229 protein-coding genes and 11 tRNA genes (1 of these 240 cut by a window edge) are annotated in these 230,686 nt (G+C 40.5%); 226 read left to right on the plus strand and 14 right to left on the minus strand.

All coding sequences use genetic code 11. The features are described from left to right. Positions 1-149 precede the first annotated feature (149 nt). From C4533_05270 to C4533_05520, 51 genes are all read left to right on the plus strand, one after another. Complete coding sequence (locus C4533_05270) at positions 150-854, plus strand: PilZ domain-containing protein (GenBank protein RJP27895.1); 705 nt, start codon at positions 150-152, stop codon at positions 852-854. 152 nt (positions 855-1,006) lie between these two features. After that, the gene (locus C4533_05275) at positions 1,007-2,308 is read left to right on the plus strand and encodes an extracellular solute-binding protein (protein ID RJP27896.1); all 1,302 of its coding nucleotides are present in this window, start codon (positions 1,007-1,009) and stop codon (positions 2,306-2,308) included. A 17-nt stretch (positions 2,309-2,325) separates the two neighbouring features. After that, complete coding sequence (locus tag C4533_05280; protein ID RJP27897.1) at positions 2,326-3,216, plus strand: sugar ABC transporter permease; 891 nt, start codon at positions 2,326-2,328, stop codon at positions 3,214-3,216. Positions 3,217-3,218: 2 nt separating this feature from the next. After that, positions 3,219-4,082: a carbohydrate ABC transporter permease gene (locus tag C4533_05285; protein ID RJP27898.1), complete on the plus strand. Its 864-nt coding sequence runs from the start codon at positions 3,219-3,221 to the stop codon at positions 4,080-4,082. Next, on the plus strand, positions 4,079-6,424 hold the full coding sequence (locus C4533_05290) for a hypothetical protein (GenBank protein RJP27899.1): 2,346 nt from the start codon (positions 4,079-4,081) through the stop codon (positions 6,422-6,424). Before C4533_05285 ends, C4533_05290 begins: the two co-directional genes overlap by 4 nt. 269 nt (positions 6,425-6,693) lie before the next feature. Continuing rightward, positions 6,694-7,842: a hypothetical protein gene (locus C4533_05295; protein ID RJP27900.1), complete on the plus strand. Its 1,149-nt coding sequence runs from the start codon at positions 6,694-6,696 to the stop codon at positions 7,840-7,842. Beyond that, entirely contained in the window at positions 7,823-9,121 is a 1,299-nt protein-coding gene (locus C4533_05300; protein RJP27901.1) for a hypothetical protein, read from the plus strand. The genes C4533_05295 and C4533_05300 overlap by 20 nt, the downstream gene beginning before the upstream one ends. Beyond that, a complete protein-coding gene (locus C4533_05305) occupies positions 9,118-10,770 on the plus strand; it encodes a hypothetical protein (protein RJP27902.1) in 1,653 nt (550 codons plus the stop codon). Before C4533_05300 ends, C4533_05305 begins: the two co-directional genes overlap by 4 nt. A gap of 242 nt (positions 10,771-11,012) precedes the next feature. Next, entirely contained in the window at positions 11,013-12,248 is a 1,236-nt protein-coding gene (locus C4533_05310) for an ROK family transcriptional regulator (GenBank protein ID RJP27903.1), read from the plus strand. Between the two features lie 42 nt (positions 12,249-12,290). Continuing rightward, on the plus strand, positions 12,291-13,466 hold the full coding sequence (locus C4533_05315; GenBank protein RJP27904.1) for a hypothetical protein: 1,176 nt from the start codon (positions 12,291-12,293) through the stop codon (positions 13,464-13,466). Continuing rightward, complete coding sequence (locus C4533_05320) at positions 13,399-14,538, plus strand: LacI family transcriptional regulator (protein ID RJP27905.1); 1,140 nt, start codon at positions 13,399-13,401, stop codon at positions 14,536-14,538. Before C4533_05315 ends, C4533_05320 begins: the two co-directional genes overlap by 68 nt. Positions 14,539-14,676: 138 nt before the next feature. Further along, positions 14,677-16,965: a vitamin B12-dependent ribonucleotide reductase gene (locus C4533_05325; protein ID RJP28252.1), complete on the plus strand. Its 2,289-nt coding sequence runs from the start codon at positions 14,677-14,679 to the stop codon at positions 16,963-16,965. Between the two features lie 108 nt (positions 16,966-17,073). Then, positions 17,074-18,933, plus strand: a complete 1,860-nt coding sequence (gene mnmG / locus C4533_05330) for a tRNA uridine-5-carboxymethylaminomethyl(34) synthesis enzyme MnmG (protein RJP27906.1) — start codon at positions 17,074-17,076, stop codon at positions 18,931-18,933. Then, positions 18,926-19,606: an epoxyqueuosine reductase gene (locus C4533_05335; protein ID RJP27907.1), complete on the plus strand. Its 681-nt coding sequence runs from the start codon at positions 18,926-18,928 to the stop codon at positions 19,604-19,606. The genes mnmG and C4533_05335 overlap by 8 nt, the downstream gene beginning before the upstream one ends. Beyond that, positions 19,599-21,206: a Na/Pi cotransporter family protein gene (locus C4533_05340; GenBank protein RJP27908.1), complete on the plus strand. Its 1,608-nt coding sequence runs from the start codon at positions 19,599-19,601 to the stop codon at positions 21,204-21,206. Before C4533_05335 ends, C4533_05340 begins: the two co-directional genes overlap by 8 nt. A gap of 6 nt (positions 21,207-21,212) precedes the next feature. Beyond that, entirely contained in the window at positions 21,213-21,902 is a 690-nt protein-coding gene (locus tag C4533_05345; GenBank protein ID RJP27909.1) for a DNA-binding response regulator, read from the plus strand. A gap of 7 nt (positions 21,903-21,909) precedes the next feature. Beyond that, complete coding sequence (locus C4533_05350; protein ID RJP27910.1) at positions 21,910-23,121, plus strand: PAS domain-containing protein; 1,212 nt, start codon at positions 21,910-21,912, stop codon at positions 23,119-23,121. Positions 23,122-23,169: 48 nt separating this feature from the next. Then, positions 23,170-23,889 (plus strand): DUF2490 domain-containing protein, encoded by a 720-nt coding sequence (locus C4533_05355; GenBank protein ID RJP27911.1) that lies wholly within the window; start codon positions 23,170-23,172, stop codon positions 23,887-23,889. 51 nt (positions 23,890-23,940) lie between these two features. Next, a complete protein-coding gene (locus tag C4533_05360) occupies positions 23,941-24,777 on the plus strand; it encodes a phosphate ABC transporter substrate-binding protein (GenBank protein RJP28253.1) in 837 nt (278 codons plus the stop codon). A gap of 7 nt (positions 24,778-24,784) precedes the next feature. Beyond that, on the plus strand, positions 24,785-25,648 hold the full coding sequence (pstC, locus tag C4533_05365; protein RJP28254.1) for a phosphate ABC transporter permease subunit PstC: 864 nt from the start codon (positions 24,785-24,787) through the stop codon (positions 25,646-25,648). Beyond that, positions 25,645-26,496 carry a phosphate ABC transporter permease PstA gene (gene pstA / locus C4533_05370; protein ID RJP27912.1) on the plus strand — a complete coding sequence of 284 codons (852 nt, stop codon included), beginning with the start codon at positions 25,645-25,647 and terminating at the stop codon, positions 26,494-26,496. The genes pstC and pstA overlap by 4 nt, the downstream gene beginning before the upstream one ends. A 30-nt stretch (positions 26,497-26,526) precedes the next feature. Continuing rightward, the gene (locus C4533_05375) at positions 26,527-27,273 is read left to right on the plus strand and encodes a phosphate ABC transporter ATP-binding protein (GenBank protein ID RJP27913.1); all 747 of its coding nucleotides are present in this window, start codon (positions 26,527-26,529) and stop codon (positions 27,271-27,273) included. Between the two features lie 11 nt (positions 27,274-27,284). Further along, a complete protein-coding gene (pstB, locus tag C4533_05380) occupies positions 27,285-28,040 on the plus strand; it encodes a phosphate ABC transporter ATP-binding protein (GenBank protein ID RJP27914.1) in 756 nt (251 codons plus the stop codon). Continuing rightward, positions 28,033-28,452, plus strand: coding sequence for an arsenate reductase ArsC (locus C4533_05385; GenBank protein ID RJP27915.1), 420 nt, complete (start codon positions 28,033-28,035; stop codon positions 28,450-28,452). The genes pstB and C4533_05385 overlap by 8 nt, the downstream gene beginning before the upstream one ends. A 4-nt stretch (positions 28,453-28,456) precedes the next feature. After that, positions 28,457-29,125, plus strand: a complete 669-nt coding sequence (gene phoU, locus C4533_05390; protein ID RJP27916.1) for a phosphate transport system regulatory protein PhoU — start codon at positions 28,457-28,459, stop codon at positions 29,123-29,125. A gap of 272 nt (positions 29,126-29,397) precedes the next feature. Then, entirely contained in the window at positions 29,398-30,117 is a 720-nt protein-coding gene (locus C4533_05395) for an NAD+ synthase (GenBank protein ID RJP27917.1), read from the plus strand. A 12-nt stretch (positions 30,118-30,129) separates the two neighbouring features. Further along, positions 30,130-30,618 (plus strand): Lrp/AsnC family transcriptional regulator, encoded by a 489-nt coding sequence (locus C4533_05400; protein RJP28255.1) that lies wholly within the window; start codon positions 30,130-30,132, stop codon positions 30,616-30,618. A gap of 56 nt (positions 30,619-30,674) precedes the next feature. Beyond that, entirely contained in the window at positions 30,675-31,841 is a 1,167-nt protein-coding gene (locus C4533_05405) for an aminotransferase class I/II-fold pyridoxal phosphate-dependent enzyme (protein RJP27918.1), read from the plus strand. A 54-nt stretch (positions 31,842-31,895) separates the two neighbouring features. Beyond that, the gene (locus C4533_05410; GenBank protein RJP27919.1) at positions 31,896-33,227 is read left to right on the plus strand and encodes a glutamine synthetase; all 1,332 of its coding nucleotides are present in this window, start codon (positions 31,896-31,898) and stop codon (positions 33,225-33,227) included. A gap of 114 nt (positions 33,228-33,341) precedes the next feature. Then, positions 33,342-34,070, plus strand: coding sequence for an ANTAR domain-containing protein (locus C4533_05415; protein ID RJP27920.1), 729 nt, complete (start codon positions 33,342-33,344; stop codon positions 34,068-34,070). Positions 34,071-34,372: 302 nt separating this feature from the next. After that, positions 34,373-36,043, plus strand: coding sequence for an NAD+ synthase (locus C4533_05420; protein ID RJP28256.1), 1,671 nt, complete (start codon positions 34,373-34,375; stop codon positions 36,041-36,043). Position 36,044: 1 nt separating this feature from the next. After that, positions 36,045-36,572 (plus strand): sigma-70 family RNA polymerase sigma factor, encoded by a 528-nt coding sequence (locus tag C4533_05425; GenBank protein RJP27921.1) that lies wholly within the window; start codon positions 36,045-36,047, stop codon positions 36,570-36,572. 225 nt (positions 36,573-36,797) lie between these two features. Next, positions 36,798-37,616, plus strand: a complete 819-nt coding sequence (locus tag C4533_05430) for a hypothetical protein (protein RJP27922.1) — start codon at positions 36,798-36,800, stop codon at positions 37,614-37,616. Positions 37,617-37,631: 15 nt separating this feature from the next. Beyond that, a complete protein-coding gene (locus C4533_05435; GenBank protein RJP27923.1) occupies positions 37,632-38,957 on the plus strand; it encodes an ammonium transporter in 1,326 nt (441 codons plus the stop codon). A gap of 25 nt (positions 38,958-38,982) precedes the next feature. Continuing rightward, positions 38,983-39,321, plus strand: a complete 339-nt coding sequence (locus C4533_05440) for a P-II family nitrogen regulator (GenBank protein RJP27924.1) — start codon at positions 38,983-38,985, stop codon at positions 39,319-39,321. Between the two features lie 189 nt (positions 39,322-39,510). Further along, positions 39,511-41,013 (plus strand): type I glutamate--ammonia ligase, encoded by a 1,503-nt coding sequence (gene glnA, locus C4533_05445; protein ID RJP27925.1) that lies wholly within the window; start codon positions 39,511-39,513, stop codon positions 41,011-41,013. 77 nt (positions 41,014-41,090) lie between these two features. Next, positions 41,091-41,477 carry a hypothetical protein gene (locus tag C4533_05450; protein ID RJP27926.1) on the plus strand — a complete coding sequence of 129 codons (387 nt, stop codon included), beginning with the start codon at positions 41,091-41,093 and terminating at the stop codon, positions 41,475-41,477. Next, positions 41,477-46,018: a glutamate synthase large subunit gene (locus C4533_05455; protein ID RJP27927.1), complete on the plus strand. Its 4,542-nt coding sequence runs from the start codon at positions 41,477-41,479 to the stop codon at positions 46,016-46,018. Before C4533_05450 ends, C4533_05455 begins: the two co-directional genes overlap by 1 nt. Further along, positions 46,011-47,453, plus strand: a complete 1,443-nt coding sequence (locus tag C4533_05460) for a glutamate synthase subunit beta (GenBank protein RJP27928.1) — start codon at positions 46,011-46,013, stop codon at positions 47,451-47,453. The genes C4533_05455 and C4533_05460 overlap by 8 nt, the downstream gene beginning before the upstream one ends. 122 nt (positions 47,454-47,575) lie before the next feature. Beyond that, a complete protein-coding gene (locus C4533_05465; protein RJP27929.1) occupies positions 47,576-48,109 on the plus strand; it encodes a hypothetical protein in 534 nt (177 codons plus the stop codon). 448 nt (positions 48,110-48,557) lie between these two features. Next, positions 48,558-50,144, plus strand: a complete 1,587-nt coding sequence (locus C4533_05470; protein ID RJP27930.1) for an FMN-binding glutamate synthase family protein — start codon at positions 48,558-48,560, stop codon at positions 50,142-50,144. A gap of 177 nt (positions 50,145-50,321) precedes the next feature. Then, complete coding sequence (locus C4533_05475; GenBank protein ID RJP27931.1) at positions 50,322-52,271, plus strand: hypothetical protein; 1,950 nt, start codon at positions 50,322-50,324, stop codon at positions 52,269-52,271. Beyond that, on the plus strand, positions 52,243-53,577 hold the full coding sequence (locus tag C4533_05480; protein RJP27932.1) for an HD domain-containing protein: 1,335 nt from the start codon (positions 52,243-52,245) through the stop codon (positions 53,575-53,577). Before C4533_05475 ends, C4533_05480 begins: the two co-directional genes overlap by 29 nt. Positions 53,578-53,822: 245 nt before the next feature. Then, positions 53,823-55,427, plus strand: a complete 1,605-nt coding sequence (locus tag C4533_05485; GenBank protein ID RJP28257.1) for a CTP synthase — start codon at positions 53,823-53,825, stop codon at positions 55,425-55,427. Positions 55,428-55,516: 89 nt separating this feature from the next. After that, positions 55,517-57,040, plus strand: coding sequence for a DUF1846 domain-containing protein (locus C4533_05490; GenBank protein RJP27933.1), 1,524 nt, complete (start codon positions 55,517-55,519; stop codon positions 57,038-57,040). A gap of 2 nt (positions 57,041-57,042) precedes the next feature. Beyond that, positions 57,043-58,143 carry a carbamoyl-phosphate synthase small subunit gene (locus C4533_05495; GenBank protein ID RJP27934.1) on the plus strand — a complete coding sequence of 367 codons (1,101 nt, stop codon included), beginning with the start codon at positions 57,043-57,045 and terminating at the stop codon, positions 58,141-58,143. 9 nt (positions 58,144-58,152) lie between these two features. Then, a complete protein-coding gene (locus C4533_05500) occupies positions 58,153-59,814 on the plus strand; it encodes a carbamoyl-phosphate synthase large subunit (GenBank protein ID RJP27935.1) in 1,662 nt (553 codons plus the stop codon). Positions 59,815-59,890: 76 nt separating this feature from the next. Next, the gene (locus tag C4533_05505) at positions 59,891-61,282 is read left to right on the plus strand and encodes an MBL fold metallo-hydrolase (GenBank protein RJP27936.1); all 1,392 of its coding nucleotides are present in this window, start codon (positions 59,891-59,893) and stop codon (positions 61,280-61,282) included. 146 nt (positions 61,283-61,428) lie between these two features. Further along, positions 61,429-61,659, plus strand: a complete 231-nt coding sequence (locus C4533_05510; protein RJP27937.1) for a 50S ribosomal protein L27 — start codon at positions 61,429-61,431, stop codon at positions 61,657-61,659. 9 nt (positions 61,660-61,668) lie between these two features. Then, positions 61,669-62,778, plus strand: coding sequence for a M48 family peptidase (locus tag C4533_05515; GenBank protein RJP27938.1), 1,110 nt, complete (start codon positions 61,669-61,671; stop codon positions 62,776-62,778). Next, on the plus strand, positions 62,771-63,022 hold the full coding sequence (locus C4533_05520; GenBank protein RJP27939.1) for a hypothetical protein: 252 nt from the start codon (positions 62,771-62,773) through the stop codon (positions 63,020-63,022). Before C4533_05515 ends, C4533_05520 begins: the two co-directional genes overlap by 8 nt. Position 63,023: 1 nt before the next feature. Here the strand turns inward: C4533_05520 and C4533_05525 are convergent, their stop codons facing one another. From C4533_05525 to C4533_05535, 3 genes are read right to left on the minus strand one after another with little or no spacing between them, the layout of a single operon-like run. Continuing rightward, complete coding sequence (locus C4533_05525; protein RJP27940.1) at positions 63,024-64,244, minus strand: HD-GYP domain-containing protein; 1,221 nt, start codon at positions 64,242-64,244, stop codon at positions 63,024-63,026. 13 nt (positions 64,245-64,257) lie between these two features. Next, the gene (locus C4533_05530; GenBank protein RJP27941.1) at positions 64,258-65,427 is read right to left on the minus strand and encodes a lipid-A-disaccharide synthase; all 1,170 of its coding nucleotides are present in this window, start codon (positions 65,425-65,427) and stop codon (positions 64,258-64,260) included. Beyond that, the gene (locus C4533_05535; protein ID RJP27942.1) at positions 65,391-66,320 is read right to left on the minus strand and encodes a gfo/Idh/MocA family oxidoreductase; all 930 of its coding nucleotides are present in this window, start codon (positions 66,318-66,320) and stop codon (positions 65,391-65,393) included. The genes C4533_05530 and C4533_05535 overlap by 37 nt, the downstream gene beginning before the upstream one ends. Before the next feature lie 253 nt (positions 66,321-66,573). Between C4533_05535 and C4533_05540 the strand changes: the two genes are divergently transcribed. The 45 genes from C4533_05540 to C4533_05760 all read left to right on the plus strand — a co-directional run bounded on the left by C4533_05540 (position 66,574) and on the right by C4533_05760 (position 104,575). Further along, a complete protein-coding gene (locus C4533_05540; GenBank protein ID RJP27943.1) occupies positions 66,574-68,364 on the plus strand; it encodes an ABC transporter ATP-binding protein in 1,791 nt (596 codons plus the stop codon). A gap of 253 nt (positions 68,365-68,617) precedes the next feature. Then, positions 68,618-69,499, plus strand: a complete 882-nt coding sequence (rpsB, locus tag C4533_05545) for a 30S ribosomal protein S2 (protein ID RJP27944.1) — start codon at positions 68,618-68,620, stop codon at positions 69,497-69,499. Positions 69,500-69,508: 9 nt separating this feature from the next. Further along, entirely contained in the window at positions 69,509-70,033 is a 525-nt protein-coding gene (gene tsf, locus C4533_05550) for an elongation factor Ts (GenBank protein ID RJP27945.1), read from the plus strand. Then, positions 70,030-70,755 carry a UMP kinase gene (locus C4533_05555; protein ID RJP27946.1) on the plus strand — a complete coding sequence of 242 codons (726 nt, stop codon included), beginning with the start codon at positions 70,030-70,032 and terminating at the stop codon, positions 70,753-70,755. The genes tsf and C4533_05555 overlap by 4 nt, the downstream gene beginning before the upstream one ends. 27 nt (positions 70,756-70,782) lie before the next feature. Next, the gene (locus C4533_05560; protein RJP27947.1) at positions 70,783-71,340 is read left to right on the plus strand and encodes a ribosome recycling factor; all 558 of its coding nucleotides are present in this window, start codon (positions 70,783-70,785) and stop codon (positions 71,338-71,340) included. 97 nt (positions 71,341-71,437) lie between these two features. Beyond that, a tRNA-Lys gene (locus tag C4533_05565) sits at positions 71,438-71,513 on the plus strand. Positions 71,514-71,709: 196 nt separating this feature from the next. Further along, a tRNA-Leu gene (locus C4533_05570) sits at positions 71,710-71,791 on the plus strand. A 35-nt stretch (positions 71,792-71,826) separates the two neighbouring features. Continuing rightward, a tRNA-Gly gene (locus C4533_05575) sits at positions 71,827-71,899 on the plus strand. Between the two features lie 45 nt (positions 71,900-71,944). Continuing rightward, positions 71,945-72,415, plus strand: coding sequence for a PTS sugar transporter subunit IIA (locus C4533_05580; GenBank protein RJP27948.1), 471 nt, complete (start codon positions 71,945-71,947; stop codon positions 72,413-72,415). Continuing rightward, positions 72,399-73,664 (plus strand): YvcK family protein, encoded by a 1,266-nt coding sequence (locus C4533_05585; GenBank protein ID RJP27949.1) that lies wholly within the window; start codon positions 72,399-72,401, stop codon positions 73,662-73,664. Before C4533_05580 ends, C4533_05585 begins: the two co-directional genes overlap by 17 nt. A gap of 5 nt (positions 73,665-73,669) precedes the next feature. Continuing rightward, the gene (locus C4533_05590) at positions 73,670-73,933 is read left to right on the plus strand and encodes an HPr family phosphocarrier protein (GenBank protein RJP27950.1); all 264 of its coding nucleotides are present in this window, start codon (positions 73,670-73,672) and stop codon (positions 73,931-73,933) included. Positions 73,934-73,940: 7 nt separating this feature from the next. Beyond that, on the plus strand, positions 73,941-75,680 hold the full coding sequence (gene ptsP / locus C4533_05595; GenBank protein ID RJP27951.1) for a phosphoenolpyruvate--protein phosphotransferase: 1,740 nt from the start codon (positions 73,941-73,943) through the stop codon (positions 75,678-75,680). A gap of 17 nt (positions 75,681-75,697) precedes the next feature. Next, positions 75,698-76,453, plus strand: a complete 756-nt coding sequence (locus tag C4533_05600) for a nucleotidyltransferase family protein (protein ID RJP27952.1) — start codon at positions 75,698-75,700, stop codon at positions 76,451-76,453. After that, entirely contained in the window at positions 76,450-77,619 is a 1,170-nt protein-coding gene (locus tag C4533_05605; GenBank protein ID RJP27953.1) for a methionine adenosyltransferase, read from the plus strand. Before C4533_05600 ends, C4533_05605 begins: the two co-directional genes overlap by 4 nt. Positions 77,620-77,694: 75 nt before the next feature. After that, a complete protein-coding gene (locus C4533_05610) occupies positions 77,695-78,954 on the plus strand; it encodes an adenosylhomocysteinase (protein ID RJP27954.1) in 1,260 nt (419 codons plus the stop codon). Positions 78,955-78,959: 5 nt separating this feature from the next. Next, positions 78,960-79,919: a 6-phosphofructokinase gene (gene pfkA / locus C4533_05615; GenBank protein RJP27955.1), complete on the plus strand. Its 960-nt coding sequence runs from the start codon at positions 78,960-78,962 to the stop codon at positions 79,917-79,919. Positions 79,920-79,940: 21 nt separating this feature from the next. After that, positions 79,941-81,266 carry an aldolase gene (locus C4533_05620; protein RJP27956.1) on the plus strand — a complete coding sequence of 442 codons (1,326 nt, stop codon included), beginning with the start codon at positions 79,941-79,943 and terminating at the stop codon, positions 81,264-81,266. Positions 81,267-81,386: 120 nt separating this feature from the next. Then, complete coding sequence (gene ilvD, locus C4533_05625; protein ID RJP27957.1) at positions 81,387-83,039, plus strand: dihydroxy-acid dehydratase; 1,653 nt, start codon at positions 81,387-81,389, stop codon at positions 83,037-83,039. 67 nt (positions 83,040-83,106) lie between these two features. Beyond that, on the plus strand, positions 83,107-84,771 hold the full coding sequence (gene ilvB, locus C4533_05630) for a biosynthetic-type acetolactate synthase large subunit (protein ID RJP27958.1): 1,665 nt from the start codon (positions 83,107-83,109) through the stop codon (positions 84,769-84,771). A gap of 87 nt (positions 84,772-84,858) precedes the next feature. After that, the gene (ilvN, locus tag C4533_05635; protein RJP27959.1) at positions 84,859-85,332 is read left to right on the plus strand and encodes an acetolactate synthase small subunit; all 474 of its coding nucleotides are present in this window, start codon (positions 84,859-84,861) and stop codon (positions 85,330-85,332) included. 18 nt (positions 85,333-85,350) lie between these two features. Next, positions 85,351-86,343, plus strand: a complete 993-nt coding sequence (gene ilvC / locus C4533_05640; GenBank protein RJP27960.1) for a ketol-acid reductoisomerase — start codon at positions 85,351-85,353, stop codon at positions 86,341-86,343. Then, a complete protein-coding gene (locus tag C4533_05645) occupies positions 86,328-86,903 on the plus strand; it encodes a hypothetical protein (protein ID RJP27961.1) in 576 nt (191 codons plus the stop codon). The genes ilvC and C4533_05645 overlap by 16 nt, the downstream gene beginning before the upstream one ends. Positions 86,904-86,914: 11 nt before the next feature. Beyond that, positions 86,915-88,420: a 2-isopropylmalate synthase gene (locus C4533_05650; GenBank protein ID RJP28258.1), complete on the plus strand. Its 1,506-nt coding sequence runs from the start codon at positions 86,915-86,917 to the stop codon at positions 88,418-88,420. Next, complete coding sequence (locus C4533_05655) at positions 88,417-89,349, plus strand: shikimate dehydrogenase (GenBank protein ID RJP27962.1); 933 nt, start codon at positions 88,417-88,419, stop codon at positions 89,347-89,349. Before C4533_05650 ends, C4533_05655 begins: the two co-directional genes overlap by 4 nt. Then, positions 89,340-90,155, plus strand: a complete 816-nt coding sequence (locus C4533_05660; GenBank protein ID RJP27963.1) for a prepilin peptidase — start codon at positions 89,340-89,342, stop codon at positions 90,153-90,155. Before C4533_05655 ends, C4533_05660 begins: the two co-directional genes overlap by 10 nt. Before the next feature lie 7 nt (positions 90,156-90,162). After that, complete coding sequence (malQ, locus tag C4533_05665; GenBank protein RJP27964.1) at positions 90,163-91,992, plus strand: 4-alpha-glucanotransferase; 1,830 nt, start codon at positions 90,163-90,165, stop codon at positions 91,990-91,992. Between the two features lie 18 nt (positions 91,993-92,010). Continuing rightward, positions 92,011-92,730: a tRNA 2-thiocytidine(32) synthetase TtcA gene (locus C4533_05670; GenBank protein ID RJP27965.1), complete on the plus strand. Its 720-nt coding sequence runs from the start codon at positions 92,011-92,013 to the stop codon at positions 92,728-92,730. Between the two features lie 195 nt (positions 92,731-92,925). After that, positions 92,926-93,849 carry a DNA recombination protein RmuC gene (locus C4533_05675; protein ID RJP27966.1) on the plus strand — a complete coding sequence of 308 codons (924 nt, stop codon included), beginning with the start codon at positions 92,926-92,928 and terminating at the stop codon, positions 93,847-93,849. 30 nt (positions 93,850-93,879) lie between these two features. After that, positions 93,880-94,098 carry a DUF167 domain-containing protein gene (locus C4533_05680; protein RJP27967.1) on the plus strand — a complete coding sequence of 73 codons (219 nt, stop codon included), beginning with the start codon at positions 93,880-93,882 and terminating at the stop codon, positions 94,096-94,098. Then, positions 94,091-94,807: a peptidoglycan editing factor PgeF gene (gene pgeF, locus C4533_05685; GenBank protein ID RJP27968.1), complete on the plus strand. Its 717-nt coding sequence runs from the start codon at positions 94,091-94,093 to the stop codon at positions 94,805-94,807. The genes C4533_05680 and pgeF overlap by 8 nt, the downstream gene beginning before the upstream one ends. Before the next feature lie 64 nt (positions 94,808-94,871). Continuing rightward, a complete protein-coding gene (locus C4533_05690; GenBank protein ID RJP27969.1) occupies positions 94,872-95,348 on the plus strand; it encodes a flavodoxin family protein in 477 nt (158 codons plus the stop codon). Between the two features lies 1 nt (position 95,349). Continuing rightward, positions 95,350-95,661: a divalent-cation tolerance protein CutA gene (locus C4533_05695; protein ID RJP27970.1), complete on the plus strand. Its 312-nt coding sequence runs from the start codon at positions 95,350-95,352 to the stop codon at positions 95,659-95,661. Beyond that, positions 95,645-96,319 carry a hypothetical protein gene (locus tag C4533_05700; GenBank protein ID RJP27971.1) on the plus strand — a complete coding sequence of 225 codons (675 nt, stop codon included), beginning with the start codon at positions 95,645-95,647 and terminating at the stop codon, positions 96,317-96,319. The genes C4533_05695 and C4533_05700 overlap by 17 nt, the downstream gene beginning before the upstream one ends. After that, positions 96,316-96,801 (plus strand): TlpA family protein disulfide reductase, encoded by a 486-nt coding sequence (locus tag C4533_05705; GenBank protein RJP27972.1) that lies wholly within the window; start codon positions 96,316-96,318, stop codon positions 96,799-96,801. The genes C4533_05700 and C4533_05705 overlap by 4 nt, the downstream gene beginning before the upstream one ends. Before the next feature lie 111 nt (positions 96,802-96,912). Next, entirely contained in the window at positions 96,913-97,545 is a 633-nt protein-coding gene (locus C4533_05710; GenBank protein RJP27973.1) for a hypothetical protein, read from the plus strand. A gap of 12 nt (positions 97,546-97,557) precedes the next feature. Further along, a complete protein-coding gene (locus tag C4533_05715; GenBank protein RJP27974.1) occupies positions 97,558-97,851 on the plus strand; it encodes a YbaB/EbfC family DNA-binding protein in 294 nt (97 codons plus the stop codon). A 37-nt stretch (positions 97,852-97,888) separates the two neighbouring features. Then, complete coding sequence (locus C4533_05720) at positions 97,889-98,296, plus strand: hypothetical protein (GenBank protein ID RJP27975.1); 408 nt, start codon at positions 97,889-97,891, stop codon at positions 98,294-98,296. Positions 98,297-98,298: 2 nt separating this feature from the next. After that, positions 98,299-99,324 (plus strand): methionine synthase, encoded by a 1,026-nt coding sequence (locus C4533_05725; protein ID RJP27976.1) that lies wholly within the window; start codon positions 98,299-98,301, stop codon positions 99,322-99,324. Positions 99,325-99,342: 18 nt separating this feature from the next. After that, complete coding sequence (locus tag C4533_05730) at positions 99,343-100,863, plus strand: hypothetical protein (protein RJP27977.1); 1,521 nt, start codon at positions 99,343-99,345, stop codon at positions 100,861-100,863. 65 nt (positions 100,864-100,928) lie between these two features. After that, complete coding sequence (locus C4533_05735; protein RJP27978.1) at positions 100,929-101,468, plus strand: pyruvate ferredoxin oxidoreductase; 540 nt, start codon at positions 100,929-100,931, stop codon at positions 101,466-101,468. A 17-nt stretch (positions 101,469-101,485) separates the two neighbouring features. After that, on the plus strand, positions 101,486-101,758 hold the full coding sequence (locus tag C4533_05740) for a pyruvate synthase (GenBank protein ID RJP27979.1): 273 nt from the start codon (positions 101,486-101,488) through the stop codon (positions 101,756-101,758). Between the two features lie 5 nt (positions 101,759-101,763). Next, entirely contained in the window at positions 101,764-102,999 is a 1,236-nt protein-coding gene (gene porA, locus C4533_05745; protein ID RJP27980.1) for a pyruvate ferredoxin oxidoreductase, read from the plus strand. A gap of 49 nt (positions 103,000-103,048) precedes the next feature. Further along, complete coding sequence (locus C4533_05750; GenBank protein RJP27981.1) at positions 103,049-103,876, plus strand: pyruvate ferredoxin oxidoreductase; 828 nt, start codon at positions 103,049-103,051, stop codon at positions 103,874-103,876. Between the two features lie 13 nt (positions 103,877-103,889). Then, a complete protein-coding gene (locus C4533_05755; GenBank protein ID RJP27982.1) occupies positions 103,890-104,369 on the plus strand; it encodes a hypothetical protein in 480 nt (159 codons plus the stop codon). A 20-nt stretch (positions 104,370-104,389) separates the two neighbouring features. Beyond that, on the plus strand, positions 104,390-104,575 hold the full coding sequence (locus tag C4533_05760; GenBank protein RJP27983.1) for a ferredoxin: 186 nt from the start codon (positions 104,390-104,392) through the stop codon (positions 104,573-104,575). Here the strand turns inward: C4533_05760 and C4533_05765 are convergent. Beyond that, complete coding sequence (locus tag C4533_05765; GenBank protein ID RJP27984.1) at positions 104,572-106,008, minus strand: hypothetical protein; 1,437 nt, start codon at positions 106,006-106,008, stop codon at positions 104,572-104,574. The genes C4533_05760 and C4533_05765 overlap by 4 nt on opposite strands. A 383-nt stretch (positions 106,009-106,391) precedes the next feature. On the opposite strand from C4533_05765, the gene C4533_05770 reads away from it, so the two are divergent. The 25 genes from C4533_05770 (at position 106,392) to C4533_05890 (ending at position 126,621) form a co-directional block, all read left to right on the plus strand. Beyond that, positions 106,392-107,285 (plus strand): ATP phosphoribosyltransferase, encoded by an 894-nt coding sequence (locus C4533_05770; GenBank protein ID RJP27985.1) that lies wholly within the window; start codon positions 106,392-106,394, stop codon positions 107,283-107,285. Positions 107,286-107,543: 258 nt separating this feature from the next. Continuing rightward, positions 107,544-108,515, plus strand: a complete 972-nt coding sequence (locus tag C4533_05775) for a tetratricopeptide repeat protein (GenBank protein RJP27986.1) — start codon at positions 107,544-107,546, stop codon at positions 108,513-108,515. Continuing rightward, complete coding sequence (locus C4533_05780; protein RJP27987.1) at positions 108,515-109,336, plus strand: transketolase; 822 nt, start codon at positions 108,515-108,517, stop codon at positions 109,334-109,336. Before C4533_05775 ends, C4533_05780 begins: the two co-directional genes overlap by 1 nt. Before the next feature lie 8 nt (positions 109,337-109,344). Further along, on the plus strand, positions 109,345-110,274 hold the full coding sequence (locus C4533_05785) for a transketolase family protein (protein ID RJP27988.1): 930 nt from the start codon (positions 109,345-109,347) through the stop codon (positions 110,272-110,274). A 12-nt stretch (positions 110,275-110,286) separates the two neighbouring features. Beyond that, positions 110,287-111,213: a 4-(cytidine 5'-diphospho)-2-C-methyl-D-erythritol kinase gene (gene ispE / locus C4533_05790; protein RJP27989.1), complete on the plus strand. Its 927-nt coding sequence runs from the start codon at positions 110,287-110,289 to the stop codon at positions 111,211-111,213. A gap of 20 nt (positions 111,214-111,233) precedes the next feature. After that, positions 111,234-111,650, plus strand: coding sequence for a hypothetical protein (locus tag C4533_05795; GenBank protein RJP27990.1), 417 nt, complete (start codon positions 111,234-111,236; stop codon positions 111,648-111,650). 128 nt (positions 111,651-111,778) lie between these two features. Then, positions 111,779-111,849: transfer RNA gene (locus tag C4533_05800), tRNA-Gln, on the plus strand. A 209-nt stretch (positions 111,850-112,058) separates the two neighbouring features. Beyond that, positions 112,059-113,318 carry a bifunctional N-acetylglucosamine-1-phosphate uridyltransferase/glucosamine-1-phosphate acetyltransferase gene (locus tag C4533_05805; GenBank protein RJP27991.1) on the plus strand — a complete coding sequence of 420 codons (1,260 nt, stop codon included), beginning with the start codon at positions 112,059-112,061 and terminating at the stop codon, positions 113,316-113,318. A 2-nt stretch (positions 113,319-113,320) separates the two neighbouring features. Beyond that, on the plus strand, positions 113,321-114,259 hold the full coding sequence (locus tag C4533_05810; protein RJP27992.1) for a ribose-phosphate pyrophosphokinase: 939 nt from the start codon (positions 113,321-113,323) through the stop codon (positions 114,257-114,259). A gap of 31 nt (positions 114,260-114,290) precedes the next feature. Further along, the gene (locus tag C4533_05815) at positions 114,291-114,992 is read left to right on the plus strand and encodes a 50S ribosomal protein L25 (GenBank protein ID RJP27993.1); all 702 of its coding nucleotides are present in this window, start codon (positions 114,291-114,293) and stop codon (positions 114,990-114,992) included. A gap of 22 nt (positions 114,993-115,014) precedes the next feature. Continuing rightward, positions 115,015-115,584: an aminoacyl-tRNA hydrolase gene (locus C4533_05820; protein ID RJP27994.1), complete on the plus strand. Its 570-nt coding sequence runs from the start codon at positions 115,015-115,017 to the stop codon at positions 115,582-115,584. Beyond that, positions 115,584-115,880 (plus strand): 30S ribosomal protein S6, encoded by a 297-nt coding sequence (rpsF, locus tag C4533_05825; protein ID RJP27995.1) that lies wholly within the window; start codon positions 115,584-115,586, stop codon positions 115,878-115,880. The genes C4533_05820 and rpsF overlap by 1 nt, the downstream gene beginning before the upstream one ends. Position 115,881: 1 nt before the next feature. After that, positions 115,882-116,316 (plus strand): single-stranded DNA-binding protein, encoded by a 435-nt coding sequence (locus C4533_05830; protein RJP27996.1) that lies wholly within the window; start codon positions 115,882-115,884, stop codon positions 116,314-116,316. After that, positions 116,306-116,581 (plus strand): 30S ribosomal protein S18, encoded by a 276-nt coding sequence (gene rpsR / locus C4533_05835; protein RJP27997.1) that lies wholly within the window; start codon positions 116,306-116,308, stop codon positions 116,579-116,581. Before C4533_05830 ends, rpsR begins: the two co-directional genes overlap by 11 nt. A 21-nt stretch (positions 116,582-116,602) precedes the next feature. Further along, the gene (locus C4533_05840) at positions 116,603-117,046 is read left to right on the plus strand and encodes a 50S ribosomal protein L9 (protein ID RJP27998.1); all 444 of its coding nucleotides are present in this window, start codon (positions 116,603-116,605) and stop codon (positions 117,044-117,046) included. Positions 117,047-117,087: 41 nt separating this feature from the next. Then, positions 117,088-118,425 (plus strand): replicative DNA helicase, encoded by a 1,338-nt coding sequence (gene dnaB, locus C4533_05845; protein RJP27999.1) that lies wholly within the window; start codon positions 117,088-117,090, stop codon positions 118,423-118,425. A 51-nt stretch (positions 118,426-118,476) separates the two neighbouring features. Then, on the plus strand, positions 118,477-120,864 hold the full coding sequence (gene bamA / locus C4533_05850) for an outer membrane protein assembly factor BamA (GenBank protein RJP28000.1): 2,388 nt from the start codon (positions 118,477-118,479) through the stop codon (positions 120,862-120,864). A gap of 24 nt (positions 120,865-120,888) precedes the next feature. Beyond that, positions 120,889-121,425, plus strand: coding sequence for an OmpH family outer membrane protein (locus C4533_05855; protein ID RJP28001.1), 537 nt, complete (start codon positions 120,889-120,891; stop codon positions 121,423-121,425). A gap of 11 nt (positions 121,426-121,436) precedes the next feature. Beyond that, a complete protein-coding gene (gene lpxD / locus C4533_05860; protein ID RJP28002.1) occupies positions 121,437-122,477 on the plus strand; it encodes a UDP-3-O-(3-hydroxymyristoyl)glucosamine N-acyltransferase in 1,041 nt (346 codons plus the stop codon). 3 nt (positions 122,478-122,480) lie between these two features. Next, a complete protein-coding gene (locus C4533_05865; GenBank protein RJP28003.1) occupies positions 122,481-123,803 on the plus strand; it encodes a bifunctional UDP-3-O-[3-hydroxymyristoyl] N-acetylglucosamine deacetylase/3-hydroxyacyl-ACP dehydratase in 1,323 nt (440 codons plus the stop codon). A gap of 2 nt (positions 123,804-123,805) precedes the next feature. After that, positions 123,806-124,603: an acyl-ACP--UDP-N-acetylglucosamine O-acyltransferase gene (locus C4533_05870; protein RJP28004.1), complete on the plus strand. Its 798-nt coding sequence runs from the start codon at positions 123,806-123,808 to the stop codon at positions 124,601-124,603. Between the two features lie 3 nt (positions 124,604-124,606). Continuing rightward, a complete protein-coding gene (locus C4533_05875) occupies positions 124,607-125,410 on the plus strand; it encodes an LpxI family protein (GenBank protein ID RJP28005.1) in 804 nt (267 codons plus the stop codon). A 60-nt stretch (positions 125,411-125,470) separates the two neighbouring features. Further along, positions 125,471-125,746, plus strand: a complete 276-nt coding sequence (locus C4533_05880; GenBank protein ID RJP28006.1) for a hypothetical protein — start codon at positions 125,471-125,473, stop codon at positions 125,744-125,746. A gap of 76 nt (positions 125,747-125,822) precedes the next feature. Further along, positions 125,823-126,542 (plus strand): radical SAM protein, encoded by a 720-nt coding sequence (locus C4533_05885; protein RJP28007.1) that lies wholly within the window; start codon positions 125,823-125,825, stop codon positions 126,540-126,542. A 5-nt stretch (positions 126,543-126,547) separates the two neighbouring features. Continuing rightward, positions 126,548-126,621: transfer RNA gene (locus C4533_05890), tRNA-Arg, on the plus strand. Positions 126,622-126,919: 298 nt separating this feature from the next. On the opposite strand, the gene C4533_05895 is transcribed toward C4533_05890, so the two are convergent. Further along, complete coding sequence (locus C4533_05895; GenBank protein ID RJP28008.1) at positions 126,920-127,225, minus strand: hypothetical protein; 306 nt, start codon at positions 127,223-127,225, stop codon at positions 126,920-126,922. 331 nt (positions 127,226-127,556) lie between these two features. On the opposite strand from C4533_05895, the gene C4533_05900 reads away from it, so the two are divergent. From C4533_05900 to C4533_05920, 5 genes are read left to right on the plus strand one after another with little or no spacing between them, the layout of a single operon-like run. Beyond that, a complete protein-coding gene (locus tag C4533_05900; protein RJP28009.1) occupies positions 127,557-127,922 on the plus strand; it encodes an XRE family transcriptional regulator in 366 nt (121 codons plus the stop codon). Next, positions 127,919-128,425 (plus strand): ImmA/IrrE family metallo-endopeptidase, encoded by a 507-nt coding sequence (locus tag C4533_05905; GenBank protein RJP28010.1) that lies wholly within the window; start codon positions 127,919-127,921, stop codon positions 128,423-128,425. Before C4533_05900 ends, C4533_05905 begins: the two co-directional genes overlap by 4 nt. A 15-nt stretch (positions 128,426-128,440) precedes the next feature. Beyond that, complete coding sequence (locus C4533_05910; GenBank protein RJP28011.1) at positions 128,441-129,154, plus strand: hypothetical protein; 714 nt, start codon at positions 128,441-128,443, stop codon at positions 129,152-129,154. 12 nt (positions 129,155-129,166) lie between these two features. Further along, complete coding sequence (locus C4533_05915; GenBank protein RJP28012.1) at positions 129,167-129,781, plus strand: hypothetical protein; 615 nt, start codon at positions 129,167-129,169, stop codon at positions 129,779-129,781. Positions 129,782-129,792: 11 nt separating this feature from the next. Beyond that, a complete protein-coding gene (locus C4533_05920) occupies positions 129,793-130,311 on the plus strand; it encodes a hypothetical protein (GenBank protein RJP28013.1) in 519 nt (172 codons plus the stop codon). A gap of 11 nt (positions 130,312-130,322) precedes the next feature. On the opposite strand, the gene C4533_05925 is transcribed toward C4533_05920, so the two are convergent. Next, positions 130,323-130,463 (minus strand): XRE family transcriptional regulator, encoded by a 141-nt coding sequence (locus C4533_05925; GenBank protein ID RJP28014.1) that lies wholly within the window; start codon positions 130,461-130,463, stop codon positions 130,323-130,325. 260 nt (positions 130,464-130,723) lie between these two features. Here C4533_05925 and C4533_05930 point away from each other — a divergent pair. The 32 genes from C4533_05930 to C4533_06085 all read left to right on the plus strand — a co-directional run bounded on the left by C4533_05930 (position 130,724) and on the right by C4533_06085 (position 158,740). Continuing rightward, positions 130,724-130,799, plus strand: a tRNA-Lys gene (locus C4533_05930). A 268-nt stretch (positions 130,800-131,067) separates the two neighbouring features. Continuing rightward, complete coding sequence (locus tag C4533_05935; GenBank protein ID RJP28015.1) at positions 131,068-131,475, plus strand: type II toxin-antitoxin system RelE/ParE family toxin; 408 nt, start codon at positions 131,068-131,070, stop codon at positions 131,473-131,475. Positions 131,476-131,512: 37 nt separating this feature from the next. Continuing rightward, on the plus strand, positions 131,513-131,845 hold the full coding sequence (locus C4533_05940) for an XRE family transcriptional regulator (protein RJP28016.1): 333 nt from the start codon (positions 131,513-131,515) through the stop codon (positions 131,843-131,845). Between the two features lie 182 nt (positions 131,846-132,027). Further along, positions 132,028-132,447 carry an archease gene (locus tag C4533_05945; GenBank protein ID RJP28017.1) on the plus strand — a complete coding sequence of 140 codons (420 nt, stop codon included), beginning with the start codon at positions 132,028-132,030 and terminating at the stop codon, positions 132,445-132,447. A 61-nt stretch (positions 132,448-132,508) separates the two neighbouring features. After that, on the plus strand, positions 132,509-133,891 hold the full coding sequence (locus C4533_05950; protein RJP28259.1) for an RtcB family protein: 1,383 nt from the start codon (positions 132,509-132,511) through the stop codon (positions 133,889-133,891). Between the two features lie 109 nt (positions 133,892-134,000). Continuing rightward, on the plus strand, positions 134,001-135,269 hold the full coding sequence (locus tag C4533_05955; GenBank protein RJP28018.1) for a serine--tRNA ligase: 1,269 nt from the start codon (positions 134,001-134,003) through the stop codon (positions 135,267-135,269). After that, a complete protein-coding gene (locus tag C4533_05960; protein RJP28019.1) occupies positions 135,247-135,951 on the plus strand; it encodes a hypothetical protein in 705 nt (234 codons plus the stop codon). Before C4533_05955 ends, C4533_05960 begins: the two co-directional genes overlap by 23 nt. A gap of 10 nt (positions 135,952-135,961) precedes the next feature. After that, positions 135,962-136,049: transfer RNA gene (locus C4533_05965), tRNA-Ser, on the plus strand. Between the two features lie 83 nt (positions 136,050-136,132). Further along, a complete protein-coding gene (locus tag C4533_05970) occupies positions 136,133-136,915 on the plus strand; it encodes an inositol monophosphatase (protein RJP28020.1) in 783 nt (260 codons plus the stop codon). Next, on the plus strand, positions 136,912-137,277 hold the full coding sequence (locus tag C4533_05975) for a hypothetical protein (protein RJP28021.1): 366 nt from the start codon (positions 136,912-136,914) through the stop codon (positions 137,275-137,277). The genes C4533_05970 and C4533_05975 overlap by 4 nt, the downstream gene beginning before the upstream one ends. 12 nt (positions 137,278-137,289) lie before the next feature. Then, complete coding sequence (locus C4533_05980; protein RJP28022.1) at positions 137,290-137,688, plus strand: DUF1018 domain-containing protein; 399 nt, start codon at positions 137,290-137,292, stop codon at positions 137,686-137,688. 118 nt (positions 137,689-137,806) lie between these two features. Next, positions 137,807-138,730 carry a hypothetical protein gene (locus C4533_05985; protein RJP28023.1) on the plus strand — a complete coding sequence of 308 codons (924 nt, stop codon included), beginning with the start codon at positions 137,807-137,809 and terminating at the stop codon, positions 138,728-138,730. A gap of 15 nt (positions 138,731-138,745) precedes the next feature. Continuing rightward, on the plus strand, positions 138,746-140,761 hold the full coding sequence (locus tag C4533_05990; protein ID RJP28024.1) for a hypothetical protein: 2,016 nt from the start codon (positions 138,746-138,748) through the stop codon (positions 140,759-140,761). Between the two features lie 106 nt (positions 140,762-140,867). After that, positions 140,868-140,953: transfer RNA gene (locus tag C4533_05995), tRNA-Ser, on the plus strand. A 165-nt stretch (positions 140,954-141,118) separates the two neighbouring features. After that, a tRNA-Ser gene (locus C4533_06000) sits at positions 141,119-141,203 on the plus strand. Between the two features lie 155 nt (positions 141,204-141,358). After that, positions 141,359-141,778 (plus strand): hypothetical protein, encoded by a 420-nt coding sequence (locus C4533_06005; GenBank protein ID RJP28025.1) that lies wholly within the window; start codon positions 141,359-141,361, stop codon positions 141,776-141,778. A gap of 148 nt (positions 141,779-141,926) precedes the next feature. Next, positions 141,927-142,577 (plus strand): redox-sensing transcriptional repressor Rex, encoded by a 651-nt coding sequence (locus C4533_06010; GenBank protein ID RJP28026.1) that lies wholly within the window; start codon positions 141,927-141,929, stop codon positions 142,575-142,577. Further along, positions 142,510-144,396: a HAMP domain-containing protein gene (locus tag C4533_06015; GenBank protein RJP28027.1), complete on the plus strand. Its 1,887-nt coding sequence runs from the start codon at positions 142,510-142,512 to the stop codon at positions 144,394-144,396. Before C4533_06010 ends, C4533_06015 begins: the two co-directional genes overlap by 68 nt. Further along, on the plus strand, positions 144,390-144,746 hold the full coding sequence (locus tag C4533_06020) for a (2Fe-2S) ferredoxin domain-containing protein (GenBank protein RJP28028.1): 357 nt from the start codon (positions 144,390-144,392) through the stop codon (positions 144,744-144,746). Before C4533_06015 ends, C4533_06020 begins: the two co-directional genes overlap by 7 nt. A 33-nt stretch (positions 144,747-144,779) precedes the next feature. Beyond that, positions 144,780-146,591: an NADH-quinone oxidoreductase subunit NuoF gene (gene nuoF, locus C4533_06025; protein ID RJP28029.1), complete on the plus strand. Its 1,812-nt coding sequence runs from the start codon at positions 144,780-144,782 to the stop codon at positions 146,589-146,591. Between the two features lie 13 nt (positions 146,592-146,604). Further along, positions 146,605-148,383 carry a 4Fe-4S dicluster domain-containing protein gene (locus C4533_06030; GenBank protein ID RJP28030.1) on the plus strand — a complete coding sequence of 593 codons (1,779 nt, stop codon included), beginning with the start codon at positions 146,605-146,607 and terminating at the stop codon, positions 148,381-148,383. Positions 148,384-148,399: 16 nt separating this feature from the next. Next, positions 148,400-148,888 carry an NADH-quinone oxidoreductase subunit NuoE gene (gene nuoE / locus C4533_06035; protein ID RJP28031.1) on the plus strand — a complete coding sequence of 163 codons (489 nt, stop codon included), beginning with the start codon at positions 148,400-148,402 and terminating at the stop codon, positions 148,886-148,888. Between the two features lie 10 nt (positions 148,889-148,898). Then, on the plus strand, positions 148,899-150,290 hold the full coding sequence (gene hydG, locus C4533_06040) for a [FeFe] hydrogenase H-cluster radical SAM maturase HydG (GenBank protein ID RJP28032.1): 1,392 nt from the start codon (positions 148,899-148,901) through the stop codon (positions 150,288-150,290). Then, on the plus strand, positions 150,283-151,341 hold the full coding sequence (gene hydE / locus C4533_06045) for a [FeFe] hydrogenase H-cluster radical SAM maturase HydE (protein RJP28033.1): 1,059 nt from the start codon (positions 150,283-150,285) through the stop codon (positions 151,339-151,341). Before hydG ends, hydE begins: the two co-directional genes overlap by 8 nt. Next, positions 151,334-152,572 (plus strand): [FeFe] hydrogenase H-cluster maturation GTPase HydF, encoded by a 1,239-nt coding sequence (gene hydF / locus C4533_06050; GenBank protein RJP28034.1) that lies wholly within the window; start codon positions 151,334-151,336, stop codon positions 152,570-152,572. The genes hydE and hydF overlap by 8 nt, the downstream gene beginning before the upstream one ends. A gap of 15 nt (positions 152,573-152,587) precedes the next feature. Continuing rightward, positions 152,588-152,974 (plus strand): response regulator, encoded by a 387-nt coding sequence (locus C4533_06055; protein ID RJP28035.1) that lies wholly within the window; start codon positions 152,588-152,590, stop codon positions 152,972-152,974. Positions 152,975-153,289: 315 nt separating this feature from the next. Then, entirely contained in the window at positions 153,290-154,258 is a 969-nt protein-coding gene (locus tag C4533_06060) for a mechanosensitive ion channel family protein (GenBank protein ID RJP28260.1), read from the plus strand. Next, complete coding sequence (locus tag C4533_06065) at positions 154,259-154,561, plus strand: YggT family protein (GenBank protein RJP28036.1); 303 nt, start codon at positions 154,259-154,261, stop codon at positions 154,559-154,561. It begins immediately after the preceding gene. Positions 154,562-154,620: 59 nt separating this feature from the next. Beyond that, a complete protein-coding gene (locus C4533_06070) occupies positions 154,621-156,057 on the plus strand; it encodes a trehalose-6-phosphate synthase (protein ID RJP28261.1) in 1,437 nt (478 codons plus the stop codon). Next, positions 156,054-156,857, plus strand: coding sequence for a trehalose-phosphatase (gene otsB, locus C4533_06075; GenBank protein RJP28037.1), 804 nt, complete (start codon positions 156,054-156,056; stop codon positions 156,855-156,857). Before C4533_06070 ends, otsB begins: the two co-directional genes overlap by 4 nt. Before the next feature lie 49 nt (positions 156,858-156,906). Beyond that, entirely contained in the window at positions 156,907-157,527 is a 621-nt protein-coding gene (locus tag C4533_06080) for a hypothetical protein (protein ID RJP28262.1), read from the plus strand. Between the two features lies 1 nt (position 157,528). Then, the gene (locus tag C4533_06085; protein RJP28038.1) at positions 157,529-158,740 is read left to right on the plus strand and encodes a glycosyltransferase; all 1,212 of its coding nucleotides are present in this window, start codon (positions 157,529-157,531) and stop codon (positions 158,738-158,740) included. 31 nt (positions 158,741-158,771) lie between these two features. On the opposite strand, the gene C4533_06090 is transcribed toward C4533_06085, so the two are convergent. Further along, positions 158,772-159,617, minus strand: coding sequence for an FkbM family methyltransferase (locus C4533_06090; protein RJP28039.1), 846 nt, complete (start codon positions 159,615-159,617; stop codon positions 158,772-158,774). Between the two features lie 262 nt (positions 159,618-159,879). Between C4533_06090 and C4533_06095 the strand changes: the two genes are divergently transcribed. From C4533_06095 to C4533_06120, 6 genes are all read left to right on the plus strand, one after another. Further along, positions 159,880-159,953 (plus strand) — tRNA-Arg (locus C4533_06095). 186 nt (positions 159,954-160,139) lie between these two features. Beyond that, positions 160,140-160,598 (plus strand): nucleoside deaminase, encoded by a 459-nt coding sequence (locus tag C4533_06100; GenBank protein RJP28040.1) that lies wholly within the window; start codon positions 160,140-160,142, stop codon positions 160,596-160,598. 101 nt (positions 160,599-160,699) lie between these two features. After that, positions 160,700-160,788, plus strand: a tRNA-Ser gene (locus C4533_06105). 489 nt (positions 160,789-161,277) lie between these two features. Next, complete coding sequence (gene dnaX / locus C4533_06110) at positions 161,278-162,861, plus strand: DNA polymerase III subunit gamma/tau (protein ID RJP28041.1); 1,584 nt, start codon at positions 161,278-161,280, stop codon at positions 162,859-162,861. A gap of 2 nt (positions 162,862-162,863) precedes the next feature. Continuing rightward, entirely contained in the window at positions 162,864-163,466 is a 603-nt protein-coding gene (gene recR, locus C4533_06115) for a recombination protein RecR (protein ID RJP28042.1), read from the plus strand. Between the two features lie 4 nt (positions 163,467-163,470). Continuing rightward, positions 163,471-165,402, plus strand: a complete 1,932-nt coding sequence (locus C4533_06120) for an ABC transporter ATP-binding protein (GenBank protein RJP28043.1) — start codon at positions 163,471-163,473, stop codon at positions 165,400-165,402. A 122-nt stretch (positions 165,403-165,524) separates the two neighbouring features. Here C4533_06120 and C4533_06125 read toward each other — a convergent pair whose 3' ends face one another. After that, a complete protein-coding gene (locus C4533_06125) occupies positions 165,525-165,854 on the minus strand; it encodes a pyrimidine dimer DNA glycosylase (protein RJP28263.1) in 330 nt (109 codons plus the stop codon). 142 nt (positions 165,855-165,996) lie between these two features. Continuing rightward, on the minus strand, positions 165,997-166,794 hold the full coding sequence (locus C4533_06130; GenBank protein RJP28044.1) for a tetratricopeptide repeat protein: 798 nt from the start codon (positions 166,792-166,794) through the stop codon (positions 165,997-165,999). Positions 166,795-167,764: 970 nt separating this feature from the next. Between C4533_06130 and C4533_06135 the strand changes: the two genes are divergently transcribed. The 12 genes from C4533_06135 (at position 167,765) to C4533_06190 (ending at position 180,397) form a co-directional block, all read left to right on the plus strand. Next, a complete protein-coding gene (locus C4533_06135; protein RJP28045.1) occupies positions 167,765-168,148 on the plus strand; it encodes a hypothetical protein in 384 nt (127 codons plus the stop codon). 341 nt (positions 168,149-168,489) lie between these two features. Further along, positions 168,490-169,260: a glycosyltransferase family 2 protein gene (locus tag C4533_06140; protein ID RJP28046.1), complete on the plus strand. Its 771-nt coding sequence runs from the start codon at positions 168,490-168,492 to the stop codon at positions 169,258-169,260. Further along, positions 169,238-169,711, plus strand: coding sequence for a hypothetical protein (locus tag C4533_06145; GenBank protein ID RJP28047.1), 474 nt, complete (start codon positions 169,238-169,240; stop codon positions 169,709-169,711). Before C4533_06140 ends, C4533_06145 begins: the two co-directional genes overlap by 23 nt. Positions 169,712-169,727: 16 nt before the next feature. Next, positions 169,728-170,210, plus strand: a complete 483-nt coding sequence (locus C4533_06150) for a 4Fe-4S binding protein (protein ID RJP28048.1) — start codon at positions 169,728-169,730, stop codon at positions 170,208-170,210. A 247-nt stretch (positions 170,211-170,457) separates the two neighbouring features. Then, on the plus strand, positions 170,458-171,783 hold the full coding sequence (locus C4533_06155) for a radical SAM protein (protein RJP28049.1): 1,326 nt from the start codon (positions 170,458-170,460) through the stop codon (positions 171,781-171,783). 49 nt (positions 171,784-171,832) lie between these two features. Beyond that, positions 171,833-172,915, plus strand: coding sequence for an arsenical-resistance protein (gene arsB, locus C4533_06160; GenBank protein RJP28050.1), 1,083 nt, complete (start codon positions 171,833-171,835; stop codon positions 172,913-172,915). A 71-nt stretch (positions 172,916-172,986) separates the two neighbouring features. Further along, a complete protein-coding gene (locus C4533_06165) occupies positions 172,987-174,336 on the plus strand; it encodes a radical SAM protein (protein ID RJP28051.1) in 1,350 nt (449 codons plus the stop codon). Between the two features lie 12 nt (positions 174,337-174,348). Then, positions 174,349-175,020 (plus strand): hypothetical protein, encoded by a 672-nt coding sequence (locus C4533_06170; protein ID RJP28052.1) that lies wholly within the window; start codon positions 174,349-174,351, stop codon positions 175,018-175,020. Positions 175,021-175,038: 18 nt separating this feature from the next. After that, positions 175,039-176,361, plus strand: coding sequence for a phospholipid carrier-dependent glycosyltransferase (locus tag C4533_06175; protein RJP28053.1), 1,323 nt, complete (start codon positions 175,039-175,041; stop codon positions 176,359-176,361). Beyond that, positions 176,358-177,770 carry a radical SAM protein gene (locus C4533_06180; protein RJP28054.1) on the plus strand — a complete coding sequence of 471 codons (1,413 nt, stop codon included), beginning with the start codon at positions 176,358-176,360 and terminating at the stop codon, positions 177,768-177,770. Before C4533_06175 ends, C4533_06180 begins: the two co-directional genes overlap by 4 nt. 6 nt (positions 177,771-177,776) lie before the next feature. Next, positions 177,777-178,505: a glycosyltransferase family 2 protein gene (locus C4533_06185; protein ID RJP28055.1), complete on the plus strand. Its 729-nt coding sequence runs from the start codon at positions 177,777-177,779 to the stop codon at positions 178,503-178,505. Continuing rightward, the gene (locus tag C4533_06190; GenBank protein RJP28056.1) at positions 178,502-180,397 is read left to right on the plus strand and encodes a PAS domain S-box protein; all 1,896 of its coding nucleotides are present in this window, start codon (positions 178,502-178,504) and stop codon (positions 180,395-180,397) included. The genes C4533_06185 and C4533_06190 overlap by 4 nt, the downstream gene beginning before the upstream one ends. A gap of 76 nt (positions 180,398-180,473) precedes the next feature. Here C4533_06190 and C4533_06195 read toward each other — a convergent pair whose 3' ends face one another. Further along, on the minus strand, positions 180,474-181,034 hold the full coding sequence (locus C4533_06195; GenBank protein ID RJP28057.1) for a DJ-1 family protein: 561 nt from the start codon (positions 181,032-181,034) through the stop codon (positions 180,474-180,476). Between the two features lie 151 nt (positions 181,035-181,185). Between C4533_06195 and C4533_06200 the strand changes: the two genes are divergently transcribed. Then, positions 181,186-181,620 (plus strand): hypothetical protein, encoded by a 435-nt coding sequence (locus tag C4533_06200; GenBank protein ID RJP28058.1) that lies wholly within the window; start codon positions 181,186-181,188, stop codon positions 181,618-181,620. Positions 181,621-181,687: 67 nt separating this feature from the next. Then, positions 181,688-182,086 (plus strand): hypothetical protein, encoded by a 399-nt coding sequence (locus C4533_06205; GenBank protein RJP28059.1) that lies wholly within the window; start codon positions 181,688-181,690, stop codon positions 182,084-182,086. Between the two features lie 15 nt (positions 182,087-182,101). Here the strand turns inward: C4533_06205 and C4533_06210 are convergent, their stop codons facing one another. Beyond that, positions 182,102-184,060, minus strand: coding sequence for a PAS domain S-box protein (locus C4533_06210; GenBank protein ID RJP28060.1), 1,959 nt, complete (start codon positions 184,058-184,060; stop codon positions 182,102-182,104). A 230-nt stretch (positions 184,061-184,290) separates the two neighbouring features. Here C4533_06210 and C4533_06215 point away from each other — a divergent pair, with 230 nt between their 5' ends. The 15 genes from C4533_06215 (at position 184,291) to C4533_06285 (ending at position 195,134) form a co-directional block, all read left to right on the plus strand. Further along, on the plus strand, positions 184,291-184,677 hold the full coding sequence (locus tag C4533_06215; protein RJP28061.1) for a response regulator: 387 nt from the start codon (positions 184,291-184,293) through the stop codon (positions 184,675-184,677). 25 nt (positions 184,678-184,702) lie between these two features. Beyond that, positions 184,703-185,071: a response regulator gene (locus tag C4533_06220; GenBank protein ID RJP28062.1), complete on the plus strand. Its 369-nt coding sequence runs from the start codon at positions 184,703-184,705 to the stop codon at positions 185,069-185,071. 9 nt (positions 185,072-185,080) lie between these two features. Beyond that, positions 185,081-186,733: a type II/IV secretion system protein gene (locus C4533_06225; GenBank protein ID RJP28063.1), complete on the plus strand. Its 1,653-nt coding sequence runs from the start codon at positions 185,081-185,083 to the stop codon at positions 186,731-186,733. Position 186,734: 1 nt separating this feature from the next. Further along, on the plus strand, positions 186,735-187,952 hold the full coding sequence (locus C4533_06230; protein ID RJP28064.1) for a type II secretion system F family protein: 1,218 nt from the start codon (positions 186,735-186,737) through the stop codon (positions 187,950-187,952). A 183-nt stretch (positions 187,953-188,135) separates the two neighbouring features. Next, positions 188,136-188,531, plus strand: coding sequence for a hypothetical protein (locus C4533_06235; protein ID RJP28065.1), 396 nt, complete (start codon positions 188,136-188,138; stop codon positions 188,529-188,531). A gap of 28 nt (positions 188,532-188,559) precedes the next feature. Beyond that, on the plus strand, positions 188,560-188,940 hold the full coding sequence (locus C4533_06240) for a type II secretion system protein (protein ID RJP28066.1): 381 nt from the start codon (positions 188,560-188,562) through the stop codon (positions 188,938-188,940). Between the two features lie 81 nt (positions 188,941-189,021). After that, the gene (locus tag C4533_06245) at positions 189,022-189,795 is read left to right on the plus strand and encodes a hypothetical protein (GenBank protein ID RJP28067.1); all 774 of its coding nucleotides are present in this window, start codon (positions 189,022-189,024) and stop codon (positions 189,793-189,795) included. After that, complete coding sequence (locus C4533_06250) at positions 189,764-190,171, plus strand: prepilin-type N-terminal cleavage/methylation domain-containing protein (GenBank protein ID RJP28068.1); 408 nt, start codon at positions 189,764-189,766, stop codon at positions 190,169-190,171. The genes C4533_06245 and C4533_06250 overlap by 32 nt, the downstream gene beginning before the upstream one ends. Then, entirely contained in the window at positions 190,161-190,775 is a 615-nt protein-coding gene (locus tag C4533_06255) for a type II secretion system protein (protein RJP28069.1), read from the plus strand. Before C4533_06250 ends, C4533_06255 begins: the two co-directional genes overlap by 11 nt. Before the next feature lie 64 nt (positions 190,776-190,839). Continuing rightward, positions 190,840-191,073 carry a hypothetical protein gene (locus C4533_06260; GenBank protein RJP28070.1) on the plus strand — a complete coding sequence of 78 codons (234 nt, stop codon included), beginning with the start codon at positions 190,840-190,842 and terminating at the stop codon, positions 191,071-191,073. Positions 191,074-191,095: 22 nt separating this feature from the next. Beyond that, positions 191,096-192,763, plus strand: coding sequence for a hypothetical protein (locus C4533_06265; GenBank protein RJP28071.1), 1,668 nt, complete (start codon positions 191,096-191,098; stop codon positions 192,761-192,763). Between the two features lies 1 nt (position 192,764). Beyond that, positions 192,765-193,364 (plus strand): hypothetical protein, encoded by a 600-nt coding sequence (locus tag C4533_06270; GenBank protein ID RJP28072.1) that lies wholly within the window; start codon positions 192,765-192,767, stop codon positions 193,362-193,364. Continuing rightward, a complete protein-coding gene (locus C4533_06275) occupies positions 193,365-193,820 on the plus strand; it encodes a hypothetical protein (protein RJP28073.1) in 456 nt (151 codons plus the stop codon). A gap of 48 nt (positions 193,821-193,868) precedes the next feature. Beyond that, positions 193,869-194,840 carry a radical SAM protein gene (locus C4533_06280; protein ID RJP28074.1) on the plus strand — a complete coding sequence of 324 codons (972 nt, stop codon included), beginning with the start codon at positions 193,869-193,871 and terminating at the stop codon, positions 194,838-194,840. Between the two features lie 21 nt (positions 194,841-194,861). Continuing rightward, positions 194,862-195,134: a TMEM165/GDT1 family protein gene (locus C4533_06285; protein RJP28075.1), complete on the plus strand. Its 273-nt coding sequence runs from the start codon at positions 194,862-194,864 to the stop codon at positions 195,132-195,134. A 2-nt stretch (positions 195,135-195,136) separates the two neighbouring features. Here the strand turns inward: C4533_06285 and C4533_06290 are convergent, their stop codons facing one another. Continuing rightward, positions 195,137-196,219, minus strand: coding sequence for a polyprenyl synthetase family protein (locus tag C4533_06290; GenBank protein RJP28076.1), 1,083 nt, complete (start codon positions 196,217-196,219; stop codon positions 195,137-195,139). Between the two features lie 79 nt (positions 196,220-196,298). Here C4533_06290 and C4533_06295 point away from each other — a divergent pair, with 79 nt between their 5' ends. Genes C4533_06295 through crtI form a run of 4 tightly spaced genes read left to right on the plus strand, consistent with a single transcriptional unit; the run spans position 196,299 to position 200,179 of the window. Continuing rightward, the gene (locus C4533_06295) at positions 196,299-197,201 is read left to right on the plus strand and encodes a prenyltransferase (GenBank protein RJP28077.1); all 903 of its coding nucleotides are present in this window, start codon (positions 196,299-196,301) and stop codon (positions 197,199-197,201) included. Then, positions 197,198-198,340 carry a hypothetical protein gene (locus tag C4533_06300; protein RJP28078.1) on the plus strand — a complete coding sequence of 381 codons (1,143 nt, stop codon included), beginning with the start codon at positions 197,198-197,200 and terminating at the stop codon, positions 198,338-198,340. The genes C4533_06295 and C4533_06300 overlap by 4 nt, the downstream gene beginning before the upstream one ends. 1 nt (position 198,341) lies before the next feature. After that, positions 198,342-198,713 (plus strand): DoxX family protein, encoded by a 372-nt coding sequence (locus tag C4533_06305; protein ID RJP28079.1) that lies wholly within the window; start codon positions 198,342-198,344, stop codon positions 198,711-198,713. Between the two features lie 14 nt (positions 198,714-198,727). After that, the gene (gene crtI, locus C4533_06310; protein RJP28080.1) at positions 198,728-200,179 is read left to right on the plus strand and encodes a phytoene desaturase; all 1,452 of its coding nucleotides are present in this window, start codon (positions 198,728-198,730) and stop codon (positions 200,177-200,179) included. On the opposite strand, the gene ispH is transcribed toward crtI, so the two are convergent. Together ispH and C4533_06320 are read right to left on the minus strand one after the other, a co-directional pair. Continuing rightward, positions 200,176-201,030 (minus strand): 4-hydroxy-3-methylbut-2-enyl diphosphate reductase, encoded by an 855-nt coding sequence (ispH, locus tag C4533_06315; GenBank protein ID RJP28081.1) that lies wholly within the window; start codon positions 201,028-201,030, stop codon positions 200,176-200,178. The genes crtI and ispH overlap by 4 nt on opposite strands. Further along, positions 201,030-201,878: a phytoene/squalene synthase family protein gene (locus C4533_06320; protein RJP28082.1), complete on the minus strand. Its 849-nt coding sequence runs from the start codon at positions 201,876-201,878 to the stop codon at positions 201,030-201,032. The genes ispH and C4533_06320 overlap by 1 nt, the downstream gene beginning before the upstream one ends. Positions 201,879-202,047: 169 nt before the next feature. Here C4533_06320 and C4533_06325 point away from each other — a divergent pair, with 169 nt between their 5' ends. The 29 genes from C4533_06325 to C4533_06465 all read left to right on the plus strand — a co-directional run. Further along, positions 202,048-202,365: a lycopene cyclase domain-containing protein gene (locus tag C4533_06325; protein RJP28083.1), complete on the plus strand. Its 318-nt coding sequence runs from the start codon at positions 202,048-202,050 to the stop codon at positions 202,363-202,365. Next, complete coding sequence (locus C4533_06330; GenBank protein RJP28084.1) at positions 202,287-202,658, plus strand: lycopene cyclase domain-containing protein; 372 nt, start codon at positions 202,287-202,289, stop codon at positions 202,656-202,658. The genes C4533_06325 and C4533_06330 overlap by 79 nt, the downstream gene beginning before the upstream one ends. Then, positions 202,642-203,523: a hypothetical protein gene (locus C4533_06335; GenBank protein ID RJP28085.1), complete on the plus strand. Its 882-nt coding sequence runs from the start codon at positions 202,642-202,644 to the stop codon at positions 203,521-203,523. Before C4533_06330 ends, C4533_06335 begins: the two co-directional genes overlap by 17 nt. 63 nt (positions 203,524-203,586) lie before the next feature. Beyond that, positions 203,587-204,183, plus strand: a complete 597-nt coding sequence (locus tag C4533_06340; protein ID RJP28086.1) for a PilZ domain-containing protein — start codon at positions 203,587-203,589, stop codon at positions 204,181-204,183. 53 nt (positions 204,184-204,236) lie between these two features. Continuing rightward, entirely contained in the window at positions 204,237-205,583 is a 1,347-nt protein-coding gene (locus C4533_06345) for a hypothetical protein (protein ID RJP28087.1), read from the plus strand. 27 nt (positions 205,584-205,610) lie between these two features. Further along, positions 205,611-206,441 carry a hypothetical protein gene (locus C4533_06350; GenBank protein ID RJP28088.1) on the plus strand — a complete coding sequence of 277 codons (831 nt, stop codon included), beginning with the start codon at positions 205,611-205,613 and terminating at the stop codon, positions 206,439-206,441. Between the two features lie 196 nt (positions 206,442-206,637). Then, positions 206,638-208,488 (plus strand): polysaccharide biosynthesis tyrosine autokinase, encoded by a 1,851-nt coding sequence (locus C4533_06355; protein ID RJP28089.1) that lies wholly within the window; start codon positions 206,638-206,640, stop codon positions 208,486-208,488. A gap of 9 nt (positions 208,489-208,497) precedes the next feature. Continuing rightward, complete coding sequence (locus tag C4533_06360) at positions 208,498-209,841, plus strand: O-antigen ligase family protein (GenBank protein ID RJP28090.1); 1,344 nt, start codon at positions 208,498-208,500, stop codon at positions 209,839-209,841. Next, a complete protein-coding gene (locus C4533_06365; protein RJP28091.1) occupies positions 209,825-210,535 on the plus strand; it encodes a hypothetical protein in 711 nt (236 codons plus the stop codon). Before C4533_06360 ends, C4533_06365 begins: the two co-directional genes overlap by 17 nt. Next, positions 210,532-211,635 (plus strand): NAD(P)/FAD-dependent oxidoreductase, encoded by a 1,104-nt coding sequence (locus C4533_06370; GenBank protein RJP28092.1) that lies wholly within the window; start codon positions 210,532-210,534, stop codon positions 211,633-211,635. The genes C4533_06365 and C4533_06370 overlap by 4 nt, the downstream gene beginning before the upstream one ends. Positions 211,636-211,658: 23 nt before the next feature. After that, positions 211,659-212,657: a hypothetical protein gene (locus tag C4533_06375; GenBank protein ID RJP28093.1), complete on the plus strand. Its 999-nt coding sequence runs from the start codon at positions 211,659-211,661 to the stop codon at positions 212,655-212,657. After that, positions 212,641-213,873: a glycosyltransferase gene (locus C4533_06380; GenBank protein ID RJP28094.1), complete on the plus strand. Its 1,233-nt coding sequence runs from the start codon at positions 212,641-212,643 to the stop codon at positions 213,871-213,873. Before C4533_06375 ends, C4533_06380 begins: the two co-directional genes overlap by 17 nt. A 20-nt stretch (positions 213,874-213,893) precedes the next feature. Beyond that, positions 213,894-214,961 carry a lipopolysaccharide heptosyltransferase II gene (gene waaF, locus C4533_06385; protein ID RJP28095.1) on the plus strand — a complete coding sequence of 356 codons (1,068 nt, stop codon included), beginning with the start codon at positions 213,894-213,896 and terminating at the stop codon, positions 214,959-214,961. Continuing rightward, the gene (locus tag C4533_06390; GenBank protein ID RJP28096.1) at positions 214,958-215,734 is read left to right on the plus strand and encodes a glycosyltransferase family 2 protein; all 777 of its coding nucleotides are present in this window, start codon (positions 214,958-214,960) and stop codon (positions 215,732-215,734) included. The genes waaF and C4533_06390 overlap by 4 nt, the downstream gene beginning before the upstream one ends. Beyond that, on the plus strand, positions 215,721-216,821 hold the full coding sequence (locus C4533_06395) for a glycosyltransferase family 1 protein (protein ID RJP28097.1): 1,101 nt from the start codon (positions 215,721-215,723) through the stop codon (positions 216,819-216,821). Before C4533_06390 ends, C4533_06395 begins: the two co-directional genes overlap by 14 nt. Beyond that, positions 216,814-217,998, plus strand: a complete 1,185-nt coding sequence (locus C4533_06400) for a glycosyltransferase family 9 protein (protein RJP28098.1) — start codon at positions 216,814-216,816, stop codon at positions 217,996-217,998. The genes C4533_06395 and C4533_06400 overlap by 8 nt, the downstream gene beginning before the upstream one ends. Before the next feature lie 13 nt (positions 217,999-218,011). After that, positions 218,012-219,934 carry a hypothetical protein gene (locus C4533_06405; GenBank protein ID RJP28099.1) on the plus strand — a complete coding sequence of 641 codons (1,923 nt, stop codon included), beginning with the start codon at positions 218,012-218,014 and terminating at the stop codon, positions 219,932-219,934. Positions 219,935-220,014: 80 nt separating this feature from the next. Next, positions 220,015-221,076 (plus strand): hypothetical protein, encoded by a 1,062-nt coding sequence (locus tag C4533_06410; GenBank protein ID RJP28100.1) that lies wholly within the window; start codon positions 220,015-220,017, stop codon positions 221,074-221,076. 35 nt (positions 221,077-221,111) lie between these two features. Further along, on the plus strand, positions 221,112-222,134 hold the full coding sequence (locus C4533_06415) for a glycosyltransferase (protein RJP28101.1): 1,023 nt from the start codon (positions 221,112-221,114) through the stop codon (positions 222,132-222,134). A gap of 10 nt (positions 222,135-222,144) precedes the next feature. After that, the gene (locus C4533_06420; protein ID RJP28102.1) at positions 222,145-223,050 is read left to right on the plus strand and encodes a glycosyltransferase; all 906 of its coding nucleotides are present in this window, start codon (positions 222,145-222,147) and stop codon (positions 223,048-223,050) included. Further along, positions 223,047-224,087 carry a GNAT family N-acetyltransferase gene (locus C4533_06425; GenBank protein ID RJP28103.1) on the plus strand — a complete coding sequence of 347 codons (1,041 nt, stop codon included), beginning with the start codon at positions 223,047-223,049 and terminating at the stop codon, positions 224,085-224,087. Before C4533_06420 ends, C4533_06425 begins: the two co-directional genes overlap by 4 nt. After that, the gene (locus tag C4533_06430) at positions 224,078-225,154 is read left to right on the plus strand and encodes a radical SAM protein (protein ID RJP28104.1); all 1,077 of its coding nucleotides are present in this window, start codon (positions 224,078-224,080) and stop codon (positions 225,152-225,154) included. The genes C4533_06425 and C4533_06430 overlap by 10 nt, the downstream gene beginning before the upstream one ends. Beyond that, the gene (locus C4533_06435) at positions 225,133-226,209 is read left to right on the plus strand and encodes a lipopolysaccharide heptosyltransferase family protein (protein RJP28105.1); all 1,077 of its coding nucleotides are present in this window, start codon (positions 225,133-225,135) and stop codon (positions 226,207-226,209) included. Before C4533_06430 ends, C4533_06435 begins: the two co-directional genes overlap by 22 nt. Positions 226,210-226,220: 11 nt before the next feature. Then, positions 226,221-226,973 carry an SDR family oxidoreductase gene (locus C4533_06440; GenBank protein RJP28106.1) on the plus strand — a complete coding sequence of 251 codons (753 nt, stop codon included), beginning with the start codon at positions 226,221-226,223 and terminating at the stop codon, positions 226,971-226,973. A gap of 4 nt (positions 226,974-226,977) precedes the next feature. Next, positions 226,978-228,195 (plus strand): beta-ketoacyl-[acyl-carrier-protein] synthase family protein, encoded by a 1,218-nt coding sequence (locus C4533_06445; GenBank protein RJP28107.1) that lies wholly within the window; start codon positions 226,978-226,980, stop codon positions 228,193-228,195. Positions 228,196-228,205: 10 nt separating this feature from the next. Beyond that, positions 228,206-228,448 (plus strand): acyl carrier protein, encoded by a 243-nt coding sequence (locus C4533_06450; GenBank protein ID RJP28108.1) that lies wholly within the window; start codon positions 228,206-228,208, stop codon positions 228,446-228,448. Then, a complete protein-coding gene (locus C4533_06455; GenBank protein RJP28109.1) occupies positions 228,432-229,001 on the plus strand; it encodes a beta-hydroxyacyl-ACP dehydratase in 570 nt (189 codons plus the stop codon). The genes C4533_06450 and C4533_06455 overlap by 17 nt, the downstream gene beginning before the upstream one ends. Further along, a complete protein-coding gene (locus C4533_06460) occupies positions 228,988-230,202 on the plus strand; it encodes a beta-ketoacyl-[acyl-carrier-protein] synthase family protein (protein ID RJP28110.1) in 1,215 nt (404 codons plus the stop codon). Before C4533_06455 ends, C4533_06460 begins: the two co-directional genes overlap by 14 nt. Positions 230,203-230,205: 3 nt before the next feature. Beyond that, positions 230,206-230,686, plus strand: partial view of an NAD(P)/FAD-dependent oxidoreductase gene (locus C4533_06465; GenBank protein RJP28111.1) — the beginning only. 989 nt of this gene lie beyond the right edge of the window; 481 of the gene's 1,470 nt are visible here — the first part of the coding sequence; the start codon lies at positions 230,206-230,208; the stop codon falls past the right edge of the window.

Here is a 230,686-nt window from a genome sequence, read left to right on the forward strand (position 1 = left end):
CTAAAAACAAAGCAGGACTGTCCCTTAGATAAGAGGGGGACACTTCCTTCATAGCTCTTTTGATGGTAAGGGCTTAGAGGGAAACGGTCCTAGAAGATATTTGGATGACGGAAGCAATCTTTGAGGGGCAGGAGAAATGGTCATAGGATATGGAACAAAGAGATAGACAAGAACATAGAACTGTTGTAAGATGGGGTATTAATAGGCCAGCAGGGTTGATGCTTGATGGCGCCTGTGCTTATTCTGGATGTCGCATAAAAGATATTAGCTTTAAAGGACTTAGGATAATTTTAGGCCAAAAGCTTAGTTCAGATAGTTTCATTAAGTTTAAGCTTTTTATCTGCGAAGAATGCCACATAGAAATAGAAGCCTGGGTAGCCTGGCATAGTAAATTTTCTGACTTAAACGTCTACGGGTTATATTTCACCAAAATAAAAGACAGCGACAAAGCAATTATATATAGGTATATTCAAAAGAATTTTCCCCAGGAAATATCCAAAAATATTTGGGGTGACCAAGAGGAAGAAAGGGGTGAGGTAATGGAGGATAAGAGGATTTTTGCGCGCATAAATGCTAAATTTGCCTTGCGTTTCATTGATTCTGACACAGGCAAAGAAGGTTCGGCGCAAACTTTGGATATCAGCGCAAAGGGGATAGGTTTTATTACGAAAGAGGAGGTCCCGCGTCCCAGTTCTTTAGAAATGTGGCTTGATATTCCTGACCAGGGTGAGTCTTTTTATACTCGGGGCCAGGTTGCCTGGTCCAAAAGGTTAAGCCCAGCGCAGAATAGAATAGGTATTGAGCTGGAAAAAGCAGATTTGATGGGTTTATCCCGTGTATTAAGGCTTGATTAAACAGGATATCCTGATAAAAAAGCAGCATAAAAAACCTTGACCCAGCTTTAATTATATGTTAAATTTTATTACCGTTGTTCTTTAAATTCAGGGTCAGTATTTCTTCCCGACATAATAATTTCCAAAAAAATTTTTTAGGAGGCGGAGGATAAATGAAGCGTATATTGTATTTCGCTGTTACAGCGGTTTTCTTGTTTCAATTTATAGGCTGCAGTCAACCCCTAAGCAAAGATAGCGGCAAGGTGATCACTGTCTGGCATTGGATGACGGATAGAGAAGCTGCTTTTGCCGAACTTGCAAAAAGGTATGAAGTTGCCAGCGGTATAAAAATAAATTTTGAACTATATGCCCCTTCCGACGCATACTCACAGAAGGTGCGGGCAGCTGCCCAGGGCGGAACGCTTCCTGACGTATTTGGCATACTGGGTGAGAAAAGGGATTTTGGTTCTTTTATAAAAGCAGGCCACATACTTGACCTTACCCCATACATGCAGGAAAACCAGAATGAATGGAAAAATGTTTTCTTCACGAAGGCGCTTGAAGTAAACGAATTTACCGAAGGCAACAGTTATTCAGTCCCCCCGGGAATTTATGCTGTTCCAATCGATATAATGACCATACAGATGGTCTATAATAAAGAGCTGTTTAAAAAACTCGGCTTAAATCCTAATCGCCCACCTCAGACTTTTCAGGAACTACTTGATATAGGCAATAAAATTAAAGCTAACAATATGCAGGGGTTAGTTTCCGGATGGGGCGAAGTGTGGATGATTGATTGTCTTGCTAATAATTATGCTTTCAATATTATGGGTAAAGATAAAGTCCTGGCAACCATAAAGGGAGAAGTGCCTTATACTGATCCGGATTGGATAAAAGTCCTTACCTTATTTAAAGAGATGCAGGACTCAGGTGTCCTTTCAAGCGGGTTGGTTACTATGATCAATAAGACCGCCGAACAGTTATTTGCAAACGAAAAGGCGGTTTTTGCTTTTAACGGTTCATGGTGTGTAAATGTTTATAACAGCATGAACCCGAATTTAGCCTATGGGGTCTTTTTGCCTCCTAAGGCTTCAGACAAGTACCCTATGAGCATATGGGGAGGCGCCGGTTCTTCTTTTATGGTCAATGCCCGCTCAAAGAATAAAGAAGAAGCGGTTAAATTTTTAAAATGGATTACGGAGCGCCAACAACAGGTTTTTCTAGCCGAAGAGACAAAGAATTTGCCGGCTAATAAGAGCAGTTTAAGCAAGATATCCGAAGTTTTGAAGCAATTCGCTGATGACATGGATGCGACCACACATCCTAATACCTGGGGTGTATCGGAATTCCCAGCAGTAATAGAGGCTTTTGATAAAGGTATCCAGTCTATAATAATCGGGGAAAAAACCCCCGAACAGGCCGCTTCCGACGTCCAGAAAATAAAAGAACGGGAAATGGCCAAAAGAAAAAAATAGTTTGAGTTTTAGGCGAGATGGATAAAGTCCTGAAAATAAAATCCACACTTGAAAATTACTTCTTTGTACTTCCTGCCGTATTAATTTTTTCAATTTTTTATGTCATTCCTTTTGTCTGGGTCTTCAGGCTCGGTTTATATGAGTGGGATGGTATTATGCCTACCATGAGCTTTGTGGGCATGTCAAATTTTAAAGAAATAATCCTTCAGGACAGAATATGGTGGGACTCGATGTTAAATGCCGGCTACATCACTTTAATTGCACTTACGTTGCAGAATGCGGTGGCGTTTTTATTGGCCTGGGCATGCGACAGGGAGATCCGCCTTAAAAACTTTTACCGGGTCATATTCTTTATACCTCCGGTTCTTTCGGAGGTCGTAGTCGGTTTGGTTTGGCAGTGGATCCTTGATGGCAACTACGGCTTGCTCAATAATTGGCTTACTCATTTAGGGCTGGCTAATTTTACCAGGAACTGGCTGGCTGACCCAAATACTGCCCTGACTACTGTGGCTATAGTGCATTCATGGAAAGGGTTTGGTTGGGGATTCCTTATATTTCTGGCGGGTTTGCAGACAATACCAAGAGAATTGTATGAAGCAGCCAGGGTAGACGGCGCCAATGCCTGGCAGTCCTTTACGAGGGTAACCTTACCTTTAATGGTGCCCGTAGCGGTATTAGTCGGCATATTGACGATTTTGGGAACTATGCAGGCATTCGTGCTTATTATAGCAATGACCGGAGGCGGTCCGGCTTATCATACTCAGGTACCGGTTTTAAGGATACTTGCTTCAATGCGTGCTTCTTCAAGATTCGGATATGCCTGCGCACAGGGTATAGTTTTCGGGTTTATCCTTATGGCTATATCATTTATTCAGTATAGATTTTCAAAGAAGTTCAAACACGCTTAATTATGCAAAATAAAAGAATAAAAACAGAGCGGTATTATAAGACAAAAAAGACGGCGATAAACCTTATAATCCATTTATTCCTGATAACAGTTGCGGTTACCTGTGTTTTCCCTCTTTTTTGGATGATTGCCTCAAGCTTAAAGACGCAGGAGACAATATTCAGGGATATGTCGCTGTTCCCTAAAGAGCTTCATTTTGAGAACTATTATTTGGCATGGAAGGAAGGCGGTTTTGGCAGGTATTTCTTAAACAGCATCTTTTATACAGCTTCAGTCGTATTGGGAATAGTAATAATTTCTTCGCTGGCAGCATATGCCTTTGCCCGCTTCAGGTTCCCGGGCAGAAATCTGCTTTTCTTCATGTTTATGGCAGCGATGATGATCCCTATCCAGGGAAGTTTTGTCGCGCTCTACGTATTACTTAATAAATTACATCTCAGGAATACGCCGCTGGGATATATACTTGCGATGGTAAATGTCGGATTGTCTACCAGTATTTTTATGCTTAAGACATTTTTTGATAAGATGCCTAAGGAGTTAGAGGACGCAGCCAGGATAGACGGATGCTCTAAGCTTGGCACATGGTGGCATGTAGCATTGCCTTTATCAAAGCCTGTACTTGCGGTTGTCGTAGTGTTTAACGCGTTAAACGTATGGAATGAATATGTGCTGGCATTGATAATCTTTGATAGCAAGCCTCTCATGCCGCTTCAGGTCGCGCTTATGACTTTTCAGGGAGAATTTATAACCCGCTATCCGTTGCTTATGGCAGGATTAACACTTACCGCTGTACCTATAATTATACTTTATCTTTTGATGCAGAAATATATTGTTAAGGGAGTAACCCAGGGGGCGCTTGTAGGATGACACGTCAAGTCACAAAGTCACAAAGTCACAAAGTCACAAGGCAAAGGGTAAATATTTTTATTCTTTTTGTGTCCCTGTGTTCTTGTGTCCTCGTGTCCTTGTTTACCCCTGCTCATGCTCAAGAAAAGCCGTCTTCCGGAGAGCTTACAGTAAAATCCTGGGAGGCTCATGGGAAAAAAGATATCGAGGAAACTTTTAAATATACCCAGGAATGCATTGATTTATACAAAGAACAGGCAGATAAAGAGCAGGCTTCTTTAAAAAGTATGCCTAAGGGCAGAAAATATATTGAAGAAGTGCAGTCTTTAAATGACGTTGCCACATGTTATTTTATACAGGCAGAATCCTATAGAGACCAGGGCAAGAATGAAGACGCAATTAAGACTTTTAAGATAGTTGTGGATAAATATTCTTACGGCCAGGCCTGGGATCCCAGAGGCTGGTTCTGGAGCATCGCCAAGGCAGCCCAGGAAAGCATTGACAAGCTTGAGGGCAGGACACCCGTACAAAAGCCGGAAGTAAAGACGCAGGTCAGCCAGCTTCCCACTAAGGTAAGTCTTTATGATCCAGGGAAAGAAGCGCTGATAGATTATAATAAATACGGAGAGTTCACTAATATAGGAACGAAGGATTACAAATATGTAGTCCGTGATCAGGAAGCCTTAGTGCAGGCAGCAGGTGAAGGCGTTTATCCTAATACTACTTCGGTTAGGTGGGACCCGGAATTTAAAAAGGCGATCAAGGAAAAGAGGCTGGTAGGCAGCCACTGGGATTTTGTGCATTCTCCGGATTTAGAAGCAGCATTTTTAAAGTGGGCTACAGCACCTGAACCGCAGGGCGTCAAGCTATTCTATACTGGCCTTATCCTTGAGAAGTCAGGGCTAATCCAACAGGCAATAAAATGTTATTATGCGATCGTAGTGCATTTCCCGGGAAGTTACGGATGGACATATTGGCATACTCCATGGTATATAGGCCAGGCCGCGATAGCTAAAATCAATTATTTATTGAAACAGAACCCATCAATAGGATATAAGCTTGAGGGAGCCGATATTAAAATAATAAATGGTTTTGATAATGATGTATCAAACGATATTGTAATAACGACCCCGGGCGCATTTGTCAAGTCCGGATTCTTAAATAGTGTTAAGAAAAAATTAGCCTCGAATAAAGAGCTGTTAAGCATTAAAAAAAGGCGGGGTAAAGGTAAGGTGCACCTTATACAGCACGAAAACAGTGATTGGCAGTTAATTGTAAATGGCAAGCCTTACATTATTAAAGGTATTACTTATGCCCCGACTAAAATAGGTCAGTCTCCTGATAACGGCACGCTTGGCAACTGGATGGAGGAAGATTTTAACGGAAACGGCAGGGCTGATGGCCCATACGATGCTTTTGCAGACATAAATGGAAATAACAAAAAGGATAAAAATGAGCGTGCAGTGGGCGATTTCCAGCTGATGAAAGATATGGGAGTAAATACGATCAGGTTATATCACCATCCTGCCAAAGTAGATAAAGAATTATTAAGAGAGTTGTATGATAAGTACGGGATAATGGTAATAATGGGTGATTTCCTCGGTAAATACGCCATAGGTTCAGGAGCAAAATGGAATCCCGGTACAGATTATAGTAATGAAGAGCATAGAAAAAACATGCTGGCTTCTGTGACCGAGATGGTCGAGGAATACAAAGACGAGCCATATATTTTATTCTGGCTCTTAGGCAATGAGAATGTCTACGGCTATGCCTGCAATGCGGATAAAGACCCTGAAACCTTCTTTAAGTTTGTTGATGAGGTAGCCAGGCATATTAAATCAATTGATCCTGAGCATCCCGTGGCAATAAGCAGCGGCGATGTCCTATACCTGGATATATTCGGCAAGCATGCTCCTTCTGTGGATATATTCGGAGCTAATGCTTATAGGGGAGATTATGGGTTTGGTTTTCTATGGAGGCAGGTCAAGGCTAATGCAGACAGGCCTGCATTTTTAACCGAATATGGATGCCCTGCTCTTGCTGAAGGCAGAAGTAAAGATGAATCTGAAGAACTCCAGGCGCAGTATCATAAAGCAGCTTGGGAAGATATAGAGGATAATATGGCTTTTGGCGAGGGTTCAGGTAATGCCATCGGCGGCGTTGCTTTTGAATGGCTTGATGAATGGTGGAAGCAGTATGAACCGTTTACTCATGATGAGAGAGGCGTTGCCCAGGGGCCGTTTCCTGACGGATATTTTCACGAAGAATGGTTTGGGCTTTGCGGGCAGGGTGACGGCAGCCAAAGCCCTTATTTGAGGCAGCTTAGAAAAGCTTATTTCATGTATAAGAAGCTTTGGAAATAAGTTTTTGTACGTTCGCGGCCACAAAACCGCACCTTTAAAGGTGCGGATGGAGTGTGTACGCTCAGTATTTCGCTCCAAGAAACTTCAGGCTAAAGCCTAAGGAGCTTCATTTTATATATTAAGCCGGTTCTGGGATTGGAAATTGTTATCTGAGAATTTATTGGGGGGGTTAGAAAGGAGGCAGCAAAGGCAGCGAGTTCAGTAATTGATATTTGAAAAATGATTCTAAAGAGTGTATACTCTATTAATGTAAACAGGAGGTGTCATAGATGAAAAAAATATTGATAATCGGCTTGGCCGCAGTTTTTATGATATTGCCTTTGTTGGCCAATGCCCAGGAAGCAAATCAAGGCAAAGAGTTTGTGGTTTACACGGATAAGAACGCCAAGGATAACCATTATATCCCTTCAGGCTGGATGGGTGACTACGGAGATATCAAACTTAACGACCAGTCAGCTGATAACCCTCATTCCGGGCCGACTTGTATCCAATTTTCTTATTCCGGTAAAAAATCACAGGGACAGGGTTGGGCAGGGGTATATTGGCAGAATCCTGCGAATAACTGGGGAAACAAGAAGGGTGGTTTTGACCTTACTGGTATGACCAAGCTTACCTTTTGGGCAAGAGGCGCTAAGGGTGGCGAGGTGATACAGAAATTCATGGTTGGCGGCATAAAAGGTACCTATGCTGACAGTGCAAATATTGAATTCGGGCCAGTTGAATTAACTGATACCTGGAAAGAATACACAATAAACCTATCAGGCAAGGACCTCTCCTATATAAACGGCGGTTTTGGTTGGACAACTACATCTGATCTTAATCCCGAAGGAGCAACTTTCTATCTTGATAATGTGAAATTTGTAGCTGATCCATCTATGAAGCCGGAAGGCCGTAAGCAGGAGGCGATGCCTTTTTATATTTATGCTGATAGGTCTTCAATGGGCAACCATTTTATCCCTTCAGGCTGGATGGGCGATTATGGTGATTTGAAATTAGATGTCGGTTCAAAAGAAGACCCGTATTTAGGCGATACTTGTGTTAAGATTGCCTATAGCGGACAGGCAACACAGGGTGCACGTTGGGCAGGTATTTACTGGCAGAATCCTCCGAATAACTGGGGTAATGTTGATGCCGGTTTTGATCTGTCTAAGGCAAACAAGCTTACCTTCTGGGCAAAAGGCTCAAAAGGCGGCGAGCGTATTGAAGAATTCAAAGTTGGTGGTATAATGGGTGAGTTTTCCGATTCAGACGCAGCAGTTATCGGGCCGGTTATCCTCAACAAAGATTGGACTCAATACACCATCGATTTAAAAGGCAAAGATATGTCTTATATTATCGGTGGTTTTGCATGGGCAACAAACATCGATGTTAATCCCGAAGGAGCAACTTTCTATCTTGATGAAGTCAAGTTTGAATAAACAGCATGGAAGAAGCCCCGAATTAAAAACAAGAAACAATACAAGCCGCAAGATATTTTCACTTGCGGCTTGTTTATTGATAGGGCTCTTGATACTCGGGATGTCTTCTAAGCCCAGGCCAAAAGTTTATATTAAAAAGCTGAAGAACAGCCAATATAAGCTTATGGCCGGCGGCAAACCCTATATTGTCAAAGGTGTTTGTTACAGCCCTGCGCCTATTGGGCAGGACCATTCTTACGACTGGTGGTCTGATCCCAACAAGCCTTGGCTTGTTGACGGCAAGCTTATGAAAGAAATGGGGATTAACACGATAAGGATATATCAGCCTGGTGAGAATGCGGAAAGCGTTAAAAGGGTCATAAGGGATTTATATGATAAGTTTGGTATCAGGACGATACTGGGACATTGGCTCGGTTTTTGGGAATATCCCTGTCCGTTTTACGGAGATAAATTTTTTCAGGATAAAATAAAAGAAGAAGTCTTAAACCTGGTGAATGCCTATAAAGATGAACCGGGAGTATTGCTTTGGATATTAGGCAATGAAAATAATTATTCATGCCTTGGGCAGATCAATGCGTGGTCCACTGAAGAGATAGATAAAGAGAAGGACCCCCAGAAACAAAAGCAGATGCGTGCCCATATTTATTATTCATACGTGAACGAGTTAGCAAAAGAAATACATAAGATAGACCCTGATCATCCAGTCGCTCTTGGGAACGGGGAATTAATCGGTTTAGATGTTGCCTCTCAAGTATGCACGGATATAGATTTGGTTGCTTGTATTATTTACAGAGGCAAAACATTCGGCAACCTGTTTGGCTCGCTTAAGGCTACCTTTGATAAGCCTATACTCCTTTCCGAATTTGGCGCTGATTGTTATGATGCATACCAGAATAAAGAAGACCAGAATATGCAGGCGTTTTTCCTGGAATCCCAGTGGCGGCAAATATACCAGAATTTAGCCGGCAATAAAGAGGGTATGGGAAATTGTATAGGCGGGACAATGTTTGAATGGACAGATGAGTGGTGGAAGCACGACCAGAATAATCCTGATTCCTGGTTTGTCCATGACACAGAGTCTAACTGGTCAAATGGCAGCTACTATTTTGACATAAAAGCAAAGGGCAATAAGAATATGAATGAAGAATGGTTTGGCATAGTCGCTTTATCCAAGGATGAGAAGGAATTCGGTCTGGATAAAAGGATACCGCGCAAAGCTTATTATGTTATAAGAGAATTCTGGAAACATCCTACGCAGAAGAAGGGGAGTGCAAAATGAAAAAGGCCAGGCTTTTAGAAGGTTATAATTTTGGATCCAGCAAGTTTATATTTTCTGCTGCATTAGTTTTAATCTTTTTATTTATAACTTTATATGGTACAGAGGCTTTTGCTTTTGATAAATCTAAAGCTGATAAGCTTGGCAAGCAGATCATATCTTCTAAGAATGATGCTGATCTAAACAAGGCTTTTGCAGAAATCAGGGATTTATATCTTAATGATTATAAATTCAGCGAATTCGTAGAATATTTGAAATCGTTGTCGAAAAAGAAGAAAACATTAGAGCCTTTTATAAACTATTATATCGCCTACACAAGATTTTATCAGCTGAAGTATTTGGAAGAGAACCAGAATTGGGATGAATATTTTGCTAACGGAAATGATTACAGGGATGAATTGACCAGCTATGCTCAGAAAGCCGCCGATTCCACCACTGCCAAAGATGAAGTTGGCGTTGATTCCAGGCTGCTTTTATGGGTTTTTCATAAAGGCCAGCAGGATGCTTTTAGTGAGAAAGCCCTTGAAGACCTCATTGGCGCAATGGATAAGTATTCGCAGGATGGCGGTAATGCCACTGTAATAAAGACAGTTGCAGATTGGCTGGGTTCTTATGGTGAGAAGGCTAAAGCCAGGAAGCTATACGGCATATATCTGAATAAAATAATTTCTGCAAATGTTTCGCTGGCGGATCTCCTTCAGATATCAAGGCAATTCTATGACGAGAATAACGTTGAATTATCAAAATCAGCCTATGACATTTATATCGAGAGGGCTTCAAAGGAACTTCCGGCAGATAAATTCATCCCGGAGTTTATTAATATCGCTAAAATGTTTTCATATAACGATTCAGGGATAAACGATCCTCTCTATGCCGAAAAAGTATTTTCTAAAATCGAAGATACCGGTGTTAAATCAGTCTTCGACCAGGAGCTTATATATCTAAGGGCTTTTAATCTTGAGAAGGCAAAAGAATTAAAAGGCGCAGGGGCAAGGTATGATGAACTTTTAAAGCAATTCCCCGATTCCGAGCATGCCCAAGAGGCCGATTACAAGGTTGGAATAATACAAGCGTATGTTTTAAGGGATATAGCACAAGCAAGGGTCTATTTTGAAAAGCTTGCTAAAGGTATAGATAAACCTTCCAGTTGGGTTATATCGAGTTTATATCAGCTGGGGCTGTTATCGCAATGGGAAGGAGATATCACCGCGGCAAAAGATTATTACAATAAATTGATTGGTTCTGCCGGGCAAGGTTATAATGATACCGCTCAACTGGCAAAATTGAGATTAGCCGAAATTCAAGAATCAAGGCCGATGGAATACAACCTGAAGACATTTATGGACCTTTCTTTAAAACCGGAAAACAGCGCATATGATATGAACAAAATAGCGCTTAAGTCTCGTCCCTACCTTGGTAAGCCTCAAGAAGAAGTGCAGGTTGCTTCGGAGGCCTTTATGCCGGAGAGCGGATGTATGCAGGTTGACCTGCAATACCTATGGTCCGGTCATACTGGAAGCGCTAAGCCGGCGGCCCAGGACCAAGCGTTTAATACGAAATTTACCAGCGACGGAACGAAAGAAATAAATTTAGTAGTTGTATCTCCCCAGGGCGTAGTTGACCGCAATATTGATTTGGTGGATGTGCGATAATCACTATTGCTGCCTCTTGCCAGCGAAATCCTGAATCCCTGCCTTAAAACAAATACTAATTCTTTTAAAAAGTATTTCTCAGGCGTTTATTATCCTTTGTGCAGCAATATGTTTGGATAATTTTAGCCAAAAGACCATAAAACAGAAAAATACTTGACTTGTTCTATCTTTAGTAGTATAAAATACTTAACATCTTTAATCATTTTTTTCTCTATGCCACGGAGAAAGGTTTAAAGACCTTAATGAAGCACCCGGATTTTATAAAAGACGAACTAAATGAAAAAGAAAAACGCAACATTGACATCATTGAGATATTAAGAAGGCGCGGGCCCATAAGCAGGCCTGATATATCCAAAGAAATGGGGATAAATGTTGTCACTATTTCAAACTATATTGACGACTTTATCAAAAACAATCTGGTTTACGAAAAAGAATTAGATGTATCTGAGGGCGGAAGAAGGCCTGTGCTGCTTGATTTAAATCCCCAGGCGGGTTTTGCAATTGGAGTGGGCCTGAACCTGATGAATATGGTGGGCCTCTTAGTAGACTTAAAAGGCAATATTATAACCAAGACGCAGATAGTCAGGCCAAAGCCCTCGGTAAAAGATATCACAGAGTGCCTGCTTGAAATCGTGCGCGAGATACTCAGGCGTTCTAAGAATTACACGGCTAATATTAAGGGCATAGGGGTAGGTATCGCCGGATTGGTCAATAAAAAAGATGGTTCGATACATTGGCCGCAGAAGATTGACCAGCATTATGCCTATGCTTCTGTTGATTTGCCGCTTAAAGGTCTGATAGAGAGAGAATTTAATCTCCCGGTCCTCATTGAAAATGATGCCACAGCCGCATGTTTCGGAGAGCATTGGCTTGACCTGGAGCGGGGATACAAGAATGTCGTTTATATGTTCTCTGGCGTTGGCTGCGGTATAATGATAGGCGGAGAAATATACACCGGAGCAAACGGCTATGCCGGAGAGGTGGCCATCTATAACTATAAAGAGGACAATGCGTTTAATTGTGAGCCGGGAAACAGTTGTTTTATTAAACGTTGGGAAGCAGACTTAGGTATAGTAGATGATGCCAGGAAATTATTGATTAAGGATAAAAACGCGGCTGACGAATTTTTCAAACTCACTTCAAGTAATATTGATAACGTAGATTTAAAAAGTGTGTTTATTGCCGCCAGGGCTAATAACGCGATAGCGATAGATGTGTTGGATAAGGCCGCAAAGAGGCTGGGCGTAAAGATCGCCTACTTAGTGAACCTGTTGAATCCCCAGATCGTAGTTGTTGGCGGCGGGCTTGAAGAAGCAGGAGAAAGATTTTTGAATAGAGTTTCTTTGACGGTAAAAGAATGGGCTTTTAGAGAATCCGTCGAGGACCTCAAGATAGTTTATTCTCAGCTCAGGGAAAATGCCGTGGCATTGGGTTCAGCCAGCTTATTGCTGCAAAGGGTTTTTGCTCAGCTGCGCTAAACTTACGGCACAGGAAATTTCAACCTTTATTAAGGAGGGATGATGGAGGATAAATCAAAATTTATTATCATCGGACTAATAGGCTTATTAGTCGTATCGCTGTTTTTCTCTCTGCAGATTAATGCAGCAAAAGGCAGTGTAGAAAAACAGAGAGATGAGTTACAGAAAGAGAATGCCGCGTTGAATAAGAAAATAGATGTTACAGTGCAGGAAGCGCGGCGCTTAGAAGATAGGGCCTCCACCTTGAGCAGGGACCTGGATAAAATATCAAAGCAAAAGGATGACCTCCAGAAAAGATTTGAAATGCTTAACCGTGAGAGGGATGCCCTGGTTGATAAATTAAAAGAACAGGTGCAGGCGCCTAAAGCCCCGGCTGCAGCTCCTGCGATGATATCGGCAGGCTCAGCAATGGAGGAATCTTATTGGGCAAGCGTCATAAAATCAAACGCAGATATTAAGCTACAGTTAGAAAATAGCCGCAATGAGCTAAGGACGGTCCAGATTAAGAATGAGGAGTTACAGAGATTAAAGACCAGCCTGGAATTAGAGATCAAGAATTTAAACCGCGATAAGGATGAGCTGCAGAAGCAATTGGCTTACAATCAGAAAATAGTGGATAACATATCAGTGGAGTTGGCTACGGAAAAGACAAGCAAGTTCCAGATGCAGGACAGCCTGCAAGCGATTAAAGGGGAGAATGTAACCTTAAGGCGCAGGCTCGAGGCTTTAGACAGCATGAAGATAGACCTTGAGAATAAATTACAGGATGTAACCACACAAAAAGAGAATCTGGAAAGAAAGTTTGGCAACATGGAGTCTACTCTGCAGTCTAAGGTAGATGAGATATGCAGGCTCAAAGAAAAATTAGGCCAGATTACAGATGTTTCCGTAAAAGATATAAGTTCTTCTAAGAGCGCTATAGATTTGTCTCCGATAATAGTAAAGCCTCAGTCCGACAGCAAGTCAATGGTAAGCATAACTTCTGCTGCAAGGCCTGCATCTCTGGAAGCCAGAGTTTTGGTTGTAAACAGGGATGATAATTTTGTCGTTGTAGACGCTGGCCAGGATGCTGGCTTAAGAGCCGGCGATACATTTAAGATTTACAGGCAGGGAAATCAGATAGGCAGTGTCAGGGTAATCCAGCTGAGAAATGATGTGGCTGCCTGTGATATACAAAACGAAAGTACGCCTATTAAGGTCGGAGATATCGCCAAGTAATTTTAAAGTCAAGTTCGTTCTTAAAAAACGTCTTTATAAATTTTACTTCATGGTTCGCAGAAAAAATCCTACCAAAACCAGTCCTGTTTCTATAAATGACGTAGCCCGGCTAGCCGGAGTATCGATTACTACCGTTTCCCGGGTAATAAACAAATTCTCTTCCGTAAAAGAAAAGAATAAGATTAGAGTACTTGATGCCGTAAAACAGCTGAATTTTCAGCCATCGGTTTTTGCCCAGCGCCTTGCTACAGGCAAGAATAATGTTGTGGCTTTGGTCATTCCCAGATACGAGGGGATGTTTTATTCTTTTTATGTGCTTGAACTTATCCGTGGTATAGGAACATTATGCGAGGTGCTAAAGCTTGATCTTTTGCTTAAGCTTACTGATAATAAATCTACAGTTAATTTAAGAGGAGTGGGCGGCATTATTTTTGCGGATATTATCGGCAACCGCACGCTGCTCGAAGAAGCATTAGGGACTAAAACACCGTGCATAGTAATCAATAATAATGTAGAGGATTTAAAAGTCAGTTGTATTTCGATAGATAATGCCGGCGGCGCTTTTAATGCGGTAAATTACCTGGCAGGTTTAGGGCATAAAAAAATCGCCCATATAACAGGTGATTTGATAACCCAGGCTGCATCTCAAAGGCTTGAAGGTTATAAACAGGCTTTAGTAAAAAATAATATAGAAATCAGAGAAGAATATATTATTAAAACTGATTATTCCCGCGGACAGGCCAGGTCAGCTTCCGAAAAGCTTATAAATATGCAGGATCCTCCTACAGCAGTTTTTGTTGCTTCAGATTCTATGGCGCTGGAAGTTATAACCGTAGCAAGAGAATCGGGTAAGGAGATTCCGCAGGATTTATCGATAGTGGGGTTTGATGATAATCCTTCTGGACTGTATGGCCCGGTTGCGCTGACTACAGTGAGGCAGCCGTTGATAAAGATGGCTCAGGACAGTGTTAAAATGTTAAGTGCTTTAATAGAAGGAACCGTTGACAAACCAAGAAAAATCATTCTGCCGACCGAGCTGGTGGTCAGGGAATCTTGTCGCGCTCTTAAATAAAATACACAACAAATTGTATCCTCTATTTTCTAAGATACTATATATTGTATTTGACAAAACAATACGCAATGTTATAATTAGCGCCAGGGTTAACATTACAACTTTTCTACAATCTACGGGGAGGGTGAAGAGATGCCGTTGAAACTTTCGGATAATGCTTTGAAGGTTCTTGAGCGCAGGTATCTAATAAAAGATGAAACTGGCAATGTCATTGAGACTCCGCAGCAACTATTTGAACGTGTTGCTTCAGCAATAGCCAATGCTGAAAAACTTTATAATAAATCCGATAAAGAGATCACAAGCCTTAAAGAGGATTTTTATAATGCCATGGTTGAGCTGGAATTCCTTCCTAATTCTCCCTGCCTTATGAATGCAGGAAAGGATTTAGGCCAGCTGAGCGCCTGTTTTACTCTCCCTATAGCGGATTCCATGGACTCAATATTTGAAACATTAAAGGCCACTGCAATGATACATAAGAGCGGCGGCGGGACAGGATTTTCCTTTTCAAGGCTGAGGCCCAAAAATTCTGTCGTAAAGACTACCGGAGGTGTGGCTTCGGGTCCGGTATCTTTTATGAAGGTTTATGATGCCGCAACGGAAGCAGTAAAACAGGGTGGTACGCGCCGGGGAGCTAATATGGGCATATTACAAATAGATCACCCGGACATCCTGGAATTCATCACCTGCAAAGAGAATAATAAAGAAATAAATAATTTTAATATATCGGTCGCAGTTACCGATGACTTTATGGAGAAATTTAAGAAGGGTCAAGATTATGATTTAATCGACCCTCATGCAAAACAGGTAGTAACCCGACTTAATACAAAAGAAGTCTTTGATCTGATAGTCAAACAGGCTCATAAAAACGGAGAACCTGGTATTATTTTCATTGATAAGATAAATCAGGATAATCCTACTCCTAAGCTTGGGAGGATAGAGAGCACTAACCCTTGCGGCGAACAGCCAATCCTGCCTTATGAAAGCTGTGATCTTGGTTCAATAAACCTCTCCAAAGTTTACAAGAAAATCGGGGCAGGCTCGCGGTATGATATTGATTGGGACAAGTTAAAGAAGATAACACAGTTGGCGGTACATTTCTTGGATAACCTGATAGATGTTAACAAATTCCCTATCCCGGAGATAGAAAAAGCTACAAAACTTACGCGCAAAATCGGGTTGGGCGTTATGGGCTGGTCGAGCCTTCTTATACGCTTAGGGATTCCTTACAACAGCGAAGAAGCTATAGAACTGGCAGAAAAGATAATGTCGTTTATCTTTGAAGAAGCTACGAAGAAATCCCAGGAACTTGCTAAATATAAAGGAGTTTTTCCTGCCTTTAGAGGCAGTATATTTGATAGGAAGAATAATCCTATTAAAATCCGCAATGCCACCCTTACTACTATTGCCCCTACAGGTACGATCAGTATAATAGCAGGGCCGTGCTCTTCCGGTATAGAGCCGCTTTTTGCTATTTCTTATTACCGTAATGTCATGGATAATGATAAGCTCGTAGAGGTTGAGCCATTGTTTGAAGAGATAGCAAAGCAGAGGGGTTTCTATAGCAGGGAGTTAATGGAGAAGATCGCCGAAAAGGGTTCAATCCAGGATTTTAGCGAAATCCCCGAAGAGATAAGAAAATTGTTTGTGACTGCTCATGATATAAGTGCTGAATGGCATGTGAGGATGCAGGCTGCGTTTCAGCGTTATACCTCTAACGCAGTAAGCAAGACTATTAATTTCCCTCATGATGCTACTATTGCCGATGTAGAAAAAGCTTATCTGCTTGCTTATGAGCTTAACTGTAAGGGGATTACTGTTTATCGTGATGGTAGCAGGGAAGAGCAGGTGTTGAATATAAAGCGCAGCACTAAACAGGAGCAGAAATCAATCGTTGAGCCGGGTAAAATCGGTCCCCGCCCGCGCCCAGAAGTTATATTGGGGACAACTACCAAGGTCGCCACAGGTTGCGGCAATCTCTATGTAACAATAAATATAGATGAAGAAGGCAAGCCTTTTGAGCTTTTTACCCAGATGGGCAAGGCTGGCGGTTGTGCCGCTTCTCAGCTTGAGGCATTAGGCAGGCTGGTGTCACTGGGTTTCCGTTCAGGCATAGAGGTTAAATCTATAATCGAACAGTTAAGGAATATACGCTGTCCGTCTCCTTCATGGGAGAAAGGGCAGAGGATATTTTCATGCTCTGATGCTATTGCCAGGGTGATTGAAAAACGGCTGGCTAATAATACGCTTGAAGCTGCAAAGGTAGAGTCTACCCCAGTCGCCATGAAGCATTCTCATAATGATGACGCTGTCCCGGCAGGGGTCAGCCTGCACGGTGACATAGTTGGAGTATGCCCTGATTGCGGTGGAGCGCTTAGGCATGAAGAAGGCTGTGTAAAATGCCAGGCTTGCGGATACTCCAAGTGCTAATAAAAAAAATCTCCTATTGTTTAGTTATATCCCACCAATAATTCTATAAGGACGGTTCTGCCCAGATACATCACCGTCCTTATAGCTATGAACTATCAACTTTGAACTATGAACTATTATGATGTTATAGTTATAGGTGCCGGGCATGCCGGCATAGAAGCAAGCCTTGCAAGTGCCAGGATGAAGTGCGTAACCGCTCTTTTGACAATGGACCCGGATAGGATCGGATTTTTAAGCTGTAATCCCGCAATAGGAGGAGTAGGCAAGGGACAGCTTGTAAAGGAAATAGATGCTTTGGGCGGAAAGATGGCTAAGGCAGCAGATAGCTGTGCCATACAATTCAGAATGCTTAACGCATCTAAGGGGGCAGCTGTGCATTCATCAAGGGCGCAGATAGATAGTAAGATGTATAACCTTTATATGAGTAATGCGGTTAGAAAACAGCCCGGGCTTAGCATTATAAAAGCCCAGGCCATTGAGATTATAATAGAGCATGGAAGCGTAATAGGAGTTAAGACCAGCAATAATGAAGAGATTTTCTCGAAGGCTGTAATTGTCTGCCCTGGCACATTTCTCGATGGGATAATACACATAGGCTTAAAGCATTTTAGCGGAGGCAGGCTCGATGAGCCGGCTTCAATTAATCTTGCCTCGAATTTAAAAGAGATAGGTTTTAACCTTCTTAGGTTTAAGACCGGCACTTGCCCCCGCCTTGATAAAAATACTATAGATTTTAGCTCTCTTATAATACAGCAGGCGGATCATTGCCCTGTTCCTTTTTCATTCTCCACAAAGAGTATCAGGCAAAAACAGGTACCCTGTTTTATTACCTATACCAATACAGGGACACACGCAATTATTAAGAACGGATTATCCCGTTCACCGCTTTATACCGGTAAGATAAAATCTACAGGCGTAAGATATTGTCCTTCGATCGAGGATAAAATAGTCAGGTTTTCCGATAAAGAGAAACACCAGGTATTTCTGGAGCCGGAAGGGTTAAGTTCGGAGTTAATATATCCAAATGGTCTCTCGACCAGCTTGCCGGAGGATGTCCAGCTTGAAATGATCCATTCCATAGACGGGCTTAAGGAAGCAAAGATTGTCCGTTTTGGCTATGGTATAGAGCACACTGTGGCAGAGCCAACCCAGCTATTCCCTACACTTGAAACAAAATTGATAAAAAACCTGTATTTGGCAGGCCAGATAAACGGGACAACCGGCTATGAAGAGGCAGCAGCTCAAGGTCTGATTGCAGGGATAAACGCAGCTTTAAGGGTAAAGGGTAGAGAACAGGTTATACTTGACCGTTCTTCAAGCTATATCGGGGTGTTAATCGATGATTTGACAACTAAAGGTACGCTTGAACCTTACCGGATGTTTACTTCTCGTGTTGAATACCGGCTTATCGTGCGTCAAGATAACGCTGACCACAGGCTAAGCAGGATCGGTTATGAAGCAGGGCTTGTGTCCAAGAAAGATTATGAGCAGGTACAGAAAAAATATAAGCATATAGCCGCCGGTATAGATTTGTTAAAAAAAACAAAGATTAAGCCAGTTCCCCGGGTTATCGCAAGCTTGTCCAGAATAAAAATACCGGCTATAAACAGGGTAATCAGCTTAGAAGAGATATTAAGGAGGCCGCAAGTTCATATTAAGGATTTGGTTAAGGCCGGATTAATCCGCCTAAAGATCCCTGATTTTGCTTTGCCTCAGGTCGAAACAGAGGTAAAATATTCTGGGTTTATTCAGAGGCAGCTTAAGGATGTAGAGAGATTCAAGAATTTAGAGAGAATTAAGATACCCGAGAGCATCGACTATAAAAATATCAGCGGCGTCTCTCATGAAATAAAAGAGAAGCTGGCAAGATTCAGGCCGCTGAATCTGGGACAGGCCTCGCGTATTTCGGGCGTTACTCCAGCGGCAATTTCATTATTAATGGTTTATTTAAAGAAGATCAATGGATAAAGAGATTAATTATCGCTTGCTTAAGAATTTTTGCCTGGATTCCGGAATGGACTTGTTCGGCGTCGCCGATATAAGCAAAATCAAGAATACTTTTGAGTTTGATGCCAACACCCTTAAAAAACTGAATTTAGCTGTTTGTCTTGGATTGGGTTTATCCCGCTCTGTACTCTATGGAATCAGCGATAAGCCTACCCGTCTTTACTCCCATCATTATCGAACTGTAAATGATTTCCTTGATCAAATGGCGTTAAAAGCGGCAATTCTTATACAAAGGAAAGGATTTACCGCACTACCCGTACCTGCTTCCCAGATATTGGACTGGCAGAGCCAGAAGGCCCACCTTTCCCATAAAAAACTTGGCCAGTTGGCAGGCTTAGGCTGGATAGGCAGGAATAATCTCTTAGTAAATAAGCGGCTTGGAAGCCAATTTAGGATTGTTTCAATACTTACTGATATGCCGCTAAAGAAAGATAAGCCTGTAGATGACGGTTGTCAAAACTGTATGCTTTGTATCAGGGCCTGCCCGGTCAAGGCAATAAAGAAAGACCGGAAGGATTTTAATCATATTAAGTGTTTTGAAAAATTAAAGGAATTCGCCAGGCAGCATGTGGTTGAACAGTACATTTGCGGAGTATGTGTTAATGTTTGCAGAGGAGAATTAAAAAATGGTTAAAGAGATAATTTTTGGAGTTGTCGGAGGCTTAGGACTATTTATTTATGGTATTTGGCAGATGAGCGAAGGTTTGCATAAAGCAAGCGGCGAGAGGATGCGCAGAATACTCCATAATTTTACCGGCAGTCCCATAAAGGGAGTATTAGTCGGTGCAGGCATAACAAGCCTTGTGCAGTCATCATCGGCTACAACCGTTATGGTGGTTGGCTTTGTCAATGCAGGGCTTATGACTTTGATGCAGGCGCTAGGAGTAATATTCGGGGCAAATATAGGTACCACAGTAACTGCGCAATTAGTCGCTTTTAAGCTTACAGAGTATGCTTTACCGATAATCGGCTTAGGTATGTTTATGCTTTTTGTGGCAAAAAAGAAGTCGCATAAACATATAGGCGAGTTCCTGCTTGGTTTTGGTATTCTTTTTCTTGGCTTGAATATCCTCACCGGAGTTATAAAACCTTTAAGTAACTCCGATGTTTTTAATCATATTCTTCTTACATTCAGCGCAAGCCCTTTGTTGGGTATCCTTGCGGGTGCGGCAGTGACTGCAATATTACAGAGCAGTTCAGTTACCACAGGTATGGTTTTAGGCTTAGCTATGGCCAACCTTATTGACCTTAAGGCTGCCATTCCTTTAATCCTAGGTTGTAATATAGGCACCTGCGTTACCGCCTTACTTGCCTCAATCGGGGCTAATATTTCAGCAAAGAGGGCTGCTCTGGCGCATATTATGTTTAATGTGATAGGCGTTTTAATATTTTTTCCTTTTTTAGGCTTGTTTACCGGGATAGTAATGCGCACTTCCGGAGAAATACCCAGGCAGATAGCCAATGCGCACACGTTATTTAATGTGATTAACACGTTTATTTTCTTACCCTTTGTGCCGCTGTATGCTAAATTTCTGACAAATGTAATTAAAGGTGAAGAAGAGGAGGAGATAGAATATTTACCGAAATACCTGGAGAAACATTTATTGCATACTCCCCCGATCGCTATTGAGGCAGCCACAAAAGAAATCGTAAGGACTTTACAGCTCACTCAGAAAATGGTCAGTTCATCTATGAAGAATTTCTTTACTCCGGATGAGAAATCGCTTGCCAGGGTAGCAAAAAGAGAAGAAGCGGTAGACGCTTTAAGGGAGGGGATAACTAATTATCTGGTTGAGCTTATGCAGCGTGAGCTTAGCGAAGAAGAATCAAAGAAGATACCTCCGCTTATCCATGTTATTAACGATGTTGAGAGAATAGGTGACCATGCCGAAAACCTTATGCAACTTGCCCGGCAGAAGATGGATTCAAGCCTGTCATTTTCGGGTATGGCCAATGAAGAATTGAGGGGTATGCACGTTGACCTTGACGAGATGATTAATTGCTCTGTAAGGGCGCTTAGTGCGAATAGCACAGACGAGGCAAGGCGGGTTTTAGAACAGGAGTGCAAGATCAATTCTTTAAGAGACGGCCTTAAGTCTAATCATGTCAAAAGGCTTGAGAGAGGGCAGTGTAATGTATTATCAGGAGTTGTATTCCTTGATACAATTAGCAACCTCGAGAAAATAGGAGACCATCTTAATAACGTGGCTCAGGCTGTTATGGAAGGGCTTTAAGAGGGGATGAAGGAAAGAGTTTTAATAGTTGATGACGAGAAAGATATAGTTAAGATGCTTGAGTATAACCTTAAGAAAGAAGGTTATATCACTTATTCTGCTTTTGATGGGGAAGAAGCATTGAATCAGGTAGCAGCTAAGAAGCCGGATATTATTATACTGGATTTGATGTTACCGAAGATTGACGGCCTAGAAGTATGCAAAACTATAAAAAAAGATGATGAGCTTGCCTTTATACCGGTGATCATGCTCACGGCAAAAACGCAGGAGGCGGATAAAGTGGCGGGCTTAGAGATCGGGGCTGATGACTATATTACTAAACCTTTCAGCCCGAGAGAGCTAATTGCCAGGGTTAAGGCAGTGCTCCGCCGGGTAAAAGAGAAAGACAGAGCCCCTCAAATCTTTAATATCGGGAAGTTGATGGTAGATTTGAGTAAAATAACGGTTACGGTGAATAATACGGCGGTAGATTTGACTTCCAAGGAATTTGAATTACTGGCTGCTTTGATTAAAGCCAGGGGAAGGGTGCTCTCCCGTGAATATCTTTTAGATAATATTTGGGGCTATGATAATGCAATCGATATCCAGACCAGGACCGTGGATGTGCACATAATGGCCCTGCGCAGGAAATTGAAATCCGAAGCCAAGAGAATAATTACTGTCAAGAATTATGGCTATAAATTTAAGATAGAATAGGCAAAATATGCTGTTATTCAATGCCAAAAACAGAAGAATCAGGGAATTAACGGATAAATTAAATGCTATAGCTAGCGGAAGCCAAGACTACAAGTTTCGAACTGATTACAAAGATGGCATTGGGTCTTTATCAGAAGCGATTAGCCTTTGTGTCTCTTTATTCAGGGAGAAAGTCTCTGCCCTTGAGAAGGAAGTCGCAAAATCACATGCAATATTAAACAGCATGGCTGAAGGCGTTATTATAACCGATATAGAATCAAGGATCGTCTCTTTTAATCCCAGTATAGAAGAAATATTCCATGTTACCAGGGCAGCATCTCAGGGAAAATTCTTCCTTGAAGTAATAAGTAATACCGACATTTCCGAAGTTATAAGCGAAGTTTTAAGAAACAAAGAATTTATTTCGAGAGAAATTTCATTGTTATGGCCGGTACAAAGGGTATTCCATGTCAACGCCTCGCCTCTTTTGGAGGAGGAACGGATAAGCGGATGCCTGGTTGTAATCCATGATATAACTGAAATCAGAAGGCTCGAAGCTATGCGCCGTGATTTTATCGCTAATATATCGCATGAAATAAAAACTCCGCTTACTTCAATAAAAGGCTATGTTGAAACACTGTTAGAAGGGGCAATGGATGATAAAGAAAACCGTATTGAATTTCTTAATATCATACGTAATCATACCAACCGCCTGAATACTTTAATAGAAGATCTTCTGAACCTCTCGTATCTTGAATCAGGGAGCGCAGCTTTAGATAAAACCGCTGTTAATTTATACAATCTAACGCAAGAAGTATTGTCAGGATTCAAAGGCCAGGCTTTAAGAAGGAATATAAAGATAGTAAATAACCTGCCTTCAGATATATCGGTTGCAGCCGATAAAAACATGATGTATCAAGTCTTTAATAATCTCTTAGACAATGCGTTTAAGTTCAATAAAGATAACACAAGCATAAAAATATACTCTGAAACAATCAGTGGCTTGATAAAAGTTACTATAGAAGATTCAGGTTGTGGTATCCCTGAGAAAGAAGCCGGACGCATATTTGAGCGTTTCTATAGGGTTGATAAGGCGCGCTCCAGGGAATTAGGAGGCACAGGATTAGGCCTTTCTATAGTAAAGCATATAATTGAATTACACCTTGGGACTGTCGGCGTAGATAGTATTGAAGGCATAGGCTCAAAATTTTGGTTTACCATTCCTTGTTTGAGCGAATAGCCCGTTTAACCTTCCTCAAATTTTACACAGTTTTTACATATTCTATAAATGAAATTCATATGTATACGTTATATTTATCCTGTATCCTATCAACATATTAAAAAAGGAGGCAGGATGAAGAGATTTTTAGTTGCAGCTGCTGGTTTATTTCTTATGGCAATAAGTTCAGCTTACAGTTATGACGACGGTGATTTTCAGGTCTGGCATACCGAAACGCAGGAAAAGGAAATAAATAACAGCTTAAAAGTTGGATTAGAAGAAGAGGTGCGTTTTGGCGGTAGCGCAAGTGAATTGTATTATCACCATTATGACCTTGGTTTTGTAAAAAGCATAAATAAGAACCTTGATATAGGTGTCAATTACCGTCAGGTGTATGAAAAGAAAAGCGGCAAATTCAAGGAAGAGAACCGGCCGCATATTAACGCGGTATTGAAAACAAGTTTTTTGGGATGCCAGATAGATGACCGTAACCGTTTTCAATACAGGCACTTTGATTACAAGGCTGACCTTTGGCAATACAGGAATAAGCTTACGGTAAGGCTGCCTTTTAAATTCAGCCGCTTTGAATTTAAACCCTATATTAGTGATGAAGTATTTATTGACCTGGATGATAACGGTTTAAGCAGGAATAGATTTTACTCGGGGCTTGCTTTTAAATTATTCAAGGACCTTAAAGGTGAAATCTACTATTTGCTCCAAAGCAGCAAGGGTGCTACCCACTGGACAGATGCCAATGTTTTGGGAACCAAGGTTAAACTATCTTTTTAATGAAAATATACTAAGAATACGGAGGGTTTTATTATGAAGAAAAATATATTTATGCTGGTTGTTTCTGTATGCATTTGGTTAAATCCGCTTTTTGCCGCTTCTACTGATTCAATGCAAATCAAGGGTTCTGACACCATGGTAAACCTGGTTCAGTCCTGGGCTGAAGAGTATATGAATATAAACCATGATGACTTTATTGCTGTTACCGGGGGAGGTTCAGGTACCGGGATTGCAAGCCTGATAAGCGGTACTTGCGATATCGCCATGAGTTCGCGGGAGATTAAGACTAAAGAGATTGATATGGCTAAGCAAAGAGGCATAGAGCCCCATGAGATGAAAGTTGCCCTTGACGGTTTAGCTGTGGTAGTAAATCCGAAGAACCCGGTTGATAAACTTACCATAAACCAATTAGCTGATATCTTTACCGGCAGGATAAAGAATTGGAAAGAGTTAAACGGGCCCGATCAGAAAATCGTGATCTTATCCAGAGAAGTAAATTCCGGGACGCATGTATATTTTAAAGAACACGTCTTAAGAAATAATGATACGGCGTCGAAAAAGGAATTTGCGCCTTCGGCTTTGCTGCTTTCTTCTTCACAGGCTATTGCTGATGAAATTGCATCAAATCCTGCGGCGATCGGTTATTACGGTATGGGCTATATAAGCAAAGCCCAAAAAGCAATAGCTGTAGCAAAGGATGCGCGCTCTGCCTATATTACACCTACAATAGATAATGTTATTGACGGCAAATACCCAATATCAAGGCCGCTGTTTTTTTATACTAAGGGCTTACCCCAAGGAATTGTAAAAAGTTTTATAGATTTTATACTCTCTTCAAAAGGGCAGGAGATAGTTATAGATACGGATTTTGTGCCTATCAAACGATAATTATTTTATGCGCAAATTCAAGGAATCCATTATTGAGAAACTGATAATTGTATGCGGATTAGCATCCATATTTTTCGTAATACTCATTTTACTTTTTTTGTTAAAGGAAGGATTATCGGTATTCAAGACGGCAGGTTTTGTTGATTTTATTCTTGGCAGGAAATGGTATCCCATTTCTGAGCCTGCGCAGCTGGGCATATTACCATTGATTATCGGCTCTCTGCTTGTTACCTTTGGAGCGGTTGTTATTTCTGTGCCTATAGGTGTTGCTTGTGCTGTGTTTATTGCAGAGGTTGCTCCATCCAGGATAAAAGAGCTGCTTAAAGCGACAGTTGAGCTTTTATCAGCCATACCAAGCGTAGTCCTGGGTTTTGTCGGTATGGTAACTTTGGTGCCGTGGATAAAAAATATATTTCACTTACCTACCGGACTTACTGCTTTTTCAGGATCAATAATGCTTGCTTTTATGGCTATGCCGACAATTGTTTCTATCGCTGAAGATGCCTTATATTCTGTACCTAAAACATATAAGGAAGGCGCTTTAGCATTAGGTGCTACCCATTGGCAGGCTATCTATCGCGTAATGTTGCCCGCTGCTTCTTCCGGAATTCTGGCAGCAGTGATGCTGGGGATAGGCAGGGTTATCGGTGAAACAATGGCAGTAATGATGATAACCGGTAATGCCGCCGTTATCCCGACAAGTTTATTCCAGCCAGTAAGGACACTTACTGCGACTATTGCTGCAGAAATGGGTGAAACTGTTGTAGGCAGCGAACATTATTTCGCACTTTTTGCTATTGGTATTGTGCTGTTTATTATCAGTTTTTTAATAAATGTAACAGCGGACCTGTTTTTACATAAAAAAAGATGAAACATAATCCGAAGAGGTCACAAAATATCGCTTTTTTCTTTATGCTCCTGGCTACGTTTTTGATAGTCCTGCCCGTAGGCCTGATAGTTTTTGCAATTATAAAGAAAGGTATACCGGCTATTAGCTGGGAGTTCCTTACGGAAATGCCTAGGCAGGGAATGCGCGCAGGAGGCATTTTCCCTGCTATAATCGGGACTTTCTACCTTGTCTCCGGGGCCATTCTATTTGCTTTGCCTATAGGCCTGCTTTCTGCGATATATTTGAGCGAATATGCCAAAGACAATTTGCTTACGCGCATAATCAAACTGGCTATAGTTAATCTGGCAGGCGTACCTTCGGTAGTTTACGGGTTGTTCGGACTTGCTTTATTTGTCATCTTCCTCAAATTCGGGGCTTCCATTTTATCAGGTTCGCTTACCTTGGGGATTATGATTTTACCGATAATTATTACTTCTTCCCGTGAGGCTTTAGAGAGTGTTCCATATTCTTTCAGGGAGGCAAGCTGGTCGCTTGGGGCAAGCAAATGGCAGACGATAAGGTATGTAGTTTTACCTAATGCCATCCCCGGTATTCTGACCGGGACAATTTTAGGATTGGGCAGGGCAGCAGGAGAAACCGCTCCCATACTTTTTACAGTAGCCGCTTTCTATCTGCCCAGGCTGCCAAAGTCCATTTTTGACCAGGCCATGGCTCTGCCTTATCATCTTTATGTGATTTCAACGCAGGTTCCCAATGTGGACGAGAAGATAAGATATGGGACTGCTCTGGTTTTGTTGTCATTAGTTTTATTCATGAATCTGATAGCGATAGTTATAAGGTACCATTTTAGGAAAAAGAAAAAATGGTAAACAGGCGCATTTATCACAGAGGTTTTACGAATGGTTAAATTCAGCATAAAAGATCTCAATGTATGGTTTGGCCAGGTTACTGCCTTAAGAGAGGTGAGCCTTGATATACAAGAAAACGAAATACTCAGTATCATAGGTCCGTCCAACAGCGGCAAGACAACTTTCTTAAGGATGCTTAACCGTTTAAACGAGCTTCAACCCGGATTCAGGATGTTCGGAAGAGTATTGCTGGATAACAGGAATATCATGAATATTGACGCTGAATTATTACGCAGGCAGGTGGGAATGGTTTTTGCATTGCCGTTACCTTTACCTATGTCTATATTTGACAATGTTGCTTATGGCATAAAGATGCAGGGAGGCTTTAGCCGGCAAGAGACGATGGAGATTGTGGAGAGTTCTTTAGAAAGCGCATATATCTGGGATGAAGTTAAAGACAGGCTTAATGAGTCGGCTTTTAAGTTGTCAGGAGGTCAGCAGCAACGTCTATGCATAGCGCGTACACTGGCTGTGCGGCCGAAGGTAATCCTGTTTGACGAGCCGTGTTCCGGGCTTGACCCGGTCTCAACGGCAAAAGTAGAAGAAGCAATGTTGGAATTAAAGAAAAAATACTCAATAGTATTGGTTACTAACAACGTTAAACAAGCTGCCAGGGTTGGGGATAAGACTGGATTCTTTCTTTCGGGAGAACTTATAGAATTGGACACGACTGAAAAGATCTTTACCGGGCCTTCTGATAAGCGTACTGAAGAGTATATAATGGGTAAATTTGGTTAGCAGGGTTAAAAATGAAAAAAATAACTACAATTAATTTGAACTTATGGTATGACAAATTCCACGCCTTAAAAGACGTCAATACCGCTTTTGAAGAGAAAATGATAACGGCCATTATAGGGCCTTCGGGTTGCGGGAAGTCTACGTTGTTGAGGGTTTTTAACCGTATGAATGACCTTATAGACGGAGTTTCTGTTAAAGGCCAGGTGAAGATCGATGATACCGATATCCTTAGCGAGAAAGTAGATTTAGTTAACCTGCGCAAAGAAGTAGGTATGGTATTCCAGCGTCCTAATCCATTTCCTCTTTCTATTTACGAGAACATAGTTTTTGGGTCCAGAATCCATGGCCAGCAATTAAGCAGAAGCCAGTTAGATAGCCTCGTTGAGAGCAATTTAAAGTCAGTGTTCCTTTGGGAAGAGGTCAAAAATAGATTGCAGAAATCTGCCTTGGCGCTTTCTTTGGAGCAGAAACAGCGCCTGTGTATCGCAAGATTACTATCAACAAAGCCACAAGTCTTATTGATGGATGAACCTTGTTCTGCGCTGGACCCGCAGGCTACAGGGCGCATAGAAGAATTGATGCGCGAACTGAAAAAATATTATACAATAGTCATTGTAACGCATAATATGCAACAGGCAGCGCGTGTCTCTGATGATACCGGTTTTATGTTATTGGGAGAATTAATTGAGTTTGGCAGGACTAATGATATATTCAGAGCTCCGCGTGACAAAAGAACCGAAGATTATATAGTTGGTAAGTATGGATAATACAGCCAAGAACATATTATTCTTATGCATTGAGAATTCCTGCAGGAGCCAGATTGCCGAGGGGCTTATGAAGCATTTTAGTAAAGGGGCAATTAACGCATTTAGTGCCGGGTCCAGGCCGGGGGCAAAAGTGAATGAATATGCCGTAAAAGTCATGCAAGAAATCGGAATAGATATTTCTTTAGCCGTGCCAAAAGGTTTTAACGAGCTTCCAACGGCAAAATTTGATTATGTTGTAACTCTTGGATGTAAAGATGTTTGCCCGTTTTATCCATCGGATAAATATATTGAGTGGGATATAGAGGATCCTAAAGGAAAAGATATAAATTTTTTCCGGAAAACAAGAGATCAGATAAAAGATAAGGTACTGAAGTTAATAAGCGATATAGAGTCGGGTAACAACAGGAGGTAGTTCGATGGAGCGCTATTTTGATGAAGAGATGAGGCAGTTAAATAAGGATATACTGAAAATGGCGGTGGCCTCCCAGGAGGCGATTTACAAATCAGTAGAAGCATTAAAAAACAGAGATAAAGAGATGGCGGCATTGGTCATAAATTCAGACGAGAAAATTGATAAAATGGAGTTAGCCAATGATGAAAAGTGCATTGATCTGATTGCCAGGCACCAGCCTATGGCAGGAGATTTAAGGTTTATTACAACCGCATTAAAAATTAACTCTGAATTGGAGCGGATTGCAGACCTGTCTGTAGACATTTCAGAGCGGGTTATAGAAATATCAAACAAGCCGTTATTAAAACCGCTTATTGATATCCCGAAACTTTCCCAGGTTGCCCAGGAGATGGTAGGGGGCGCAATAAGAGCATTCGTCGAGAGAGACGTTGCTTTAGCTAAAAAAGTAGTTCTTGCTGATTCAGAAGCTGATAAATTACGCAATGCCATCCAGGAAGAGTTAATAAAGGATTATATGTCTAAGGATGTAAAGAGTGTAGACAGGGCTGTTCCCCTATTATTAGTTGCGCGGCACCTTGAGCGGATTTGCGACCATGCAACCAATATTGCTGAGGATGTTATATATATGGTCGAAGCCAGGGTAGTAAAGCATCATACTGAAGAGCTTAAGTAATTTATAGAAGTATTGCGTATAGAGTAGTGCGTATGGTGTCTTTGCGACCGTAGGGAGTCCTGAGCGGAGCCGAAGGATGTCTTTGTGACTAGCTACTCCCCATATTCTATGAACCATGAACTATGAACTAACCTATTTTACCTACTATCTAATACCCCTTGACCCTCCTAAAAAATATGATATTATAAAATTATTAAATTTCTCAAAGGGATTTATCAAATTTTCCCCCTGTTAAAATACAAAACTGGCCTTCAGAAGCCTATAAATATACGATGAAAAGCAAAATTATAAGGTGGTTAGCAAAGGAAGTAAAATCTTCCGGAGCTAAGGGTATTGTTTTGGGATTAAGCGGAGGCATAGATTCCTGCGTTGTGTCTGCTTTAGCTAAGGCTGCAGTAGGCAAAAATAATGTTTTAGGATTGATGATGCCTTGCCATAGCCATCCTTCTGATTTAAAGGACGCCAAAATTTCTGCTAAAAAATTAAACATACAAACTAAAATTATTGACCTGACAAGCACGTATGATGGCTTACGCAGGGTCCTTCCACCGTCAAAAGGGCTTGCGGCAGTAAATTTACGCCCCCGCCTACGTATGCTGGTTTTATATTATTTTGCCAACAAACTTGATTATCTGGTTTGCGGCACGGGGAATAAATCGGAGTTAATGGTAGGTTATTTTACAAAATACGGTGATGGCGGAGTTGACCTTTTGCCGATAGGGGATTTGACAAAAACCCAGGTTAGGTCTTTAGCCAGAGAATTGGAGATACCCGGCCATATTATAACTAAGCCGCCTAGCGCAGGTTTATGGGTTGGCCAGACGGACGAAGGGGAGATGGGGATTACCTATGCCGAGCTGGATGATATCCTGTCAAGGCTTGAAAGAGGGCTCAAGCAGGTAGCTGCTAAAGACAAAGTGAAAAAAGTTAAAGATATGATAAACAGGTCGCAGCACAAGAGAGAAAAAGCAAAGATTTGCAAAGTCAGCTAAATGGAGGAAATTATGGATGAGATACTGGAAATACTGGAGAATGATGCCCGCATAAGCCCTGAGGATATCGGTAAAATGCTTAAAAAAAATCCTGCCAAGATAAAGCAGGCGATTAAGAAATACGAGAAAGAAGGGGTTATATTGAAATACAAGACAGTGATAAATAAAGAGTTAGTCAGGGAAGCTAATTCTCAAGGCGTGCGCGCACTTATAGAGGTCAATATAACTCCTCAGAAGGATCTTGGTTTTGACAGGATCGCAGAGAGGATTTATTCCTTTCCTGAGGTTTCAAGCTGTTATCTGGTGTCAGGCACTTATGATTTATTACTAATAGTAGAAGGAAGGGATTTACAGACAGTGGCCAGGTTTGTGGCGGAAAAACTTTCTCCTCTAGAGAATGTCAGGGGTACAGCCACCCATTTCCTTCTTAAGAAATATAAAGAAGACGGAGTTATATTAAAACACAGGGATGAGAATAAAAGGATAGCTATTTCTTATTGAAATCTCAAATCCCAAAACCCCATTAAGTACAGGGTTTAGGGTGTAGAATATAGAGCATAGACATGAAGAGAGATTGGATATCTAAAAAAGTAGAAGAGATGCCGCCTTCCGGGATACGGGCTTTTTTCGACCTCGTGCTTGGTATGAAAGATGTTATCTCCCTGGGTGTGGGTGAGCCGGATTTTGTTACCCCCTGGCAGATAAGAGAGGCCGGCATTTATTCTCTTGAGCAGGGGTATACTTCTTATACTTCAAATAAAGGTCTCTACAGGCTCAGGCTTGAAATTGCGCGTTTTTTGAATAATAAACACGGACTTAAATACTCTGCTGATGACCAGATCCTGATTACGGTGGGTGTAAGTGAGGCTATGGATTTGGCACTGCGAGCTTTAATAAATCCCAATGATAAGATATTAATCCCTACTCCGAGCTATGTCTCTTATGCTCCTTTGGTTAAATTTTGCGGAGGGGTGCCTGTGATTATGGATACCTCAAAGACAGATTTTAAAATCACCCCTTCTTTACTTGAAAGAAATATAGATAAAAAAGTAAAGGCGATGATATTTAATTATCCTACTAACCCGACAGGGGTCTCTTATAATAAGAAAGAGCTTGAGCGACTTAGCAAGGTCTTGTGTAAGCACAATATTCTCTGCATATCAGATGAAATATATTGTGACCTCACTTATGATTTTGAACACACACCTTTTGCTACATTGCCCGGGGCAAAAGATAATACCCTGTATTTAGACGGTTTTTCAAAGAGCTATGCTATGACCGGATGGCGCGTGGGTTTTGCCTGCGGCCCAAAAGAAATAATTGCTGCAATGACTAAAATACACCAGTATACTATTATGTGTGTTCCTATTGCCAGCCAGATGGCTGCCTGCGAGGCTTTACAGACAGGCAGAAAGTCTGTTGAGGAGATGAAGCGGGAATATAAGAGGCGCAGGAACCTTATGGTAGAGGGCTTAAACAGGCTTGGGATTACATGTTCCCAGCCGCAGGGCGCTTTTTATATTTTTGCTTCGATAAAAAATACCGGCATGGGTTCGCTTGAGTTTGCCGAGAAGCTGCTCAAGGACCAGAAGGTAGCAGTTGTCCCGGGAGTAGCCTTTGGCAAAGACTATAATGATTACATAAGGATTTCTTATGCTGCAGGTTATGATAAACTCAAGGAAGCGTTAAACAGGATAGAGAAATTCATTAAAAAGCAAAAATAGGTATTGTTCGCTGTGCGCTGTTCACAGTGAACGGGCTTGCAAAACGGAGGAGATATGGCTAAAAAAACAAAAGCAGATATTATGAAGTTGGTCAAAGAGCATAAGGTAAAATTCATACGTTTATGGTTTACCGATGTTTTAGGAATATTAAAAGGTTTCGCTATCTCTCCAAATGAACTGGAGGGTGCGCTGGAAGAAGGCATGGGTTTTGACGGTTCTTCCATAGAAGGGTTTGCGCGTATTGAAGAGTCAGACATGATAGCCAGGCCTGACCCGGATACTTTTGCGATCCTTCCCTGGCGTTCTGGTGATACCCATAGTGTTGCGCGCATGTTTTGTGATATATATGAACCAAGCGGCAGGCCATTTGCGGGTGATCCGCGTTATGTTTTAAAGAGGATTTTAGCTAAAGCGAAAGAAAAGGGGTACACTTTTAATGTCGGACCGGAATTAGAATATTTCTATTTTACCAGTTCCCAGTCACCCCAGCCTTTAGATAAGGGCGGTTATTTTGACCTGGTTCCTTTGGACGTAGCGCAGGATTTAAGAAGGGATACTATATTGACTATGCAGGAATTAGGCATTACGGTCGAATATAGCCATCACGAAGTTGCAGCAAGCCAGCATGAGATTGACTTACGTTATTCTGAGGCATTGAAGATGGCAGATAATGTTATGACTTATCGGCTTGTAGTTAAAGAAGTAGCACGTAAACACGGAGTATATGCGACATTTATGCCCAAGCCGATATTCGGGATTAATGGCTCAGGCATGCATGTACATCAGTCGCTTTTTAAAGGAGAGAGGAACGCATTCTTTGATCCAAAGGATAAATACCATCTATCTGAGATAGGTAAATCTTACACTGCAGGATTACTAAAGCATGCACCGGAGATTACGGCTATAACAAACCAGTGGGTAAATTCTTTTAAGAGGCTTGTACCCGGGTATGAAGCTCCGGTATATATTTGCTGGGCTCAAATGAACAGGTCAGCTTTAATCAGGGTACCGATGTATAAACCGGGAAAAGAAAAAGCTACCCGTATAGAATTCCGCTCCCCGGACCCTTCATGCAATCCTTATTTGGCTTTTGCAGTCATGCTGGCAGCGGGATTAGAAGGTATCGAAAAAAAGTACAAATTGAGCGAACCCGCCAATGACAATATATACCATATGAGCGAAGGAGAGAGGGAAGCCGCAGGTATTAAATCTTTGCCGGACGACCTCCTGGAGGCAACAAAGATTGCTGAGAAAAGCAAATTGGTTAAAGAATGCTTAGGGGAAAAAGTATTCGAGTATTTTATCAGAAACAAAAAAGTAGAATGGGATGAATATAAAGCCCAGGTTACGCAGTATGAAGTAGATAAATATTTGCCAATCCTTTAAGAAAGTTACATGAGGTTAGTGATGTTGAATGACGTTACATGATGTTGCTTTTGCAACCCCCGGTAAACTTAATTAACCTCACGTAATCCCATGTAACATAATAGATAACTTATAATGAAAAATAAGGAAAACTACGAAGTTTACTTAAAGCATATACAGGCCCTTTCAAAAGTAGCAAGCTTAATTACTCAGGGGATGTATCTGGATGAGTTGCTGCGTTTAGTCGTTAATGTAACCGCAGAGATCATGAACTCCAAAATCTGTTCTCTTATGCTGTTAGACCCGGATAAGAATGAGCTGGTAGTCAGAGCAACGCAATCGATATCCGATGAATATAATAAAAAGCCAAACATAAAATTAGGCACTGGCATAGCAGGCGAGGTTGCAAAATATAATAAGCCTATACACATCCTTGATGTCAAGACAGACCCCAGGTATTTAAACAGGGACATAGCCAAGAAAGAAGGCCTATGTTCGTTGGCAAGCGTGCCCTTAGCGGTCAAGGGCAGGGTAATAGGCGTACTTAACTGTTACACCTCAAAAAAACACAAGTTCACTAAGCATGAAATAGACCTGTTGATCACTTTGGCAAGCCAGGCAGCAGTGGCAATTGAGAACGCCGAACTAGACTTAAGAGCCAGGACCGCAGAAGAAGCCCTCACTACAAGAAAACTTATAGAAAGGGCAAAAGATTTACTTTCTCAGGAGGCCAATATCCTTCCTTCAGAGGCCTATCGGCTTATACAAAAGCAAAGCATGGATAAACGTAAAACTATGAGAGAAGTAGCCGAAGCAATAATAATGGCCAGTGAGTTGAAGGATAATAGAAAAAATAGTAGGTAGAATAAATTAGTTCATAGTTCATGGTTCATAGATATGGGGAGTAACTAGCCACAAGGACACAATAGCGCTTTACTCAATACGCAATACTCTATACGCACTACGCATATGAATATTGAACTAATCCCTTGACAAACCATTTTTTTGTGTTATATTTGTAATAAATACAGGGTAGTATTAAGACATTGAAGTCTTCTGCAAAAAAGCGGAAGGCTTTTTTATTTTAAAGACTAGGGCGTCTTTTATCAATTAGTGATAAAAGACGCATTTTTTTTGCAAAATTCCGTAAAACGAGGCAGATGGAAATGAAGAATCAGAGATTACGTATCGCTTTGGCCCAGATTAACAGCACTGTTGGCGACCTGGAGGCAAACTCAAGAAAAATATTGCAATATACGCAAAGGGCTCTAAGTTTTGGAGTGGATATCATTTGTTTTCCTGAACTGGCGCTCTGCGGATACCCTCCGGAAGATTTATTGCTTAAGCCAGGTTTTATTAAAGATAACCTTAAGAGCATAGAGAGATTAAGCAATAATATTGATAAAGATATAGTTGTGATAGCGGGTTTTGTAGATAGGATCGATAATAAAATATTTAATTCCGCTGCGGTTATTTACGGTTCCAAGATAATTGCAAAATACCATAAGATATTACTTCCTAATTACGGGGTCTTTGATGAAAAAAGGTATTTTGAACAGGGCAATAATGCATCTGTTTATTCATTTAAGGATATAAAATTTGGGATAAATATATGCGAGGACCTCTGGATGGAAGACGGGCCCATAAAGAAACAAAGCTCCGGCGGCGCCAAATTAATACTCAGTATAAATTCTTCTCCTTATCATGCCGGTAAGAATAAAGAGAGGCAGGCGCTTATAAGCAGGCAGGCGCAAAAACACAAGGTGTTTATCGCCTATACGAATATGGTAGGAGGCCAGGATGAATTAGTATTTGACGGACAAAGCATGATTGTAGATATGCAAGGCAAGGTAGTATGCAGGACGCATGCTTTTAGGGAAGACCTGCTTTTGTCTGATCTGGATATTCCGGTAGCAAAGAAGAGGTGCGCTGTTCTGATTAATACAAATGATAGCCAAAAAAAACCGCTTCCAAAACCAGAATATAAAAAATTAAACATCGAAGATGAGATTTACGAAGCCCTTGTATTGGGCTTAAGGGATTATGTCTGGAAAAATGGCTTTAAGAGTGTAGTAATTGGCTTAAGCGGAGGAATTGATTCAGCCCTTGTTGCTACAATCGCCGCAGATGCATTAGGAAGCCAAAATGTGTTTTGCGTGTTTATGTCTACAAGGTATTCGTCAAAAGAATCCGAAGAAGATGCATCGCAGCTTGCAAAGAACCTGGGCATAAAAATGATCAATTTATCTATTGAGCAGATTTATAAGATGTACCTTCTTGTATTAGAGCCTTTATTTGCAGGCTCGACAAGAGACGTGACCGAAGAAAACCTGCAAGCCCGTATCAGAGGCAACATCCTTATGGCGCTTTCAAATAAATTCGGTTGGCTTGTTTTAACTACGGGCAATAAGTCCGAAATGAGCACAGGATACGCTACTTTATACGGGGATATGGCAGGGGGCCTTGCCGTGATAAAAGATGTACCAAAGACATATGTTTACAGATTGGCCGAAAAAAGGAACTCGCACGGGTTTGTTATACCGGAGCGCATATTTACTAAAGCACCGAGCGCAGAGCTTAAGCCAAATCAGAAAGACGAGGATTCGCTACCGCCATACGATGTGCTTGACGCTATATTAAAGGCTTATGTAGAGCAGGATTTAAACCTGCCGGGCATGGTTAAGCTTGGCTTTAAAGAAGGCATGGTCCGTAAGGTCTTGAACATGGTTGACAGGAGCGAATATAAACGCAGGCAATCTCCTCCGGGTATAAAGATTACCCCAAAAGCTTTTGGCCGGGACAGGAGAATGCCGATTACCAGTAGATACAGAGGATAAAATGGATTTTTATGTTTTACTAAAGAGGATAGGCCCAACCTTAAAAATGATAACCTATAAATTGAGCTGGCGTTATTCTTTCCTGGATCAAGACGATCTTTATCAGGAGGCAGCTATCCATCTTTGGTCGGATTTCCGTGCCAGAAAGTTAGATGATAAAACAGACAGCTATATTCTTCAGGGGTGTTATTTTCACCTGAAAAATTACTTACGCAGATCGGAAAACAGGAGTTGTGCCATTAATATAGATTCTTTTCTTAACGATGATTCTCAAGGTAGCCAGGTTTACGAAAATACCCTGCTGGCTGATTATCGATTTAAGGAAGAAGTCGAGAAATTAAATAGTAAGCTGCTTGTAGAAACGATATTTAACAATGGGTTAACTAACAGAGAAAAAGAGGTTTTATGGCTATGTTTGGAAGATCTTAAGACAAGAGAGATCGGTAAACGCCTGAATATCTCGCATGTCAGCGTAGTCAAGATTATGAGTAAAATCAGAGAAAAATGCAGAAAACACCTTGAAGGTTGATTGTTTTTGCTCCAGGAAGTTACCAAAACCGGGATTTAATTACTTGTAAAGGTATAAACACATCGAAGTGTTAAGACAAAGGCGTTTCTTTAAGAAACGCCTTTTTTATTATTTAGTAGAATATTTGTTTTATATCCAAAAATAAAGACAGAGGCGTCTTAATGTCCAAAAGCGGATTTTTAAGGCGCTTTTTTATTTGCTGTTAAATGAGAGAGGAGAAAAACCATGATAAGATTTAGAATTCCAAAGTTCTTGATAAGCTCATTTATATCCGGGCTGTGCATCGTAAACTTTGCTTTTGCTACTCCGTCAACGCATATTTGGTCTCCCTCTACAGATATTCAGCCTTACAAAAAAATCCACATAACCGCTGATACGTATACTCCGACTACCGGCAAAGGGACCAATGCAGATAACTATGACCAGCATACTTATGTCCAACAGGTTTATGGCCTGACTTTCAGCTTACTTTCGGATAAACAAGATGACAATGCTTTAGGCAGGATTTGGCAGCCGCTCGGTAAGGTCATGGCTGAGACAGGGTTTGACTATAAAAAAGGTTTCGGCTCTTTCTATGATTCAACTCCCTGGTATTTTCATTTCAAGTTTGGCATCCCGGAGGGAGCATATTTTAAGGATATGCCTGCTTTTGCCATCGGAGGATATGATTTAGGGACGAAGACTAACAGGACAAATTATAATATTTGGTATTTTAAGGGCGCTAAAAGCTTTAACTTAGGCGGTTTAGACTTAGGGAGGTTTTCCGCCGGATATTTCAATGGTAATAAGAAACTACTGCTTGATAAAAACGGAAAGCGCGATAATGACGGGATAATGCTTGCCTGGGAACGCACTATGCATGAGATATCCGATAAGCTTTGGCTTTGCGTTGATTACCAGGGGACACAGTCTTCTTACGGCGCGCTTAATTTCGGTTTTGCCTGGAAATTCAGTAATAATGTTTCCGCAATAATAGGATATGACATATATAACAATCATAACAGCACGGATACGGTGACTTTCCAGCTGGATATTGATTTCTAAAAGGAGGGGCAAAATATGGATACAAAAGTTGTCTTGGATACAATATGGGTTTTGATAACAGCCATGCTGGTATTTTTCATGAATCTAGGTTTTGCAATGGTAGAGTCAGGTTTTGCCAGGGTAAAAAACTGTGTTAATATTTTGTCTAAAAACTTTGTTGTTTTTGCTGTTTCTTCACTCGGGTTCTTTTTAATAGGCTGGGGTTTAATGTTCGGAGACGGAAATCCGGCCGTTGGACTAAAGGGCCTTTTGTTTTTGAACGGGCTGGATAATTCTCCGGCTGTCGGAGAGGCTTATAAGGGTGTCTATTCAGCTATATCCTGGACAGGGGTCCCTCTTTTGGCTAAATTTTTCTTCCAGCTTGTCTTTTGCGGCACAGCAGCAACTATAGTTTCAGGGGCGGTTGCAGAAAGGATAAAATACAAATCATTCATATTGTTCACATTTATCATGGCGACGTTTATATATCCTATTGTAGGGCATTGGATTTGGGGTGGAGGATGGCTCGCTTTAAAGGGCATGTTTGATTTTGCCGGCTCAACAGTAGTCCACTCTGTCGGCGGATGGGCGGCATTAGCAGGGGTTTTGGTTTTAGGGCCGCGTTTCGGTAAATATAATAACGGAAAAATTAACCCTATCCCGGGACATAACTTATCGTTGGCAACATTAGGGGCTTTTGTTTTATGGTTTGGATGGTTCGGTTTTAACCCCGGCTCTACCATGGCTGCAGATCCTGCGGCAATAAGCCATGTTGTCGTTACAACCAATATGTCCGCTGCTGCAGCGATAATGAGTTCGATTGTGCTCTCTTGGGTATTGTTGGGCAAGCCCGATTTAGGTATGACTATCAACGGTTGTCTTGCCGGCTTAGTTGCGATTACTGCTCCTTGTGCATTCGTCAGCATTGTAAGTTCAATTATCATAGGTTTAATCGCCGGTGCCCTGGTAGTATTGGCAGTAATATTTTTCGACAGAGCCAGAATCGATGATCCGGTTGGCGCCTTATCCGTACATTTAGTCAACGGCATCTTTGGGACATTAAGCGTTGGATTATTTGCTCAGGATAAAATCGCAGGCATAAATACCGGTAATGGTTTATTCTATGGCGGCGGAACAAAGCTGCTTATGTCTCAGTTCTCCGGAGTAATAAGCGTTGGTATTTATACTTTTGTTTTATCTCTGATTGCATGGAAGCTTATAAAAGCTAGTATCGGGATAAGGGTAAGTCTATATGAGGAGATCGAAGGGCTTGATATCGGTGAACACGGCAACTCTGCGTATCCGGAGTTCTTAGGGAGAAAACCGACATACTCATTCCTCGGGATATCGGATAAAGAATAATTCATTGCAATTACAGGAGGTATATATGAAAAAGATAGAAGTTATTATAAGGCCGGAGAAGTTAGAAGTTGTGCGCCGAGCTCTACAAAACGAAGGGTGCGCTGGGTTGATGATCAGCGAGATAGAAGGGCACGGTAAACAAAAAGGCATAGTGCAGCAATGGAGAGGCGAAAAATACAGGGTTGAATTGCTGCCGAAGGTTAAAATAGAAGCTGTAGTTAAAGATGGGCAGGTAGATTCGATAATTAAAGTTATTATTGATAATGCAAAAACCGGAGAAATAGGCGATGGCAAGATCTTTATTTATAATATCGAAAATGCCATAAGGATTAGGACCGGTGAGGCGGGCGAGGGCGCATTATAATAAATGGGTTATTTCGGTGTTTAAAAAACTAAAAAACAGGTTACCAGAAGGAGGTTATTTTTACTTGTATATATAAGCATAAAATTTAGGCACAAAGCAGTGCTAAAATAGGCAATAAATTAAAAGGACACAGGCGTTCCTGATTTAAGGGGGCGCCTTTTTTTATTTAATGCGAAAGGGAGGGCTAAAATGCCAAAAAAGAAAGCAGCAACGCCGGTTAAGACAATCAACCCGTTAACTAATGGCTCTTTTGATGAAACAGCAGCCAGAGACGTGATGAAAATGGTGAAAGAAAAAAACATCCAGATGATCGACTTAAAGTTTAATGACTTGCCAGGATTATGGCAACATTTTACAATCCCCGCATCTGAGCTTAAGGAGATGGATGATATTACCCGGTCGATCTGGGTGGATGGCATAGGGTTTGATGGTTCATCTATCAGGGGTTTTCAGAAGATCCAGGAATCGGATATGATATTGATACCCGATCCAAACACTGCTGTTGTGGACCCGGTGTGTGAAGTCCCGACCCTTAGCCTTATATGCGATATATATGACCCGTTGACCAGAAAACCATATTCTAGGGATCCCAGGTTTATAGCTAAGAAAGCTGAAAAATTTGTCGGAGATAGCGGTATAGCAGACACTATATATTTTGGCCCGGAAGCCGAATTTTTCTTGTTTAACGACGTGCGTTTTGACCAGACTGAAAATACAGGATATTATTTTATAGATTCGGATGAGGGAGATTGGAATACCGGAAGAACCGAGAATCCCAATTTGGGCTATAAGATAAGGTTTAAAGAGGGATATTTTCCTGTTCCTCCGCATGATTCGTTACAGGACCTGAGAAGCAGGATGATCCTCAAAATGAAAGAGGCAGGGATTAATGTTGAGGTGCATCATCATGAGGTAGCCACAGCCGGGCAGTGCGAAATAGATATGAAATTCGATAAGCTTGTAAAGATGGCGGACAACCTGCTGCTTTATAAGTATATAATTAAGAATATGGCGAGGAAGAACAATATGATTGCTACCTTTATGCCTAAGCCGCTTTTTGCCGATAACGGCTCAGGCATGCATTGCCATCAGAGCCTTTGGAAAAACGGTGTAAACTTGTTCTACGACAAAAATGGTTACGCGCTGTTAAGCCAGACCGCAAAATATTATATCGGCGGTTTGCTTAAGCATGCCAAGAGTTTAATGGCATTCTGCGCGCCGACAACCAATTCTTACAAGAGGTTGGTTCCTGGTTATGAAGCGCCGGTTAATTTGGTATATTCTGCCCGTAACAGGTCAGCCGCGGTGAGAATACCGATGTATTCAGACAGCCCCAAATCAAAAAGAATAGAATTCAGGCCGCCTGACCCTTCATGCAACGGCTATCTGGCTTTCAGTGCCATGCTCATGGCCGGGTTAGACGGTATAATCAACAAAATAGACCCGGGTAAACCCACTGATAAGGACCTGTTTGAATTAAGCGAAGAGGAGCTTAAGACTATACCTACAGTCCCTGGGTCATTGTATACTGCACTTAACGCCCTGGAACAGGATAACGAATACCTGCTTAGAGGCGGAGTGTTTACTAAGGACGTCCTGGATGTTTGGTTAGAATATAAACGCAAAAAAGAGATAGACGGCGTAAGGATGAGGCCTCATCCTTATGAGTTTTACCTGTATTTCGATATTTAACAAAAACCGATTTTACCCCGCAAAAGCGGGGTAAAATTTTAACCTCCTCTGATTAATTTTTAGGCAAGGATTATAAGATGATTAAAATATATATTGCCGATAACGAGGAAAAAATCAAAAGCATACTTTCCGAATTAATAAACGAGAAAGGAAACTTCAGGTTTGAAATATCCAAAAAAGAGAATATTTTTCAGATTATGGAAAAAGATTTGAATAATATTGAAAGCAACCCCACTCTTGAAAGCAAGGTAGTTGAGCTTGAAAACTCTTTATACAGAGAAAAGAAAGGCGTATTATATAAATCGGTGCTCCAGGTTATCGAGAAGCCGTTGATCGAAGCCGTCTTGGAGAGGACCGAAGGCAACCAGCTAAAGGCAGCCAGGATATTAGGCATTAACCGCAATACGATGCGGTCAAAGATAAAAAAACTGGGAATAATCGTAGAAAAATTGAAAGGGTATTAATGAGTTTTGCGCATTTACCAAAAGAGCAAGGTTTATATGACCCGAGGTTTGAACACGATGCCTGCGGAGTGGGGTTTGTATGTAATGTAAAAGGCGAGAAATCAAATGAGATAATATCCCAAGGGCTTGAAGTTTTAAGGCGTTTGTCTCACCGTGGGGCGACTGGCGCTGACCCTGATACAGGAGATGGCGCTGGTTTATTGATACAGCTGCCAACGGAATTCCTGCTTGAGGAGGCGAAAGCAAGCCGGATAAAAATAAACAATAGGCAATTCTTTGGCATCGGGATGATTTTTTTGCCGACCGAGAAAAACGACTATAATTATTGTAAAAAGGTCCTAGAAAATGAAGCAAAGAGACAGAAGCTGGTTGTTCTAGGATGGAGGAGAGTGCCGGTTGATAATTCTTGCATAGGCAAAACCGCCAGGCAAACACAGCCGGTGATAGAACAGGTTTTTATAGGCGCTCCAGAGGGGATAACTAAAGATGAGGATATCGTATTTGAGAGGAAATTATATATAACTAGAAAACTCACCGAGAATGCGATACGCGGTTCCGGTATCAAGCAAAAGACCTTTTTTTATATAACAAATCTTTCCTGCCGTACATTGTCATATAAGGGATTGTTGACCCCGGGTCAGATGGACAAGTTCTTCGTAGACCTCAAAAGCAAGAAGCTTAAAAGCTCTTTATGCCTTGTCCATTCCAGGTACAGCACTAACACCTTTCCTACATGGGACCTTTCCCAGCCTTTCAGGTTCCTTGCGCATAACGGTGAAATAAATACACTGCGCGGCAATATAAACTGGATGCGCGCCAGGGAAGGCTTGCTTAAAAGCAGTGAATTCAAAAGCCTGCTTAAGAAGATGCTACCTGTTATCGTGCCTGATGTCAGCGATTCCGCTACTATTGATAATGTTTTTGAGCTTTTGGTTTTGTCCGGCAGGTCTATGCCGCATGCCATGCTTATGCTTATTCCATCAGCTTGGGAGCACGATAAGCTTATGGATGCAAAATACAGGGATTTTTATAAATTCCATGCCTGTTTTATGGAGCCATGGGACGGCCCGGCGGCTATTGCTTTTACTGATGGCACCAGAATTGGTGCCGTACTTGACAGGAACGGCCTGCGGCCGGCAAGATATATAGTCACAAAAAATGATTTTGTTGTTATGGCCTCAGAGGTAGGCGTGCTTGATATAAAGCCAAAAGAGGTACTCTCTTCGGGAAGGCTTGAGCCCGGCAAGATGCTGTTTATAGACACAGTAGCCGGAAAAATTATTGAAGACAGACAGATAAAAAAAGAGATATCCGAAAGCAAGCCTTATGGAAAGTGGCTAAAGGATAATATCGTCGAGTTAAATAAGATAAAGCCGTCGTTAAAGAAAGAGGAAATAGACCAGGAGAGTGTTTTAGAGCTGATGAAGGCCTTTTCTTTCTCCAGGGAAGATTTGAATATAATAGTAAAGCCAATGGCTGAGACTGCCCAGGAGCCGGTAGGCTCTATGGGTAATGATACACCGCATGCTGTTCTTTCTAATAATGCTCAGCTGCTCTATGATTATTTCAAGCAATTATTTGCCCAGGTTACAAATCCGGCCATTGATCCAATCCGTGAAGAGCTTGTAATGAGCTTGCAGAGTTTTGTAGGTCCTGAGAAGAATCTACTGGAAGAAAGCCCCAGGCATTGTCATAAATTAAAAGTAGAACAGCCGATATTAAGGGATGAGGAATTAGCCAAGATAAAAAACATAAGAGAAAAAGGGTTTAAGACAAAAGTCATTTCTATCCTATTTGATGTAGATGATAAGAACTCTTTTAGAAGTATCCTGGAGAAGATATGCGCAGAGGCAGCAGCTGCTATAAAAGATGGCTATACTTTTTTAATACTGAGTGACAGAGGCGTTGACAGGCAGCATGCTGCATTGCCTGCCCTGTTAGCTGTAGGGGCAGTCCACCATCATTTAGTAAGAAAAGCTTTACGTACACAGATAGGTATAATCATACAAACCGCAGAGGCAAGAGAAGTGCACCATTTTGCCCTGTTGTTAGGGTATGGAGCCGATTGCATTAATCCTTATTTATGTTATAAGGCGATAGAAGGCATGATATTGGCAAAGGAGATTAACCTTGATACCGAGAAAGCCATATCTAATTACATTAAAGCAGTAGATAAAGGAATATTAAAGGTCCTTTCAAAGATGGGTATTTCGACGCTGCAAAGCTATCGCGGTGCCCAGATTTTCGAAGCATTGGGTATAGGCCGCCAGGTTATTGATAAATGCTTTCCGGGCACAGTATCCAGGATAGGGGGCGCGGATTTTAATACGATAGAAAAAGAAGTTATTACAAGACATGCTCAGGCATACCGTAGCCCGCAAATAAATGCACCATATTTATCTAATCCGGGTAAATATCAATGGAGAAAAGGCGGTGAATTCCATCTTTGGAATCCGGATTCAATCGCTGCCTTACAGGATGCAGTAAGGACAAATAACGTCAACAAATACCGGGAGTTTACGGAGTTGATTAACAATCAATCGGCTAATCCATGTACGTTGCGGAGCCTGCTAAAGTTTAAGGCTTCATCACAAGTGCCGATTGAGAAAGTCGAGCCCGTTAGTGAGATTGTTAGGCGTTTTGTTACCGGAGCAATGAGTTTCGGCTCTATAAGCCGTTCCACCCATGAAACGATAGCAATAGCTATGAACAGGCTCAAAGGGAAATCTAATACCGGAGAAGGCGGAGAAGACCCTGTGAGATTTATTCCTCTGCCTGATGGGGATTCGCGCAGAAGCGCTATAAAACAGGTCGCTTCCGGTAGGTTTGGGGTAACGACGAATTATCTGATTAATGCCGATGAATTACAGATTAAGATTGCCCAGGGTGCAAAGCCTGGAGAGGGAGGGCAGCTGCCAGGGCATAAGGTCAGCGCAATAATTGCGAAGACACGTTATACCACTCCGGGAGTCACTTTAATATCGCCTCCTCCTCATCACGATATATATTCTATAGAAGACCTGGCACAATTAATATTCGACTTGAAGAATGCTAATCCAAATGCCCGCATAAGTGTAAAGCTGGTCTCAGAAATAGGAGTAGGCACAATTGCAGCAGGGGTGGCTAAGGGACATGCTGATATGATTCTCATTTCCGGAGGCGATGGAGGCACAGGAGCGTCTCCTCTAAGTTCTATAAAGCATGCTGGCCTTCCGTGGGAATTAGGCCTTTCTGAAACACATCAGACATTGGTGCTTAATGATTTAAGAAGCCGCCTCAGGCTTCAGACTGATGGCCAGATGCGCACAGGAAGAGATTTGGCTATCGCAGCTATTTTAGGTGCTGAAGAATTTGGTTTTTGTACTTCTGCGCTAATAGTCTTAGGATGTGTTATGCTCAGGCATTGCCATCTGAACAATTGTTCGGTAGGAGTGGCTACTCAGGATGAGATTCTGGAAAAGCGGTTTAACGGAAGGCCTGAATATCTGGTTAATTATTTTACTTTCGTTGCTGAAGAGCTGCGCCAGATTATGAGCGGTTTAGGCGTATATAGGATTGACGAAATGATAGGCAGGACTGAATTGCTTGAGGCAGATAAGGGGATTATCCCCTGGAAAGCAAAAGGCATAGATCTATCGAAAATCCTCTATAAGCCAAAAACAGAGATGGACTCTTCGATAAGATGTACGATGGCGCAGGATCACGGGATAGATAATATATTAGATTTAGAGCTGATAAAGCTCGCTGAAGAAGCACTCACCAGGCAGAAGCCGGTTTCCGCTGAATTGCCGATCCATAATTTTAACAGGACTACCGGAGCTATGTTGAGCGGCCAGGTTTGTAAGCGTTATGGCGATTCCGGATTGCCTGAAGATACAATAAATTTCGCATTTAAAGGTACAGCCGGCCAAAGTTTCGGGGCATTTCTTGCCAGAGGTATTACTTTTAAACTTGAAGGCATGGCTAATGATTATGTAGGCAAAGGTATTTTTGGCGGAAAGATAATCATTTATCCGGATAGAACTGTAACTTATGATGCCGGCAGTAATATTATTATCGGAAATACCACTTTTTACGGAGCAATAAACGGTCAGGCATACATAAGAGGGATTGCCGGAGAAAGATTCTGTATAAGGAATTCCGGGCTCAGTGCTGTTGTTGAGGGTGTAGGCGACCATGGTTGTGAGTATATGACCGGAGGCATTGTTGTCGTATTGGGCAGGACAGGGATGAATTTCGCTGCGGGTATGTCTGGAGGAATCGCATATATTTACGATGATAATGTTGAATTCAAGGATAAATGCAATATGAGTATGGTAGAGCTTGAGACGCCGGGGCAGGATGACCTTGAAACAATATCAAAACTGCTTAATAACCACTACAGATATACGCAGAGCCCGGTTGCCAGGGGAATAATGGATGATTTTAAAAAGAAATCAAAAAATTTCATCAAGGTAATGCCGATTGAATATAAGCGGATAATAACAGAAGAAAAAGTAATAGAGAAGAAACTTAATTTGCTTGAGGTATCCGATGGGTGATATAAAAGGTTTTCTAAAAGTAGGCAGGAAAAGTCTTGAATACAGGCCGGTCTGCGAAAGAGTCAAAGATTACCGCGAGGTATCTTTGCCTAAAAAAGAAAATGTTTCCCGGGAACAAGCCAGCCGTTGTATGGACTGCGGCGTTCCTTTCTGCCAATGGGGTTGCCCGATAGGCAATCTTATCCCGGAGTGGAATGATTTGGTTTTTCACGGGCATTGGGAAAAGGCATTAAATTTATTGAGGGCTACTAATAATCTGCCTGAAGTAACAGGGAGGATTTGCCCTGCGCCATGTGAATATTCATGCGTTTTGGGGATTAACGATGACCCCGTAACTATACGCGATAACGAACTGGCAATTATCGAGTATGGATTTAAAAAAAACCTGGTAAATCCCAATCCGCCCAGAAAAAGAACAGGTAAGAATGTAGCTATTGTTGGTTCGGGACCAAGCGGCCTTGCCTGCGCAGATCAGTTAAACCAGGCCGGGCACAGTGTTTTTGTCTTTGAAAAGGACGATAAAGCCGGCGGGATAATGCGTTACGGCATACCGGACTTCAAATTGGATAAAAGCGTACTGGATCGCAGGATTAAAATACTGCAGGAAGAGGGGGTTACTTTTATTACCGGTATAAATGTAGGCAGCATGAATAACAATAAATATATTAATAAAGATTTTGATGCTGTTTGCCTGGCTTGCGGAAGCAGGGTTCCCAGGGATCTGAATATAGAAGGAAGGGAGTTATCGGGTATATATTTTGCCATGGATTATCTGGTACAGGCAAATAGGGTAAATGCGGGTTACAGAATTGAAGATTCTAAGGTTATTTCTGCTAAAGGTAAGCGCGTAGTCGTCATTGGCGGAGGAGACACCGGGGCTGATTGTGTAGGCGTGGCAAATAGGCAGGGAGCAAATTGCATAATACAAATTGAGGTTATGCCTGAGCCGCCGGCTTGCCGCGATTCAGAGATGCCCTGGCCAAAATATCCTTTGTTATTGCGCACATCTACCAGCCACCAGGAGGGAGGCGAAAGGAAGTGGGCTATTCTTACCAAGAAATTTATTGGGCAGGACAAAAAGGTAAGAAAATTATCCTGTGTTAAAGTTGAATTTACTAAAGACAGCAGGCATTGCAATGTAATGAAAGAAGTCCCCGGCTCAAGTTTTGAGATAGAAGCAGATCTTGTTATTTTAGCTTTAGGGTTTCTGCACCCCGAAAAAAACGGGTTGGTTAAAAGCCTGGGGTTAGCTTTAGATGAGAGGCAGAATATCAAAACCGATAGTCAATATATGACTTCATCTAAAGGTATTTTTTGCGCCGGAGATATGCGCAGGGGTCAATCGTTGATTGTATGGGCTATATCAGAAGGAAGAAGAGCTGCATATTGTATAGATAAGTTTTTAATGGGCCAGAGCGAGTTGCCGATTATTTAGATCTAATTAGAGGTTAGTTCATAGTTCATTGTTCATAGAATATGCCATATCCATAAACCATCAACTATGAACCATGAACTAATATTCCTTGCCATTTCCCCATATTTATGTAAAATTTACTCATGCCTGTTATTAAATTAAAACCCGTCAAAGTAAGCCGCAAATTATTTAAGCTGCTAGAACGCCGCAAACTAATAAAGACATTCTCGCCATCTAATAAGGTGTTAAATGTCAAACCCGGGCATGGTTATGTCGATACGGTATACGCTTGCTCTGAGGAATATGGCCCGCATAAATTGATCTGCGTTGGTTTGAATTCCAGTAAAATCAGGCTGGCTTCGCATCCGGATAAAGAAGATTTTATTCTTATTAATAATATCCGGAAGTCAAAACCTTTATATATTGTGATAGGCTTGTATAAGCATGATATCATTCAGAATAAGGTTAAATCAGGTAAATTAACCGCTAAAGATTTCATTATGTTAAATATCAAGCACAATGATATCCATACCTGTGTTTTTACCATGCTCGAAGGGACTGTGCATTGGGAAGCTACGACTAAGGGAAGGGGCAATTCTCCGTTTTTCTTTGTAACTGAACCCGCCAGACTAAGAATGGATTTCATAGACTTGTGCGAGTATAAGGTGGAGATATAATATTGGTTCATGGTTCATAGAATATGGAGAGTAGCTAGTCACAAAGACACAAGGACGCAAGGACACAAAGCCACAAGAAAAGCATAGTTTAATCGTTGATTCGTTTAATAGTTTATTCGTTAATCTAGGCTTCTTCGGTTCAACGAGTCAACTAGTCAACGGGTAAACGAATAAGAAGAAATAGGTTCTTAAGATCGTTATAAAGACACCTTACGCACTACGCTATACGCAATACGAACTGTGAACTAATATCCCTTGACACTTTAATTTTTTAAGATAATATCATTATAAGTATTTGAAGTGGCCTTAAGAAGCGAAGTTGCTTTATTAGGTCTAAGACAAAGACGTCCGCAAATATAAAGGGAGGTCTTTTTTATTTTTTTGGCCTTAGTTGCATAACATATAGGCAACATCTGCCTATAATATAGTCAGAGAAAGGAGAATAGCTATGAATCTAAGGACTCCTGGCGGAAATGATGCCAGCAGAACGTTTAATCGTTCCAAAAATGTAGTGCCTTGTTCCGGATTATGTTCAAGGTGTCTTGAGTCATGCAGGGGTAATTGCGAGGTCTTCAAGTCTTCTTTTAGAGGCAGGGAAGTTATATATCCAGGGCCTTTTGGGGAGGTAACAGCCGGAGGCGATAAGGATTACCCGGTTGATTATTCACATATTAACATACATGGCTATGCCCAGGGAGCAAAAGGTTTACCCAAGGGTGTTAGCGCAGGCCCTGATACGGCAATATTCCCGGCAGTAGATACTCAGACCGAATACGGCTGGGATAAAAAAGTAAAAATGAAGGCGCCTATTTTTACCGGCGCTTTAGGTTCAACTGAAATCGCCCGTAAAAATTGGGAGCATTTTGCGATTGGCGCTGCTATTTCAGGCGTAACAATTGTATGCGGCGAGAACGTTTGCGGGATTGACCCTAAACTGGAGTTAGACAGCAAAGGAAAGGTCGCAAGCGCCCCTGATATGGACAGGAGAATAGAAGTCTATAAGAGATTTCATGACGGCTATGGCGAAATTCTAGTGCAGATGAACGTTGAGGATACAAGGCTTGGAGTCGCTGAATATGTACACAAAAAACATAAGCTTGATACCATTGAATTAAAATGGGGGCAGGGTGCTAAGTGTATCGGCGGTGAAATAAAAGTTAAAAGCCTTGAAAGAGCGTTAGAATTAAAGAAAAGAGGTTATATAGTCACCCCTGATCCTACGATAAAGGCGAATCAGGAAGCTTTTAAAGCCGGGGCAATCAAAGAGTTTGAAAGGCATTCGCGCCTCGGATTTGTTTCAGAGGAAGCCTTTATGAAGGAAGTCAAGCGTTTAAGGGATATAGGTTTTAAGAGAGTTACATTAAAAACAGGCGCTTATTCCATGGTTGAGCTTGCCCAGGCAATAAAGTTTTCTTCGCAGGCCAAAATCGACCTTTTGACTATCGATGGAGCCCCCGGCGGCACAGGTATGAGCCCATGGAGGATGATGCAGGAGTGGGGTATACCTACATTCTATCTGCAGGCTTTAGCTTATGAATTCTGCGAGAAGCTGGCTAAAAAGAAAAAGAGAGTTCCGGATATAGCTATTGCCGGAGGATTCGCTTTAGAAGACCATGTCTTTAAGGCTATAGCAATGGGCGCTCCTTATGTAAAAGCAGTATGCATGGGAAGGGCGCTTATGATACCCGGATTCGTTGGGAAAAACATAACAGAATGGATTAAAGGTAATACTTTACCGCCCACGGTGTCTGAATTCGGAAAAACCCCCGAGGAAATCTTTGTCTGTTATGAAGAGCTCTCCGAAAAATATGGCAATGATATGAAAGATATCCCGTTAGGAGCAGTTGCCATCTACACTTTCTCGCAACGTATAAAAGTAGGTCTTCAGCAGCTTATGGCAGGCTCGCGGAACTTTAACTTGAGTACGATCTCAAGGAAGGATTTAATGAGTTTGACAAAGGAAGCTGAAGAGGTTAGCGGCATTCCTTATGTTATGGATGCTTATAGGAAAGAAGCAGAGAAAATATTAGCATAATTTTCTTTGCGAAGCAAAATTAAAGCGCCTTGTCTTACTGACAGGGCGCTTTAATTTTATCAAGATTTAATCGGTAAGCCAGCCGATAAAATTACAAATCTCAACTCACAAATCACAAGCCCAAGATGTAATATTTATGGCTTTAAATTTCGATTATATGGTAGTAAAATACTTGAGATGGATAAGCATGCCGCCATAGATAATTTCCTTAGAAATCTCAGGATGGTCCTTAATAATGCTTTTATGTATAATAAGGAACATCCTTATTTTCTTAAATCAGTAGATTTGTTTAAAGGCAGCCTGGATGCCTTGTTTTCTTTAATCTCCCCCCTGAAAATCGGATTTACTCCTTCCTCGCTGTTTATCGGAAGCGAACATTTAGAAAGCCAGCCTTTGTATGAAGAAATAGCCAGAATATTCCATAACCGTAAGATTAAGAGCATCGAGATAAAAGATAATGTTACCACGGAAGAATTGGTTGATTTTCTCTCTACGGTAACCATGCCTGTCAGGGATTTGATCCAGCAAGGTAACATAAGGGCAATCTTTAATAAAGCAAAATTCCCTGATTTTCTAGTCGAAGAACTCGATTATTCCATATTTTTAAGCGAGCAAGGAAGCGAACTTAAGGACCTATGGGGCAGCTTCTTGAGGGAAGCCGTTGTTAATAACGATTCGGACAGGATAGCAGACCTATCCGATAACTTCGGTACTGTCGTAAGAAAACTGAGCAGTAAGGATTTCTTAGATGACCAGCGGCTGCAAGCAGACGTAAAAGATTTCCTTAAGCATCTTAAGGAATCACAAAGGGATAAATTTTATCAGTGCTCAAAAGAGATATTCAAATGGGCTATGAATAATAAACATAATCTGGATAATGAGCAGCTTGATAAGATGAAAGCCATGCTTAAAGAGCTTGAAGACAGTGAGTTTGCCCGTCTTTTTTCGGAAGAGATACTTGAAGACGATAAGTTTGATCTTTTAAGTTTCCAGCTTTTCTCCAGGTTTATAGTAGAAGGCAGGCATAATAATGTAAGCAACCATTTAGCTAACGACAAGGCATTAAAAGACAACCTTAAGGACAGCCTTTCCGTTAAGAACAAGGTAAAAGAGCTGCTCTCTGCCCCTGAGGCGGAGATGGGTACCTCTAAAATTTTTCACAACACGCTCAAAATTTTGCTTACAAACATAACTTATGAAGAAGGCATTTATTTCGACAGGAAACTATTAGAGGTAAATTATCGTTTTGTGCTAGTATCGATTTTTAGCACGGAAGAGGAGATGGGTAAATTAAAGATTGTCGCCAATAGGTTGTCTCAGGTAGTCGAGCATGATAAGCAGGACATGGATCTTGATTGGTTGGTCACGGTGCTTGAGGCAATCAACGCTAAAAAGAAAAACTTTAGCCGAGGTTATAAAGAATTCTCGGATTTAGAAAAAAGATTAGCTAACTTTGTTGAGACGATGTTTTGGCAGGGCAGCATTTCTTTACAGATGCAGAAATTAGTTGATTCTCTGGAAGTAACATCCATGGATTCCCATTTTTACTTAGAAAAGATGTTCGTCTATGGCCAAATAAATCAAAATGCCATTAAGCTCTTCCTCAGGTTCTTTCCTTCAGATATCGCAATCTTTTATAAGAATATACAAGACAATGCTTATAAGACTGAAATGATGGCTGTGTTAACCGAGGCATTAAAAGGGCTAAAACACCATCTCGTTTTGGATATCTTAAAGACCATTTATAGCACCCCCAACCAATTCTTAAAAATTGAGGCTCTCAGGGCCATGGCGGATAATAAAATAATTGACCAGGCATTCCTCTTAAATGTGATATCAGGGCAGGATATTACTTTGAAAAAAGGGGCTGTATATGCGCTGCTTAACGAATCTGAAAGCCTTAAAAAGGCAATAGCTATTCTTTTAGATATCCCCAGCCCATTTGGGATAAGAAATCATATTATTATTGAAAACCTGCAGATTGTTGATGAGCTTATTTTGAGAGAAGCAATCAACAGCGTTATCGGGCTAAGCAACAGGAGATTTTTCTGGAATAAGGCGCTGAGAGAAAAGGCAGCTCAAACCCTAAGGAAATTAAATGTTAGAACAGGTAGAGAAGGCATTTAAAGATTTACTGGCATCTTTGCAATTGGCTAAATTATACGGGATCCAGCATAAGATATTTAGAGATTCTGTGGATAAAGCCTATTTAAGCCTGGCTAAGGCGCTGGAAGGAAGAAGCGAACTGGTTATAGGCATTATTGGCGAAGAGCTGGCTTTTGAAAAAGAGATACTATTTGGATTAAGCAAGGCTATAGGCCCGGCAGTGGGTTATTTAAAGAACTTGGGTATTGAAAGGATATCATTCGGGAGCAATGTTCAGAAGGATGAACTTGAGAAATTCATTGAATTTTTGGCTTCCAAAAAAGATACTGCTATAGACCAGCAGGGGTTAGATTTCGGGTCTTTAGGCATAAGGAACATTGTCATCGGGAAACTCACCGTTCTTGGTAAAGACAAAGTTGATGAGTTAGGCATAAAGGCCGTAGATTATATGAATATATACGGTTCGGCTGCTGATATGGCGCATAAGTCTTTTTCTTCCATGCTTGAAGGAGAGGCGCTTGATGCCTTGGCGGTAAAGTTAGCGCTTAATAATATATTAGAGAACCTGGCAGTTTATCATAATGAATTTTTCAAGATTGTAGCCTTACGCCGGCATGACCCTCAGACGCACATACACCTTATTAATGTTGCGACAATAGCAATGTACTTTGCCTCCAGGCTTGGTTTTAGCAAGGCTGATATACTGGACATCGGGATGTCCGGATTATTCCATGATATCGGCAAACTCTATATCTCCCACGGGATACTTACTAAAACAGATAAGCTTACCAATGAGGAATTTGCAAAAATAAAGAGCCATACTATATTTGGCGCAGAAATTTTATTGGAACATATAGAATCACTGGGGATACTGCCTGCAGTTGTTTCTTTTGAGCACCATCTTAAGTACGATATGACAGGTTATCCCAGAGTTAACTATTCCCGCAGGCCCCATATAGCCTCTTTGATTGTTTCTATATGCGATGTTTATGATGCTTTATTTTCAAGAAGGACATATAAAGAGGATTATTCGCCGGAAAACGTCTATAATATAATGATTAAGGATAAAAATACTGCTTTTGAACCGCGCCTTGTAGAGAGATTTTTTAAAATAATGGGTGTTTGGTATATAGGCTGTGTGGTTTCCCTGAGCGATGGCAGGATTGCCGTAGTCCGGGAGCAGAATGAAGACGATATCAGGAGGCCAAAAGTAGAGGTAGTTTTCCCTAAAGATAGAAAAGAATTTATTGATCTGAAAGAGAACTCATCGCTTGAGATAAAGCGCAGCCTTAATCCCTGGACGGAAGCCAGGGATTATGTGTCTTAGTCCATAGTTCACAGATCACGGTTCACAGAAATATTTATCCATTCCCGTGAACTGTGCACAGTGAACTATGAACCAATACTTATTCCCATTGACTTTTAAACCGGATATGTTATAATTATTTTAATAGTTCAATGCTGAGCTATTAATGACAATGGCGTTTTGGGGCTGGAAGTGTCACCCCGATACGCCTTTTTTTGTTGGTTCCCCAGGGAAAATATGCTTTAATCATTCAGATTAAAATAACTATGGCAAAATTTATTTTTATTACGGGTGGGGTTATTTCAAGCTTGGGCAAGGGAATAGCTTCAGCCTCAATAGGTAAAGTCCTTGAGTCAAGAGGGATAAAGGTTACCCTTATGAAACTGGACCCATATATTAATGTTGACCCTGGCACGATGAACCCTTATCAGCATGGCGAAGTGTATGTTACAGAAGACGGCGCTGAAACAGATTTAGACCTTGGGCATTACGAAAGATTTACGTCAGCAGCAATGACTAAATTCAACAATGCTACTACCGGACAGGTTTATAATGCGGTTATTTCCCGGGAAAGGCGCGGTGATTATCTGGGAAAAACTATTCAGGTAATACCTCATATCACTGATGAGATAAAGAGCCGTATCAAAAAAGTCGCTGAGGTTTCTAATGCTGAAGTAGTGATTGTTGAGATTGGCGGGACTGTAGGTGATATCGAGGGCCTGCCATTTTTGGAAGCAGTAAGGCAGTTCAGGCTGGATGTGGGCCAGGATAATGCACTCTACATTCATTTGACACTTGTCCCTTATATAAAATGCGCAGGTGAAATAAAAACCAAGCCTACCCAGCATAGCGTCGGTACGCTTCGCGAGATAGGAATACAACCGGATATTTTGATCTGCCGCACAGAAAAACCGCTGAGCACTGAAGTAAAAGAAAAAATCTCTCTTTTCTGTAACGTAGCCAAAGAGGGCGTTATTGAGGCCCGGGATGTAGATTCTATATATGAGCTTCCCATCGTATTTAAAAACCAGATTTTGGATGAGATAATTTTGAGCCATTTTAAGCTTATCCGTAAATCCTCAGAGCTTAAAGACTGGGAAAAAAATGTCGTTGAGAGAGCATTAAACCCAAAGCGCAGAGTAACAGTAGCTATTGTAGGCAAATATATCGGCTTACAGGATGCTTATAAGTCAATATATGAAGCCTTAAACCACGCCGGTATTTATAATGATACAGCCGTAGATTTAAAGAAGGTGGATTCTGAAGAGCTATTATGCTGTGCGCCGGAGAAATTACTGGAGGGAGTAAGCGGCATATTGGTCCCCGGAGGCTTTGGCTCGCGGGGTGTAGAAGGTAAGATAAGGGCAATAAGGTATGCCAGAGAAAAACGAATCCCGTTCTTAGGGCTATGCTTGGGTATGCAGTGCGCGGTAATAGAATTTGCGCGTAATGTTGGTGGATTTAAAAAAGCTGATTCAACGGAATTCCACCCTAATACGAAATACCCTGTAATCAGCCTTTTGGAAGAACAGAAAGGCATAAAGGAGATGGGTGGGACGATGCGTTTGGGTGCTTATCCCTGCCATATTAAAAATGGGACAAGGGCTTTACGCATTTATGGGAAAAATATGGTTACTGAAAGGCACAGGCATAGGTATGAGTTCAATAATAAGTACAGAAAACAGCTTGAAAAGAAAGGCCTGACCTTTTCAGGCATATATAAAAAGAAGAATTTAGTCGAAATAATAGAAATTAAAGACCATCCTTTTTTTGTAGCAGTACAATTCCATCCGGAATTTAAATCCAAGCCAGATTCTGCACATCCATTATTCAGGGATTTTATAGAGTCAGCCTTGGCTATGTCAGATTAATACCTGTTGATTAAAACCCGCATCTCCATAAAACTTTACAAAACCCCGGCCCTATAATATAATAGTGCAGTTTTAAAATAGGGGGCAATATGAAAAAAATAGGATTTGATAACGATAAATACCTTAAAGAGCAGACCGAAGCCATATTAAAAAGGGTAAATAAATTCGGGAGTAAGCTTTATCTGGAATTCGGCGGAAAACTCTGTTTTGATTATCACGCTGCAAGGGTCCTTCCCGGCTATGATCCAAACGTAAAACTCATGCTGCTTCAACAGCTTAAAGATAACGCGGATATTGTATTATGTATTTATGCCGGGGATATAGAAAAGGGCCGCGTAAGAGGAGATTTCGGCATAACCTATGATGCCGCAACTTTTAAACTTATAGATGACCTGAGAAAGTGGGGCTTAGATATATTATCGGTTGTTATCACAAGGTATTCCAACCAACCCACAGCTGATATATTTAAAAATAAGCTGGAACGCAGAGGGGTAAAAGTTTACTTGCATTATCCTATTCCGGGGTATCCGGCTGATGTAGATTTAATCGTTAGTGAAAATGGCCTGGGCAGAAATGATTATATCGAATCAAAAAAGCCGATTGTCGTAGTTACCGGACCTGGGCCGGGCAGCGGGAAACTGGCAACCTGCCTATCTCAATTATATCAAGAGCATAGAAAAGGCATCAGCGCAGGTTACGCTAAATTCGAGACTTTCCCCATTTGGAACCTGCCGCTTAAGCACGCCGTAAATGTTGCTTATGAGGCAGCGACCGCGGATATACAGGATTTTAATCTGGTCGATCCTTTCCACCTCAGTATTTATAAGGAAGCCGCCATAAATTATAATCGTGACGTTGAAAGCTTCCCGATATTGAAACTGATATTGAACAAGATATTAGATAAGGCGATAGATACCCCGATGTATAATTCCCCTACTGATATGGGCGTTAATCGCGCAGGGTTCGGGATTATAGACGATCAAGTGGTGCAGGAGGCAGCTAAGCAGGAATTAATACGCAGGTATTTCAGATACAACGCAGAATATGTTTTGGGAATAGAGAAAAAAGAAACGGTAAACAGGGTGTCGCTTCTTCTGGAAGAGTTGGGGGTTAAGCTTACTGATAGAGCCGTTGTTGAGGCTTCGCGGAGGGCATCGGAAGAAGCCGAAGCAAAAGGCAAAGGTAACAACGGGATTTTCTGCGGCGCGGCAATAGAGCTGGATGACGGCAGGATTATAACTGGCAAGAGCTCCAGGCTTATGAATGCTTCAGGAAGCCTTGTTTTAAATGCGGTAAAGGCTTTAGCAAGTATCCCTGATGAGATATTATTGCTTTCACCACACATTATCAAACAGATTTCTATTTTAAAAGAAAGCTGTTTAAAGATAGAGCCGGACCCGTTAGATCTGGAGGAGATATTAATAGCTTTATCAATAAGCGCGACTACTAATCATACAGCCGAAATAGCTATGAAGAAATTAAGCGAATTAAGAAATACGGAGGTACATTTGACGCATATGCCTTCTCCCGGGGATGAGGTAGGGCTTAAAAGGCTTGGCGTGAACATGACTACCGACGGAAATTTTTCTTCGAGGAATTTATTTGTGAGTTGATTATGAGCACAGCTATATTAGCATTAGAGGACGGGAAAGTTTTTAAGGGTATTTCTTTCGGAGCAACGGGAGAAACCTATGGTGAGGTTGTATTTAATACCAGCATGAGCGGCTACCAGGAGATATTGACTGACCCTTCCTATAAAGGTCAGATAGTCGCAATGACCTATCCTTTAATCGGCAATTATGGTGTTAACAAAGAAGATGTAGAATCACGCAGGCCATTTGTGGAAGGGTTTGTTGTCAGAGAGGTAAGTAAGATATCCAGTAATTGGAGAGCAGAAGAATCTCTGGATAGCTATCTTAACAGAAATAAAATATTGGGTATTGAGGGCATTGATACAAGAGAATTGACTTTGCACATAAGGGAGAAAGGCGAGCTCAAAGCCGTTATATCTACTTTAGACCTGGATGAGAGAAACCTTGTAAATAAAGCAAAAGATTCTTTGGGCTTGATAGGAAGGGATTTAGTTAAGGATGTAATAGGCGATGATACTTATGTATGGAATAAAAATGGTAAGTTAAAAATAGCTGTTTTAGATTGCGGGGTCAAGCTGAACATACTCAGGATTTTGGCAAATCACGGCTGCAGTGTTATGGTCGTACCTGCATCTTTGCCCGCAGATAAGATACTGGCTTTGGGGCCCGATGGGATATTGTTATCCAACGGGCCAGGAGACCCTGCGGCATTACCGTATGTTGTTGATACCACGAGGGAACTTATCGGTAAGCTGCCAATTTTCGGTATTTGCCTGGGCCATCAGATCCTCGGGCAGGCATTAGGCGGCAAGACATTTAAGCTTAAATTCGGCCATCACGGCGCAAACCACCCGGTAAAAGACCTAAGGACAAAAAAAGTGGCAATAACCGTGCAGAATCATGGTTTTTGCGTAGATATAGATACTTTGAATAAGAAAGAAATAGAACTGACCCATATCAATCTTAACGATAATACTTTGGAAGGCATGAAGCATAAGAAGCTGCCTTTGTTCTCCGTACAGTTCCATCCTGAAGCTTCCCCGGGACCGCATGATGCCAGTTATTTATTCAATGATTTTGTGGACTCAGTTAAGACAGCCAAAAAGAGACGTTCAAAGAAATAACATTGACCGATGCCTAAAAGAAAAGATATAAAGAAAATACTGATTATAGGCTCCGGGCCTATCGTAATCGGCCAGGCATGTGAATTTGATTATTCGGGCAGCCAGGCATGCAAAGTGTTAAGGCAGGATGGTTTTAAAGTCGTACTGATAAATTCTAATCCTGCAACTATAATGACTGACCCTCAGCTTGCCGATAGCACTTATATCGAGCCGATAACAACAGCTTCTTTGGAAAAGATTATTGCCAAAGAAAAACCTGATGCTCTTCTGCCGACTCTGGGAGGCCAGACCGCTTTAAATGCAGCCGTAGCCTTGCATGAGAAGGGGATACTAAACAAATATAAAGTTGAAGTTATAGGCGCCGATATCAGGGCGATAAGAAAAGGCGAGGACAGGAAGCTTTTTAAGGAGGCCATGAAAAAGATAGGGCTGGACCTGCCGAGAAGCGGACAGGCCTACAGCCTTAAAGAAGCTAATAAAGTTGTAAAGGATATAGGTTTTCCTGTTATCATCAGGCCTAGTTTTACACTCGGTGGCACAGGGGGAAGTGTAGCTTTTAATATTGAAGAATTCCAGGAAATGGCAAAGAGCGGACTCGAATCTAGCTTGATCAGTGAGATCTTGATTGAGGAATCTGTTGTGGGATGGAAAGAATATGAGTTGGAGGTTATGAGGGACTCAAAAGACAATGTGGTAGTAATATGTTCTATTGAGAACCTTGACCCTATGGGTGTACATACGGGCGACAGCATTACCGTTGCCCCGATCCAGACATTAACGGATAAAGAATACCAAAAGATGCGTGATGCTGCTATTGCTTGTATAAGGGAGATAGGAGTATCAACAGGCGGTTCCAATATACAATTCGCAGTGAACCCGCAAAATGGCAGGATGGTTGTGATTGAAATGAATCCCCGTGTATCAAGGAGTTCAGCCTTGGCATCTAAAGCCACAGGTTTTCCAATAGCAAAAATAGCTGCAAAGCTGGCGGTTGGGTATGCCCTGGATGAGATCGCCAATGATATTACAAAAGAAACTCCGGCTTGTTTTGAGCCGACGATAGATTATTGTGTTGTAAAGGTGCCGCGTTTCACATTTGAAAAATTCCCTTCTTCTGATGCCTCCTTAACGGTGTCTATGAAATCCGTCGGCGAAGCGATGTCGATAGGCAGGACTTTTAAAGAAGCATTGCAGAAAGGCCTGCGTTCCTTAGAGATAAAAAAATACGGCTTAGAGACGATTGTTTTTAAAAAGCCTCAAGAGGCGTCCGCAGATAATGGTATTATGGACTTAATAAACAGCAAGCTTATGACCCCCAATGCTGAAAGGATATTTTATATCGGCGATGCTTTGAGAATTGGCATAAGCATTGACAGGATCTTTGAGCTCACAAGAATTGACAGATGGTTTTTGCAGAATATAAAAGAAATCATAGATTTAGAAAAACAAATAATAAGCAGTAAAGATAGCATCACAGAGGAATTAATGCTGGCGGCAAAGCAATTCGGCTTCAGCGATAGGCAGTTAGCGGTTCTTTTAGGCAAGAGGGAAGACGAAATCAAGCAGCTGCGTTCTTCATTGGGTATAGGGCCTTCTTTTAAGCTTGTGGATACATGTGCTGCCGAATTCAAAGCGTTTACCCCTTACTATTATTCTTCTTATGATAAGTAATGAGTTTAGTTGAAACAGGGTGTTTTTTATATAGATTATAGTTGAATCAGCGCTGATAACAGGGAGAAAGTATACGATGGCCGTAAGCATAAGATTCTTAGGCGGGGTAAGGACCGTTACCGGTTCAAGCCATCTTGTTTCTACGAATAAGTCCGAGGTTTTGCTTGATGCCGGACTTTTTCATGGCCATAGAGATGAGTTTTACGAAGTAAATTCTACTATAAATTATAATCCGCGTAAATTAGATGCCCTGATATTGTCGCATGCCCATATAGATCATTGCGGCAATATCCCAAATGTCATAAAAAGGGGGCTGCGTTGCAAGATATACAGTACCGCAGCGACTAAAGACCTGGCTAAGCTTATGCTGGAAGATTCGGGTAAGATACAGGAAGAAGATATTAGATACGTAAACAAGATAAACCGCAGGTTGAACCTTCCTCTTAGGAGGCCGCTTTACAATGAAAAAGAGGCTGCAGCCGCCACAAAAAAATTCAGGTCCATATCTTATGGCCAGAGGTTTTGTATTGCTAAAGATATGTTTGTAACTCTTCTGGATGCCGGGCATATCCTTGGCTCAAGCATTATAATACTGGATATCAAGGATTATACCCGTAATATACGGCTGGGATATGCGGTTGACTTGGGCAGGAAGGGGCTGCCGTTGATTAACGATCCGGTGATACCCGAGAAATTAGATTATCTTATTATTGAGAGTACGTATGGAGGCAGAACGCATGCGCCGATAGAGGATGCAAAACATAAATTGAGGGATGTAGTCAATAACACCGTAGAAAGAAGAGGTAAGATTTTAATTCCGTCATTTACTTTGGAACGTACGCAGGAAATCTTATTTTTCTTAAATGAGTTAATTCAAGAAAAAGCAATACCATCTATCCCTATTTATGTGGATAGCCCCCTAGCCACAGATATTACGGATCTGTTTAAATTTCATCAGTCTTTTTTGAATGAGGATACCCGCCAGATTATAAAAGGAGGAAGGAGCCCTTTTGAATTCGTGAGCCTGCGTTATATACGCGATCAAAGGGAATCCAAGAACCTCAACAACGATAAGCGGCCGATGATTATAATAGCCGGAAGCGGGATGTGCGAATCAGGCAGGATACTGCATCATCTAAAGAATAATATTGAGGATTCACGCAATACTATCCTTGTTGTCGGTTATATGGCTAAAGATACGTTGGGTAAGAGGATAGTTGATCAGTATCCTTTTGTCAGGATATTCGGCGTAGAGTATGAGCTTAACGCCGAAGTGGCAGTAATAAACTCATTCTCTGCCCATGCTGATCAAAACGACCTTTTTGGTTTTATATCTGCCTGTCTTCCTTTAAAGGAGGTTTTTCTTGTACATGGAGACCTCGAGCAATCAGAAAAAATGATGAATAAGCTTAATCAGGCGGGGATAAACGCCTCGATGCCTTTAAAGAACCAGGAGATAAGGATCTAAAAGGCGGGAACCTTTTTGTTGCAAAGCGGTCATAAATTGTGTTAATATCTATTCCTCTGCCTTAAATGGGCAGGAGCATGATTAAATAATATTTATGTAATCGGCCATTGTTTGTTTAAAAGGGAGATCATTAAAAGGAGGATTCAATGATAGGGGGTTTTTCCACACCGAAGAAAGATAAAAAACTTAAAGTTTCATCTGGTATGCCGGTAAAAGCCGGACAGATCCTTTCGCGCGGGGTTAGTACCTATAAACCCGGAGAAAATGTAGGCGGGTCAGATACTATATATGCGCTTGTCCCTGGCACTGTATTCTTTTCAAAGAAGAAAACAACCAGCGGCAAAGTCCGCACCTTCATTAACGTTAAAAAGAAATAATATCCTTAAGTGCCTGAAGCCAGGAAGTATTCTAATATAAAATATGCCTTAGCTATAATAGATACTTTTTATGCTCTTGGGCTCATTTTTATTTTCCTATACAGCGGACTATCTAAAGAATCAGTTTTATTTCTTTCGTCTAAAATAGGACAGGCATTTATCCTGCCGGTCTATATTCTGGCCATTTATTCCGGATATTTTCTGTTTACCTTTCCTCTTAATTTCTACGGTTCATTTGTGGTTGAACATAAGTTTTCTCTTTCCACACAGAGTTTCTTTTCGTGGATTTCAGATCAAATTAAATCGGGGTTATTGATGTATGTATTAAGCCTGGGGCTATTTTTCCTGATGTATATAATCCTGGAAAAGAGCCAGGATTTATGGTGGTTATGGGTATCTCTGATCTGGCTGTTTTTTTCTGTCATATTGGCAAGGCTAATGCCTGTAGTCGTAATCCCCATGTTTTTTAAATATAGAGAACTCGCTGATCAGGGGTTAAAGTCCAGGATAATGGATCTTGCCGTTAAGATGAATATCAGGCTTTTGGATGTCTTTGAGATCGATTTTAGCAGAAAAACACTAAAGGCCAATGCTGCTTTTGTCGGCATGGGCAAGACTAAGAGGGTAATATTGGCCGATACCCTGAAAGACAAATATACACACCAAGAGATAGAGGTAATACTTGCCCATGAATTCGCGCACTACAGGTCAAGGCATCTGCTAAAACTTATAATTTTGAACTCCATAGTTACGTTATTGACATTCTATTTTATATACCTTAGCAGCAGCCAGGTTTTACTGTTCTTTGGGATCGATTCTTTGTCCAGGATTTACTCTCTACCTGTGATAATAGGATATTTTATAATTTTGGGCTTGGTGTTACAGCCAATTTCTAACGCCATCAGCAGGAAATTTGAAAGAGAGGCTGATAAGATAGCTATTGATATCACCGGGTTAAAAAAGCCTTTTATAAGCATGATGGATAAACTGGCTAAACAGAACCTGGCTGATGTTAAACCCAGCTTCCTCATAAAAATGATATTCTTTGATCATCCTCCTGTTTCCGAGCGCATTGAAATGGCAGAGCGCTATCAACAGAAAGGCACCGGGAATGAATAAGAACATATTGATTGTCTCAATAAAGCATAGAAATAGGACTGCAGGATTATTTCAGAAGTCACTCACAAAATGGGGCTGCCTGATAAAGACCAGGATCGGCATACATGATGCGGTATTAGATAAATGTTCCGACAGGGGTTTGATTATACTGGAACTGGTCGGCAAAAAGCAGGATGCCTTAAAGATGTACAGCGAAATCAGGAAGATAAAAGATTTAAAAGTAAAATTAGTATCTATCAGCTGAATTAAAGCTTGAGGTTTTTAAATAACGGTATCGCCTGTTTTACGACTAGCGGATCAAATTGCGTCCCTGAGCGTTTTTCCATTTCTTTACAGGCAGCCAGCGGAGTCAGTGGCCTGCGGTACGGCCTGTTAGATGTCATGGCATCAAAGGCGTCGCATACTGCAAGTATCCTTGCCCCCAGAGGTATTTTCTCTCCTTTTAACCCGAGCGGATAACCTTTGCCGTCAAAGCGCTCGTGATGAGAAGAAGCTATCAATGCTATCTCCTTCAAAGTTGACATCATGTTAAGTATTTGATTGGTAAGGCTTGCATGGGTTTTTACTTTTATAAATTCTTTTGGCGTTAATTTTGAAGGTTTATCTAATATTTGCCTGGATAGGCTTATTTTACCTATATCATGGATCAGCCCTGACCATTTAATTTTTGTAATATAATCATGGTCCAGGTCAAAAGCCAGGGCAATACCCATCGCATACCTGGAAACCCTTAGCGAGTGCCCGGAAGTATAAGGATGTTTCATATCGATTATCTGTGCGATGGCTTCTAAAGCTGTGCCTATGGCGTCGACCCTGCTGGGGATCTTGATGAATCCGGCCTTTTCTTTGGTATCCTGGAATATCAAAGGTATGTTTGAAGAGGATAATAATTTACGATAAAAATTACCTTTTGAAAGCACCTGCCTCGCTTTTGAGAACAAATCGTAAGAATATTCCTTATTGACGTTTGTAGAAAGATGTTTTAAGAGAGGGCCCATTTCCTTAAACCTTCCTGTCTGTATAGCAATATCTATAGAATCAGCAATCCGGATTATCTTAGAGCCAATGGGTATAAATTTATTTGTTTTACCGCGCGGGTATCCATGTCCGTTAACCCATTCGTGATGGTCAAGTATCAATTTGGCAACAGGGGTCATTTGGGGTATATTGGATACGAGCTGCGCCCCCAGTATGGGATGAGAAAACAGGATGTTTTGACTTTCTTTGTCTTTTTTCTTAAGATAATGCAGAATATTGTAAGGGAATCCGGCTCCACCTATATCATGCAGGACAGCCGCATAAAATATGCGTCGTAATTCTCTCTGTGACACCAGTTTTTCTGCTATTTTACATGAGAGTATGGCTACTCTCCAGGTATGATACGACTTTTTCTTTTCATCGATGTCGGTAATATAAGCCAGTACGGTAATGAGTTCGTTGATAGTTTTAGTAGGGTTTATCTTCATAGGTTTATCAAAATCAGTGGCTATTGCCGGAAAAAAATTCTACTATAGCCTGTGCAGCTGTCTGGCTTGCCCCTTTATCTCCCAGTTTAATTCTTAATTTAGCTAATTCATTTTTGATAGATGCAATTTTTTCTTTATCCCTAAGCAGGTCTATCGTGTATTCTGCGATTCTTTTAGGATCAGCCCTGTACTGCAGGAATTCTTCAACGATTTTATTCTGAGCAACGACATTTACTAATCCGACATAAGGTATTTTAATTACTGACCTGATATAAAGCCATGTTAAGAAAGATACTTTATACAGTATTATCATCGGTATGCCTATAATAGCAGTCTCAAGCGTAGCCGTGCCCGATGCAACAAAAGCAAAATCGCTTACACTGAGCCCGTCGTAGAATCCATCACCGACTATTTTTACCTGCAGGCAGGAATCTCCAATTATTTTAGAAAATACTTCTTCTTTCACGGTAGGGGTTTTTAATATGAGGAATTGCACATCATCTTTAGTTGCCCTGGATATCAATTCAGCGGATTTAAGCATTATCGGTAACAGTGTAGTGATCTCTTTTTGCCGGGAACCGGGCAGTAATGCGATAGTCTTAATTTTGCCGTTTAAACCATATCTTTTTAGAATTTCTTCTTTATTATTTGTGCTTATTTTTATACTGTCAAGGAGGGGGTGACCTACGAATCTTGCATTTACTCCGTTTTTCCTGTAAAGTGCTTCTTCAAACTCCAGAATTACAAGCATTAAGTCTATATTTTCACGGATCTGTTTTATTCTATCCTTGCCCCAGGCCCATATCTGCGGGCTTATGTAGTAGATTACAGGAATTTTTCTTTTTTTAAGTTCTTTAGCCAGCCTTAAATTAAATCCGGGATAATCTACGAGTATCGCAAGATCAGGATTACGTCTTTCGGTTTCTTTAAGTATGCCCGAAAATATATCCCTGAATTTTCCAATGTTTTTCAGGACTTCAAAAAGCCCGACTACGGCAAGCTCAACCATATTGAAATACAGGTCTACTCCCTGGCCCTGCAGGTTTTCTCCTCCTAAGCCAAAGAAAGCCGAGTCCGGATAGAGCTTTTTTATCTCTTTGACGAGGTTAGCTGCATGCAGGTCCCCGGAAGCTTCGCCTGCGACTATTAGTATATTCTTTGTTTGCGCCATATTATTTTGCATATCTGTAATGCGATGGCAAGAGATGCTCGCGCTTCTTCGCCTGTGACAAGAGGCGGTTTACTCTGGATAATCGAATCAATGAAAGAGTTTAATTCCCGCTTTAACGGCTGTTCTTTTTCGATGGGAAGAGCTTCTTTGGTTATGCCCTGAGGCGTTTTTCTGTAAACAAAAGCTTCTTCGTGTTTATAATCAAGCGATATATAAGTATTCTTAAGAAATATCCTGATTTTACGCAACCATTCATCTGAAACGCGGCTTGCAGTGAGGTTACAGACGCAGCCGTTTTTAAATTCTATTCTTGCATTGGCTATATCTTCGAATTTCGTAAGGACATTTATTCCCACCGCTTCCAGTTTCTTGACAGGAGAATTAACCAGCCCGAGCACGATGTCTAAGTCGTGGATCATTAAATCCAATACTACGCCCACATCAAGGCTTCGGTTAGGGAAAGGGCTCAGCCTGTGGCATTCTATAAATTTAGGTTCATTTATTAATTTTTTGGTTGCGGCAAATGCGGAGTTGAACCTTTCTACGTGTCCTACCTGCAACAGGAGTTTTTTCTTTTTCGCAAGCCTTATTAATGCGTCAGCTTCCGGCAGGTTGGTAGTAAAAGGTTTTTCAACGAGGACGGGTATGCCATGGTTTAAAAGGTCAAAAGCGACTTTATAGTGCTGGTTTGTAGGTACGGCTACGCTTGCAGCATCAATTTTGCCGAATAAGCTTTTATAATCTTGGGTCGTATATACTCCAAGTGCCGCTGATAACTCTGTTAAGCGGGTTTGGTTTATATCACAAATTGCCGTAAGCTCACACGAAGACAGTTCTTTATATAGTTTTGCGTGTATGCTGCCTAAATGACCGGCTCCGATAACCGCGACCCTTAATTTTCCCATGAAAGAATAATAACAGAGGAAGAGGATAGTTGCAATAAATTTTATTAGTTCATAGATAATAGTTCATAGATATGAGCGATTCATAATAGTTAACCAGGACCAAGTGTTATAACCAGAAGCCCGTATCAATGAACAATGAACCATCAACTATGAACTAATAACTATGATCTATGAACTAATAACTATGAACCAATTTATCTATTGCCCTTCTCCAAAACCTATGCTAAAATCAGCTTTTCGAAAGGAATAAAAGATGAAGGAATACTTTAGGTTATTGAAATTTGTCAGGCCATATAGCGGGACCTTCGGCTTAGCTGCTTTTTGTATGGTAGTTTCGGCTATTTTTGACGGCGTGTCCCTAGCTATGGTTGTGCCTTTGGCGGATAAGGTGCTGACTAACAAAAAGATTATCATACCCAATAAGCTTCCTGATTTTTTATCTTCATTTGTTGATAAATTAAACTCCTTGCATCCGGAAATTCTCCTTAATTATATGGCAGTTGCGATATTGGCGCTATTCTTGTTTAAAGGGGTATTTTCCTTCCTGCAGAGTTATTTAATGTCCGATATAGGGCAGAAGGTAGTTAAGGACATAAGGGATAAACTCTACGCTAAGTTTCAGGTACTTTCACTGGATTATTATACTCATAAAAGGGCAGGAGAGCTTACCTCACGCATAACCAACGACGTAAAGCTGGTAGAAAATGCGGTATCTTATGGTTCTACGGACCTTGTTTATCAAACAGCGCAAGTTGTGTTGTTTACTTTGCTTATTTTCTTTATTCATGCGAAGCTGGCTCTTATTGCTTTTGTGCTTCTGCCCTTAATAAGCCTGCCGATAGTTAAAGTAGGCAGGGTTTTAAGAAAACTATCCAAGAAATCACAGGAAAAGATGGCTGATGTAAATTCTCTACTTTATGAAACAATATCCGGTGTGCGCATAGTAAGAGCTTTTAATATGGAAGATTATGAGCTTAACCGTTTTAAGTCCGTAAACAGGGATTATTATAAAATAACTATGAAGTCGATAAAGCGCACTCTTATTATCAGCCCGGTTACAGAGCTATTGGGAGGTTTAGCAGGTATAGGTGTGTTTTTCTGGGGAGGTAGAGAAGTTATCTCCGGCAGGCTTTCTTTTGGTGTCTTCGGGTTGTTCCTTGGCGCGCTATTATCATTAGTCAGGCCATTTAAGAAGCTTAGCCAGGTAAACTCATTGAACCAGCAGGCTATTGCAGCAGGCGAGAGGATACATGAAGTATTAGATACGCTGCCGACTGTAAAAGAAGTTAAGGAGCCGCTATTCTTAGAAGAATTTAAAAGCAGCATTCTGTTTGAAGATATTTATTTTAATTACGGGGATAACCAGGTTTTAAAAGGGGTTAACTTGGAGGTAACCAAAGGGGAAGTTTTGGCAATTGTAGGCCCCAGCGGCGTAGGCAAAAGTACGTTAGTAGACCTGATACCCAGATTCTACGACCCTTATAAAGGGAGGATTTTAATTGATGGGCGTGACATGAGGGATTTTTCTATTAAATCTCTGCGCCAGAAGATAGGTATAGTGACTCAAGAGGTTATCCTGTTTAATGATACAATAAGGGCAAATATAGCTTATGGTCATCTGGATTCATCTGTAGAGAAAATCGAAAAGGCAGCCAAAGAGGCTTATGCCCATGATTTTATTGTTAAGCTTCCCTCCGGCTATGATACTGTTATTGGCGACAGGGGGACAAAATTGTCCGGAGGCGAGAGGCAGAGGATAGCTATCGCCAGGGCACTGCTTAAGAATCCGCCGATTTTAATACTCGATGAAGCCACATCCCAGCTTGATTCTGAGTCAGAACGCATCGTTCAGGGTGCTTTAGACAGGCTTATTGAAGGCAGGACCGTATTCATTATAGCACACAGGCTTTCTACGGTTAAAAACGCGCACAGGATAATAGTGCTTGATAAAGGCAGGATAATTGAGGAGGGTACGCATAGCCAGCTTATTGAAAAAGGCGGGTTATATAAGAGGTTATATGAGACCCAGGAGCTACAAAAATAGTTGCAAACCGGAAATATTATGGTATAATTTCAAAACTAACCTTTATACATTCGCAACATGAAAACCGCATATTCCAAAGCGTAAATGGACAAAGGTAGCTCAGCATCAACCTTCAATATCTCGAGTTAGAATTCGAATTAATCGCAGGTTGATTCCAAAATAATTGAGGAATATTAACATTCAATTCTGTTAACTTTAGTTAAAAAACAATAAAATTCAGCAGTTGACAGAGCAAAAAGGGAGGAAAATCAAAGTGCCTTCAGAGATAATTAAACAATTGTTGGAAGCAGGAGTTCATTTTGGGCATAAGACGGCCAGGTGGAACCCCAAAATGAAGAAGTATATTTTTGGACAAAGGAGCGGTATTTATATCGTGGACCTGGAGAAGACCGAAGAATGCTTAAATAAAGCCAGGGATTTTCTTATCGAAGCTACTGCAAAGGGCCAAAGCGTCCTTTTTGTCGGTACAAAAAAGCAGGCCCAGGAGGTAGTCCAGCAGGAAGCAAAAAGATGCGGGATGTATTTTGTCACCGAGAGATGGCCCGGAGGGCTGCTTACTAATTTTGCCACTATAAAGAAGAGCATCAAAAGGCTAAAAGACATAGAGAAGATGAAGGAAGACGGGACTTTTGAAAAGCTTACTAAGAAAGAAATAGCTCTCTTGCAGAAAGAGCTGGATAAGCTTAATAAGAATTTTTCTGGTATAGTACAGATGGAAAAGTTACCCGATGTCTTGTTTATAATCGATGCCAAAAAAGAAACGACGGCAGTAAACGAGGCATACAAGTTAGCTATACCAGTTGTAGGCCTTGTAGATACTAACTCCGACCCTACCAAAATCAGTTATCTTATTCCCGGCAATGACGATGCTACAAAAGCCATAGGCTTGGTTACCAGGCTGATAGCTGATAGTGTGATGGAAGGCAGGAAGAAATTCTTGTCGTATCTTTCCGAAGCAAGCATTAATTTGGGGCAGAAAGAGGAAAATGTTGACCTTTTGCCTGAAGAAAAAATTTTAATTGAAGAAATAGCAGAGCTTGCTAAAACTGACGATGAGGAAGAAGGCAAGCAGAAGAAGATGCGATTAAAGCAAGGCTTATCCGAAGAGAAACCAAAAATGAGAAAGAAAGGGTAATTTGGCACCATGAATAAGAACCTAGTAGCCGTAAAGGAATTAAGGACTAAAACATCAGCCAGCATATCCGATTGCAAGAAGGCATTAGAAGATTCAGCCGGTAATATCGATAAAGCTATCGAATTATTGCGTAAGAGAGGACTTGAAATAGCTTCTAAAAAACAGGACAGGGTAACCAGAGAAGGAAGGGTGGAGGCTTACGTCCATCTGGGAAATAAAATAGGGGTATTGCTGGAAGTCAGTTGTGAGACTGATTTTGTTGCGCGTAACGAAGATTTTATTAAGTTTACCAAAGATGTTGCTATGCAGATTGCCGCTTGTAACCCTGCTTATATCAAGAAAGAGGACGTTCCAAAAGATGTGCTTAAGCAGGAAAGCAAGCCGGATGAATTTTTAAAGTCCAGCTGCTTGCTTGAGCAACCGTTTATTAAAGACGCATCTATGACTATAAATGATTATCTAGGCAGCTTGATCGGTAAAATCGGTGAAAACATTATTATCCGCAGGTTTATAAGATACAAAGTTGGAGAATGAGTGCTCATCCGGTTTATAAAAGGATAGTCCTAAAGATAAGCGGTGAATTCCTGCAAGGTAAGAAATTGCACGGGATTGACCATTCTGTATTAGTTTCAATAGCCCACCAGATAAAAGAAATAAAAGATTTAAAAGTAGATATCGCCATAGTCCTGGGCGCAGGAAACATTTTCAGAGGACAGGAAAATACCGGGTCTCTTGGCCTTGCTATGGACAGGTCCGTAGCAGACTATATGGGGATGTTGGCCACGGTCATTAATGGCCTGGCCCTGCAGAATGTACTGGAAAAGATCAATGTTCCTACAAGAGTTATGACTGCGATAGAGATGCAGCGTGTTGCAGAGCCGTATATACGCAGAAGGGCGATCAGGCACCTGGAAAAAGGCAGGGTGGTTATATTTGTAGCAGGCACTGGCAATCCGTATTTCACTACCGATACCGCAGCCGCATTAAGGGCCGTAGAGATAAACGCAGATGCGCTGCTTAAAGCGACAAAAGTGGATGGTATTTATTCTGCAGACCCGATGAGAGTAAAAGGGGCCAGAAAGTTCGCTTCTCTAAAATATATAGATGTATTAAAGAAGGGTTTAAAGGTTATGGATGCTACGGCGATAACACTTTGCATGGATAATAAATTACCCATAGCTGTATTTAACCTGAGCAAAGGCGGAAATATTAAGAAAGTAGTTTTAGGAAGAAACGTAGGTTCGCTGGTTAAGTAGAATTTGCATTTAAAAGGAGGCGCAGGCATGACTACTAAAGAAGTTTTGCACAATACAGAGGAGAAGATGAAAAAGGCTATCGAATCTGTGCTTCGTGAATTTTCAGAAGTCAGGACCGGCAGGGCAAATCCGGGTTTAGTCGAAGGCATGCACATAGATTATTATGGGACACCTACGCTGTTAAAACAAATCGCCTCTATATCAGTTCCGGATCCGCACCTGATTACCATACAACCGTGGGACAAAAATGCTATACCTGAAATAGAAAAAGCAATCTTAAAGTCTAATCTCGGAGTCACCCCTTCTGTGGCTGATAATGTAGTCAGGCTGACTATCCCGCAGCTTTCCAGGGATAGGAGAGAAGAGATGGTTAAGCTCGTACATAAAATGTCCGAAGAGGGAAGAGTATCTTTAAGGACGATAAGGCGCGATGCAAAAGAGTCTTTAGAGAAACTTGAGAAGGACAAGGTAATATCTGAAGATGATAAATTCAGAAGTATAGACGAATTACAGAAGCTGGTCGATAGATATACAGCCAAAGTCGACGAGCTGCTAAAGAGTAAAGAAAAAGAAATTACTGGTTAATAGTTTTTATAGATTTGGGCCACTAGCTCACCCTTCGACTCAGCCGCCAGGGGCGGCTTCGCTCAGGGTTTTGCTAAGGGTTTGTAACACAAGATTTGGGCCACTAGCTCATCCGGTAGAGCACCACCCTTTTAAGGTGGGTGTGCCGCGTTCGAGTCGCGGGTGGCTCACGAATTCGCTGAAAGCGAATGAGTTCCGAGGCTCCTTCTTTGAGATTCAGAGACGAGGCAGTACAAAAAATCGAGTCCCGAGAACCCGTTGTTCTTACAATTTGGTGCGAGGGGAAAATAGATACGGCATATCGTTTATTGCAGATAGATATAATTAATGACCGATAAGCGATAAGCTATAGGCGATATGCGAGATTACGCGGACGTGGCGGAACTGGCATACGCGTATGGCTTAGGACCATATGGGGTAACCCTTGGGGGTTCAACTCCCTCCGTCCGCATATTTTGGATAAAGACTTTTTTTAAACTGAATCACGCGGGAGTAGCTCAGCTGGCAGAGCGCAACCTTGCCAAGGTTGATGTCGCGGGTTCAAATCCCGTCTCCCGCTTAATTTTATCGAAAAGAACATTTTCTAAAAAGGAGAAAACAAAATATGAAGATAATGGATTTTCTGTCAAAGAAAGCAATTCTTACCGATATTAAATCGGCAAAGAAAGAAGATGTTATTAAGGAATTGGTAGAGCTATTAATTGAGTCTGGAGAAGTAGAGAAGCGGTCACGCAACAAGCTGGTTGAGGCCCTTATGGCCAGAGAATCACTGGGCTCAACCGCGATTGGCCAAGGTGTAGCCATACCTCATGCCAAATGCGATTGTGTGAATAAGCTCGTCGCCGCCTTTGGTTTATCTAAGAAAGGTGTTGATTTCGATTCTCTAGACGGAGAGCCGGCCTACATTTTTTTCTTATTAGTCGCCCCTCAAGATTCTGCCGGCCCACACCTGAAAGCGTTGGCAAGGATATCCAGGCTGCTTAAAGATAAGTATTTCCGGGACAGCCTGCGTGTTTCTACAGACGATAAAGCCGTAATAAAAATCATTACCCAGGAAGATGAAAAAAAGATTTAAGGCCAGAATAAATAAATTTGAAGCGCTTTTTAAATGGCTTTATCCTGGCATAGGTATAAAGCGCTGGATCGGCTTGAGCGCATTCGGAGTTGTCCTTATAGCTATAGGTTCCAGCCTTTTGCACGGGCAGGAATACTTTATACTTAAGGCATTAGATGCAATAATACTTGCCTCCGGGATTATAGTCCTTATTTTAGGCATAAAGCAGATGATGCGTTCATTTATAGTTGCTTTTATGCCTGCCTCCAAGACAAAGGATATCGTTGATATACTTTATCATAGCAAGCAGCTTTTAAGGGGCCCAAAGATAGTTGCTGTCGGAGGCGGGACGGGGCTATCAGTTCTTTTGAGCGGTTTAAAAGAATACACAGACCATATTACCGCTATTGTTACCGTTGCTGATGACGGAGGCTCTTCGGGAAGGCTAAGGCAGCAGTTTGATATATTGCCGCCGGGAGATATCAGGAACTGCCTTGTTGCTCTTTCGGATGTGCCGACGCTTATGAGGGATTTGTTTCAGTTCAGGTTTGATTCTAATTCTAACTCAGAGCTTGCAGGGCATAGCTTTGGGAATCTTTTTATAACAGTCATGACGCGCCTGACGGGTGATTTTGAAAAGGCGATAAAAGAGACGAGCAAAGTCCTGGCATTAAAAGGGCAGGTTATCCCTTCTACGTTAAGCAAGGTGGTATTGGTAGCCAAGCATAATGATGGTTCGGTTACCGAAGGGGAAGATAAAATACCAAAGGCCCATAAACCTATAAATAGGGTTTTGCTTAAGCCGGAAGAGCCGCAGGCAACACCCGATGCGATAAAGGCAATAAATGAGGCCCAGATAATAATATTAGGCCCGGGTTCTTTGTATACCAGTATAATCCCTAACCTTCTAATAAAAGAAATTACTGATGCAATAGTAAGCTCGGAAGCGATTAAAGTGTATGTTTGTAACGCCATGACTCAGCCGGGTGAAACTGACAATTTTAAGGTATCAGAACATATTAAAGTCCTGGTTAAACACAGTAATCCGAGGGTATTTGATTATTGTATTGTAAACACAGGCGAGATACCCCAGGAAGTGCTTGAACGTTATAAGAAAGAAAAATCAGTTCCGGTTGAAGTAGATACAGCCAGCATAGAAAATATGGGTTACAGGGTAGTTAAAGAAGATATTATAGTTACAGATAGCGTGATCAGGCACGACAGCGCAAAGCTGGCCAGGGTAATACTCAGTTTTATAGAAGAGGCTTAAAAACTATGCCGTTAATTAAAAAAACCTTATTAGTCAAAAATAAATCCGGCCTGCATGCAAGGCCTGCAGCTTTGTTTGTCCAGATTGCCAATAAATTTGATTCCCGCATAACTGTAAGGCGCGACGAAGAGGAAGTCAACGGCAAGTCTATAATGGGTATCCTTATGCTGGGAGCGGAAAAAGGCAGCGAAATAATCATCGAGATTGATGGCGATGACGCAGAGATGGCCCTGGCTGAATTGGAAAAAATAATTAATTCTGAGGAGTAATTAAAAGATGATAAAGTTAAAAGGCATAGCAGCAGCTTCCGGCATAAGCATAGCCAAAGCTTACAGGCTTGATAAGGAAGAACTTGTTGTGCCAAAAGAAAAAATCAGCCCTGAAGAAGTGCCTATACAGATACAGATGTTCGAAGAGGCACTCATCCAGACCCGCAGAGAGATCATGGAGCTGCAAAAGAAGATAGATATTGAAATGGGCCAGGAGCAGGCTGAGATTTTTGACGCACATTTGTTGGTTCTTGAAGACAGGATGATCATCGAAGAGGTGATTTTCCGCCTCAAAAAAGAGCTGATGAACGTGGCCTATATTTTTTCAGAAGTATTAAAGAAATATATAGATGTATTTTCAAAGATCGAAGATGAATATTTAAAAGAAAGAACAGCTGATGTAAACGATGTCGGCAAGCGTATTCTGCGTAATTTACTTGGCAAGAAAAAAATAACTCTGGGAGATACCGGTGAAAAGGTGGTAGTTGTGGCACATGACCTTTCGCCTTCCGATACTGCGGCGATGCGTAAGCAGAATGTATGCGGTTTTATCACTGATATTGGAGGCAAGACTTCCCATACCGCAATTATGGCTAAGGCGCTGGAGATTCCCGCAGTAGTCGGTGTGGAGGAAGCAACAAGCAGGATTAAAAGCGGTGATTTAGTTATAGTTGACGGCAGCATGGGTATGGTTATTGTTAGCCCTGAGCAGGATACACTTATTGCCTATCAGAAAGAGGAGCAGAAGCTAAAAGGTATTATCGAGAGGTTCTTATCTGTAAAAGAGCTGCCGGCAAAAACCCTGGACGGTAAGCTGGTAGAGATCAATGCTAATATTGAGCTTCCTGACGAGGTCCCTTCAGTCAAATTGCACGGTGCACACGGAATAGGCCTGTACCGCACCGAATTTTTTTATATGAACAGAAAAGACCTGCCTTCAGAAGAAGAGCATTATCAGGCCTATAAATTTGTCGCCGAGGAGATGAATCCTTATCCGGTTATTATAAGGACTTTGGATTTAGGGGGAGATAAATTTTTGTCCCATTTTGATATACCGCAGGAAATGAAATCTTTCCTGGGATGGCGCGCCATAAGATTTTGTTTGGCTAGACCCGACATATTCAAAGCACAGCTGCGGGCAATATTAAGGGCATCTGTACATGGTAAACTGAAATTGATGTATCCGATGATTTCCGGGATTGAAGAGGTGCGCCAGGCCAATAAAATACTGGAAGAATTGAAAGGGGACTTAAATAAACAAGGGATACCTTTTGATAAAGATATAGAAATAGGCGCAATGATCGAGGTGCCCTCAGCAGCTATAACTGCTGACTTGCTGGCTTCTGAAGTTGATTTCTTCAGCATAGGCACAAACGACCTTATACAGTATTCTATCGCCGTAGACCGTACCAACGAAAAAGTGGCATATCTTTATGAGCCTACACATCCTGCGGTGCTAAGGATGATAAAGAATATTATACGGGCAGGGCACGATGCCGGTATTTGGGTCGGTATGTGCGGTGAGATGGCAGGAGAGCCTGCTTTTGCTTTACTTCTTATGGGGCTGGGTTTGGACGAATTCAGTATGCCGGCATCGATGATACCGGAAATAAAATACATAATTCGTTCAATCACCTTACAGCAGGTAGAGGATATGGCAGATGAAGCTCTTAAACTGCCTACGGGTAAACAGGTTGAAGATTTTATCCAAACGAAACTAAGGGAAATCCTGAAACAAACTTCTTAATTTAATATTCAAACGCCATGAAAGCTTTAATATTAGCCGCCGGTTATGCAACCAGGCTTTACCCTTTGACTAAGGATTTTCCGAAACCTTTGCTTAAGGTCGGAGATAAGCCTATTATAGATTATATCGTTGAGAAGTTGGAAGGCATCCCGGGCCTGGACGAAATATTCATAATAACAAACAGCAAGTTTATTTCTATTTTCAGGAAATGGGCAAAAAGCAGGAGCTTTAAGAAGAAAGTAACCCTGGTTGATGATTTGACTAAAAGCAATGAAACTAAGCTTGGCGCGATCGGCGATATGGATTTTGCAATAAATAAAACTAAGATCAAAGATGATCTGCTAGTTGTCGGGGGAGATAATCTTTTTGAGGATGATTTTCATGATTTCTTGCGCTTTGTAAGTTTGCGTAAAGCAAAGCCCGTAATAGGCATTTATGATTTAAAAAACAGAAAAAAGGCTTCTAACTACGGTGTTGTAAAGTTGGGCAGTAGCGGCAGGATATTGAATTTTAATGAAAAGCCAAAAAAACCCGATTCGACGCTAGTGGCAATGTGCGTTTATTATTTCCCTAAGATAAAACTTAAATTAATAAAACGTTATTATTCAGATAAGACAACTAAAAGAGATGCAACCGGATTCTATATCGACTGGTTGAGAAGACATGATGAAGTTTATGGTTTTATATTTAGCGGCAGGTGGTTTGATATAGGCCATTATAAATTCTACAACGAAGCAAACAGGGTTTTTTCTAACAAAAAGGGGGAGAGATGACATTGCGGAAACATTTTTTTACTTCTGAATCAGTGGGTGAGGGACACCCGGATAAACTTTGCGATCAGATATCCGATGGAGTTTTAGATGAAGTCTTAAGACAGGATCCATATGGTAGGGTAGCTTGCGAAACTTACGTTACTATGGGTTTATTGATTGTTGGCGGGGAGATCACGACAACTGCATATGTCGATATACAGAGACTTGCCCGCAAGATCATCGGTGAGATAGGCTATAGCCACCAGAAATACGGCTTTGATTATCATACCTGTGCCATAGTCAATACGATAAACAGCCAGTCTCCAGATATAGCGCAGGGTGTTAATACCGGAGGTGCAGGAGACCAGGGTTTTATGGTAGGCTATGCATGCAAAGAGACGGATGAATTAATGCCTCTGCCGATCATGCTGGCGCATAAGTTGGTTAAGCGTACAGCTGATGTAAGAAGGGACGGCACATTGAAATACCTGGGGCCGGATTGCAAATCCCAGGTGACTGTTGAATACCATGATGGCCATCCGAAAAGAGTAGATTCTGTTGTTCTTGCTTGCCAGCATACCGAAGATATATTGGATGCATCCAAGAACAAGATTACTAAAAAAGCCAGGCAAGAGCTTATAGATACCATAGCAAGGCCTATATTGAAAGAATATATAGATAAGGACACCAAGTATTTTATTAACGAGACCGGAAAGTTTGTCGTAGGCGGGCCGCAGTCAGACACTGGTATGACAGGCAGAAAAATAGTCGTAGATACTTATGGCGGCGCAGCTGCTCCCGGCGGAGGGGCTTTCTCGGGCAAGGACCCGACAAAGGTTGACCGTTCGGCAGCCTATATGGCAAGATATATCGCTAAAAATATCGTTGCCGCAGGTTTAGCTGATAAATGCCTTGTGCATTTGGCTTATGTCATAGGTAAAGCTGATCCGTTAGCTATAATGGTTGATACCTCAGGTACCGGAAAATTACCTGAAGCATCTTTTGTAAAGCTTATCAGGGATAATTTTGAGCTTACCCCTAAAGGCATGATAAAGTCGCTGGAATTATTAAGGCCTATATATAAGAAAACGGCCTGTTACGGACATTTTGGAAGAACAGAGCCTGAGTTTAGCTGGGAATTAACCGATAAAGCACAGGCTTTAAAGAAGCAGGCTGCTAGATTATAAGAGAGTTAAAATACCAAAACAGGGTATTTAAATTCTGATTTTTGGTATTTGTAAATTTTAAGATAAGGAGTTTTTATGAACTATGATATAAAGGATGTTAAGCTGGCTAAAAAAGGCAACCTGAGGATAGAATGGGCTCGCAAGAGCATGCCAGTTTTATCTTCAATAACCGCAAGATTCCTGAAGCAAAAACCGCTGAAAGGGCTGAAGGTTGCTGCCTGTTTACATGTTACTACCGAGACAGGCGTTCTTATGGAAGCTTTAAAGGCAGGGGGTGCAAATATATATTTGTGCGCATCAAATCCCTTATCAACACAGGATGATGTCGCAGCTTCCCTCGTCAAAGACCTCGGCATCTCGGTATTTGCGATTAAGGGAGAGGATACAAAGACTTACTATAAGCACATACAGTCAGTTTTGGCGACTAAACCCGATATCACAATGGATGATGGCGCAGATTTAGTCGGGACTATCCATCATTCCGAGAAGTCTGTTTATAAAAATATAATAGGCGGTACCGAAGAGACCACTACTGGAGTAATAAGATTAAAGGCCTTGGCTGCGGAAGGAAAACTGCGCTATCCGATAATTGCTGTAAATGATGCCCAGACAAAACACTTGTTTGATAATAGATACGGTACTGGTCAATCAACCCTGGATGGTATAATCCGGGCAACAAATAAATTGATAGCAGGCTCCAGTTTTGTAATCTGCGGATATGGGTGGTGCGGCAAGGGCGCTGCAATGCGTGCTAAAGGCATGGGCGCAAGAGTCATTGTTGTGGAAGTAAACCCGTTACGCGCTCTTGAAGCGACTATGGACGGCTTTGACGTAATGCCCATAAAAGATGCTGCTCGAATAGGAGATATTTTTTTGACCGTAACCGGAGATATCAACGTAATACGTAAAGAGCATTTTCTGGTTATGAAAGACGGCTCAATTGTTTGTAATACCGGTCATTTTAATGTAGAGATAGATATCCCCGCGCTTAAAAAGCTTAGCTGTAAACAAAGAGCGATAAGGGATTTTGTCGAAGAATATACATTAAGGAAAAACAAGAACCGGATTTATCTGTTGGGTGAAGGACGTCTTATAAACCTTGCCGCAGCAGAGGGCCATCCGGCATCAGTTATGGATATGTCTTTTGCTAACCAGGCGCTGTCTGCAGAATATATTATGAAGCATCACGAAGGCCTGGGAAATGACGTATACAAAGTGCCTGAAGATATAGATAAGAACATCGCCAAATTGAAGTTGAGTTCAATGGGCATAAAAATAGACCGGTTGACTGAAGAACAGGTAAAATACCTTTCTAGTTGGGAAGCGGGGACGTAAATAGCATGAAAAGAATAGGGGTTATGACTTCTGGCGGGGAAAGTTCCGGGATGAATGCGGCTATCCGCAGTGTAGTGCGTTTTGCCCTGCATAATAAAATTGAAGTCATGGGTATTTTCCGCGGCTTTAAAGGATTAATAAATGAAGAAATCAAGCTTTTGAACCATCGCTCAGTGTCAAATATCATCAATCTTGGAGGGACTATCCTTAAGACTTCGCGTTGCCCTGAATTTTTGAGCGAAGAGGGCCAGAGAAAAGCTGTTGACGTAATAAAAAAGAATAAAATCGAGGGTTTAATTTTAATCGGTGGAAACGGTACCTATAATGGAGCAATAGCCCTTAACCGAAAATGGCAGGTTCCATGTATCGGTGTCCCGGGAACAATTGACAATGATATCAGCGGCACGGATTTTACTATTGGCTCTGATACTGCCGTAAACGTCGCACTTGACGCATTGGATAAGATACGCGATACGGCAACATCAATGGAAAGGATTTTTGTCGTTGAGGTGATGGGCAGGGAGAGCGGCTTCATTGCTCTTCAGACAGCAGTTGCCGGAGGCACTGAAGAAGTATTATTACCGGAAAAAAAGTTTGACCTGCATAAAATGTGTGAGGAGATAGTAGAAGGCAACCTAATTGGCAAAATCAGCTGGATAATAATAGTTGCTGAGGGCGCTGCCAAAGCCGCCGAGATAGCATCCCAGATTAATAGTATTACGGGGCTTGAAACCAGAGAAGTGGTGCTCGGGCATATTCAGAGGGGCGGAAGGCCTACTGCACGAGATAGGATTATTGCTACCAGCCTTGGTGTAGCAGCCGTTGAGCTCCTTTTAAAAGGAGAACAGGGCAAAGCTGTGGGTATTGTTTCGAATGAAGTAAATATTGTGGATCTGGAATATGCAATAAAGAAAAAAGAACTTAAAATCGATAAGCTGTACAATTTGATTAAAATCTTGACTTAAGTTTGGAAAGGAGTTTTTACCATGGGTAGAAGGCCGGTTGATGCTGAAAAATTGATAATTGATTTAGTAATGAATGATGATTTGAAAATCAAGAAAGATATCGCCAAGAAGATACTCGATATAGCATATAAAAAAGGTATTTATCCGTCAAGTATTCACGAATTATATATGGCAAGAGGCAGAGGCGAATTCAAGGGGTTTACTGTCCCGGCAATAAACTTAAGGACGATGACCTATGATTTGGCGCGGGCGATATTCAGGGTAGCAAAAAGGAACAATAGTGGAGCTTTCATTTTTGAAATTGCAAAGTCAGAAATGGGATATACCGCACAGCCGCCTGTTGAATTCTCCTCGGCAGTTTTAGCAGCGGCGATAAAAGAAGAATACGCAGGCCCGGTTTTTATACAGGGGGATCATTTCCAGGTAAATCACAAGAAATTTTCCGAGAACCCCGATAAGGAGCTGGAAGGTTTAAAGGCATTAATCCAAGATGCTATCTCAGCAGGTTTCTATAATATTGATATCGATTCTTCCACTTTAGTAGACTTGTCTAAAACTGATATCAAGAAACAGCAGTACCTGAATTTTGAGGTCTGTGCTAAACTCACCCAATATATCCGTCAGGTACAGCCTCGGGGCGTGGAGATATCGGTAGGCGGAGAAATCGGTGAAGTAGGGACTAAAAATTCTACGCCGGAAGATTTGCATGCATTTATGACGGGTTTTAGAGAGAGGCTTCGTAAAGGAAGGGTCGGCATAAGCAAGATAAGTATACAGACCGGGACTTCACACGGAGGAGTTGTTTTGCCTGATGGCTCTATAGCTTCGGTGAAGCTTGATTTTGATACCTTAAAGAATCTTTCTGAGATTGCAAGGAAAGAATACGGGCTTGCCGGGGCAGTGCAGCATGGTGCATCTACCCTGCCATCGGAGGCATTCCATAAATTTGCAGAAGTTGATGCTGCTGAAGTCCATCTGGCAACGGAATTCCAGAACATGATCTATGATTCCAGGCATTTCCCTGCAGACCTTAAAGCAAGAATGTATGAATGGCTTAAAGTAAACGCTGCTTCGGAAAGGTCCGAGGGCCAGACAGACGAACAGTTTTTCTATAAGGCAAGGAAAAAAGCTTTGGGTGCTTTTAAAAAAGATATTATGGGTTTGCCAAAAGAGATAAGAGATGCTATAACTACTGAAGTAGAAGGCAAGTTTGAATTTTTATTTAAGCAGTTGAATAATCTGAATAATAAAGATTTAGTAGATAAATTTATAACCCTGAAAAGAGTCATAATACGCAAGTCCCAGGAAGGCCCTGATGTTGTGCATGACGGGGAAGGGGCAGATTAGTAAATTTCTGCTTTCGCAGAAATTTACAGTTCATAGTTCATAGTTGATGGTTCATGGCTGATAGAATGATATATCTATGATCTATGAACTATGATCTATGAACTAATATAAGGAGACGATATGCGTTCAGACAAGATAAAAAAAGGAATTGAGAGAATTCCTCACCGAGCGCTTTTACACGCAACCGGATTATCCCGTAGGGATTTTGATAAGCCATTTATCGGAGTGGCCACGTCTTTTACAGATTTAATCCCTGGGCATATCGGTATGCGTGATTTAGAGCGGTATATCGAGCGCGGGGTTTGTTACGGCGGAGGTGTCCCGTTTTTCTTTGGCGTTCCTGGTATATGTGACGGTATTGCTATGGGGCACCTAGGCATGTGCTATCCTTTAGCGCTCCGGGAAATTATTGCCGATACAATCGAAACTGTCTGTAATGCGCACAGCCTAGATGGGTTAATTTGTTTAACTAACTGCGATAAAATCACTCCCGGTATGCTTATGGGTATCGCCCGCCTGAATATCCCGGCGATAATAGTTACCGCAGGCCCGATGATGTCAGGCCGCTATAATAAAAGGAAGCTTGCTTTTGTCCACGATACGTTTGAGGCGGTAGCAAAGGCAAAAAAGGGCCAAATTGGCAGCGAAGAATTAGTTTGCCTTGAAATGGAAGCCTGCCCCGGTGCCGGCTCATGCCAGGGATTATATACTGCAAACACAATGGCATGCCTTACGGAGACTATGGGTATGTCACTGCCCGGATGCGGGACTGCTTTGGCAGTTTCCGCGAAAAAACGCAGGATCGCCCAGGCAAGCGGAGAGCGTATAGTGGAATTAGTCAGGAAAGATATTAAGCCGCGTGATATAATTACAAAGAGGTCAATTGAGAACGCAATTGCTGTAGATATGGCTTTGGGCGGTTCAAGTAATACTGTCCTGCATATAATGGCTATTGCCCATGAGGCAGGATTAGCTTTTAATTTAAAGAGTTTTGACGAGATCAGCAGGAAAGTCCCCCATATAACCAATCTTGAGCCGGCAGGGGAGCATTTTATGGAAGACCTTGAATATGCCGGAGGCATACCTGCAGTATTAAAGAGATTGAAATCTAAATTGCATAATTGCCCGACTCTATCCGGCAAGAGTACATTTGATATCGCGGATGACGCTGTTATTTTTGACGATAGCGTTATCAGGAAATCCGATAATGCTTACCATAAGGAAGGCGGCATCGCAGTTCTGTTCGGTAACCTTGCGCCGAATGGCGCAGTCGTAAAACAGGCGGCAGTGAGTGTAAAGATGATGAAATTCACCGGACGTGCCAGGGTATTTAACCGTGAAGAAGAGGCTATGAAGGCGATCCTTGGCGGCCAGATTAAAGGCGGCAGCGTAGTCGTTATCCGCTATGAAGGCCCGGCAGGCGGACCGGGAATGCGCGAGATGCTTGCTCCTACTGCAGCTATTGTAGGGGGCGGTTTGTCTGATTCAGTCGCTTTAATTACGGATGGAAGATTTTCCGGAGGCACAAAAGGGCCGTGCATTGGTCATGTTTCTCCTGAAGCCAGCGCAGGCGGGCCCATTGCAGTCATTCAAGACGGAGATATAATTACGATTGATATTCCAAACAGAAAGCTGGAAGTAAAATTAAGCGATGCAGAAATAAAAAAGAGATTAAAGAATGTAAAGATAGTCCCTCCAAAGATTACAACCGGGTATTTATCAAGATATTCCCGGCTGGTTACTTCGGCGGATAAGGGTGCAATTTTAAGTTGATAATCAGCAGTATAATACTGTGTACAGCGGACTGCTGATTATAAGTTTTTTAACGGAGTGAAGGTAAATGACCGGAGCAGAGATATTAATTGAGTGTCTAAAGAGAGAAGGCGTGGATGTGATGTTTGGCTATCCGGGTGGCCAGATACTGCCTACATTTGATAAACTTTATGATTCTGACCTGAAGCTTATACTTGTGCGCCACGAGCAGGGCGCAGCGCATGCTGCCGATGGTTATGCCCGTGCAACCGGAAAGCCCGGAGTTTGCCTTGCTACGAGCGGTCCGGGTGCGACAAATCTTATTACGGGTATTGCAACTGCCTACATGGATTCAGTCCCTATGATAGCGATTACCGGACAGGTAAAATCTCATTTAATCGGAAACGATGCTTTTCAGGAAGCGGATGTTACAGGCATTACTCGGCCGATAACTAAGCATAATTACCTGGTTAAGGATGTCAAGGAGCTGGCGCAGATTATACGGGAAGCGTTTTATATCGCGACTTCCGGTAGGCCGGGGCCTGTGTTGATAGATATACCCAGCGATGTGCAGATTGCCGAAACAGAATTTATCTGGCCTGAAAAAGTGGATATGCGCAGTTATAAGCCTACATATTTCGGCCACCCCGGGCAAATCAAAAAAGCAACTAAGCTTGTTGCTTTAGCTAAGCGTCCGCTGTTATATATAGGCGGAGGAATAATCATCAGCCAGGCCAGTAACGTATTGAGGGAATTTGCAGAGAAGACCAGAATACCGGTTACCTGGACGCTGATGGGCATAGGAGGTTTTCCGTCCAGCCATGAACTTTCTCTGGGGATGCTTGGTATGCATGGGACAGCTTACGCAAACCATGCCATAATGGAAGCAGATTTGATAATTGCCGTGGGTGCGCGTTTTGATGATAGAGTGACCGGCAGGCTTGATGCCTTTGCCCCAAAAGCAAAAATAATCCATATTGATATAGACCCTTCTTCTATAAGCAAGAACGTCCATGTTGATATACCTATTGTCGGAGACGCAAAAAATATTTTAGGGGAATTCCTGGAACAGATGAAGAAATTCCCCGATACTTCTGATTGGCTTGAGATGATAAGTTCCTGGAAAAAGAAGCATCCTTTAAGGTATAAAATGGAAGGCAAAATCAAGCCTCAATATGTCATTGAGCAGCTGTGCGAAGCCACAAAAGGAGAAGCAGTTATCGTTACCGAAGTCGGGCAGAACCAGATGTGGGCAGCACAGTGGTACAAATATAATCATCCGCGGACATTTATCTCAAGCGGCGGATTAGGTACGATGGGTTTTGGTTTTCCAGCAGCTATGGGCGCTAAAGTCGGCTGCCCTGATAAAGTGGTTGTCGATATTGCCGGAGACGGCTCTATACAAATGAATATTCAAGAACTGGCTACTTGTATTTGTAATAATATAAATGTTAAAATATTTATATTGAATAATGGTTATCTTGGCATGGTGCGCCAATGGCAGGAGCTTTTTTATAAAAAGCGGTATTCTCATACTTGTATTTCCGGGCCGGATTTTGTCAAACTGGCAGAAAGTTTCGGGGCTGTAGGGATAAGGGTTACCAAGAATGAAGATGTCCGTCCTGCAATCGAGAAGGCGCTTTCTACCGATAATACCGTGCTTATTGATTTTCAGATAGAGCAGGAAGAGAATGTCTTTCCTATGGTTCCAGCCGGAGAGGCATTAAACAGGATGATAGAAGGGCTGGCGTAATTAGAGGACAGTTCACAGTTGACAGTGCATAGCTTCTTGTTAGTTTTGCTTAGCCTGTGAACTGTAAACTGTGCACCGTGAACTAAAATGAAACATACAATCTCACTACTCGTTGAAAACAAATTCGGGGTACTGGCACGCATCGCCGGGCTATTTAGTGCCAGGGGGTATAATATTTCATCTTTGGCAGTTTCTCAAACATTGGATCCATCTGTTTCCTATATGACAATAGTAGTCGATGCTAAGGATGAGAATGTGCTGGAGCAGATAAAAAAGCAGTTGAATAAATTGATTGATGTGATTGTTGTTACTGATTTCACAAAGAAAGACCATGTTGAACGCGAGATGATACTGGTTAAAGTCGAATATTCTGCCAAAAACAAACACAAACTTGAAACAACGCTTAAGAAATACGTTTCAAAGATAATCAAGTATAAATCAAATACCGCTATAATTGAAGCAGCCGGAGAGGAAGAGCAGATAAAAAAGCTTCTTTCTGAGCTTCAGGATTTCGGGATTAAGGAATTAGTCAGGACGGGGAAATTAGCAATTGGGTATTAATTTATAAAGGAGGGAGCAGTGATAAAGATATATTACGACAAAGACGCTGATTTAGGCATTTTAAAGGATAAGACTGTCGCAATAATCGGTTACGGTATACAGGGCAGGGGACAAGCTCTTTGCCTCCGTGATTCAGGATGTAATGTAATAGTTTCGGAATTACCAGGCACGGTTAATTATGAGCAGGCTTTAAACGACGGTTTTAAGCCCGTGCCGGTTGAAGAAGCGGCAAAACAAGCTGATATTATTCAGATCCTTACACAGGATCATGTTCAGGCTAAAGTCTACAATGAAAAAATAAAGCCCAACCTTAAAAAAGGTAAAGCATTATGTTTTTCTCACGGTTTTAATATCCATTTTAAGCAGATAAAACCGCCAAAGACAGTTGACGTATTCATGATCGCTCCTAAAGGCCCGGGCGCATTGGTAAGAAGAATGTTTGAAGAGGGCAAAGGTGTGCCTTCTCTGGTAGCTATATTTCAGGATGCAACAGGAAATGCCCTAAAAATAGCTCTGGCTTACGCAAAAGGACTGGGCGCGACCAGGGCAGGGGTAATCGAAACTACGTTTAAAGAAGAGACGGAGACTGATCTTTTTGGGGAGCAGGCGGTTCTTTGCGGCGGGGTAACAGAATTGATCAGGGCTGGTTTTGATACTTTGGTTGAAGCAGGTTATCAGCCTGAAATCGCCTATTTTGAAGTGCTCCACGAATTAAAACTTATCACTGATTTGATACAGGAGCGTGGTATAAGCGGTATGCGCAGGGGCGTTTCTAATACTGCCTGTTACGGAGACCTGACAAGAGGTAAAAGGATAATCACAGAGAAAACAAGAAAAGAGATGAAAAAGATCCTAAAAGAGATACAGAAAGGCAAGTTTGCCAAAGAGTGGATAAAAGAGAATGAAGAAGGCAGGCCCAATTTCAACAAGCTGATTGCCGAGGGCGATAATCATCAGATTGAAAAGGTTGGTAAGCAGTTAAGAGAGATGATGCCTTGGATGAAGAAGTAAGTCACAGGATAATGGTAAGAAGAAAATTAATAGTGCTGGTTTTGATTATTAATGTGTTGGTTTTTACGCGCGCCTATGGGCAGGATATTAGTTTTGGCGCCGAGGCTACAAAACCGGAAACCGAAAGTAATTTTTTCAAAATAAGCGAGATAAAAAGAGGTAACTTTGGCCCGGGGCAGTATTCGACCGAGGGTTTTGTTGTCAGAGTTTATACTTGCCCAGACTGTCCTGCCGGTGCTGTTTGTAAGCCGTGCATGAAGGATAATATTGTGATCTCTGAGAATAACCAGGAGCTTAAGGATTATTCCGGCTTGACTAACAGCGAGTTGATAATCTTCACTAATCATGTGACTGAATTCGAGATTGGCAGCAGTTATAAATTTTTAATAAATATAACCAATAATAAATCTACATTAGAAAACATCAACGATATTGAGTTGGTAAGTTTTAGCGAGATAGTTGATAGAAAAGTGGGTCACAAAGACACAAGGACACAAAGTCACAAGAACGCTATACTCAATACGCACTACGCTATACGCAATACGTTCAGTGAACAATGAACCAAGCTGATATGGATAAAATATTAATTTTCGATACAACTTTAAGAGATGGGGAGCAGGCCCCAGGCGCATCTTTGAATGAAAAAGAAAAAATCGAGATCGCCAAGGCTTTAGCTGACTTAGGCGTGGATATAATCGAGGCTGGATTCCCGATCTCTTCTAAGGGTGACTTTGAGGCAGTGCGAATGGTATCCAAATCCGTCAAGGGTCCGGTTATATGTGCTTTAGCAAGGGCAATAAATAAGGATATTGATGCTGCATATCAGGCAATAAGGCCGGCTAGAAACCCGAGGATCCATGTATTCCTTGCTACTTCAAAGATCCATATGAAATATAAGCTAAAGAAAGCTGAGGACGAGATACTACGTTTAGCTGTTAATGCTGTTAAATATGCCAGGAATTTTGTCTCCGATGTAGAATTTTCTCCTGAAGATGCTTCGCGCAGCGATAGGGAGTTTCTCTTTAAGGTGGTAGAGTCTGTTATTGCTGCTGGAGCCAAAACCGTAAATATACCAGATACTGTCGGCTATTCAGAGCCGCAGGAATTTGGCAGTCTTATAGCTGCTATCAAGGGGAATGTTCCGAATATAAATAAAGCTGTGATTTCCGTGCATTGCCATAATGACCTGGGTTTGGGCGTTGCCAATTCGCTTGAGGCGGTAAAAAACGGCGCCAGGCAGATAGAGTGTACAGTAAATGGTATTGGCGAGCGCGCCGGGAACGCCTCTATGGAAGAGGTAGTAATGGCATTGAATACCAGAAAAGATGTTTTTGGCGGCCTTGATACAAATATCAAGAAGAGCAAGATCTATAAAACTTCCCGTTTAGTAAGCAAACTGACGGGTTTTGTTATTGCCCCAAATAAAGCAATTGTCGGAGCAAACGCCTTCAGGCACGAATCCGGCATTCATCAGGACGGTGTTTTAAAAGAACGCTCTACTTACGAGATAATAAGGCCGCAGGATGTAGGTTTTAGCGGGGTAGGTTTGGTGTTAGGAAAACATTCCGGCAGACACGCTTTCAGCGAGCGTCTTAATTCTTTGGGCTTTCATTTGTCAGGCCAGCAGCTTGAAAAAGCATTCAACCGTTTTAAGCAGATCGCTGATAAGAAGAAGAATATCTTTGACGATGATCTCATGGCCATAGTTGAGGATGAGATCAGTGTAAGCAGGCCTACTTGGACCCTTGAAGGATTTGAAGTTAATTCAGGGACAAACATAAATCCAAAGGCAGCAGTCAGGCTGAAGAAAAAAGGAAAGATATATTCCGGAATTTCAAACGGCGATGGGCCGGTTGACGCATGTTTTAAGGCTATTGATAAAATATCTAAGATAAAAATAAGGCTTTCCGACTACAGGCTTGAAGCCGTCACCTCGGGTAAAGACGCTTTGGGAGAAGTTACCTTAAAAATGGTCGCCAGAGGAAGGACCGCATCCGGCAGGGGTTCCAGCACTGACATTATCGAGGCTTCTGTAAGGGCCTATATAGATGCCCTTAATAAAATAGAGTCGAGATGATCCCGCCTAAAATATACGGATTAATAGGTTATCCGGTTAAACATAGTCTTTCGCCGGCAATGCATAACGCCGCATTCAGGCATCTGAAGATTAATGCTGAATATAGGCTTTTTGAAGTCAGGCCCGAAGAACTCAATGATTTTCTCCTCGGTAATATGGCTGTTAAAGATACCCAAGGAAATGAAGTCCACTCAGGAGATGTCATTGGTTTCAATGTGACTATTCCCCATAAAATCAGAGCTAAAGAGATACTTGAAAGTAAAGTTAGAAATAAAGATGTTCCATCCCCCTTGGTTCTTGAAGAAGAACATTACGTCAAAGTATCAGGAGCGATAAATACCGTAAAAAGGAATGTATTAGGTATTCAGTATTTTAATACTGATGCTTCCGGATTCATTGAATCCTTGCGTGATGATCTGGAATTTGATGTAAAGGACAAAAATACAGTTGTTATCGGATGTGGCGGAGCCGGAAGGGCGGTAGTAGCTTCTTTATCTTGGAAAAATATAAATGCTAACAAGATATATATTTATGATATCAATAGTAGCGCAGTGGAAGAAACAAAAATTCAATTCTCCAAGATAGAATATATAGGAGATAAAATTGAGTTTATTGACAAAAAGTCGTTAATGGGGGCAATAAAGAATTCACAACTTTTGGTTAATGCTTCATCTTGCGGCATGAAAGACGAAGATGGCTCTATCGTTGAAAGAGGTTTGCTGCATAATAATTTATCTGTTTACGATGTTGTATATAACAGAGAAACGCAACTGATTAAGGATGCGCATGCCTTGGGTCTTAAAGCAGTAAATGGTGCTGGGATGCTTTTATGTCAAGGCGCCAGAGCGTTTGAATTATGGTTTAATCGTCGTGCCCCAAAAGACGTGATGAAGCAGGCTTTAGAAAAGGAGTTGGCAAAATGGAAATAATTACGGTGATAATCCTATTTATTATGGGTTCAATTGTCGGCAGTTTCCTTAATGTGTGCATTCATCGCATGCCGTTAAATGAGTCTGTCGTCTGGCCGCGTTCACATTGCCCTAATTGTAAGAAAAAAATACAGGGTTATGACAATATTCCTTTTATAAGCTATATTCTTTTGGGAGGGAAGTGCCGTTTTTGCAAAAAACCGATCTCTTTAAGGTATGTCATAGTTGAACTGGTAACTGCTTTAATGTTTGTGGTTTTATTTGCAAAATACGGATTATCTTATGAATTCTTCGTATATATAGTGTTCGTAAGCGGGTTGATCGTAGCCACTTTTATAGATATCAAACACAGGATTATACCTGATGAGGTATCTGTCGGCGGCCTGATTGTCGGGCTGGTATTATTTGCCGTAAGGGGTATCGAGATAAAACCGTTGAGCTATAATTACCAGTATGCCTTGGATTCATTCCTGGGCATCTTAATCGGCGGAGGCACTATTTATCTTACAGGCGCGCTTTTTGATTTAGTATATTTTAAACTGCTCAAAAGGCCGCCGATACAGGGTGAGACAGAATCGATGGGCGGGGGCGATATCAAGTTATTAGCCATGATAGGCGCATTTGTAGGATGGAAGGCTGCATTGGTTACTTTTCTCATCGCGCCGTTTCTAGGTCTTACGGTGGGATTGGTGAATCTGGTATCGCGTAAAGACCACACCATACCTTATGGGCCATTTTTGTCGTTGGCAGCGATTATTGCCCTTTTCTGGCAAGATAAAATAATATCTTTTGTAATACCGCGTTAATTCTTATATGCCTGTAGATGAATTTAGGGAATACCTTCTTAACACTCCTTCCGGGAATAAATGGAGGCGTATCGGCATCAGCAAGAAGTCCGGGGTTGTCGTGCCTTTGTTTTCTGTATATTCCCGCAATAGTATCGGTATCGCAGATACCGGTGATATCAAATTATTAATTGATTGGTGTTCGTCTACGGGTAACTCTATCCTGCAATTCCTTCCGTTAAATGAAGTGGGCTCTACTTTTTGCCCATATGATTCCACAAGTTCATTTGCCCTTGAGCCGGCATACATAAATTTAAATGATATACCTGATGTAGGAGAGAAGCAGCTGGGCGAAATTCGCGCCGTATTAAGGAAAATTTTTCCTCAGATCGGCCCGCACATTGATTACAGGATTAAAGAGGAAAAACTCAAAGCCTTAAAAAGCATATTTAACTCGGTAAATAATATAGGTGCGCAAGACAGCCTGGCTGCCTATATCAGAGATAATTCTTATTGGCTTGACGATTTCTGCCTTTATAAGCTGTTGAAAAATTTGCATAATGGCAGGCCCTGGTATGAGTGGGAGCCTGATTTCAGGGATAGGATAGAGATACGTTTGGTTGAACTTAAGGAAAAATATAAGAAAGAAATTTTGTTCGAGGCCTGGCTTCAGTGGCTTATGGCAATGCAACTTAAGAATGCAAAAAACTATGCGGTCAAAAACAATATTTTTATCAAGGGTGATTTGCCGATTTTAGTTTCAAGGGATAGTGCCGACGTATGGGCCCATCCGGAATTCTTTAAGCTTGATTTTGCTTCCGGGGCTCCGCCGGATATGTATTGCGCAAAAGGGCAGCGTTGGGGCATGCCCACATATAACTGGGATAAAATAAGAGAGAATAATTTTGAGTATATAAAAGAGAAGCTCAAATACGCCGAAGGGTTTTATGATATTCTTCGGATCGACCATGTAGTCGGAGTATTCCGCATATGGAGTATTCCCTACGGCGAACCCTTAGAAAATCAGGGCCTGCATGGTTTTTTTGACCCTGCAGATGATAAGCTGTGGGCAGGGCAAGGCAGAGAAATATTAAAGGTCATGCAGGAGAGTACTGATATGCTTTTATGCGCCGAAGATCTCGGCACTATACCTGCCGTTTGCCCGGAGACCATGAAGGAGCTAGGCATACCGGGTAATGATGTTCAGCGGTGGGTTAAGGATTGGCAGAAGAGGCATGATTTTCTTTTGCCTGATGAATTCAGGCAGCTCTCTGTAGCTATGTTATCTACGCACGATACAACAAATTGGCCCGGTTGGTGGCAGGATGAAGCAGGCACCGTAGATGAGGCGTTATTTATAAGAAAATGCCAGAGCCGTTCGATAGCCTATGAGCAAATTAAGGACAGGCTTTTTAATCATGATTTATCCCGTCATGGAAGGCTGCGTTGGCGCAGGGATATAGATTCCGCCGATAAACTTTTAAATGTACTGGGAAAGCCTAAAGAGGAGCTTGCAGATTTTATTGAAATGTACGAAAATAGCTTTATGGAAAAAGAGAAATTATGGGCGATCCTGAAATTCAAAGGCCCGGTCAGGGAAAAGGCGGATAGCGCACTGATTAAAGCTGTCTTTAAATTCATTCTTGATTCAGAAGCCATATTTTGCATAAACATAATCTTTGATTATCTTGCCTTTGCCGGGCTTATGAATAATGACCCAGGCCAATACCGTATTAATTATCCAGGGAGCGTTAACCGGGATAATTGGTCGGTCACCCTTCCCTTAGCTCTCGAAGATTTGTTAAAACATAAATCTTGCGCCGAATTAAAAAGAATGACCCGTAAAAGTGCAAGGTAAACCTGCTTACAAAATCAGATGCCGATATTAAACGGCTCCGCCTATTATATATCCAAAGAGATTGGTAAGGCCATAGGGGATTACGGGCTCATCTCCGATGGGGATAAAATCGCCGTTGCCGTTTCAGGAGGCAAAGACAGTATTACATTGCTTAATTTATTGAATGAGCGCAGGAAATTCGCCCCGGTTAACTATGAAATCATGGCAATTCACGTGGATTTAGGCTATCCCCGTTCCGTCTCGAATAAACTAAAGAAATATTTTAATAAGATAGGCGTCAATTACCATATAGAAAAGAACGATGTACTGAAGAAAACCGGGCGTTCGGATATCTCTTGTTTCTGGTGTTCCTGGAACAGGAGAAAGTCATTGTTTGAATCGGCAGCCAGGCTTGGGTTTTCAAAAGTGGCCCTGGGACATCATATGGATGACATAATTGAAACGATTTTGATGAACATGTTTTTTCAGGGCGAGATATCAGCTATGCTCCCAAAGCAGGAATTATTCGGAGGCAAGATAACGTTAATACGCCCGCTTGCTTATGTGCAGGAATGCATGATCAAAAAATATACAAAAGAATTTTCTGTTGAATATGATAAATGCATTTGCCCGAATTCTGCAATTTCCAACCGCAGGCGTATGCGTAGGATAATAAGCCAGCTTAAAAAGGCTTGCCCGGATATAAAAAAGAACATATTCAGGAGCGTAAGGAGAGTCAAGGCGGATTATTTGCTTTAAACGGGTAGAGCAGAGTGGTATAATTTTATTGGTTCACAGTGCACAGTTCATGGTTCATAGAAATAGATAAAGTAGGTAGCCACAAGGACACACGACACAGGCTCATAAGAACACCATACTCAATACGCACCACGCTATACGCAATACGTTCAGTGAACTGTGAACATTGAACTAGCAAATATTTGGAGAGATAATATGGTTTGGCTGTTAACAGGTTTATTTTTAGTATTGGCATCCATAATAATAGCGATAATGCTTAAGATTTCATCGCAGGTAAACGAAAGCCTCAAGACTATCAATAACTCGCTGTTTGAGGCAAACAAGGTGATCGGGCAGAATTTAGGCAGCACTGCTTCTATATTCGGAAATGTCCAGGAATCCTTAGGCCAGTTAAAAGAGAGCAATGAGAGGATATATGAAATAAGCAAGGATATCTCAAGCCTGCAGGAATTGCTCCGGGCACCAAAGTTCAGGGGGCAAATCGGGGAGGCAATGCTTGAGAACCTGCTTTCTCAAGTCTTGCCCAAGGCTGCGTTTCAAGTGCAGTATAGGTTTAAGTCTCAGGAAGCAGTTGATGCTGTCATCAACCTGGGGGGAAAGCTTGTCCCTATTGATGCCAAGTTCAGCCTTGAGAATTTCCAGAGGTATATTGAGGCAGAAGAAGAGCAGTTGAAAAACAGCCTTAATAAGAAATTTATCCAGGACGTAAAAAACAGAATAGATGAAATAGCATCGAAGTATATCTTACCTCATGAAAATACATATGATTTTGCATTTATGTATATCCCTGCAGAGAACGTTTATTATGAGATAATAATAAAGGAAGATTTATTTTCGTATTGCATTTCTAAGAAAGTTATACCCGTATCTCCGAATACTTTTTATGCCTACCTGCAGATAATTTGTTCCGGTTTAAGGGGTTTTATGATCGAGGATAATGCCAAGGCTATCCTGAAGAATCTAAGCTCAATAAGCGTTGAATTGGATAAATTCAAAGAAGATTTCGAATTATTGGGAAAACATCTTTTTAACGCTAATAGTAAATATTCGGATTCGCAGAATAAGCTGGCGAGGTTCTCCGATAGGATAGCGAATATCCAAACCAAAGACTCTAAATAGCCTTATCAAATATTCCGATAGGTCCCGAGAATGATTTTATCTGTCCGAGTCATGCCAAAATCAAGCCGTAATTTTGTCAAAGATGAAGAGGGTTGCCTTAAGGTATATGTTAGTAAGCCCGCCCAGGACGGCTTAGCCAATGAGCAGTTAATCGAAGTACTGGCTAAGCATCTGGGAGTAAAGAAGTACCAGATTAAAATAATCAAGGGCCACAGAGCCAGAAATAAAATTATTGAAGTAAATGCCTGAAATACATTTACACCCAAAAGTTACCTGCGCCATAAGTAATAGAGATTCTGGAAACATGTCTTTAGTGTATGGAGATACTGGACAGGCTATTAATAACCGCAGGGGATTCCTTAAGGGTATCGGTATAGATTACCTAGATATAGTTTGTGCAAAGCAGGTCCATTCAAATAATGTGGTTTATGTCAAAGAAGGCGATAAGGGCAAGGGGGCAAGCTATTATGATGATTCCATCGATGCTGCAGATGCGCTTATAACAGATTGCAGGAATTTGCCTTTGGCGGTATTCAGCGCGGATTGCTTGAGTATATTTATTTATGATAAGAATTCCCTTTCAATCGCTTTAGTGCATGCAGGCAGAAGCGGTACCCTTGCCGGTATAATATCCAGGACTATAGGCTTAATGCAGAAAATATTTTTTTCTGTTCCGGGTGATTTAATTGTTGCTTTTGGCCCATGTATCCGTTCCTGCTGTTATAAGGTTAAGAGTGAGGTAGCGGGATTGTATTCTTCCGGCGTGATTAAGATCAACGGCCATTTTTATCTGGATATAGCCGCATTGAACAAATCGGAGTTGCTAGGTCTTGGAGTTAAGGAGCAGAATATAAACGATTCCGGGATTTGTACTTCTTGTAATAATAAACACTATTACTCTTATTATAAAGAGGGTAAGTCATCAGGCAGGATCATGTCAGTTATGATGCTTAAGTAAATATTTTTCTCTAAAGCAATACTAGTAAAACTTATTGTTATCGGACTAAAAAGGGAGGGATTACATGCTTAAAGCTCTTGTGACTTATTATTCGCGTAGCGGAAACACCAAGAAAATGGCTGATATTATCGGTACAGGCATAAATAAAGACGGTATCGCCTGTGAGGTCAAAGAAGTAAGTGAGGTTAAGGCTGAGGCGCTTGTTGAATACGGGCTAATTATAATCGGTTCGCCTACATATTACGGAAGCATGGCTGCTGAAGTGAAAAAACTTCTGGATGATTCCGTAAAATTGCATGGTAAACTTGATGGCAAGATAGGTGCGGCATTTTCATCAAGCGCAAATATAGCCGGAGGCAATGAAACCACTATCCTAGATATCTTGAATGCCATGCTCATTCATGGTATGATAATTCAAGGCGATCCCCGCGGAGATCACTATGGCCCGGTGGCAATAGGAGCTCCTGATGAGCGCGTAATCAAGGAATGCCAGAGGTTTGCGGCCAGATTAGCCAGGCTTGCCAGAAGACTGCAGGAATGATATGCATATAGTAATATTAATTACGGTTCCCAAGAAGAATGAGGCTCTACGTATCGCAAAGAAGCTTATAGAAGCAAAATTAGCAGCTTGCGTAAATATTATCCCTAAGGTCAATTCGGTTTTTTGGTGGGGATCTAAAGCTGATAATGCATCGGAGTTATTATTGATAGTAAAGTCAAAGAAATCATATTTTACTAAACTTGTTAATACCGTAAAGCTTTTACATAGTTATAAGGTGCCGGAGATAATTGCGTTGCCGATAGTCTCCGGAAATAAAGCGTATCTGGATTGGATTGATGAATCTCTCGGGTAATCCTATAGACTATCTGGTCGTTTTTTCAGGGGGCATACTGTTGAGTTTTAGCCCGTGCACCTACCCTTTAATCCCGGTGAGCCTGGGTTATATTGGCGTGAATGCTTCCGGTTCTAGGTTGCGCGGATTTTCGCTTAGTTTAATATATGTTACCGGATTAGCTGTTACATATTCCGTTCTCGGATTATTGGCTTCCTTAACCGGGCAGTTCTTTGGTCAGCTTAGCACCCATCCTTTGACTAGGTTAATAGTAGGATTGATAATTACGATTTTTGGGCTGAGCATGCTGGGTAATTTATTCATTAAACTTCCTCAGCTTAAGCTTATGGGGTTAACAAAAAAGGACGGCTATCCGGCTGTATTTTTTCTGGGCTTAAGCTCTGGTTTAATAATCAGTCCCTGCATAACGCCTGTTTTAGGCTCAATACTGGCATATATAGCTACAAAGCATAATCTTTTTTATGGCGTTACTCTGTTATTTACTTTTGCCTTCGGCATGGGCATTATTTTTATCTTATCTGGTACGTTTGCTTCGTTTCTGGCTAGTTTACCGAAATCCGGCAAGTGGATGGAGTATATCAGGACGATATTTGGTCTGGTCATTGCTTCTATAGGCTTATTTATTATTATTAATGCGCTAAGGAGGATAATAATATGAGAAAGCTTGTTTTAATTTTAGCTTTTTTTGTTTTTGTAAACTTTTCAGTTGTTTTCGGAGTGGGGGAAAAGCCTGTAAGCAAAGCCGTTGATTTTGAGCTTATTGATACACATGATGATTTGGTCAAACTAAGCAGTTATAAGGATAAGCAGCCGGTGCTTTTGTTTTTCTGGACTACATGGTGCCCGTTTTGCCAGAAAGAACTCAGGGTGTTAAACAGCATGTATTCTCAGCTCTTAGAGGGCGGAGTAGAAGTTTTATCAATTAATGTGGGAGAGTCTCCCGATAAGGTAAGCAATTTTATTAAGAATTATTACCTGGCATTTAGAGTTTTACTGGATAAGGATTCTGCTGTTGCGCGCCAGTTCGGTATTTTAGGCGTGCCTACTTATTTGCTGGTTAATAAGGAAGGCAACATTGTGTTCAGCGATAACTTTTTCCCAAACAATTATAAAGACCTCATTTCCCGGCAAGAAAAATAATTCAGTGCTGCGTAATTTAATAAGGGTAGTTGCTGTTTTCTTAGACGGGGGTGATTTTTAACTTGGGGCTGTATTTACGCCTTTTGTCTAAAACAGGTATTATTAGAAAAGATGGCTAGCCGGAATAAGATAAAAGGCCTTATAGAAAAGTGGAAGAAAAGGAACATCAACGGTTATTTCTTTGAAAACAGGCAAGATGCGCTTAAGGAGATAGTCAATAATATACCTGTATCAGCCGGAATAGGGATTTCAGGCTCCGTGACCTTGGACCAGCTTGGCTTGGTTGGCATATTGGAAAAAAGGGGAAATAAAGTATATAACCAATATAAGCCTGGTATCGACAGACAAGAGAGCCTAAGGTTGCGTAAAGAAGGCTCTCGGGCTGAATTCTATCTTGCAAGCGCAAATGCAATTTCTGAAAATGGCGAACTTGTTTTCTTAAGCGCATGGGGTAACCGCACAAGCGGTATTGCCTATGCGGATAACGTAATTATTGTTTGCGGAATAAACAAAATATGTAAAGATGCAGCCGAGGCAATAAAAAGGAGCAGGGATTATGCAGCCCCGCTTAATTGCAAGCGGCTTAATTGGCAAAGCTATTGTTTTAACGGTAAGGCGTGCAACCAGGAGCTTTGCCTTTTTCCTGAATATAAAAGGATGTGCTGCCAGCTCCTTCTAGTCGAAGCAGAAATCAAGCCGGATAGGCTGAAGATATTTATAATAAATGAAAATCTTGGATTCTAGGGAGGCACAAAGATGTTTGACAAAGTTAAGCAGTTGATGGATATGCAGAATAAAATGCAGCAGGTAAAGCGGCAGCTTGAGAATACGGTATTTGAGGTTGAAAGCTCCGACGGCAGTATCAGGATCGAGATGGATGGTTCACAAAAGGTAAGACAAGTGAAGCTGCAGAAAGAAATGAGCGATGTTGATAAGACATCTTTTGAGTCAGCTCTGAAAGATGTTTATAATAAAGCGATAAAGCGGTCGCATGAGTTAGCAGCCGATGAGATGAAAAAGGTTTCTGGTTTTAATATTCCTGGTTTGTAACAGAAAAGGCATAAATTTAAGTTGCAAGCAAATAAATATGAAGAAGAAGAATTTTTATAAATTAGTTGAAGAGATTTGTTCTGCGGATCCCCGCTATAAACCTGAAAGTTATGAATTCGTAATCCATGCCCTGCATTTTACTCAGAAGAAACTTAAAGAGAGCGGCCATGTCAGCGGCAGAGAGCTTCTTGGAGGCATAAAAGATTACGCTATCGAACAGTTCGGGCCGCTGGCGAAAAATGTTTTAAATCATTGGGGCATCCTTAAGACTGATGATTTTGGAAATATTGTTTATAATATGATTAAGAAAAAGATGCTCTCCAGGAGAGACGAAGATTCTTTGGAAGATTTTAAGAAGGTTTACGATTTTGATGTAGTATTTGCTGATATATTGAGATCCAGCGTGATTAAACAGATAAAAGAGCTGGAGGCTGAGGGGATTTAAGTATGGATAATTTTAGAGGATTAGCTACAGGTATCGGGAGTTTGCCGCATGTAAAGGCAGAAGAAGCACTTAATTTAATCTTTAAATACGTGCCCCAAATTCCATTTTGGCCACAACTGCCTAAAAGGTCAATAAGAGAAGGAATGGTTGCTCAATTCAGCGAGAAGCTGCCATGCTTAAAAATATCCAGCCAGGGCCTGGCAGTGGATTTAAGCAATAGAGAATCTGAATTAGAGAAGTTTTATGAGCATTTGATAGCTGAGGATTTAGATTATTTCCGTATAACCCAGGATTATTCTCATGGATTATACGCTTTTCTAACTAAGCTCCAAGATGTGGATTTACGGCAAGTAAGGGCTGTCAAATGCCAAGTAACCGGACCTTTTACTTTTGCTGCAGGTTTAAAGGATGAGACCGGTAAGGCTGTTTTGCACGACCCTGTTTTATTCCAGGCCATGCTGAAAGGGCTGTTAATGAAAGCGCTATGGCAGATAAACTCCTTAAAGAAATTCAATAAGGAAATAATCATATTTATCGATGAGCCTTATTTAGGATGCTTTGGCTCCGCTTATACACCGATAAACAGGGAAGAGGTGGTAAGGGTCCTTTCTGAATTTAGCAGAGCACTAAAAGCCGAGAATGTTTTTGTGGGCGTGCATTGCTGCGGCAATACAGATTGGTCTATTCTGACCGAGATCGGATCTATCGACTTGATCAGTTTCGATGCTTATGATTTTATTGATAAGTTTGTGATTTATGCCAAAGATTTAAACGTATTCTTAAGGCGCGGGGGTATGATTTGTTGGGGCATAGTACCTACTCAAGAACAAGCTGGCCTAGAAACTCCGGAATCTTTAAGTGAAAGATTAAAATCTGCTATTGATGTTTTAGTTGATAAAGGCATAGACAGAGGTTTAATCCTTAACGGCTTATTGATCAGCCCCAGTTGCGGCTTAGGCACGCTTAATACAGATGACGCAGAGCCTATCCTTAAACTGCTTTTGCAAACAGCTGCCAAAGTTTCATAGCCTTTTTACAATCTATCCATGAAAATAGGAAAAAACGCAGTTATTGACTTAATAATCCCCTCATCTTTAACCCTTCTGGGTTTTTTATTGAGAATATATAAATTCACGGAATATTTTCATTTTAAAAAGGACCAGGCTGTTTCGTTATTAGAGGCCATGAAAATAACAAACGGCGAATTTATCCTGCTTGGCCCTACTGTCAGCGTCGGGGACTTTCATTTTGGCCCATTTTATTATTATTTTTTGGCTGTTTCTTTTTTATTCAGGGGCCTTTTGCCTGAAGCAGCTGCCATGATGACAATGTTTTTTAATCTTGCTACCATGGTCTTGATTTATTACCTGGTCAAAAATGCATGCGACAGGAAATCTGCTTTTGCTGCCGCTCTTTTATTTACTTTTTCTGCCGGGGCGATTAACCTTTCAAGAACCATTTGGAGCCCTTCTTTAATGCCATTCTTTGCAGGTTTGTTTGTGTTTTCTTTATACAAGCTAATCAAAGATAACCAGGATAATTACTTACTTCTTGTGTCTTTTTCGGTCAGCGTCATGGTTCAGTTGCATCATAACGCATTTGCCGCTTTTTTTGTTCTGGCTATCTGCTGGTTATACTTTAAGCCGGTAAATATCAGGAAGTCACGGTTTTTATATTCGGCATTAATATTCATCTTATTGATGAGCGCGACGATTATTTATGAATTGCAACATGGATTTATAGAGAGCAGGCTTGTATTCAGATATTTAACCGCGGTTTCTATGTTTTCTGTACTAAATCTTGTATATAAGCTTAAATCGGTGCTGGCGTCTTTTTTTGATTTCTTCAGGCTTGCATTTCCTGGATATCTCTTAGCAAAAGTAATGTTTATTTGTATTTTTGTATTCATTGGAGTTAAATCAATGCTTACTTTAAAAGATAGAAACAGGAACGTGTTAGAAAAAGTGCTTTTTATCTGCTTGTCCGTATTTTTTGTATTATCATTGCTCTTTTTACCTAAACGCGCATTATTGCAGGGGCATTATTTCAGCTTCTTATACCCGTTGCCTTTTTTAGCTTTTGGAAGTTTGTTTTATAATACATATTCAAGAAAGCGCATAAAACTGGTAGTAACAGGTTTTTTTGTGTTTATCGTCTTTTTGAACATCAGGTCAGTGATTTTGGGCTATGATTTTATGGAGAAAACAGCTAAGAATGAGGAAGTTTTTCTAAATGAGCAAAGAGAGGTATTTAATTACTTGAGCCGGCAGGCTGATCCGTCTTCAGTCATTATTTGGCCTGATAGTTATCTGTATTCATATAAATTTTTATTTAAGGAAAGCAAGACAAGCATAGAACCGCCCGCTAGGCCTAAGAAACTCGTAGTGATAAGCGATAATTTTTATAACTTAGGCAGGCCCAAAAGAATAAATATTTCTTTGAACGGCGCAAAGGCTTCTTTAATGCTTGTTAAATCCTTTAATAACGCCAGGGTGTACGGTTTCTCCAGCGAAAATAAGGCGCTGGAAGGCAGAATATTCGAAAAAATAAAATATTTGACAAATTAAAGGAATAGATATATTATAGGTATTCCTTTACATTATAAATCATGTAATAAGGAGATTTGTTAATAATGAAAGAGATAAGAATCCATGCCCGCGCAGGCCAGGGCGCGATTACAACAGCGTCTTTGTTAGGGTATGTATATTTTTTAAAAGGGCTTTATCCTTATGCATTCCCGCATTTTGGAGCAGCAAGGATGGGGGCTCCGATGAATGCGTTTGTACGGATTGATACCAAGCCTGTAAGGCTGAGAAGCCAGATATATGAACCGGATTTCGTAATTGTTGTCGATGCTACCCTTATGCGGGGCTTTAATTGTTTTTCCGGCCTTAAAAGCAAGGGTGTTGCGATCATAAACGAAGGAGAAGAACTGCCTAAGTTGGGTGTCGCCCAGAAAGTATACAGCGTCCCGGCAAATGAGATCGCCTTAAAAACAATAGGACGGCCTTTGGGCAATACCGCTCTTTTAGGTGCTTTTTCAGCTGCGACAGGGGAGTTTGAGCTTGATTACCTGCTTGATGCAATTAAGAAGCGTTTCCCCGGCAAGATAGCAGAAAAGAATTTAGAAGCTGCACGTCAGGGTTATGATTATATTAAAAGCGTAAAATAAGACAAGAGAGGCATGTTATGTTCGGCCCTTTAACTGTAAAACCTGGAGCAAGCAAGAAAAACAAGACTGGTTCCTGGAGGACAGAATCAAAGCCTAAGTTCCTGCAGAAAAACTGTATTGCCTGCAAGATGTGCGTATTGATATGCCCTGAGGCCTGCATTACCGGCTCAGAGAAGAATACATATATCTGCGATTATGCTTATTGCAAGGGTTGCGGTAATTGCGTGGCGATTTGCCCTAAGCAGGACATTATTATGGTCAAAGAAGATACATCTCAGGAGAAAAAATAATAGCCATGAAAGAATTTGTTGAAGGTTCGCATGCAGTAGCAGAAATAGTAAAGTTATGTAAGCCGGCAGTTATATCAGCTTATCCGATCACGCCCCAGACGCATATTGTTGAGGATCTTGCACAGATGGTCGCTGACGGAGAATTAAATTCCCAATTTGTCAATGTTGAATCCGAACATTCTGCTGCTTCTGTTGTATTGGGTGCGGTTGCAACCGGGGTAAGGGCCTATACCGCTACCAGTTCTCAGGGGCTTTTTTACATGGCAGAGGTAGTGTTTAACATAGCAGGATTGCGTCTTCCGGTGATTATGACTTGCGCAAACAGGGCAATATCTGCGCCTATAAATATCTGGAATGATCAGCAGGATTCAGTCTCTCTAAGGGACAGCGGCTGGATCCAGGTATACGCGGAAAATATCCAGGAAGCAGTTGATCTGCACCTTATAGCTTATAAGTTAGCCGAGGATAAATCTATTATGCTGCCGGTTATGGTTTGTATGGATGGTTTTATCCTTACGCATGGTATCGAAACAGTAGATATCCCCGGGCAAAAAGAAGTTGATGCTTTCTTGCCGCCTTATAAAGCGTTATATAAGCTTGATCCGGAGAAGCCCATAACTTTAGGCCCGTTAGTTGACCCCGATTCCTATATGGAGACCCGGTATGCAGTTGAACAGACCCAGAAAAAAGCTTTATCAATGATTCCGGGTATAGCCGCAGATTTTAACAAAACATTTGGCCGTAATTATAACGGCTTAATAGAAGAATACCACACTAAAGATGCAGAGCGTGTTATTGTTGCCATGGGTTCGGTATGCGGGACAGTCAAGGATGTTGTTGATGAGCTGAGGAGTAAGGGCAAAAAGGTAGGATTGCTGAAAATAACAACTTATAGGCCATTTCCATGCGATGCTATTTATGCTGCCCTCAAAAATATCCCCAAAGTCGCGGTATTAGACAGGGCATTATCGCTTGGCTCATTTTCTCCGCTTTTAACGGAGATAAGAGCGATATTCACTTCAAAGAAAAAGAAGCCCCAGGTTATAAGCGGCTTTAATATCGGCTTAGGCGGCAGGGATATTACTACGCATTCCATAAAAGAAGTTTTCAGGCTTCTAACAAATAAAGAGCTTACATCAGAATATATTGATTTGAAACCAGAGCTATTGAAGGAGAATTATGATATCTCCGACTCCGCTGGCGGTCTAAGCGAGCGGCGAAAGGAGCCAAGCTGTGAGTAATCATTTATTTGTAGCAGGTCATACCGCCTGTTCTGGATGCGGCCAGTCGATGGCAGCGCGTCTGGTAATAGATGCTGCTGGTCCGAATACGATTATTTCAAATAATACAGGCTGTCTGGAGGTTTTCTCAACAAAATATCCGGAATCTGCCTGGGAGGTCCCCTGGATACATTCTTTGTTTGAAAACTCTTCTGCAGTAGCTTCCGGTATAGAAGCGGCGCTGAAATATTTAGGGACAAAAGATAAAATAAACGTAATTGCCCAGGGTGGTGATGGCGGTACGGCTGATATCGGTCTACAAGCTTTATCAGGGATGTTTGAACGCGGCCATGATATTCTATATGTTTGTTATGATAATGAAGCATATATGAATACGGGAGTTCAGAGAAGCGGCCTTACCCCTTTTGAAACCAACACTACTACCAGTCCTGCAGGCTCTCAATCTTTCGGTAATATAAGACCGAAAAAACCCATGCCGGAAATAGCTTTGGCGCATGGCATACCTTATGTAGCCACCTCTTCAGTAGTATTTCCTCAGGATATACAGCGTAAAGTGAAAAAGGCATTCTCTATAAAAGGGCCAAAGTATATACAAATACATGTCCCTTGCCCGTTAGGATGGAGACACGATTCTAGCCTCACTTATGAGATAGCGAAATTAGCAGTTGAAACAGGGCTTTATCCTATAATAGAATACGAAAACGGGGTGCTGGCCCAGCGCAAAATCAAGCCAAAGCCAGTTGAGGAATATCTAAAGAAACAGGGTAGGTTTAAGCACCTATTAAACAACCCGGAACTTATTAAAAAAATCCAGGATATTGCAGACAATAATATCCTTAAATATAAACTTAGTTTGGAGAATCAAAGCAGCGTTTAAAGGAGGTAATAATATGGGTAAACAGGCAAGAGCGATAGTTGATTTAAGTTTAAAGGAACTGGTAAAAGACCTGCATAAGGCTTATTGTGATGAGTGGTTAGCTTTTTATTTGTACTGGTATATGGCGCAGACTGTTTCGGGTAAAGCTTATGAAGATATGAAGGAATTCCTGGAGAAAATCGCCAAGGATGAATTAGAGCATGCGCAGGAATTAGCAGATCTAATTACTAAATTAGGAGATGTACCTCCGGCAAATCCTATGGAACTGGAGAAACATGCAAATTTTCCGTATCTTATGCCGCCTAAAAATACTGCCGATATTAATAGGATGATCCGTATAGTAACCGAGGCTGAGTCTGGGGCAATAGAAGTTTATAATAAGATAGCCAAGAAAACATTAGGTAAAGATCATGTGACTTACCAGCTGGTTACGCACATACTTTCGGAAGAAGTCACGCATGAAGAGATGTTTGAAAACCTGCAGGAAAGATAAATAACAGGAGGAAAATTATCATGGCAAAAGTTACAGTGGATGCTTCAACTTGCGTAGGTTGCGGAATTTGCGAACAAGCTTGTCCTGATGTGTTTGAAGTCCAGGGCGATGGGGTAGCTCATGTAAAAACCCAAGTATGTGCAACCTGCAATTTAGAAGAAATTGCTTTGCAGTGCCCGGTAAACGCTATAAAGGTAAGCAATTAAAATAATTGGCTTTTCTGTTTTAAATCCACTAGGAATTTAACGAAAGCCTCTTCTTTCTTCTTCATCAAGAGTTGCTGCTGGAATTCTTCTTTAACTTCATTAAATTTCTGCTGGTCAATAGAAGTTGATGACTTTAGCCTTATCAGAAAATACCCGGAAGGCATTGATATTACATCGCTTATCTGATTATCTTTGAGGCTTCTGGCTTTAAGCCAGAAATTGTCGGAAGCACCTATACCTTCTATATAGCTGCCGAATTTAAACATATCCGTTGCGCCGTATTTTAATCCTATCTCTTTTGCAGTTTTCTCGAAGTTATTTAATTTTGCCGCCTCTTTGTCTGTTAAAAGCGATTCTTTAGCCTTTGTTATTTTATTTCTGGCAATATTAGCAGAGGCGTCTTTTACAAATCTTGATTTTACCGTATCCCCAATGTCTTTGAATAGCGGTATATAAGGATCTTTTTTCCCTTTTAATCTCAATATAAAGAAGCTTTGCCCGCTCAGCAAGGGCTGAGTGAAATCCCCGGCTTTTAGCTGAGCGATCATATTGGCCAGTTCTGGAGCCCAGCCAAATCCCGGGATACCCTCGGCAGGGAAGAAATAGCCTGTTTCTTTTATTTCCAGCCCTAACTCTTTAGCTATGCCAGCAAAACTTTTTTCATCTAACAGCCTGCGATAAATATTTTTTAGCTCATCTTCATTAACAGCTTTATCATTCAGTTTTTGAGGTATTTGGATATACTCAACGTCGTAAGAAGCAGGCTTTTTAAACAGGTCTTTGTTCTGTTCGTAGTATGATTTTATTTCCTCTTCTGTTGGATTAATCTGGTTTTCATATGCTTCAGGAAGGGCGGCAAGATAATAAACACTTATCTTCTCATTGGTTTTTGCATATTCTTCCTGTAGTTCTTTATCGGTTATTTCTATACTCTTGGTAACGTCATTATAAAGTTTAAATATGGTAAGGTTTTGACGCACCTGTTCTTCAAATTCCCTGGGCGGCGTATTGAAGAGCTCATATTGCAAAGCCAAAGAATAAGTTTGCGGGTCGAACTGCCCGTTTTTTTGGAAGAGGGGGAATTTTTGTATCCAGTCTATCACTTCTTTATCATCTACTTTTATCCTGTGTTTTTTGGCTTCTAAGAGAAGCACAAGCCTTTCCCATGCCTGTCCCTCAAAATCGAACATATTCTTTATTTTGTCAAAGTTATCACCGTATTGAAGCAGCGCCAGGTTCCTGGAAGCTTTCATCGCATCCATGAAGTCCTGGGCAGATATTTTTTTTCCAAAAATCTTGCCTACGAAACCCGCTTTTTTTTGGTTATCAAATATTACCCCTGAGCCCCAGAAGACAAACGCAGGGATTATTATTAAAGCCAGGACTATCCATATTTTTTTAGCCGTTTTTTTATCTCTTAATTGTTTAAGCATCCTATCCTCCTAGCGTAGAAACGCATACCGAGCTATCCTTTAAGCACGGGTGTAGCGTAGAAACGCATACGTGTAGTAAACATGCACTGTGCCTTCCTGTGGGCACAGGTGCCGAGCTATCCTTTAAGCACGGGTGTTAATGAACTAAATAATTAGTTTAATAATTATATTCCAAAACAAGAGGAAAGGGAAGGAATAAAAAGTAGGCTTAAGCAGGAGTTAGTTCATAGTTCATAGTTCAAAGTTCATAGAAATAGGCCGTATCCATGAACAATGAACCATCAACTATGAACTAAAATCATCTTTTTCCTTTACAAACTAAATCCCTGCAAGTATAATAACTTCGCTATAAAGAAAAATTCAAAAGGGGAGAGATTTAAGTTATGGCGACAAAACAGGAGCAGGTGTTAAAATTAGGCTTGCCTAAGGGCAGCCTTCAGGAATCGACTTTCAGGATGTTCAAGAAGGCCGGATTTAATATCAATTTATCTTCGGAGAGGTCATATTTTCCTTCCATTGACGATCCTCAGATAAATGTAGTCCTGCTTAGAGCCCAAGAGATGTCCCGCTATATACAGGACGGCGCCTTGGATTGCGGAATAACGGGAAATGATTGGGTCATGGAGAATGATTCCGATGTAGTTACTATAACCGGGCTTATGTATGCTAAACAGAGCCTTAATAAGGTAAAATGGGTAGTAGCCGTCCCTATAGAGGCCGGGATAACATCCATAAAACAACTTAACGGCAAGCGTATAGCTACAGAGCTGGTCAATGTAACAAAAAAATATTTTAAGAAGAATAAGATAGATGTAGATGTGGAATTCAGCTGGGGAGCTACTGAAGTAAAAGTTACCGCAGGTTTAGTCGATGCAATAGTAGAATTGACGGAAACAGGCAGGAGCTTAAAGGCGAATAAACTCATTCCGATCGATACAGTGTGCGAATCTACTACGCAGTTTATCGCAAATAAAGATTCTTATAAGGATAACTGGAAAAGAAGCAAGATGGAACAGATTGAGCTGCTGTTAAAAGGGGCTATAGCAGCCGAAGAGAAGGTCGGTATCAAGATGAACGTTAAAAAAGCTCAGCTTGATAAAGTAATTGCTTTGTTGCCGGCACTTAAAAAACCTACTATCTCTAATCTTTCTGAAGATGGCTGGTATGCTATCGACACGGTAATTGACGAGAGGGTAGTCCGGGTATTGATACCTCAGTTGAGGAAGGCAGGGGCTGAGGGGATTATAGAGTATCCGTTGAATAAGGTGATATATTAATTAGTTCACGGTTCATGGTTCACAGTTCACGGCTGTGAACTACGTTCTGTGCACTGTGAACTAATATTTTTATACGTGGAGGAATAAAATGCCTTGCGGCAAGAAAAGAAAAAGAAGAAAAATAAGGACTCATAAGAGGAAAAAGGCGCGTCGTCGTCTTCGTCATCTCAAGAAGAGAGCCTGGAGTTAAGCTTTTAGGCTTTTAGCCTTGGCCTCCGGTCATAATTCTTGAAATATCAAAATAATCCCTAATTCAGGATGACATCTAAGCTTAGAAGATATGCTAGCGGAATATTTTTTTGCCTTCTGGCCGCATCCATAATTCTAAATAAAGCGTATGCTTTGGATAAAAAAACTTCATATGCGCTAAGCCATTATATTATGGCCGGCGTTTATGAAGGCTTAGATGAGATTGATAAGGCCATAAGCGAATATAATAAATCACTTAAGGCAGACCGTCAGAATTGCATAGTTTATTTGAGAATGGCGGTAAGCTATATAAAGCAGGATAAAAACGGGTTAGCCGTTGAAAAACTGAATGAAGCGATAAGCTGCGACCCTGACGGCGTTGAGCCGCATGTAATATTAGCGCTTCTTTATGCAGCAGATGATAAGATGGATTCTGCAACCAGCGAATATGAAATAGCGCTTAAAAATGCTTCTAAACTAGACCCTAAGAATATAGATATCTATAAGAATTTAGGGCTTATTTATTTCAGGCAGAATAAGCTCGATGCGGCGGAGAATACGTTCAAACTTATCATAAGCATTGATGATAAGGATATAGATACACATTTTTATCTGGCTAATGTTTATGACAGGCAGTCGAAATATAAACTTGCTGAACAGGAGCTGAAAAAGACTCTTGAGCTTAACCCTGATTACCCGGAAGCCCTTAATCATCTGGGATATTTATACGCCCAGGAATCAAGGAATCTTGATCAGGCTGAAATAATGATTAAGAAAGCGCTAGAATTTTCTCCGGATAACGGCGCATTCGTCGATAGCTTAGGGTGGGTTTATTTTAAAAAAGGTAACTACCAGAAGGCGCTGGAAGAACTTGAAAAGGCATCACGTTTATTGGAAGACCCGGTAATATATGAGCACCTTAGCGAAGTTTACCTTAAAACCGGAGATAAGGCAAAAGCAAAACAAATTTTAGAAAAAGCTATAAGTATATTTCCCGGTAACAAAATCATCGAAGAAAAACTTAATGAGATAAAATCTTGATGGAAGCTACCAAAGATACGGCCATCCTTGAGAAAAAAGCAAAAAAGATCCGCTCCCTGATTATTCAGATGTTGGATAAAGCCGGTTCCGGGCACCCCGGAGGAAGCCTTTCGGCTACAGATATGATAACTGCCTTGTTTTTTTCCGTAATGCGCCATGATCCGGCTAACCCCCATTCTTTAAATAGAGACAGATTCCACATATCAAAGGGGCATTGCTGCCCTTTATTGTATGCGGTTCTTGCGGAATGCGGGTATTTTTCAAAAGATGAGCTTTGGAAATTAAGGAAACTTGGCTGTCTTCTCCAGGGCCATCCTGATAGAAGGACTCCCGGTATCGATGTCGCTTCGGGTTCACTTGGGCAGGGTTTATCAGTAGGTTTAGGCATGAGCCTGGCTTTAAAAATGGATAAGAAAGACTACAGGGTTTACGTCTTAATGGGGGATGGAGAAATACAGGAAGGCAATATCTGGGAAGCAGCGATGGCTGCTGCACATTATAAATGTGATAATTTATGCGGCATACTGGATTATAACGGCTACCAAATTGACGGCAAAACCAAAGATGTAATGAATCTTGAGCCGATCAGCGATAAATGGAGAGCCTTTGGCTGGCATACAGTATTGATTGACGGCCACAATATGAAAGAGATAGTTGCAGCTTATAGGGAGGCAGAATCCATGAAAGGTAAACCCACGATAATAATCGGCAAGACTATAAAAGGAAAGGGTGTGTCTTTTATGGAAAACGTTGTAGATTTCCATGGAAGGGCTCCGACCAAGGAAGAGACCGATAGGGCCCTTAAAGAAATCGGAGAGTAAAGCTTAAAATGGCAGAGATGTTATATCAAAGAGATGTTTATGGAAAAGCCTTGGTAGAACTGGGTAAAATCAACAGGGATATAGTTGTTTTTGATGCCGATCTCTCAGGGTCTACCAGAACAAGTTTATTCGCCAAAGAATTCCCGGAAAGGTTTTTTAATTTTGGGGTAGCCGAGCAGAATATGATGGCTACTTCAGCAGGAATGAGCAGTTGCGGTAAGACAGTGTTTGTTTCCACATTTGCGATGTTTGCGACTGGCAGGGCCTGGGACCAGGTAAGAAACAGTGTTGTATATAATAATTTTGATATAAAGATAGTCGCTACCCATGCCGGTGTCACAGTCGGGCCTGACGGAGCTAGCCATCAGGCTTTGGAAGATTTAGCTATTATGAGAGTATTGCCTAATATGAACGTAGTGGTTCCCTGCGATGGGCCGCAGACAAGAGAAGCTGTTATGGCCGCAGCAAATACGCGCGGGCCTTTTTATATACGCCTGGGAAGGTCTAAATTCCTGACGATAGAAAATAAAGGAGAGTTTAAATTGGGCAAAGCCCAGGTGCTTAAAGATGGTAAGGATGTAACGATAATTGCATGCGGCATAATGGTTGAAGCAGCTTTAGAAGCCGCTGATAACCTTGGAAAAAAAGGCATTAGTTCTAGAGTGATTAATATGCATACGATTAAACCCATAGATAAAGACGTTATTATTGAAGCCGCAAAAAATACTTCCGGGATAGTGGTTTGTGAGGAGCATACTGTAATCGGAGGTTTGGCTTCGAGCGTAGACGAAATAGTCTCTGAGAATTGTCCGGCTAAAGTTTTACGGATAGGCGTTAAGAACAGGTTCGGCCAGTCAGGAGAACCTTCCGAGCTGCTTAAAGAATATAACCTCACAGCCGAAGACATAGAAAAATCAGCCTTAAGCATAGTTTCTTAAACCTTCCTTTAGATGCAGATGCGTCTTGACTCTTGCTCTAAGCTCAACCTTTACCTAAAAGTCCTCCATAGAAATAAAGATGGCTACCATGATATAGATACTATTTTTGAACGTATCAGCCTTTCCGATAAGATTATATTCACCCTCAGGAAAGACAGTAATATAAAAATCGTTACTTCTTCAGACAATATACCCTCTGACCATACTAATTTAGCCTACCGGGCAGCAAAATTACTCCAGGAAAAATACCGCATTAAAAACGGCGTAAATATAAAAATTATAAAGCGCATCCCTGTAGGCGCGGGTTTAGGCGGCGGCTCAGGTAATGCAGCAACTGTTTTAATTGCCCTGAATAAATTATGGAAATTGGGCTTATCTAAGGCAAAATTATCCAGAATTGCAGAATGTTTAGGCAGCGATGTACCATTTTTTATACATAATACCCCTTTTGCGCAAGGCTTAGGCAGGGGGGAGGATATTAAGCCGATAAAATCATTGAAAAATATTAGAATTTGGCATGTTTTAGTTGTACCAAGGATAAATGTAGCTACGGCATTGGTTTATAAAAAATGGGATGAGTTTTTTTTACCAAGTGCTTCTGATGCAAAGAGTAAAAGTCCTGGAAAAATTAAAAAGGTTAAGTTGACAACACATGATTCTGATGTTAAAATACTGACCTTAGCCATAAAGGGTAAGATTTGGAATAAGTTGCGTAAATATTCCTTCAATGACCTTGAAAACGTTACTTTCAGGCTGTATCCTGTTGTCGGTAAGATCAAGGAAGAACTTTATAAGCTTAAGCAGGAATTTGTTTTGATGTCCGGAAGCGGGCCGACAGTATTTGCCATTACTCCCTCAAAGAAGGAAGCCATGGTTTTATATAGACAGCTTAAAGGTAAGAATAAACCCTGGGATGTTTTTTTAGCTCAGACGGTATAGGCGTTTTTAAGGAGGGGTCTATGGAAATAACGGAGGTAAAGGTTTTCCTGAAGGATTCACCGGATAAAAAGCTGAAAGCTTACGCGACCGTAACTTTTGATAACGCTTTTGTCGTAAGAAATATTAAGGTGATAGAAGGCTCAAGCGGGTTATTCATTGCAATGCCTTCCAGAAAGATAAAGCAGCCGTGCCAGAAGTGCGGCTTTAAAAATGAGTCACGCAGTAAGTATTGCAACCAGTGCGGAGCGCAGCTAGTCGTCAGTTCCCGGCCGCTGAGCCAGGAAGAAGCTGCAAATAATTCTCAACTCGAGCATAAAGATATAGCCCATCCGATTACGCAGTCCTTTAGGGAATATCTTCAAAAGAGAGTTTTAGAGGCTTACGAACAAGAGAAAACAAGTGGCCATGCTAATGCAGGGCATGCAGGAGCCGATTAGTCCATATATCGGCGAAAGATTTAATAATGCCTTTTTACGGCCTACTTTGTTATGTTGGGCAATTTTTTCATTAAATAGAGTACATAGGAAATCTTGTATAACAATACAGGAAGGTCGAGCCTTAAATCTGCCCGGTAGTGTAATGGTAGCACATCAGAATTTGGGTCTGACTGTTGAGGTTCGAGTCCTCACCGGGCAATTTTGACAAGATAACTAAGCGAGAACCTAAAGGGATGTGGAGGTTCTCCCTCGTCCGCCGCAGGCGGGCTCGGGATTAATTCGGCCAGTAAGGCAAGATGTAGCCTAAGCAACTTACGTCGTACTTTGTACTTCCGTAAGTTGTGGCCTCATTAGGAATCCACACGTCCCAACCATTTTAAGTTAGATATTAAAAAGAGAGTTAACCATATGAGAAACAAATTTGCATGCATTATTTTGGCAGCGGGTAAGGGCGTAAGGATGAAATCCTCTACGCCTAAGGTCCTGCACCCCATATGCGGAAGGCCTATGCTGCAATATGTCCTGGATTTATCAAAATCACTAAAGGCAACCGATACGGTTGTAGTTCTGGGCCATCAACATGAACTGGTAGAGAAATCGCTGCCTCGAGGGTTGAAATTTGTAGTCCAGAAAAGATTAGTCGGTACTGCAGATGCCGTTAAGACAGCTTTGGCCAAATTGAAGGGATTTAGAGGAGATATACTTATTCTATATGCTGACATACCTCTTTTACAAAAAAGTACACTGCTTAAATTAATAAAATACCATGCAGATAATAATCTTGATGCGGCAATACTTACCGCCCAGATGGCCAAGCCGGAAGGTTATGGAAGGATTAGCAGGGATGAATATGGGGCGATATGCAATATTGTAGAAGAAAAAGATGCCGATGATTTTGATAAGGCAATAAAAGAGATAAATACGGGGATCATTTGTTTTAACAAGAAGAAATTGGAATTTGCTTTGGCAAAAATAAGGCCGAATAATGCCAAGAGGGAATATTACCTGACCGATGCCATAAAGATCCTTTATGATAATGGCTGTCTGGTTGATAGCTTAAAGATTGAGGATGCCCAAGAGGCAAGCGGAGTAAACTCCAAGCTTGATTTATCTAAGGCCAATAGCGTTATTCAGCGGAGAATTAATGAAGGGCTTATGAAGGCAGGAGTTAATATTGTTGACCCTGCTACTACCTTTATCAGCTACGGAGTAAGAATCGGGCGGGATACGGTCATTTATCCCTTTACAGTTATTGAAAGAGATGTTAAAATTGGTGGTCATTGCTCAATAGGGCCTTTTATACATTTGCGTGAAGGCACCAGGGTAGCAAACGGGGTAATCTTGGGCAATTTCTTAGAGAGCGTCCGCTCAAAGATCTCAGAAGGAACTTTAATTAAACATTTTAGCTATATCGGGGATACGCGAATTGGCAAACGTGCCAATATCGGCGCAGGAAGTGTCACCGCTAATTTCGACGGTAAAAATAAGCATGCAACCATTATAGGAGATAATGCATTTGTTGGTTCTGACTCGGTATTGGTTGCTCCGGTTAAAATCGGGAAAAATAGTATAGTTGGAGCAGGCTCAGTGCTTCTTAAAAACAGGAATGTAAAAAACGGCCAGATAGTTGCAGGCGTCCCGGCCAAACCATTAAAAAACAAGAGGTAAACATGGATAAATTGGCAGTATTCTCTGGCAATGCCAGCCCGCAGTTAGCAAAAGATATCTGTAAATATCTTAAGATAAAGCTTTCTGATGCCTTAGTGTCAAGATTCAGCGAAGGCGAAATAAGGGTCAAAATCAATGAGAATGTCAGAGGCAAAGATGTGTTTATCGTACAGTCAACCTGTCCTCCTCCTAATGATAACCTTATGGAGCTTTTGATTATGATGGATGCCTTAAGGAGAGCTTCAAGCAAGAGGATAACTGCGGTTATACCTTATTTTGGTTATGCCCGCCAGGACAGGAAGGACCAGCCTCGTGTGCCTATCAGCGCTAAATTAATCGCAAACCTCCTTACGGTTGCAGGAGCAGACAGGGTTTTGACGATGGACCTGCATGCAGGCCAGATCCAGGGATTTTTTGATATTCCGGTAGACCATTTATTTTCCGTCGGGGTATTCATAGATTATTTCTCAAATATCGATCCCAAAGACGTTGTGGTGGTTTCTCCGGATGTAGGCAGCATTAAGATGGCAAGGGCTTATGCCAAAAGGCTAAATGCAGCATTGGCAATAATTGATAAAAGAAGGATTGACCCTGAAAAGTCCGAAGCTTTGCATATATTAGGCGAGGTCGAAGGCAAAGATGTCATAATCGTTGATGATTTGATTGCTACGGGGAGTTCTTTAATAGAAGCAGTAGGCGTGCTTAAGAAATACGGGTGCAAAACTGTGCGTGCAGCCATAACTCATGGCGTATTATCCGGGCCGGCACTTGAAAGAATAAATAAATGCGCAGAATTAAAAGAACTTTTAATATCAGATAGTATCCCTCTGTCGGAAGATAAGAAAAATCCACGGATCAAAGTCTTGTCTGTTGCCGGGCTTCTTGGGGAAGCTATAAAACGGATTCATAACGAAGAATCGGTCAGTTCGCTGTTCGATTAAACTATTAAAATATTTAATGAGGTGAAATAAAATGGAAGAGATATTTTTGGATGCGGAAATAAGGACTCAGCTAGGAAAGATCGGTGTTAAAAAGTTAAGGGCTACCAGCGTAATACCGGCAGTTATATACGGCGAGGGCAAGGATTCCAAAGCCATAGGTATACCTAAAAAACAATTATTAACGCTGGTACACCAACACCGCCTTGAAAACCTGGTTATAAACCTTAAGATAAAGGACGAAAATAAACTCAGGTCTAAGACCTGCCTGATAAAGGATATACAGTATGACCCGGTCCAGGGAGATATAATACATGTTGATTTCAACGAGATATCGCTTACTAAGTCAATTAAAGTAAACGTGCCGGTTGTAGCAAAAGGCGAAGCAGTAGGGGTTAAGCAGGAAGGCGGCTCTCTGGAGCATATCATGTGGGAAATAGAGATCGAGTGCTTGCCTACAAAGATCCCTGAAAAAATAGAGGTAGATGTGACACCTTTAAAGATAGGGGATTCAATACATGTAAAGGATATAATCCTTCCTCCTGACATAAAGGTGATCACCCCTCTTGAATCAGTAGTCATATCTGTATCTGAGCCTATGAAAGAGGAGGCACCGGTAGAGGAAATTGAAGGCGCTGAAGCTGCAAAAGAGCCGGAAGTAATAAAAGAAAAGAAGGAAGTCCCTGCTGAAGAAAAAGAAGCCGAGGAAAAACAGGAAAAGAAAGAGAAAAAATAATACCTTTACTTTCCACCCTTTTATGAAATTGATTTTGGGCCTGGGTAATCCGGGCATAAGATATTCCGGGTCAAGGCATAATATAGGTTTTCAGGTTATACGCACTCTAGCCAAGCAGCATAAGATGCGTCTAAAGAAGGAGCCGGGTATACCTGCTTTTATTGCTAAAGGAAACATTAGTAGCGTTAGCGTAATACTGGCCATGCCTTTGACATTTATGAATCTATCCGGCGTAGCTGCCAAGCTTTTATTTAAGAAGTTTGCTCTTTGCAACAAGGATCTTTTGGCTGTATGCGATGATTTAGACCTGGATTTCGGCAGGATAAAATTAGTAGCAGGAGGTTCTTCGGCCGGGCATAACGGCATAAAGTCAATAATCACCTATTTAGAAACAGCTGAATTCAACAGGCTGCGCATAGGCATAGGAAGGCCGGATAAGGATATTGCGGCAAAGTATGTCCTTTCCTCTTTTGACAGAGCACAAAAGAAGGAATTGCCGGAGATCATTGGTAGCGCATGCAGCTGTTGTGAGTCTTGGGTTATAAATGGGATTTCAGAAACCATGAATATATATAATAAAAGGAGAAACTAATGAATAAGTATGAAGCCATGTTAATAGTGAAACCGGATTTGCCGGAAGACCAGAAGAAGGCTGTTTTTTCGCAGATTAATGAAGTGATCACAAAAAATAAAGGCAGCGTAACCAATTCTTCTGTCTGGGCAGATAAGAGGAGGATGACGTTCCCGATAAAGAAATTTCAGGAAGGCCTTTATTATCTGGTTAATTTTGAATCTGACCCCCAAGCTATAAAAGAATTGAACCGTTTGTATAGCTTGAATGAAAATATCCTTAGGACATTGATAACCAGGCCGATAGAGGAGAAATAATATGGCAAATTTAAATAAAGTCTTATTGATAGGTAACCTTACCAAAGACCCTGAGCTAAGGTATACGCCCCAAGGCACGGCTGTCGTAAATATAAGGCTAGCCGTAAACAGGCGGTTCCGTAATAAGAACCAGGAGGCTAAGGAAGAGACGTGTTTTATAACTGCGGTTGCATGGGATAAGCAGGCAGAGACCTGTAACCAGTATCTTAAGAAGGGTAGCCCCGTTTTTATTGAAGGCCGCCTGCAGTCAAGGAGCTGGGAAGATAATGCAGGACAAAAACGCAGTGTAATCGAAGTCAGGGTTGAGAGGCTGCAGTTTCTTGGAAGCCCATCATCAAGGCAGGCTGCAGATCAGCACCAAGATTTATCTGTTACAGATTCACATACTGAGTCCGAATGGTTAGAAGAAAGCGAGGATAAAGCAGATGAGGTTTAAGAGCGGGAAGTTCGAAAAAAGAACTACAAACAAGAAATCATTTGAAGCGGGAGTTTCTTTCAGGAAAAAAGTTTGCAGGCTATGCGCGGATAAAGTCAAGGGCATAGATTATAAAGATTTGAGGAGGCTTGAATCTTTCGTCAGGGAGCGGGGCAAAATTATTTCAAGAAGGATATCCGGTAATTGTGCAAAGCACCAGCGCATGCTGGCAGAGGCTGTAAAAAAAGCGCGTTTTATAGGCCTTTTGCCATACGTAAAAAATTAATCAGATTCCAGGAGATAAATTATGGAAGTAATTTTGAAGAAAGATGTAGCTAAAGTCGGAAAATCCGGGAGTGTGATAAAAGTAAAAGACGGTTTTGCGCGTAATTTTCTTTTTCCTCACAATCTTGCGGTCCCGGTTACAGATGGAAACCTGAAAAAAATAGAAGAAGACAAACAGAGGAAAGCAAGCCAGATGCAGAAATTGAAACAGCAGGCCCAGGATATGGCAGATAGGCTTTCAAAATTATCCCTGACAGTGCCTGTGCTGACCCATGATGATGACCAGGTATACGGCAGTATTTCTGCGGTAGAAATAGAAAAAGCCCTTAAAGACGAAGGTTACGATGTCAGTAAGAATCAAATAGAACTGGAAGAGCAGATTAAGACCGTCGGAATTTATGAAGTGCCGGTGAAACTGCATCCGGAAGTAAAGACAATTGTCAAGATCTGGGTAGTAAAGAAATAATATATATATATATATTATTTCTAAATCAGTGCCTTTTAAATATGCCTCAAGATTTAACATTAGACAAGATCCCTCCGCAGAATCTAGAAGCTGAAATGGCGTTATTAGGCTCTATGCTTATGGACGAAAACGCTATTTCGGTTGCCGCCGAATCATTGAGCGCAGAGTGTTTTTATAAAGATGCGCATAAGAAGATTTTCCAGGCAATACTTGAATTATACAATTCCAACAAGGCGGTCGATCTTATTACACTTACAGATGAATTAAAAAGAGACAACCTTATTGATGAGATCGGAGGAGTAAGTTTTCTTACGGGCCTGGTTAATTCCGTACCTACTGCCGCTAATGCTTCATATTACGTAGGGATAGTAAAAGAAAAAAGCCTGCTTAGGGGCCTGATTAACAGCGCTACCAGGATAATCGCGATGTGTTATGAAACACAGGGCCATATTGATGAGGTAGTTGATAGTGCTGAAAAGCTTATTTTTGATGTCAGGGACACAAGAAGCCAGAGTAGCTATTTGCTTCTAAAGGAAATAGTAAAAGACAGCATAGAAACAATAGACAAGCTGTACCAGAAGAAGGCCCACGTTACGGGTATACCTACAGGTTATATAGATTTTGATTTAAAGACCGCAGGACTTCAGCCATCAGACCTTATTATCGTTGCAGGAAGGCCTTCAATGGGTAAAAGTGCTTTGGCGCTTGGCATAGCTGAATATGCCGGAGTGGTTGAAAAGATGCCCATAGCAATATTCAGCCTTGAGATGTCAAAAGAGCAATTGGTGCAAAGGATGCTCTGTTCGCATGCCAAAGTGGATGCTAATAAAGTGCGTACAGGTTATTTGGCAACTTCCGATTGGCCGAGGCTTACTGCCGCAGCCGGTAAACTTTCAGAGGCACCTATATTTATAGACGATACGCCGGCAATCTCGGTCATGGAATTAAGGGCAAAAGCAAGGCGCCTTAAAATGCACCACGATATAAAGCTTATAATCCTTGACTATTTGCAGCTTATGCGGGGCTCAGTCAGCATAGAAAACAGGCAGCAGGAGATATCGGAGATTTCGCGTTCATTAAAGGCCTTAGCCAGGGAATTAAGCGTCCCGGTTATTGCCGTTAGCCAGCTTTCCCGCGCTGTAGAATCCCGCAATGACCACAGGCCTCAATTATCCGATTTGAGGGAGTCCGGTGCTATTGAGCAGGACGCAGACCTGGTTGTCCTTATACTTAGGGAAGAGTATTATAACCCTTCTCCTGATAATCAGGGCATAGCCGAGATAATAATTGCAAAGCAGCGTAACGGGCCCGTAGGTTCGCTTAAATTGACATTTTTAAAAGAGTATACAAGATTCGAGAACATCGCACGCATAGAATAATTACCAAAAAACAAATTGATAAAACCCAAACACTTTAATATAATATCAATAATGAAAAAAAATTCAAAGATACCCTTAGCCTTATTTTTATTAAGCTTTCCCTTATTTATCTATGGGGCACCTGTTTTTTCCCAGGATGTTACTGCGCAGGATAAGCAGGAAGTTTCCGCCGAAAATCGGGCTCCGGAAACCGTTCCGGCAGAAGAAATCCAGCCTAAGACAATCACCTCTATCGAGGTTACCGGTAATAAGTCTATAAGCAGTAATGTAGTTATCTCTAAGATGAAATCCCGCGTCGGCAGTCCATATCAAGAGAATGTTGTGAGCGATGATTTAAAGAGGCTGTTTGAGTTAGGTTATTTCTCCGATATTAAGATAGATACCCAAGACTATAAAGATGGGCTTAAACTTATTGTTTCGGTTACCGAAAGGCCCATAATTGAGAAAATTGATTTTAATGGCATTAAGCGTCTTTCTTATACAGACGAGAAGTTAAAGAGCATGCTTAAGTCCAAGGAGACGCAGTATCTTGATTACCCCAGCCTTAATGACGATTTGTCAACGATAAAGAAGATGTATGAAAAACTGGGGTTCAGCCTTGCTGAAGTAGATTACAGCGTTGATATAAGCAAGGATACCAATAAAGCTGTTGTTGTTTTTAATGTCAAAGAGGATAGAAGGATCAGGATAAAAAGGATATTTGTCGATGGGAATGTTTCTTTTTCGGATCGAAAGATACTTAAGCTCCTAAAGACAAAGAGGGCCTGGCTTTTTAATGCCGGAGTCCTTAAAGAAGATACTTTAGAAGACGATATTGAACGTGTAAGGGCTTTTTACCGAAAACAGGGTTTTAGTGACGTAAAAGTTGACCACGAGGTTAAGAATGACGGCAAAAAGTTTCTTTATATTTATATTTCTATCGAAGAAGGAAAGAAGTATTTAGTTGGCGGGGTTTCCGTAAGAGGCAATGTTGATATTCCGGAAAAAGATATCCTTGAGCAGCTTAAATCCTGCATACCTGGAAAAGTTTTCAGCCAGGAAGCCATGAAAGAGGATATAGCAAGTATCCAGAGCCTTTATTTTGACCGAGGTTATATATTTGCGCAGGTACAGGAGACTACCCTGGTAAACAGTGATACCGGCAGGGTGGATATAGCCTATAATATTATAGAAAATCAGATCGCTTATGTGGATAAAATAAAGATAAGGGGAAATATCAAGACTAAAGATATTGTCATACGCAGGGAGCTAAGGATTAAACCCGGCGACAGGTTTGACGGGGAGAAACTCAGGCGCAGCAAGGAAAGGCTCAAGAACTTAGGATTCTTCGACGAGATTAGTTATGATACCGAGGATACTGTGGTGCCGAACGAAAAGGACCTTATAGTTGATGTAAAAGAATCCAAGACCGGAGCTTTTAGTTTCGGCGGAGGTTACAGCACTGTTGACGAATTCATTGGTTTTGTTGAGCTTGAACAGAAGAACTTTGATTGGAAGAATTGGCCGTATTTTACGGGTGATGGGCAGAACTTAAGGCTGCGCACATCTTTCGGTTCATTAAGCTCGGGATTTGACCTAAGCTTTACTGAACCATGGCTTTTTGATTATCCTGTCTCTTTCGGGTTTGATGTATATAAGAAGACGCACGAACGCGAATCAGATGTAGGCTATGGTTATGATGAGGATATAACCGGAGGGGATTTAAGGCTCGGTAAGGAACTCAGCGAATATGTAAAGGGTAATCTCGTCTATCGTTATGACAGGATAGACATTTCAAATATCTCACCGGAAGCAACAAATGATTTAAAGAAAGAAGAAGGCAAGAATACAATAAGCAGTATGCAGTTTGGGCTGACTTTTGACAGCAGGGACAATGTTTTTGACCCGATAAAGGGAGATATGCTCAGCGGCACAGTAGAAACTGCCGGCGGGCCGTTCGGGGGGGATAAGGATTTTGTGAAATTCTTCGGCCGGGTTTCGCACTATATACCTTTATGGAAGAAGTCTTCCCTTGAGCTAAGGGCCAGGGCAGGTGTTGTCGATGCGTATGGTGATTCAAACGATGTCCCGATATATGAGAGATTTTTTGCCGGCGGTGCTTATACAATAAGAGGTTATGAAGAAAGAAAAATCGGGCCGATTGATCCTGTTTCAAAGGACCCCTTAGGCGGTAATTCCATGGTTGTAGGCAACATAGAATATGTTTATCCTGTTTTTGATTTTCTTAAAGCGGCAGTTTTTTATGACACCGGTAATGTCTGGGCAAAAATGGGTGATATCGGTGACGGAGGCTTTAAATCAAGTTTTGGGTTTGGCATCCGTATCAAAACCCCGATCGGGCCGATTATGCTTGATTACGGTATCCCGCTTGATAAAGAGCCGGGAGAGGATTCCAGGAGCGATGGCAGGATCCACTTTAGCATGAGCCACGGTTTCTAAATAAAGTTAACCATATCTTAATAAATGATATCGGGATTAAAAGGAGGAAGGTTGATGAAAAAAGTAAGAATTGTATCATTAGTGGTCATTTTTGTAGCAGCTCTTTTCCTAAACATAGCTTATTCTGCGGATAAATTTGCCTATGTAGATTTAAGCAGGATCTTCAGCGAATACAAGAAAACACAGGACTACGAAAAGACCCTCGGTGATAAAGAGTCGGTCTACAGCAAAGAAAGAGACAAAAAGATAGATGAGCTCAAGAAATTGCAGGATAAATTGAATTTACTCAGCGATAAGGATAAGGAGACCAAGCAGAAAGACCTGGAAATAAAAGTCAAGGACTTGCAGGGTTTTGACCGCCAAAATCAGACCGACCTGCGTAAAGAGCAGGATGAGAAAATGAAAGAGATACTTAAAGACATAGAAGAGACTGTGAAATCTTATTCCGAAAAGGAAGGCTATACCATGGTTTTTAATGACAGGGTCCTGGTTTACCAGGTTAAGAATATGGATATAACCGATAAGATAGTAAGCATCCTGAATAAGAATTATAAAAAATAGTTCTGCGTTTAATGAAAAGAACACTCGGCGAAATAGCAAAGTTTATAGGGGGCAAGGTAAGCGGGGATGAAAATATTGTTATTACCGGTGTTTCCGGCATAAAAGAGGCAGGGCCTGAAGATATAACCTTTGTTGCAAACCCCAAGTATTTCTCTTTTGCCGATAAAACAAAAGCCGCAGCCGTAATAGTCTCTGAAGAATTTGGCCAGATCGCTAAGCCGTTCATCAGAGTAAAAAATCCTTCCCTTGCGTTTATAAATGTCGTTTCATTTGTATGCCCAAACCAGTCTATTCATAGCAAGGGGATTCATCCTTCTGCCATAGTAGCCAAAAGCGCAAAACTCGGTAAAGATGTAAGCCTTGGGCCTTATGTGGTGGTAGAGGAAGGCGCAAGTATCGGCGATAGATCAATAATTTATGCCGGATGTTTTATAGGCAGGGATACTTCTATAGGCCCGGAGGCATTAATTTATCCTAATGTAACAATCCGCGAAAATGTTGCCCTTGGCAGCCGTATAATAATACACAGCGGCACAGTTATAGGCTCTGACGGTTTTGGATATGTCAATGTCGACGGGGTGCATCATAAAGTGCCTCAGGTTGGTACGGTAGTGATAGAGGATGATGTTGAAATAGGCGCGAATGTCACCATCGACAGGGCCAGGTTTGATAAGACTTTTATCGGCAAAGGCACAAAGATCGATAATCTTGTCCAGATCGCCCACAACGTTATCATCGGCAGCAATTCGCTCGTTATTGCGCAGGCAGGTATCTCCGGCAGTGTTGTTATAGGCAACAATGTCACATTGGCAGGCCAGGCTGGCTTGTCCGGGCATCTAACAATAGGGGATAATTCGATAGTCGCGGCGCAAGCCGGAGTCACTAAGAGTATACCGGCTAATACAATCGTTTCAGGTTATCCTGCTAAGCCGCACGATGTGGCAATACGCGTTAATGCCTGTGTGCAAAATTTACCCAGGCTTTATGAGACAGTTAACGAATTAAAAAAGAAAGTCGATTCCCTTCAGTCAAAATTAAAGGAGAACGGATAGCTTATGGATGCCACAAAGCAAAGAACAATTGACAAGCAGGTAAGCTTAAGCGGGATTGGTTTGCACAGCGCAAAGAAAGTCAATATCACCTTTAAACCGGCAGATATAGATATGGGGATTAGTTTTGTGCGCACAGACCTTCCTAATCGGCCGGTTATAAAAGTCACTGCAGATAATTCTGTTGCCCAAGGCAGGTCTCCCCGCAGGACTTCAATCAGCTCTAACGGAGTTGAATTGTACACAATAGAACATCTTTTAGCTGCCGTATACGGTTTAGGGATAGATAATGTTTTTATTGAAATCGATAATGAAGAAGCCCCGGGCATGGATGGCAGCAGCCATGATTTTATGCAGGCGTTGCTTAAGGCAGGCATTAAAGAGCAGGATTCTCCCAGAAAAATATATTCCATAAAAGAGCCGGTATTCGTGGAAGAAAACGGTTCTTCTATAATGGTTTTGCCTTATCCGGAGTTAAGGATTTCATACACGTTAAGTTATGAGCATTCTTTATTAAAAGCCCAGTATCTTGATCTTGTTTTGAATGAAGAAGTTTTTAAAAAAGAACTCGCTCCTGCCAGGACTTTTTGCCTTGAGAATGAAGCCGCTCAATTACAGCAGCAGGGAGTAGGTAAAGGCGCCAATTATAGCAATACCTTAGTCGTGGGCAAGAACGGAGTGATTAATAATAAATTACGCTTCGAAGATGAATTCGTAAGGCATAAAATGCTTGATTTAGTCGGAGATTTATATATGTTAGGCCTGCCTTTAAAAGGCCATGTTATCGCCGTAAAAAGCGGGCATTCTTTGAACCAGAAGCTCATAAGAAAGATAGAACAGCAGAGAAAAAGATCGGTATCTGCTTCCATTAATATAAACTATAGCCCTGATTCCTCTGAAGAGCTGGATATAAATATGATAATGAAAATCCTCCCGCACAGAGAGCCTTTTCTCTTTGTTGACAAAATAATATATCTTGAAAAGGGCAAAAAGGCGGTAGGGATTAAGAATGTCACGATCAATGATTATTTCTTTAAAGGGCATTTCCCAGGAAGGCCGGTCATGCCCGGAGTATTGATTATTGAAGCAATGGCCCAGGTAGGCGGGGTCATGATGCTGGCGCCTGATGAAAACAGGGGAAAACTCGCGTTCTTTATGGCGGTTAATAATGCTAAATTCAGAAAACCCGTTGTGCCGGGGGACCAGCTTGTTTTTGAGGTTGAGGCAGGCAAGATAAAATCCAAAACTGGCCAGGTAAGCGGCAGGGCCCTTGTAAACGGCAAAGTGGTAGCCGAGGCAGATTTAATGTTTGCTTTGGTAGAAAACTGATTATGTCAATTCATCCAACAGCGGTAATTTCAAATAAGGCAAAATTAGGTAAAGGTGTTTCTATAGGCCCTTACAGCGTAATAGGCGATGGTGTAAATATCGCTGATAACGTTAAGATAGCCAATTCCTGCACTATTACGGGCAATACTTCAATAGGAGCAAACTGCAATATTTTTAGCGGAGCGGTTATAGGAAGCGTGCCGCAGGATTTGAAATATAAGGGTGAAAATAGTTTCCTGGTAATAGGCAAGGATAATACCATCAGGGAATTTTGCACTTTCAATCCCGGTACAAGCGAAGGCTCTAAGACGATTATCGGAGACGGTAACCTTTTTATGGCCTATACCCATGTTGCACACGATTGCGTAGTGGGCAATAATTGTATTATAGCTAATGTCGGCACTTTGGCCGGCCATGTAACGATTGAAGATGGGGCAGTTATCGGGGGGATCGTTGCTATACATCAGTTTGTAAGGGTAGGCACTCTTTCTATAATCGGGGGCTGTTCTAAGGTCGTCCAGGATATCCCGCCGTTTTCAACCTGTGATGGGCATCCTGCCCGTGTTTATGGACTTAATTTAATCGGTTTAAGGCGTAAGCAGATCCCCAGGCAATCTATCACCTGTCTAAACAGCGCATTCAATATTCTCTTTACCAGGGGCATATCCATTAAGCATGCCTTAGAAGAGATCGAGAAGGCTAAACTATCAGAGAATCAAGAGGTAGGATACCTTGTGAATTTTATAAAGAACTCCAAAAGAGGTCTATCTCGCTCCTGTCGCTCACCAAAAGAAGAATAAGCTATGGAAAGAATAGGCTTGATCGCCGGTAACAGAAAATTTCCTATAATTTTCTCCGAGGCTGCAAGAAAAAAAGGGTATGAAATTGTAGCCATAGCTATAAAGGGGGACACTTCCGCCAAGATCAATCAGCTTGCAGATAAAGTTTACTGGCTTAAGCTTAGCGATTTCAGCAGGGTTTTTGACATATTGAATTATGAAGGCGTAAAAAAAATATTAATGGCCGGACAAATCAGCCCCTGGAGGCTTTTTAGCAAAGAAGTCCAAAAGGACAAGTCCCTTAAAGAAATACTTGATTCGTTAGCTGATAAAAGAGCCGATACGATATTCGGCGCAATAGCCGATAAATTCAGCGAGAGAGGGTTTGAGATACTGGATTCAACGAGCCTTATTGAAGAGCAGCTTCCCAAGAAAGGCACGCTCACTAAAAAACAGCCTGATTTTAAAGGCTGGGAAGATGTATATTTCGGATTTGAGCTGGCAAAAAAGGTGGCCTTCTTAGACATAGGCCAGACTGTTGCCGTAAAGCAAAAAGCAATTGTTGCCATTGAGGCGCTTGAGGGTACCGACAAATTGATAAAAAGAGCAGGTAAAATTGCAAGAGGCGGCATTACAATAGTAAAGGTAAGCAAGCCTAAACAAGACAAGCGTTTTGATATCCCGGTCGTAGGTTTAAGCACTATTAAGAATCTCATTAAGGCGCGCGCCCAATGCCTTGCCATAGAGGCAGGTAAGACATTATTTATAGATAAAGAGATAAGTTTAGCTTTTGCTGATAGGCACGGGCTGGCAATAGTCGCAGTTTAAGTAAACCCTTGACTTTATCTCTTAACTAATGTATAAATGATTTTGTAAAAAGGAGGAGATATGCCCAGAGTTGCAAAACAAAAAACCGCGCAGTTCAGGATTTTTGCACCTTCGGCTAACAGGGTCGTTGTAGCAGGTAGTTTTAATAATTGGAATACAAGTTCATTATCGGCGAAGAAAGATTCAAAAGGCAATTGGGTGGCCAAAGTGAACTTAAAACCCGGTAAATACGAATACAAATTTCTCGTCGATAATAACTGGGTAAATGATCCGAAGTGCACCAGTAGTATATCCAATTCATTCGGCTCTACAAACAGCGTTCTTGAGATAAAGTAACATTGAACATAGGGATATTTAAGCCCCCACTTTTTGAATTTAAACTGCTTGAAACGTGGGGGTTTTTCTTTTAAATATGAAATACATATATGGTCCGATAAAATCACGCAGAATAGGGACATCTTTAGGCATTTCTTTGACTGAAAGAAAGATCTGCAGCTTCGACTGCATATATTGCCAAGTTGGCAATACTACACATAAGACAGCGCAGAGAAAAGAATACGTCGCTGTAAATGATGTGATTTCAGAGCTTAAAGAGTGGGTCAGCCTGAATAAAGATGCGGTTAAAAAGCTTGATTATGTTACTTTTTCCGGATATGGAGAACCGACTCTAAATCCGAAGATCGGCAAGCTTATAAAAGAAATAAAAGCTTTTATGCCGGTTAAGGTTGCTGTAATTACCAATGCATCTTTATTATGGGATAAAGAAGTAAGGGATAGCTTGACCGGAGCCGACCTGATTGTCCCTTCTCTGGATGCGGTAACTCAGGAATTATTTGAGAAAATAGATAAGCCTCATGAAGATATTAGTTTAGAGAGGGTAATCGGAGGCCTTATTGACTTAAGAAAAGAATTCAAAGGTAAAATCTGGCTTGAAGTTATGTTTATTAAAGGCATTAATGATACCCTGGAGCATGCTTATAAGCTCAAAGAGATTATTGGGCGCATAAATCCTGATAAGATTCAGATGAACTCGCCTGTGCGTGCCACTGCCCAAAAAAATGTGCTTGGTGTAGACAAAGACCAGCTTCTAAAGATCAAAGAAATACTCGGAGATAAGGCAGAGATTATATAAGATTTGCGCCCATAGCTCAATTGGATAGAGCACTAGTCTTCGGAACTAGGTGTTGCTGGTTCAACTCCAGCTGGGCGCATTTGAAATTGGTCCCTAAACTCACAAGATTTGGGATTTTGCCGCAGAAAGCGGCACACCCGCGCAAATCCACATAAGCGCGGGGTGTCTGTTGTTGGTATCAATTGGTATGCTGTTGCATGATGTGGTGTGAAAGTGGGTCAGAAAATGGGCACTTCCCCGTAAACACCCCTACCCCATACCCCCCGAAGCACCCCCAAGAGCAAAATCTACTGCCTTGGGATTCGCTTGTATACAAAAAGCAGGGTTAAGGGAAGAAGAATATAGAAGGGGAGGGTTTCCCCTCCCCAGTAGAGAACTTAGCGGACACCACAGACAGGATTGAATTGTTCCCTGAGTTCTTGTTCAATCTGCATACGGCTTGTTTGTTGTAATCCTGGTGTGTAAAGCACAGCGACCTTCAGTGTGCCAATGCGATTTCTTGTCCAGCAGTTTTCTCTTTCGTGATTCTCGACTCTCGATTTCACAGTTGCAGACTCGCCAACATCAATTACTATCAGCTTGCTACTTCTGTCATCGACAATCGCGTAGACCCCGGCTCTATCCTGTAAGTAGCCCGTATAGGCATAAGGGCCTTCGAAGTTGTACTTCCCGATTGTCACCATTTGGTAATTCCTCCTGTGTTAAAAGATTGTTTCGCCGACTTTCTCCCCGCTCGTCTTCTTAGGTTCCGTTCATAACGCCTCCTTCGTGAGCGGAATACAGGAAGGAAAGTTGTTGACTTTCTCCAAGGCTAACATACAATATTGTTAACCGTAGTAAACACAAAGCAGATGAGATAGGTATTCCGCAATCGCCTTTATCCATCTGTTTTTGTGCAGTCCAATTATACCACTTTGGTGAATGATGTCAAGCATTTATTAAAAATATAAATCTTGACATATACTGCATTTTGTGGTAAGTTTATTCTAGTTTAAAAAAAAGGGGGGGCATAAAGTGGACATCAATAATGTTGATCAGCAGATAAATTGTTTTATAGGTCGTAGGATTACTGAGCTTAGACTGCAAAAGGGATGGTCACAATCGCAACTTGCTGAAGCTATTGGCAAAGATAGCGCAACGGCTATTTCTTATTTTGAGAGTGGAGCGAGGAAAGTCAGTATAGATGATTTAATAAAGATTGCGAAAGTTTTTGATAAAACGATTGCAGACTTTCTGCCTAGGACTGCTACAGATCAAGTTGAGCCAAAAGATTTTGCTCTAAAGCTTAGGTCAAACTACAACAGTCTTGATAAAGAAACCGAGAAAAGTATTCTAGACTTTACCGAATTAGCGAAAAAGAAGTTTGGAAAGAATAAATGATTGAAAAGCCCCGTTATTCACATGCCAGTAAGATTGCACAGAAAGCTTTAAAAGAAGCTCAAGTAAATGCTCCCCCAGTAGATGTTAATAAGATTCTCAATGGCCTGAGAATCAATTTTCTTCCCTATTCTTTTCCTGATAAGGTATCTGCGATACTTTTAAAAGATAATAATATGCTTGTAATCGGGGTTAATAAAAATCACCCTCCCAATAGACAAAGATTTTCTATAGCGCATGAAATTGGACATTATCTTCTAGGGCATTATAAAGAAATTTTTGTTGATACCGCTGAGATATCAGAAGGAAGATTTGAGGCTGCTGATGAAGAGCATAATAAGGTACAGGAACAAGAAGCAAATTATTTTGCAGGAGAACTTCTTATGCCATCGGATATGTTAAAGAAAGATTTCCTGAAACTCAAGAATGTTGAAGAGATAGCTAAATTATATCAAGTAAGTAAAGAAGCGCTCTGGATTAGATTACTAAAATTAAAACTCGTTTAATTAGCTAAATAAAGTATGGAAGAGATTAAACAACCTTGGCTTAGAGGGATAATCGATACCTTAACCGCGGCTAATCTAATAAAGCATTCTAAGATTGAGCATAGAAATAGATTAGTTGTGATCTTATTAGATAGTGCACTCGAAATTGCTTTTAGAAGTTTTCTTAAAAGAATCAAGAGAATACAATTATCGGAAGCTCACAAACACAGAGAAAATTTAGTAAAAGCAGTACAAAATAATATTTCTTTTGATGCTGAAGTTTGGGATTCGATAAACTACTATTACGAAGATATTAGGTGTGATTTTTATCATACCTCATCAGATAAAACCTTAACAGATAAATCATTAGAGACTTATATTGAACTAGTGGAATTTGTTATAAACAGTTTGCTTAATATTAAATGCAGGGATTTTATTCTTAAGCCAAGTGAGGTAATGACAACAGAGGGTGCAAGCAAAGATCAAGAAAAGCCCATCTATTTCGGAGATCTCAAGTCAGATTTGGAAGTATTTTTAGTTGGAGTCGATAAATATAATCCTTCTAGCTTAACTGAGTTACTGGAACATTTAAAAAAAGAGGGAGTCAGAAAGAAATTTACTTATAAACAATTTAATAATTGCGTAGGAGCAAATTATCGCCATCTATTTTATTATGATAAATCTACTAAAAGATGGAATCTATCAAGTGAAGGATTAAGAAAGTTACGTAGTCTAAAAGAACAAACTTAAAGGAGGAGAAAAATGACTGATCAACGTAAGGCTTTAAAAGGGAAATTAGAAATACTTATTGGAAATGCTATAAAGTTAATAATTGATTTTGATGATGAAAAAGAAGTTATAAGCGCTTTATCCTCCATTGAAAAAATTAAAGAAAGCCTTGTAAAGTATGATAAAGTTTTTAGTACAGGGGTTCCTACAAAAACTATTCCGATTCAACAGGGGAAGGATAGATTATCAGAAGTGGAAGATGAATATGGGAAGATAGCAAATATGCTAGACGATGTGAATGTCGAGAACTTACGGCAATCTAAAATATTCAGTATTAAAGAAGATGCGGTGCAGTTATTAAAACCAAATCAATTTAAGACGGCTACAGAAGCTTTATGTGTTTTGATTTTTATTTTAGAATCTGGTTTAGGTAAAAGAGACATTCCTTATGAAGCATTTAGAAACATTTTCGAGTCACAAAATATAAAGAGTGGTAGTCCACTCGTTATGCTGATGAATAATTTAAAAAATGCCAAATATATTGATAGCAAGAAATATGATGCAAAAACAATTTCTTTAACTCCTAAAGGTCAAGAAAATGCAATAGGAGTTTTGAATAAGCTAGTAACAACTACTGCCAAACAATAGCAAAGGATAGCATGGGAATAACTAATTGGTTAATGGTAATACTAACTTTAGCCTATGTCATAACAACTATTTGTATTTTGGTCAATTCGACTAGACAATTTAAAGAAAATCTTAGACCAAGAGTATATGTTGATTTCAGATTTGAAGGGCATGAAATGTATGTTGTGATTAAAAACTTTGGTGATAAAGCGGCCTATAATATAATTATAAAATTTACTCCAGATATTGAATATCAAATGGGGGGAAAGAGGATGCTTAATGATCAGCCTTTTATTAAAAACCTACCATTTCTTAGCCCTCAAAACGAATTAGATAGTATAATGGGATTGAGCTCTGAGGTATTACCACTGCAAAATTCCAAAGAGGTTAGAGCTACCATTAATTATAAAGATGAAAAGGATAACAAATATAATGAAAATTATTTTTTCTCGTGGGAGGCATATAGTAGAAGAAATTTTGTTTCAAAAAGAGGGCTACATGAAATAGCTACTGTCCTTGAAGAAATTAAAAGCTCTCTAAAAAGAACTTAAAATAAGTTTAATTAAAAGTTCAGTAACTCGGCAGGTTTTACTTTCAGCGCTCTGGCAAGTCTGTCAATCGTATCAATCTTTAAAGCAGGCGGGTTCTTTCCTTCAATTCTCTGTATATACTTATAATCAATATCCGCTACCTCAGAAAGCATCTCTTGAGTGATTTAGGGATAACTCAATACGCTTAGCGCTATACGCTTGTGTCTTTGTGTCGTGTGTCCTTGTGACTTACCTTATCATATCCATGAACTATGATCTATGAACCATGAACCAATAGTGTTGACTATTTTCCCCATTTAAGCTAAAATACTACCCTATTCCGCTAAATTTCGGGCCATTAGCTCACCCATTCGACTCGGCCGTTCTAAACGGCCTCGCTCAGGGTTAGTAAAAGGTCATTGATAAAAGATTTGGGCCATTAGCTCAGCTGGTAGAGCAGGACACTCTTAATGTCAAGGTCGGAGGTTCGATCCCTCCATGGCTCACCATATCTTTGGTCGAACCTCCGGGGGTGTGGGGGGAACGCCCCCACGTTTGGGGGAGAACAGCGATTCAATTTAAACAATCCAGGTTTAAGCGTTAGGAGGGGGCTTGCCACCTCCTAAGGAGCCATGATTTTAAGATGATGGCGACGGTTCGATCCCTCCATGGCTCAAAATTATCTTTCTCTTGCAGTAAGAGGCTAATTAATCAAATCCTTCATTGAAAACCCTTTCCAATCTTACTTAAAAAGAGCTTGACTTAACAACTATTTAGTTGTACACTTTATTTGTCCAAAAGGGAGAGATAGTTTTGACAAATTTTGAATGTTTGTATTATAAGACTATAAATGGACGTATTCCAGTTATGGATTTTATCGATCATCTAAGTTTTAAAACTCAGAGAAAATTTTATGTAAAGATAGACCTGCTTGAGGAATACGGCCCTAGGCTTCCTGAGCCACATGCGAAAAAAATTGAACAAGATTTATACGAACTAAGATTTGAAGCTGATGATGGGGCTTTTAGAATTATTTACTTTTTTTATATAGGGAAAAAAATAATATTGTTGAATGGTTTTAAAAAGAAAACGAGAAAAATCCCAAGGAGAGAAGTTGAGTTAGCTAAAAATAGAATGGTAGACTATTTAAATACTTTAGATTCCTGCGTAATAAAAGAAAAATAATAATGTTATAACATTAAGCTAGGAAGAGAGGATACTGATGATACGAAAACTTAAAAGTGTTAGAGAACACCTAGATGAAAAATTAAAAGATCCATATTTTAGAGAACTTTATGAACTTGAGCAAGAAAGAATGAAGATATCAAGGTTATTTATTGACTATCGTGCGAAGAATAATTTAACCCAGGAAGAATTAGCTTCTAAATTGGGTATCAGCCAGCAGTATATTTCTAAGCTCGAAGAGGGAATTTTTAGTAATATTCGAGATGTCGCCAAGATTTTGCTTGCTATCGGTTATAAGATCGAATTTAAAATAATAAATATTCCTAGCAAGATTAGTAAGATTATAAGAAACAAACTACAGGTAGCTTAATCATTTTATTAAATTTTTCCTATTAAAATTAGATAAAACAAAATTCTCTATCGTCTGCATTAAATATAGTCAAAAGAAGAATTATTCTATTATTTTCTCTAGCTTCCTTAACCAATATCCATTGACTATTTGTTCCAACTCTCCCATTTACACCTCAATCTCCTGATGTTATAATTTCACCGATGGATAAGGATAATTTCGAAATATTAGAGCATACTGCAGATATCAGAGTAAGGGTTAAGGGAGAAGACCTTAAGGAGCTTTTTTCTAATTCGGCGCATGCCATGTTTTCTATTGTTGCTGCCAGGATTGGAAATGACTCTGTTCCTGAGGAATTCTTAATTGAGCTTGATGGCAATAATTATGAGGAGCTGCTTATAAATTGGTTGAATGAATTATTGTCTCTTTCTGCCGTAAAAGAGAAGATTTTCCAGGATTTTAGCTTTAGCCTTTTAGATGGACAACACCTAAAGGCAAAAGCATCCGGGTTTGATAATACGGACTATGAAATAAAAACCGAGATTAAAGCCGCAACTTACCACCAGCTTAAGATAGAGAGAAAGGCAGAATTTTGGCAGGCGGAGGTTATATTTGATACCTGAAATAGGCCTAGAGAAGATTGATGATTATCGTTGGAGGATCCCCAAGAGTTATAAGCCCGGGATGCGTGTCCCGGGGATAATTTATGCAGACGAGAGGCTGTTAAAGGATATCTACAAAGATAAAGCCCTTGAGCAGGTGGCTAATGTGGCTTTTCTTCCCGGGATAGTTAACGCGTCCATGGCAATGCCGGATATTCATTGGGGATACGGCTTTCCCATAGGCGGAGTTGCAGCTACTGATATTGAAGATGGCGGGGTCGTTTCTCCTGGCGGGGTAGGTTTTGATATAAATTGCGGAGTGCGTTTAATGCGCACTAATCTTGAATTTGATGAGATAAAACCTAAATTAAAAGACCTGGTTTATGCTTTATTCTCTAATGTGCCGTCTGGCGTGGGCTCAAAAGGAGAAATACGGGTAAGCGCAAAAGAGGAAAAAGAAATATTGCTAAAGGGTTCTAAATGGGCAGTGCAGAACGGCTATGGCGTCGAAGAAGATTTAAAATTCACCGAAGAAAATGGCGCTATACATGGAGCAGACCCTGCCTGCGTTTCTGATAGGGCTTATGACCGGGGGAAGGCTCAATCAGGGACATTGGGTTCGGGGAATCACTTCCTGGAAGTGCAGGTTATAGACCAGCTTTATGACCGGGATATTTGCGATGCCTTTGGATTTGATCTAGGCCAAGTCACTGTGATGATACACTCAGGTTCCCGGGGATTCGGTTATCAGATATGCGAAGATTATTCAAAGAATATGATTCATTGCCTGCAAAAGTACAATTTAAATGTTCCGGACCGCCAGCTTGCGTGCGCTCCGGTGAATTCTCCTGAAGGTAAAGCTTACCTTGGGGCAATGAGGTGTGCGGCAAATTACGCCTGGGCAAACAGGCAATGCCTTATGCATCTGAGCCGCCTTACATTTGAGAAAGTGTTAAATAAATCCTGGCAGAAGATGGGGATGTCTTTAGTCTATGATGTCGCGCATAATATCGCAAAAATTGAGAGTTATGATGTTGGCGGTAAAAGCAAGAAGTTATGCGTCCATAGAAAAGGTGCAACCCGGGCATTCGGGCCAGGACACCCGGCATTACCGGATGAATACAAGAAAATAGGGCAGCCTGTAATTATTCCGGGGGATATGGGCAGAAATTCTTACTTACTTATTGGCACACAACAGGCTATGGATGAGACATTTGGTTCAACCTGCCATGGCGCAGGCCGCCTTAAATCAAGGACTGCAGCTACCAAAAGCATTAATGCAGAACAATTATTGAAAGATTTGGAATCAAAAGGTATAATAGTGAAAGCCTCAGGGAGGGGCACAATCGTTGAAGAGGCGCCGGAGGCTTATAAGGATGTAAATGAAGTGGTTGATGTGGTACATAACGCAGGAATTTCTAAACGCGTCTGCAGAATGCGACCATTAGGTGTAATAAAGGGATGATTGCGGAAGTCCCGAGCGGAGCGTAGGGGCGACCGCTAGGAGTAATAAAAGGTTAAGGGAGTCCCGTGCGAAGCTTAGGGGCGACCATTAGGTGTAATAAAGGGTTAATATGCTAGATATCAAATTCATTCGTGAAAACCAGGAATTAATAAAGAAGTCGCTAAAAGACCGCAATCTTAAAATCGACTTAGATAAATTATTGTCGGTTGATGAATCGCGGCGGCGAGCCCTTTCCGAGGTTGAAGAACTAAGAGCCAGGAAGAATAAGGCTAATGATGAGATCACCGCCTTGTTAAAAGCGAAAAAAGACGCTAAGCCGGCAATAGCTTCAATGAAGAAAGTTGCAGACAAAATTGACAGCCTTGAATCCGGCTTAAGAGAATCTCAGGCAGAGTTAGATAAGCTGGTGCTTACTATACCGAATATCCCGCATGATTCTATTCCCAGAGGGGATGCCTCTAACAATAAGGTCGTACGTACCTGGGGAGATAAGCCGCCGGTAGATTTTAAGCCGCTTACACATATAGAGCTGAGTTCAAAATTCGATATTATTGATTTTCCCAGAGCCACAAAGATCACCGGTTCAAATTTTATACTTTATAAAGGCTTAGGTGCCCGCCTTGAAAGGGCATTGATAAACTTTATGCTCGATTTGCACACAAAAAAACACGGATATACCGAAATATTCCCGCCATTTTTGGTTAACCGCGCATCGATGACCGGTACGGGGCAACTGCCCAAGCTGGAAGAAGATATGTATAAACTCAAGGACGATGATTTGTTTTTAATCCCGACGGCTGAAGTCCCTGTTACTAATATCTTCAGGGATGAAATATTGGACGAAAAAGCCCTGCCTATTTATTATACTGCTTATACTGCGTGTTTTAGAAGAGAAGCCGGTTCATACGGTAAGGATACAAAGGGGCTTATGCGTGTACATCAATTTGATAAAGTTGAGATGGTTAAATTTGTCAAGCCTGAAAGTTCATATGACGAGCTTGAGAAGCTTCTAAAGGATGCGGAAGAAGTCTTGCAGGCTTTAGGCTTGCCTTACAGAGTAGTGGTGCTTTCAACACAAGATCTAAGTTTTGCTGCAAGCAAGTGTTATGATATTGAGGCTTATGCCTGCGGGATAGATAAGTGGCTTGAAGTATCAAGCTGTTCTAACTTTGAGAGTTTTCAGGCAAGAAGGGCAAATATAAAATACAGAAGAGAAGATACCAAAAAAGTCGATTACGTACATACGCTTAACGGTTCCGGTATTGCGCTTGCCCGGACCGTGGTGGCGATATTAGAAAACTACCAGCAGAAGGACGGCTCGATTCTCATACCTGAAGTACTGAGGCCGTATATGGATGGCAAAGAAAGAATTTTCTAAAGAGAATCTCGATATTAAGAAAGAAGGAAAGAGGGGCTTTGAGGCTTCAGAAAAGAACGCTTATAAAGTTACCGGGCTCTCCAGCAAAGCATTCAGCGTAATAAAGTTTATCTTCGGATTATGCCTTCTCCCGTTTGTTTACGGAGTTACCGTGTCTTTCCTGGGTGAATTTTCCGTAATCGATATCTCTGCGCAGAACCATTTCTGGTACGGACTCATAAGTTTATTGATAGTTTATCTATTTATCTGGGAACCGGCTATAGTTTACGCAAGCGGACATAAGCTGCTGGAGATAATGTTTAGTTTTATAAGGCCCTTGGTCAGGGTAGCTCCGTATCTCATCCCTGTTTACAGCTTGGTTATATTTTTGTGTTATTTGGCCGTCTCTTTAATTTTTAGGCATACAGTATTAATAAATTATTTCATGTTCCTTTTTGGGTTAAGTATAGGGTTGCATCTTATATTCGGGGCAAAATCTCTCCGTACCAAAAAAGAAGATCTGCTCAAATCAAATTATATATTTGGGTTTTCTTTTGTATATATTACGAATATTATTTTAGTGGCGTTCTGCTTGAATATAATTTTTGACAGGTTCTCATTTGTTAATTTCTGCAATAATGCTTTCCAGTCCGGAGGAGAATTTTTTTACGGCATTTTTAGGCAATTATTCTTAGCTAATTAGATAAGAACCTGGAGAGGTGGCTGAGTGGTTGAAAGCGGCAGTCTTGAAAACTGTTTAGGGAGTCTCTCCCTACGTGAGTTCGAATCTCACCCTCTCCGTTCTTCTTCGCTCAGACATTTTCATGTTTAAGCTACTAAGCAACGAAGTGGGCGAACACAAATAACTTCCCGATAAAAAATCAATGAATTACCTTAAGATAGCAATAAGCGCAGCTGTGAGGGCAGGATATGTCCATCGAAAATATTTTGAAAAGAATATCAGGATAAGGAATAAAAGCACATCCTTTGACCTTGTAACGGTTGCTGATGTAGAGGCAGAACGCGAGGCAGTTTCTTTTATAAGAAAAAATTTCCCTTCTCACAACATACTTGCCGAGGAAAAGAAGTATAATAAAACTCTTTCAGAATATACCTGGGTAATAGACCCTCTTGACGGCACTAATAATTTTGCGTGCACAATGCCCATCTTCTGTTCTTCGGTAGCCCTAAGATTAAAAGACGAGATTATTGTGGGTGCGGTTTATGATGTAAGCAGGAACGAGCTTTTTTATGCGCAAAAAGGCAAAGGGGCATTTTTAAACGGCAAGCGTATATCGGTAAATAACGCAAAGCGGCTTGGGCAGGCATTATTGATTACCGGTTTTTATTACAGCCGGGGCAGGGAGATGACCGATACCCTTAAAGCTATCGAGCTATTTTTTCGTAAGAAGATACTCGGGATAAGAAGGCTGGGTGCTGCGGCATTGGATATGTGCTATGTCGCCTGCGGCAGGGCCTCAGGTTTCTGGGAATTTGAGCTCAGCCCCTGGGATTATTCGGCTGGAAAACTCATAATAGAAGAAGCAGGCGGTAGAGTTACCGGGAAGTACGGAGAGAATATTCCTTTAAGCGAAAAGCATTTTATTGTGTCTTCTAACGGCAAGATTCATAAGGATATGTTAAAGGTCATAGGAAAGATAAAATGAAAGTCGTGTTTGACATCTCCGGCAAATTGTTTAAGGCTGAGTTTAATGATTCAAAGACGGCAAAGGATATCCTTGATAATCTGCCTGTTGAATCGAGTGTTTTGACGTGGGGAGAGGAAATCTATTTTGAAATACCTGTTAAATGTGCTGCAGAAAATGCGACAATGGATGTAGGTTTGGGTACTGTTGCATATTGGCCGCCGGGACAATGTTTGTGTATCTTTTTTGGCAGGACCCCTGATAGCAAAGATGATAAGCCTAAGCCCGCTTCGAAAGTAAACATAGTCGGCAACATTGAAGGTGTTTTCTCTGAACTAAAATCGATTAAACCCGGGCAGAAGATAATTGTTTCAAAAGCCTGATGAACTTTAAATATGAGCCCCATTGACAGCAAAAAATTGGCAGTCATCCATATCGTTAAGAAAGAGATAGGCTTAAGCGATGAGGAGTACAGGGAAATTTTAGAAGGCGTAGCAGGTGTAACCAGCGCTAAAGACCTTGATGAGGCTGCTTTTAGGAGATTGATGAATTATTTTGTCCGTAGCCGGCATTATCAAGTCAATAAATTTGGGCTTACCGTAAAACAGAAGTTATACATAGAGCATCTTGCTTATGAACAGTTGGGGTGGAGTAAACAGCATTTAATTAACTTCATGCAGAAGTATTACCACAAGTCAAATCTTAACTTTCTTCCCAAAAAAGAGGCCAATCATCTTATTTATTCCCTGAAAGCGATTATTGAACATGAAAATAAGGGCTTATCCTACAGCTAAAACGAGACCTGTCCCCAAACGGGGGCACTTCTCTGTGGGGCAGGAGAAACGGTCCTGGCTTTCTTTTGTTAATTTTTTGGGAAAACTATGATAAAATTATAATAAATAAGGAGGGAGTATGGATATAAAAGGTAAGGTGGTTTTTTCCTCAGGCAAAAAGGGCGATTATGATATTTGGACTATTAACCTGGCAAGCAAAGAAATAAGTCAGCTTACTTCCGGGCCTTTCTGGAATGATTGCCCAAAGTGGTCTCCGGATGGCAAAAAGATTGTTTTTATATCCAATAGAAGCGGGACACCTGAAATATTTATAATGGATGAAGACGGCAAAAACCAGCAGCAAATTACCAGCAGCGGCAAATGGCACAATACGCCTGATTGGTCCCCGGACGGAAAGCAGATCGTGTTCTGCGCAAACTATAAGGAGAACATCGATGTTTTTGTAATGAATATAGACGGCTCAGGCCTTAAACAAATAACCAGTTATGAAGGGATGGATTTTAACCCGCAATTTTCACCGGATGGCAAAACTATAATATTCACTTCTCAGCGTTCAGGCAATGACGATATCTGGAAATTTGATTTAAATACTGCGCAGTTAAAACAAGTTACCACTTATAAGTATAAGGATTTTTCCCCGACGTATTCTAATGACGGCTCTATGATCGCTTTTGTCTGTGAAGAGCCTGTTTCCGGTGATTATGGAAACATGGAAATATATCTAATGGATAAGGATGGTAAGAACAGGAGGAGAGTCACCCGTAATCTGGGAGTAGACAGGTATGTTTGCTGGTCGCCTGATTCAAAATACATAATCTATACCTCAAGCCATCCGAATTCTACAGCCGAAAGGCTTATGGTTGTTGATCTTCAGAAAATGATAAAAAGCAAGATAGATTTTGATAGGTCCGGTATTGAGGCAGAGATAGATGCTGAACCGAAAGGTTTTGGTATTTTCAGCTTTTTCCCGGACGGAGTAGTCAGGAAGTTTTATCCTGAAGCCTATTTTGGCACAGAGAGGTATCCTGATTGGAAATATTAAGTTAGGAGGCGCAAGGTGAAATGCCCAATTTGCAAAGATAAAGATTTAGAGCCTGTTTTTACCAAGCAGGGAGTAGAGGTTGATTTTTGCCCTAAATGTTTTGGGATTTGGCTGGATAAAGATGAGATTTATCATTTCACAAAGGTCCCATCATATTTGAAAGCTAAAATTGATGAGGCAGTTAAAGTGGGCAAAACATCAGAAAGGATTTCTCCTGTTAATGGCAAGCCGATGCTGGAACTGGCGATTATGGAAGGCCTGCATATCGATTATTGCCCGGATACAGAGGGAATATGGCTGGACAGGGATGAGATAAATAAGTTGCCCGGTATAAAAGTAAGGATTGATATTGACGATACTATGTTTGGCGCTTCGGCTCAGTCGCATTCCAGGATATTGTTGCCGCTACCTAATTTATCTGTCCGTTCAGGCATGGTTTTATTCGGCATGTATGCGTTGCTTGGCCTGTTTCTGATCGCACTGGTAGAGTTTGGTTTTATTCCTTCTTCATTTGCTTTACTTATAGGGGTTGTAACGGTAGCTATCCATTTTCTTTTGGGGCCGTTCTTGATGGATTTTTCACTAAAATTATTTTATAAAGTCAGGTGGATAAGACAGGATGAGTTACCGGTTCACTTAAAGAATTTTATAAGCCGAGTTTGTACTCAAAAAGGCATCGACTTTCCGCGCATGGGCATTATCGCAGACGGTTCCCCTAATGCATTCACATATGGGCATCATCCAAATAATGCCAGAATTGTTGTGACACAGGGGTTGTTAGACCTGCTTAGCGAAAAAGAAACAGAGGCAGTTGTTGCCCACGAGATCGGGCATGCCGTGCATTGGGATATGCTGATAATGACTCTTGCCCAGCTTGTCCCTCTTATTATGTATTACATTTACCGGAATTTGATACGCATGAAAAGCAGGGGTAATGATAAATCTGCACCTTACAGGCTGGCTATGGCGCTTATTTCATATCTGCTTTATATTATCAGCGAATTTGTTGTCCTGTGGTTTTCCCGTATCAGAGAGTATTTTGCCGATAGGTTCTCCGGAGAAGTAACAGCAAACCCTAATGATTTGGCTTCGGCTTTAGTTAAAATAGGCTATGGCCTTGCAGGCAGCGACAGGTCTAAAAGCAGGATTACGGAAGAAAAAAGAAATGTAAATATCAATGCCATCGGCCCCATGGGCATATTTGATTCTAAAACTGCTAATATATTAGCAATAGCCGGGCATTCCGGCGCCAGGAACATGGGCCAGGAGGTTGATAAAGACAAATTGAGAGATGCTGCAAAATGGGATCTTTGGAATCCGTGGGCAGCATATTACGAATTACAATCAACGCATCCATTGATTGCTAAAAGAATAAAATATCTTAGTAACCAGTCTGTTGTGTTAGGCAGAGAGCCATATATTGAGTTTAATGAGCGTAGACCTGAATCTTATTGGGATGATTTCTTGCTGGATATTTTTGTTAAGGGCCTTCCAATATTGGCTTTAATAGCAGGGATGGCATTAATTGTGCTTAAAGTTAACTATTTTTATAGCGGGGTAGCTATTTTCATAGTTGGTATTGCATACCTCATAAATGTTTTTTATAGCTATTCTTCTACGGAGTTTTCCCCTATGACTATAAATAGCCTATTGCGTAAAATAAAGGTATCTGCAATACGGCCTGTACCTTGTAAAGTTAAAGGCAAGATTATAGGCAGAGGTATCCCCGGCTTAATTTTCTCCGAAGATTTCGTACTCCAGGATGATACCGGGATAATTTTTCTTGATTACCGTCAGCCTCTTGGGATAATAAATTTCTTTTTTGGACTGCTAAGGGCAGCTAAATACATAGATCAGGAGGCAGAGGTAGTCGGTTGGTACCGGCGTGCACCAGTTCCTTTTATCGAAATTAAAAAATTGATCGTTAATGGCAAAGAGTCAGCTTGTTATGTATATAATGCTAAGCTGATATTTGCCTCCTTGATGATATTTTGCGGGATAGTTATTGCTTTTATTAATGTCGGCGGTTAGCCGGATAGAAGAAAATGGTTTGACAGGCGCTGATTTGTAGGATAAATTTAAAATCCTGGCCTGGATGCAAGATGGGGGCCTGACATAATACCGATACAAAATTCTTGGAGGCGTGGCTGAGTGGTTGAAGGCGGTCGCCTCGAAAGCGATTATCCCCTAAAGGGATCGGGGGTTCGAATCCTCCCGCCTCCGTTCTTCTTCGCCCTGATGCATGCAAAAAATACGGTGGGGCTTCGAAGCAACTACGTTCTTTCTTAATACACACAAGTGCTATGCCAGGACTGCGCAGCGATAAGTTCTGCGCTTAAACATTTTTGTATTTGAGCTGCTGAGTATAAATTAAATTTGAGAAATTATGGAGAGATGCCGGAGCGGTTGAACGGGCACGCCTGGAGAGCGTGTGACTCGCAAGGGTCCCAGGGTTCGAATCCCTGTCTCTCCGTTTTAATTTTGCGACAAGCAAAATTAAAACGGTACTTAAGCGAGCGTAAAACGACCCGACAAGGGTCGTAGCGAGCGTAGTACCTTACAAGATGCGACAAGCAAAATTAAAACGGTACTTAAGCGAGCGTAAAACGACCCGACAAGGAGTTATTAATGAATGCATTTTTATGGGCAATCTTAGCTGCTGCTATTTGGGGGTGTGTCCCGCTTCTTGAAAAATTAGGATTGCTTAGGACCGATCCATTGGTAGGATTGTTCTATCGATGCATCGGGGTAGTGATAGGCCTGCTTTCACTGTTATTTTTCTTAAAGCCAGCGCAAATAAAATCAGTTGATATCCGCTCGAAGATTTTCCTGATACTAGCCGGAATTTTAGCTAGTTTTGTTGCACAGATAGCTTTTTATAATGCGCTTAAGAAAGGCGATGTTTCAAAAGTCGTTCCTATCTCCGGAAGCTACCCTTTTATTTCATTTCTTCTCGGTATTCTTTTATTGAATGAAAGTTTTACTCCGGTTAAATTTATTGGTGTTACATTGGTGGTTATGGGGATTTGGGTGTTAAAGGTAAGTTAGTTCATAGTTCATAGAAAGTGCGATATAAAGGGGGCAGAGATGCCCTATTTTTTTAGATATTTTAGTGAAATAAATCACAAAAAATATTGACAAACCATGAACATATGGTATATTTACTATAGTTATTGTGATGAAAGGAGCAAAAACTATGAGTAAAAGCACAATAAATCGGCTATCAAGATACAAAAGTGCGCTTTTTAGGCTGAAATCGCTTGGATTTGTTAAGGTGTTCTCGGATAATCTTGCTGACGCTGTTGGGGTAACTCCGGCTCAAGTAAGAAAGGATTTTTCTCTTTTTGCCATTTCAACAGGTAATAAGAGGGGCGGATATCAGATCGATGCTTTACTTGAAAGCCTTAACTCCATACTCGGTACAAATAAAATACAGAAGGTAATAATTGTCGGAGCCGGTAATATCGGCACAGCTTTGATGAATTATAAAGGTTTTGAGAAAGAGAGCATTGAAATAGTGGCTGCATTTGATATTGACCCTTCGAAATACCATAAAGAAACTAAGATACCTGTTTTACCCCTGGAGGAGCTCAAAGATTTCATAAAGAACAATAATATAAACATAGGCATTATTGCCGTGCCCGAGATAGCTGCGCAGCAAGTATTGGATATCCTTGCTTCTGCCGGGATAAAAGGAGTTTTAAATTTTGCCCCTATAAGGTTAAGGGCCAGCGATGACATTGTAATTAACAACATTAACCTGGCATCGGAGCTTGAAAATGTCGTTTATTATGTACATGCCACAGAAAAAACCGCAAGAAATAATTATGAAACCAAGAACCCTTAAGAAAACCCTACTTTGGTCTTTTCTGCTGGTGATTTTCTCATTCAGCATATGCATTGCTATCCTTGGTTACGGAGTAATTAAGAACGATATAATAAAGAGGTCACAACGCCAGGTGCAGGAGAGCCTCAAGGCGGCAAGGATGGTATTGTATGATGAAGTAAATTTGATGGGTAAGATGCTTGATATTGTGTCTGCTTCAGATAACCTTAATGAGATAAAAAACAAGCTCGGTTTTGATTATATCTTTGTCGTGGATCAAGCTTCCAGGTTTGATTCCGGTGATGGAATTTTGGATGCGGCTTTTAAACGGCAGAAGGCAGGAGGCATAAGGATCATTTCTAAAGAAGAATTGATAAAGATGGGCGCTCCCTTATATGAAAAGTCAAAGATTGACGTTATATTTACGCTTAAGGCAGGGCCTCAAACCATAAATACCCTGGAAAACGCCATGGCAATTGAGTATGCGCGTCCTCTGTCAGATGGAAGGAGGGTGATTTACGCAGGTAAAATAATAAACAGGGATTTTGAATTGGTTGATAAGATCAGGAACCTGGTATTTGAGAATAAGCTATATAAGGACAAGCCGCTGGGTACCGTAACTATTTTCTATGATGATATAAGAATAACTACAAATGTCCTGAATAACAAAGGCCAGAGGGCGGTTGGCACCAGGGTATCCAAGATCGTATATGACAGGGTTATGAATGGCGGCTCTTCCTGGGTGGACAGGGCTTTTGTCGTCAATAACTGGTATCTTACCGCTTACGAGCCTATCAAGGATATAAACGGAAGGACAATAGGCATACTCTATGTGGGTTTACTGGAGGCACCTTTCCATGTCCTTGCCAGGAATATACTGTTAGTTTTCTTACTTATATTAATTTCCACAGTTGCCTTAGTCTCGATGTTCTCAATATTCCTGGCGTCTGTTATTTCCAGGCCTGTTACCGGCATAGTCAATGTAATAGAAAGGTTTACTGCTGGCAACTTTGATTCGCACGTGACTTCTGACACCTCCGTAACAGAGCTTAACAAACTGGCCGAATCTTTTAACGATATGGCAGATAAATTGAATGAGAGCTATAAAGAGCTCAGGCTTTCTAACGATAAGATGTTAACGCTAAACAAAAGGTATCTTGATTTAATCAGCTTTGTTTCGCACGAGCTAAAAGGGATATTGTCTTCTACTATTTTAAATACATATACAGTCCGTGACGGGCTTTTGGGTATGGTGAATTTTAAGCAGCAGAAAGCGCTGAATTCAATAACCAGGAATCTTGACTACCTTGATTCCACGGTAAGAAGCTTTTTGAGCCTGAGCCGGATAGAAAAAGGCGAAATGACAGTGAATAAATCAGAGGTATTGCTGAAGGAAGAAATTTTTGATGTTTCTTTGGAGACGTTTCAGAAGCAGATAAATGAAGCCGGTATCAATATCGTGGATAATATAGAAAACAATCTGAAGGCGGTTTTAGACAGAGACCTCATGCTTATTGTGGCGAATAATTTGATCAGCAATGCTATAAAATACGGCAAGAATAACGGTAGAATAATACTGAGTAGCAAAGTCGATGCCAACTCTATAAGTATCGAAGTATATAATGACGGATATCCTATATCAGCGGAGGATGTGGACAAACTTTTCAGGCGTTTTTCAAGGCTGGATAACGCCCAGACGCGGAGCTCAAAAGGCACCGGCTTGGGGTTGTTTATAACCAGGCAAATAATTGAGCAGCACGGGGGATCTATCGAAGTGCGTCCTGGAAGCCAGGGGAATTCTTTTATTTTTGAGATACAAAAGGAGGATAATCAATGTTAACGCCATTACAAAGAATCAAGAAAATGCGGGCAGAAGCTATTAACCGGATAATAGGTAAAGGGTATCTTTCTACGAAGAGAGTGTATGTCGGTATGGCTACTTGTGAAATAGCCGCAGGCTCAAGCGAAGTAATGGAAGTATTTGAGAGTGCCATAAAGAATGGCCTGCCGGATGTCTATTTAAGCAAGAAGGGTTGCGCCGGTAGATGCAATCTCGAGCCGACCGTAGAGGTAGTTGAGGAAGGCAGGATCCCCGTAAAATATGGCAAGGTAAACAGGGAAAAGGCGAAAGATATAATTGAACGCCATCTTAAAAAAGGCGAAATTATAGAAGAATGGGTCATCAAATAATCTGATTATAATCAGCATAAGAAAGGCAATTACATGATCAAGCAAAAAACAAAGAAGCCCGATAAGTTCGTAATAACATTATGCGACGGCCCTACATGCATGCATAAGAAATCCAAGGACCTCGAAACGATTATCCAGAAAGAGCTTGATAAATACCGTATACATAATGCGGTAGAAATCAAGCTTTCCGGCTGCTTGGGGATGTGCGATAAAGGCCCGATAATGATCGTAAATCCCGGCTATACCATGTACGGCTCGGTGCATGAAAAAGATATCCCGGAAATAGTAGAGAATCATCTTTTGAATGGCCGTCCCGTATCGAGGTTAGTCATAGATGAAGATCATCTATATAACAGGTTCTTCAGGATCTTCGGCGATATTGCATTCTTCGGCAAGCAGATGAGGATCGCCCTAAGAAACTGCGGCATCATTGATCCCGAGAATATTGATGATTATATTGCGTTGAGAGGTTATGAGGCTCTTGCAAAAGTCGTTACCGACATGAGCCCGCAGCAGGTCATAGACGAAGTCAAGAAATCCGGCTTGCGCGGAAGAGGCGGAGCGGGGTTTGCCACAGGCTTAAAATGGGAGTTTACGTCTAAGGCGCAGGGAGATGCAAAATATGTCATTTGTAATGCAGATGAAGGAGACCCCGGAGCATTCATGGACAGAAGCGCTATAGAAGGAGATCCTCATACAGTGATCGAAGGCATGATAATCGGCGGTTATGCAATAGGTTCAAGCCGGGGTATTATATATATACGCGCTGAGTATCCATTAGCTATAAAGAGGCTTGAAAAAGCGATTGCATTAGCCAGGGACTACGGCCTATTGGGAAAGAATATTTTAGGGTCTGATTTTTCATTTGATATTGAGATAAGACTGGGCGCCGGTGCATTTGTTTGCGGGGAAGAGACCGCGCTTATCCATTCGATTGAAGGCTGCCGCGGTATGCCCAGGCCCAGGCCGCCTTATCCTTCAATTTCAGGGCTTTTTGGTAAGCCGACATTGATAAACAACGTCGAGACATGGGCAAATATTCCGGTCATAATACTTGACGGCGCCAAATGGTTTAGTTCTATAGGGACAGAAAAAAGCAAAGGAACAAAAGTTTTTGCTTTGGCAGGCAAGGTGAAAAACACCGGTTTAGTAGAAGTGCCCATGGGGACAACTTTGCGTGAAATAATATTCGATATAGGGGGAGGTATACCGAATAATAAAAAATTTAAGGCAGTGCAGACCGGAGGTCCTTCAGGAGGGTGCCTGCCGGAAAATTATCTTGATACCAGGATAGATTATGAATCCCTTGCTGCTGCCGGCTCTATTATGGGCTCAGGAGGGATGATCGTAATCGATGAAGATTCATGCATGGTCAAGATGGCAAAATTTTTCCTTGAGTTTACGCAGAATGAATCTTGCGGCAAGTGCACTCCCTGCAGGGAAGGGACAAAAAGGATGTTAGAGATTTTAAACAGGATCAGCCAGGGTAACGGAGCAGAAGATGATATCGATAAGTTAGAACGCTTAGGTAGCATGATAAAGAAGGCTTCATTGTGCGGATTGGGACAATCTGCTCCTAATCCGGTATTAAGCACGATTAAGAACTTCAGGCAGGAGTACGAAGAACACATAAAAGAAAAAAAATGCAGGGCGAGAGAGTGTGTTAATTTGGTCAGTTATACTATTATCGAAAAATGTATCGGTTGCGGTGCCTGTAAGCGCGCCTGTCCTGTTTCGGCCATAACAGGCAGTTTAAAACAGCTGCATTCAATAAACCAGGATAAATGTATAAAATGCGGGCGCTGTTTTGAGGCTTGTAAATTCAGCGCTGTGGTGAAATCTTAAGGAGCTATTAATTATGGAAAAGAGAATCATAACTATATATATTAACAATAAACCTTATAAGGTTAACGATAATCAGACTGTCATGCAGGCCGCCGACAGCGTAGGCTTTAAGATCCCGCGCCTTTGTTATCATCCTAAGCTATCTATTGAAGGCGCCTGTAGGGTTTGTATTGTAGAGGTAGAAGGCGCGAAGAATTACATAGCATCTTGTGCTTTTCCGGTATCTGAAGGCATGAAGATATACACCGATACAAATGAATTACGTAAAGCCAGGCGTGATATAGTCGAGCTGATACTTGATAACCATCCTCAGGATTGTCATACGTGCGAAAGAGACGGAATTTGTGAATTGCAAAGGCTTGCTTATGCAATGGGGATACGCAAACGCCATTTTGAGGGGGAGAGAAAACATTACGATAAGGACCTTTCTTCTACTTCTGTTATCAGGGATCCTGATAAATGCATCCTTTGCGGAAGATGCGTGCGTATGTGCTCTGAGATTCAGAAGGCAAACGCAATCCAGTATGCACATAGGGGATTTAAAACAGTTGTGATCCCGGCTTATGATATGCCGTTTAAAGAAAGTGTCTGTACCACCTGCGGCCAGTGTATTAATGTCTGTCCTACGGCAGCTTTTGTTGAGAAAAACCACACGCAGGAATTGTTTAATAAGCTTAACGATGATTCGATAATTAAAATCGCTCAGATAGCTCCTTCTGTAAGGGCTGCTATCGGTGAAGCTTTCGGGCTTGAACCCGGCAGAATAATGGAAGGGGAGATGGCAGCGGCTTTAAGAAGGCTGGGTTTTGATTATGTTTTTGATACGCAGTTTTCCGCCGACCTTACAATTATGGAAGAAGCCAATGAGTTCCTGGAAAGAATACAGGGCAAGGGTAAACTCCCGATGATTACTTCATGTTCAAGCGCCTGGATGAAATGTGTGGAGCAGTTTTATCCTGACCTTATCGATAATATATCTACATGTAAATCTCCAATGTCGATGATGAGCGCCCTGCTTAAAACATATTTTGCAAAAAAGATCAAAGCCGACCCCGGAAAGATATTATCTGTGGCAATAATGTGCTGCACGGCAAAAAAATATGAAGCCCAAAGGCCGGAATTATCGGTTGATGGCATGCAGACAACAGATATGGTGATAACTACACGCGAGATAGGTTGGATGATAAAATCTGCAGGTATTGATTTTCTTAATATCAAGCCGGAGCATTTTGATACTCCGTTAGGATTGTCTTCAGGGGCAGGTGTGATATTCGGAGTTACCGGAGGCGTAATGGAGGCCGCTATCAGGACAGCTTATGAGTTATATACCGGGGAAACGCTTATGGATATAGAAGTCAATGACATAAGAGGTTTTAAGGGTATAAAAGAAGGTAAGCTTGTTATGGATGGAAATGAAATAAGGGTCGCTGTCGCTCATGGCCTGGGCAATGCCTGTGACCTTCTTGATATAGTGCGTAAGGAGCCGGGACGCTATCATTTTATTGAAATAATGGGTTGTCCGGGAGGATGTATCGGAGGAGGGGGCCAGCCATATGCCAGCTCTAACTCTATACCGCTTGATGAAGAATGCCTTAAGAAAAGAGCCGAAGCATTATACGGCCTGGACCGCTCAAGGACAATAAGGCGAAGTTACGAAAATCCGGATATTCAGAGGATCTATAAAGAATTTCTCGGAAGGCCGCTTGGGCCTGTTTCGCACAAATTATTGCATACGCATTATAAGGCAAAAGAGCCCAAGGGGATAATACCGTCCACAGCGCATATAAGATAAGGAAAGGAAGCCATACATGATAGCAAGCCAGGATACAAAATTACAGGAGTTGAAAGATTTTATTGCCGATTGCAAGAACAGGGATTACCCTGAATCGCAGCTTATAGCCATATTGCATAAAGCCCAGGGGCTTTATGGGTATTTAAGCAAAGAGATAATGGATGAAGTTGCTCAAGGGATGAGTATCCCGACTGCCCATATCTGGGGCGTAGCGACATTTTATCATTATTTTAACCTTGAGCCGATAGGCAAATATGTTATTTCCATATGTCTAGGTACTGCCTGCTATGTCAAGGGGGCTAATGATGTGCTGGAGGCAATAAAAAAAGAGCTAAATATAGATATAGATCAGACTACCGAAGATAAGCTTTTTACTCTGCAGGTAGCCAGATGTTTGGGCGCATGCGGCCTTGCTCCGGTAATAATGATTAACGGCAAGATACACGGAGAACTTAATCCTGAAAAAGTAGTATCTATTTTAAAGGAATACCGTAAAAAAGGATAGGTTTTTACCGATGAAATATATCAATGAGGAAAAAATATACACGCAACTTTCAGGCGCAAAGTCCGTATCAACCCAGGAGATTGAGAGTATCCTTGCTAAAAGTGTCTCTTTGAAACGCCTGGAGCTTGATGAGGTAGCTAAACTTTTATCTGTGGAGGGCCAAAAAAGCACATCTATGCTATTTGATGCTGCCTCAAGGGTGAAAAATGAGATTTACGGTAGCAGGGTTGTGTTGTTTGCGCCTCTTTATATCAATAATATTTGCAGCAATTATTGCGCTTATTGTGCTTTCAGGGCGGATAATAAGACAATAAAAAGAAGAAAACTTAATCAGGAAGAGATTTCTGAGCAGGCCAGGGTCCTTTTGAAGATGGGGCATAAAAGAGTCTTGGTTGTTTCATCCGAGCCCGGGGGGAAAGAGGATGCGGATTATTACGTAGATTCAATAAAGACCATATATTCAGCCAGGTTCAATAATAATTATATCAGAAGAGTGAACATTAATTGTGCTCCATTAAGTATAGACGGGTTCAGGAAATTAAAAGACGCAGGTATAGGGACTTATCAGCTTTTTCAGGAAACATATCATCATAAGACTTATTTACAGCTCCATCCAAAAGGCCCCAAGAGCGATCCTGATAATAGGATTGAGGCAATAGAAAGGGCGTTTGCCGCAGGTATTGAGGATATCGGCGTTGGGGTATTATATGGTTTGTATGATTACAGGTTTGAGACTTTGGCGCTATTAACACATATTGCATGCCTTGAGCAGAAATTCGGGGTAGGGCCTCATACTATATCCGTGCCAAGGATCGAACCTGCTCTAGGAACTGAATTCTTCGATTCCAGCAGATATAAGGTCAGTGATTTAGAGTTTAAAAAGCTCGTAGCAATAATCAGGCTGGCTGTTCCCTATACAGGGATTATACTTTCGACCAGGGAGAGCCCAAAGATGAGAGATGAGTTGTTTAATCTCGGCGTTTCGCAGATAAGCGCAGCTTCAAGGACTTCGCCGGGAGGATATGCGGAGCCGGGGGCTGATAAAGATACAGATAGCGGGGGCCAATTTGTCCTTAGCGATAACCGCAGCCTGAATGACATGGTAAAATTGCTGATCGAGAAGAAATCGATACCGAGTTTTTGCGCCGCCTGTTACAGGAAGGAGCGCACCGGCAAGGCGTTTATGAGCCTTGCAAAGCCGGGTAACATAAAAGGCAAGTGCAGTATAAATGCATTAGTTACGCTGAAGGAATATTTAGATGATTTTGCAACCGGTGATGTTAGAAGCCAAGGGTATGCTTTAATAGATGAAGTCAGTAAATCTTTGCCTGAAGAGGACAAAAAACAGCTTATCCCTTTTCTTGAAGAGGTAAGCAGAGGTATCAGAGATAAGTATGTCTAGATATGTAGGTTTATTAGAAGAAATATACAGCCAGAAACATCCCGATAGGAGTATTATCGTGGAGTTGCTTAAGCTTGACAGGGCAAGGGCAGAAGATATTTTTTTATTTGCCGAACGCCTGCGTAGTGCCTTTATGGGGGAAGGCATACTCGTAAGAGGGATAGTTGAGTTTTCAAATATATGCAGGAACGAATGCTTATATTGCGGGTTGAATAAAAATAATACTTCCTTAAAAAGATACAGGTTAAGTATGCCGGAGGTACTGCAGGCAGCCAGGCAAGTAGCCTCAAACGGCATAAAGACAATCGTTTTACAGTCCGGGGAAGACGACGGATTAGACGCAGCATGGCTTTATGAGCTGATATGCCGGATAAAATCAGACTATAATATAGCCGTGACCCTTTGCGTGGGTGAAAGAAGTTTTGAAGAATATAAGCTATGGAGAGAAGCAGGAGCAGACAGGTATCTGCTTAAAATAGAAACGACTGATAAGGCTCTGTATGAAAGGCTGCATCCGGGTATGAGTTTTGATAACCGCATCAGGTGTTTAATGCAGCTTAAGGAATTGGGTTATCAATTAGGTTCGGGAAATATTATCGGCCTTAAAGATCAGTCCTTGGAATCTATTGCCGGGGATATATTATTTTTTAAAGAGATGAATTTGGATATGGTAGGTATAGGTCCTTTTATACCCCATCCGCAGACAAGGCTATCTTCCGAACTTCAGGGAGAGGTGTTTTTGACCCTTAAAACTATAGCCCTTACCAGGATAGTTACTAAAACGGCTCATATCCCTGCTACCACAGCTTTAGGCAGCCTGGAAGCTGATTACAGGATAGCTGCGCTTAAATCCGGAGCAAATGTGCTTATGCCGAATTTTACTCCAGCCGGAGTAAAGAAATTGTATGATTTATACCCGCATCGCAGATGCCTGGATGATTCCGGATCAATTTGCGTAAAGTGTATGGATAATTTTGTTAAACCGATAAACAGGCATTTGGATTTCTCCAGAGGCGATTCTTTAAAGAAGGAAGATGAAGCATATGTATAAAACCCCGGCAAGCAACAGGCTGCACATAGGCATTTTTGGTAAAAGAAATACCGGGAAGTCCAGCCTTATCAATGCAGTGACTAATCAGGATATTGCTATAGTATCGGAAGTGGCCGGCACTACTACGGACCCTGTATATAAGGCAATGGAGATATTGCCTATAGGGCCGTGTATGTTAATCGATACTGCCGGTATAGATGATGAAGGGGTTTTGGGCGAAGAAAGGGTAAAGAAGACGCAAAAGGTATTAAGAAAAACCGATGTAGGAATAATAGTTGTAACTCCGGATACAAGAATAGATAATTTTGAGGAAGAGCTGGTAGGGGTCTTTATCCAGAAGAAACTCCCTTTCCTTTTTGTTGTTAACAAATGCGAACTGGATGGCCGGGATGCTGTCATTTATCTGCAGGCAAAGGGTTATGAATATATAGAAGCCAGCTCAAAATTAGGCACAGGTATAGATGAGCTTAAAAAAAAGATAATGGAATTAGCGCCCGCCCACTGGTCACCGGTGCCGTTGGTCGCCGATATTATAGAGGAAAGAGATACCGTTGTCCTGGTTTGCCCCATAGACAGCGCTATGCCGCAGGGAAGGCTTATCCTGCCTCAGGTTCAGGTAATGAGGGATGTGCTTGACAGGAACGCTATCGCATATGTAACTAAAGAAACGGAACTGGGCCAAGCAATAAAAGCACTTAAGGATAAACCCAAAGTCGTTATAACCGATTCGCAGGTATTCGATACTGTTAAAGATATCCTGCCTCAAGATATCCCGCTGACATCTTTTTCAACGGTCTTTGCAAGGCATAAGGGCGATTTGAATGCGTTTATTGAGGGCGTATATGCGATTGAAGAATTAAAAGACGGGGATGAGGTGCTTATCTCCGAGGCTTGCACGCATCACGTCCAGGCCGAGGATATCGGCAGGACCAAAATACCCACATGGTTACTCAATAAGACAAAAAAAGACCTGCATTTTGAAGTTTCTGCAGGCGGTGATTTCCCCGAGGACATTAAGCGTTTCAGCCTGATAATAAGCTGCGGGGGGTGCATGATAAACCGCAGGGAGTTATTGTATAGGATAGAGCGGGCAAAAAAAGAGAATGTACCAATAACAAACTATGGTATAATAATCGCGTATTTTTCCGGGATTTTAGACCGGATACTGCAGCCTTTTTCAAAAGGTCTCGTTAAGATTGAAAATAAAAACAGGGAATTATCGTCCCATTAATAAAAGGAGGAAGTAATGCCGGGTAAGATACTTATTATTGATGATGATGCGGATTTTAGAGAGGCTATTTCTATGCTGTTAGAAGCTAAAGGTTATTCTGTCTCTACCTCAGCCAATGGTAAAGACGGTTTGGATAAAGCCAAGTCAATAAAACCTTCTTTGATACTGCTTGACGTCATGATGACAACCAAGACAGAAGGCTTTGATCTGGCGCAGCAATTTAAGAGCTCCAAGGATTTAAATAAAATACCGGTTATTATAATAACCGGTATCAAGAAAGATATGAACCTGCCTTTTAGTTTTGAGGCCGATAATGATTGGCTGCCCGTAAAAGCAGTATTGGAGAAGCCTGTCAAGCCGGATATATTATTGTCTGAAATCGAGAAATACGTAAAGGCATAATATTCTAACAGATTGTAAACAAAATAGTTTTGTTTCAGGCGAGGATTTTCTTAACCTGTTTAGGCCTTAAAGCTTTATTTTATTTTTCACAGCTTGACAAATAAGCCAAATTATTACATAATAAAACAGTAATAGTTTGGCTTATTCTTTTGAACATCTCCGCTTGCGAAAAATCCAAGACAACCACAGTTCATTACCAAAATACCGAAACAACCATAAGAGAGGTACCATATGAATTTCAACCTGGATTTTCCTGTTATTCTGAAGTTATTTGGCCCGGCGGTTATCTTCTTAGCAAGCATTATTACCGGCTATATGCTAAGATCTATAGTATTTAGCAAGCTTAGCCGTCTTGCCCGTAATACCAGGTCGCAGATTGACGACATCATTATTTCATCAACGAAAACACCATTTATCATTTGGTGCATGATGTTTGGTATATATTTCGCACTGGAGTTCTCAGATTTGCCGGAAGGCGCAACGCATATTGCAAGTAAAATATTGGTGGTCTTAGGCATTGCCTCAGTGACTATTGTCTTAGCTAATATAATTGCTAGGATAATCCAGGTTTACGCCAATAAAATAGCCGGAACCCTGCCGATAACATCCCTTACCCAGAATATCAGCAGAATAATTATATTTATAATCGGCATACTTGTAATTCTTAACGGTCTTGGGATATCCATTACCCCCATACTTGCTACTCTTGGCGTCGGCGGCTTAGCAGTAGCCTTAGCATTACAAGATACCCTTTCTAATCTATTCGCAGGTTTCCATATCACCATATCCAGGCAAGTAAGAATAGGAGATTATATAAAGCTGGATAGCGGACAGGAAGGCTATGTCATCGATATAAACTGGCGTACAACTAAAATAAGGATGCTGCCTAATAACGTGGTACTGGTGCCGAATGCAAAGCTCGCCCAGGCAATTATTACTAACTTTTACTTACCCGATACAGAGATGGCAGTTTTAATAGAAGTCAGAGTGCACTATGGAAGCGATCTTAAAAAAGTTGAAAAAATCACCTGTGAAGTGGCAAGCCAGATAATGAAAGAGGTTAACGGAGGAGTCCCCGGATTCGAACCTTTTATAAGATATCACACCTTCGGAGATTTCAGCATTGGTTTTACTGTTATTTTAAGATGCCGGGAGTTTGTTGACCAATATCTGGTCAAGCATGAATTCATAAAGAAACTCCATGAAAGATATGCTAAAGAGCATATTAATATCCCTTATCCGATAAGGGCCATAAATTACAGCCAAGAAAAGGCAGAAGCATAAATGTTTATATTATCTAACTTTTTAGCTAGTTTAGCCAGGGTAACGGATATGCTGCTTACAGCCTTGTATTGGATGGTATTGATACGTGCGTTGATAAGCTGGGTAAACCCCGACCCATTAAATCCGATAGTCCAGTTTCTGTATAAGGTAACCGAGCCCATTTTAAACCCGATCAGGAGAATGCTCCCATTAGGTCTGAAGTTTGGAATTGATATTTCACCAATAATCGCATTTTTACTGATTATCTTCATCCAGTCTTTTTTGGTCAAAAGCCTTTTTGACCTTTCTTTAAGGTTGGGTTAGCGAGAAGGAGAGGCAGTATGTGGAGTAAGGAAAGTTTGCAAGAACTGATTAAGGAAAAGATGGCGGATTATTGCTTTATAGTAGTTTCTAACCGCCAGCCCTACATTCATATTTATAAAAAAGGCAAAATTACATATCAGCGCGGTGCAGGAGGCGTCATAACTGCCCTTGATCCGGTCATGCAGGCATGCAAGGGGATTTGGGTGGCATTTGGTAATGGAGAGGCTGACCGTAAAGTAGCGGATACTAACGGTAAGTTAATGGTCCCTCCTGAAAACCCTGCTTATGTTTTAAAGAGAGTTTGGCTCACCAAAGAAGAGGAGAACGGATATTATTACGGCTATTCCAATGAAGCATTATGGCCGCTTTGCCATATGGCTTTCCAGAGGCCGGTGTTCAGGGAGAATGATTGGTCATGCTATAAGGAAGTAAATAAAAAATTTGCCAAAGCCGTTATTGATGAGATAGGGAATAAGAAGGCATTTGTATGGATACAAGATTATCATTTATGCTTGCTGCCTAAATACCTGAAAGAGATGGCTCCCAACCAATTGATAATTACGCATTTCTGGCATATCCCATGGCCTAATCAAGAAACTTTCAGGATATGCCCGCAGAAGAAAGAGCTTCTTGAGGGGCTTTTGGCCAATGATCTTTTGGGATTCCATATACGTTATCATTGTGATAATTTTATCGATGTTATTGACAGGGAGATCGAGAGCAAGATTGACAGGGAAAGATTTTCCGTAATTAAATCAGGGCACGAAACTCTGATCAGGCCTTATCCGATAAGCGTCGATTTTGATGGTATTAGTATGGCATCAAATTCATCCTTAGTCAAAAGCATCCAAGAAGAATTGCGCCAGGAATATTCCCTTGAAGGATATAAAATAATATTGGGCTTAGACAGGATTGATTATACCAAGGGGATCCCGGAAAGGCTCCTTGCTATGGATGCTCTGCTGGAGAGGCACCCTGAACTTAAAGAAAAAATATTATTTTTGCAGATGGGCGAGATCAGCCGAATACATATTCCAAGGTATAAACAGCTTAATGATGAGATTAATGCTTTGGTTGAGCAGATCAATTGGAGGCATTCAACAGACACCTGGAAGCCGATAGTGCTTGTCAGAAGGCACCTTTCTTTTTCTGAAGCCCTGGCATTTTACAGGATGGGCAGTGTTTGTATCGTAAGTTCTTTGCATGACGGCATGAACTTAGTGGCAAAAGAATTTATTTCCAGCCGTTCTGATGAACAGGGGGTACTTGTCCTTAGCCAGTTTACCGGCGCATCCAGAGAGCTTACCGACGCAATACTGGTCAACCCTTATGACCGCGAGCAATTCAGCGAAAAAATATTTGAGGCTTTAAGCCTAAACACAGAAGAGCAGAAAAGAAGAATGTCTAAAATGAGGCAGCATATCTCCCAGTATAATATCTTCCGATGGGCCGGCAAAGTGCTCTCTGAGCTGCTTAAATTTGAATTTAAAGAATAGTGAAATATTTATTAAGTAATTGGCGTCAATTTAAGGATAAAATAAGGGGAAAAAAGATAATTCTGCTGCTTGATTATGACGGAACGCTTTGCCCTATTAAGAGAACTCCTAGGCTTGCGGTAATACCGCATGATGTTAAGGCACTGCTTGAAAAGCTTTCGGGCATGTTGGATTGTAAACTGGCTATTATAAGCGGAAGAAGCTTGGAAGATATCAAAAATATAATAGGGATCCGTGGTATCATATATTCCGGAAACCATGGCTTTGAGATCGAGGGTCCTAAGATCAAATTCCATGGTTCTATACCTTATGGATACAGGCGCATGCTTGAAAGTATAAAGAGGAAGTTACACAAGAAGTTTAACGGTGTTAAAGGGGCAATTTTAGAGGACAAGGAATATTCTCTGGGTATTCATTACAGACTGGCGTCAAAAAGCGCTTTATCAGCTATCAAGAAGGCGTTCTATGAAGTCGTGATGGTTTATCTTATAAAGGGTAAGATAAAGATCAGATATGGCAAGAAGGTTTTTGAGGTAATGCCTCCGAATGGTTGGGATAAGGGAAAGGTTGTATCCTGGCTTTTGAGCAGGAAGTTTTTTAGCTTTGGGGCTAAAATGGCCATTCCTATTTATCTTGGTGATGACCTGACTGATGAAGATGCTTTCCAGACGCTAAAAAATAAAGGGTTGACTATTTTCATCGGAAAACCTAAAATGTCATCTGCAAAATATTATCTTAGAAACGTTGGCCAGGTTAAGCATTTTTTGAAAGAAATTATCAAGTTTTTGGAGGGCGCTTAACATGCCGGAAATAACCGCAGCAAAAGAACCATTCAGGTTTTATACAAGGCTGCATCTTACCGAGCTTACAGGTTTTAGGGCCTCAACCCTGACGCAGCTGCTTAATTTAATCAAAGAAGTCCCCGGTTCGAGCATATATCATCATACACACAGGTTTTTGCAGCAGCATCAGCAATTTTCTCCTGAACCGCCGAATGATTTTTCTTATTGGGCCGTAGAGATACTCGGAGAGGATGATTTGGGAGAGAGGCTGGCCAGCGTTGATACCATACAATACCCGACCATACGCAGCCTGCGCGAGAAAATCATTGAAACGATTGAAAATTACCTCGAAGAAGACCCGACTGCAAAACTAAGGTTTGCGCACAAGGGCGAGGAATTCCATTTTGCAAAATCAGTAAGTTTTGTCTTTCCCACTAATTATATTGCCGCAAATCTAAAAGAATTTGCTGAGATCCTTAAAAAAATAACAATAGATTCGATTTATTTCCATATTTTTGAGGCAAGGCTCAGGCTTGAAAAGAAGGCCAATGATTTTTCTTACTGGATAGATACTTCCTTGGGGGATAAAGAGCTGGCAGATGGGATTTCACGCCTTGACCCTTACACGTATACACTTGAAGACCTTAGGCGTAAAATTGTAGCTATGGTTGAAAGAAAGATAAAGTGATATGGTAAAGATAGAAGAATATGTTTCTATAGTCGGTGAATCTGTTATTGAAGACTTAAAGCTTGTTGCTGACAGGCTAAAAGGCAAAGTGATCCAGCATATTAATTCAACTGCGGTAGGAGGCGGGGTAGCGGAGATTTTAAACAGGATGGTTCCTTTGTTAAAAGAATTAGGCGTTGATTGCCGCTGGGACCTGATTAAAGGCGGGGAGCAGTTTTTTGATGTTACCAAGAAATTTCATAACGCCTTGCATGGGCGCAGAGAGGATATCACGCAAAAGGATTTTGATATTTTCCTTGAGACCAGCAATAAGAATATCGAAGAGGTAAACACTTACGGGGATATTGTGTTTATCCATGACCCCCAGCCCATTGCGTTAATCAAGAAGAAAGCCCAAAATAAATGGTTGTGGAGATGCCACATTGATGTCTCAGAGCCTAATAAAAAACTTTGGGATTTTCTTAGGGAATATATAGTGCAGTATGATTCTGTCGTATTTTCTACTCCGGGATTTTCACAAAAATTGCCCATAAGGCAGTTTTTGATATCTCCGTCTATAGATCCATTAAGCGATAAAAATAAAGAACTGCCTGAGGACCTGATTGCAGCAGTACTCAGGAAATACGGCGTGCCGGATGATAAGCCTATAGTTACACAGATCTCGCGTTTTGACAGGCTCAAGGATCCGATAGGGGTAATAAAGGCATATAAGCTGGTAAAGAAATATATTGATTGCCGCCTTATATTGGCAGGCGGCACGGCCAGCGATGATCCGGAAGGTATTAAAGTCCTTGAAGAAGTCAGAGAGCATTCTCAGGGAGATAAGGATATACATATTTTGCTTATGCCGCAAAACGACATCGAGATCAATGCCCTTCAGAGGGCCTCAGCTGTATTGGTACAGAAATCATTAAAAGAGGGATTTGGATTGACCGTTTCCGAGGCCTTATGGAAAGCAAAACCTGTTGTTGCCTCTAACGTCGGAGGCATACCATTGCAGATCAAACATAAGTATTCTGGGCTGCTTTGTCATTCTATAGAAGGAGCTGCGTTTGAAATAAAGCAGTTATTGAACAGCCCCGAATACGCAAAGCGCCTTGGAACAAACGGCAAAGAACACATAAGAAACAATTTCCTGCTTACCCGCCATTTGAAGGATTATATGTTGTTATTTCTCTCTCTTTACCATCCCGAAGATATAGTGTATTTATAGCACGGTTATCATCAGGGGCAATGCATCCTAGTTATTTTTTAGAGGCATAAATTATCCAGCTGTAGTCAATATTATCCAAAGTGATGCCGGAAGGTAGGCTTGGTATTTGAATGTTATAGCCGGCGTTTTTAAGTATGGCGGTTAGTTTATGGCTATCAACACCGTAATTAGGCCACAAATATGGGTGGCATTCTATCGCAATAAATCTTGGGTAACCGGATTCCCGCAGTAATATGTTCTTTGCGCCAAGGAGAATATCCATTTCGAATCCCTCAGTATCTATTTTTAATATATCGATTTTCTTTTCAGTAAAGATATTATCCATGGCCTGTGATTCAACCGTAAAAGATGCACCGGAGTTATTTTCCGTATGGCTGATAATGTGGCTTTCTGAAAATTCTTTATTTATTCTCAGTATAGATTTGTTGGCAGCCAGTGCGATATTCAATGGTTTAACTATGTTTAAAACTTCGTTCAATGCAATATTTTCTTTTAATACTTCGAAATTTACCGGGTTAGGCTCAAATGCTATGACTTCTCCGGATTCTCCTGTTTTTTTGGCGAGCAAAACAGCAAGGATCCCAATATATGAACCGGCATCAACTACAGTATCTCCGGGCCTTACTTCGTCTATTATCTTTTTCCACCAGGTAATCTCTTTAAGGGGCGGGTCTAAAAAGAATTCTTTGTGTCTGTTGTGAATGTATACGTGGCCTATCCCGTCTATTATCCTTACAACCTTGTTTTTAAAGGCCAACTTTAATATGGCTGCATGCAGGGGCTCGAGTTTCCTTAAGTGTGGTCTGATTCTATTCAGCCATGGCAGTCGCCTTAAGCCATGGGCGATATTCTCAAATATGATAAGTATTCTTTTCATAATGTTTATCTTAACATTCGCAAGTAATAAGTCAATGGTTATGGTATGATAAAAAGCGGCTATATTGGTTATTAAGTAAATATTAATCTTGAATAGAATTTCGCTTAGGATATAATATTAGACCTGAAGATTTAAAATATCTTGCGCCCATAGCTCAATCCCTCGGCATCTAGCCCTCGGGACTCCGCGGCAAGCAAAATTAAGCTTGCCTTGTCGTTGGATAAAGGAACTTTCGCTATGTGCGATATTGACAAAATATCTTGCGCCCATAGCTCAATTGGATAGAGCACTTGCCTACGGAGCAAGTTGTTGCTGGTTCAACTCCAGCTGGGCGCATTTAGGTTTTATCCTTCGATACATTCGCCCTGCGGGTTCATTTGCTCAGGATGGTTCGACTTGTGGTGAGCAAGCGACCCTTTGATAAGCCTAGGGGAGCGCGTCGAATCACTCCAGTTGGGCGCATTTATTTGATAATTCTGTGGGCCACAAGGCCACAATAATACCTAACGCATTTTCCTTCCTATGAACAAAATCGACGAAAACTACATGGCTGAAGCCTTGAAAGAGGCTAAAACCGCTTTCGATGAAGATGAGGTGCCGGTAGGGGCAGTCATTGTTTATCAGGGAAAGATCATCTCCCGGGGTCACAATCAGGTAGAGCGTTTAAAAGACCCAAGCGCACATGCAGAGATGCTTGCCTTGACTTCTGCCTCTAGTTATCTTGGGACAAAGTGGTTGAACGGGGCATCTTTGTATGTTACAATTGAACCTTGTAGTATGTGCGCAGGAGCACTTGTCCTGGCGCGTATAGACAGGATAATTTTCGGGGCGCAAGACCCTAAAACAGGAGCCTGCGGTTCAGTTATAAATATCTCTAATAATAAAAGATTAAACCATCATATAAAGGTAAATAATGGCATTCTGGCCAAAGAATGCGGGGAGTTATTAAGTAGCTTTTTCAAAAAGAAGAGGCAGAAATAAGTTAGTTCACAGATAACAGTTCACAGTGCACAGCATTGGGACCTGCTCTTTTCCATGAACCATGAACTATGAACTAAACTTACTTATAGATGCTAATTTTTGGAGAGGTGGCTGAGCGGCCGAAAGCAAATCACTGCTAATGATTTGGCTGGGGAAACCTGGCCCCTGGGTTCGAATCCCAGCCTCTCCGTTCTTCTTCGCTCAAACATTTTCATGTTTGAGCTACGAAGCAACGAGTTTTTCTCACATAAGCGTTTTAGTGTTTGAGTTACGAAGCAACAGCCATTTCTCTAAACAGGAGAAGAAGAATTGCTGCGAAGCCCCACCGTAATCTTAGTAAGCTATGGGCGTAGCAGAAAATAGTTATTCCAAGTAATGCACACAGTTTATGTTCTGAGAAGCAAGAATTGTCCTCAACGTTTGTACATTGGCTTGACTGAGAATTTATAAAACAGGGTGAAAGAACACAATACCGGTAAATCACGGTATAGCAAAATTTATGCTCCTTGGGATTTAGAGGTTTGCATTGATTTCAAATATAAATCTCAAGCCGTTAGCTTCGAGAAATACTTAAAATCCGGCTCTGGGTTTGCTTTTTTGAAGAGACACTTGCTGCCTGAATCTAATCCTGTCGGGTAATTAGTAAAACACATTTTAATCTATAGATTAACTTTAAACTATGTCCTACACAGTATTCGCATTAAAATGGCGGCCGTTGACATTTGATGAGATTGTCGGCCAGCAACACATAGTTTCAACCCTTAAAAGCGCAATAGAAAAAAACCGCCTTGCGCATGCCTATCTTTTCGCCGGGCCAAGGGGAGTGGGAAAGACTTCTACAGCCAGAATATTGGCAAAATCTCTAAATTGCAAAAATGGCCCGACAACCAAGCCTTGTAATACCTGCCCTTCTTGTAATGATATTACTCAAGGCAGAAGCATGAATGTTATTGAGATCGATGGTGCTTCTAATAGGGGCATAGATGAAATAAGGACCCTGAGGGAAAATGTCAAATTCGCTCCTATACAGGGAAAATATAAGATTTATATCATAGATGAAGTACATATGCTCACCACCGAAGCTTTCAACGCTCTGCTTAAAACCCTTGAGGAACCACCGGAATTCGTAAAATTTATATTTGCGACAACCCAGCCAAGCAAAGTACTTGCGACAATACTTTCCAGGTGCCAGCGTTTTGATTTTCGCAGGATAACCATGTCAGAGATCGTTGAGCAACTGGAGAAGATAACCAAGCAGGAAAAAGTCAATGTCGACAGGCAGGTCCTTTTTTCTATTGCTAAAAGCAGCGAAGGCTCATTAAGGGACGCAGAATCTATATTGGACCAGCTTGTTTCTTTTTCTGGGGAGAGCATTTCTTTGAATGATGTTATCTCAGTCTTAGGCTTGGTCGAGCAGGATATTTTATTTGAGATAACCGATATGATACTGAATAATGATGCACAAGCTGTCCTTAACCTTCTTAATAAGGTATCGGATGAGGGTAAGGACCTAACAGTCTTTTTAAATCTTTTTATTGAGCATTTCCGTAACCTGATGGTCGCAAAAGTAGCCAGGCAAGACCTTGCGTTGATTGATCTGCCGCAGGAGTTTAGCAGCAGGCTTTCTAAGCAGTCTGAAAGTTTTACCTTAAGCGAAATTTTTAGTGCCCTGAATATATTAATCAGCGCCCAGGAGATGGCCAAGAGGTTTGATTCCTTACGTATACCTCTTGAGATAGCTTTGGTGAGGCTTGCTCATGCGGGCAGCAAAGAAAAGAATACTATAAAAGAACCAGAAAAGAAGATAAAGGCTGCTGTGAATGATATGCCTTTACCGAAGGAAAAACCAATGCATGCCGTGCGGGCCAAACCTAAAGAAACACCTCCTGCTGAAGAAAACACAGTGCCTGAACCGGAATCCTATATAACTTTGGAGCGGATAAAAGACGCCTGGCAGAACATAATTGCTGAAATAGGCAAGGTTAAGATGTCGGTTGCCACTTATTTAAGCGAAGGCAGCCCTGTAAAATGCGAGAAAAATGTTTTAACGGTAAGTTTCGCCAAGAACCATCTCTTACACAAAGAGTCTCTTGAAAAGAAAGATAATAAAGACCTGGTTGAAAAGCTTATATTAGAGCTCACTAAGGCGCGTGTCAGGATTAATTTCCTGCTTTCTAAAGAAGAGCATAAACAGGAATCCCAGGAAAGCTCACCTTTCTTAAAAAATGTGCTTAATACTTTTAAGGGGAGGCTTATAAGTTAGATATGGCAAATTATACAGAGACAATCGAGAGACTTATCGAAAGGCTCACTAAACTACCCGGCATAGGCAGGCGCAGCGCAGAGCGTATTGTCGGCTATATCCTTAATAGCGCCTCTGTTGATGAAGTAAAGGTTTTGGCAGAGCTTATCAATAAAGTAAAAGAAAATGTGAAGAGCTGCCGGATCTGCAATAATTTAAGCGAAGAAGAAACATGCAGAATCTGCAAAGATGTACGCAGAAGAAAAGATTTGATCTGTATAGTTGAAAATCCCAGCGATGTGAATGCGATTGAAAAAGCGGGGAATTTTACGGGCGTCTACCATGTCCTTATGGGTTCGATTTCCCCTCTGGAGGGCAGGGGGCCTTCGGAACTTAAGATAGATAGCCTGATAAAGAGGATAAAAGAAGATAATGTTAAAGAGATAGTCATTGCTACCGATGCAGATACAGACGGGGAAACCACCGCTATGTATCTTATGAAATTGCTCAAACCTTTAGGTATTCAGATTTCCCGTATCGGAGTAGGTATACCTATGGGTTCGAATCTTGAGTATGCAGACTCTGCAACCTTAGCCAAGGCCCTGGAATCTCGCCGCACAATCTAATCCGATGATTACTATAACAAATCTTTCAAAAAGTTACGGCAAAAAGGAACTTTTTAGGAACGTTTCTTTAACCATTAACCGCGGGGAAAAAATCGGGCTTATCGGCCCTAACGGCGCGGGGAAAAGCACGCTTTTTTACCTTATCCTGAAAGAGCTTGAGCCGTCTTCCGGGGATGTGCATGTGCAGAAAAATACGCATATAGGATACCTGCCTCAAGAAGCAAGCTTTCATTCTGAGAGGACAATATTACAGGAATTGACCGAGGGGGATAAGAGGGTGTTAAGTCTGCGTAAGGAGAAAAGGGAGCTAGAAGATAAGAATGAGGCAGGTTCTCTAAGATACGGCGAAATACTGCATGCATTGGAATCATTAGGTTTTTTTGAGCTGGAGCATAAGGCAAAGAAAATACTTATGGGCCTGGGTTTTAAAGAGAAGGATTTTAACAGGCCGATAAAAGAATTAAGCGGTGGTTGGCAGATGCGCGTATTATTGGCTAATCTCCTTACCTATGCTTATGATATTTTATTACTGGATGAGCCTACGAACTATCTGGACCTGGGTGCTGCTCTTTGGTTAAAAGATTACCTGGAAGGCTTTGAGGGGACATTCATAATGATATCCCACGATAGGGATTTTCTTACGGATGTGACAAATTATACGTTGATATTAGAGAACGGAAGTATTACTAAAGTGCATGGTAATTACGAACATTATGAGCAGATAAAAAATGAAAAGCGTAAATTTTTGCTGAAGCAATTTAAGGAACAAGAAAAGAAAAAAGAACAGCTAGAGAGGTTCGTTGAGCGTTTCCATGCCCAACCGAATAAAGCCGCATCTGTCCGTGCCAAGCGCAGGGTTTTGGAGAGAATGGAAGAAGAGGCGGTAGTCTTACCGCCTGATCCGCGTGAAAGTATCGGCAGTTTTAAATTCCCCCAGGCCAGAAAAAGCGGGCATAGGGTCATCTCGTTAAAAAATATATCTAAATCATATGGTGATATCCAGGTATATAAAGATTTTGATTTTGAGATTATGCAGAATGAAAAGGCAGTACTTGCCGGCGAGAACGGTGCGGGAAAATCCACGTTATTAAAGATACTTGCAGGAGTTATAGATATTGATAACGGAGAAAGGGCTATAGGCTACAATGTAGATATAGGTTATTTTTCGCAGACCAGGATGGATGTGCTTAATCCCGAGAATACGGTTTTAGAAGAAGCATATACCGCAAGCCCAGGCTCCATGGCAGAGGAAGTGGTGCGCACTATTTTAGGAGCTTTTTTATTTACCGGAGATGATTCTGATAAAAAAGTCAAAGTATTATCAGGAGGAGAAAAGAGCAGGCTTATACTTGCCAAACTTCTAATTGACCCGCCGAATTTTCTTTTGCTTGATGAGCCTACTACTCATCTTGATGTAGATGCGGTCGATGCCTTGATAATGGCGCTTAAAGATTATGAAGGCACGCTTGTTTTTATCAGCCATGACATACATTTTGTGCGCTCTGTGGCAAATGTAGTCTTTGAGGTAAAAGATGGGAAAGTGAGGAAATTCCCCGGCAATTTTGATTATTATTTGGAGAAGAGGTCTACCGAACTAAACGTCCTTCCTGAAAAAAACATAAAACGCGATAAGAATAAAGTGGCTTTAGAAGAAGCAAGAGAACTAAAGAAACTCGAAGAAAAGAGGAAGAGAGAAGAAGAAAAGAAACGCAAATCGTATAATGATGCGATTCGTGATAAGATTACGAAGTTGGTAAAGGAAAAGCAAGAGTTGAACCTGGAAAGTTATGCTAAGTCCCGCGCTTTGTCGAATCCCAGGATATTCCGCGATGAAGAAACTGTTAAAGCATATGGCAGAAGGCTTAAAGAGATAGAAAAGCTTTTACAGGAGATAGATAAGGGAATTGAAGATTTAAAGTCACAGATTATTAGATAAGTGGCATTATAGCAACAAAAAGACCAGCAAAAAATATGCTGGTCTTTTTTAATTTGGTTCCCGTATTGGATGAGTTTCCGAACCGGTGTATGACAGAGGAGGCAGAGGAAATGGCCGGTGAATTAAACCTTACAGCCGCAATTCTTGTTGCGTAAAATTTCTATTTGTTTTTTGCGGGAATCTACAAATACAGATTGTTTTTTGATACCGCTGGCAAGAATGCGATTGAGGCTACTGTAATGATGATATCCCCTAAGTTTCATTTCATTGGTAAGCATCTTATGTCTTACATATAGAGCCGCTAATTTACCTTTCCATCTCAAGGTTTCCGGATGCCTAGAATATCCTTTTTTGTTGTTTGTTAAAATGGACCATACGGCATGCAATTCTCTATGTTCTCCCAATAGATGATTACGGCATAATTTTCTTGGTGCGATGTCCCATATTCTCATGTTTTTATAATACACAAAAACAAAACCCTCAGCAACATGTTTTGTCACAGAGGGTTAAGTTTAATTGGCTCCCCCAAGACTACGATTTTCGCAACTTTCTAGAGGAGTTCACCGAATTGCGTCTAGCCATAGGGCGGAAATTTTATTCAAATTTAAAACTATTTAGTTTATTTTCTACCTCTTCCGCCGCTTGGACATTACCTTCTTTCAAAAATAACTCTTTAGCCTTTATAAAACTGTTTCTTGCCTTGTCATATTCCTGAAAATACAAATATACGCCTCCTAGTCCAGAGTGTGCTAATGCAAAATTAGGATCTAATCTGACAGCCTCACTGAAAGAATCTTTTACCTTTTGAGGGTTAGAAAGATAATTATATACCATGCCAATATCAAAATATAGTTTCGCATTCTCAGGCTCTATCTCAGTAGCCTTATTATAATAAAATAAGCTTTTTTGATAGTCTTGTAATTCATCATAAAGTTTGCCAAGAGCAATATATGGCTCAGAAGAATTAGGGCTTAATTTAAGAGCAGTTTCAAAGTTATCCTTCGCCTCATCATATCTCCTCAGCACAGCATAAACAACACCCAGATTTTGATAGCCCTCAAAAGATTGCGGTTCAATATCAATTAAATCACGAAACTCTTTTATAGCCTCTTCATATTTTCCCTCTGCAAAATACCTTTTTCCTTCAGCAATATGTTTGCCCTTCGGAGAAGTATAGAATAATTCTGTTGCGGATCCTCCATCAATTCTGTTAATCTCATCAAAATAATAAGTGACTTCTATATCGTAACCTATATTGATCTTGACGCTTTCATTAGTTCTTTCTATTATTTTGCCTTCGATAGTCTTTCCTGAATTTAAAATAATAGTTTCAGCAAAAACATTATTCATCAAAATCAATACAAGCGTAACTAAAATAACCAATACTTTCATTTCTTATTTTTATTGCTATTATTAATCAAAATTATAGAGAATCCTCCAAGGTTTATTATAACACAGAGCATCAAAAAATCCAGCCTCTCTCGTGGGAGACAGAAAGCAAAAAGCCCAGCAAAAATATGCTGGGCTTTTCAAATTGGCTCCCCCTCTCGGCGCCGAACTTCGTTCGGCACTCCCTCACTTGCCTATGGCAAGTTCGGTCGCTCAACCTGTGCCTTTGGCACAGGTTCTTTGTATCACGCAGAGAAATAAATAAAATAGCCTCCGGTTTTACCGGAGGCTATTTTATTTAACTCCCCCTCGAGGACTCGAACCTCGGACCTGGTGGTTACACTTAACCCGAAATTACTTCCGGAAGTGGACTATCTCATCTCCATAGCACTTGCAGTAGGAGGCGGGTATATAGTCTCTGCACATTTACTTACGTATTACCGTAAGATTTAGCTCAGGATTTCCCAAAATGGGATTCCCTGAATTAGCCCGCTTTTTCAACCACGGTTTCCCGTAGAAGCTGCCCTATTGACAGCCACTCGCTCTACCGACTGAGCTAAGGGGGAATAGTATCAAATATTTTACATGAAATAATCTCTCAGTCAATACTATTTCTAGTAAGTGGTAGCCGTCTCATGTTGCGCCACTCCGCAGTCATCTACTGGCTGTAGGGATTCAAATATTTATTGATTAATCTTTTGGAAGGATTTAATTAATTGAAAAGCATACGCATTCTATATAGGGGCGGGACACTTCCTATGTATTCCATTATGGACCATAAGGATAGAAGGAAACGGTCCTCAGGATTCCAAGGCGCGGATCCGTTTCTCAATGCCCGGCATATTTTTGCTGGGCTTTTTATTTTTGGTTTTACGGTAAGAAGTTTGATTTATTGACACCCTGTGTAAAATGCATTATAAATCGTCTTTATTTAAAGCGTTTAATTTACAGAACATTAAATAGGGGGTAAAAGATGAAAATAAGATGGAAAGTAGTTCTTTTTATCCTAGTTTTCTTAGTTATTATGTTTCGTGGGTGTTTTTCTTCTTATGAAGCCGCAACAAAAAGTGATGATAAGGTTGTAGCTGCTATCCAGTCTGAATTAGACAAAGGCCGTTCTCCGGAAGAAATAAAAGTTTATTTAGAGAAAAACAAAAGAGTTTTGGATATCAGTGAAGTAGAATTTGGCGTATACGATGATAGTAATCCCAACAGGCCGCTCAGAAAGAAAAAGGTCCTTACAATTTATTCAACAATATTTTCTTGGGCAGCATTCAGTAAAGGCAGGCAGGGAGCAATGAATGTTGCTATTGATGAGGATAATAAGATCAAGAGTGTTTATTGGGTACCGATGTAAAACAGGCAATTAGATTAAGGTTTTTTACGGTCCTTTATGTCAAATATAATAGAAAAGGTTCGTTGGTTTTTTAGGTGAGAGGCCAGTTTCAAAAGCCCGACATTGATTTGTTGGGCTTTTTTGTTGCCTAATGATCACCTTCGACTTAACTTGCTTTATTAACCTCTCGTGGTAAAATAGATTAACATATCAGGTTTTCCGTATTTCTTATACGTTCGCGCTTACAAAACCGCACCTTGGAAGGTACGGATGGAGTGTGTACGCTCAGTATTTCGCTCCAAGAAACCTCAGACTTTAGCCTAATGAGCTTCATTTGTTTTGCCAACGATTAAAGGATCCTTATGAAAGAAAATCTATCCGTAGTCATTTTAGTCAAGAATGAAGAGCAAAGAATAGCTAAATGCCTTGATTCTGTGAGATGGGCTGACGAGATCATTGTGGTCGATGATGAAAGCACTGACAGGACAGTTGAAATCGCCCGTCAATATACATCAAAAGTATTTACTGACAAAAAAAAGGATATTGAAGGCAGGCATAGGAATTGGTCATATAGCCTGGCAAGAAATACCTGGGTTTTGAGCCTGGATGCAGACGAAATAGTCACTCCGGAATTGAAAGAAGAGATAATACAGGCCATAAGGAGTAACCCTGTTGAAAACGGTTTTACCATTCCGCGCAGAAACTACATAGGTAATTATTGGGTCCGTCACGGAGGTTGGTACCCCAGCCCGCAGTTAAAACTCTTTAAAAGAGATAAATTCAAACATGAAGAAGTGGAGATACATGGGCGTGCTTTTATGGATGGCCCTTGCGGCCATTTGAAATACGACATTATCCACTATTCATACCGAGATATTGAAGATCTTATCCGGAAACTCAACAATCAGACAACCTGGGAAGCTCAAAAATGGCATAGATTACATAAGCCTATGCGTTTCGGAAGGTTCTTCTACAGGAGTATTGACAGATTTATCAGGACATACATTGCCAAAAAAGGCTATAAAGACGGCTTCATGGGGTTTGTGGTTGCCTTTAACGGAGCTTTATACCAGATCGTCAGTTATTTAAAATACCGGGAAATTATATTAAATGAAAAAGAAAAAAATAAATAGCCAGAGCCCTAATTTCATAAAGGAAGTATCAGGGGTTTTAATATTAATGATATGTTTGTGCGCTCCGGTTTTTGCCTTTGCTGAAACAATTAATTTAAAATCCGGGCAAAGATTAGAAAATGTAAAAATAACGGAAAAGACTGAAGAGTATGTCAAAGTTTATAATTATAGTATTCTTGACGACGGCCAAGATGCAGGTTTTGTCATTACTTACAAAACAAGTGAAATCGACAGCATAGAGCCGGATAAAAGCTATAGAAAACATTCTGTGGTATTAAATAAGATAGTCCTCAAATCTGGCGATGTAAAAATGGGGGTAATAGCAGATGCGAATCAAGATAATATAAAATTAGAAGATGCCGAAGGCTCCTCAATGATTTATCCTTGGGATGATATTGATACTATAGATGGCAGGCAAGCAGGAGATTTAAAATCCAGTTTAAAACTTTAAATCCAATAAATCCGCCATGGCAAAAAAGCTCCAATTTATTATGGTATGGTTCCTCCCGCTTATTGTAATAGGCGGGTTTTTTTATCCATTACTGGGATACCTGGTAGTAGCGATGATGGCTTTCTTTTTAACGCTGTCGTTTTTTAAAGGCCGGTATTGGTGCTGGCACCTTTGCCCCAGGGGAGCCTTTTTAGATATTATTATCTCAAAACTTAGCTTCAATAGGCCGTTACCAGGGATTTTTCTCAAGCAATGGTTCCGCTGGCTTATATTTTTCTTGTTTCTCAGTTTTTTAGCATTCCGTGTAACCAAGGCAGGCGCAAGCTTAATTGCTATAGGGATAATCTTCATTATAACTTGCCTAGTTACAACAATTATCTCGGTCATATTAGGTATTTCACTAAAACACAGAAGTTGGTGCGCTATTTGCCCAATGGGGACTCTCCAGGAAAAGATCGGCAAAATACATCAGTTCAAAGTAAAGAGCCAGCCTAAATAATGAAACCAGCACCTCGTTTGATCTTTCAGCTTTCTTAATTCCACTTGTTTATAAAACTTTAATGATTATAATATAAATAAAAGGGAAAATTTATACGTTCGCGGCCACAAACCCGCACCTTTCAAGTTGCGGATGGAGTGTGTACGCTCAGTATTTCGCTCCAAGAAACCTCGGGCTTTAACCCAAGGAGCTTCATTTGTAATCCTTTGTTTATCAGGTAGTTAGATAGGGACGATTTTAATCAATCATGAAGATAGCTCTTGTTAATCTATTTTATAAACACGCAATGCCATGTCCTCCGCATGGAATCTTAAGCTTGATCAGTTTTTTAAATAAAGAATTTGGGGACAAAATAAAAGTCAGGTATTTTGATGAGTTGCCCGGGGTGGATATTAAAAAGGCGGTTATGGGGTTTAACCCCGAGTTTATAGGGATATCTTCTTTTACTCGTACCATAAACAGGGCCTATGAACTGGCGGATTATTTTAGAAAAAAGACTGATAGTATTGTGGCGTTGGGAGGGTTGCATCCTAGCATTCTGCCAGAAGAGAGCGCAAAATATGCAGATTATGTTATTGTGGGTGAGGGTGAAAAGGGGCTGGCAAGTTTAATTGGGAGTATCCTGGAAGGGAAGAGGCATCCTGGGCAACTGATATTCTCTGAGGCAATAGAGAACTTAGATTCTTTGCCGCAGTTTCCCTGGGATGTGCTAGACAGAGATTACTATTCAGAAAGTAGCCAGTATACAATGGAGCATTTTGGCCTTCAGAAGAGCGATAAATACGTTGCTCTTTTGACTTCCCGGGGGTGCCCTTATAGGTGTATGTTTTGTTATTCAAGTAAATCGCCCACAAGAGTACGCTATTTTTCTTCAGAGAGGATAATATCTGATATCGAATATTTCCTGGAAGAGTGGAAAGTGAATTATTTCATTTTTAGTGATGATGATTTTTTATCTAATAAGGAAAGATTAAACCAATTCTGCAAATTAATTGATAAGAAAGGGCTGCAATTTAAATGGGGTTGCCAGGCTAACGTGGATAGCGTTGAGCCCGAAACATTAAGATTGATAAAGCAGCATGGGTGTGAAATCATTGCCTATGGGTTTGAGAGTGGTTCCCAAAAAATATTAAATTTCTTAAAAGGCAGAAGGGCAGATATCAGAGATAACAAATACGCTATTCATATTACTAAAAAAGCAGGCATTAAGGTATTTGGTTATATAATGCTTGGTGTCCCTACCGAAACGCTCATGGATCTTTTTAAGACATTTTATTTTACACTGTTTAGCCCAATTGATATTATATCGCCAGGCAGGATCGTAGTCTATCCCGGAACAAAACTATGGGATTGGTGCGTTGAGAAAAATATTTTTAATGAGTCCGAGATTGACTTCACTAAGCCTTATAAGTATATTTATTTAAATAATAAATATGTCCCTGAGAAATTCTTTGGGATGTTATATTATGGATTTCATAGGTTGGCAATTCCGGTTAAATGTCTGCTGCAGAGGAAGTTTGTTTTTGCTAAAACTTGGCGCACGGTCATAAATAAAGATAGAAAGAAAGAATAAAGATAATTAGTTTATTGTTTTTGCGTAGGCCAATTTAATAGGAGAGAGGATGGAGCACGTTATTCACGAGGAGAGGCGGCTAAGTTTTTTTGAAAGGTATCTTACCGGATGGGTTATCCTTTGTATCGGGCTCGGGATAGCACTCGGTAAATTATTCCCGCAGGTATCAATTAAGCTTGACCAATTCTCTATTTTTCAGGTTTCTATACCTATCGCCGTGTGCCTGTTTTTTATGATGTATCCGATCATGGTCAAAATTGATTTTGCTGAGGTCATTAAGGCAGGCAAGGCACCCAAGCCCGTAATCATTACGCTCGTAGTGAACTGGTGTATAAAGCCATTTACCATGTTTGCAATCGCATGGCTGTTCCTGGGATTATTGTTCAAAGGTTGGCTTCCGGGCATGGAAACTGTAAAAGGGGGCGCACAGGTAGAATTGTTTAGGTCCTATATAGCTGGTTGTATTTTGCTCGGTATAGCGCCTTGTACGGCTATGGTTTTAATCTGGGGGCATCTGGCTAAAGGAAACGATGGGCATACTTTGGTGATGGTTGCTGTTAATTCGCTGACTATGTTGTTTCTTTATGCTCCTTTGGGCGGATGGTTACTGGGTGTGAACAAAATGCCTATACCATGGCAGACAATAGTATTATCAGTGGTAATCTATGTCGGCTTGCCTTTATTGCTGGGTTATTATTCAAGAAAATGGTTAATTGCAAGGAGGGGATTTAAATGGTTTGAGGAGAGATTCCTGCATTATTTGACTCCCGTATCAATATGCGCGCTGCTCCTTACGCTTATTTTGCTTTTTTCATTTAAAGGCGAATTGATTATCAACCAGCCGCAGATTATTATTTTGATTGCGATCCCGCTTTTTATCCAGACTTGCCTTATTTTCGGCATAACATACGCTATTGCAAGGTGGCTGAAATTATCTTATAGAGATGCAGCCCCTTCTGCGCTTGTGGGTGCAAGCAACCATTTTGAAGTTGCTATTGCGACTTCCACGGTACTCTTCGGCTTATCTTCAGGGGCATCTTTGGCGACTGTAGTCGGGGTTTTAATCGAAGTCCCGGTCATGCTTATGCTGGTAAAGATATGCCTGCGCACAAGGCATTTATTCGGTAAATGATGATTTTCTTCCAGCGTTTCTTTTATGCGGCTATTTTATTATATTTTATGGAATAAAAAATCGTTAGAAAAATGATTAAGATAGCCTTCGTTTACTTTTATTACCCTTATGTGTTGAATTGTCCTCCTTATGGCATTTTGAGCCTAGCCGCATACATGAAAGAAAAATTCCAGGACAAAATAGAAATCAAATTGTTTGATGTGCTTCCAGGGGCAGATATCAGGCAAGCCATAGAAGCATTTTCTCCGGATCTGATAGGCATATCCAGTTTCACTTTTTCTATCTCAAGGGCTTACGAATTAGCAGATTATTTTATGACTAAGCGGGGAATTAAAGTGATATTAGGCGGCCTGCATGCAAGCCTGTATCCTCAGGAGAGCTTAAGGCACGCAGATTACGTGGTTAGAGGAGAAGGGGAGCGTGGTTTAGTAGAATTATTCTCCGGCATTATGAAAGACAATAGTTATCACCCTAGGATTATAAACTCGGAACCTATTGCAGATTTGGATACTTTACCTTCTTTACCGTGGGGTTTGGTTGACAAAATATTTTATACTACTACTAGCGACCATGCATTAAAGAATTTGGGTATAAAAAAAGGCTGTAAGCACGTAGAATTAATGACTTCGCGATGGTGCAATTACAAGTGTGCTTACTGTTATAATAGCGGTTTTGAACACGGGGCAAGGTATTTTTCCGCCGAGAGAGTGATAGCTGATATCAGATACCTTTTGGAAGAATGGCAGGTAGATTATATTGGTTTTGTTGATGATGATTTTCTCTCCAGCCAACCCAGGTTATCCAGCATCTGCGGCTTAATAAAGAAGCACAAGCTTAAATTCCAATGGTTTTGCCACGCGCATGTCAATTCGGTCAATCCCGATACATTGAGAATGATTAAGGACTCCGGTTGTGATTTTGTTGCTTATGGATTTGAGAGCGGTTCTCCTAAAATACTGAATTTCTTGAAAGGCAAAAGTGTAAGCGTAGTGAAAAATGCCAAGGCAGCAAAGATGACAAATAAGGCAGGTTTAAGAGTATTTGGTTATATCATGATGGGAACGCCTACTGAAACAATAATTGATTTGTTTAGAACAATACTATTTGTTCTCTTTAACCATATAGATATAGTAGCTACCAATAAAACCACAGCTTATCCGGGAAGTGAATTATGGAAATATTGCATAGATAACCGGATATTTAATTGGGAAAATGATAAATTTGAGAAACCATTTCAGTATATTTATCTTAACAGAAAATATATCCCGGCCGTTTTCTTTGAATTCATATGGTTTATCTATATAAAAGCACTACTACCGGTTAAGCAGCTATGCCAAAAGGCCGATTCCAACATAAGGATACTTGTTTTAAATAGCCGGGATTTTTTTAGAAAAGCATGTAGATTATTTCTTGGTATTTGATATAATTGTAACATGTATATTTTTTCAAAAGACAACAGCGTTTATTTATTCAGGATATTCCTTTTTTGTTTAGCCGGGTTGATTTTAATATCCGGTTGCTATTCGGCATCCACCTTGAAGAAAAACATACCTAAGGGTAAGGGCTTGATTATTTCTCCTGCCGAAGGCAATATAACTAAGATAATCAGGAATATAAAAATAAATAAATCTTCCCACATAGAGCTGCATCACCTGGATAAGAATTGTTCTTTTGACGAGTTAGCCCCATATGCCAAAGACGGATCAAGCCTTGTAATAATCTCAATGAAGCTTTACCATAAACATATTACACTCAGCCCTATAGCTGGGAAAGTTAGCAGGATATTTTATGTCCCGGGCGGATTCAGGAACGTGTTCTCGAAGGGTTCGTATGAAGAAAACGAGCACAATAGTATTATTATAGACGGCGATGTGGATTTAGCGGTGATCCAGATCGCCGGACTCATGGCAAGAAAAATAGTCTGTGGTGTCTTAGAGGGGCAGGAAATAAGCGCCGGCGATAAGCTTGGTCATATTAAGCTTGGGTCTGCGGTTGCGCTTTTTCTTCCTCCGGAATGCAAGATAGTTGTAAAGGAGGGCCAGAAAGTAGATGCTGCCAAAGATATTATTGCCCAATACCCCGTTATTGTTAATGATAATAAATAATTTGCGGATCAGGATTTAATGAGAAAGAAAGCCGCATTTTTTCTTATTTTAGCGGTAATATTCCTATCGCGTTTTATCCTGGTAATAGCCGGCCAGGATTTAATGGGCGATGACGGCTTTCAGTATTTAACACGCGCAGAAAATTATTTAAAATACGGGATTCTTTCTCCTGACCGCGCAGATTCTTTCCGTAACCAATTCATAGACTCTCCGTTATACCCAATACTGCTTTCATGTTTCTTAAGAGTACTTAACAGCAAAATTGCAGCTGTCAGGTCTATATGCATGCTTAATTCCGTTTTTTTTATATTAGCAGCTTGCGCCGTATTCTTCCTGGCATATCGGCTTAGTAAAAAATACCTGGTAGCGCTGTTTTCTCTGGCAGTATTTGGCATGATGCCGGAAGGATTTGTATATTCAATCCTTAATATGCCTGATAGTATGTTTCTGGCATTTTTTATATGGTCGAATTATTTTTTTGTCAGTTATTTTGGTTGTAACAGATGGAGGCGTTTAGCTTTAGCTTCATTCTTGCTTGGTATGAGCGTATTAATCAAGCCTATATCGCTTTTATTTATTTTAGTTTATGTTGTGTTGATAATTTCTTTTGATAAGAATGATTTCAGGCGCAGGGTAAAAATTGCAGTTTTATGCATTCTTGTGCAGATGTTTACCTTGTCACCCTGGTTAATAAGGAATTATCATGTATATAAAGAGATTTTCTTCAGCACGAAAAAAGACATCCATCTCTATTATTATGATTACCGTTTTATACTGGAAGATATCTATGGCAAGGAAGCAGCCGGCAGTATGATAGAACAAAAAGCTAGGGAGATCTTCTCAAATATCGATGTAAATTCCAGGGATTCTGTTAAAGCTATACATGTTTTGGGTGGCTTTGCCAAAAAGGAGATATTCAGTAATTTCAGTTCCTACGCAACTCTCCTTATTAAAAGGCATCCGCGCCTTTATTTTGGCACAGGCACCGTTCAATTGCTGACTTTAACCGGAGACGCAAGCGGCGCTCAGGCTTTGTATGAGTTTGGAAGGCAGCCGGCGCTAAGCATGCTTCGAAGACTTCCGGTGTATGTTATGACTTTGCAGCTTTTTTCATGGATACTGCTCTTTTTAATTTATTTGTTATCGATTGCAGGATTAATGCGCATTATAGTTAAAAGAAAATGGGAAACACTTGTCCTTTTATCATTAAGCTTTTTATATTTTGTCATACTTGTCGGTCCGGCAACTCACACACGGTATAGGTTTGATTTCTCTTATTTGTTCGCTATATTATGCGGGTTTGTATTATATGAAATAAAATCTTCTTCCGAAAATATATGAACCTAATTTTAGTAAACCCATATTCACATTCGATATCCGGAGTAAACAAGGCGACTATTGAGCCTCCGGTTGGCCTGGCTTATATCGCGGCGTTATTGGAATCAAGAGGATACAATTGCCAGATTATTGATGCGCAGATTATGGGTTTATCTTCGCATGAGCTTTTACGCGAAATAAGAATACAGCCTGATTTAATCGGGATATCATCAAGCATAGTTACTTATCCTGCCGCACTCGATACAGCCAAAGTATTAAAAGAGGCATTTAAAGGCACTCCAGTTATTTTCGGAGGCCCGCACCCTTCGTCGATACCTGAGAAAGCCCTGCAGAATGATTGTGTGGATGCTGTTGCTGTCGGAGAGGCTGAAGCCACTATGCTGGAAATCGCCCGGCGATTTAAGGACGGGGAGCATTTATTCTCCGGAATAGAAGGGGTAATATATAAAAATAATGGTGAAGTTGTTACAAACAGCCCTAGGAAACTTATCGAAGATTTAGATGCATTGCCTTTTCCGGCGTACCATCTTTTACCCGGATTTAAATTGTATAAAAGCAGGGCAAGAAAATCCCCGGTTGCTCCGCTATTGACTAACAGGGGATGCCCTTACCAGTGTACTTTTTGTAATAAGGATATATTTCAGAGGCGTATCCGTTCAAGGAGCCCGGAAAACGTTATCAAAGAGATTGACTGGTTGGTAAATAAATTCTCAGTAAAGCAGATAGATATTTTGGATGACAACTTTAATTTTGATTTGAACCATGCAAAGCAGATTCTAGACTTGATCATTGATAGGGATTATAGCTTGGCTATAAATATGCAAAATGGAATACGGGCAGATAATGTTGATCCCCAGCTTCTTGATAAAATGAAAAAAGCCGGGGTTTTTAAGATAGGCTTCGGCATTGAAACCGCAGACCCGCAGGTACAAAGAAAAATAAAGAAGGTACTTGACTTGGATAAGATAATAGGCATAACCAGGCAGGCGCAGGAAAAGGGTATTATTGTTTATGCAAATTTTATCATCGGCCTGGTCGGGGATAGCCAGGAATCAATGCAGAGGACTATTGATTATGCCGTGAGGCTCTCTCCTGATATCGCAAATTTTATGATAGCTTTGCCTTTACCCGGGACCGAGCTTTATAAAGAGATAGAAGAGAAAGGGAAGTTCCTGGTCAATGTAGATGGCGGTGTTGAAAAGGGATTCTATGGCAATCAGGTATTTTATGAAATAGGTTCATTAAACAAAGATATGGTGTTAAAATATTACCGTAAGGCATACCGGGATTTTTATATAAGGCCTGGACGTTGGGCCCGGTTAATAAGAAGCATACGTTCGGTTAATGAATTGATATGGTTTAAAGACGCGATATTTGATCTTATAAAGAATATGCTAATCAGAAACAGGTGATTTGCTATGAAAACAGTAAGCGTATTGATACCGGCAAAGAATGAATCAGAGACAATAGCCCCGCTTATCGGACAGATAAAAAATACATTCGCAGGGATAGATAAATATAACCTTGAGATTGTGGTTATCGCCGATCACTGCAACGACCAAACCGGTCGGATTGCGTTAGAAAACGGCGCCGTTGTATATCAGAATATCTATAAGCCGGGCAAAGGTAACTCCTTAAGGTTCGGTTTTGGGGTTTGTAAGGGTGATATTATAGTTATGCTTGATGCCGATGGTTCGCATCAGCCGCAGGATATCCCGCACTTTATCGAGGCCATAGAAAAAGGTTCCGGGCTTGCAATAGGCTCAAGGGCAAAGGGCGGAAGCGATGAATACGAGATTATTAGGCTATTCGGGAATGCTGTTTTTACATTCCTTGTTGACATATTATTCTCTCTGGATCTTACAGATTCATTGAATGGTTATAAAGCGTTCAGGCAGGACATAATAAATAGCCATAAGTTTAATTCCAGATGGTTTGATATTGAAATAGAGTTAATTTTTGCTGCGTTAATAAAAGGTTACAGGATAACAGAGGTATCAAGCCATGAGCTGGCTCGGCAGGGCGGCAGGATGAAATCAAGCACCTTTCTTGACGGCTTAAGGTTTTTATTTGCAATATTCAAATGGGGGTTTAAATACAGGGTTATTAAAATATTAAGCATTCGCAAAAAGGATAGTGACAGATGACCGCAAGCATAAACTATAACGAATTTTGGGTAAGCCTTTTTGATACAATGGATGATATTATTTTTATTGTTGATAAGGAATGTAATATAAAAAAGGCAAATAGCGCCTTTTTGCTGGCTATGAACAGTGAGGAAAAGAACTTTATTGATAAGAAATGCTATGATGTTCTTGGCAGTTGCTGTTGCGGTGTTAACTCTTGCCCGCATAAGGAGACCGTAAATGCGGCTAAGCTTACGACATCCGAATATTATGATGACAGGCTTAATAAGTGGTTTCACTTACGCAGCGCTCCGTTATTTGACAAGAATAATGCTGTATGCGGCTCTATATGCGTGCTGATCGATATTACTGAGCATAAGGCTAAAGACGAGGAATTAGAGGAATTAAGCCAGGCTGTCGAGTTAAGCCCGACTTGTGTTATGATTACTGATGCCGATGCCAATATTGAGTATGTTAATAAAAAATTCCTTCAGTTAACAGGATACGCCCTTGAGGAGGTTATTGGCAAAAACCCGCGAATATTAAATTCAGGAGAGCAAGATAAGGAATTCTACAAAAAGCTATGGGATACCATACTCTCCGGTGAAGAATGGAGAGGCCAGTTCCATAACCGGAAAAAAAACGGGCAATTATACTGGGAGTCTGCCTTAATTTCATCAGTCAAGAATAAAGACGGTAAGATTATTCATTTCATAGCCGTAAAAGAAGATATTACCGAACGTAAAAAGATGGAGGAAAGCCTGCTTGCTGCAAATGAAAGGTTAAAGGAGTTAGACAAGTTGAAGTCAGAATTTGTCGCTACTGTCTCTCATGAGTTAAGGACGCCTTTGTCAATTATGAAGGAGGGGGTTTCATTAGTTATAGATAAGGTTACAGGGCCTTTGAACGGGCGGCAGGAAAAAACCCTGGAAACAGTTTTTTCTAATATAGACCGGTTGACTCAGCTCATCAATGATTTATTGGATATATCAAGGATAGAGTCCGGTAAACTTCGCCTAAAGAAGAGTTTTATAAATGTTTCTGCACTTTTAGATGATACATGTTCTAAAATGAGGATACAGAGTGACTCTAAGCACCAGCAGCTACTTTGCTATATCCCGGATAAACCTGAATATCTGTTTGTTGACCAGGATAAATTTATACAGATCCTTACGAACATAATCTCAAATGCTGTCAAATATACCCCTGAAAACGGGATTATAACAGTAAGCTTGCAGGGTAAGGATGAATCCGTTGAGTTTAGAGTGATTGATAACGGTTCGGGTATATCCCGTGAGGACCTGCCGAAGTTATTCGGAAAATTCGCGCAATTCGGGCGCAGCCCCGGTGCCGGGCCTAAAGGCACAGGTTTAGGCCTTGCAATAACCAAAGAGCTTGTTAATATGCATAAGGGCAGTATTTGGGTGGAGAGTGATTTGGGTAAAGGGAGTAAATTCGTCATTTCTTTGCCAAGAATTGAATGTATCGATATTTTTAAGGAGTCTGCAGGCAAGCTTATTGATGATGCCTTAAAAGAAGACAAGCCGATTACTTTTATCTTATTGCAAATAGACAATTCTAACGAAATTATCAGTAAATATGGTTTCGCAGAATTTAACCTGGTATTGAGGAATATCGAAAGCGAAATAAATAAAGCCTTAAGAGGCAAGGAAGATGTTGTGCAGGTTGGTAAGAATGAAATTATTATTTCGTTATTCGGCGTTGGTAAAGATACTTCCGGGATTGTTTATGGCAGGATTGAAAACATTATAAGAGAGTATATTTTAAAATCAGGCTTACAATCAGCAAAGGAGCTTAAGACAAAAGCCGTCTTTATAAGCTATCCCGAGGAAACTAAGAACATAGAGGAGCTGTTAGCAAAGGTAAGTTGTTCTTCAGTTAAGAATGAATAGTCTTGATGGTTAGTTCATAGTTCATGGTTCATAGTTTATGGATTATCTATAACCATCAATCATGAACTAATAAATGTTATTCGAAATCCTCAAACACTATATCTTTTGCGATTCCCCTTGATTTTTCTCTGCCTTTAAGCGTGCTGACGATTTCTAAGGCAAAAGGTATGGATGTCGCGGCCGCCTGGCTGGTTATAATATTGGCATCGGCTACAACTTTATCTTTTGAATGGATAGTATCTGCGTGAAATAATTCTTCCATGCCCGGATAACATGTTGCTTTCTTGTTTTTAAGAAGCCCAAGTGGGGCAAGGACTATTGCCGGAGACGCGCATATAGCAGCTATAAGCTTGTTTTCTTTACTAGCTTTTAATAATATTTTTCCGACCGTTTTTGATGCAGCCAGATTCTTTGCTCCCCTTGACCCGCCGGGTAGTATATAAGCATCAAAACTCTCTTGCAGCCTGTTTATGCGCTCTTCGGCAAGCAGAAACATGCCCCTTGAACTCCTCACCTTAAGGCCGTCAATAGAGCTTATGATGACATCAATATCAGCCCTTCTTAATATATCAATACATGATACCGCTTCAATCTCTTCAAATCCGTCAGCCAATAAGACCAGAGCCTTTTTTTTCATAATCCCTCCTTGATTAACTTTGGATATTTATTATACTATCAATACCATAATAATCTTGCAAATAGAATTTTCATGAAGTAAAATAAGCTTGCCTATGACTTGCCTTTAAGCTAAAGGCAAGTGATTATAAATTAAAAAAAGGAGGAGGAAGATGCATAAGAGAGTTAATTTCTTGGTCTTAGTTCTTGCAGCAGCATTATTATCCGCGGGTTGTGAAACTGCAGGACAGAATACAACAGGTGGGGCTGTAGGCGGAGGATTACTTGGGGCTGCAGTCGGAGGTATAGTCGGGCATCAAAGCGGCCATGGCCTGGAGGGCGCGGCAATAGGGGCGGCTACAGGAGCTGTTGCCGGAGGATTAATCGGCAACCAGATGGATAAGAAAGCTATGGCAGTCAACCCAAACCATATCCCAATAACAAAGATCGCAGAAATGGCATCCCAGGGCTTGCCCGATGCCGTAATAATAGACGAGATACAGAGGACAAAGTCTAAGTATAACCTTAATTCTGAGCTTATAACCTATTTAAAGCAGAATAAAGTAAGCGATAGGGTTATTGATTATATGTTGTCTACAGGGAAATAAATTCATCATTTTATAGCCCTCTCTGCCTGTTTAACAGGCAGAGAGGGGCGTTTTTGTTAAAGTACCTATGCTACGAAAATTGATATTCTTAATAGGCCTTTGCTTCATTTTAAGCGGCTGCTGCAGCATCTTAAATAACAGGGTATGCTTATTAAAGAGATTTTCAGCTAACAGGTCAGGGATCGAGAGCCTGTTGAACAGGCAGGAAGACGGTTTTTACCGCCTTCGTGACGATATAAAGAATAACAAATTAAAAACAGGGTTAAGTAAAAATAAAATAATCTCAGAATATTATTCCCCGGTTTTTTCGTATTTAAGGGATAAAGACAAAAATATCACTAAAGTACTGGTATACAGGCATCCTACTGAATACTTTTCCTCGGAGTTAATATATCTTTTCTTTGACAGGCGCAACAGGCTTACCGCATGGCAGCTATTCGAACCGCCAGACTTAAGCGTATTATAAACCCTTTAATTAAAATTATGAGCGATTTTGTTTCTGGATGGTCTTTATAAAAGCAAGCAGCCTGTTCTTTATTTCCGGGTTCATTCCGACGAATTCAATGCCGGTTTTGAACCTGTTTTTATGCTCATCCGAATTTTTTATCCATCTTACCTTGCCGTTTAGCTTGAGGCGTTGCTTATTTATTAACTCGAAGTTCATGCTGATCGAAGAATCAGTATCAAGCCTGCTTTGTGTTTCAATGCACATTCCTCCCCTGGAGATGTCTATTGCCTGTGTTAGCTCGGGCTTTTTTTCTGATAGTATTTCTATTTCGGCTTTATAATTTATTCTTTTAGCTCTTCTTAACTCCGAGCCTATAAGGATCTTTTTTATCATTATATTAGCGGCGACCTTTTCCTGTGAATGAGGTTGATTTTCTGCGGGATAGGAAATCACCCCTATATTTATGAATACATTTTCAACCTTATTCCTGGAGAAATAATCTTTTATCCTGGATTTTAATGATTCGCAAAGCTGGTTTACTTGTTTCTCGTTTTTTGTGGTATAAACCAGCCCAAAAGTGCCTTCCCGGTAGTCTTTAAGTATTACCTCTGCAGCGGCATGCGCGCCGGCTGATTTTTTTATTACATCCAACAGCAGTATATCCAGGTCCCTGAATAATCTCTTTGGTTCGGTTTTTACCCTGTTTTTGAATTTCCTGAAATTTATAATGTTAAGATTCACAAGATAAGCCTTCTCTCCGCTTTGGATAACGGCATTTATCTTTTCTTTAACCTTAGGGCTGATTTCGGCAGTAGTATATATGCCCGATAAAGTAAAGAAGAACTTGCTTCCTATTCCGGGTCTTGATTCACACCATATTTCTCCGCCGTGCCTTTCTACCAGCTCTTTGGTAATGGAGAGGCCCAGGCCCAATCCTTTTATTTGCTGGGCTATATTTTTTGATACCTGAACAAATTTATTAAATAATTTGGGAATATCGTCTTTTGAAATGCCTATGCCGTCATCAATTACGCCTATCCTTATTTTATCCTCAAGTATCTTTACCTCGATTTTAATGTGGCCGTTTTCTTGGGTAAACTTGATGGCATTAGATAAAAGATTCGAAATGCATTGGTATATCCTTTCCGGATCAATAAAAATGTTTATCTGCTTTTTAGGCAGGTCAAAGGAAACCCGGATTTGTTTTTGGGCAGCCAAATTCAAAAAGTCCTGATAAGATTGCAGGAGGAGATCGTTAAAGTTCACAAGAGAGAAATTGACCCTAAGTGTCCCTTTTTCTATCCTGGAGATATCAAGGAGGTCTTCGATTATTTTTCTGAGCCTCTCCGTATTATTCCTGGCTTTATATAACAGTTCCTTTTGCTTTTCATTAAGCGGCCCGGTTATTTCATCATGAAGCAGGAGTATTATTTCTTTGATTATTGACAAAGGGGTTCTTAATTCATGGGAAACAATTGAAACAAAATCGGATTTCAGTTTGTTTAAATCTTTTTCAATCTCCAATTTTTTTTCAAGCATGCCTTTTTCGTTCTTGAGATAATCCAGCTGCATGCGGTGGGTGATATCCCTGGTTATGCCCATAAGGCCGATTATTTTGCCTTCTTTATCGAACCTCGGTATTTTTGTTGTGCTGACATAATTATCTATGCCGTCAGGCCGGGTTGCCCTTTCGATTTTATCGATTATGGGATTCCCGGTCCGGATAACGAATTTATCGTCTTCAGCCATTTTTTTTGCGCGGTCTTTGGGAAAAATGTCAAAATCAGTTTTTCCAATGACCTGCTTGGGTTTTAAGCCTAAGCCTTTGGCGTGTGCTTCATTTACGAGTAGCAATTTGCCTTTTTTATCCTTAAAGTATATTACATCGGGGATGTGGTTTATGAGGTCGGAGAGTAATTCGTATTTATTTTGTATATTGTTTCGGGAGCCCGGGTCGCTAATAAGGGGGTTAATGATTCTTTTTCTTGTCATTTTTTTACTATTTTTGCCGGTATTGATCCTATACTAATCATACTACCCAAAGGCGCGTAAGTCAACAATTGTTAGTTGTTATTTCGTATATTCATTTCTAAATAAACCCTGTATTTTCAATGTGTTATTGTAAAAAAAGGCGATTATGTTATAATCATAAACAGGCAAAATTATTGTTGATTAATATGTTTTGTATGTTATTTTATGTATTATAGGCAAAGGAGGGCAAAATGCCTAAGAAAAAGATTTTAGTCGTTGACGATGAGGCCCATTTCTTAGAATTGATTAAGATGAGGCTGGAGGCAAATGGTTACGAAGTTGTAACTGCTAATTCCGGTAGAGAGGCAATTAATATCCTTAATGAAAAAAAACCTGATGCGGTCCTGTTGGATATAATTATGCCGGATATTGACGGGATCAAGGTTTTAGAAGAAATCAGGAAGAAATATAAGAAGTTGCCGGTATTTATGATTACCGGTTTTTCGGGAGATGAGCGTTTTAAACTTGCTAACACCTTTGAGGCATCCGGTTTTATAGTAAAGACCAAAGATTTGAATGAAGAGATAAAGAATATTACCGGGGTTCTCAATATGGCGGATAGATATAAGAAAAGCTGATAACTAAAATATGAGGGGATAGGTCATGGAGCAGAAAAAAATTCTTATTGTTGACGATGAGCCGGAATTAGTAGAAGTGCTCAGGCTGAGGCTGGAGGCAAATGGATATACCGTAATGGAGGCATCTAACGGCCAGGAGGGTTTTGATATGGCCAGGGGCCTGAAACCGGATTTGATTATCCTGGACTTAATGCTCCCTAAAATAGACGGGTATAAAATTTGCCGTATGCTTAAATTCGACGAAAAATATAAACATATCCCTATTATTCTGTTTACCGCCCGTGCCCAAGACCAGGATTTAAAAACCGGCATGGAGGTGGGAGCTGATGCCTATATTACCAAGCCGTTTGAACCACAAGTATTATTATCTAAAATAAAAGAGTTAATCAAGTAGGCCTTGAATATGGAAACCGTGGATTTACTTTTAAAACAAGGGCTCATAACACAGGAGCAGATTAATAAGGCAAAGGATGAGTCTGCCAGGACCGGGCTTCGTTTAGAAAAAGCGCTGGAGAAATTGGGATTTATCAGTGAAGAGGATGTTGCCAAGGTCAAGGCGGACCACCTGGGTGTCCCGTATATGGACCTGGCTGACTATATCGTTGATGCGCAGGTAGCAAAAATCATACCTGAAGAGGTCCTCAAAAAACACAGAGCAGTGCCGATCTTTAAAATAGCTGATTGTATTACTGTAGCTATGGTCAATCCTAATGATATCAGGGTCCTGGATGAGATGAGGAAGATAAGCGGCATAGATAATGTTGAACCTGTCCTGGTTTCAGATAGCGGCATACAACGGGTCCTTGATTCGCTGCATGGATCGGCAAAAAGCGTAGAAGAGTTTGTCAAGATTATAGAAAAGGACGAGAAAAATACAGAAGGCGATGTAAAAAGCGCCGATAGCGAATCCCCTGTAATAAAACTGGTTAATACTTTGATTTCCGAAGGTATAAGAGACAGGGCTTCTGATATACATATCGAGCCAGAGCAGGATGTGCTTCGGGTCAGGTATAGAATAGACGGCATATTGCATGAAACGCATACCCTTCCGACAAAGTTAAATAATGCGATTGTTTCCCGTATCAAAATAATGTCTAACCTGGATATCGCCGAAAGCAGGAAGCCCCAGGATGGCAAGGTGCGTTTAAAACTTGAAAATAAAAGCATAGACATACGTGTATCTACATTTCCTACTGTCTACGGCGAGAACGTTGTTTTAAGGCTCCTGGATAAAGCATCCATACTGCTTAGCCTTAAAGACCTTGGATTTTCAAATGATAATTTTGCTATGTTTGATAAGATTATCCGCAGGCCAAACGGGATAATCCTTGTTACCGGCCCAACGGGAAGCGGTAAGACCACTACTCTTTATGCCGCATTAACGAATATAAGTTCTATGGAAAAAAATATAATAACTATTGAGGACCCGGTTGAGTATGAAATCCCATTAATAAGGCAGACGCAGGTAAATCCTAAGGCCGGCATAACCTTTGCAAACGGCTTACGTTCAATATTGAGGCAGGACCCTGATGTGGTTATGGTCGGAGAGATACGGGACAAAGAAACAGCCGAGATCGCCATACAGGCATCTCTTACTGGGCATCTGGTGTTTTCTACACTGCATACAAATGATGCCCCTTCGGCTTTAACCAGGCTTATAGATATGGGCATAGAGCCTTTTCTGATCTCCAGCTCAATTATAGGCGTACTTGCCCAGAGGCTGGTAAGAAAGATATGCGACAAATGTAAAGAAAAATACACGCCCTCCGATAAATTGCCTGAAGGCTTGGGTTTTGAGGGGAGTGTTGAATTATACAGAGGAGAAGGATGCCCTGCCTGCAGGAATACCGGCTTTATCGGCAGGATCGGTATTTTTGAATTATTGATTATAGATGAAAATATACGCAGGATGGTCGAAGAAAAGAGCCCGGCCGATAAGATAAAGAAAAGAGCGATTGAATCAGGGTTAAAGACCTTGCTGTTTGATGGTGTTGACAAAGCCAGGTCGGGCCTGACTACAATCGATGAAGTGTTAAGGGTAACCGAAACACAATAATATGCAGTCCTATAGATATAAAGCAAGGGATAATTTCGGCAAGCTTGTAGATAATATTATGACTGCTGATTCTGAGCTGGCAGTAGCTAAAAAGCTTAATCAGCTGGGATATATTCCTATCTCTATCCACCCAATCCATGAAAATAATGAGTTTTTTGCCAGGCTTTTCGGAAGATTTGGTAATGTTTCAATAGGGGACATTGCCATGTTTACCAGGCAGTTTTCTGCTTTGCAGAAAGCCGGTATCCCTATCAGGGTAAGCCTCAATGCATTAAGGGAGCAAGCTACAAACAAGACCCTTAAGAGGACCATTGATTCTGTCATTAAAGATATAGAGGCCGGTATGCTTCTATCCGGTGCTATGGCTAAACATCCCAAGGTTTTTAGCGAGTTGTATATTAATATGATCACTGCAGGTGAGGCCAGCGGTTTATTGGATGAGGCGCTTGACAGGCTCGCTGTTCTTTCAGAGCATGACGAGTCAATAAGGCTTAAAATTAAGGCAGCAACACGATACCCCGTAATTGTTGTTATAGCGATAGTCCTTGGTTTCCTGGTGCTTACTACGATGGTCGTACCCAGATTTGCAAAAATATACAGTCAGTTTACGGTACAACTTCCATTTCCAACGCGGGTATTAATAGGCATTAATTATGCTGTTACCAAATTCTGGTGGCTGATTATTTTGCTAGGAGGTATTTTTGCCTATTTGTTCAAGAGGGTAATAAAAACCGATTCAGGGAGGATCTGGTGGGATACGATCAAACTTAAAGTCCCTATTTTTGGCCCTTTAGTTTTGAAGCTGACCATGTCCAGGTTTGCGCGTATAAGCGGTACATTGTTGAAAGCAGGCGTGCCGATTTTGAATGTTTTGGATCTTTCAACCAAGGCCACGGGAAATGTTGTGGTCTCCAGAGTGATTGAAAATATAAGGGTTAATGTCAGTGAGGGCAAAGGGATGACTGAACCGATGAAAATCAGCGGCATGTTCCCGCCGGTAGTAATACAAATGGTTTCAGTAGGCGAGAGCACGGGTAAATTGGATGAGTTATTAATGCATGTTTCCAATTATTATGACTCGCAGGTCGATTACACAATAAGCAATCTGACCACGCTCATTGAACCGATATTAATATTTGTCCTGGGGTGCATTGTTTTGTTTATGGCGCTTGGTATATTTCTACCGGTATGGAACTTGATGAATGTGTTTAAGAGATAAAGGCAGGATAGTTCATGGAGCGTAGTTCACAGATTACAGATATAGCTACATGGAGACACAAAGACACCAGGTCACCTGCCTACCGGCAGGCAGGCAAAGTCACAGTTTTTCTTGTGTCTCATAGCTGTGAACTGTGAACCGTGCACTGTGCGCTAATATAATCTCCTTGCAAATAATATCGCTATGATATATAATCGCTCTAAAGTTGGTTTTACGTTCTTTGAAGCAGTCATATCCTTGACAATAATAGCAGTATTTATCTCGGTTTTTTTTATTTTCTATCACCAGGCATCCATATTAGCAAAAGAAAAGGTACTGCAGGTGGAATTAAAAGGCCTTAGGATGTCGCTTTCTTTATATAAAGCAACGCAGGGGCATTATCCGCAAGACTTGAGGGAATTGATATCGGCAAATTATAAGATGGCAACACTTGCCGACGTTTTATTTAAAAGCGAATATTTATCTACAATATCAACGGATAAAGAAGGGTTCCCTGTGGATGTCTTTGGAAATAGATACCATTATGATCCTTATCGGGGCGATGTTGCTTCGGCTACGAGGGATTATCAAAACTGGTAAGTCTTGAAAAATCGAAAGGAGGAGTAGCATGATCAACAGAAAAGGTTTCACGCTTATTGAGCTTGTCATGATCATCGTCATACTCGGTATACTTGCAGCAGTCGCAATACCCAATTTTTATAACCTTCAGAGCGATGCAAAGACTTCAGCCGAAAAGGGTGTTGTCGGCGGAGTAAGGGCAGGCATTGCCACTTATTATGCAAACCAATGCGCAAGCGGTACATGCGCATACCCGGCTGCGCTTGATGCAGCAACAACCGGTGCTTGCACTGCATCAAATGCCTGTTTTGATAATGTCCTTTCTCAAGGTGGTATAACCTCTGACTGGACAAAGGCATCAGCTACTACTTATACCGGTCCTGCAGGCACTACTTATACTTATACTGCCGCCACAGGGTCTTTCCAATAATCTTATTTAATGAGGCGGCTGGTAATCCGTTGTTCATAGCGTATTACCGGCTGCCTCAAGTTACTCACTTCCTTAGAGGAGATGCATATCAATAAAAAAGGCATCACCCTAATTGCCTCAGTTTTCCTGATAGTATTAGCTTCCATACTGATTTTAAGCCTTTCATTCTTTATTGTCCAAAGGCTCTCCCAGGGCCAGACAGAGATCATTAAAACAAAAACAATTTATTCGGCTAATGCAGGGATAAACAGCTCTGCATATTGGTTCAGGTTCCATGATTTAACCGCAAACGGGTATTTTACCTTAGGGCAGACAAATACCGGTTCCCAGGATTATTTTGTCTTAGGCGGAGATGCCGCAGATCTATTGATGCTTAATACCATCAATTCATTCCTTGCTTCTTCTAACAGGAATTTAGAAGGGCTTACTATGCAAAATGCCACTAATTCAAGCAGTATTACGATCGACCGGATGATTGTTACCTGGAATAATAATAGGAGGCTGCGAGTGATAGGAATAAACGGCAGCAATGTTTGGACCGGGAATTCAGCCTCTCCTGCTGATTGTAACATATCAAACTTTACTCTTAATACCACCCCAACAATATATAGTATAAATTATCTGCAATTTAACAACAGTATGACCGGAGCTACTATATCTATTCAGTTCGTCATGACTGACGGTTCAAGCAAGACTTTGACAGCATATCCGGCTTCCAATAATTATAATTTCACGGTTAAATCTACAGGGAAGACTACAGGTTCAAGTTTTTACAGGACGGTACAGGCAGAATATAACGCACTCACATCTAAATTTATTGATTATGATGAAATATATACACAGATTACACCATAATAATGGTTTTACCTTGATTGAACTTATAATGACAATAGTAATTATTGGGGTTATCGCTATTCCTTTGTCCCTTACCATATTTGCCCAGGTTGAAAGTGCATTTTATAGCCAGGATTTAACAATAGCTCTGAACTTGGGGAGGCTTGAGATGGAGGGTGTTTATGCGAGTCCATATACTAACATAGTAAGTGCAACTTTTGGCAATTACCAGGGGTATGGTTATGATGTGGCCAGGGTCGTTACTTATGCGCAGGGGGACGGTTCATCAGCAGAGAGCCTTAAAAAAATAGAGGTAACCGTATCAAGAGCCGGATCGACTGATGTCTTGGTGTCATTTTCAACATATATTGCCAAGAATGTAAGCTATGGATTATGATAAATTAGGCATTAGACAGGGTAAAGATATGACGGGTAATCATAAGGCAGCTTTTACAATAATTGAGTTTATAATGGTAATGGTGATTATCGGCGTATTGGTCTCAACCGGCGTTTTTATCATGTTGAACCTGACACAGAATTCTGTCTTTTTACCTAATAAGCTTAATGTAGAAATGGCAGGCCAGGATATTATGGATGATATTATTGATGGTTACCAGAGCCAGGGTTATTCCAGGGTAAAAGGTTTGAGGTTTTCAAGGCAAATCGTATCGGCCAATCCTGATGCGGTTAATTTTATTAATTCCGATGGCCAGAATGTTCAGTTCAGCTGGGATAACACAAATAAAATTATCAGCCGTTCTGTTGACGGCGGGCCTGTTCAGAAAATCCCATATTATTTTCCCAACAGTATGTCTATCGTTAAATCCGGGTCAAGCGATATCTTTATCTTTTATGATGCCAATTCAGCGGTGACAAGCACTGCCTCCGATGTGCGCAGCATAAAGATAACTTTCAGGGTACAAAGCGGTAGCGGAAACTTCCAGGATTGGCAGCATCAGGTTGATTTTCTTTCAGGCGTTGCGGTGAAAAAATTCCAGTAAAATGTATTGATAATATAGTAAAAGGCAGATAGAATATTAATAATTTTCCAAAAGGAGAAGTAAAATGTTTTTCTTAATTTTTGCCGGGGTAGTTTCACTGGTTTTCGGGATACTATTCTTGTTTTTCCCTGTAGCATTGCGTAACCTTAATGATAAAGCAAACTTAATTATGACAAGGTCTTTGGCATCTCTTGATGAAAATATAATGAAAATGCGGCTGGGTGTCGGCATTTCTTTAATATTAGCTTCAATATTATCATTTTTTGTAATCCTTTATATTATAAAAAGAAGTGGTTAAAAATAATCTACATTTTCCCGGTATGCCTGCAGATATTAAAGGCAAAATTTTGCGCTTATCCGCAAAAATCGATGCTTTTAGATCGGCTCTAGCCGATAAAAGTATCAGGAGGGTCATTGCTGCTGAGTTAGGCAAAAGGAGCCTTAAAATCTGCTACTTGGAACTGGCCGGCCAAAAAGTAAAAATCCTGAATTATAAAACCGAAGAAATTTTTCCCGGCGCCGATTACATAAGCAGCCTTAAAGCGCTTGTATTCAGTTTCTTAAGCCAATATGCGATTGAGGGCAGGGATGTTTATGTCAGCATATCGGATATCGGGATGTTTTCGTTTAAGCATATAATTATACCCGCAGTCCCCAAAAATGAAATCAGAGATGCGGTCCTATGGCAATTAAAAAGCGATCCGGACTTCAACGATGCCGCTATTTTTGATTGGCAGCTTATAAAGGAAGGCGTAGATAAAGATGGCGTAAAAAAGATTGAAATAATGGGAGTGTTTACAAAGTCCGAGACTATCAACAGTTATCTTGAGCCATTCAGTGAGCATGGGTTAATACCGGTATATCTTTCCTGCACCCCGTTTGTTTATCAGGATATCCTTGGCGCTATCCCGAAGAAGCAGGATGCATTCATGGTATTGAATGTCGGCGAAAAGGAATCATGGGTTGGGATTTACAATAACAATAAATTGAATTTCATCAGAGAGCTTGCCTTTTCGACTGAAAAGATTATACAGTCTTTGACCGGCGTTTTGGCTTTTGACCAAGGTAAAGTTGAGATCACTCCTGGCAAGGCGGCATCGCTAAAAGATAAATACGGCATCCCTATGGATGAAGGTATTGTTTTAGATGGCGGCATAAAAGCCATTCATATTATATCTCTTATGCGTCCTGTATTGGAGGGGTTGGTTAAAGAACTAAACAGGTCGGTTGAGTACTATAGGAGCAGCTTAAATAATGAACTCAAGCCTCCATCGTTATTTATAATGGGGGATTCTTCGGATTTGAATAATTTAGACTTGTTCTTGCGCAAAGAACTTAATATTGATGTCACTAAGCTGGAAAGCATCCCGCTTCTGGAATCGCCTGAGCCCGGTCAAAAACAGGCAGCTGGATTTAATATTAGACTATTCCCGGGATTGATAGGCACTGTTTTGAATAAAGGAACTAATATAAATCTTTTGCCATCGGCTTTCCGCACTAAAAAGCTGGAATTGCTTGAAAAGTCTGTTTTAAGGATAACCGGTGTTATATTATCGGTAGTTTTTATAACAGCTGTTCTTTTCTTCAATTTCCAGATAAAGAGCTATAGAAAGAGGATCGATGTAAGCAGGGCGCATCTAAATGCGGTTGCTCAAACCCAGATGCTGAAGCAGAGGATCGACGCAAGGCAGTCAGCTATGGATAAGATCAGGCAATACAGGGTCCCTGTATACGGGATATGTAAATTAATAAGTTCTGTTGTGCCAGACACGATAATTTTAACCGAAGTCAGCCTTGATCAGTCTAAGAATATCCTGGTTATCAAAGGCAATACCCCTGTAGCCGCTAATATGGCTGAACCGGTGATACTTAACTTCGTCGAAGCAATGGAAAAATCTTCTTTTATAAGCGAGGCAAGTTTGGCGGCCTCAGAGAATAAAGACGGCATACAGGAATTTGAAATAAGGTGCATCCTTAATAACAAATAACATGAAGAACATTAATTTTAAGATAAAATGGCTAAGCCTTAACGAAGCGCAAAAGAAGATTGCTGTAGTGCTTATGGTTTTTATAATAATAATATTAGTATTATGGATAACGATTTACAGGCCATTAAGAATAAAGGAACTGAATTTAGGCTTGGAATTGAAAGCCCTTAATGCTCAGATTGCGCAGATAGAAAGCATATTTGGCAGCGATGCATCAATAGATGAGGGTATGCTGAGGATAAAAAAGGCGTCTGAAGCTGCTTTGGATAAGTTGCCAGCAGATGAGAAAGATAGCATAAGGATGCTTTCTGATGTAGCCAGGAAACATAATATTGAAATAATCTCCATTAAGCCTCAGCCAAAATCCTTGGTTTTAGACAAAGACCGGAAAGAGATCCAGGCTGAAGGCAAAACATGCCATAGTATTTTTGTCTCAATAGATATGATTTCAAGCTTCTCGGATTTGGTAGCTTATCTGGCTGTATTGGAAAATGAATTTAAAACCTTTATTACAGTAGAAGAGCTTGCTATTAACAGGCTGGAGTTATCAGGGGCGAAATTACCGGTAATCTTAAGCATTAACCTATATTTACTCAGCTAAATGAAAGATAAAAAACAACTTGAGGCAATAATTACTGTTGTATTGATAGTCATTTTTATATTTACGCTTGTACGCGTATTCGGCAGGACCAAGAAGAATCTTACAGCTAACGAGAATGCAAAAACCGTCGTTGGCAGCTTTAATAAGATACAGGCTCAGGAAAAAGATAAAGATACGCCTAATAAAAGGCTATCCATCTGGCGAGAAGAGGCATTAAAGCTCCAGCTTAAGACTGATCCTTTCACCGGGGCGCGTATCAGCCCGGTTAAAACTTCCGTCAGGCAATTGTCTCTTAACGGTATCCTTGCCGATGATAAAGGGATATTAGCAATTATTAATAATGAAATCGTCGGTGTCGGTGACAGGGTCGATAACTACATTGTTATAAAAATAGAAAAAGATAAAGTTATATTGAATGATGGAGTAAATAATTTCGAGATCAGGCTTAATAGGTAATCCGCTTTTTATAACCCTGCGTTTTAAACCCTTAAACCCAAGAAGATCATGTTTCAAAAATACAGCAAGATTATAAAATTCTGCATGCGTTATGGCTGGAAATTCTTTAAGCCCGGCAGGTTTACGCCTAAAAGATTACCCAATCTTTCTATTGAGGTAACAAATTATTGTAAATCAAGGTGTGTTTTTTGCGCCAACTCTATAATGAAAAGACCAAGGGTTAATCTCGATATGGGTTTATTTGAAAAGGCAGTACAAGAATTTGCAGGGGCAGGAGGCGGATGCATTGATTTTAGTGTCTGTATAGGTGAGCCGTTATTGGATCCATACCTGCTTAAGAGGGTAAGATTTGTAAAAAGTTTTGATAATCTTAAAGGATTAGGTTTCGTTACAACTTTACAGGAATTAAATAGTTATGACCTGGCAGAATTTATTGACGCCGGTATTGACTGGCTTAATATCTCATCTGTTTTTTCTGGAAAACAAAAATATAAGGAGTTCTTTGGCACAGATAATTACGAACAGACGCTTGATAATATAATAAATTTGTTAGAAGAGAACAAAAAGAGAGGCAATAAAATAAATATTAGTTTTGATATAAAGCCGACCGAAGAGACAATAAGTGAGATAAAAAGCAGCTCCGATTTTAAACTGATTGACAGGTTAACGGACGGACATTTGAGCAAGCGCGTTGATGCAATGTCTATATGTGTTGACGATTGGATTGGAAATGTGCAGCTGCCGGGTTATTTAAAGAAGAGAAAAAGGCCCCTTTATCCCAGGGTTTTCAGGCCTTGTTCGCTTTTTTATAACAAATTGATAGTCTATTCAAACGGTAAGATAGGGATATGTTCCTGTCGTGACTTTAACGCAGATAGCGAGATGATATTAGGTGATATAAGAGAAATTGGCATTTTGGAAGCGTGGGCCAGCGAGAAAATAAATAATTTACGCAGGAATTGGAGGCTGAAAAATGTCATCCCTGAGATATGCCGAAAATGTTCTGCGTATTCTTATTAATTACCTTAGGAGGTGACTGAAATGGACTGGAAAATATTCTTTGCTACATTTACCGCTGTTTTTCTGGCTGAGTTAGCGGACAAAACACAATTAGTCGGTATTGCTATGTCGGCAAAATCAAACAAGCCGTTATTTGTCTGGTTGGGTTCTGTGTCAGCCTATATGATTGTTACGGCGGTATCTGTTATCCTCGGGGTAAGCTTTGGAAAATATTTAAGGCCGGAGTTGATTAAGTATATCGGCGCGTCGTTATTTATAATTATAGGCTGTTTAATGTTTCTAGGAAAGATATAATACTAATCCAGGATTGTTTTAAGTTCTTTGGTTTTTTCGAAAAGTTTATTTATGAATTCCTGGATTATTTTACGGTTTTCGCTCCCCATCTGTAAAGAACGGCAGATACTATCTGCTGTTTTAAGCAGGGAAAGGGCCTTATTAAAACAGTATTGCTGGGATTTTGATTTTCTTATCAGGTCCCTGAATGCCAATAGGTCCGAGTTCGTTTTCTTCTCTTTCTTTAAAATGCGCCTGATTGTTATCTTGTCGTTATTATTAAGTTTTTTATAAGCCTGCCATAGGAGAAGCGTTTTCTTAGACTCAACCAGGTCGCTTAATATAGGCTTGCCGATTGATTTTGAAGAAGAGAAGATGTCAAGCAGGTCATCCTGGATTTGGAAGGCAAGGCCGAGATTAACGCCAAGCTTAGATAGTTTTTTAAGCTCTTTATCAGGCACGCCGTTTAGTATCCCCCCTAATAATAAAGGTGTCTCAAAAGTGTACTTTGCTGTTTTAAGCAGGTAATTCAGGTATATGCTTTTTTGCGAGATTTGTTCTATGTTCTTTGTGCTGTTTACCACATCAATAAATTCGCCGGCCCCTGTAAAAGCGGCGGTTTCAACCAGTTTCTTTAAAGCTAGTTGTTTTCTCGACAAGTTTTCATCAATCTGCAAAAAGGAATCAATAGCAAGGGCAAATATTATGTCTCCGGCTATTATACTTAAGTGCTCTCCAAGTTGTGATTTTTTGCTGACCCCAAATTTATTATTAAACAGGATATGCAGCGTTGGCCTGCCTCTGCGTAGATAGGACTTATCGATCACATCATCATGGATAAGCATGAAATCGTGGAAAAGCTCAAGGGCCAAAGAAGAGCGTAATAATTTTGGGAAATTTATTTTCTTATTTTTTGCATATCCGCAATAACTTACGATGTAGAGTATCGGCCTGATACGCTTGCCTTCCCTCTGCAGGAAATCTTTGATACACTGATAAAGGGCAGGTGATACAGAATTTACCTTGTAGTTTTTTAAGGTATCGGCAAGGAATATGTCTATGCTTTTATTCAACCGCGCTTTAAGATAATTGACGTCTATTTTCATGTGCCTATGTTAGCATAAAGCAAATTTTATTACAATAAATTGTTGAATATTGGCCTCTTTGTTATAGTATAATAAACATATGGGACTAACGCTGCGCCAATTCATTTCAAGCCTGCGCCTTCCTTTTGTAAGTTCAAGCTTGATTCCTTTTATTTTCGGTTCGATCATTTTCCGGCAAGATTTTAAATGGTTTAATTTTATTTTCGGCATATTTGCTGTCCTGTTTGCGCATCTTGGCGCTAATGTCTTCAATGATTATTGTGACAGCAGGTCAGGTTGTGATTGGAAGGACCTTAATTCTTACGGATTCTTTGGGGGCTCAAAACTTATCCAGCAGGGAAAGCTCAGCGAACGGTATTATTTGTTTTCCGGATTGGTTTTTATGTTCCTTGCGTTAGTCTGCATGGCCTGTCTTTTTATCAAACTAAGAGATTATAAAATAATATATTTCGGGATTTTAATTGTTTTATTATCGGTCGGTTATTCGCTGCCGCCTTTAAAATTATCTTACCGGGGATGGGGAGAGATAGCTGTATTCATTTTATTCGGGCAGGCATTGGTTATGGGCGGATATTATTTACAGTCCGGGATATTCCCTGATTTCAGGTCTTTTATGCTTTCGCTGCCGTTAGCCTTTTTAATTACCGCTATTTTATTCTGCAATGAGATACCCGATTTTGATACAGACAGGCTTAGTAATAAGAGGACATGGGTAGTAAGGGCAGGGCCGAAATATGCCTACTTTGTATATATTCTTATTAATATCTGTTCAGCTGCGGCAATATTTATAAATGTTTATTTTGGTTTTATGCCTAAACACGCGCTCCTTATTATTTTTATTTTTATTCTCCCCCTAAAGGCAACTTTTATTCTGCGAAAAAGTTATAATTCTAAGGAAAAATTGTTAGCAGCTTCAAGGTTAGCCATAATTACACACAATCTTAGCGGCATCGGATTAATATTAGCAACAGTTTTACGATGAAGAAAAAAATACTAATAATCGGAGCAGGTTTTGCCGGATTACAGGCTGTTAATATTATCCGTTCAGGCTTAAAAAGGATAGTTGATTTTGAGCTGGCGGTTGTTGATAAAAAAGAGACTTTTGATTTTCTCCCCATGTTACCTGATATAATCTCCGGCAGAGTATGGCCAGGCAATGCCAGGTTGGACTTGAAGGAATATTTCTCCTCTTTAGGTGTTGATTACATACATGACGAGGTTGTGGCATTACATTTGAAAGAAAAGTATGTTGTATTAGCTTCAGGCCGGATAATTGAATTCACATTTATATTGCTAGCTAGCGGTTCCGAAACAAATTTCTACAATAAAGCGGATATCAAAGAAAGGTTTTTCAGGCTGGATTCCGCTTCTGATGCTTTAAAGCTTCATCTTGAAATAATGAAAGAGCCCGGCAGGAATATTTTGATAGTCGGAGCAGGATATACCGGAGTAGAAGCCGCAAGCAGCGTGCTTCAATTATTAAATAAGCTGAATGCAAAGAGCAGGGTTTATTTAATAGAGATATCCAGTAATATTCTGTCTGTTTTGCCTGAATGGATGAAAAATTACATTGAAGATATGATGCGTAAGCAGAACGCCAGGATATTGACAGGGGTTTCTCTTGAAAATTTCGAAAATTCAAAAGCGCTGCTTTCAGACGGTACAATTATTGAGAATGCTTTAGTGGTTTGGGTGGCCGGAGTCAGGGCACCTGATTTTATCAGCAAGGCAGGGATAAATCGCGATAGGCAGTCAAGAGTTATAGTAGATGGATATCTTTGTTTTGCTGAAGGCGCGTATGCTGCCGGAGATTGCGCAGCTTTTAATTATCGCGGCAAGGTGTTGCGCATGGCAGTGCAATTTTCTATTTTTGAAGCCAGGACGGCAGCCAATAACATCCTAAATGAAATACGGGGCAGGGAAAGAAGATTTTACCATCCTATAGATTTGGGATATATAGTCCCGTTGTCCAATGGTATTGGCTGTGGCCAGGTTCTTAATATAAGAGTGAAAGGCCGCATAGCCTGGTTTATGCATTGGATTATGTGTATATACCGGACGCCAAAAGCGGCAAGAAGGATCAAGTTGATTAAAAACCTAATATACGGCAAGGAGGAATAAAATGGGGGCATATGTATTAGTACCTATCCGGCTGGTTATGGCGGTTATATTTTTGAAGGCAGGGCTTGGGAAAGCGTTTGGCTGGTTTGGGGGGAATGGAATTACTGCTTTTTCTGAATTTATCGGCGGCATAGGTTTTAAACCAGGATTATTTTGGGCAAATTTAGTTGCATATTCCGAAATTGTGTGCGCTCTTTTTATCCTTGTTGGTTTTTTAAGCAGGCTCTCTTCAGTTATACTTGCGGTGATAATGGCTGTTGCCATATTAAAAGTGCATTTAACTTCAGGTTATGAATACCCTTTGCTGATTCTTGCCTGCTGCCTTGCAATAATCATCCAGGGGCCGGGAAAATTAGCAGTAAACAATTTATAATCTAAGTATATCTTATGGGCAAAAAAATATCGATAGTCGGAGCTGGCATAGGTGGGCTTGCTTTAGCTGCGAGGCTGGCAAAGGATGGATATAATGTGGAAGTTTACGAGAAGCTATCTAGGTGCGGGGGGAGAAACAATATAATTGAAGATAGCGGATATAAATTTGATACCGGGCCTTCTTTTGTTTTGATGCCTGATTTCTTCGACGAACTTTTTTCTTATTGCGGCCAGGATATAAAAGATTATCTGGAGCTGAAAGCTTTAGATATCAGCTATAAAATATTCTATGCCGACGGCCAGGCAGTGACAGTTTATAGGGATTCGGAAAAAACAAAAGAGAGCATAGAGAAGATTGAGCGAGGGGCTTCGAAGGCATTTGATGATTTTATCTTTCAGACAGAAAAAATATATAAGAGCGTAAGGCCGCTTTTATACAAAAGCTTCAGGCCGCAGGACATTTTGAATTTAGCTAATATAAAACTTATAGCGAAAATAAAGGCATTTGATACATACTGGAGCCTTGCCAAGAAATTCTTTAAAAGCGAGAAACTCTGCTATGCTTTTACTTTTGAGGCTATGTTTATGGGGGTTTCTCCTTTTGATGCTCCGGCTTTTTACAGCATAATAAGCTATACTGATCATAGGCAAAAGATTTTTCACCCTATGGGAGGCATGTATAAGATTCCCCTCGCATTAGAAGAGATGGCAACAAAATTCGGTGCAAATTTTAATTATAATTCAGAGGTCAGCAGTATTAGTAAATCTTCAAATGGTTCGGTCGAGCTAAAGATCGGGGAGGAACGCATTAATTCGGATATAGGCGTTATCAATGCAGATTACTCTTATGCTCAAGAAAGCCTTTTGAATAGGCGCCTGCCGGGTTATAAATATTCTTGTTCAGTATTGCTTTTCTACATCGGAGTAAGAAAAAAACTCAGCAATTTAACCCACCATAACCTGTTTCTTAGCGGAGATTTGAGAAAAAATCTGACGCAGATATTTAAAGATAAATCTGTGCCGGACGAGCCGTCATTTTATGTTCATGTCCCCACGGTAACTGATCATAGCTTAGCTCCAAAGGGTAGCGATATACTATATGTCTTAGTGCCCGTTTCTAATCTTAGCGGTAAAGAAGGCAGGATTGACCAGAGCCAGGAGCAGAGGATAAAAGAGTTTGTATTCCAGAAGATAAACGAAGTATGCCGGGAAAAAATTGAAGATTATATTGAAGTTGAGCTTAAATTTTATCCCGAAGATTTTATCGGCAGGTATAATATAAAATATGGCGCAACTTTTGGTCTCGCCCATAACTTCATGCAGAGCGCATTTTTCAGGCCCAATAATCATGATACAAGAATTAAAAACCTTTATTATGTCGGAGCCAGTACACAGCCGGGGGGAGGGCTGCCTGTTGTAATTGCCAGCTCAAAGATAGTTTCTGACCTTATTAAGTTACGCGGTTAACCCGATTTCTTTTTTGTGACCAGTTTAGTTATACACGAAACGACACTCTTGGTAGTATAATCAGGGGTGGATGCCCCTGCGGTAATCCCTACACTCTTCTTATTTTCAAACCAGCTTTTCTTGACATCTTTTCCGGATTGTACCCAGTATGTGTTCTTATTGATGGATCTAGAGATTTCGTATAGCCTTCTTGTATTTGCGCTGCGCCGGGAACCGATTATTATCATAACATCATTTTGAGCAGGCATTTCTTTGATCTCAGCCTGTTTTATCCTGGTGGGGCGGCATATTGTATTAAAAAATTCTAGAGCAGGATTAATTTTTCTTAAATGATCTACCAAGGATAAGACTTTCTCTGAATTTTGCGTGGATTGCACAAGCACGCATAGTTTTTTATTCTTAAGCCTGTCAGCCCTGGTATTGTTTATGTTTTGGATTACCAGAGCTTTCCTTTTTAACTGGCCGATGATCCCGACGACTTCTTCGTGGTTTTTATCTCCTATCACAATAATATCACAACCCTCTTTTTCCTTTTCTTTCGCTATCTTATGGATTTCTTTAACCATCGGGCAAGTAGCATCGGCGATTTCATATCCGGATTTAATTGCTTCAAAAATGATTTTTTGCGGCGCGCCATGTGCACGGATCAATAATATTTTATCTCTGCCTTTTCCCAGCTTGCTGATTTTTTGTACTCCAATTCTCTGGATATTGCGGGTGACATCTTCGTTATGTACGATATCACCTAGCATACACACCGATTTTTTATTTCTGGCTGTTTCAAAAGCAATGCTAATCGCTCTTTTTACTCCTGAACAGAAACCGGCTGATTTAGCAATATTAATTCTCATTAATAACCGCCTTTTAAGATTGTACACACTATTATTTTGATTTTTTTGAAATTATTAACTTCAATTCTTTTATTAAGAACATCATAATCGTTATTTTCAATTTTTTCGAGTATTGAACTGTATAGATTTTTCATTATTGCGACAACCAGGCGCAGCCGTTTAAGGCGGATGATTTTTATGCCGCTGGAGCTTTCTGAGTAATACTGCCGGGCGCGGCTTACCTGGAATTTAATCAATTCAATAAAGGCGTTGTCTACAATTCCATTACGGATATGCGATTCACTGACAGAAAAACGCTGCATCTCATCTTGAGGAATGTAGATTCTTGAATTGTTAAAATCCTCTTTTATATCTCTTACTATGTTAGTAAGCTGCATTGCTATGCCGAGTTTTACGGCGTGTATCCTGGCACTACCATTATCATCGCCAAAAATCCTGAGCATGATCAATCCGATTACCCCGGCAGCTTTGTAGCAATAACCATATAGCTCTTCAAAATTCTCATACCTGTTTTTACCTATGTCAATAGACATGCCCTCCAAAAGTAAGTCAAAATAACTTCTTGGTATATCATACCTCCGGATCGTTTCCCTGAATACATATATCAGTGGGTCGTTAATCAAGCCATCCCCATAGGCAAGGTTAATTTTATCAGATATTAATTTTAATTCTTTGGCTGCAGTTTCACCATAATTAGAATCGACTGATTCATCGCTTAGACGGCATATAGCATAAACTGCGTAACAGGCGTAGCGCATTCTCCCCGGAAGGAAGAGAGAGGCAAAGTAAAAGGTCCTGGCAAATTTCTTTGTCAATTGTTTAGCGCATTTGTATCCCTGCTTTTTCATAGTTGTATTTTACAATATAATAAGTTAAATTAAAGATAAAAATTACATTAGTTCATAGTTGATAGTTCATTGTTCATGGAAATGGCATTATCTGTGAACCGTGCTCTATGAACCATGAACTAATTTATATTGATTAACTTTCTCTATGAAGTTAAAATAATTGATAGCCATGTCAAAATATCTGATTTTATTAATCCTGTCTTTAGCCGTTCCTTTTTTATTCAGTTTCTGGCCAGAATTGAGATTCTATAAGAAAGGAAACCTCAGGCGTTTATTTTTGTCTATCCTATTCATAGTCATAATATTTGGCGGCTGGGATATATTTGCTACCTGGAGAGGGCACTGGAGTTTTGATCCTGACGGTGTTCTTGGGGCCAGGATTATTAACCTTCCGCTGGAAGAAGTCTTATTTTTTGTAGTTATCCCATTTTGTTGTATTTTTACGTGGGAATCATTAAAATTGATTTCAAAGATGGGGGGCCGTTGAAAGAATACACGATTATTGCCTTAGTTTCGGTAGTTATTACTATCTTTACCGAATATAAGTTGAAAACCGGGATTTTTAAGAACAGGCTGTTTTATCGTTTTTTACTGATAATCCTGTTATTTAAACTTATGGTTAATGGGTATCTTACTTCCAGCCAAATAGTTAACTATAACCCTGATTATTTTTTGGGCTTGCGGCTGATAAGCATACCTTTTGAAGATTTCTTGTTTGGTTTTAGCATGGTTACATTAACAATATGTTTTTGGGAGCATTTTGGTGAGCGTAATAATTAAGGCAGCTATCTTTATTATAATATTTTTCTTTATATCGCATGCGCAGGTTTTTCCTATGGATTGGAGGTCTCTGCATGAAATGGCAGACAGCCTTACTCTGGAAGAAGCAGTGAAGAGATATGAATCTGACCCTTCTGCGGAAAATATATATATCTTGGGATTATGCAATCTTACTAATCATCGCAATAAAGAAGCTATGAAAAATTTTGTCAGGCTAAGTGAGCTTAAGCCCGGTTCGGTTGAATCTGAATGGGGTATAGCCGAAGTCTTGCGGCGAGGACATGATTTGGCAAAAAGCAAAATAATTTTGTATAAGATAATAAAGGAAAACCCGGATTTTGCTCCCGCTTATTTAACCTTAGCTTATGTAGAATACTTAAATAGGAATTTTGAAGAGACTGTAAAACTTGCATTTAAGGTAGTTAAAATGGGAAGAGCTGATATAGATGTCAGCAGCTATGCAAGAGCATATTTATTGGTGGCAGCAGGCAAGGGAATGATCGCTCATTTTGGCGGGCCTATTTCTAAGGCGATAAACGGGACTGCAGTCATGTCCAACATAAAAAAGGCACAGAGTTTACAGCCTGATTCCGCAGGGCTGATGTTCAGCCTGGGCAGCTATTATCTTTTGGCACCGGCTTTAGCCGGAAAGGACATCGATGAAGCAGAAAAGTATTTAAAAATGGCTATTGAGCGTGATCGTTTCCTGGCTGATGCTTATGTAAGACTGGCTCAAGTCTATAAAATTAAAAGAAAGGTTGATTTATATAATTCCTTTCTTAATAAGGCGCTAGAAATAGACCCGGGCAATGAGCTGGCCAAGGATATTAAAAGCCTTAAATGCAATTTTATATGTCCTGATTAGGCAGGATAGCACTATTTTAAGTTTTCCTTGACACTTTAAAAATGTCATGTTAACTTATTAGAAATGAATAAGATACAAAGCCAAGATAAAAGAAGAGACTTGCGCCTTAGGGCTTATCATTTGGTTAAATATAAAGTAATTTCAGATGCAGCCCAAAAGGATGCCCCTATGCTTATGGCTGCTATTGTCGATATTGGTGCCGGTGGGGTGCGTTTAAGTTGCGATGAGCCTATAGCTCCGGCTTCCATTATTGAAATAAAAATCAATTTTCCTTCCTGGGGTATCCCTATATTCAGTTTGGCTAAGGTAGTATGGATCAGAAAAAGAGGCAAAAGCAATAGATTTTTGGCCGGCTTGCAATTCTTGGAAGTCAATCAGGCAATGCGTAATTTAATAAGCGAAGAGGTCAATCTTGTAAATAACAAACTAAAACTTAAAAAGTATAGATTTTTATTTACGAAAGGAGATGGGACGATGAAAAACTTTTCTAAGATCCTTATAATCCTGGCAGTCATATGCGTTCTAGTTGCCCTTTCATTAAAGGTGACTACGATGGGAAAGCTATTGCCTGGTCCGTTACCGATAAACTGGGCTAAATTAGCCGATACCTTTCTTTTGTTCGCTATAGCCGTTTCTTTGCTTAACAAAGACGTAAGATAGCTTTACGTAAGCGCATTTATAAACCCAGAGGCTTACTTCTTTGTTTCAAAAATATGGCTAGTAAATTCATTCCCATTATAATATCATTAACTTTTTTGCCAGCTTTATCCGGAATAGGGCTGGCGCAGGAATTTAACCTTACTCCCAGAGACAATACTATTTTTGTTACGCTCAACCAGCTGCAACAGAGAGAAGAGGCAATAAGGGATGCAATGAGGGATGCCCAGTTAAGGCTGGTTGAAAGTGATTACGCCGTAACAAAAAGCAGCGCAGGCAAAATCAGCGATAGAAAGTTGTTCCGCGAGAAAATATTTTCAATAAAAGGCCATCCTTATGTTGATATAACTAATACTTTTAACGATAATATCGATAACACCAGGCATAAAAAGTCAGCTATCATTAATACCGTTTCTCCCGGATTCAAGCTTAACCTGATTGGAAGAAAGAAATCCGTATATTTAGATACTTATCTTTCTGCGCTTTATTATAATAACCGTTCCAGGGAGAATATCTGGGAGGCGGGCACCTCTGTTTTAGGAAACATTAGTTTCGGTAAATTCTTAGCTTCGGTTTACGACAATTATAATGATAACCGTATTGGTGGCAGTGATGTAGGGGTTAAATTAAATACGGCTGATTATTATTGGTCTAATAAGTTCAATACGAGCTTTAGCGGGAATTTCAACCGTTACGGATTTGATTTGGGATATACGAGGAACGATATTGAGTATAATGAAGGTTATGACCCGGATTCGCTTACCGATGATGATGAGGACAGCGTTAATGCAAGCCATTTTGAAGAGATTTTTAATTTTAATCAATATCTGAGGCTTGCTACAAAGACCCGCCTTATATTTGAATATTCATATGGGAATGTCACTTATACTACGAAACTTACTCCTTCGGAGGATAACTTTTATAATATTATGGGTATTGGCGTTTCCGGAGTATTGTCGCCCAAAACAACATTTTTGACTAAATTAAATTATACCGACACTGATTTTAAAGAAAAGGATGATACTTCAGACTTATTGTTCGGAGTTAATATTGGTTACCGTCTTTCGGATAGGGCGGATTTAGCATTTTCTCCCAGTTATCTTGTGCATAGCACTGCCAGTACAAGCCAGAGGTATAACAAAGTGACGATGGATATAAGCGGTAACCACCGTTTTGCTTTTAATCCAAGACTTAAGGCGTCCCTTGGGTATAAGCAGGAATTCTTTGATTACGGCAAAAGGGACGGCACTGAAACAGTCAATACTTATTCTTTTGGGCTTGCATACGCTTTTAAGAGATGGCTTGATTTCAGCCTGGGATATGTCTACAAAGAGCGCAATTCCAATGTTAATGAAGAATACTACGGTAATACATTTACATTTAAGACACAAGCTAAATTTTAATATTTTTCTTATTAGGAGGATGAATATATGCGTATAAAAAATGTTTTTATAACTTTATTCGTTTTGTCATTGTCTTTTATATTTAACTGTAACTCCCTTGCTCAAGAGAGGGAATATAAAATACAGCCCAATGATGTCATACAGATAACTGTATTCGGGGAAGAGGACCTGTCGATTACTGCAAAAGTATCTCAAGACGGCACGATTTCTTATCCTCTGCTTGGAGTTATTAAGGTCGCCGGATATACCGAGCGTAATTTAGCTAAGAACATGACTGAGTGGCTGGGCGAAGATTATTTAGTTATGCCTCAGGTTAGTGTTTTTGTTAAGCAGTATTCGAGGGTCTCCGTATTGGGCCAGGTGCGTCTGCCGGGATCATATGAAATAAAAGAGAATCTTACGCTGACCCAGGCAATTGCTTTAGCAGGCGGCTTTACCGAACAAGCAGATATTTCGGCAGTAAAGATAATCCATGGTGAGCCGAGTGACGGAGAAAATAATAACAAATTGATTAATGTAAATAAAATTATTGATAAGTCAGCCCCTGATATTGAGATCAGCGCCAACGATACCATTGTGGTTGAAGAATACGGCAGGATCTCTATTATCGGCCAGGTTAACAGGCCGGGTATGTACGCGTTAAAAAGAGACCTTACGGTTGTCGAAGCCATAGGCCTTGCCGGAGGTTTCACCCCTACTGCTTCTCAAAATGGCACAAGGATAATCAGGGTAGAAGAGAACAACAAGAAGCAGGTTATAAGCGTCCCTGTTGCAAGCATAATCAGAAGCGGAGATACTTCCAGAGACCAGATATTGCAACCCGGAGACACAATCGTTGTCCCGGAGTCTTTCTTCTAATCTGGCAACCCTTCCTGTATCACTATAACTCTTATATAATAAAAAGGTTATGAGTTTTTAATAATGTGCAAATAACCTATTTATTAAGAGCTTTTCATGATAAAAAGTTATACAAAACAATTGACTTCATTAATTATTTCTGTTATAAATTATATAAATATCAATAGTATTTTCTATTGAAAAGAAAGGGCAGGCGATGCTACCCACCCCACAGTTTAGGGATGTAACCATAAAAGATTATGCTATTGTTCTAAAAAGAAGGGTTTGGTTGATTCTCGCTTGTTTTATCATTTCTACCACCTGGTCAGCTATAAAAACATTCCAAAAAACCCCGCTATATAAAACTTCTTGTAAGGTCCTGATGGGCACATCCCGTCCTGATATAGTGCCAGTAAAAGAAACTAATTTAGACCGTTCCTGGGTTGGTTACATGGAATATGTAAACAGCCAGATTAAGATACTATATTCCCGGACTTTAGCAAGTAAGGTAGTCGAGTATCTTTCGTCTATAGGGGATAAGACTTTTGCGGATGCACAGGACCCTGAAAGTGCCTTTTTATCAGGTGTCAGCGTTGATTTTGTGCCCGGTACACAGGTACTTAATATAGGTTATATAAGCAGCGACCCGGTAAAAGCAGCAAGGTTTGCCAACGCTTTAACTACAACTTATATAAAAGCGGATTTAAGCAAAACTTCTCAAGTCAGCAGCTATGCTTCTGATTGGCTTACGCAGCAATTGGATGAGATCAAAAAGAAGCTTGAGGTTTCAGAGAAACAACTTAACGATTTTATCCAGGAAAATCAGATAATCTCGTTGCCTGATATAGAGAGAAAATCCCAAGTCATACTTGATGGGCTTAAATCCGAGAGGTTAAGGGTTGAGAATGAAATGGCCGCGTTAGCAACAAGGTATAGGCCGAAGCATCCCTCAATGCTAAGCCTAAAAACAAAATTAGATTCGATAGATAAAAGCATCCAGGATGAGACAAATAAGTTATTGGCTTTAAACCAGAAGATGATTACTTATAACTCATTAAAGAGAGAAGTAGATACAAATATCTCCTTATATGACGCTTTATTAAGAAGGACAAAGGAGACAGAGGTTACCAAACAATTAGAGACTACAAATATCAGTATTATTGATTCCGCGGATGTGCCTAAGTACGCCTTTAGCCCGAACCGGAAGAGGGAAATAAGCTTAGGCGCCTTTTTGGGTTTTTTTGCCGGAATAATCCTAGCCTTCTTTCTTGAATATCTTGATTCTACAGTTAAGACCGCAGAAGATATAGAAACTTATGTAAGGCTTCCTTTCCTGGGGTATATTCCGTCAGCCAAGCATGAGATTAAACTAGGCAAAGATATTGATATTGCTTCAAACAAATTACCGCATTCAAGGATCTCCGAGGCATACAGGTCTATCCGTACCTCTATAATATTCTCTACACCGGAAGACAGGCCGCTAAAAACCTTGCTTATTACAAGCGCTTCTCCCCAGGAAGGTAAAACTACAGTTGCAATAAATTTGGCTATAGTCTTTGCTAAATCTAATGAGAAGGTCCTTCTTATCGAAGCAGACATGCGCAGGCCGAGGATTTCCGAAAGTCTGGGAGTAAAAGCGCAGTCAGGGTTAAGCAATCTTTTAACGGGTAATAAAGGCGTAGATGATGTAGTGAATCAAACATCCGTTCCAAACCTTTATTTTATTTCTAGCGGCCCAAAGCCGCCTAATCCTGCTGAGCTTCTTACTTCAGTTAAAACGCGCAACCTTTTAAATGAGCTTAGGGAGCGGTTTGACAGGATTATTATAGATTCTCCTCCGGTAATTTCTGTTGCCGATACTGCCATTTTAGCAAATATCGTTGATGGAGTAATAGATGTTATCCGCGCCGGATTCCTGAATATTGAGCTTATTTTGAGAGGAAGGCAGAGGCTGTATGAAGCCAAGGCGCGTATAATAGGCGTTATCCTGAATAATGTAAATGTAAAGAGCGAAGACTCTTACTATTATTACCACTATTATTACGCTGACGATAAAGCAAAAAAATAATCGTAATAAATGCCAAATCGTATCTTTCTTGCCTGTCTTTTCCTTCTTGTCATCTTTAGTTGTCTTACCTATGGCGGAGTAACACCTTTATATTCTATGATAATTAATGTGGCGGCCTTATCATTAAGCTGCTGCTGGTTGATTACTGCCATTTCTAAAAAAGAGACCTATTTTGTCAAAACCGGTTTAGCCATTCCTGTTTCTTTATTCAGTTTGATTATCTTACTGCAGTTGACGCCTATCCCTGCCGGCGTGTTAAAAATCTTTTCATATAATATGTACAGAATATATATAATGGCTTTTCCGGAAGCAGGAGAAGGATTATTATTACCCCTGAGCGTTAATCCGGATTCAACTATCCAAGAATTATTGAATTATGTTGTCCTCATTGTACTTTTTTTTATGACTATCAACATTGTGGATACCAAAAAAGAATTCAACTTTTTATTCAATGGGATAATATTTTTCGGGCTTGCAATAAGCATCTTTGGGATAATCCAGAAATATTCTTATTCGTATAAAGTATATTGGTTTGATTCCCCGCAAACTGCCACTTCCCCTTTTGGGCCGTTTGTTTACCGCAATAATTTTGCCGGCTATATTAATATGATAATCCCTTTGGCTATCGGTTATTTCTTCCTGGATATGCCTTTATCAAAAAGGCTAATTTATGGCTTTTGTATCGGAATAATGGCGTTGGCATTATTCTTGACTTTCTCAAGGGCTGGGATCGCGGTATTTCTTATTTGTATTTTGCTTTTATTGGCATTAGCACGGTTTAAAATAAAAACAGATGTAAAAATATTTAATCTTGTCAGTGCCATATTATTAGCCTTAATATCCGTATTGTTCTTATTTTTTGTCGATTATAAGGCTCTTTTTATGAGAATAACAACTATATTCAGTGACCAGGCTTTTATTATTTTCGGGCACGGTTATTCTTGGAAAGATATTGTAAAGATCTGGGCTGATTTTCCTGTTTTCGGTACCGGTTTGGGTACTTTTGGCAGCATATCTTCAATGTATAAGACTACTTTCTCGCAGAAATTATTTACTTATGCACACAATGATTTTCTACAGTTGCTATCGGAAGTGGGGATCGTCGGTTGTGCGTTAATCATTATTTTTTTCTTAAAGTATTTTTTGACGGTAATAAAACTGTGGTTGAGCAGGCGGGACCCTTTTGTCATATATATTGTGATGGGCGGAATGGTTTCTGTTGCCGGGGTTTTGGTTTATTCATTGTTAGATTTTAATTTGCATATACCGGCAAATTCCGTACTTTTTTCCGTTTTATTGGGCTTAGTATACCGGCTGACAATTTCAAAATTTCATAATGAGTACAGCAAATAGCGAACATATTTTTGTGTTTAAGGCAGATAAATATCGGAAATATATAATTATTGCCCTGATAGTATTGCTTTTTTTGTTATTTGGCTCTCTCAGTATATCCAGATATATAGCTGCAGAAAGTTTTATGAAAGCAGAGGAGCTATTTAATAATGCCCAGGCAATAAGCGAAGATATTTTATTAGAAAAATCGTTTGCGTATCAAAAAACTATTAGATTATTAAATCGGGCAATTTCTCATAACAAATACAATGCCGATTATTACAGTTTCCTTTCAAGTTTATTATATACGGTAGTTGATAATCAGTCTCTTGCCGAACTCATTATGATCAATAATAAGGATTACTTTAAATCTCATAAGATATTGGATGCTGCCGAGTGGTATCAGGCGGAAGCTATTTTAAGGAATCCTGCCAATTACCTGTATTATTATAAGCTTGCTGAATTGTATATTAAATCCGGAGATACTATTAAGGCCGAAGAACAGCTGAAGAAGTCTATTCTATTTGATCCGCAGAATATAAATTTGAATCTTTCGCTGGCAAAGTTTTATTTAGACAGGGGAGATAGCGAGGAGTTTAAGAAATACCTCAAAGTTGCAATGGGCTTAGACAGGCTTGAATCAAAAGGCAAAGTATCTGAGAAGATGAATAATTTCCTAATAGGTATTGGGCAGGAGGGGGCTGTTACCGAATGAAGATATTGGTCGTTGGTGCCGGGCCCGTAGGGTCTTATGTTTCCAGGCTTTTGCAAAAGAAGGGCAAAAACCTGGATATTACTGTCATTGAAGAACATCCTGAAGTCGGCAAGCCGGTGCATTGCGCCGGGCTTGTAAGCACTAAAGTATTTAGCGAAATAAGCCTGCCGTCTTTAAGTAAGAATCTCGTGCTTAACAAGATAGATGGGGCGGATTTTCATTTTGAGAATGAATCCTTCAGGATAAGAAGAAAGAACGCGGCTTTTGTAATAAACCGGAAGGATTTTGATATTTCTCTGGCAGAAGGCTTAAACATTGATTTTAATACTAAATTTGTCGGCATAGAGAAGAACCATAAATTTTTCATTGTTGAAACCGACAAAAGGGAATATGAGGCAGATATAGTCATAGGCGCAGACGGTGCTAATTCTTTAGTAAGAAAGGTATTAAACCCCTCAAATAGCATACAATGTTTGCGGGGAGTGCAGTTCAGGATAGAATCCCGCCAGCATGAAAGCAATTTTGTGCAGGTTTATTTAACTGACGAATCTTTTGCTTGGGTGATACCTGAGAATTATGGCATCGTAAGGGTAGGGATATTGTCCGATAATCCTTATAAAGACTTAACTGATTTTATTGAAAAGGTGGGGATAAAAGGAGCGATACTTGAAAAATTCGCCGGATTAGTACCGATAGGCTCATGCCTTACCCAAAACCAGGGCCTGGTTTTGGTTGGGGATGCTGCTTGCCAGGTAAAGCCTTTAACACATGGAGGTATTTATTACGGAATGCGATGTGCTGAAGTGCTTGCTGATTGTATAATAAATTCTAAGATTAATGAGTATGAAAAGAGATGGAAAGCCAAATTTGATAGGGAGATACAGATCGGCCTTAAAGCCAGGAAATTTTATCAAAACTTAAGCCGTGATAATAAGAAGAGAATATTCAAATTACTTAAAAATAACGTTAAAATCCTGGAGAAATTTGGTGATTTCGAGAACCATTCCAGGGTAATTTCTGCACTAATAAAAAATCCATCTTTACAAAGTTTTTTCGGTAAAGTATTTATAAGTTTTTTAAGAAACAATTCTATTCCTTAATTTTTTTATAATCATTAAAAGCGATGAAAATTTTTCTAATAGGCACTTTTATGCCATCCAGTATTGAATATTCCTACCTTAGGGCCTTCCTGCGCCTGGGCCATACCGTAAAATGTTTTGATACCACACACAAGAACCTTTTTATTAAGATAATCAAAAAAAAATTAGACAACCGAATAATTTTTTCGGAAATAAAAAATTTTAATCCTGATTTAATATTTGTAATCAAGGGATATGAAGTATTGCCGGAGACAATTGATAAGATCAGGGATATTTCACGGGCCAGAATATTCTGCTTTAATAGCGATGATCCTTTTGAGATAACCATCAAGGGCACCAGCAACAGCAATATCCTTGATTCCATACCTTTTTATGATCATTATTTTACTTGGTCAAAAGTACTGTTAAATATCCTTAAGCAAAAAGGCGGCGCCAGGAACGTAGGGTATCTGCCTTTTGGTTTTGATTCATTTTTTCATTATCCGCAGACTTTATCTAAACATGAAGCCGATAAATATTTCAGTGAAATAACCTTCGTCGGCAGCTGGGATGAGGAGAGGGAAAAATGGCTTAAAGAGTTAAGTAGTTTTAATTTAGGGATATGGGGTAATTCGGATTGGTTGTTTAAATGTTCAGATAGATGGTTGAGGGGCAGATGGAAGAAAAAAGAAATGTTTGCTCAGGATATGTCAAAGGTCGTCGGTTCATCGCATGTATCGCTGAATATCTTGCGGTTGCAAAATAAGGGCAGTCATAATATGCGTACATTTGAGGCCCATGCAAGCCAGGCTTTTGTAATCTCAGAGAGAAGCCCTGAAATCTGCGAATTATTCAAGGAGGATAGCGAAGCGGTATACTTTTCAGATCCCAAAGAAATGAAAGACAAGGTCGCATATTATTTAAAAGCAGATTTTTTACGAAAAAAGATTGCCTTTTCAGGGTACAAAAGATGCCTGAAAAGCAGTTATTCATATCTGGATAGGGCAAAACAAGTATTGAAAACCTATGAAGAACTCAAATAATAATGAAAGAAAATCACGGATATTAAGCGTCTATAATTTTCTGGAAGAGAGAAGGGGCGCGCAGGTCACTTTTATAAATTCAGCTATTTTTCTTAGAAATCAAGGGCATAAAGTAGATGTTCTAGTGCTGTCAATTTCTAAAAGTTTTAAGGATGAATTGGAGAGCCAAGGGATAAGCGTCTTTGACCTTAGGTTTAAACCCGGATTATTAAAAGTGTTGTTTTTAAATATGTTGATTAAGTTGTGTGTCAACCCCGTAGTCTTTATCAAATACAGGAATTTTGTCAAGAAACATGAGAGATGTTATGATCTTGCTTTAGTGCAGCATTCATATTTTACTCCGCTTATTTTACCCTCTTTGACTATACCCAGCGTATATTTCTGCCACGAGCCTCCCCGGGCGTTTTATGAGCCAAACGTCATTAATTATAATTCCGGGTTGAGTAAAATTATTAATTTTTTTATTATCTTCATAGAGAAGATTATTGATAAATGGTGTGTCAAGTCAAGTAGTTTGATATTAGCAAATAGTGAATATACAAGAGAGTTTATTTACAGGGTATATGGGTTATTTGCTGAGACTTGTTATCTTGGAGTTAATATCAATCATTTTAAGCCTACCAGTATAAACAAAGAAACAATGGTTCTTTCTGTGGGGGCATTAGAAAGGACAAAGGCGCATGATTTTATTTTACGCAGCTTATCGACTATCCCCGTAAATAAAAGGCCGTCTTTAACTATCGCCGGAAGCGGCCCTTTCAGGGAGAGGCAAAGGCTTTCAGATATGGCAAAAAGGACAGGAGTCAAACTTAATATTTTATCAGTCGATTCTGAAGGGATGGTTAGCTTGTATAACCAGGCAAAAGCTACTTTGATAGCCGGAATTATGGAACCTTTCGGTCTGGCTGCAATAGAATCTATGGCCTGTCAGACCCCAGTTGTAGCCGTAAAAGAGGCAGGTTTAAGAGAAACAATAGATGAAAGTTGCGGTATCTTTACTAATAGAGACGAGCATGAGTTTGGCCGGGCAGTTATAGATATCATTGAAAATCCTCAATTGGCAAACATACTCGGCAGTAATGGCAGGAAAAGGGTAATTGAACGTTTTACCTGGTACGAATTGGCAGAAAATTTTGAGAAAAAAATAGAAAGTATTCTATTTAAGCATTTTGATTATAAAAGAAATACGGAACCCAATATTATGGCAACAGGCTAAAAGATGCCTAGGGGCTAATAATGGTCTGCGAAATGAATACAGGTTTCATAAAGAAGATCTTAATTTTTTCTCCGAACTGGTTAGGGGACGCCGTTATGTCTATGCCTATGATTTATGCCTTGCGGGAATCTTTACCTGGTTGCGATATAACCATAGTCTCAAGGCCTGGCTTAGTCCCTCTATGGCAGCAGAATGATTACTCAAAAGAGATCATCCCTTTTGACATATTTGATAAAACTACCGGGGTCAGAGACTATTTAAGGCTTTTTACGAAATTAAGGGGAAAATCATTTGATTTAGCTATAATTTTGCCTTCTTGCCTGCAATGGAGTTTAATCAGTTTATGCGCCGGTATCCGCTATAGAATAGGGTTCAGCAATAATACTGGCAGTTTACTGCTATCAAATAAACTAGCTAATGATAGAGACAGAAAAATCCACATAATTGCTAATTACATGCGCATTGCCAGGGCTATCGGCATTGAGGGTAAAGAATATATGCCGCAGTTGATGATAAGCGATAGATACGTAAATTTTGCAAATGATTTTTTCAAGACCAATAATATCGATAAACAAGACATAGTAATCGGCCTGGCTCCAGCAGCCGCATATGGGCCTGCTAAGAGGTGGCCGGAAGAATATTTTGCTGATTTAGCGGACAGATTGATAGATTCTTATAAGGCTAAGGTCATAATTTTCGGAAGCCAATTTGAATCAGACATTGGCTGCAAGGTTTCCGGATTAATGCGCAATGCACACGTTAATCTTGTTTCTAAGACCGATCTTATGGAAGCCGCCGGCTTGATAAATAAATGCAGCCTATTTATTACCAATGATTCTGGTTTGATGCATATTGCATCCGCATTAGGTGTCCGGCTTATTGCAATTTTCGGCTCGACATCTCCCTTATGGACAGGCCCATGTTTAAAAAAATCAGTAATATTAAAGAAGGATTTACCTTGTTCTCCATGTTTTAGCAGGACCTGCCATTTTGGTTCATACAAGTGCTTAACATCTATAACGGTTGAAGAGGCCTTTGAAGCGGCGATAGCCCAATTGAAAAATAATTCACCTGTAGGATTACAATGAATAAATTGTCAGCAAGTATAATTACATACAATGAGGAAAAAGATATCAGGGGTTGCCTTGAAGGCCTGTCTTGGGTTGATGAGATTGTTGTGTTAGATTCTTTCAGCAACGATAAAACTATAGAAATTTGTAAGGAGTTTAATAAAGTTAAAATATACCAGGTTGAATGGCATGGGCATATAAAGCAGAAAAATATTGCGTTATCAAAAACCAGCCACGAATGGGTTATATCTCTGGACGCTGATGAACGGTTAGACCCGGAGCTTAAGCAGGAAATTGTGGAAATTATGCGAAAAGATGTATCCAAATTCAACGGTTATTGCATGCCGAGAATTTCTTATTATTTGGGAAGATGGATAAAACATTCTGGCTGGTATCCGAATTACCAGCTCAGGCTTTTTAGGAAAAGCCAGGCTTATTGGGGTGGGAGAGACCCCCATGATAAGATCATTTTAAATGGCGGGTGCGAGAAACTTAAAGGCCATATCCTGCATTATCCCTATAAAGACCTAGATGAACATCTGCAAAAAATATCTAACTATACTTTCATCATGGCAAAAAGCGATTATGAGTGCGGAAAAAAACCTAATTTATTAAAGATTATTTTCTTGCCAGTTCTTAAATTTATTGATATGTACATTTTAAAAGCTGGTTTTCTTGATAGCACCCCTGGATTAATAGCTGCATTTATGGGAGGGTATTATGTGTTTCTTAGGCACGCCAAGCTTTTAACTATGGATGTAAAGCTGGAGGATAATATTGTCGCCAAGTAAATATCGGATTCTCCATATTAATTCAGAAGTTAATTGGTCGGGAGGAGAGGCTCAAACCCTGAATCTCTGTAAAGGTTTGTTAGAAAGAGGCCATAGGTGTATTCTTGTGTGCCCGCAAAAAAGTATTTTGTCAGAGAGGGCCGGGAGGTCCGGCATCACTGTAAAGGATGTGGCGATGAGGAGTATCCTGGATTTAGCTTCAATAAAGCAATTAAACGCTATAATCAGAAAGAATAATATTGATATAGTGCATATGCATACTTATAAAGGGCATTTTCTGGGTGCAGTGGCTTCATATCTTTCTGGGGTAAAGGTTAAGCTTGTTACCAGAAGAATGGATTTTCCTATATCGAATAATGTGATGAATAGGCTTTTATATGGCGTGTTGGTTGACAAGGTTATTTCAATTTCAGATTCAGTACGTAAAGAAGTTCAAAAGGTACTTCCCAAAGGAAAAGATTCTGAAGTTATTCATAGTTGCGTCGTTACAGTCGAATTTGATCCTCTTGCCCGTAGAGAAAATATAAAGCTTAAGACTAAAAATAAAAATTTTGTTATAGGAACCGTTTCCAATTTGGTCAAAAGGAAAGGTATAAAGCATCTCATTATTGCTTTTGGCAAAATGTTAAATGAATACCCTAATTTGAAGTTGCTTATTATCGGAGACGGGCCATTAAGAACAGATTTAGAATTGCTTGTAAGAGAGCTTAATCTCGCTAGTCATGTGAAGTTTAAAGGATTCGTAGAAGATGTAAAATCATATTTGCTTGATATGGATATTTTTGTTTTGCCTTCCTTAGAAGAAGCTCTTGGTCTTGCAATTATTGAAGCAATGGCTATGTCTTTGCCGGTCGTAGCATCAAAAATAGGCGGTATTCCTGAAGTAGTTGAGGATGGTACCACGGGCCTGCTTGTAGATCCGGGTAATCCTGAGGAGCTGTCTTGCGCTATGAGATATTTATTAAGTAATCCAGAATTATTAAGAGCTATGGGAGAGAACGGCAGGAAAAGGTCAGAACAATGTTTTAATAATGATATTTTGATATCAAAATACGAGCAGGTTTATAGAGAATTAATAGATGGGTAATATACCAATCAAGACACATACGCATAAGTTAGCAGGATGTTGTATAGATTTGATCCTGAGGGTTTTTTCATTAGGTATCAAGTTAATATTTCTACCAATGCTTGCCAAACCCAAGGACCCCTTATCTCTAACTGGGATAAAAAGGGTTTTGATTTATGGCACTGTCGGGATAGGGAATATGGTCCTTTTTTCTTCAGTAATCAAGGCCATGAGAAAAAGCTTACCTCAAGCAGAGATAATCTTACTTTTTTTGAATAAAGGAGAATCCAGGAATGTAGTTTATGAAAGTAGTATTGTAGACAAAATTATCGTTTGCGGAAGGCTAAATATACCAGAAAAATCCAGAATAGCTTTTAGGATCAGGAAGTGGAAGCCGGATTTAATAATAGCCAGATTTGATAATAGTATAAGTTATGCGTTGATTACAGCCTTAAGCAATTCCCCTTATAGGTTGGGCCAACTTTCGCAGAGCGATAATAAGAATTATTTTAAATTTCTGTATAATATAAAAATGACAATGAATCTGGATAATCACGAAATCGATGATTATTTTTATTTAGTAAATAAAATCGGTATCAGCGCATTCGGTAGGAATCCTTATTTTTACCTGAGAGATAAAGACCTGAAGGCTGCGGAGCATTTTTTATCTTGTAATGGGCTTGGGAATGCTGAAAAATTTATCACTATTCAGTGCGGCACAAGCGATCATGCTAATTGGAAACGATGGGATACCGGAAACTTTGTCAGTCTTATAAAATTATTATTTAAGAGGGGCATAAAGCCTGTTCTTGTCGGTTCAAAGAATGAAAAAGGCATCGAAAAGATTATTTTTAATCAGTTAGATAATGATCCGCTTAGTGCAATCGGAGTCTTGTCGCTTAAAGAAACAGCAGCTTTGATTAAAAAAAGTAGCCTTCTTGTCTGCCATGATAGCGGGCTCATGCATATTGCTGCTGCTGTCGGAACCAAAACGATTGCAATCTTTGGCCCAACTTCAACAAAGCGTACTTCACCTATAGGGCCTGGGCACATAATTATGACTAAAGAATTCCCATGCAGGCCTTGTTATCCATTGGATGGGATGAAGGCATTAAGCTGTAAAGATAGAGTGTGTCTGGAGTCTTTGACTCCGGAAGAGGTAATGGACAAGATTTCTCAAACAATGAGCACGACTTGAGAGCGCAAAGATAATGGGCATAGTAAACAAAAAAGAAATAACCGCAAAAAAATTGATTATAAGCTATATCCCCATGTCGGGATCTATGTTTGAGTTCAGGTTTAAAGCCATATTAAAGAAAAAGTATCAAGATTGTTCTTTTGTTTGCCTTGACCTGCGCTCTCGCAGGATAATGGACGAAATCGGTTTGAAGTATAGCAAAACAGACAATTATCTGGATGAGAACAAAGCAGAGTTGTTTTTGAAAAGCTTTACAACCTTTTTTGACTTTTCTGAAAGCTCATTAAATATAAGCGCACTGTTGACTTCTGGCAGGTTAACCCTGAATTCCTATCTGAACATAATTAAATATGATTATTTGACCAAAGCCGGTCCTGCTTTTTTTATGGAATTTATTATCCGGGAGATTATATATAAAGAATCTCCTGATGAGGTGATTATAATATTTGAAAGGGGGATTTTTCGTAAAGTTGCTTTAAATGTTTTAAAAGAAGCAGGGATAAAGCACGGCGCCGTTAATACCGCTATTGACGGATTTATACTAAGGCCCATAGTGGCACTATTAAAAATCAAATCAGTGCTAAAGTCATTTTATCTGTATTGCTACGATGTCTTGCGATTAATAAAGAGACGTTCTTTTATATCAGCCAAGGTTTTTCAAAATAAAATCCTGTTTTCGGACCCAAGGATTCTTCCGGATAGAAGAGTAGTTGTCGCCGGCTATAATTTCGGTACGGAAATGACGCTTTCAATGGGAATACTTGATCGGCTTAGGCAAAACGGATGGCATGTGGATTTTATCAGTAGCTGTTTCAAAAACTTTACCATCCGGATGATGACAACAAACAAAATAAATGTTTTTATTCTCAATTCTATGGTCCGAATTAAAGACGGAAAAATAATAAATCAATCGCTTAAGACTATACTTAATGAAATAAGATTGAACGCTAACTCCGGCAAAGGATTATTTTATAAGCATAGCAATCTGGATTTTCTTGCTATTGATAACAAACTTCGCAGATATTTCTTTTCCTCCCGCGCAATAAAAGATATCCTGATTTATATTTTTGGGCTTCAGAAGTACATACATTTATATAAGCCAGAATTGTTAATTATTAATTCTGACGCGTCTTCTTTTGGTTATCTAGCGGTAAAGATAGCCAAAGAAAGCAATGTTGCTTCAGTTTCCTGCCCTGGTTTGTTCCAGCAATTTTTTAACAAATTTATGCCGTCTTTTGACCGAGGGTTATGCGATAAGCTGCTGGTATCGGGAGAACGGATAAAAGAACATTTAGTCAAAAATGGTTCGGCCCAAAACAGAGTGATAGCAATAGGTGTGCCTAACTGGGAGGCGGAGCTTAAAAAAAGAAGAAAATTAAATTATAAGGATTTTTGTAATAGCTTAAAGGTTTCTTCTGAAAAAGATATAATCCTTTTTACTTCGCAGGGTCTTGAGGAGGATGCTGAAATTATAAGGATGTTGATTAATTTGATGCGGGCTAATCCCGACAAACAATTAATATTTAAACTCCATCCATGTGAAAATGGCGGAGCTAAGGCGCTAAGAATAAGGCTTTCTGGGCTGAAGAATATAAAAGTAGTAGACCGGTATAATTTATGGGAATTGATCGATGCTTGCAGGATACTTATAACTTGCACATCGGTTACCGTGCTTCAGGCTATGATATTGGATAAACCAAGTATAGTTATTAAACAGGGTTTCAGGCCTTATCTCTCCGATTTTATTAAAGAGGGGGGGGTTGTTATGGCGGAAGGCCCGAAATCTCTCGATTCTACCGTTAATAGGTTAGTGAAAGACGTGCAGTTCAGACAAATGGTGATATCAAAAGGCAGAGATTTTATCGAAAAATACTGTAAAGCGCCTGTAGATACTTTGGATTATTTGACCGAAGCATTGATACGCACAGCCGGATGATTAAAGAATAACCGGTATTTAAATAACATCCTTATGATTATCTGATATGCGCATAATCATTTTTATACAAGAGGCATAATTTGGGCAACATAAAAGAATATAAAACTGAAGACAAAAATAGAATCTTTGAACTTTTAAGCAGGACGTATAATCCACAGCTGGTAAAGATTTATGAGTCTATCTGGGAATGGTTATTTACTAATAATCCATTTTTGCCCGGAGATTCAGGTTGCGTATCAATTATGGAAGAAGGTAATGATTTAGCAGGGGTAGTCTGCAGTATTTTTGCGGATGTAAAATTAAATAATTGTATCCGTAAATGCCGCTGGGCAAGTTTCTTTATTATCGATCAGCGGTACCGAGGGTCTGGAATTGAATTAGCCACGTCTGTTATGAATTCCAAATACCACCCTATGTTCGGTTTCCCGAATCCCAAAGCATCCGTCTTTGAGAAAAACTTAGGCTTTAGGCATATAGGCAATATTAAAAGTAGAATCCGTATATTTAACATTTCGTCTTTTTTTAGAAGAATCCGGATTGATGTGCCTATTCTTAGTAAGACTGCAGATATATCCACAGCCTCCGACAAAGAGCTGGATTATGATGATAATGGATTAAATATACGGAGAATATTTGATTTTGATGATACCTTTGATGATTTTTGGGAAATGGCTGCGTCAGGATATGATTATATAGTCGTCAGGAGCAGGTCATACCTGCATTGGAGATTTGTCGATTCGCCAATCAAGTATATGATTTATAAAGCTATCGGTAAGGATAATAGTCTAAAAGGGTATATCGTGCTCAGGATTCTTAAAAATAAAATAATGACTAAAGGCTATATCGTGGATATTTTTGCAAGGCAGGATGATTTTAAATCCATTAATTCATTAGTCAAGTTTTCCGTGTGTTTATTTAAGAAGGAAAAATGCGATCTTGCAGAATGCCTTATTTCTACCTCAAGGAGCGCTTACAATAGAGCATTATATCTTAACGGCTTTATCATAAACAGGCCTAAAGTAGAATTTTTGTTTTTTTCAGGCTTAGAAAGTGATATGTCACAAATCAGCGTTTTAGGCAAATGGTTCATTACTGCAGCCGACCCGGATTTAGAGATGACTAATATTTTCCCGGGAAGTTAATTTAAGCAAATTTGAGCGATTAAGGGGTAAGAGTCATGCTTCCTGAAGTATCCGTAATTATACCGACTTATAATAGATGCCTTTCTCTGGAAAAATGCCTGTATTCTTTGCTAAATCAGAGTTTTGATAAGAATGCTTATCAAGTAGTAGTAGTTGATGATGGCTCAACCGATAATACGCAAGAGGTGATAAATAAATTCCGTTTTGACAAAAACGAGAACCTTATTTACGTTAGGCAGGAGCATGGAGGCACTTCTTCTGCCTGTAATTGTGGGATAAAACAAGCGAGCTCAAATCTGCTTGCATTTACAGAAGATGACTGCATATTAAAAGCGGATTGGATTAGCCAGATCGTGGCATTTAGTAGATTTTATCCGGATGCAGACGCCTGGGGGTGTATGGTAATTAACAATTTTTTTGATAAAAACCATGGCTATAACCTGCAATTTGAGGATCTGCAATTGGCCAAAAGGCGGAAATCACGCTCTATGCATAAAATTAATGTTTTTGGTTTTGTTAATGTTTTGGCAGGGAATTGCGCTATCAGAAAGAAAGTTTTCTCGGATTTGGGCGGTTTTGATACTAATTTTATTTATTGTGAGGACGCAGAGTTTACAATAAGGATGTTAAAATACAAATATAAGGTATTGATCAATAATGATATGATTGCCCGGCACTACATTACGGCTAAATTGCCTATAAACGTAAAGAAAAATTTTAATTTCGGAGTAGGTAACAATCTTGCACTGAGAAAGCATTTTGATAAAAAAGTCATTCTTCCTTTCTATGATCCAGAAAATAATAAGTTCTTACTCAGGTTTCCGGTTATGCTCTTTTTGCATTTTGGCCGCAAAGAAGTAATTCTGGCAGTCTTTATATTTTCTGCTGTATTATTTCCGCATGTTTGCGTTTTCTTGGTTGTCGGAGGGTTTTTATACTATTCTTTAGTTTTTAGAAATATTAAAGCAGCAGCCTTCCATATGTTTTTCAATGCGGCTGTTTATCTTTCGGAGAGCATCGGATTTTTAACAGGCTATTTGCGGGTGTTTAAGCGATGAGGGGGTTTCTATGGCAGATTTAGGGGTTATAATACCTACCAGGAATAGGATAGGCCCTCTTTTTAAATGCCTGGAGTCATTAGTCAAGCAGGATTGTAGCAAGGATAAATTTGAAATATTCGTAGTTGAAGACGGCTGTAGTAGCAATATCAAGGGACTGGTTAACGATATCGCTGTTTGCGGAAATAACATAAGATATCTTAGCAACAATAAAAAAAGCGGTGCATCAGCTACTAGAAATTTAGGGTTAAAAATTTGTCACTCAGAAATCATTGCTTTTGTAGACGATGATTGCCGTTTGCCTGCGAATTGGGTAAGAAATATCTTATATTATCATAGCAAATATCCTGATGCCAAAGTTATCCAGGGTGAGGTTTTGGCCGACTCTTTAAAAAGTATATTTGAAATCTCGGAATATCTGATCTACAGTGTTTTTTTTAAGAAAAGTATATATGAGCATAATGGTATTAAATCAATAGATATCCTTAATGCAGCGAATCTTTCATTAAAAAGGAGTATCATAGACGATAAAACGCTATTTTTTCGGGAAGATTTTAAATTCTCGGAAGATATTGATCTATCCAATAGGATCCTTTCCAAAGGAACGATTTTTTTCTACGTTGAGGATATTAAGGCCTATCATTCATACAGCAGCGATATATTTTCTTTTATAAGAAGAGGCATACGCGACGGCAGGGGGGAATATTTGATTAAGTGCTCTAAAGGTGCGCCTAAACAAGACAAAATTACAGGGATTCGGGGTATTAACTTTTTTAATTTTATGGTTAAGCTATATTTCAGGGAGTTTAGCATAGGCAAATCAATGGTTTTAACCCAACTGCATATATTAAGATGCTTATTGAGGCGTTTAGGTTTTGTATTTCAATTGGTTGTAATGGCTATTATTAAAACATGATAAGAAGATTCAGAAAAGAAGATATTAAAGATTTGGCTGAATTGGCAAGTTCAGTTCTAGGGCCGACTTCAGAAAGACTTTTGCACTGGCTGTTTATTGATAACCCTTTTTTACCTAAAGGCAAGACCAACCTTGTATTGGAGGAGGATTCTAAGATAGTCGGTATGGCTTTTAATGTCTATGTTAAATTGAAATTTTATGATAGGACACTTGATGCCAGATGGGCTTGTTTTTTTGTGACTAGCCCTGATTACAGGGGTTCAGGTATTGAGCTTGCAGAACAGTATATACAGATACCGTATTATCCTTTTTTGGCTTTTTCCACCAAGAAGCATTTTATGATGGAGTCAAGATTCGGTTTTAAAAAAATCTTTGATATATGCAGCTATATCAGCATAATCGATTTTAAAAAATTATTTAGATTTAAATTAGGAAAAAATCTTTTTCTTGAGCGCATCGGAGAATTTCTAAACCGATTACTCGGGTTAGGAAGCAAGATATGCGCTGAAAGAATGCCCAAAGGTTTGAATTTTGAGGAGATTACATATTTTGACGAAAGATTTAATGATTTATGGCGTAGGTGTTCGCCATATTACCAGATACTGGTTAAAAGGGATAAAGATTACCTGAATTGGAGGTTTACGCGTTCTCCATCGCAGTACAGGATTATTGCCTTAGTTGATGATACCAAAGTTTACGGCTATATAGTTATCTCTGTGAACGAGAAGAATGGGCTTAAGAAAGGGGCTATCCTTGATTTGTTAGCAGCAAATGATAATAAAACTGCTGTCATTGATGCGCTTTTGTCTGAAGCTTTAAGATATTTCAGGAAGGAAGGATGTTATTCTGCGGATTTTCTCATTCTTACCGCGAAAAAAGAATACTTAAAGCCAATGCGCAAGCATGGTTTCTTATTTAAAAGACTGAGGTCTACCTTTGTGGTTTATAAAAAATGCGGGGGGGATATCAAGGGCTTAAGAAACTGGAAAAACTGGTTTGTCACGCGCTCTGACCCGGATTTAGAATTATGCGATTAAAATCTTATATTAAGCGTTTATCTTATTGTTCAAGCAGGGTTGTGTTCTATATTATGATATTTACACGTTTCCCGGCAGTAGCCTTGAATTATTATAGATATATTACCGGTGGCAAGAAAATAAGAGTCAGTCATTCTCCGTTGCTTGTAAATTTTTATATCACAAATAAGTGTAATTTTAATTGCCGGATGTGCCTTAGGAAAGAACAAGGATATGCCGATAGCGCCGGCATGAGAAAAGATATGGATTTAGGCAAATTCAGCGAATTGCTTGCCAAATTCAATAAATGTATCTATGTGCAGTTTGCCGGTTTAGGGGAACCGCTTTTAAATAAAGATATTTTTAAAATGATGTCTTTGGCAAGAGAAAGAAGGAAAGGGATAATTTTATATACAAATGCCGCTTTTCTCGATCAGCAGGCAGCGGTCAGGATATGTGATTTAGGGGTACATAGAGTTAACATTAGCCTGTATGGAGCAAACCCTGAAGAGTTTTTTGCTAACACTGGCAGCGACAGGCAAGATTATTATTCAGTCCTGGATAACATCAGCCGTTTGGTAAGAATCAAGAAAAGTAGAAGCCCGAGGCTTATGGTGTCAATATTATATATCTGCTCAAAACGTAACATTGACGATTGCTTAAAGGTAATTGATATAGGTAATTTACTCGGGGTCGACGAAATACACTTTAATAATTTCAATCATCAGCCTTTTGATGCGGAAGCCGGAAAGGATTGGTACTTATTTGAGGATGATATGGAAGTTGTTAAAACGGTGGCGAGAATGAGGAGCTATTACTCATATGCGCAAGTATTTGCTCCGGCTGTTTTAAAGATAAGCGCGCCTAAGAAAGCCTGTCCTTCTTACTACAAGTATATTAATATAGATTATGAAGGCAATGTTGCCGGATGCTGTAAATTTTCATACCCGGTTAAGGAGAACGGGAACATCTATTCTGATAAGGATATATTCAATACGGACCATTTTTTAAAGATGAGATCCATTTTTACCGGTAAGCACTGTGAATTGCCGCGGAATTGTAAGTTATGCCAGGAGATCTACAAGTGATAGAGCCTACAGTAGCCCCTGAGCCAGGTAAGAACTTAAGAGTTCTATTTATTGAGCTTTGCCGATTAGGAGACGTAGTTTGCGCTTTGCCTGCGATAAGGATATTCAGGGGGCATTATGCAGAAGCTGAGATAACCGTGTTAACCGAGCCCGGTTACGAAGGGATAGTTGATGCAGCCGGATGTGGATGCAAGGCCATATCCTTTGTTGGGGAAAATAAGCTTTTAAGCACCTTAAGGACGCTTTCTTATCTAAGAAAAAACAGTTTTGACTTAGTCGTCTCACTTAGCCCTGCAAAAAGAAATTCCCTCGTCGCTTTTTTTTCTAAAGCAAAGATAAAATCAGGATATTTTACTTTATTTAGGAAGATATCCGGTTTAGATGAAAGCATTGTAAAGATCTTTGTAAAGCGCAGCGTAAAAAGGGCGGGGCAATTTAAAAGGAATGAGAATATTATCAAAAGGGCTCTAAAACCGTTAGTAGCATTGGGCTTAGATGTACGGGTATTGGGAAAAACGTTATTATTACCAAAAAGCGTGGAGACTGATGCGATTGATTTTTTAACCAGGGTAAAAAAGTACAGGAAAACTATATCTGTGCAAGTTTGTTCTTCTTCAAGATTCCGGGATTGGCCAGAAGAAAACTTTATAAAATTGTTTAATTTGCTTAAGAACTACGATATATTAGTATTCGGTTCTGAGCAAGAAAGACAGAGAATTGATAGGGTTGTTAATGATTCTGATTGCAACATTATACCTGTTATCGGTTATCCGATTATTCAGGCCGCTGCCATGATAGCCAGGAGCGACCTGTTTATAGGTCTTGATTCAGGTTTGATGCATATTGCTGATTCTCTATGTGTTCCAATGGTGCTTATCTTCGGTCCATCTAACCCGGTTGTGACCGGCACCATCAATCGGACAGCTGCAATAATAAGCAAGAACTTTGAATGCAGCCCTTGCAGACAGGATATTTGCGCTAGGAAAATAAAATGCATGCGTTCTATAAATCCGGAAGAAGTCTTTAAAGAGGTCATTAAGAAAATTAACGTGTAGCAGAGTCCGCCATGAAAAAGATATTCAAGAATAAGACGGTAATTATAAGCGGAGGCTCAACTGGTATAGGCAGGGCTGTAGCCTTACATTTAGCTCAGGCCGGTGCCAATATATCATTTAGCTATTTTAAGAGTAAATATCAGGCAGAGGTATTAAGAAAAGAGCTATGCGCTCTAAAAATTAAAACAAAGGCTTATCATGTAGATATTAAGAGTTTTGAATCAGTAAGTAAATGGGTGCAAGCTTCTAAGCGTTATTTCGGTGAAATAGACGCAGTGATAAACAATGCAGGCATATTTGAGCCGTATGCCCTTGCTTTCACAAGTAAATACACGTGGAAAAAGGTTATTGATACTAATTTAGGCGGAGTATTTAACTTGAGCCAGTCGGTGATCACGGATTTTATGAAGAGGAAAAAAGGCGTGATTATAAATATTGTCTCTCTTAATGCTATAATAGGCGGTTCGCCGACTAACTATGTTGCCTCAAAATCCGGGATAATTGGTTTTACTAAATCTTTGGCCAGGGAGGTGTCTAAGTATAACATAAGGGTCAACGCTATAGCTCCGGGGTATATAGATACAGAGATGATAAAACATTTCAACCAGGACCATAGAAGGGCGCTTATATCAAGTATCCCGCTTGGGAGATTGGGATATCCTGATGATGTAGCAAAACTGGTTAAATTTTTGGTTAGCAATGAATCTTCTTACATAACCGGGCAGACCATTATAATTGACGGCGGATTTTCTATGGTACTTTAAAACAATGAATAAAAGAATCGTAATATCAGGGATAGGCATTATTTCACCTTTAGGCACGAACAAGGATGAATTCTGGAGAGCTCTTAGAAATGGAGTCTCAGGATTTAAAGCAGAAGGCCATGTTTCAGGCAGGTTTGGAGCTAGAAAAGCAGCTTTGATCAGGAACGAAACGATCAAACCGATGTTTAAGGGGGGGCAACTGGCACCCAATAGATGCTCAAATTTAGCTTATTTAGCCGCGAGGATGGCTTTAGTTGACTCAGGGTTAACTATAGATGAAAAGAACACAGATCTTTTTGGGGTATGCACAGCATCAACCTTGTCTAATTTGTCTTGTTTAGCTAAGCTGACAAGGCAAGCACTTAAAGGCGGGATGCGGGATTTGGACCCGACTTTATTACCGCATTCATTGTTGAATTCAACCTCCAGTTATATCTCGATAAAACTTAATATCCAGGGTTTTAATACCACTATATCTAATGGCCAGACATCAAGCCTGGATGCGATTGATTATGCAGCTAATTTAATCAAGCTTGACAGGGTTGCTTGTGTTATCGTTATAGGAGTCGAAGAAGTAGCCAAAGTGGTCCTGGATGCGTTTTCTAGCGAAGGGATGCTGGCAGGAAATAACGGCCGGCAGATATGTTGCCCGTTTGATAAGAGGAGAAATGGCCTGGTCCTTGGAGAAGGTGCGATCGGGCTGGTGATTGAAGATATACAACATGCGTTTTCCCGGGAAGCTAAAATCTATGCAGAGATCCTAGGATATGGAAATTATTTTTCCTGCCTGAAAGGCAGTAGATTCTCAGGGGTACAAAAAAGCATGGCTAAGTCTATAGAAAAGAGCAGATTGGATATAAGGCAGATAGATTACATAAGCGCAGCTGCAAATTCTGACCAGTTTTTAGATTTATCGGAAACCATAGCTGTAAAAAAACTATTTGGCAGCAATGCAAAAAGAATACCTGTAAGCGCGATTAAATCCATGATCGGTGAGACGATAAGTGCGGCAGGACTTTTTCAGGTTGTTTCTGCCATCGGGATGATGCATAACAATTTTGTCGCACCCACAATAAATTACAGGGTAAGAGACCCTGGTTGTGACTTAGAATATATCCCAAATAAATCTATTGTAAAGAAGATTAATACCGCGTTGATAAATAATATTGGTTTTACGGGCAGCAGCTCAACACTTATTATATCCAAGCCTCAGCCGAATTAAAGGAGTCAGCATGATTAAAGATCTTAATAAAGAAGTCATAAAAATAATATCTAAGGTTATTGCTATAAAGCCTGATAGGATTACCCCTGATTCCGATCTTTTTAGGGATTTGGGCGCCGATTCTCTTAAGGCGATAGAGATTGTTGCGGCAATTGAAAAAAAGTATAAACTCAAGCTGGAGATTAAAAGGATTGCCAAGATTAAAACTCCCGGACAAATAATCAATTTGATTGAAGATGCCTTTAAAAAATGAAGCTCCTCGGGATAAAGCCCGAGGTTTCTTAGAGCGGAATACCGAGCGTACACACTCCATCCGCACCTTGAAAGGTACGGTTTTGTTGCCGCGAACGCATAAAATAAGCAGGTCTTTAAATCCGGAAGACCTGCTTCCCCAAAAGCGCCCGTTTATTTTTGTAGATAAGATCCTGGGATATGAGAGATCAAAGAAAATTGTCGCGCTCAAGCATCTCAGGAAAAACAGTTTTTTTCTAAAAGGCCACTTTCCAGGGAATCCAATTATGCCCGGGGCCTTGATTGTTGAGGCTATGGGCCAGGCAAGCATTATGCTTTTCTACTTAAGCAACCCAAGCTTTTCCCCCCACAGTTGTAATCACTATTTAGTAAAGGTTGAAGCCACGTTTTTGTTTCCTATTCGGCCTAAGGAAGATATTGTCTTGGAGTCAAAGATAACGCATAGTACAGGCGAGTCCGCTATATTTGATACTTGTGCGCGGGTGGGTTCAAAGATTGCCTCTACCGCAAAGATATATCTTGTAATCAAGAAAAAAAACCATGGCGCAAAATAGAAGAGTAGCCGTAACTGGCTTAGGCGTTGTTTCGTCTGTTGGGATTGGTAAAGATCATTTTTGGAATTCGATTTCAAATGGAAAAAGCGGGATTACAAGAATAAAATCTTTTGACACCAGCGCTTTTGATTGCCATTACGGCGGTGAAGTCAAAGGTTTCTCTGTATTTGATTTTCTTGATGATAAAAACGTTGCTTTACTTGGCAGGAACTCTCAATTTGCAATAATTTCTTCTTTTTTGGCGCTTAAAGATTCCGGCTATAGATTGGATACATTAAAAAGAGAAAAAACGGGTGTAATCCTGGGGACAGTCTTTGGCGAAAAGGGAATGGAGCATTCTTTAGAGGTGGCAGCGCAAAGAAAACCTGATAAAATTACATACTCTCAGATAGCAAGCTCTTTACCTAATTGTATATCTTCAAATGTGGCAGCGTATTTTTCTTTATCAGGCAGGAATTCTGTGATCCCTGCTGCATGCGCAGCAGGCAATTATTCAATAAGCCACGCGTTTGATTTAATAAAATCCGGAGATTTGAATTGTGCCTTAGCCGGAGCTTCGGATTACTTCTCTAAAGCGGCTTTTTATTCATTTAACCGCTTGTATGCAATGGCGCCAAGAAAATGCCAGCCATTTGATAAAAACAGAAAAGGAATGCTTTTGGGTGAAGGCAGCGCCATCCTGTTTCTGGAGACAGTTGATTCTGCCTTAAAGAGAGGGGCGCATATTTATGCCGAGATACTTGGGTATGGGCTTTCTTGTGATGCTCGCCATTTAACAGCGCCCAGCCAGCAGGGTATTGAAAAATGTATCGTAAAGGCGCTTCGCTATTCAGGAATAGGGAACAGGCAGGTAGATTATATCAGCGCCCATGGCACAGGTACTTACTCTAATGACCGGACGGAATGCGCGGCGATCAAGAGGATATTCCCGGGTTACAAATCTATTCCGGTCAGTTCCATTAAATCAATGCTTGGGCATACATTAGGAGCTGCTTCCAGTATTGAAGCTGTTGCTTGTTGCCTCAGTCTGGAAAAAGGTATTATCCCGCCGACAATTAATTTCAGGACTACAGATAAGGAGTGCGACGTTGACTGCGTGCCGAATAAAGCGAGAAAGAAGAATATTAAGGTTGTTTTGAACAACGGATTTGCTTTCGGAGGCAATAATTGTTGCGTAGTTTTTAAAAAATGGGGTAAATGATCAATGACAGAGTATGATGCGATTATAATCGGTTCAGGGCTTGGCGGCCTTGGGAGTGCCGCAGTACTGGCAAAAGAAAAAAAGAATGTCCTAGTATTGGAGAAAAACCATTATTTCGGCGGGTATGCTGTTGTTTTCCAGAGAAAGGGATTTAAGTTTGATTTGTCTTGTCATAGTATTAACAGTTTTAAAGGTGTAACTCCCGATATACTTGACCGATGCGGTATTAAAGGCAAAATTAACCTGATTAAACCTAAATTCGCCTATCATTCGTTTTTCCCCGGTTATGATTTTACCTGTATGCAGTCCGGGCCAGATATGTTTAAACGAATCTTATTTAGCTCTTTTCCCAAAGAAAGGCGTAATATTTCCAAGCTGATTAGTTTAATGTCGAATATCTATTACGGGTTTAAAAACTCATCCGGTCCTGATTCAGGGTATATTTCACGTGATCTAATTAAATTTGCTAATTTGACCTGTTCTC

It is taken from the genome of Candidatus Omnitrophota bacterium (assembly GCA_003598025.1).
Lineage (GTDB): Bacteria > Omnitrophota > Gorgyraeia > Gygaellales > Profunditerraquicolaceae > Profunditerraquicola.

Coding starts and splice junctions, on each gene's coding strand:
- C4533_05270 (RJP27895.1), top strand. CDS start 150: ATGGAACAAAGAGATAGACAAGAACATAGAACTGTTGTAAGATGGGGT.
- C4533_05275 (RJP27896.1), top strand. CDS start 1,007: ATGAAGCGTATATTGTATTTCGCTGTTACAGCGGTTTTCTTGTTTCAA.
- C4533_05280 (RJP27897.1), top strand. CDS start 2,326: ATGGATAAAGTCCTGAAAATAAAATCCACACTTGAAAATTACTTCTTT.
- C4533_05285 (RJP27898.1), top strand. CDS start 3,219: ATGCAAAATAAAAGAATAAAAACAGAGCGGTATTATAAGACAAAAAAG.
- C4533_05290 (RJP27899.1), top strand. CDS start 4,079: ATGACACGTCAAGTCACAAAGTCACAAAGTCACAAAGTCACAAGGCAA.
- C4533_05295 (RJP27900.1), top strand. CDS start 6,694: ATGAAAAAAATATTGATAATCGGCTTGGCCGCAGTTTTTATGATATTG.
- C4533_05300 (RJP27901.1), top strand. CDS start 7,823: ATGAAGTCAAGTTTGAATAAACAGCATGGAAGAAGCCCCGAATTAAAA.
- C4533_05305 (RJP27902.1), top strand. CDS start 9,118: ATGAAAAAGGCCAGGCTTTTAGAAGGTTATAATTTTGGATCCAGCAAG.
- C4533_05310 (RJP27903.1), top strand. CDS start 11,013: ATGAAGCACCCGGATTTTATAAAAGACGAACTAAATGAAAAAGAAAAA.
- C4533_05315 (RJP27904.1), top strand. CDS start 12,291: ATGGAGGATAAATCAAAATTTATTATCATCGGACTAATAGGCTTATTA.
- C4533_05320 (RJP27905.1), top strand. CDS start 13,399: ATGATGTGGCTGCCTGTGATATACAAAACGAAAGTACGCCTATTAAGG.
- mnmG (RJP27906.1), top strand. CDS start 17,074: ATGAACTATTATGATGTTATAGTTATAGGTGCCGGGCATGCCGGCATA.
- C4533_05335 (RJP27907.1), top strand. CDS start 18,926: ATGGATAAAGAGATTAATTATCGCTTGCTTAAGAATTTTTGCCTGGAT.
- C4533_05340 (RJP27908.1), top strand. CDS start 19,599: ATGGTTAAAGAGATAATTTTTGGAGTTGTCGGAGGCTTAGGACTATTT.
- C4533_05345 (RJP27909.1), top strand. CDS start 21,213: ATGAAGGAAAGAGTTTTAATAGTTGATGACGAGAAAGATATAGTTAAG.
- C4533_05350 (RJP27910.1), top strand. CDS start 21,910: ATGCTGTTATTCAATGCCAAAAACAGAAGAATCAGGGAATTAACGGAT.
- C4533_05355 (RJP27911.1), top strand. CDS start 23,170: ATGAAATTCATATGTATACGTTATATTTATCCTGTATCCTATCAACAT.
- C4533_05360 (RJP28253.1), top strand. CDS start 23,941: ATGCTGGTTGTTTCTGTATGCATTTGGTTAAATCCGCTTTTTGCCGCT.
- pstC (RJP28254.1), top strand. CDS start 24,785: ATGCGCAAATTCAAGGAATCCATTATTGAGAAACTGATAATTGTATGC.
- pstA (RJP27912.1), top strand. CDS start 25,645: ATGAAACATAATCCGAAGAGGTCACAAAATATCGCTTTTTTCTTTATG.
- C4533_05375 (RJP27913.1), top strand. CDS start 26,527: ATGGTTAAATTCAGCATAAAAGATCTCAATGTATGGTTTGGCCAGGTT.
- pstB (RJP27914.1), top strand. CDS start 27,285: ATGAAAAAAATAACTACAATTAATTTGAACTTATGGTATGACAAATTC.
- C4533_05385 (RJP27915.1), top strand. CDS start 28,033: ATGGATAATACAGCCAAGAACATATTATTCTTATGCATTGAGAATTCC.
- phoU (RJP27916.1), top strand. CDS start 28,457: ATGGAGCGCTATTTTGATGAAGAGATGAGGCAGTTAAATAAGGATATA.
- C4533_05395 (RJP27917.1), top strand. CDS start 29,398: ATGAAAAGCAAAATTATAAGGTGGTTAGCAAAGGAAGTAAAATCTTCC.
- C4533_05400 (RJP28255.1), top strand. CDS start 30,130: ATGGATGAGATACTGGAAATACTGGAGAATGATGCCCGCATAAGCCCT.
- C4533_05410 (RJP27919.1), top strand. CDS start 31,896: ATGGCTAAAAAAACAAAAGCAGATATTATGAAGTTGGTCAAAGAGCAT.
- C4533_05415 (RJP27920.1), top strand. CDS start 33,342: ATGAAAAATAAGGAAAACTACGAAGTTTACTTAAAGCATATACAGGCC.
- C4533_05420 (RJP28256.1), top strand. CDS start 34,373: ATGAAGAATCAGAGATTACGTATCGCTTTGGCCCAGATTAACAGCACT.
- C4533_05425 (RJP27921.1), top strand. CDS start 36,045: ATGGATTTTTATGTTTTACTAAAGAGGATAGGCCCAACCTTAAAAATG.
- C4533_05430 (RJP27922.1), top strand. CDS start 36,798: ATGATAAGATTTAGAATTCCAAAGTTCTTGATAAGCTCATTTATATCC.
- C4533_05435 (RJP27923.1), top strand. CDS start 37,632: ATGGATACAAAAGTTGTCTTGGATACAATATGGGTTTTGATAACAGCC.
- C4533_05440 (RJP27924.1), top strand. CDS start 38,983: ATGAAAAAGATAGAAGTTATTATAAGGCCGGAGAAGTTAGAAGTTGTG.
- glnA (RJP27925.1), top strand. CDS start 39,511: ATGCCAAAAAAGAAAGCAGCAACGCCGGTTAAGACAATCAACCCGTTA.
- C4533_05450 (RJP27926.1), top strand. CDS start 41,091: ATGATTAAAATATATATTGCCGATAACGAGGAAAAAATCAAAAGCATA.
- C4533_05455 (RJP27927.1), top strand. CDS start 41,477: ATGAGTTTTGCGCATTTACCAAAAGAGCAAGGTTTATATGACCCGAGG.
- C4533_05460 (RJP27928.1), top strand. CDS start 46,011: ATGGGTGATATAAAAGGTTTTCTAAAAGTAGGCAGGAAAAGTCTTGAA.
- C4533_05465 (RJP27929.1), top strand. CDS start 47,576: ATGCCTGTTATTAAATTAAAACCCGTCAAAGTAAGCCGCAAATTATTT.
- C4533_05470 (RJP27930.1), top strand. CDS start 48,558: ATGAATCTAAGGACTCCTGGCGGAAATGATGCCAGCAGAACGTTTAAT.
- C4533_05475 (RJP27931.1), top strand. CDS start 50,322: ATGGATAAGCATGCCGCCATAGATAATTTCCTTAGAAATCTCAGGATG.
- C4533_05480 (RJP27932.1), top strand. CDS start 52,243: ATGTTAGAACAGGTAGAGAAGGCATTTAAAGATTTACTGGCATCTTTG.
- C4533_05485 (RJP28257.1), top strand. CDS start 53,823: ATGGCAAAATTTATTTTTATTACGGGTGGGGTTATTTCAAGCTTGGGC.
- C4533_05490 (RJP27933.1), top strand. CDS start 55,517: ATGAAAAAAATAGGATTTGATAACGATAAATACCTTAAAGAGCAGACC.
- C4533_05495 (RJP27934.1), top strand. CDS start 57,043: ATGAGCACAGCTATATTAGCATTAGAGGACGGGAAAGTTTTTAAGGGT.
- C4533_05500 (RJP27935.1), top strand. CDS start 58,153: ATGCCTAAAAGAAAAGATATAAAGAAAATACTGATTATAGGCTCCGGG.
- C4533_05505 (RJP27936.1), top strand. CDS start 59,891: ATGGCCGTAAGCATAAGATTCTTAGGCGGGGTAAGGACCGTTACCGGT.
- C4533_05510 (RJP27937.1), top strand. CDS start 61,429: ATGATAGGGGGTTTTTCCACACCGAAGAAAGATAAAAAACTTAAAGTT.
- C4533_05520 (RJP27939.1), top strand. CDS start 62,771: ATGAATAAGAACATATTGATTGTCTCAATAAAGCATAGAAATAGGACT.
- C4533_05525 (RJP27940.1), bottom strand. CDS start 64,244: ATGAAGATAAACCCTACTAAAACTATCAACGAACTCATTACCGTACTG.
- C4533_05530 (RJP27941.1), bottom strand. CDS start 65,427: ATGCAAAATAATATGGCGCAAACAAAGAATATACTAATAGTCGCAGGC.
- C4533_05535 (RJP27942.1), bottom strand. CDS start 66,320: ATGGGAAAATTAAGGGTCGCGGTTATCGGAGCCGGTCATTTAGGCAGC.
- C4533_05540 (RJP27943.1), top strand. CDS start 66,574: ATGAAGGAATACTTTAGGTTATTGAAATTTGTCAGGCCATATAGCGGG.
- tsf (RJP27945.1), top strand. CDS start 69,509: ATGAATAAGAACCTAGTAGCCGTAAAGGAATTAAGGACTAAAACATCA.
- C4533_05555 (RJP27946.1), top strand. CDS start 70,030: ATGAGTGCTCATCCGGTTTATAAAAGGATAGTCCTAAAGATAAGCGGT.
- C4533_05560 (RJP27947.1), top strand. CDS start 70,783: ATGACTACTAAAGAAGTTTTGCACAATACAGAGGAGAAGATGAAAAAG.
- C4533_05580 (RJP27948.1), top strand. CDS start 71,945: ATGAAGATAATGGATTTTCTGTCAAAGAAAGCAATTCTTACCGATATT.
- C4533_05585 (RJP27949.1), top strand. CDS start 72,399: ATGAAAAAAAGATTTAAGGCCAGAATAAATAAATTTGAAGCGCTTTTT.
- C4533_05590 (RJP27950.1), top strand. CDS start 73,670: ATGCCGTTAATTAAAAAAACCTTATTAGTCAAAAATAAATCCGGCCTG.
- ptsP (RJP27951.1), top strand. CDS start 73,941: ATGATAAAGTTAAAAGGCATAGCAGCAGCTTCCGGCATAAGCATAGCC.
- C4533_05600 (RJP27952.1), top strand. CDS start 75,698: ATGAAAGCTTTAATATTAGCCGCCGGTTATGCAACCAGGCTTTACCCT.
- C4533_05605 (RJP27953.1), top strand. CDS start 76,450: ATGACATTGCGGAAACATTTTTTTACTTCTGAATCAGTGGGTGAGGGA.
- C4533_05610 (RJP27954.1), top strand. CDS start 77,695: ATGAACTATGATATAAAGGATGTTAAGCTGGCTAAAAAAGGCAACCTG.
- pfkA (RJP27955.1), top strand. CDS start 78,960: ATGAAAAGAATAGGGGTTATGACTTCTGGCGGGGAAAGTTCCGGGATG.
- C4533_05620 (RJP27956.1), top strand. CDS start 79,941: ATGGGTAGAAGGCCGGTTGATGCTGAAAAATTGATAATTGATTTAGTA.
- ilvD (RJP27957.1), top strand. CDS start 81,387: ATGCGTTCAGACAAGATAAAAAAAGGAATTGAGAGAATTCCTCACCGA.
- ilvB (RJP27958.1), top strand. CDS start 83,107: ATGACCGGAGCAGAGATATTAATTGAGTGTCTAAAGAGAGAAGGCGTG.
- ilvN (RJP27959.1), top strand. CDS start 84,859: ATGAAACATACAATCTCACTACTCGTTGAAAACAAATTCGGGGTACTG.
- C4533_05650 (RJP28258.1), top strand. CDS start 86,915: ATGGATAAAATATTAATTTTCGATACAACTTTAAGAGATGGGGAGCAG.
- C4533_05655 (RJP27962.1), top strand. CDS start 88,417: ATGATCCCGCCTAAAATATACGGATTAATAGGTTATCCGGTTAAACAT.
- C4533_05660 (RJP27963.1), top strand. CDS start 89,340: ATGGAAATAATTACGGTGATAATCCTATTTATTATGGGTTCAATTGTC.
- malQ (RJP27964.1), top strand. CDS start 90,163: ATGCCTGTAGATGAATTTAGGGAATACCTTCTTAACACTCCTTCCGGG.
- C4533_05670 (RJP27965.1), top strand. CDS start 92,011: ATGCCGATATTAAACGGCTCCGCCTATTATATATCCAAAGAGATTGGT.
- C4533_05675 (RJP27966.1), top strand. CDS start 92,926: ATGGTTTGGCTGTTAACAGGTTTATTTTTAGTATTGGCATCCATAATA.
- C4533_05680 (RJP27967.1), top strand. CDS start 93,880: ATGATTTTATCTGTCCGAGTCATGCCAAAATCAAGCCGTAATTTTGTC.
- pgeF (RJP27968.1), top strand. CDS start 94,091: ATGCCTGAAATACATTTACACCCAAAAGTTACCTGCGCCATAAGTAAT.
- C4533_05690 (RJP27969.1), top strand. CDS start 94,872: ATGCTTAAAGCTCTTGTGACTTATTATTCGCGTAGCGGAAACACCAAG.
- C4533_05695 (RJP27970.1), top strand. CDS start 95,350: ATGCATATAGTAATATTAATTACGGTTCCCAAGAAGAATGAGGCTCTA.
- C4533_05700 (RJP27971.1), top strand. CDS start 95,645: ATGAATCTCTCGGGTAATCCTATAGACTATCTGGTCGTTTTTTCAGGG.
- C4533_05705 (RJP27972.1), top strand. CDS start 96,316: ATGAGAAAGCTTGTTTTAATTTTAGCTTTTTTTGTTTTTGTAAACTTT.
- C4533_05710 (RJP27973.1), top strand. CDS start 96,913: ATGGCTAGCCGGAATAAGATAAAAGGCCTTATAGAAAAGTGGAAGAAA.
- C4533_05715 (RJP27974.1), top strand. CDS start 97,558: ATGTTTGACAAAGTTAAGCAGTTGATGGATATGCAGAATAAAATGCAG.
- C4533_05720 (RJP27975.1), top strand. CDS start 97,889: ATGAAGAAGAAGAATTTTTATAAATTAGTTGAAGAGATTTGTTCTGCG.
- C4533_05725 (RJP27976.1), top strand. CDS start 98,299: ATGGATAATTTTAGAGGATTAGCTACAGGTATCGGGAGTTTGCCGCAT.
- C4533_05730 (RJP27977.1), top strand. CDS start 99,343: ATGAAAATAGGAAAAAACGCAGTTATTGACTTAATAATCCCCTCATCT.
- C4533_05735 (RJP27978.1), top strand. CDS start 100,929: ATGAAAGAGATAAGAATCCATGCCCGCGCAGGCCAGGGCGCGATTACA.
- C4533_05740 (RJP27979.1), top strand. CDS start 101,486: ATGTTCGGCCCTTTAACTGTAAAACCTGGAGCAAGCAAGAAAAACAAG.
- porA (RJP27980.1), top strand. CDS start 101,764: ATGAAAGAATTTGTTGAAGGTTCGCATGCAGTAGCAGAAATAGTAAAG.
- C4533_05750 (RJP27981.1), top strand. CDS start 103,049: ATGGCAGCGCGTCTGGTAATAGATGCTGCTGGTCCGAATACGATTATT.
- C4533_05755 (RJP27982.1), top strand. CDS start 103,890: ATGGGTAAACAGGCAAGAGCGATAGTTGATTTAAGTTTAAAGGAACTG.
- C4533_05760 (RJP27983.1), top strand. CDS start 104,390: ATGGCAAAAGTTACAGTGGATGCTTCAACTTGCGTAGGTTGCGGAATT.
- C4533_05765 (RJP27984.1), bottom strand. CDS start 106,008: ATGCTTAAACAATTAAGAGATAAAAAAACGGCTAAAAAAATATGGATA.
- C4533_05770 (RJP27985.1), top strand. CDS start 106,392: ATGGCGACAAAACAGGAGCAGGTGTTAAAATTAGGCTTGCCTAAGGGC.
- C4533_05775 (RJP27986.1), top strand. CDS start 107,544: ATGACATCTAAGCTTAGAAGATATGCTAGCGGAATATTTTTTTGCCTT.
- C4533_05780 (RJP27987.1), top strand. CDS start 108,515: ATGGAAGCTACCAAAGATACGGCCATCCTTGAGAAAAAAGCAAAAAAG.
- C4533_05785 (RJP27988.1), top strand. CDS start 109,345: ATGGCAGAGATGTTATATCAAAGAGATGTTTATGGAAAAGCCTTGGTA.
- ispE (RJP27989.1), top strand. CDS start 110,287: ATGCAGATGCGTCTTGACTCTTGCTCTAAGCTCAACCTTTACCTAAAA.
- C4533_05795 (RJP27990.1), top strand. CDS start 111,234: ATGGAAATAACGGAGGTAAAGGTTTTCCTGAAGGATTCACCGGATAAA.
- C4533_05805 (RJP27991.1), top strand. CDS start 112,059: ATGAGAAACAAATTTGCATGCATTATTTTGGCAGCGGGTAAGGGCGTA.
- C4533_05810 (RJP27992.1), top strand. CDS start 113,321: ATGGATAAATTGGCAGTATTCTCTGGCAATGCCAGCCCGCAGTTAGCA.
- C4533_05815 (RJP27993.1), top strand. CDS start 114,291: ATGGAAGAGATATTTTTGGATGCGGAAATAAGGACTCAGCTAGGAAAG.
- C4533_05820 (RJP27994.1), top strand. CDS start 115,015: ATGAAATTGATTTTGGGCCTGGGTAATCCGGGCATAAGATATTCCGGG.
- rpsF (RJP27995.1), top strand. CDS start 115,584: ATGAATAAGTATGAAGCCATGTTAATAGTGAAACCGGATTTGCCGGAA.
- C4533_05830 (RJP27996.1), top strand. CDS start 115,882: ATGGCAAATTTAAATAAAGTCTTATTGATAGGTAACCTTACCAAAGAC.
- rpsR (RJP27997.1), top strand. CDS start 116,306: ATGAGGTTTAAGAGCGGGAAGTTCGAAAAAAGAACTACAAACAAGAAA.
- C4533_05840 (RJP27998.1), top strand. CDS start 116,603: ATGGAAGTAATTTTGAAGAAAGATGTAGCTAAAGTCGGAAAATCCGGG.
- dnaB (RJP27999.1), top strand. CDS start 117,088: ATGCCTCAAGATTTAACATTAGACAAGATCCCTCCGCAGAATCTAGAA.
- bamA (RJP28000.1), top strand. CDS start 118,477: ATGAAAAAAAATTCAAAGATACCCTTAGCCTTATTTTTATTAAGCTTT.
- C4533_05855 (RJP28001.1), top strand. CDS start 120,889: ATGATATCGGGATTAAAAGGAGGAAGGTTGATGAAAAAAGTAAGAATT.
- lpxD (RJP28002.1), top strand. CDS start 121,437: ATGAAAAGAACACTCGGCGAAATAGCAAAGTTTATAGGGGGCAAGGTA.
- C4533_05865 (RJP28003.1), top strand. CDS start 122,481: ATGGATGCCACAAAGCAAAGAACAATTGACAAGCAGGTAAGCTTAAGC.
- C4533_05870 (RJP28004.1), top strand. CDS start 123,806: ATGTCAATTCATCCAACAGCGGTAATTTCAAATAAGGCAAAATTAGGT.
- C4533_05875 (RJP28005.1), top strand. CDS start 124,607: ATGGAAAGAATAGGCTTGATCGCCGGTAACAGAAAATTTCCTATAATT.
- C4533_05880 (RJP28006.1), top strand. CDS start 125,471: ATGCCCAGAGTTGCAAAACAAAAAACCGCGCAGTTCAGGATTTTTGCA.
- C4533_05885 (RJP28007.1), top strand. CDS start 125,823: ATGAAATACATATATGGTCCGATAAAATCACGCAGAATAGGGACATCT.
- C4533_05895 (RJP28008.1), bottom strand. CDS start 127,225: ATGGTGACAATCGGGAAGTACAACTTCGAAGGCCCTTATGCCTATACG.
- C4533_05905 (RJP28010.1), top strand. CDS start 127,919: ATGATTGAAAAGCCCCGTTATTCACATGCCAGTAAGATTGCACAGAAA.
- C4533_05910 (RJP28011.1), top strand. CDS start 128,441: ATGGAAGAGATTAAACAACCTTGGCTTAGAGGGATAATCGATACCTTA.
- C4533_05915 (RJP28012.1), top strand. CDS start 129,167: ATGACTGATCAACGTAAGGCTTTAAAAGGGAAATTAGAAATACTTATT.
- C4533_05920 (RJP28013.1), top strand. CDS start 129,793: ATGGGAATAACTAATTGGTTAATGGTAATACTAACTTTAGCCTATGTC.
- C4533_05925 (RJP28014.1), bottom strand. CDS start 130,463: ATGCTTTCTGAGGTAGCGGATATTGATTATAAGTATATACAGAGAATT.
- C4533_05940 (RJP28016.1), top strand. CDS start 131,513: ATGATACGAAAACTTAAAAGTGTTAGAGAACACCTAGATGAAAAATTA.
- C4533_05945 (RJP28017.1), top strand. CDS start 132,028: ATGGATAAGGATAATTTCGAAATATTAGAGCATACTGCAGATATCAGA.
- C4533_05950 (RJP28259.1), top strand. CDS start 132,509: ATGCGTGTCCCGGGGATAATTTATGCAGACGAGAGGCTGTTAAAGGAT.
- C4533_05955 (RJP28018.1), top strand. CDS start 134,001: ATGCTAGATATCAAATTCATTCGTGAAAACCAGGAATTAATAAAGAAG.
- C4533_05960 (RJP28019.1), top strand. CDS start 135,247: ATGGCAAAGAAAGAATTTTCTAAAGAGAATCTCGATATTAAGAAAGAA.
- C4533_05970 (RJP28020.1), top strand. CDS start 136,133: ATGAATTACCTTAAGATAGCAATAAGCGCAGCTGTGAGGGCAGGATAT.
- C4533_05975 (RJP28021.1), top strand. CDS start 136,912: ATGAAAGTCGTGTTTGACATCTCCGGCAAATTGTTTAAGGCTGAGTTT.
- C4533_05980 (RJP28022.1), top strand. CDS start 137,290: ATGAGCCCCATTGACAGCAAAAAATTGGCAGTCATCCATATCGTTAAG.
- C4533_05985 (RJP28023.1), top strand. CDS start 137,807: ATGGATATAAAAGGTAAGGTGGTTTTTTCCTCAGGCAAAAAGGGCGAT.
- C4533_06005 (RJP28025.1), top strand. CDS start 141,359: ATGAATGCATTTTTATGGGCAATCTTAGCTGCTGCTATTTGGGGGTGT.
- C4533_06010 (RJP28026.1), top strand. CDS start 141,927: ATGAGTAAAAGCACAATAAATCGGCTATCAAGATACAAAAGTGCGCTT.
- C4533_06015 (RJP28027.1), top strand. CDS start 142,510: ATGTCGTTTATTATGTACATGCCACAGAAAAAACCGCAAGAAATAATT.
- C4533_06020 (RJP28028.1), top strand. CDS start 144,390: ATGTTAACGCCATTACAAAGAATCAAGAAAATGCGGGCAGAAGCTATT.
- nuoF (RJP28029.1), top strand. CDS start 144,780: ATGATCAAGCAAAAAACAAAGAAGCCCGATAAGTTCGTAATAACATTA.
- C4533_06030 (RJP28030.1), top strand. CDS start 146,605: ATGGAAAAGAGAATCATAACTATATATATTAACAATAAACCTTATAAG.
- nuoE (RJP28031.1), top strand. CDS start 148,400: ATGATAGCAAGCCAGGATACAAAATTACAGGAGTTGAAAGATTTTATT.
- hydG (RJP28032.1), top strand. CDS start 148,899: ATGAAATATATCAATGAGGAAAAAATATACACGCAACTTTCAGGCGCA.
- hydE (RJP28033.1), top strand. CDS start 150,283: ATGTCTAGATATGTAGGTTTATTAGAAGAAATATACAGCCAGAAACAT.
- hydF (RJP28034.1), top strand. CDS start 151,334: ATGTATAAAACCCCGGCAAGCAACAGGCTGCACATAGGCATTTTTGGT.
- C4533_06055 (RJP28035.1), top strand. CDS start 152,588: ATGCCGGGTAAGATACTTATTATTGATGATGATGCGGATTTTAGAGAG.
- C4533_06060 (RJP28260.1), top strand. CDS start 153,290: ATGCTAAGATCTATAGTATTTAGCAAGCTTAGCCGTCTTGCCCGTAAT.
- C4533_06065 (RJP28036.1), top strand. CDS start 154,259: ATGTTTATATTATCTAACTTTTTAGCTAGTTTAGCCAGGGTAACGGAT.
- C4533_06070 (RJP28261.1), top strand. CDS start 154,621: ATGGCGGATTATTGCTTTATAGTAGTTTCTAACCGCCAGCCCTACATT.
- C4533_06085 (RJP28038.1), top strand. CDS start 157,529: ATGGTAAAGATAGAAGAATATGTTTCTATAGTCGGTGAATCTGTTATT.
- C4533_06090 (RJP28039.1), bottom strand. CDS start 159,617: ATGAAAAGAATACTTATCATATTTGAGAATATCGCCCATGGCTTAAGG.
- C4533_06100 (RJP28040.1), top strand. CDS start 160,140: ATGAACAAAATCGACGAAAACTACATGGCTGAAGCCTTGAAAGAGGCT.
- dnaX (RJP28041.1), top strand. CDS start 161,278: ATGTCCTACACAGTATTCGCATTAAAATGGCGGCCGTTGACATTTGAT.
- recR (RJP28042.1), top strand. CDS start 162,864: ATGGCAAATTATACAGAGACAATCGAGAGACTTATCGAAAGGCTCACT.
- C4533_06120 (RJP28043.1), top strand. CDS start 163,471: ATGATTACTATAACAAATCTTTCAAAAAGTTACGGCAAAAAGGAACTT.
- C4533_06125 (RJP28263.1), bottom strand. CDS start 165,854: ATGAGAATATGGGACATCGCACCAAGAAAATTATGCCGTAATCATCTA.
- C4533_06130 (RJP28044.1), bottom strand. CDS start 166,794: ATGAAAGTATTGGTTATTTTAGTTACGCTTGTATTGATTTTGATGAAT.
- C4533_06135 (RJP28045.1), top strand. CDS start 167,765: ATGAAAATAAGATGGAAAGTAGTTCTTTTTATCCTAGTTTTCTTAGTT.
- C4533_06140 (RJP28046.1), top strand. CDS start 168,490: ATGAAAGAAAATCTATCCGTAGTCATTTTAGTCAAGAATGAAGAGCAA.
- C4533_06145 (RJP28047.1), top strand. CDS start 169,238: ATGAAAAAGAAAAAAATAAATAGCCAGAGCCCTAATTTCATAAAGGAA.
- C4533_06150 (RJP28048.1), top strand. CDS start 169,728: ATGGCAAAAAAGCTCCAATTTATTATGGTATGGTTCCTCCCGCTTATT.
- C4533_06155 (RJP28049.1), top strand. CDS start 170,458: ATGAAGATAGCTCTTGTTAATCTATTTTATAAACACGCAATGCCATGT.
- arsB (RJP28050.1), top strand. CDS start 171,833: ATGGAGCACGTTATTCACGAGGAGAGGCGGCTAAGTTTTTTTGAAAGG.
- C4533_06165 (RJP28051.1), top strand. CDS start 172,987: ATGATTAAGATAGCCTTCGTTTACTTTTATTACCCTTATGTGTTGAAT.
- C4533_06170 (RJP28052.1), top strand. CDS start 174,349: ATGTATATTTTTTCAAAAGACAACAGCGTTTATTTATTCAGGATATTC.
- C4533_06175 (RJP28053.1), top strand. CDS start 175,039: ATGAGAAAGAAAGCCGCATTTTTTCTTATTTTAGCGGTAATATTCCTA.
- C4533_06180 (RJP28054.1), top strand. CDS start 176,358: ATGAACCTAATTTTAGTAAACCCATATTCACATTCGATATCCGGAGTA.
- C4533_06185 (RJP28055.1), top strand. CDS start 177,777: ATGAAAACAGTAAGCGTATTGATACCGGCAAAGAATGAATCAGAGACA.
- C4533_06190 (RJP28056.1), top strand. CDS start 178,502: ATGACCGCAAGCATAAACTATAACGAATTTTGGGTAAGCCTTTTTGAT.
- C4533_06195 (RJP28057.1), bottom strand. CDS start 181,034: ATGAAAAAAAAGGCTCTGGTCTTATTGGCTGACGGATTTGAAGAGATT.
- C4533_06200 (RJP28058.1), top strand. CDS start 181,186: ATGCATAAGAGAGTTAATTTCTTGGTCTTAGTTCTTGCAGCAGCATTA.
- C4533_06205 (RJP28059.1), top strand. CDS start 181,688: ATGCTACGAAAATTGATATTCTTAATAGGCCTTTGCTTCATTTTAAGC.
- C4533_06210 (RJP28060.1), bottom strand. CDS start 184,060: ATGACAAGAAAAAGAATCATTAACCCCCTTATTAGCGACCCGGGCTCC.
- C4533_06215 (RJP28061.1), top strand. CDS start 184,291: ATGCCTAAGAAAAAGATTTTAGTCGTTGACGATGAGGCCCATTTCTTA.
- C4533_06220 (RJP28062.1), top strand. CDS start 184,703: ATGGAGCAGAAAAAAATTCTTATTGTTGACGATGAGCCGGAATTAGTA.
- C4533_06225 (RJP28063.1), top strand. CDS start 185,081: ATGGAAACCGTGGATTTACTTTTAAAACAAGGGCTCATAACACAGGAG.
- C4533_06230 (RJP28064.1), top strand. CDS start 186,735: ATGCAGTCCTATAGATATAAAGCAAGGGATAATTTCGGCAAGCTTGTA.
- C4533_06235 (RJP28065.1), top strand. CDS start 188,136: ATGATATATAATCGCTCTAAAGTTGGTTTTACGTTCTTTGAAGCAGTC.
- C4533_06240 (RJP28066.1), top strand. CDS start 188,560: ATGATCAACAGAAAAGGTTTCACGCTTATTGAGCTTGTCATGATCATC.
- C4533_06245 (RJP28067.1), top strand. CDS start 189,022: ATGCATATCAATAAAAAAGGCATCACCCTAATTGCCTCAGTTTTCCTG.
- C4533_06250 (RJP28068.1), top strand. CDS start 189,764: ATGATGAAATATATACACAGATTACACCATAATAATGGTTTTACCTTG.
- C4533_06255 (RJP28069.1), top strand. CDS start 190,161: ATGGATTATGATAAATTAGGCATTAGACAGGGTAAAGATATGACGGGT.
- C4533_06260 (RJP28070.1), top strand. CDS start 190,840: ATGTTTTTCTTAATTTTTGCCGGGGTAGTTTCACTGGTTTTCGGGATA.
- C4533_06265 (RJP28071.1), top strand. CDS start 191,096: ATGCCTGCAGATATTAAAGGCAAAATTTTGCGCTTATCCGCAAAAATC.
- C4533_06270 (RJP28072.1), top strand. CDS start 192,765: ATGAAGAACATTAATTTTAAGATAAAATGGCTAAGCCTTAACGAAGCG.
- C4533_06275 (RJP28073.1), top strand. CDS start 193,365: ATGAAAGATAAAAAACAACTTGAGGCAATAATTACTGTTGTATTGATA.
- C4533_06280 (RJP28074.1), top strand. CDS start 193,869: ATGTTTCAAAAATACAGCAAGATTATAAAATTCTGCATGCGTTATGGC.
- C4533_06285 (RJP28075.1), top strand. CDS start 194,862: ATGGACTGGAAAATATTCTTTGCTACATTTACCGCTGTTTTTCTGGCT.
- C4533_06290 (RJP28076.1), bottom strand. CDS start 196,219: ATGAAAATAGACGTCAATTATCTTAAAGCGCGGTTGAATAAAAGCATA.
- C4533_06295 (RJP28077.1), top strand. CDS start 196,299: ATGGGACTAACGCTGCGCCAATTCATTTCAAGCCTGCGCCTTCCTTTT.
- C4533_06300 (RJP28078.1), top strand. CDS start 197,198: ATGAAGAAAAAAATACTAATAATCGGAGCAGGTTTTGCCGGATTACAG.
- C4533_06305 (RJP28079.1), top strand. CDS start 198,342: ATGGGGGCATATGTATTAGTACCTATCCGGCTGGTTATGGCGGTTATA.
- crtI (RJP28080.1), top strand. CDS start 198,728: ATGGGCAAAAAAATATCGATAGTCGGAGCTGGCATAGGTGGGCTTGCT.
- ispH (RJP28081.1), bottom strand. CDS start 201,030: ATGAGAATTAATATTGCTAAATCAGCCGGTTTCTGTTCAGGAGTAAAA.
- C4533_06320 (RJP28082.1), bottom strand. CDS start 201,878: ATGAAAAAGCAGGGATACAAATGCGCTAAACAATTGACAAAGAAATTT.
- C4533_06325 (RJP28083.1), top strand. CDS start 202,048: ATGTCAAAATATCTGATTTTATTAATCCTGTCTTTAGCCGTTCCTTTT.
- C4533_06340 (RJP28086.1), top strand. CDS start 203,587: ATGAATAAGATACAAAGCCAAGATAAAAGAAGAGACTTGCGCCTTAGG.
- C4533_06345 (RJP28087.1), top strand. CDS start 204,237: ATGGCTAGTAAATTCATTCCCATTATAATATCATTAACTTTTTTGCCA.
- C4533_06350 (RJP28088.1), top strand. CDS start 205,611: ATGCGTATAAAAAATGTTTTTATAACTTTATTCGTTTTGTCATTGTCT.
- C4533_06355 (RJP28089.1), top strand. CDS start 206,638: ATGCTACCCACCCCACAGTTTAGGGATGTAACCATAAAAGATTATGCT.
- C4533_06360 (RJP28090.1), top strand. CDS start 208,498: ATGCCAAATCGTATCTTTCTTGCCTGTCTTTTCCTTCTTGTCATCTTT.
- C4533_06365 (RJP28091.1), top strand. CDS start 209,825: ATGAGTACAGCAAATAGCGAACATATTTTTGTGTTTAAGGCAGATAAA.
- C4533_06370 (RJP28092.1), top strand. CDS start 210,532: ATGAAGATATTGGTCGTTGGTGCCGGGCCCGTAGGGTCTTATGTTTCC.
- C4533_06375 (RJP28093.1), top strand. CDS start 211,659: ATGAAAATTTTTCTAATAGGCACTTTTATGCCATCCAGTATTGAATAT.
- C4533_06380 (RJP28094.1), top strand. CDS start 212,641: ATGAAGAACTCAAATAATAATGAAAGAAAATCACGGATATTAAGCGTC.
- waaF (RJP28095.1), top strand. CDS start 213,894: ATGGTCTGCGAAATGAATACAGGTTTCATAAAGAAGATCTTAATTTTT.
- C4533_06390 (RJP28096.1), top strand. CDS start 214,958: ATGAATAAATTGTCAGCAAGTATAATTACATACAATGAGGAAAAAGAT.
- C4533_06400 (RJP28098.1), top strand. CDS start 216,814: ATGGGTAATATACCAATCAAGACACATACGCATAAGTTAGCAGGATGT.
- C4533_06405 (RJP28099.1), top strand. CDS start 218,012: ATGGGCATAGTAAACAAAAAAGAAATAACCGCAAAAAAATTGATTATA.
- C4533_06415 (RJP28101.1), top strand. CDS start 221,112: ATGCTTCCTGAAGTATCCGTAATTATACCGACTTATAATAGATGCCTT.
- C4533_06420 (RJP28102.1), top strand. CDS start 222,145: ATGGCAGATTTAGGGGTTATAATACCTACCAGGAATAGGATAGGCCCT.
- C4533_06425 (RJP28103.1), top strand. CDS start 223,047: ATGATAAGAAGATTCAGAAAAGAAGATATTAAAGATTTGGCTGAATTG.
- C4533_06430 (RJP28104.1), top strand. CDS start 224,078: ATGCGATTAAAATCTTATATTAAGCGTTTATCTTATTGTTCAAGCAGG.
- C4533_06435 (RJP28105.1), top strand. CDS start 225,133: ATGCCAGGAGATCTACAAGTGATAGAGCCTACAGTAGCCCCTGAGCCA.
- C4533_06440 (RJP28106.1), top strand. CDS start 226,221: ATGAAAAAGATATTCAAGAATAAGACGGTAATTATAAGCGGAGGCTCA.
- C4533_06445 (RJP28107.1), top strand. CDS start 226,978: ATGAATAAAAGAATCGTAATATCAGGGATAGGCATTATTTCACCTTTA.
- C4533_06450 (RJP28108.1), top strand. CDS start 228,206: ATGATTAAAGATCTTAATAAAGAAGTCATAAAAATAATATCTAAGGTT.
- C4533_06455 (RJP28109.1), top strand. CDS start 228,432: ATGCCTTTAAAAAATGAAGCTCCTCGGGATAAAGCCCGAGGTTTCTTA.
- C4533_06460 (RJP28110.1), top strand. CDS start 228,988: ATGGCGCAAAATAGAAGAGTAGCCGTAACTGGCTTAGGCGTTGTTTCG.